Origin of the sequence: Vreelandella halophila (genome assembly GCF_019903425.1) — a bacterium.
GTDB lineage: Bacteria > Pseudomonadota > Gammaproteobacteria > Pseudomonadales > Oleiphilaceae > Halospina > Halospina halophila.
Genome location: NZ_JACHUZ010000012.1, coordinates 56261 through 286946, shown reverse-complemented (window position 1 = coordinate 286946; position 230686 = coordinate 56261). Strand labels below are relative to the sequence as shown.

Annotated in this window: 202 protein-coding genes, 8 tRNA genes, 3 rRNA genes, 1 pseudogene and 1 riboswitch (2 of these 215 cut by a window edge); of the genes and pseudogenes, 149 read left to right on the top strand and 65 right to left on the bottom strand. The window is 61.7% G+C overall.

All coding sequences use genetic code 11. The features are described from left to right. From H4I92_RS03865 to fmdA, 4 genes and pseudogenes are all read right to left on the bottom strand, one after another. Positions 1 to 211: pseudogene (locus H4I92_RS03865) on the bottom strand (IS1380 family transposase) (it extends 1090 nt beyond the left edge of the window). Between the two features lie 144 nt (positions 212 to 355). Next, positions 356 to 1987 (bottom strand): sigma-54 interaction domain-containing protein, encoded by a 1632-nt coding sequence (locus H4I92_RS03860; protein WP_077529342.1) that lies wholly within the window; start codon positions 1985 to 1987, stop codon positions 356 to 358. A gap of 100 nt (positions 1988 to 2087) precedes the next feature. Further along, a complete protein-coding gene (locus H4I92_RS17120; protein WP_422821971.1) occupies positions 2088 to 2399 on the bottom strand; it encodes a zinc ribbon domain-containing protein in 312 nt (103 codons plus the stop codon). A 73-nt stretch (positions 2400 to 2472) separates the two neighbouring features. Further along, positions 2473 to 3702 (bottom strand): formamidase, encoded by a 1230-nt coding sequence (gene fmdA, locus H4I92_RS03850; protein WP_077529340.1) that lies wholly within the window; start codon positions 3700 to 3702, stop codon positions 2473 to 2475. 422 nt (positions 3703 to 4124) lie between these two features. On the opposite strand from fmdA, the gene urtA reads away from it, so the two are divergent. The 5 genes from urtA to urtE all read left to right on the top strand — a co-directional run bounded on the left by urtA (position 4125) and on the right by urtE (position 9026). Beyond that, positions 4125 to 5384, top strand: coding sequence for an urea ABC transporter substrate-binding protein (gene urtA / locus H4I92_RS03845; protein WP_077529339.1), 1260 nt, complete (start codon positions 4125 to 4127; stop codon positions 5382 to 5384). A 63-nt stretch (positions 5385 to 5447) separates the two neighbouring features. Then, the gene (gene urtB / locus H4I92_RS03840) at positions 5448 to 6371 is read left to right on the top strand and encodes an urea ABC transporter permease subunit UrtB (RefSeq protein WP_077529338.1); all 924 of its coding nucleotides are present in this window, start codon (positions 5448 to 5450) and stop codon (positions 6369 to 6371) included. 11 nt (positions 6372 to 6382) lie between these two features. Beyond that, positions 6383 to 7576, top strand: a complete 1194-nt coding sequence (gene urtC, locus H4I92_RS03835; protein ID WP_077529337.1) for an urea ABC transporter permease subunit UrtC — start codon at positions 6383 to 6385, stop codon at positions 7574 to 7576. After that, a complete protein-coding gene (gene urtD / locus H4I92_RS03830; RefSeq protein ID WP_077529336.1) occupies positions 7576 to 8322 on the top strand; it encodes an urea ABC transporter ATP-binding protein UrtD in 747 nt (248 codons plus the stop codon). The genes urtC and urtD overlap by 1 nt, the downstream gene beginning before the upstream one ends. A 14-nt stretch (positions 8323 to 8336) precedes the next feature. Further along, positions 8337 to 9026 carry an urea ABC transporter ATP-binding subunit UrtE gene (gene urtE, locus H4I92_RS03825; RefSeq protein WP_077529335.1) on the top strand — a complete coding sequence of 230 codons (690 nt, stop codon included), beginning with the start codon at positions 8337 to 8339 and terminating at the stop codon, positions 9024 to 9026. Positions 9027 to 9407: 381 nt separating this feature from the next. On the opposite strand, the gene H4I92_RS03820 is transcribed toward urtE, so the two are convergent. The 4 genes from H4I92_RS03820 to rpsU form a co-directional block, all read right to left on the bottom strand. Beyond that, positions 9408 to 9484, bottom strand: a tRNA-Ile gene (locus H4I92_RS03820). 57 nt (positions 9485 to 9541) lie between these two features. After that, positions 9542 to 11440 carry an RNA polymerase sigma factor RpoD gene (rpoD, locus tag H4I92_RS03815; protein ID WP_262411489.1) on the bottom strand — a complete coding sequence of 633 codons (1899 nt, stop codon included), beginning with the start codon at positions 11438 to 11440 and terminating at the stop codon, positions 9542 to 9544. A gap of 115 nt (positions 11441 to 11555) precedes the next feature. After that, positions 11556 to 13298, bottom strand: coding sequence for a DNA primase (gene dnaG, locus H4I92_RS03810; protein ID WP_077529333.1), 1743 nt, complete (start codon positions 13296 to 13298; stop codon positions 11556 to 11558). Between the two features lie 51 nt (positions 13299 to 13349). Next, complete coding sequence (gene rpsU, locus H4I92_RS03805; RefSeq protein WP_077529332.1) at positions 13350 to 13565, bottom strand: 30S ribosomal protein S21; 216 nt, start codon at positions 13563 to 13565, stop codon at positions 13350 to 13352. Between the two features lie 157 nt (positions 13566 to 13722). Between rpsU and tsaD the strand changes: the two genes are divergently transcribed. Then, the gene (tsaD, locus tag H4I92_RS03800; protein WP_077529331.1) at positions 13723 to 14784 is read left to right on the top strand and encodes a tRNA (adenosine(37)-N6)-threonylcarbamoyltransferase complex transferase subunit TsaD; all 1062 of its coding nucleotides are present in this window, start codon (positions 13723 to 13725) and stop codon (positions 14782 to 14784) included. A gap of 3 nt (positions 14785 to 14787) precedes the next feature. Here the strand turns inward: tsaD and plsY are convergent, their stop codons facing one another. Next, positions 14788 to 15369: a glycerol-3-phosphate 1-O-acyltransferase PlsY gene (plsY, locus tag H4I92_RS03795; RefSeq protein WP_077529330.1), complete on the bottom strand. Its 582-nt coding sequence runs from the start codon at positions 15367 to 15369 to the stop codon at positions 14788 to 14790. 57 nt (positions 15370 to 15426) lie between these two features. Between plsY and H4I92_RS03790 the strand changes: the two genes are divergently transcribed. Beyond that, positions 15427 to 15783, top strand: a complete 357-nt coding sequence (locus H4I92_RS03790) for a dihydroneopterin aldolase (protein WP_077529329.1) — start codon at positions 15427 to 15429, stop codon at positions 15781 to 15783. Further along, entirely contained in the window at positions 15780 to 16292 is a 513-nt protein-coding gene (gene folK / locus H4I92_RS03785; RefSeq protein ID WP_077529328.1) for a 2-amino-4-hydroxy-6-hydroxymethyldihydropteridine diphosphokinase, read from the top strand. The genes H4I92_RS03790 and folK (H4I92_RS03785) overlap by 4 nt, the downstream gene beginning before the upstream one ends. On the opposite strand, the gene pgi is transcribed toward folK (H4I92_RS03785), so the two are convergent. From pgi to dksA, 10 genes are all read right to left on the bottom strand, one after another. Beyond that, positions 16278 to 17957 (bottom strand): glucose-6-phosphate isomerase, encoded by a 1680-nt coding sequence (pgi, locus tag H4I92_RS03780; RefSeq protein ID WP_245800844.1) that lies wholly within the window; start codon positions 17955 to 17957, stop codon positions 16278 to 16280. The genes folK (H4I92_RS03785) and pgi overlap by 15 nt on opposite strands. Before the next feature lie 21 nt (positions 17958 to 17978). Continuing rightward, complete coding sequence (gene panC, locus H4I92_RS03775) at positions 17979 to 18836, bottom strand: pantoate--beta-alanine ligase (protein ID WP_077529327.1); 858 nt, start codon at positions 18834 to 18836, stop codon at positions 17979 to 17981. Then, a complete protein-coding gene (panB, locus tag H4I92_RS03770) occupies positions 18833 to 19627 on the bottom strand; it encodes a 3-methyl-2-oxobutanoate hydroxymethyltransferase (RefSeq protein ID WP_077529326.1) in 795 nt (264 codons plus the stop codon). Before panB ends, panC begins: the two co-directional genes overlap by 4 nt. A 54-nt stretch (positions 19628 to 19681) precedes the next feature. Further along, positions 19682 to 20170: a 2-amino-4-hydroxy-6-hydroxymethyldihydropteridine diphosphokinase gene (folK, locus tag H4I92_RS03765; protein ID WP_077529325.1), complete on the bottom strand. Its 489-nt coding sequence runs from the start codon at positions 20168 to 20170 to the stop codon at positions 19682 to 19684. After that, a complete protein-coding gene (gene pcnB, locus H4I92_RS03760) occupies positions 20167 to 21528 on the bottom strand; it encodes a polynucleotide adenylyltransferase PcnB (protein ID WP_077529324.1) in 1362 nt (453 codons plus the stop codon). Before pcnB ends, folK (H4I92_RS03765) begins: the two co-directional genes overlap by 4 nt. A 548-nt stretch (positions 21529 to 22076) precedes the next feature. Continuing rightward, the gene (locus H4I92_RS03755; RefSeq protein ID WP_077529323.1) at positions 22077 to 23492 is read right to left on the bottom strand and encodes a sigma-54-dependent transcriptional regulator; all 1416 of its coding nucleotides are present in this window, start codon (positions 23490 to 23492) and stop codon (positions 22077 to 22079) included. Further along, positions 23489 to 26449 carry an ATP-binding protein gene (locus tag H4I92_RS03750; protein WP_077529322.1) on the bottom strand — a complete coding sequence of 987 codons (2961 nt, stop codon included), beginning with the start codon at positions 26447 to 26449 and terminating at the stop codon, positions 23489 to 23491. The genes H4I92_RS03755 and H4I92_RS03750 overlap by 4 nt, the downstream gene beginning before the upstream one ends. Further along, complete coding sequence (locus H4I92_RS03745) at positions 26439 to 26615, bottom strand: hypothetical protein (protein ID WP_179105618.1); 177 nt, start codon at positions 26613 to 26615, stop codon at positions 26439 to 26441. The genes H4I92_RS03750 and H4I92_RS03745 overlap by 11 nt, the downstream gene beginning before the upstream one ends. Positions 26616 to 26617: 2 nt before the next feature. Beyond that, positions 26618 to 27475, bottom strand: coding sequence for a tRNA glutamyl-Q(34) synthetase GluQRS (gluQRS, locus tag H4I92_RS03740; protein WP_077529321.1), 858 nt, complete (start codon positions 27473 to 27475; stop codon positions 26618 to 26620). An 18-nt stretch (positions 27476 to 27493) separates the two neighbouring features. After that, positions 27494 to 27934: an RNA polymerase-binding protein DksA gene (dksA, locus tag H4I92_RS03735; protein ID WP_077529412.1), complete on the bottom strand. Its 441-nt coding sequence runs from the start codon at positions 27932 to 27934 to the stop codon at positions 27494 to 27496. A gap of 164 nt (positions 27935 to 28098) precedes the next feature. Between dksA and sfsA the strand changes: the two genes are divergently transcribed. Continuing rightward, the gene (gene sfsA, locus H4I92_RS03730; RefSeq protein WP_077529320.1) at positions 28099 to 28827 is read left to right on the top strand and encodes a DNA/RNA nuclease SfsA; all 729 of its coding nucleotides are present in this window, start codon (positions 28099 to 28101) and stop codon (positions 28825 to 28827) included. Here sfsA and H4I92_RS03725 read toward each other — a convergent pair. Both H4I92_RS03725 and H4I92_RS03720 read right to left on the bottom strand, forming a co-directional pair. Further along, on the bottom strand, positions 28824 to 29180 hold the full coding sequence (locus H4I92_RS03725) for a pentapeptide repeat-containing protein (RefSeq protein ID WP_077529319.1): 357 nt from the start codon (positions 29178 to 29180) through the stop codon (positions 28824 to 28826). The genes sfsA and H4I92_RS03725 overlap by 4 nt on opposite strands. 73 nt (positions 29181 to 29253) lie before the next feature. Then, positions 29254 to 30813: a bifunctional aminoglycoside phosphotransferase/ATP-binding protein gene (locus tag H4I92_RS03720; RefSeq protein WP_077529318.1), complete on the bottom strand. Its 1560-nt coding sequence runs from the start codon at positions 30811 to 30813 to the stop codon at positions 29254 to 29256. A 106-nt stretch (positions 30814 to 30919) separates the two neighbouring features. Between H4I92_RS03720 and mrcB the strand changes: the two genes are divergently transcribed. Then, positions 30920 to 33217: a penicillin-binding protein 1B gene (gene mrcB / locus H4I92_RS03715; protein ID WP_077529317.1), complete on the top strand. Its 2298-nt coding sequence runs from the start codon at positions 30920 to 30922 to the stop codon at positions 33215 to 33217. Between the two features lie 14 nt (positions 33218 to 33231). Beyond that, positions 33232 to 33777 (top strand): tetratricopeptide repeat protein, encoded by a 546-nt coding sequence (locus H4I92_RS03710; protein WP_077529316.1) that lies wholly within the window; start codon positions 33232 to 33234, stop codon positions 33775 to 33777. Positions 33778 to 33796: 19 nt separating this feature from the next. Here H4I92_RS03710 and hemL read toward each other — a convergent pair whose 3' ends face one another. The 4 genes from hemL to hemJ are packed head-to-tail and all read right to left on the bottom strand — an operon-like array spanning position 33797 to position 36915. Further along, positions 33797 to 35080: a glutamate-1-semialdehyde 2,1-aminomutase gene (gene hemL / locus H4I92_RS03705; protein ID WP_077529315.1), complete on the bottom strand. Its 1284-nt coding sequence runs from the start codon at positions 35078 to 35080 to the stop codon at positions 33797 to 33799. Then, the gene (thiE, locus tag H4I92_RS03700; RefSeq protein WP_077529314.1) at positions 35077 to 35718 is read right to left on the bottom strand and encodes a thiamine phosphate synthase; all 642 of its coding nucleotides are present in this window, start codon (positions 35716 to 35718) and stop codon (positions 35077 to 35079) included. Before thiE ends, hemL begins: the two co-directional genes overlap by 4 nt. After that, positions 35711 to 36493 carry a bifunctional hydroxymethylpyrimidine kinase/phosphomethylpyrimidine kinase gene (gene thiD, locus H4I92_RS03695; protein ID WP_077529313.1) on the bottom strand — a complete coding sequence of 261 codons (783 nt, stop codon included), beginning with the start codon at positions 36491 to 36493 and terminating at the stop codon, positions 35711 to 35713. The genes thiE and thiD overlap by 8 nt, the downstream gene beginning before the upstream one ends. Beyond that, a complete protein-coding gene (gene hemJ, locus H4I92_RS03690) occupies positions 36493 to 36915 on the bottom strand; it encodes a protoporphyrinogen oxidase HemJ (RefSeq protein ID WP_077529312.1) in 423 nt (140 codons plus the stop codon). The genes thiD and hemJ overlap by 1 nt, the downstream gene beginning before the upstream one ends. 91 nt (positions 36916 to 37006) lie before the next feature. Between hemJ and argC the strand changes: the two genes are divergently transcribed. From argC to erpA, 4 genes are all read left to right on the top strand, one after another. Then, positions 37007 to 38041 (top strand): N-acetyl-gamma-glutamyl-phosphate reductase, encoded by a 1035-nt coding sequence (gene argC, locus H4I92_RS03685; protein ID WP_077529311.1) that lies wholly within the window; start codon positions 37007 to 37009, stop codon positions 38039 to 38041. Between the two features lie 11 nt (positions 38042 to 38052). Next, positions 38053 to 38820, top strand: a complete 768-nt coding sequence (locus H4I92_RS03680) for a DUF6776 family protein (RefSeq protein ID WP_077529310.1) — start codon at positions 38053 to 38055, stop codon at positions 38818 to 38820. Continuing rightward, complete coding sequence (locus tag H4I92_RS03675; protein WP_077529309.1) at positions 38792 to 39325, top strand: bactofilin family protein; 534 nt, start codon at positions 38792 to 38794, stop codon at positions 39323 to 39325. The genes H4I92_RS03680 and H4I92_RS03675 overlap by 29 nt, the downstream gene beginning before the upstream one ends. A 91-nt stretch (positions 39326 to 39416) precedes the next feature. Beyond that, positions 39417 to 39770: an iron-sulfur cluster insertion protein ErpA gene (erpA, locus tag H4I92_RS03670; RefSeq protein ID WP_077529308.1), complete on the top strand. Its 354-nt coding sequence runs from the start codon at positions 39417 to 39419 to the stop codon at positions 39768 to 39770. Here erpA and H4I92_RS03665 read toward each other — a convergent pair. Together H4I92_RS03665 and H4I92_RS03660 are read right to left on the bottom strand one after the other, a co-directional pair. Continuing rightward, positions 39760 to 40890, bottom strand: coding sequence for an anhydro-N-acetylmuramic acid kinase (locus tag H4I92_RS03665; protein ID WP_077529307.1), 1131 nt, complete (start codon positions 40888 to 40890; stop codon positions 39760 to 39762). The two genes, erpA and H4I92_RS03665, sit on opposite strands and share 11 nt — an antisense overlap. After that, complete coding sequence (locus H4I92_RS03660; protein WP_077529306.1) at positions 40891 to 42339, bottom strand: OapA family protein; 1449 nt, start codon at positions 42337 to 42339, stop codon at positions 40891 to 40893. 278 nt (positions 42340 to 42617) lie between these two features. Here H4I92_RS03660 and tyrS point away from each other — a divergent pair, with 278 nt between their 5' ends. From tyrS to rplQ, 57 genes are all read left to right on the top strand, one after another. Beyond that, a complete protein-coding gene (gene tyrS, locus H4I92_RS03655) occupies positions 42618 to 43817 on the top strand; it encodes a tyrosine--tRNA ligase (protein WP_077529305.1) in 1200 nt (399 codons plus the stop codon). 332 nt (positions 43818 to 44149) lie between these two features. Beyond that, a 16S ribosomal RNA gene (locus H4I92_RS03650) occupies positions 44150 to 45679 on the top strand. A gap of 109 nt (positions 45680 to 45788) precedes the next feature. Continuing rightward, positions 45789 to 45865 (top strand) — tRNA-Ile (locus H4I92_RS03645). Positions 45866 to 45899: 34 nt separating this feature from the next. Next, positions 45900 to 45975, top strand: a tRNA-Ala gene (locus H4I92_RS03640). 302 nt (positions 45976 to 46277) lie between these two features. Next, positions 46278 to 49172: ribosomal RNA gene (locus tag H4I92_RS03635) — 23S ribosomal RNA — on the top strand. Between the two features lie 83 nt (positions 49173 to 49255). Continuing rightward, positions 49256 to 49370, top strand: a 5S ribosomal RNA gene (rrf, locus tag H4I92_RS03630). The 16S, 23S and 5S rRNA genes sit together here with 2 tRNA genes alongside, the layout of an rRNA operon. A 201-nt stretch (positions 49371 to 49571) precedes the next feature. Next, positions 49572 to 50678 carry a hypothetical protein gene (locus H4I92_RS03625; RefSeq protein ID WP_143512594.1) on the top strand — a complete coding sequence of 369 codons (1107 nt, stop codon included), beginning with the start codon at positions 49572 to 49574 and terminating at the stop codon, positions 50676 to 50678. A 1-nt stretch (position 50679) separates the two neighbouring features. Further along, entirely contained in the window at positions 50680 to 51249 is a 570-nt protein-coding gene (locus H4I92_RS03620) for a hypothetical protein (RefSeq protein ID WP_218668129.1), read from the top strand. Between the two features lie 3 nt (positions 51250 to 51252). After that, positions 51253 to 53457, top strand: coding sequence for a DUF6160 family protein (locus H4I92_RS03615; protein WP_077529303.1), 2205 nt, complete (start codon positions 51253 to 51255; stop codon positions 53455 to 53457). A gap of 57 nt (positions 53458 to 53514) precedes the next feature. After that, complete coding sequence (locus H4I92_RS03610) at positions 53515 to 54489, top strand: biotin--[acetyl-CoA-carboxylase] ligase (protein WP_077529302.1); 975 nt, start codon at positions 53515 to 53517, stop codon at positions 54487 to 54489. After that, a complete protein-coding gene (locus H4I92_RS03605; RefSeq protein ID WP_077529301.1) occupies positions 54473 to 55207 on the top strand; it encodes a type III pantothenate kinase in 735 nt (244 codons plus the stop codon). The genes H4I92_RS03610 and H4I92_RS03605 overlap by 17 nt, the downstream gene beginning before the upstream one ends. A 219-nt stretch (positions 55208 to 55426) precedes the next feature. After that, positions 55427 to 55502 (top strand) — tRNA-Thr (locus H4I92_RS03600). A 47-nt stretch (positions 55503 to 55549) separates the two neighbouring features. Further along, positions 55550 to 55633 (top strand) — tRNA-Tyr (locus H4I92_RS03595). Positions 55634 to 55639: 6 nt separating this feature from the next. Further along, a tRNA-Gly gene (locus tag H4I92_RS03590) sits at positions 55640 to 55714 on the top strand. An 11-nt stretch (positions 55715 to 55725) separates the two neighbouring features. Further along, positions 55726 to 55800 (top strand) — tRNA-Thr (locus tag H4I92_RS03585). Positions 55801 to 55864: 64 nt separating this feature from the next. Further along, on the top strand, positions 55865 to 57058 hold the full coding sequence (gene tuf / locus H4I92_RS03580) for an elongation factor Tu (protein WP_077528630.1): 1194 nt from the start codon (positions 55865 to 55867) through the stop codon (positions 57056 to 57058). Positions 57059 to 57074: 16 nt separating this feature from the next. Beyond that, positions 57075 to 57150, top strand: a tRNA-Trp gene (locus H4I92_RS03575). Between the two features lie 30 nt (positions 57151 to 57180). Next, on the top strand, positions 57181 to 57549 hold the full coding sequence (gene secE / locus H4I92_RS03570; RefSeq protein WP_077529300.1) for a preprotein translocase subunit SecE: 369 nt from the start codon (positions 57181 to 57183) through the stop codon (positions 57547 to 57549). A 13-nt stretch (positions 57550 to 57562) separates the two neighbouring features. After that, positions 57563 to 58096 carry a transcription termination/antitermination protein NusG gene (gene nusG, locus H4I92_RS03565; RefSeq protein ID WP_077529299.1) on the top strand — a complete coding sequence of 178 codons (534 nt, stop codon included), beginning with the start codon at positions 57563 to 57565 and terminating at the stop codon, positions 58094 to 58096. Positions 58097 to 58195: 99 nt separating this feature from the next. Next, positions 58196 to 58627, top strand: coding sequence for a 50S ribosomal protein L11 (gene rplK / locus H4I92_RS03560; protein ID WP_077529298.1), 432 nt, complete (start codon positions 58196 to 58198; stop codon positions 58625 to 58627). 1 nt (position 58628) lies between these two features. Then, positions 58629 to 59327: a 50S ribosomal protein L1 gene (gene rplA / locus H4I92_RS03555; protein ID WP_077529297.1), complete on the top strand. Its 699-nt coding sequence runs from the start codon at positions 58629 to 58631 to the stop codon at positions 59325 to 59327. 232 nt (positions 59328 to 59559) lie between these two features. Then, positions 59560 to 60090, top strand: coding sequence for a 50S ribosomal protein L10 (gene rplJ, locus H4I92_RS03550; RefSeq protein WP_077529296.1), 531 nt, complete (start codon positions 59560 to 59562; stop codon positions 60088 to 60090). Between the two features lie 36 nt (positions 60091 to 60126). Then, positions 60127 to 60510, top strand: coding sequence for a 50S ribosomal protein L7/L12 (gene rplL / locus H4I92_RS03545; RefSeq protein ID WP_077529295.1), 384 nt, complete (start codon positions 60127 to 60129; stop codon positions 60508 to 60510). 188 nt (positions 60511 to 60698) lie between these two features. Continuing rightward, positions 60699 to 64772, top strand: a complete 4074-nt coding sequence (gene rpoB / locus H4I92_RS03540) for a DNA-directed RNA polymerase subunit beta (RefSeq protein WP_077529410.1) — start codon at positions 60699 to 60701, stop codon at positions 64770 to 64772. A 73-nt stretch (positions 64773 to 64845) separates the two neighbouring features. Continuing rightward, positions 64846 to 69057: a DNA-directed RNA polymerase subunit beta' gene (gene rpoC / locus H4I92_RS03535; RefSeq protein ID WP_077529294.1), complete on the top strand. Its 4212-nt coding sequence runs from the start codon at positions 64846 to 64848 to the stop codon at positions 69055 to 69057. A gap of 99 nt (positions 69058 to 69156) precedes the next feature. After that, positions 69157 to 69531, top strand: a complete 375-nt coding sequence (gene rpsL / locus H4I92_RS03530; protein WP_077529293.1) for a 30S ribosomal protein S12 — start codon at positions 69157 to 69159, stop codon at positions 69529 to 69531. Between the two features lie 167 nt (positions 69532 to 69698). Continuing rightward, complete coding sequence (gene rpsG / locus H4I92_RS03525) at positions 69699 to 70169, top strand: 30S ribosomal protein S7 (protein ID WP_077529292.1); 471 nt, start codon at positions 69699 to 69701, stop codon at positions 70167 to 70169. Positions 70170 to 70187: 18 nt separating this feature from the next. Continuing rightward, complete coding sequence (fusA, locus tag H4I92_RS03520) at positions 70188 to 72293, top strand: elongation factor G (protein ID WP_077529291.1); 2106 nt, start codon at positions 70188 to 70190, stop codon at positions 72291 to 72293. Positions 72294 to 72326: 33 nt separating this feature from the next. Further along, entirely contained in the window at positions 72327 to 73520 is a 1194-nt protein-coding gene (gene tuf, locus H4I92_RS03515) for an elongation factor Tu (protein WP_077528630.1), read from the top strand. A gap of 189 nt (positions 73521 to 73709) precedes the next feature. Continuing rightward, positions 73710 to 74021 (top strand): 30S ribosomal protein S10, encoded by a 312-nt coding sequence (gene rpsJ, locus H4I92_RS03510; protein WP_077529290.1) that lies wholly within the window; start codon positions 73710 to 73712, stop codon positions 74019 to 74021. Positions 74022 to 74099: 78 nt separating this feature from the next. After that, the gene (gene rplC, locus H4I92_RS03505) at positions 74100 to 74741 is read left to right on the top strand and encodes a 50S ribosomal protein L3 (RefSeq protein WP_077529289.1); all 642 of its coding nucleotides are present in this window, start codon (positions 74100 to 74102) and stop codon (positions 74739 to 74741) included. Between the two features lie 11 nt (positions 74742 to 74752). Next, positions 74753 to 75361 carry a 50S ribosomal protein L4 gene (gene rplD, locus H4I92_RS03500; protein ID WP_077529288.1) on the top strand — a complete coding sequence of 203 codons (609 nt, stop codon included), beginning with the start codon at positions 74753 to 74755 and terminating at the stop codon, positions 75359 to 75361. Beyond that, positions 75358 to 75651 (top strand): 50S ribosomal protein L23, encoded by a 294-nt coding sequence (gene rplW, locus H4I92_RS03495; RefSeq protein ID WP_077529287.1) that lies wholly within the window; start codon positions 75358 to 75360, stop codon positions 75649 to 75651. Before rplD ends, rplW begins: the two co-directional genes overlap by 4 nt. Positions 75652 to 75668: 17 nt before the next feature. Continuing rightward, the gene (rplB, locus tag H4I92_RS03490; protein WP_077529286.1) at positions 75669 to 76499 is read left to right on the top strand and encodes a 50S ribosomal protein L2; all 831 of its coding nucleotides are present in this window, start codon (positions 75669 to 75671) and stop codon (positions 76497 to 76499) included. Positions 76500 to 76517: 18 nt separating this feature from the next. Next, positions 76518 to 76796, top strand: coding sequence for a 30S ribosomal protein S19 (gene rpsS, locus H4I92_RS03485; RefSeq protein WP_077529285.1), 279 nt, complete (start codon positions 76518 to 76520; stop codon positions 76794 to 76796). A gap of 18 nt (positions 76797 to 76814) precedes the next feature. Further along, positions 76815 to 77147: a 50S ribosomal protein L22 gene (rplV, locus tag H4I92_RS03480; RefSeq protein ID WP_077529284.1), complete on the top strand. Its 333-nt coding sequence runs from the start codon at positions 76815 to 76817 to the stop codon at positions 77145 to 77147. 10 nt (positions 77148 to 77157) lie between these two features. Beyond that, complete coding sequence (gene rpsC / locus H4I92_RS03475; RefSeq protein WP_077529283.1) at positions 77158 to 77844, top strand: 30S ribosomal protein S3; 687 nt, start codon at positions 77158 to 77160, stop codon at positions 77842 to 77844. A 12-nt stretch (positions 77845 to 77856) separates the two neighbouring features. After that, the gene (rplP, locus tag H4I92_RS03470) at positions 77857 to 78270 is read left to right on the top strand and encodes a 50S ribosomal protein L16 (protein WP_077529282.1); all 414 of its coding nucleotides are present in this window, start codon (positions 77857 to 77859) and stop codon (positions 78268 to 78270) included. Further along, a complete protein-coding gene (gene rpmC / locus H4I92_RS03465; protein ID WP_077529281.1) occupies positions 78270 to 78461 on the top strand; it encodes a 50S ribosomal protein L29 in 192 nt (63 codons plus the stop codon). Before rplP ends, rpmC begins: the two co-directional genes overlap by 1 nt. Before the next feature lies 1 nt (position 78462). Next, entirely contained in the window at positions 78463 to 78729 is a 267-nt protein-coding gene (gene rpsQ, locus H4I92_RS03460) for a 30S ribosomal protein S17 (protein ID WP_077529280.1), read from the top strand. Positions 78730 to 78787: 58 nt separating this feature from the next. Beyond that, positions 78788 to 79156 carry a 50S ribosomal protein L14 gene (gene rplN, locus H4I92_RS03455; protein ID WP_077529279.1) on the top strand — a complete coding sequence of 123 codons (369 nt, stop codon included), beginning with the start codon at positions 78788 to 78790 and terminating at the stop codon, positions 79154 to 79156. Between the two features lie 16 nt (positions 79157 to 79172). Then, on the top strand, positions 79173 to 79496 hold the full coding sequence (gene rplX, locus H4I92_RS03450) for a 50S ribosomal protein L24 (RefSeq protein WP_077529278.1): 324 nt from the start codon (positions 79173 to 79175) through the stop codon (positions 79494 to 79496). 24 nt (positions 79497 to 79520) lie between these two features. Beyond that, entirely contained in the window at positions 79521 to 80051 is a 531-nt protein-coding gene (rplE, locus tag H4I92_RS03445) for a 50S ribosomal protein L5 (RefSeq protein ID WP_479694239.1), read from the top strand. Positions 80052 to 80060: 9 nt separating this feature from the next. Next, the gene (gene rpsN / locus H4I92_RS03440; protein ID WP_077529276.1) at positions 80061 to 80366 is read left to right on the top strand and encodes a 30S ribosomal protein S14; all 306 of its coding nucleotides are present in this window, start codon (positions 80061 to 80063) and stop codon (positions 80364 to 80366) included. Positions 80367 to 80430: 64 nt separating this feature from the next. Then, positions 80431 to 80823, top strand: coding sequence for a 30S ribosomal protein S8 (rpsH, locus tag H4I92_RS03435; protein WP_077529275.1), 393 nt, complete (start codon positions 80431 to 80433; stop codon positions 80821 to 80823). An 8-nt stretch (positions 80824 to 80831) separates the two neighbouring features. Next, complete coding sequence (gene rplF / locus H4I92_RS03430) at positions 80832 to 81365, top strand: 50S ribosomal protein L6 (RefSeq protein WP_077529274.1); 534 nt, start codon at positions 80832 to 80834, stop codon at positions 81363 to 81365. Between the two features lie 9 nt (positions 81366 to 81374). Continuing rightward, positions 81375 to 81725, top strand: coding sequence for a 50S ribosomal protein L18 (gene rplR, locus H4I92_RS03425; protein WP_077529273.1), 351 nt, complete (start codon positions 81375 to 81377; stop codon positions 81723 to 81725). A gap of 12 nt (positions 81726 to 81737) precedes the next feature. After that, on the top strand, positions 81738 to 82238 hold the full coding sequence (gene rpsE / locus H4I92_RS03420) for a 30S ribosomal protein S5 (protein WP_077529272.1): 501 nt from the start codon (positions 81738 to 81740) through the stop codon (positions 82236 to 82238). A gap of 4 nt (positions 82239 to 82242) precedes the next feature. After that, complete coding sequence (gene rpmD / locus H4I92_RS03415) at positions 82243 to 82428, top strand: 50S ribosomal protein L30 (RefSeq protein ID WP_077529271.1); 186 nt, start codon at positions 82243 to 82245, stop codon at positions 82426 to 82428. A gap of 1 nt (position 82429) precedes the next feature. Next, positions 82430 to 82864 (top strand): 50S ribosomal protein L15, encoded by a 435-nt coding sequence (rplO, locus tag H4I92_RS03410; protein ID WP_077529270.1) that lies wholly within the window; start codon positions 82430 to 82432, stop codon positions 82862 to 82864. 12 nt (positions 82865 to 82876) lie between these two features. Beyond that, positions 82877 to 84205 carry a preprotein translocase subunit SecY gene (secY, locus tag H4I92_RS03405; RefSeq protein WP_077529269.1) on the top strand — a complete coding sequence of 443 codons (1329 nt, stop codon included), beginning with the start codon at positions 82877 to 82879 and terminating at the stop codon, positions 84203 to 84205. A 16-nt stretch (positions 84206 to 84221) separates the two neighbouring features. After that, a complete protein-coding gene (gene rpmJ / locus H4I92_RS03400) occupies positions 84222 to 84335 on the top strand; it encodes a 50S ribosomal protein L36 (RefSeq protein ID WP_077529268.1) in 114 nt (37 codons plus the stop codon). A 107-nt stretch (positions 84336 to 84442) separates the two neighbouring features. After that, positions 84443 to 84799: a 30S ribosomal protein S13 gene (gene rpsM, locus H4I92_RS03395; RefSeq protein WP_077529267.1), complete on the top strand. Its 357-nt coding sequence runs from the start codon at positions 84443 to 84445 to the stop codon at positions 84797 to 84799. A gap of 13 nt (positions 84800 to 84812) precedes the next feature. Beyond that, positions 84813 to 85202 carry a 30S ribosomal protein S11 gene (rpsK, locus tag H4I92_RS03390; protein ID WP_077529266.1) on the top strand — a complete coding sequence of 130 codons (390 nt, stop codon included), beginning with the start codon at positions 84813 to 84815 and terminating at the stop codon, positions 85200 to 85202. Between the two features lie 18 nt (positions 85203 to 85220). Beyond that, a complete protein-coding gene (gene rpsD, locus H4I92_RS03385) occupies positions 85221 to 85841 on the top strand; it encodes a 30S ribosomal protein S4 (protein ID WP_077529265.1) in 621 nt (206 codons plus the stop codon). A 24-nt stretch (positions 85842 to 85865) separates the two neighbouring features. Continuing rightward, a complete protein-coding gene (locus H4I92_RS03380; protein WP_077529264.1) occupies positions 85866 to 86867 on the top strand; it encodes a DNA-directed RNA polymerase subunit alpha in 1002 nt (333 codons plus the stop codon). A gap of 37 nt (positions 86868 to 86904) precedes the next feature. After that, positions 86905 to 87309 (top strand): 50S ribosomal protein L17, encoded by a 405-nt coding sequence (rplQ, locus tag H4I92_RS03375; protein ID WP_077529263.1) that lies wholly within the window; start codon positions 86905 to 86907, stop codon positions 87307 to 87309. A gap of 83 nt (positions 87310 to 87392) precedes the next feature. On the opposite strand, the gene uvrA is transcribed toward rplQ, so the two are convergent. Continuing rightward, positions 87393 to 90227, bottom strand: a complete 2835-nt coding sequence (gene uvrA, locus H4I92_RS03370; protein ID WP_077529262.1) for an excinuclease ABC subunit UvrA — start codon at positions 90225 to 90227, stop codon at positions 87393 to 87395. Positions 90228 to 90359: 132 nt separating this feature from the next. On the opposite strand from uvrA, the gene H4I92_RS03365 reads away from it, so the two are divergent. From H4I92_RS03365 to H4I92_RS03285, 17 genes are all read left to right on the top strand, one after another. Then, positions 90360 to 91721, top strand: a complete 1362-nt coding sequence (locus tag H4I92_RS03365) for an MFS transporter (RefSeq protein ID WP_077529261.1) — start codon at positions 90360 to 90362, stop codon at positions 91719 to 91721. Between the two features lie 70 nt (positions 91722 to 91791). Then, the gene (ssb, locus tag H4I92_RS03360; RefSeq protein WP_077529260.1) at positions 91792 to 92295 is read left to right on the top strand and encodes a single-stranded DNA-binding protein; all 504 of its coding nucleotides are present in this window, start codon (positions 91792 to 91794) and stop codon (positions 92293 to 92295) included. Positions 92296 to 92630: 335 nt separating this feature from the next. Further along, positions 92631 to 93374: a type IV pilus biogenesis protein PilM gene (locus H4I92_RS03355; RefSeq protein WP_143512593.1), complete on the top strand. Its 744-nt coding sequence runs from the start codon at positions 92631 to 92633 to the stop codon at positions 93372 to 93374. Next, entirely contained in the window at positions 93371 to 93982 is a 612-nt protein-coding gene (locus tag H4I92_RS03350) for a PilN domain-containing protein (protein ID WP_077529259.1), read from the top strand. The genes H4I92_RS03355 and H4I92_RS03350 overlap by 4 nt, the downstream gene beginning before the upstream one ends. Next, positions 93979 to 94656, top strand: a complete 678-nt coding sequence (locus H4I92_RS03345) for a hypothetical protein (protein ID WP_077529258.1) — start codon at positions 93979 to 93981, stop codon at positions 94654 to 94656. Before H4I92_RS03350 ends, H4I92_RS03345 begins: the two co-directional genes overlap by 4 nt. After that, positions 94649 to 94987, top strand: a complete 339-nt coding sequence (locus H4I92_RS03340) for a hypothetical protein (protein ID WP_077529257.1) — start codon at positions 94649 to 94651, stop codon at positions 94985 to 94987. The genes H4I92_RS03345 and H4I92_RS03340 overlap by 8 nt, the downstream gene beginning before the upstream one ends. Positions 94988 to 95081: 94 nt before the next feature. Continuing rightward, the gene (gene mshL / locus H4I92_RS03335; protein WP_077529256.1) at positions 95082 to 96692 is read left to right on the top strand and encodes a pilus (MSHA type) biogenesis protein MshL; all 1611 of its coding nucleotides are present in this window, start codon (positions 95082 to 95084) and stop codon (positions 96690 to 96692) included. Position 96693: 1 nt separating this feature from the next. Next, positions 96694 to 97536: an ExeA family protein gene (locus H4I92_RS03330; RefSeq protein ID WP_077529255.1), complete on the top strand. Its 843-nt coding sequence runs from the start codon at positions 96694 to 96696 to the stop codon at positions 97534 to 97536. After that, entirely contained in the window at positions 97533 to 98726 is a 1194-nt protein-coding gene (locus tag H4I92_RS03325; protein ID WP_077529254.1) for a tetratricopeptide repeat protein, read from the top strand. The genes H4I92_RS03330 and H4I92_RS03325 overlap by 4 nt, the downstream gene beginning before the upstream one ends. 4 nt (positions 98727 to 98730) lie before the next feature. Next, positions 98731 to 100647, top strand: a complete 1917-nt coding sequence (locus H4I92_RS03320; RefSeq protein ID WP_245800843.1) for a GspE/PulE family protein — start codon at positions 98731 to 98733, stop codon at positions 100645 to 100647. A gap of 2 nt (positions 100648 to 100649) precedes the next feature. Continuing rightward, the gene (locus H4I92_RS03315; RefSeq protein ID WP_077529253.1) at positions 100650 to 101876 is read left to right on the top strand and encodes a type II secretion system F family protein; all 1227 of its coding nucleotides are present in this window, start codon (positions 100650 to 100652) and stop codon (positions 101874 to 101876) included. 44 nt (positions 101877 to 101920) lie between these two features. Further along, the gene (locus tag H4I92_RS03310) at positions 101921 to 102442 is read left to right on the top strand and encodes a prepilin-type N-terminal cleavage/methylation domain-containing protein (protein ID WP_077529252.1); all 522 of its coding nucleotides are present in this window, start codon (positions 101921 to 101923) and stop codon (positions 102440 to 102442) included. Between the two features lie 80 nt (positions 102443 to 102522). After that, positions 102523 to 102996, top strand: a complete 474-nt coding sequence (locus H4I92_RS17000; RefSeq protein ID WP_077529251.1) for a prepilin-type N-terminal cleavage/methylation domain-containing protein — start codon at positions 102523 to 102525, stop codon at positions 102994 to 102996. A 117-nt stretch (positions 102997 to 103113) separates the two neighbouring features. After that, the gene (locus tag H4I92_RS03300; RefSeq protein WP_218668128.1) at positions 103114 to 103584 is read left to right on the top strand and encodes a type II secretion system protein; all 471 of its coding nucleotides are present in this window, start codon (positions 103114 to 103116) and stop codon (positions 103582 to 103584) included. Beyond that, positions 103581 to 104096 (top strand): type IV pilus modification PilV family protein, encoded by a 516-nt coding sequence (locus H4I92_RS03295; protein ID WP_077529250.1) that lies wholly within the window; start codon positions 103581 to 103583, stop codon positions 104094 to 104096. Before H4I92_RS03300 ends, H4I92_RS03295 begins: the two co-directional genes overlap by 4 nt. Further along, positions 104096 to 104896: a prepilin-type N-terminal cleavage/methylation domain-containing protein gene (locus H4I92_RS03290; RefSeq protein WP_218668127.1), complete on the top strand. Its 801-nt coding sequence runs from the start codon at positions 104096 to 104098 to the stop codon at positions 104894 to 104896. Before H4I92_RS03295 ends, H4I92_RS03290 begins: the two co-directional genes overlap by 1 nt. 402 nt (positions 104897 to 105298) lie before the next feature. Then, the gene (locus tag H4I92_RS03285) at positions 105299 to 109603 is read left to right on the top strand and encodes a DUF6701 domain-containing protein (RefSeq protein ID WP_077529247.1); all 4305 of its coding nucleotides are present in this window, start codon (positions 105299 to 105301) and stop codon (positions 109601 to 109603) included. 3 nt (positions 109604 to 109606) lie between these two features. Here H4I92_RS03285 and glnG read toward each other — a convergent pair whose 3' ends face one another. The 4 genes from glnG to glnA form a co-directional block, all read right to left on the bottom strand. Continuing rightward, on the bottom strand, positions 109607 to 111031 hold the full coding sequence (gene glnG, locus H4I92_RS03280) for a nitrogen regulation protein NR(I) (protein ID WP_077529246.1): 1425 nt from the start codon (positions 111029 to 111031) through the stop codon (positions 109607 to 109609). Continuing rightward, a complete protein-coding gene (glnL, locus tag H4I92_RS03275) occupies positions 111028 to 112098 on the bottom strand; it encodes a nitrogen regulation protein NR(II) (RefSeq protein ID WP_077529245.1) in 1071 nt (356 codons plus the stop codon). Before glnL ends, glnG begins: the two co-directional genes overlap by 4 nt. A gap of 279 nt (positions 112099 to 112377) precedes the next feature. Beyond that, positions 112378 to 112926: a DUF4124 domain-containing protein gene (locus H4I92_RS03270; protein WP_179105617.1), complete on the bottom strand. Its 549-nt coding sequence runs from the start codon at positions 112924 to 112926 to the stop codon at positions 112378 to 112380. Between the two features lie 127 nt (positions 112927 to 113053). Beyond that, positions 113054 to 114460, bottom strand: coding sequence for a type I glutamate--ammonia ligase (gene glnA / locus H4I92_RS03265; RefSeq protein WP_077529243.1), 1407 nt, complete (start codon positions 114458 to 114460; stop codon positions 113054 to 113056). Between the two features lie 484 nt (positions 114461 to 114944). Here glnA and typA point away from each other — a divergent pair, with 484 nt between their 5' ends. Both typA and pip read left to right on the top strand, forming a co-directional pair. Further along, the gene (gene typA, locus H4I92_RS03260; protein ID WP_077529242.1) at positions 114945 to 116756 is read left to right on the top strand and encodes a translational GTPase TypA; all 1812 of its coding nucleotides are present in this window, start codon (positions 114945 to 114947) and stop codon (positions 116754 to 116756) included. Between the two features lie 37 nt (positions 116757 to 116793). After that, entirely contained in the window at positions 116794 to 117762 is a 969-nt protein-coding gene (gene pip / locus H4I92_RS03255) for a prolyl aminopeptidase (protein WP_077529241.1), read from the top strand. A gap of 70 nt (positions 117763 to 117832) precedes the next feature. On the opposite strand, the gene H4I92_RS03250 is transcribed toward pip, so the two are convergent. Beyond that, on the bottom strand, positions 117833 to 118549 hold the full coding sequence (locus tag H4I92_RS03250; protein ID WP_077529240.1) for a TorF family putative porin: 717 nt from the start codon (positions 118547 to 118549) through the stop codon (positions 117833 to 117835). A 277-nt stretch (positions 118550 to 118826) separates the two neighbouring features. Here H4I92_RS03250 and dtd point away from each other — a divergent pair, with 277 nt between their 5' ends. The 6 genes from dtd to waaA all read left to right on the top strand — a co-directional run bounded on the left by dtd (position 118827) and on the right by waaA (position 126600). Further along, entirely contained in the window at positions 118827 to 119285 is a 459-nt protein-coding gene (gene dtd / locus H4I92_RS03245; protein WP_077529239.1) for a D-aminoacyl-tRNA deacylase, read from the top strand. Between the two features lie 69 nt (positions 119286 to 119354). Next, on the top strand, positions 119355 to 120440 hold the full coding sequence (locus tag H4I92_RS03240) for a porin (RefSeq protein ID WP_179105616.1): 1086 nt from the start codon (positions 119355 to 119357) through the stop codon (positions 120438 to 120440). 3 nt (positions 120441 to 120443) lie between these two features. Beyond that, complete coding sequence (locus tag H4I92_RS03235) at positions 120444 to 121319, top strand: CYTH domain-containing protein (protein WP_077529237.1); 876 nt, start codon at positions 120444 to 120446, stop codon at positions 121317 to 121319. A gap of 48 nt (positions 121320 to 121367) precedes the next feature. After that, positions 121368 to 124280 carry a bifunctional [glutamate--ammonia ligase]-adenylyl-L-tyrosine phosphorylase/[glutamate--ammonia-ligase] adenylyltransferase gene (gene glnE, locus H4I92_RS03230; protein ID WP_218668125.1) on the top strand — a complete coding sequence of 971 codons (2913 nt, stop codon included), beginning with the start codon at positions 121368 to 121370 and terminating at the stop codon, positions 124278 to 124280. Between the two features lie 107 nt (positions 124281 to 124387). After that, complete coding sequence (locus tag H4I92_RS03225; RefSeq protein WP_077529236.1) at positions 124388 to 125311, top strand: branched-chain amino acid transaminase; 924 nt, start codon at positions 124388 to 124390, stop codon at positions 125309 to 125311. A 20-nt stretch (positions 125312 to 125331) separates the two neighbouring features. Continuing rightward, positions 125332 to 126600: a lipid IV(A) 3-deoxy-D-manno-octulosonic acid transferase gene (gene waaA, locus H4I92_RS03220; protein WP_077529235.1), complete on the top strand. Its 1269-nt coding sequence runs from the start codon at positions 125332 to 125334 to the stop codon at positions 126598 to 126600. Here the strand turns inward: waaA and H4I92_RS03215 are convergent. Then, positions 126594 to 128072, bottom strand: a complete 1479-nt coding sequence (locus tag H4I92_RS03215) for a TolC family outer membrane protein (RefSeq protein WP_077529234.1) — start codon at positions 128070 to 128072, stop codon at positions 126594 to 126596. The two genes, waaA and H4I92_RS03215, sit on opposite strands and share 7 nt — an antisense overlap. Before the next feature lie 87 nt (positions 128073 to 128159). Next, positions 128160 to 128282: riboswitch (TPP riboswitch) on the top strand. A gap of 71 nt (positions 128283 to 128353) precedes the next feature. Between H4I92_RS03215 and thiC the strand changes: the two genes are divergently transcribed. From thiC to H4I92_RS03190, 5 genes are all read left to right on the top strand, one after another. Further along, positions 128354 to 130147: a phosphomethylpyrimidine synthase ThiC gene (gene thiC / locus H4I92_RS03210; RefSeq protein ID WP_077529233.1), complete on the top strand. Its 1794-nt coding sequence runs from the start codon at positions 128354 to 128356 to the stop codon at positions 130145 to 130147. 16 nt (positions 130148 to 130163) lie between these two features. Next, positions 130164 to 130790, top strand: a complete 627-nt coding sequence (locus tag H4I92_RS03205; protein ID WP_077529232.1) for an NUDIX domain-containing protein — start codon at positions 130164 to 130166, stop codon at positions 130788 to 130790. Continuing rightward, complete coding sequence (locus tag H4I92_RS03200) at positions 130790 to 131248, top strand: DUF1249 domain-containing protein (RefSeq protein WP_218668134.1); 459 nt, start codon at positions 130790 to 130792, stop codon at positions 131246 to 131248. The genes H4I92_RS03205 and H4I92_RS03200 overlap by 1 nt, the downstream gene beginning before the upstream one ends. A gap of 92 nt (positions 131249 to 131340) precedes the next feature. Further along, positions 131341 to 132141 (top strand): 3',5'-cyclic-AMP phosphodiesterase, encoded by an 801-nt coding sequence (gene cpdA, locus H4I92_RS03195; RefSeq protein WP_077529230.1) that lies wholly within the window; start codon positions 131341 to 131343, stop codon positions 132139 to 132141. Beyond that, entirely contained in the window at positions 132131 to 132730 is a 600-nt protein-coding gene (locus H4I92_RS03190; protein WP_179105615.1) for a YqiA/YcfP family alpha/beta fold hydrolase, read from the top strand. The genes cpdA and H4I92_RS03190 overlap by 11 nt, the downstream gene beginning before the upstream one ends. Here the strand turns inward: H4I92_RS03190 and H4I92_RS03185 are convergent. Both H4I92_RS03185 and H4I92_RS03180 read right to left on the bottom strand, forming a co-directional pair. Beyond that, complete coding sequence (locus H4I92_RS03185; protein WP_077529228.1) at positions 132724 to 133599, bottom strand: HDOD domain-containing protein; 876 nt, start codon at positions 133597 to 133599, stop codon at positions 132724 to 132726. The genes H4I92_RS03190 and H4I92_RS03185 overlap by 7 nt on opposite strands. 111 nt (positions 133600 to 133710) lie before the next feature. Continuing rightward, on the bottom strand, positions 133711 to 134376 hold the full coding sequence (locus H4I92_RS03180; RefSeq protein ID WP_077529227.1) for a histidinol-phosphatase: 666 nt from the start codon (positions 134374 to 134376) through the stop codon (positions 133711 to 133713). Between the two features lie 134 nt (positions 134377 to 134510). Here H4I92_RS03180 and rppH point away from each other — a divergent pair, with 134 nt between their 5' ends. From rppH to H4I92_RS03165, 3 genes are all read left to right on the top strand, one after another. Next, positions 134511 to 135023 carry an RNA pyrophosphohydrolase gene (gene rppH / locus H4I92_RS03175; protein WP_077529226.1) on the top strand — a complete coding sequence of 171 codons (513 nt, stop codon included), beginning with the start codon at positions 134511 to 134513 and terminating at the stop codon, positions 135021 to 135023. 15 nt (positions 135024 to 135038) lie between these two features. Next, the gene (ptsP, locus tag H4I92_RS03170) at positions 135039 to 137348 is read left to right on the top strand and encodes a phosphoenolpyruvate--protein phosphotransferase (RefSeq protein WP_077529406.1); all 2310 of its coding nucleotides are present in this window, start codon (positions 135039 to 135041) and stop codon (positions 137346 to 137348) included. 90 nt (positions 137349 to 137438) lie between these two features. Beyond that, the gene (locus H4I92_RS03165) at positions 137439 to 138692 is read left to right on the top strand and encodes a patatin-like phospholipase family protein (protein ID WP_077529225.1); all 1254 of its coding nucleotides are present in this window, start codon (positions 137439 to 137441) and stop codon (positions 138690 to 138692) included. Positions 138693 to 138695: 3 nt separating this feature from the next. Here H4I92_RS03165 and hslU read toward each other — a convergent pair whose 3' ends face one another. The 5 genes from hslU to H4I92_RS03140 all read right to left on the bottom strand — a co-directional run bounded on the left by hslU (position 138696) and on the right by H4I92_RS03140 (position 143977). Further along, on the bottom strand, positions 138696 to 140027 hold the full coding sequence (gene hslU, locus H4I92_RS03160; protein WP_077529224.1) for an ATP-dependent protease ATPase subunit HslU: 1332 nt from the start codon (positions 140025 to 140027) through the stop codon (positions 138696 to 138698). An 11-nt stretch (positions 140028 to 140038) separates the two neighbouring features. Next, positions 140039 to 140569 (bottom strand): ATP-dependent protease subunit HslV, encoded by a 531-nt coding sequence (hslV, locus tag H4I92_RS03155; protein ID WP_077529223.1) that lies wholly within the window; start codon positions 140567 to 140569, stop codon positions 140039 to 140041. 83 nt (positions 140570 to 140652) lie between these two features. After that, positions 140653 to 141174 (bottom strand): SPOR domain-containing protein, encoded by a 522-nt coding sequence (locus H4I92_RS03150; protein WP_077529222.1) that lies wholly within the window; start codon positions 141172 to 141174, stop codon positions 140653 to 140655. Positions 141175 to 141185: 11 nt separating this feature from the next. Further along, the gene (argS, locus tag H4I92_RS03145; protein WP_077529221.1) at positions 141186 to 142940 is read right to left on the bottom strand and encodes an arginine--tRNA ligase; all 1755 of its coding nucleotides are present in this window, start codon (positions 142938 to 142940) and stop codon (positions 141186 to 141188) included. A 137-nt stretch (positions 142941 to 143077) separates the two neighbouring features. Continuing rightward, a complete protein-coding gene (locus H4I92_RS03140) occupies positions 143078 to 143977 on the bottom strand; it encodes a metallophosphoesterase family protein (RefSeq protein ID WP_077529220.1) in 900 nt (299 codons plus the stop codon). A 319-nt stretch (positions 143978 to 144296) separates the two neighbouring features. Here H4I92_RS03140 and H4I92_RS03135 point away from each other — a divergent pair, with 319 nt between their 5' ends. Continuing rightward, on the top strand, positions 144297 to 145562 hold the full coding sequence (locus tag H4I92_RS03135; RefSeq protein ID WP_077529405.1) for an alkaline phosphatase PhoX: 1266 nt from the start codon (positions 144297 to 144299) through the stop codon (positions 145560 to 145562). A 15-nt stretch (positions 145563 to 145577) separates the two neighbouring features. Here H4I92_RS03135 and H4I92_RS03130 read toward each other — a convergent pair whose 3' ends face one another. Beyond that, positions 145578 to 146624, bottom strand: coding sequence for an AraC family transcriptional regulator (locus tag H4I92_RS03130; protein WP_077529218.1), 1047 nt, complete (start codon positions 146622 to 146624; stop codon positions 145578 to 145580). Continuing rightward, entirely contained in the window at positions 146608 to 147537 is a 930-nt protein-coding gene (locus H4I92_RS03125) for a GGDEF domain-containing protein (RefSeq protein WP_077529217.1), read from the bottom strand. The genes H4I92_RS03130 and H4I92_RS03125 overlap by 17 nt, the downstream gene beginning before the upstream one ends. Positions 147538 to 147777: 240 nt before the next feature. Between H4I92_RS03125 and H4I92_RS03120 the strand changes: the two genes are divergently transcribed. Beyond that, positions 147778 to 150537, top strand: coding sequence for a TonB-dependent receptor (locus H4I92_RS03120; RefSeq protein WP_179105614.1), 2760 nt, complete (start codon positions 147778 to 147780; stop codon positions 150535 to 150537). A 22-nt stretch (positions 150538 to 150559) separates the two neighbouring features. Further along, positions 150560 to 152854: a sialidase family protein gene (locus H4I92_RS03115; RefSeq protein ID WP_077529214.1), complete on the top strand. Its 2295-nt coding sequence runs from the start codon at positions 150560 to 150562 to the stop codon at positions 152852 to 152854. A gap of 38 nt (positions 152855 to 152892) precedes the next feature. Here the strand turns inward: H4I92_RS03115 and H4I92_RS03110 are convergent, their stop codons facing one another. Beyond that, positions 152893 to 155076 (bottom strand): primosomal protein N', encoded by a 2184-nt coding sequence (locus H4I92_RS03110; protein ID WP_077529213.1) that lies wholly within the window; start codon positions 155074 to 155076, stop codon positions 152893 to 152895. A 158-nt stretch (positions 155077 to 155234) separates the two neighbouring features. Here H4I92_RS03110 and rpmE point away from each other — a divergent pair, with 158 nt between their 5' ends. Both rpmE and H4I92_RS03100 read left to right on the top strand, forming a co-directional pair. Beyond that, a complete protein-coding gene (gene rpmE / locus H4I92_RS03105; RefSeq protein ID WP_077529212.1) occupies positions 155235 to 155456 on the top strand; it encodes a 50S ribosomal protein L31 in 222 nt (73 codons plus the stop codon). Positions 155457 to 155497: 41 nt separating this feature from the next. After that, positions 155498 to 156763, top strand: a complete 1266-nt coding sequence (locus tag H4I92_RS03100; protein ID WP_077529211.1) for a malic enzyme-like NAD(P)-binding protein — start codon at positions 155498 to 155500, stop codon at positions 156761 to 156763. Positions 156764 to 156853: 90 nt separating this feature from the next. Here H4I92_RS03100 and H4I92_RS03095 read toward each other — a convergent pair whose 3' ends face one another. Continuing rightward, complete coding sequence (locus H4I92_RS03095; protein WP_077529209.1) at positions 156854 to 159337, bottom strand: penicillin-binding protein 1A; 2484 nt, start codon at positions 159335 to 159337, stop codon at positions 156854 to 156856. A 151-nt stretch (positions 159338 to 159488) separates the two neighbouring features. Between H4I92_RS03095 and H4I92_RS03090 the strand changes: the two genes are divergently transcribed. The 14 genes from H4I92_RS03090 (at position 159489) to H4I92_RS03025 (ending at position 178756) form a co-directional block, all read left to right on the top strand. Continuing rightward, positions 159489 to 160553, top strand: a complete 1065-nt coding sequence (locus tag H4I92_RS03090) for a pilus assembly protein PilM (RefSeq protein ID WP_077529207.1) — start codon at positions 159489 to 159491, stop codon at positions 160551 to 160553. After that, positions 160553 to 161128: a PilN domain-containing protein gene (locus H4I92_RS03085; RefSeq protein ID WP_077529205.1), complete on the top strand. Its 576-nt coding sequence runs from the start codon at positions 160553 to 160555 to the stop codon at positions 161126 to 161128. Before H4I92_RS03090 ends, H4I92_RS03085 begins: the two co-directional genes overlap by 1 nt. Further along, a complete protein-coding gene (locus tag H4I92_RS03080; RefSeq protein WP_077529204.1) occupies positions 161125 to 161739 on the top strand; it encodes a type IV pilus inner membrane component PilO in 615 nt (204 codons plus the stop codon). The genes H4I92_RS03085 and H4I92_RS03080 overlap by 4 nt, the downstream gene beginning before the upstream one ends. Next, entirely contained in the window at positions 161736 to 162290 is a 555-nt protein-coding gene (locus H4I92_RS03075; protein ID WP_077529203.1) for a pilus assembly protein PilP, read from the top strand. The genes H4I92_RS03080 and H4I92_RS03075 overlap by 4 nt, the downstream gene beginning before the upstream one ends. Positions 162291 to 162349: 59 nt before the next feature. Beyond that, positions 162350 to 164440, top strand: coding sequence for a type IV pilus secretin PilQ (locus H4I92_RS03070; protein WP_143512589.1), 2091 nt, complete (start codon positions 162350 to 162352; stop codon positions 164438 to 164440). 104 nt (positions 164441 to 164544) lie between these two features. Then, positions 164545 to 165102, top strand: a complete 558-nt coding sequence (gene aroK, locus H4I92_RS03065; RefSeq protein WP_077529201.1) for a shikimate kinase AroK — start codon at positions 164545 to 164547, stop codon at positions 165100 to 165102. Continuing rightward, positions 165071 to 166168, top strand: coding sequence for a 3-dehydroquinate synthase (aroB, locus tag H4I92_RS03060; RefSeq protein ID WP_077529199.1), 1098 nt, complete (start codon positions 165071 to 165073; stop codon positions 166166 to 166168). The genes aroK and aroB overlap by 32 nt, the downstream gene beginning before the upstream one ends. Before the next feature lie 3 nt (positions 166169 to 166171). Then, positions 166172 to 167638, top strand: a complete 1467-nt coding sequence (locus tag H4I92_RS03055; protein WP_077529197.1) for an SPOR domain-containing protein — start codon at positions 166172 to 166174, stop codon at positions 167636 to 167638. 173 nt (positions 167639 to 167811) lie between these two features. Next, complete coding sequence (gltB, locus tag H4I92_RS03050; RefSeq protein ID WP_077529195.1) at positions 167812 to 172263, top strand: glutamate synthase large subunit; 4452 nt, start codon at positions 167812 to 167814, stop codon at positions 172261 to 172263. 48 nt (positions 172264 to 172311) lie between these two features. Continuing rightward, positions 172312 to 173730, top strand: coding sequence for an FAD-dependent oxidoreductase (locus H4I92_RS03045; protein ID WP_077529193.1), 1419 nt, complete (start codon positions 172312 to 172314; stop codon positions 173728 to 173730). Continuing rightward, a complete protein-coding gene (gene hemE / locus H4I92_RS03040; protein ID WP_077529191.1) occupies positions 173730 to 174785 on the top strand; it encodes a uroporphyrinogen decarboxylase in 1056 nt (351 codons plus the stop codon). The genes H4I92_RS03045 and hemE overlap by 1 nt, the downstream gene beginning before the upstream one ends. Positions 174786 to 174805: 20 nt before the next feature. Continuing rightward, positions 174806 to 176200 (top strand): DNA repair protein RadA, encoded by a 1395-nt coding sequence (radA, locus tag H4I92_RS03035; RefSeq protein WP_077529189.1) that lies wholly within the window; start codon positions 174806 to 174808, stop codon positions 176198 to 176200. 71 nt (positions 176201 to 176271) lie between these two features. Continuing rightward, the gene (locus tag H4I92_RS03030; RefSeq protein ID WP_077529188.1) at positions 176272 to 177045 is read left to right on the top strand and encodes a crotonase/enoyl-CoA hydratase family protein; all 774 of its coding nucleotides are present in this window, start codon (positions 176272 to 176274) and stop codon (positions 177043 to 177045) included. Next, positions 177032 to 178756, top strand: a complete 1725-nt coding sequence (locus H4I92_RS03025; RefSeq protein WP_223073624.1) for a BamA/TamA family outer membrane protein — start codon at positions 177032 to 177034, stop codon at positions 178754 to 178756. Before H4I92_RS03030 ends, H4I92_RS03025 begins: the two co-directional genes overlap by 14 nt. On the opposite strand, the gene H4I92_RS03020 is transcribed toward H4I92_RS03025, so the two are convergent. Beyond that, positions 178753 to 179721: an alpha/beta fold hydrolase gene (locus tag H4I92_RS03020; RefSeq protein WP_077529186.1), complete on the bottom strand. Its 969-nt coding sequence runs from the start codon at positions 179719 to 179721 to the stop codon at positions 178753 to 178755. The two genes, H4I92_RS03025 and H4I92_RS03020, sit on opposite strands and share 4 nt — an antisense overlap. A 130-nt stretch (positions 179722 to 179851) precedes the next feature. Here H4I92_RS03020 and H4I92_RS03015 point away from each other — a divergent pair, with 130 nt between their 5' ends. Further along, positions 179852 to 181087: a saccharopine dehydrogenase family protein gene (locus H4I92_RS03015; RefSeq protein ID WP_143512588.1), complete on the top strand. Its 1236-nt coding sequence runs from the start codon at positions 179852 to 179854 to the stop codon at positions 181085 to 181087. A 22-nt stretch (positions 181088 to 181109) separates the two neighbouring features. Here H4I92_RS03015 and H4I92_RS03010 read toward each other — a convergent pair whose 3' ends face one another. From H4I92_RS03010 to H4I92_RS03000, 3 genes are all read right to left on the bottom strand, one after another. Further along, positions 181110 to 183008, bottom strand: a complete 1899-nt coding sequence (locus tag H4I92_RS03010; RefSeq protein WP_077529183.1) for a hypothetical protein — start codon at positions 183006 to 183008, stop codon at positions 181110 to 181112. Positions 183009 to 183074: 66 nt separating this feature from the next. Continuing rightward, positions 183075 to 184574 (bottom strand): PH domain-containing protein, encoded by a 1500-nt coding sequence (locus H4I92_RS03005; RefSeq protein ID WP_077529181.1) that lies wholly within the window; start codon positions 184572 to 184574, stop codon positions 183075 to 183077. Further along, on the bottom strand, positions 184558 to 185115 hold the full coding sequence (locus tag H4I92_RS03000; protein WP_077529179.1) for a PH domain-containing protein: 558 nt from the start codon (positions 185113 to 185115) through the stop codon (positions 184558 to 184560). The genes H4I92_RS03005 and H4I92_RS03000 overlap by 17 nt, the downstream gene beginning before the upstream one ends. 21 nt (positions 185116 to 185136) lie before the next feature. On the opposite strand from H4I92_RS03000, the gene H4I92_RS02995 reads away from it, so the two are divergent. Together H4I92_RS02995 and H4I92_RS02990 are read left to right on the top strand one after the other, a co-directional pair. Then, the gene (locus tag H4I92_RS02995; RefSeq protein WP_077529177.1) at positions 185137 to 185589 is read left to right on the top strand and encodes a hypothetical protein; all 453 of its coding nucleotides are present in this window, start codon (positions 185137 to 185139) and stop codon (positions 185587 to 185589) included. Between the two features lie 116 nt (positions 185590 to 185705). Beyond that, the gene (locus H4I92_RS02990; RefSeq protein WP_077529176.1) at positions 185706 to 187148 is read left to right on the top strand and encodes an HDOD domain-containing protein; all 1443 of its coding nucleotides are present in this window, start codon (positions 185706 to 185708) and stop codon (positions 187146 to 187148) included. 221 nt (positions 187149 to 187369) lie between these two features. On the opposite strand, the gene H4I92_RS02985 is transcribed toward H4I92_RS02990, so the two are convergent. Beyond that, positions 187370 to 188386, bottom strand: a complete 1017-nt coding sequence (locus tag H4I92_RS02985) for a GlxA family transcriptional regulator (RefSeq protein ID WP_245800842.1) — start codon at positions 188384 to 188386, stop codon at positions 187370 to 187372. Positions 188387 to 188488: 102 nt separating this feature from the next. On the opposite strand from H4I92_RS02985, the gene H4I92_RS02980 reads away from it, so the two are divergent. From H4I92_RS02980 to H4I92_RS02970, 3 genes are all read left to right on the top strand, one after another. After that, entirely contained in the window at positions 188489 to 190291 is a 1803-nt protein-coding gene (locus tag H4I92_RS02980) for an acyl-CoA dehydrogenase (RefSeq protein ID WP_077529174.1), read from the top strand. Positions 190292 to 190390: 99 nt separating this feature from the next. Continuing rightward, positions 190391 to 191170 carry a crotonase/enoyl-CoA hydratase family protein gene (locus H4I92_RS02975; RefSeq protein ID WP_077529173.1) on the top strand — a complete coding sequence of 260 codons (780 nt, stop codon included), beginning with the start codon at positions 190391 to 190393 and terminating at the stop codon, positions 191168 to 191170. Positions 191171 to 191268: 98 nt separating this feature from the next. After that, positions 191269 to 191580 (top strand): hypothetical protein, encoded by a 312-nt coding sequence (locus H4I92_RS02970; protein ID WP_077529172.1) that lies wholly within the window; start codon positions 191269 to 191271, stop codon positions 191578 to 191580. Here the strand turns inward: H4I92_RS02970 and H4I92_RS02965 are convergent. Continuing rightward, positions 191569 to 192234 carry an SDR family oxidoreductase gene (locus H4I92_RS02965; protein ID WP_077529171.1) on the bottom strand — a complete coding sequence of 222 codons (666 nt, stop codon included), beginning with the start codon at positions 192232 to 192234 and terminating at the stop codon, positions 191569 to 191571. The two genes, H4I92_RS02970 and H4I92_RS02965, sit on opposite strands and share 12 nt — an antisense overlap. Positions 192235 to 192329: 95 nt before the next feature. On the opposite strand from H4I92_RS02965, the gene H4I92_RS02960 reads away from it, so the two are divergent. After that, positions 192330 to 193067: a DUF481 domain-containing protein gene (locus H4I92_RS02960; RefSeq protein ID WP_179105613.1), complete on the top strand. Its 738-nt coding sequence runs from the start codon at positions 192330 to 192332 to the stop codon at positions 193065 to 193067. Positions 193068 to 193123: 56 nt separating this feature from the next. Here H4I92_RS02960 and H4I92_RS02955 read toward each other — a convergent pair whose 3' ends face one another. Together H4I92_RS02955 and H4I92_RS02950 are read right to left on the bottom strand one after the other, a co-directional pair. Further along, positions 193124 to 193549, bottom strand: a complete 426-nt coding sequence (locus H4I92_RS02955; RefSeq protein WP_077529169.1) for a DUF4168 domain-containing protein — start codon at positions 193547 to 193549, stop codon at positions 193124 to 193126. Positions 193550 to 193688: 139 nt separating this feature from the next. Then, positions 193689 to 194078 (bottom strand): DUF4168 domain-containing protein, encoded by a 390-nt coding sequence (locus H4I92_RS02950; protein WP_179105612.1) that lies wholly within the window; start codon positions 194076 to 194078, stop codon positions 193689 to 193691. A 207-nt stretch (positions 194079 to 194285) separates the two neighbouring features. Here H4I92_RS02950 and H4I92_RS02945 point away from each other — a divergent pair, with 207 nt between their 5' ends. Then, positions 194286 to 195755, top strand: a complete 1470-nt coding sequence (locus H4I92_RS02945) for a sensor histidine kinase (RefSeq protein WP_077529167.1) — start codon at positions 194286 to 194288, stop codon at positions 195753 to 195755. Next, on the top strand, positions 195752 to 197146 hold the full coding sequence (locus H4I92_RS02940) for a sigma-54-dependent transcriptional regulator (RefSeq protein WP_077529166.1): 1395 nt from the start codon (positions 195752 to 195754) through the stop codon (positions 197144 to 197146). Before H4I92_RS02945 ends, H4I92_RS02940 begins: the two co-directional genes overlap by 4 nt. On the opposite strand, the gene H4I92_RS02935 is transcribed toward H4I92_RS02940, so the two are convergent. The 6 genes from H4I92_RS02935 to H4I92_RS02910 are packed head-to-tail and all read right to left on the bottom strand — an operon-like array spanning position 197107 to position 202939. Further along, on the bottom strand, positions 197107 to 197514 hold the full coding sequence (locus tag H4I92_RS02935; RefSeq protein ID WP_218668124.1) for a Na+/H+ antiporter subunit G: 408 nt from the start codon (positions 197512 to 197514) through the stop codon (positions 197107 to 197109). The genes H4I92_RS02940 and H4I92_RS02935 overlap by 40 nt on opposite strands. Next, entirely contained in the window at positions 197511 to 197780 is a 270-nt protein-coding gene (locus H4I92_RS02930) for a K+/H+ antiporter subunit F (RefSeq protein ID WP_077529165.1), read from the bottom strand. The genes H4I92_RS02935 and H4I92_RS02930 overlap by 4 nt, the downstream gene beginning before the upstream one ends. Further along, positions 197777 to 198280: a Na+/H+ antiporter subunit E gene (locus H4I92_RS02925; protein ID WP_245800841.1), complete on the bottom strand. Its 504-nt coding sequence runs from the start codon at positions 198278 to 198280 to the stop codon at positions 197777 to 197779. Before H4I92_RS02925 ends, H4I92_RS02930 begins: the two co-directional genes overlap by 4 nt. Before the next feature lies 1 nt (position 198281). Next, on the bottom strand, positions 198282 to 199802 hold the full coding sequence (locus H4I92_RS02920; protein ID WP_077529164.1) for a monovalent cation/H+ antiporter subunit D: 1521 nt from the start codon (positions 199800 to 199802) through the stop codon (positions 198282 to 198284). After that, positions 199799 to 200140: a Na+/H+ antiporter subunit C gene (locus H4I92_RS02915; RefSeq protein ID WP_077529163.1), complete on the bottom strand. Its 342-nt coding sequence runs from the start codon at positions 200138 to 200140 to the stop codon at positions 199799 to 199801. The genes H4I92_RS02920 and H4I92_RS02915 overlap by 4 nt, the downstream gene beginning before the upstream one ends. Next, entirely contained in the window at positions 200141 to 202939 is a 2799-nt protein-coding gene (locus H4I92_RS02910) for a monovalent cation/H+ antiporter subunit A (RefSeq protein ID WP_077529162.1), read from the bottom strand. A 93-nt stretch (positions 202940 to 203032) separates the two neighbouring features. On the opposite strand from H4I92_RS02910, the gene H4I92_RS02905 reads away from it, so the two are divergent. Next, a complete protein-coding gene (locus H4I92_RS02905; RefSeq protein WP_077529161.1) occupies positions 203033 to 203491 on the top strand; it encodes a DUF4112 domain-containing protein in 459 nt (152 codons plus the stop codon). Positions 203492 to 203564: 73 nt separating this feature from the next. After that, a complete protein-coding gene (locus H4I92_RS02900; RefSeq protein WP_077529160.1) occupies positions 203565 to 205562 on the top strand; it encodes a hypothetical protein in 1998 nt (665 codons plus the stop codon). A 73-nt stretch (positions 205563 to 205635) separates the two neighbouring features. Here the strand turns inward: H4I92_RS02900 and H4I92_RS02895 are convergent, their stop codons facing one another. Beyond that, the gene (locus H4I92_RS02895; RefSeq protein WP_179105611.1) at positions 205636 to 206436 is read right to left on the bottom strand and encodes a crotonase/enoyl-CoA hydratase family protein; all 801 of its coding nucleotides are present in this window, start codon (positions 206434 to 206436) and stop codon (positions 205636 to 205638) included. Between the two features lie 330 nt (positions 206437 to 206766). Next, positions 206767 to 209241 (bottom strand): heavy metal translocating P-type ATPase, encoded by a 2475-nt coding sequence (locus H4I92_RS02890; RefSeq protein WP_077529158.1) that lies wholly within the window; start codon positions 209239 to 209241, stop codon positions 206767 to 206769. Positions 209242 to 209365: 124 nt separating this feature from the next. Between H4I92_RS02890 and H4I92_RS02885 the strand changes: the two genes are divergently transcribed. Next, a complete protein-coding gene (locus H4I92_RS02885; RefSeq protein ID WP_077529157.1) occupies positions 209366 to 209746 on the top strand; it encodes a MerR family transcriptional regulator in 381 nt (126 codons plus the stop codon). 108 nt (positions 209747 to 209854) lie between these two features. On the opposite strand, the gene H4I92_RS02880 is transcribed toward H4I92_RS02885, so the two are convergent. The 3 genes from H4I92_RS02880 to H4I92_RS02870 form a co-directional block, all read right to left on the bottom strand. Continuing rightward, the gene (locus H4I92_RS02880) at positions 209855 to 212656 is read right to left on the bottom strand and encodes a TonB-dependent receptor (protein WP_077529156.1); all 2802 of its coding nucleotides are present in this window, start codon (positions 212654 to 212656) and stop codon (positions 209855 to 209857) included. 205 nt (positions 212657 to 212861) lie between these two features. Further along, positions 212862 to 213440 (bottom strand): inorganic diphosphatase, encoded by a 579-nt coding sequence (locus H4I92_RS02875; RefSeq protein ID WP_179105610.1) that lies wholly within the window; start codon positions 213438 to 213440, stop codon positions 212862 to 212864. A gap of 92 nt (positions 213441 to 213532) precedes the next feature. Further along, a complete protein-coding gene (locus H4I92_RS02870; RefSeq protein WP_077529154.1) occupies positions 213533 to 214288 on the bottom strand; it encodes a VIT1/CCC1 transporter family protein in 756 nt (251 codons plus the stop codon). A 96-nt stretch (positions 214289 to 214384) separates the two neighbouring features. On the opposite strand from H4I92_RS02870, the gene H4I92_RS02865 reads away from it, so the two are divergent. The 9 genes from H4I92_RS02865 to H4I92_RS02825 all read left to right on the top strand — a co-directional run bounded on the left by H4I92_RS02865 (position 214385) and on the right by H4I92_RS02825 (position 224946). Further along, entirely contained in the window at positions 214385 to 214996 is a 612-nt protein-coding gene (locus tag H4I92_RS02865) for a methyltransferase (RefSeq protein ID WP_077529153.1), read from the top strand. A 226-nt stretch (positions 214997 to 215222) separates the two neighbouring features. Further along, positions 215223 to 216002, top strand: a complete 780-nt coding sequence (locus H4I92_RS02860) for a DUF3450 domain-containing protein (RefSeq protein ID WP_179105609.1) — start codon at positions 215223 to 215225, stop codon at positions 216000 to 216002. Positions 216003 to 216004: 2 nt separating this feature from the next. Continuing rightward, positions 216005 to 217399: a MotA/TolQ/ExbB proton channel family protein gene (locus H4I92_RS02855; RefSeq protein WP_077529151.1), complete on the top strand. Its 1395-nt coding sequence runs from the start codon at positions 216005 to 216007 to the stop codon at positions 217397 to 217399. Continuing rightward, positions 217392 to 217934 carry a MotA/TolQ/ExbB proton channel family protein gene (locus H4I92_RS02850; RefSeq protein ID WP_077529150.1) on the top strand — a complete coding sequence of 181 codons (543 nt, stop codon included), beginning with the start codon at positions 217392 to 217394 and terminating at the stop codon, positions 217932 to 217934. The genes H4I92_RS02855 and H4I92_RS02850 overlap by 8 nt, the downstream gene beginning before the upstream one ends. After that, positions 217927 to 218334 (top strand): ExbD/TolR family protein, encoded by a 408-nt coding sequence (locus tag H4I92_RS02845; protein WP_077529149.1) that lies wholly within the window; start codon positions 217927 to 217929, stop codon positions 218332 to 218334. The genes H4I92_RS02850 and H4I92_RS02845 overlap by 8 nt, the downstream gene beginning before the upstream one ends. A gap of 3 nt (positions 218335 to 218337) precedes the next feature. After that, positions 218338 to 218982, top strand: a complete 645-nt coding sequence (locus tag H4I92_RS02840) for an energy transducer TonB (RefSeq protein ID WP_077529148.1) — start codon at positions 218338 to 218340, stop codon at positions 218980 to 218982. Positions 218983 to 219005: 23 nt separating this feature from the next. Further along, entirely contained in the window at positions 219006 to 220244 is a 1239-nt protein-coding gene (locus H4I92_RS02835; RefSeq protein ID WP_077529147.1) for a tetratricopeptide repeat protein, read from the top strand. A 192-nt stretch (positions 220245 to 220436) separates the two neighbouring features. Beyond that, the gene (locus H4I92_RS02830) at positions 220437 to 223163 is read left to right on the top strand and encodes a TonB-dependent receptor (RefSeq protein ID WP_179105608.1); all 2727 of its coding nucleotides are present in this window, start codon (positions 220437 to 220439) and stop codon (positions 223161 to 223163) included. A 130-nt stretch (positions 223164 to 223293) separates the two neighbouring features. Further along, positions 223294 to 224946 (top strand): hypothetical protein, encoded by a 1653-nt coding sequence (locus H4I92_RS02825; RefSeq protein ID WP_077529145.1) that lies wholly within the window; start codon positions 223294 to 223296, stop codon positions 224944 to 224946. 96 nt (positions 224947 to 225042) lie between these two features. Here the strand turns inward: H4I92_RS02825 and H4I92_RS02820 are convergent, their stop codons facing one another. Beyond that, on the bottom strand, positions 225043 to 225771 hold the full coding sequence (locus tag H4I92_RS02820) for a lipoprotein intramolecular transacylase Lit (RefSeq protein ID WP_077529144.1): 729 nt from the start codon (positions 225769 to 225771) through the stop codon (positions 225043 to 225045). Positions 225772 to 226126: 355 nt separating this feature from the next. On the opposite strand from H4I92_RS02820, the gene H4I92_RS02815 reads away from it, so the two are divergent. The 4 genes in view from H4I92_RS02815 to H4I92_RS02800 are tightly spaced (each overlapping or abutting the next) and all read left to right on the top strand, a layout consistent with a single transcriptional unit that may run on beyond the window. Further along, positions 226127 to 227188: a hypothetical protein gene (locus H4I92_RS02815; protein WP_077529143.1), complete on the top strand. Its 1062-nt coding sequence runs from the start codon at positions 226127 to 226129 to the stop codon at positions 227186 to 227188. After that, positions 227185 to 229986, top strand: a complete 2802-nt coding sequence (locus tag H4I92_RS02810; protein WP_077529142.1) for an outer membrane protein assembly factor BamD — start codon at positions 227185 to 227187, stop codon at positions 229984 to 229986. Before H4I92_RS02815 ends, H4I92_RS02810 begins: the two co-directional genes overlap by 4 nt. After that, positions 229970 to 230566 carry a tetratricopeptide repeat protein gene (locus H4I92_RS02805; RefSeq protein WP_179105607.1) on the top strand — a complete coding sequence of 199 codons (597 nt, stop codon included), beginning with the start codon at positions 229970 to 229972 and terminating at the stop codon, positions 230564 to 230566. Before H4I92_RS02810 ends, H4I92_RS02805 begins: the two co-directional genes overlap by 17 nt. Then, on the top strand, positions 230563 to 230686 hold the start of the coding sequence (locus H4I92_RS02800) for a hypothetical protein (protein ID WP_077529140.1). 179 nt of this gene lie beyond the right edge of the window; only the first 124 of its 303 coding nucleotides appear in the window; it begins with the start codon at positions 230563 to 230565; its stop codon lies beyond the right edge, outside the window. The genes H4I92_RS02805 and H4I92_RS02800 overlap by 4 nt, the downstream gene beginning before the upstream one ends.

The following is a 230686-nucleotide window of genomic DNA, read 5'->3' as shown; positions in this document are numbered from 1 at the left end:
CGCTGGGCCACCATCGAGGGCAGAGAGTGGCGAACCTTCGAGCTCATGCGTGAATCGTTCAATGCGCCAGCAAGCTGGCGGGTGAGGCCATGGCATTTATCGACTTCGCGCAGCAACAATAATCCGGCGTCGGAACTGATGTGGCCACCGGAGAAATCGGCTTCAATGAGGCGGGACCGAGTGGCGAGAAGGCGAGTTTTTCAGGTACCATTCTGGATAGCGGCTTTGGTGGTGTGTTTTTGGTGTAAGGTCCTGAAATTCTACCACTTTAAGCCGCTTCTTCCTTCCTTTTACTGCCTTCTCGTGAGAAATCCGGGCTAGCTTGGTTTCGGGCTAACCCGCTAAGAACCGTAAATCATGGGTCTAGATTTAATTTTTGGATTCGATAGCGCAATTGCCGCACGGTGAGATTGAGGAGTTGGGCTGCTTGCGTCTTGTTACCTTCCGCTTCGTGTAGAGCTTCCCGGATATTTTTAGCTTCCTCATGCCGGACCCACTCATAACGCCGCCCTGCATGTATATCATGATGCTCGTGGTAGGTGTTTGTGGTGGGTAAGGTGTCAGGGAACTCCTCTGGATTGGATCGTTCGGGAAGATTGATAGCGCCCTCGTTCGCAAGGATTACTTGGACCAGGCTGTCATCGATCTGGTTGGACTCAGCAGTCAGAACCGCACGCTCCAGGACATTGATCAATTGGCGAACATTGCCAGGCCATGGGAAGCTTTCCAATAGAGCAAGGGCACCGCGGCTAAGTACTGCATTCCGATTGTGCTGATGATTTATTTCATTCAAGTGATGGAGAGCAATACGTCGAATATCTCCATCTCGATGGCGTAAGGCAGGGAGTTCGATGGGGACGACATTGATGCGGTAGAAAAGGTCGAGCCGGAAGTGCCCCTGATTGACGTAATCCATAAGAGGAGCATGGGTCGCACTTATGAGCCGGAAGTCCACGGGGATGCTGTGGGTAGCCCCGATCGGATCAACCTGCTTTTCCTGGAGTGTACGTAGGAGTTTGGCCTGGAGGCTGAGTGGCATGTCACCGATCTCATCCAAAAAAAGAGTGCCACCATCAGCTAAAGTCAGCTTTCCGGACTTTGCGCTTGTAGCTCCAGTGAAGCTACCTTTTACGTGCCCGAAAAGTTCGGCCTCTTGAAGGTCTGCTGGGATCGCGGAGCAATTAATCGAGATGAATGGTTGCTCGCTGCGCGAACTTTGCTGGTGAATCATTCGGGCAAACTTTTCCTTACCTGTTCCCGATTCGCCCAGCAGTAGGATCGGTGCTTCTGTATCTGCCACCTGATTTGCCTGCTTAAGTGCATCCATCAGTGTAGGGCTGGAGCCGATGACACCGTGCGCTACGCCATTGTTAACCATTTCCTCCGCGGTGAGCGTGTTACGCAGTGTTTGGTTTTCCTGGACAAGATGGGAGGTCTTTTCCTCGACGAATTCGTTGATGCGCAGGACCTGTCCGATCATGGCACTAGCCACGCGTAACAGGCTGATGTCCAGGTGGAATGGCCGGGCCATATCCGTTTCCCGCTGAACAGACAGAACCCCGATTGGCGAGCCCGCTTCCAGGATGGGCACGGCAATGAATGCAAGTCGTTCATTCGATGTAACGCCGCTGGTTTCCGTAACGCGGCGGACAAAGAGCGGCTCGTCGTCCACGTCCGGAACTAGGCCGATTGAGCCGGTTCGCATGACGTGACCAGTTACGCCTTCCCCCTTCCTCAGATCAAATCGGCCATGTTCGACGTTGGCTTCTGAGAGACCATAGTGGTGATAGATTTCCATCGCCCCTGTGGTTTGGTTCGGGAGGGCCACACGACCGCAGTTCAACCCGCATAATTGGGCGATAAGCCGCAGGATACCTTCAATGGTATTTCCTGGATCCAGAGGCTTCTCAAGAAGCTTGGACATCTCAAGGATCGTGACAAGTTCCTCGCGCATTGTTGGTACGTCGGATAGGTCGTCGTCGGACATCCTGTTCTCCTCGCAATACGCATTTCAGTGTCCAAAGTGGCTTGAATCTGGAGGCCAAGAGAGGCGTTGTAGGAGGATCACAAGCCTCGGGTGATCAGCACTAGTGCCCAAGCATCCAGGGTCGTTTCGTTCGCGGTTGACGTGGGGGTGTGGCTTTCCTGTTCTCAGAACCGGCTTGGGCAGCTGTACTGTTTTGGTGACCGCCACAACAACTGTGAGAGGGCGAGTGTTGGCTTCGTTCGTTCGTCTCATGAGCCCGGCGATGAGTTGGTGAGAGGGCGGATAGGCGAGGTGCTTTAATGATGCGTGGGCTGGATGTTCCGCATGTTTTGCAGTTTTGGTCATCGTTGCGATCGCTGATGGGCACAAAAGCTTCGAAATCGCCGCAAGCAGGACAACTGTAGGCATACATGGGCATGGGTTGCTCCTCCGTGGTCAGGATGTTAGGGAAGGAAAGCGGTCGGTCGGAACCGACCGCTTTTGCCTTAGCCTTTCCAGGGCGCTGTCGGAATGTCATCCGCAGGTGCCATTTTGATGGGCCCCTCTGTGGTTGGGTTGATGTCGAAATCAAAGATCTCCGTGGGCAGGAACAACGTTGCACAGGCGTTGGGGATGTCGACGATGCCACTGATATGTCCCTGCACTGGTGCAGTGCCAAGGATGGCGTACCCTTGTGCACCGCTGTAACCAAATTGCTTGAGATACTCGATGGCATTAACGCATGCCTGTCGGTAGGCTAGGTGAGCGTCGAGGTAGTGTTGTTTGCCGGAGTCTGTTACCGAAATGCCTTCGAAGATCAGATGTTTTTTGTACTCAGGTTGCAGAGTGCTTGGCTGAAAAATGGGGTTGCGCACAGCGTACTTGCGAACACCATCCTTAATAAGATTGACTCGCACACGAATCCAGCCAGCCATTTCGATCGCGCCGCAGAAAGTAATTTCCCCGTCCCCTTGAGAGAAGTGCAAGTCCCCCATGGAGAGCCCTGCCTCCGGCACGTAGACGGGGAAAAACACCCGAGAACCTTTGGTCAAATCCTTGATGTCGCAGTTACCGCCATGCTCCCGTGGGGGTACGGTACGAGCAGCTTCCGCTGCTGCTTCCTTGGCTTTGGCACCAGTCATGCGTCCCATGTGCGCAGTTGGCGCATATGGGGCAGTGGCCAATTCGGGAACGCGGTGTGGATCCGTGTCGATCAGTTCCTGCTCTCGACGATTCCACTCCTCCAGAAGTTCTTTTGAGGGCAGGCACCCGATAAGTCCCGGATGCATGATGCCAGCGAAGTTGACGCCAGGGACGTGGCGTGAATTAGCGTAGATGCCGTGAAAGTCCCAGATGGACTTTCGGGCCTCAGGATAAAGGTCTGTGAGGAAACCGCCGCCATTTTCCTGGGCGAACATACCGTTGAATCCCCACTGCTCGTTTTCGAAGGCTCCAAGGTCGAGGATATCAACGACCAGAAGGTCTCCGGGTTCGGCACCCTTAACGCCAATGGGGCCAGTGAGATAGTGCACCTCGGAGAGGTCGACATCTCGGACGTCTTCGGCACTGTCATTATTGCTGACTTGGCCCCCCGTCCAATCCATGCACTCCAGTGTAAGTTCGGTCCCGGGCTCGACCGTAGTGATCATTGGAATATCCGGATGCCAACGGTTATGGATGTTGTCGTGCTCTCCAGGAGACTTGGACAGGTCGATCTTAATAGTGGTTTCGCTCATTGGGTGCGCTCCTTCTGGGTCGCCTTCGCTTCGGGAAAACCGACTCCCATGTCGCCGGGGTGGTTCGGTTAACGTTCCTATAGCGCACTGAGGCAGGATCTATGCCAGCTATGCGGCTGACAGGAACCCCCCGTAAGAAGGGGCGTACTCACAATGCCAAGCCCTCGGCGTCAAGCAATGTCAGTGACAATGTCGGATTGTTACGGCTGACAAAGTGACATTGTCAGAAACCACTACTGTGCTCCATTGACAGGGAGCGGAGCTGAATGCTCTCCGGTAGTGGCACTCGACTGTAGCTAACCTTCTGTCTTGCAGTGTTTTTGGTCTTGTTTGGTTCAACTTTAACGGATCTCGGTGGTCCCTGTGGCATGACCGTTGCTCTTTGTCGTAGCGCATCATTTGCCAACGATAAGGAGCATTCCATGCAACATTCCAATTGGCGCAAAAGTATTGCGGCCCTAACAATCGCCGCTCTTGCGGGGGCGGGTGCTTCATCCGTCGGTGCCAACGAAGAGTACCCCACGGATGAAGTCAACACGACTGGCCTTGCCGTCACCGACGACACTGTCGAGGTTGGCATCCTACATTCTCTCACGGGCACGATGGCTATCAGTGAAACCGGCTCAGTCGAGGCCGAGCAGCTTGCCATTCGCCAGATCAACGAGTCGGGCGGCGTTCTGGGTCGTCAGATTGAAACTGAGGTCGAAGACGGTGCAAGTGACTGGCCGACGTTCGCTGAAAGGGCATCCAGTCTCTTGGAAAGTGATGATGTGGCGGCCGTTTTCGGATGCTGGACCTCGGCCTCGCGGAAGGCTGTATTACCAGTTTTCGAAGAAAACAACGGGCTGCTGTATTACCCCACCTTCTACGAAGGCCTGGAGGCTTCACCTAATGTGTTCTACCAAGGGCAGGAAGCTACCCAGCAAATCATTGCTGGACTGAACTGGGTTCATGAAAAAGAGAATGCCGACACCTATTATCTTATTGGCTCGGATTACATTTGGCCGCGTACATCTCACGCCATTGCCCGGCATCACATCGAGAATGAGCTCGGTGCCAAGGTCGTTGCCGAGCAGTACTTCCCTCTGGGGCACACCAATTTTCGATCCGCTATCAATCAGATCCGGCTGAAGAACCCCGATGTGGTCTACAGCATTATCGCTGGCGACAGCAATGTGTCTTTCTGGTCCCAGCTGAATAGTGCCGGGATCAACGCCGACAACCAGACCGTGTTGACGAACTCTGTGACGGAAGACGAGGTCAAGGCGATTGGCGCTGAGAATGTCGAGGGCCATTACTCGGCCATGAAATATTTCCAGAGTCTGGATAACCCTCACAACAAGGAATTCGTTGAGGAGTTCAAGGAAATGCATGGCGAAGACAGTGTCATTGGCGATGTTACCCAGGCGGCCTACCTGGGGCCCTGGATCTGGAAGCGTGCTGTGGAGAAGGCTGAATCTTTCGACGTGGACAAGGTGCGTGAGGCTGCGCGTGGCATGGAGTTTGATGATGTGCCAGAAGGCTACGTCCGGGTGCACGAAGAGAACCAACATCTGTGGAGCAAACTGCGGATTGGTCAATGGCAGTCGGATGGGACCGCGGAAGTGGTTTATGAGTCCGACTTGATCGAACCCGACCCCTTCCCTGAAGACGTCGATATCGATCCGGACGAAATGGAATAACCGTGACGACGTCGGAGGTCGTTATTTGCGACCTCCGCCATCCCACCATCAAAGAGGTGCATTATGGGCGGTTACACCACGTCGGAAATTGCCACCATCATGGCCATGCAGGGGATCGCGGGGCTTAGTCTCTTCGGTGTATTCCTGCTTATGGCACTTGGGCTCGCCATCATATTTGGCCAGATGGGAGTCATTAACATGGCGCATGGAGAGTTTCTTACTCTCGGGTCGTACGCCACCTACGTTGTCGCCACAATGTTCGAATCCTATGCACCCGGGCTTTTTTCGTATTACTTCCCTGTGGCCATTGTGCTGTCGTTCCTGGTCGCGTTTGGAGTGGGGTACTTACTCGAATACGGACTGGTCCGCCATCTCTATAAAAGGCCTTTGGATACATTGCTGGCGACCTGGGCGGTAGGCTTGATCATGCAGCAGATCTTTCGTTCCATTTTTGGGGGGCGCGGTGTAAGTGCTGATGCACCGGACTGGCTGCAGGGCAGTATTCAACTGTCACAGATGCTTTTCCTCTCCCGGTCGGATCTGTTCGTGATGTGCATCGCGATCGCGATGACAGTGATTGTTTCGATTCTGCTCTACAGGGCGCGATGGGGGATGCGAGTACGCTCCACAACCCAGAACCGGGCCATGGCCAACGCTGTTGGAATCAATACCGCCAAGGTGGATCGCAATACGTTTGCGCTTGGTTGCGGTCTGGCAGGCATAGCGGGTTCCGCGTTTACCACGATCAGTGCAACCACGCCGACTGCAGGTGCGCAGTACCTGGTCGACACATTTCTTGTAGTGGTTCTTGGTGGCGCGGCGAGTCTGCTTGGAACGGTGGCATCAGCGTTCTCCATAGCTCAGGCGCAGTCGATCCTTGAGTTCTTCATAACCGGGTCCATGGCCAAGGTGCTTACTCTGATGGTGGTGATCGGCATTATCATGCTGCGCCCGCAGGGACTGTTCACCCTGAAAGTGCGGCAATGAGAGGAGGTATCATGACGACAATTCTGCGACTTCTCGGTGGCCGCTTGGAGTGGTTGATTTGCTTGGGGGTATTCGCGGCGCTCCTGCTGGTGGTCTTGCCGCTGGCTTTTAATGGGTACTTCCTGAATCTGCTCGGCCGGTATCTTGCGTTGGCGTTTGTCGCCATCGGCCTGGTGATGTGCTGGGGGTACGGGGGTATGCTGAGCCTTGGGCAAGGGGTGTTCTTTGGACTTGGCGGCTACGCCATGGCGATGTTCCTGAAACTTGAAGCTTCGACCCCCGAAGCTACCGCTAGGCAATCTACTCCGGGGATTCCCGACTTTATGGACTGGAACCAACTTACCGCACTTCCCTGGTGGTGGGAGCCCTTCAACAGCTTCAGCTTTACCCTTGCAGCTCTATTGCTCATTCCCGCAGCTGTGGCGTATGTATTTGGCTATGCGTTGTTCAAACGGCGGGTCAGTGGCGTCTACTTTGCGATTGTGACGCTTTCGCTTGCGGCCGCGATGAGTATTCTGATTGTGGGCCAGCAGGGGTATACCGGGGGCGCAAACGGTATTACTGACTTCCAGACCCTGTTGGGATGGGACATCACCACCGACAGTGCGCGCTACGTCATCTACTACATCTGCGTCTTCCTTCTGCTTGGATGCATATTGTTGGGGCAATGGATACTGAGCAGCCGTGCGGGACGGGTGCTGATTGCCGTCCGCGATGAGGAAAACCGTGTCCGTTTTTCCGGCTACAGCGTGGAAGATTTCAAAATCTTCGTGTTCATGGTGGCGGCTGTTTTTTCCGCAATCGGCGGTGCCATGTATGCCCTACAGGCAAGCTTCATATCGCCATCCCAGGTTGGGATCGGACTGTCTGTTGAGTTGGTAGTGCTGTGCGCGGTGGGGGGGCGTTTCTCCCTGCTTGGAGCGGCGTTTGGGGCGTTGTTGATCAAGACAGCGGAGATGTACCTGTCTGATCTGTTTCCGCAGCTGTGGACGATCCTCTTCGGGCTGATACTGCTCGTAGTCGTTCTAGCTTTCCCTAAAGGTCTCGCAGGGCTTTACGAGCTTACCAGGGATTATGCGCTTGCTCACTTCGGGAGCAGTCAATCCGATGCGGCGGTTGAGGAGCATGCAGACAAGCGGAGTTTACACGGTCGAGAGGAAGGTTTCCTTGTCCGGGCTAAACGTATTTTGGGAGGGATCCGGTAATGGTTGCCAATGCACAGCTCTTACTGAGTATAGAAGACCTTGCCGTTTCATTTGACGGCTTTCGAGCGGTTGATGGCATCAATCTTTATCTGAATGAAGGTGAGTTGCGCGTGATCATTGGCCCGAATGGGGCGGGCAAGACGGCCCTGCTGGACCTCGTTTGCGGAAAGACTCGCGCTACGGGAGGGTCGATTCTCTTTCGAGACAAACAGCTGCGGGGCATGACAGAGAATCAGATTGTGCATGCCGGTGTGGGACGAAAGTTTCAGGCACCTTCAATTTATGAAAGCCTCAGCGTTTTTGAGAACCTGGAACTGACCTATCCGAAAGGTCGCAATGTGATCGGATCGTTGTTCTTCCGGCGCACATCGGAGGTGGAAGAACGCATTCAGGCTACTGCCGACATGGTCGGCTTGGGGGATCGCTTGGAGGATCTCGCCGGATTGCTCAGTCATGGGCAGAAGCAGTGGCTGGAGATCGCGATGCTGCTGATTCAGGACCCGCAACTGCTCATGCTTGATGAGCCTGTTGCGGGTATGAGCCAAGCAGAGCGCCAGCAAACGGCAGAGCTTCTGAACCGCATCAGCCAAGACCGTTCTGTGCTCATTATCGAACACGACATGAAATTCGTGGAACAGATTGCCAGCAAGGTTACGGTTCTGGATCAGGGGAAAGTTTTGGCCGAAGGGAATATTGATCGGGTCAAGAACGACGAGCGCGTCATCGAGCGGTATCTGGGCCACTGAACGAGGACATACTCATGCTGAAAGTGAATGATCTATCCATCGGTTACGGTCTGAGCCAGGTGGTGCACGATATCAATCTCGAACTCGGCAAGGGTGAAATCCTTGGCGTTATGGGACGTAATGGGATGGGCAAGACGACCCTGTTCAAAGCACTCATTGGGTTGTTGCCGTCATGGTCCGGGGATATCCAAATGGGGGGTGTCAAATTAACTGGCGAACAGCCATACCGGCGCGTGGCGTCCGGACTTGCGTACGTGCCCCAAGGGAGACAGGTCTTCGCAACGTTAACAGTTGAGGAGAACATTCGGACGGGGTTGGAAGCTACTGGGCAGAAGAAGGTCCCCGACGATATCTATTCGTTGTTCCCTGTGCTCCAAGAGATGCGTAAACGTCGGGCAGGGAACCTGTCTGGTGGGCAACAGCAGCAATTAGCGATAGCACGGGCGCTTGCGGCTGAGCCGGACGTTCTGTTGTTGGATGAGCCTACGGAAGGAATTCAGCCCTCGATTATTAAAGATATGGCGAAAACTTTGCGCGAAATCCGGCAGGTTCGGAACATCAGCATCCTGTTTTCTGAACAGGTTCTTAGCTTTGCAATGGATGTGTCGGATAGGGTGCTTGTCATGGACCGTGGCAACCTGGTTGACGAGATGCGGGGAGAGGATCTCAGTGAGGCTACCATGGCCAAGTACCTGTCCGTTTAGTGTAACGGGCCTGTGAGACTTGGGCTGAGGGCAATAGTCTGTTTAAGAAACTGGATGTCTATAGGTCGGAGTCGGGAGTCGGCTTCCGACCTTGGTCATTTGTAATCCCCTTAACATCCTGCGTTTTTGTCAGAATTGTGTTCTGTTCTTTCTCCCGCTCAGCACCCGACACAGGCCCATCTGTAATGTCCCAGGGGGGCTGAAGATCTCAAGCCACTAAGGTCGGTTATGCCTGCAGAGCTAAAGCTCTAAGAGATAAAATGGGGCACTAGCGAGTAAGATTTTAATTTCAATCAGTCTCGCTCAGCATCTTGAATTCCGGCCAGGTATGGAGCAAATTCTTCAGGCATGCTGGTTGCCCCCGTACTCAAGGCTTTCAAATGGTGGGCCTGGCTGGACTCGAACCAGCGACCAAAGAATTATGAGTTCTCTGCTCTGACCAACTGAGCTACAGGCCCGGAAAGGGGAGGTGCGGGCGCCATTCTAGCCGGAGCGGCCGGCGCCCGCCACCCGGGTCAGCCTTCGTCGATGAAGCTGCGCAGGTGATCGGAGCGGGAGGGGTGGCGCAGCTTGCGCAGTGCCTTGGCTTCGATCTGGCGGATGCGCTCGCGGGTCACATCGAACTGCTTGCCGACTTCCTCGAGGGTGTGGTCGGTGTTCATTTCGATGCCGAAGCGCATGCGCAGCACCTTGGCTTCACGCGCGGTCAGCCCGGAGAGCACGCCTTTCGTGGCTTCGCTCAGGCCTTCGGCTGTTGCAGAATCCACCGGCGAGAGCGCCAGGATGTCTTCGATGAAGTCGCCCAGGTGCGAGTCTTCGTCGTCGCCGATGGGGGTCTCCATGGAGATCGGCTCCTTGGCGATCTTGAGCACCTTGCGGATCTTGTCCTCGGGCATGTCCATGCGCTCGCCAAGCTCTTCCGGGGTCGGCTCGCGGCCCATTTCCTGCAGCATCTGGCGGGAAACGCGGTTGAGCTTGTTGATGGTCTCGATCATGTGGACCGGGATGCGGATGGTTCGCGCCTGGTCCGCGATGGAGCGGGTGATGGCCTGGCGGATCCACCAGGTGGCGTAGGTCGAGAACTTGTAGCCGCGCCGGTACTCGAACTTGTCCACCGCCTTCATCAGGCCGATGTTGCCTTCCTGGATCAGGTCCAGGAACTGCAGGCCACGGTTGGTGTACTTCTTCGCAATCGAGATCACCAGGCGCAGGTTGGCCTCGACCATTTCCTTCTTGGCCCGGCGTGCCTTGGCCTCGCCGATGGAAACGCGGCGGTTGATCTCCTTGATGTCGCTGACATCCAGGCCCACGCCTTCCTCGACGTTGGCGATCTTCTTCTGCAGGCGCACGATGTCGTTGGCGCGCTCACCGACGGCACTGGCGTACTTGCGATCGCTGTTGGCCAGCTCCTCGGCCCAGTTGAGGTTGGTCTCGTTACCCGGGAACTGCTTGATGAACTCCCGGCGCGGCATACCGCATTCCTGGACGCAGATTGCCATGACGCTGCGCTCGTGCTGGCGCACCATGTCGTTGGTGGAGCGCACGACGTTGACCATCTCATCGAAATGGCGGTTGCTCAGCTTGAAGGGCGCGAAGACACGGCCGAGCTCTTCCAGTGCCTTCTGGGCCTCTTCGCTGGAGCGGCCGTGCTTGGTGACGGCGTCCATGGCGGTGTTCAGGCGGTCCCGCAGCATGTCAAAACGCTGGCGGGTTTCCTCCGGATCCGGACCGCCGTCGGAACTCTCTTCGGCTTCGTCCTCTTCGTCTTCCTCGGTATCGCCGTCCGCGCTTTCCGCCGTTTCGGAGGTGGATTCGGCGGTGGCGGCTGCGGGGAATTCGGGTTCCTCGCCTTCGGGATCAAGGTAGCCGGAAACCAGGTCGCTGATGCGGCCTTCGTTCTCGACGATGTTGTCGTAGTTGTTGATCACTGCGGCAACGGTGCCCGGGAAGTGGGCGACCGCGGCCATCACATCGCGGATGCCTTCCTCGATGCGCTTGGCGATGACGATCTCGCCCTCGCGGGTGAGCAGTTCAACGGAGCCCATCTCGCGCATGTACATGCGAACCGGGTCGGTGGTGCGACCGGCATCGCTCTCCACGGCGGCCAGGGCGGCTGCGGCTTCGGCGGCCGCGGCTTCGTCCGCGGAGGAATCACCATCCGTGATCAGAAGGTCGTCGGCATCCGGGGCTTCTTCGGTCACCTGGATGCCCATGTCATTGATCATCTGGATGATGTCTTCCACCTGATCCGGATCAGCGATATCCTCGGGCAGGTGGTCATTGACTTCGGCGTAAGTCAGGTACCCCTGCTCCTTGCCACGAGCAATGAGGTCCTTCAATCGCGATTTCTGGGTATTGGCTGACATAGTCACCCTTTGGGCTCGGTATTGTCTGGGGCAAGATGAATCGAGCATTATAGCCACGACTCATCCGTTCTGCCAGTCAGTGGATTCCGCTATCGGCTGTCACTTCGGCCACCAGCTGCTCGGTTAATCTGGGGACGACACACCTGGATTTCAATGTCCGGTGTCAGTGTGTATCCCGCAGGCGGTCCTCGCGCAGGCGCTGGAGCTCCTGGCGTTCTTCTTCGGTAAGCTCGCTGGGCTTGCGGCCGGCCAGGATCTCGCTCGCCTGCCGGGCCTGCTGGCGGGAGCGCGCACGCCCGAGCATATGCCGCGCATCCGCAAGCAATGGTTCGTGTTCCGGGAAGTGCTCAATACGGTTGAACAGCCCCGCGAAGCGCTCCCGCGCTGTGACTGAAAAGGCCATTTCCGCCAGCAGGGCACTGCGCGACTCAATCCCGCTTTCCAGGATCCATTGCGCGAATGCATGGGCGGACGGATAGTGGCTGGCAGCTTGCGGTACGGCCGTCACCTCGTTGGCCAGCGGCGGCTCGTAATAGAGCGCCAGGGCCAGGAGGGTGTCCCGGTCCAGGGCCATGGCCGGCTGGCTGGCATGCTGCGTTTTCAAATGGTGGGGCTGATCGGTGCTTTTGCCGCGCCTGTCGCCACGGCCGCCGGGCGAGCGCCGTGTCAGGCGCTGGAGCTCTTCCCAGAGCGCATCCCGGATGGCGGAACGGGGCATGCGGCGGAGCATGGGTTCCACGCGGCTGCGCAGTTCCCCCCGGTGTTCGGCCAGGCTCAGGTCCAGGCCTTCACCCTGGCGTTCGAACAGCATGCGGGATAGCGGTGTAGCTGCCTCCATGCGCCGGCTGAACGCCTCACCGCCCTCGGTACGCACCAGCGAATCCGGATCCTCGCCTTCCGGCAGCATCAGGAACTGGATGTGCATGCCATCCTCGAGCATGGCGAGAAGGTTTTCCATGGCCCTGTCCGCGGCGCGATAGCCGGCCGTGTCCCCGTCAAAACAGAAGATCAGGTGGTGCGAGGCGCGCAGCAGGGTCTGGAGGCTCTCCTCGTTGGTGGCCGTGCCTGAAGCCGCCACCGCATTGTCGATGCCCATCTGCGCCAGGGCGATGACGTCCATGTAGCCTTCCACCACCAGAAGTGAATCCAGCTGGCGCGAGGCCTGGCGGGCCTCGTAAAGCCCGTAGATCTCACGGCTTTTATGGTAGACCTCGGATTCCGGGGAGTTGATGTACTTGGCCTTGTCATCACCCAGTGTGCGCCCGCCAAAGGCCACGGTGCGGCCCCGCGTATTGCGGATGGGGAACATCAGCCGGTTGCGGAAGAGATCCCGGACCTGGCCGTTGCGCTCGTTCAGGGCCTTGACCGTAAGAAGGGCGCTGCGGGTTTCACCATTCACCCGTTTGGCGAGGGCGTCCCCTTCCGGCGGCGCGAACCCAAGAGCGAAGCGCTCGATCATGTCCTCGCTGACGCCGCGGCTGGCCAGGTAATCCCGTGCCAGGCTGCTCCAGGGATGCTCCCGCAGGGCCTTGCGGTAGAAACGGGTGGCTTCCTCCAGGGCGCCGGTCAGGCTCTGGCTGCGCTTCATGGTTTCACGGGTTGCCTGGTCGTAGGGCACTTCTAGCCCCAGGTGCGTGGCCAGCGCCTCGACGGCTTCGGTAAAGCTCTGGTTCTCGTATTCCTGCAGGAACGCAATGGCATCGCCGTGCGCGCCGCAGCCGAAACAGTGGTAGAAACCCTTGTCAGGGCGGACATTGAAGGACGGCGTGCGTTCATCGTGGAACGGGCAGCAGGCTTTGTAGTTGCCGCCGGATTTCTTCAGGGGGATGCGCTGGCCGATGATCTCGGCCAGATCGACCCGGTCGCGCAGGGTCTCAATGAAGGTCTGGGGGATCATGCCGGCCATGGTTCCGGTCCCCAAAGCAGGAACGCCCGCTCGAGGCGGGCGTCCGGGTGATCAGTAATAGCGCTCGAAGCGCTTCTGTTCACGCTGCAGCTTTTTGAGATGACGCTTCACCGCCGCGGCTCGCTTGCGCTTGCGCACCTCGGTGGGCTTCTCATAGTGCTCACGACGACGCACTTCGGAAAGAACCCCCGCTTTCTCACAGGAGCGCTTGAAGCGGCGAAGCGCCACGTCAAACGGTTCGTTATCTCTCACTTTCACAGCGGGCATGCGAAATCACCTACCTTAAAATCCGTTGTCAGATTGATGCTCTAAAGGCACTGCCTTTTCAGGATCCGCAAGTCTACGCATTCAATCCGGTGCTGTAAAGAGAGGGTGTGGCTTTGCGCTCTGGTACACTGTGCGCGTTCTTCAGGAAGCGGTGATCATGCGCGTACTCGGTATAGAAACCTCCTGCGACGAAACCGGCATTGCCCTCTACGACAGCAATGACGGTCTGGTGGCCCATGCCCTGCACAGTCAGGTGGCGGCGCATGCCGCCTACGGGGGCGTGGTGCCGGAACTGGCCTCCCGGGATCACATCCGTCGGTTGTTGCCGCTGTGTGAGCGCGTCCTGGATGAGGCCGGCTGTGGCCGCGAGGGCATCGACGCCATTGCCTACACCGCCGGCCCCGGACTGATCGGCGCGCTGCTGGTGGGCAGCACCTTTGCCCACGGCCTGGCGCGCGGGCTGGATGTGCCGGTGCTTGGCGTCCACCACATGGAAGGGCATCTGCTGGCCCCCATGCTGGAGGAGCGGGCGCCGGCGTTCCCCTTTATAGCCCTTCTGGTCTCCGGTGGGCATACCCAGCTGGTAAAGGTGGAAGCGCTCGGGCGCTATGAGCTGCTGGGTGAATCCGTGGATGACGCGGCCGGGGAGGCGTTCGACAAGGCAGCGCGCATGCTGGGGCTGGGCTACCCCGGTGGGCCGGCAGTGGCGAAGATGGCGCTTTCCGGAACCCCGGGGCGCTTCCGCTTTCCGCGCCCGATGACCAGCAAGCCCGGCCTGGATTTCAGTTTCAGTGGCCTCAAGACCTACACCCGCAACACCCTGCGTGACGAAGCAGGCCCTGAGGGTGCGGACGAGACCCTGCGCGCGGATGTGGCGCTGGCCTTTGAGCAGGCCGTGGTGGATACGCTGGCGATCAAGTGCCGCCGGGCCATGGAGCAGACCGGGGTGCGGCGCCTGGTGGTGGCAGGTGGCGTCGGTGCCAACCGGGCGCTGCGTGAGCGGCTGACGGCGCTTGAGGCGAGTCATCAGGCGGAGCTGTTCTTCCCGCGCCTGGACTTCTGCACGGACAATGGTGCCATGATTGCCTACGCCGGCCACCAGCGGCTGGTCGCCGGACAGCGGGACGGTACGGAGATGCTGGCCGTGCCACGCTGGCCCCTGACCGAGCTGCCCGGGCTGGATGAGGTCCGCCTCGAGGGGCTGCGCCAGACGGCATGAACCTCAGAGGTGGCTTTCGCTGCCCTGTGCCAGTCGCACCAGGTTGTCACGGTGGCGGACGAACAGAACCAGGGCAATGATCAGGAAGAGCCCTGTATGGGGCGGGTTGAGCAGGTACGCGATAACGGGGCCGCTGCCGGCGGCGACGATGGATGCCAGGGAGGCGATGCGCCACTGCCGGAAGACAAGCAGCCAGATAAGTGCCATGGCGAGAATAGTACTAGCGGCCAGCGCCAGGCCCGTGCCCAGGGTGGTGGCAACACCTTTGCCGCCCCGGAAGCGCGAGAAGGCCGGCAACATGTGCCCGGCGATAGCGGCCAGTGCGACCGCCGCCTGAGTGGCGGGGGTCGCATCCAGGTACTGGGCGAGGGCAACTGGTGCCCACCCTTTGAGGGCGTCGCCCAACAGCGTGAGCGCGGCAGGCCCGGGGCCGGCGATGCGGTATACATTGGCGGCGCCGGGGTTGCGGGAACCATAGAGGTGGGGCGGTGGTGCATTGAGCAGCTGGCATACCAGGGGCGCGAACAGGATCGAGCCACTGAGATAGCCCAGTGCGCAGAGCAAGAGTGCAAACAGCAGTTCCATCGAAGGCCCTGAACCGTAATCGGACCTTCAGGATAATGGATCAACCCGGGAGTTGGAATGGATAGCGTTTTCATTGAGCGGCTGGCCGTTGAGGCTGTGATCGGCGTCCTGGACTGGGAGCGGGCGGTGACCCAGCGTCTGCTTGTGGATCTGGACCTCCACTGGGATAATCGCGCGCCGGCTGCCGGGGACGACCTGACACTGGCCCTGGATTACGCGGCGGTGTCCGAAGCCGTGGCGCGGTGCCTGAGGGAAGGGCGGTTCCGCCTGCTTGAAACAGCGGCGGAGCAGCTCGCGGCCCTGCTTGCGGATGATTTCGGTGTCGGCTACCGGCGCATTGTGCTGCGCAAGCCGGGCGCCGTTCTGGGGGCTGAAGCCGTGGGCGTGGTGGTGGAACGTGGAGAAGGTCAATGAATCGGGTCTACATCAGTATCGGCTCCAACCAGAACACCGTGGTGAACGTCCGCGCTGCGCTGGATGCGCTTTCAGCCCGTTTCGGCGAGCTGGTCATCTCTTCCGTCTATGAGAGTGAAGCGGTTGGCTTTGAGGGTGAGAACTTTCTGAACCTGGTGGTGGCCCTGGATACCGATGAACCCGTTGGGCCGCTGGCGGAATGGCTCAAGCAGGTCGAGGACGACAATGGCCGTGAGCGGAACCGGCCCCGCTTCAGTTCTCGGACCCTGGACCTGGATGTGCTTACCTACGGGGATCTGGTGGGCACCATCGATGGCGTGGAGCTACCCCGTTCCGAAATTCTGAGCAACGCCTTTGTGCTCCAGCCCCTGGCCGAGATCGCCCCGGATGAACGGCATCTGGTCAGCGGTGAGCGCTACGCGGACCTGTGGCAGGCGTACGAGCGGGACCAGCGTCTCTGGCCCATCGAATTCCACTGGCAGGGCCAGCGGATCTCACCCCGCGCCTGAATCGCTGCCCTGCGCCGCCCGGAAGCGGGCGATCTGGCCGGCGGTGGCGCTGTCGAGCGCCATGCCGGCATCCGGCTCACCCTTCAGGGCGGGCAGGATCTGTCCCCCGATTTCCTTCCCCAGTTCAACACCCCACTGATCAAACGGGTTGATGTGCCAGATGGCCGCTTGGACAAAGGTCCGGTGCTCGTAAAGCGCGATCAGGGCTCCCAGCGTGGCCGGCTCAAGTTGTTCCATGGTGAGGAGGTTGCTGGGGCGGTTGCCGGGAATGGCCCGGTGCGGTGCCAGGCGCCGGGCTTCGTCGTCCGCCATGCCTTCCGCGATCATCGCCGCGTAGACCTCCTGTTCCGTCCGCCCAAGCATGAGGGCCCGGGCCTGGGCCAGGCAGTTGGCCGTGAGCATGGCGTGATGGCCATACACGGGGTTGTGGCTGGTCAGCGGCAGTATGAAGTCCACCGGTACCAGCCGCGTGCCCTGGTGGAGCAGCTGGTGGTAGGCGTGCTGGCCGTTGACCCCGGGGCCGCCCCAGATGACGGGGCCGGTATGGTGGCTGACCGGGCTGCCGTCATGGCACACGCGCTTGCCGTTGCTTTCCATGTCCAGCTGCTGCAGATGCTCCGGCAGGTGGCGCAGGTAGTGGTCGTAGGGAATCACGGCCTGGGATTCCGCGCCGAAGCCGTGCATGTACCACAGCCCCAGAAGACCCATGAGCATGGGCATGTTCTGTTCGGGGGGCGCCTTCCGGAAGTGCTGGTCCATGGCATGGGCGCCGACCAGCAGCTCCCGGAATCGCGGCATGCCCACCGCCAGTGCCAAAGGGAGGCCAATGGCTGACCACAGGGAATAGCGCCCGCCGACCCAATCCCACATGGGAAAGATGCTGTCACCGGCGATGCCGAATTCCCGGGCACGGTCCGCATTGGCGGTAACGGCGGCGAAATGGTGCTGGACCGTGGCTTCGGTGCCGCCGCCATTCAGGAACCATTGGCGTGCCACACGGGCATTGGCCAGTGTTTCCTGTGTGGTGAAGGACTTGGACTGGACCAGGAAAAGCGTGGTTGCGGGGTTCAGGCTCCTGAGTGTTTCCCAAATGTCGCTGCCGTCCACGTTGGCCACGTAGTGGCAGCGCGGGCGCTCGGACTGGAAGGGCGTCAGGGCTTCGGTGGCCGTCAGTGGCCCCAGGTAGGAACCGCCAATGCCGATGCTCACCACATCCGTTATGGGCTCACCGCCCATGCCCTTCCGTTCACCGCTGCGTACGGCATTGGTGAAGGTTTCCATGCGCGCCAGGGTGTCGCTGACTGCGGGCATGATGTCGTCGCCGTCGACACGCACGGGCTCATCCGTGTGCTGGCGCAGGGCCGTGTGCAGGGCTGGCCGGTCTTCCGTGGTGTTCAGCCGTTCACCGCGGAACAGGGCCTCCACCCGTTCGGGCAGACCGCGTGCCCGGGCCAGGGCCGTGAGAAGGCCCAGCGTCTGGTCGGTTACGCGGTTACGGGAATAGTCCAAGGTGAGGCCGGCGGCCTGGAGCGTCATGCGGGGGTAGCGCTGGGGATCCCGCTCAAAGAGTTCCCGCAGCGGCAGGCCGTCCAGCTGCGGGCGGTGGTTCATGAGCGCGGACCACTCGGGTGTGTCCGTGAGCGGCGGCGGGTATGGAATGGTCACTGGCTCATCTCCCTGAGCGTGTCAGTTGTTATCCAGGGTCAGGCTGAGGTTGTCGATCAGTCGTGTCTGCCCCAGCCAGGCGGCGGCGAGAATGGTGATCCGGGAGTCCTTGCGGTCCGCCGGCTCCAGGGTCTCGGTGTTGACGATGTTGAAATAGTCCGGATGAAAGCCTTCGCTGTCTAGGGTCCGGATGGCTTCATCGGAGAGCGTGCTGTAGTCGCGACGGCCCTCCTGGATGGCGTCCCGGGCCCAGCACAGCATCTGGTACAGGCGCACGGCACGCGTGCGATCGCTTTCACTCAGGTAGTTGTTGCGCGAGCTCATGGCCAGCCCGTCCGGTTCGCGGAAGGTGGGTACGCCCAGGATCTCGATGGGCAGAGAAAGGTCGCGCGTGAGCTTGCGGATCACTGCCAGCTGCTGGAAATCCTTCTCGCCGAAGACCGCCAGGTCCGGCTGGACCATGTTGAACAGCAGCGTGACCACGGTGGCGACGCCGGTGAAGTGCCCGGGGCGACTGGCGCCGCAGTGCAGTTCCGTGATCACCGGCACGGTGATGTGGGTGTGGTACTCGATGCCGTTGGGGTAGAACTCGCGCACATTGGGCGCGAACACCAGGTCGTTGCCCCGGGATTCAAGCTTTTCCTGGTCCTCCGCGAGCGTGCGCGGGTAGCTGTCGAGATCCTCGTTGGGCCCGAACTGCAGCGGGTTCACGAAGATGCTGGTGACCACAATGTCCGCCTGCTGGCGGGCTTCCTCCACCAGGGCCAGATGGCCGGGGTGCAGGTTGCCCATGGTGGGTACCAGCGCGATGCGTGCGCCAGCGTCACGGTGCGGCTTGAGTTCGGCTCTGAGGTCGGAGACGGTATGGACGGTCTTCATCCGCTGAAACTGTGTTTGCTGTCGGGGAATTCGCCGTTCTTGACGGCCTGATCATAGGCGCGCACAGCGCCTTCCACGGAACCGCCTTCCTTCAGGAAGTCCTTCACGAAGCGGGGCTTGTGGCCACGGCTGATGCCAAGGATGTCCTGCAGGACCAGCACCTGGCCGTCGGTATCGGGCCCGGCGCCAATGCCGATCACCGGTACGCCCACCTCGCGGGTGATGCGCGTGCCCAGTGAGGACGTTACGCACTCGAGCAGTATCACGTCCGCCCCGGCCTCGACCAGCCGCCGGGCGTGGGCGACCATGCGTTCAGCCGCTTCAGCACCCTTGCCCTGCACCCGGTAACCGCCCAGCTTGTTGATGAACTGGGGGGTCAGGCCCAGGTGGGCGCAGACGGGCACGCCACGCTCGGTCAGCTGGTGCACGCTTTCGGCCATCCAGTCAGTGCCCTCGATCTTCACCATCTGGGCCCCCGCCTGCATCAGGCGGGCGGCGTTGTGCAGGCACTGTTCGGTGGTGGCGTAGCTCATGAAGGGGAGATCGGTCATGACCAGGGATTCGGGCTGCGCACGCGCCACGCATTCGGTGTGGTAGACCATGTCTTCCATGCTCACGGGTACCGTGCTCTCACGGCCCTGCAGCACCATGCCCAGGGAATCGCCCACCAGCTGAACATCAATGCCGCAGTCGCTGAGCAGGCCTGCAAAGGTGGCGTCATAGGCGGTCAGGCAGCTGAATTTCTGCCCGTTCGCGCGATAGTCCCGCAGCGACTGGATGGTGATGCTCATGAGCGGCTCCCGATTCCGTTTTGGATCCCGCCAAGGGTAAAGCCGGCTCTGTGTTCAGGCAAGCGTGACGGGGGTCAGGCCGTTATCCGGGCATTCGCGGAGCAGATCCTCAATGCGTCGATCATCGGGCAGGGTGAGATCCGGGTCCAGATCCAGCAGCGGGCGCAGGACGAAATCCCTGTTGGGGATCTCGGGGTGGGGTACGGTGAGCTCCGGCTGGGCGATGGTCTCGCGGCCATAGAGCAGAAGGTCGAGGTCCAGCACCCTGGGGCCCCAAGCGCGGGTACGGACCCGGCCCTGGGCGTCCTCGATGCGCAGCAGTTGCTTCAGCAGTGTTGTAGCGTCCAGGTCGGTCTCGAGCCTGGCCGCCATGTTGAGGAAATCCGGTTGATCGGAGGGACCGACCGGGCTGCTGCGGTAGATGGGCGAGGCGTCCGCCAGGGTGGTTTCCGGCAGCTGGTGCAGTGCTTCCAGCGCCAGGTGCAGCTGCTGCAGTGGGCTCTCCAGGTTGCTGCCAAGCCCGATCCAGGCGGTTACGCTCATGAGTCGTTCCGCGCGGGCTTGCGGCGCTTGCGGCCACTGCGTTTCTTGCCGCCGCCGCCCAGGGCGCGGAGCATTTCGCGGCGCCGGTCGGCATCGGCGTCCTGGTATTCCGTCCACCAGGCGCCCAGGCCCTGAGTGTCCTCGCCGGCGGCTTCGCGCACCAGCAGGAAGTCATAGGCAGCCCGGAAACGGGGATGCTCCAGCAGTCTGTCCGCACGCTTGCCACTGCGCTTGTCCAGCCGCAGCTGCAGCTCCCAGATCTCGCGCATCGGGGTGCTGAAGCGCTTGGGAATGGCGGTGGCCTGGGTCTGGTTCTGGATGGTCTCACCGGCCGCCTGCTGCAGGGCCTGGTAGGGCGGCTGGTCGGTTTCCGCCTCCTCCTGGCGCCAGGCCTGCTGCAGTGCCGGCCACAGCAGTGCCGCATACAGGAAGTAGGGGGTTATGGGCTTGTTCTGGCGGACCCGGCGGTCGGTGCTGGCCAGTGCTTCCTGGATTACGCCGTCCGGTTCGCCCTCGGCGATGGCCCTGGCGGATTCCGGGAACAGGGGTGCGAACAGGTCAAAGCGCTTCAGCATCTCGTAGGTGGTCTCGCCCTGGCCGGCGGTGAAGAGCTTGAGCACTTCCTCGAACAGCCGCGCCGGCGGTATGTCCTCCAGCAGGTGGCTCATCTCCCGGATCGGCTGGGCGGTATCCTCGGCGATGGTGAAATCCAGCTTGGCGGCGAAACGCACTGCCCGGAGCATGCGCACAGGGTCTTCCTGGTAGCGGGTCACCGGGTCACCGATCAGCCGCAGCTGGCGGTTGTGCAGGTCCTTCACGCCGCCGGCGTAATCGTGGACGGTGAAATCCCGGATGTCGTAATAGAGCGCATTGACCGTGAAGTCGCGCCGGAGCGCGTCCTCTTCGCGGGTGCCGTAGACGTTGTCGCGCAGCAGCCGGCCCTGGTCGTTCACATCCATGTGTGGGTCGTTATCCGCGTCCTTGGGCGAGCCGCGGAAGGTGGTCACCTCGATGACCTCGCGCCCGAAGAGCACATGGACCAGCTTGAAGCGCCGGCCGATCAGGCGCGAGTTGCGGAACAGCTCGTGCACCTCCTCGGGGGTGGCGCTGGTGGCGATGTCGAAATCCTTGGGGTGACCGTCCAGGAGCAGGTCACGCACACCACCACCGACCAGATAGGCTTCGTGCCCGGAGCGATTCAGCCGGTGCAGCACCTTCTTGGCGGATTCGCTGATGTTCTGGCGTGAGATGTTGTGTTCGTCGCGCGAAATGATGCGGGGTTCATGGGGAGCGGTCCCGTTCTGCCCGCCGAGCTGGCTCAGCCAGTTCTGTACCCGTTCCAGAAAACGTCTCGCCATGGAGTCTCTTGCTGATTCTGTCTGACCCGAAAGCGCGAGTGTAACGATTCAAGCGGTCTGGCGCGAGTCCGGAGGCCTGAATCAAAACGGGGCCGCCCGAAGGCGGCCCCGAAACAGGGGTCAGTCAGAAAGTGTTTTCGTTGTTATTCGGCGTGCATTGTTGTTTTTGTTGTCGACGCTCGACTGTTTTCGACGAACGGAACGTTTTTGCAACAGAGAGCGGAATGGCCGCTAAAAAGCTCGGCTGCCAAAACACTCAGTTCGAAGGGCGTTCATTATTGTTTTTTAGCCCTTGGGGCAGCTTGTTTTTGTTGTTGGACCGCTGCCTTGTGAGTGCGCGTTCTTGTTTTTGTTGGGCGCTTTTTCTTGTTTCGGGTGAATTAAGCAGGTGCTGTGCCAGAATCATTGGCCCTTTACGAGACAGGGAGTTACGAAGGGGTAAGGTCTGAAAAGGGGGTAATTTAAAGATATGAATTGTTACTCACATTTTGTGTTCTGCGGGTCAGTGTTTCGAGCGGTAACAGCGGGTAACAGTAGTGTGCACGGCGTCAATGGCTGGCACTGGAACCCGGCGCGCCGGATTTTTTGCGTGGAATCCCCAGTCGCTGGCGCCGCTCCCACAAGGATTTGCGGCTGATTCCCAGTTTCTGGGCCAGCTCGGTTTCGCTCATACGGTCCTGGTTCTCGAGCACGAAGTGCTGGAAGTAGTCCTCAAGGGATAGATCCGAGGGTGCCTCCTCCTCCCGGCCTCGGGGCTCCGCGGGCTGACCTGCACCCACCAGCCCGGTGGAGATGGTGGGTTCCTCGTCCTCGGCATCCAGGTCCAGAAGCTCCGGAGTGATGACATCGCCGTCCGCCAGTATTACGGCGCGCTCAATGGCGTTCTCCATCTCACGGACGTTGCCGGGCCAGCGGTAACGCTTGATGAGCTGCATGGCTTCCGGCGAGAAGGTGTAACCGCGGTGAGCCATGCGGCCGCCGATCTGCTCCAGAAAGCGTTTGGCCAGCCCCAGTATGTCCTCTTCCCGGTCGCGCAGCGGTGGCAGCCGGACCTGCATGACATTGAGGCGGTAGAACAGGTCCTCCCGGAATTCACCAGTGCGGGTCATGGCTTTGAGGTTGCGGTGGGTGGCGGCCACCATCCGGACGTCCACCTTACGGCTTTGGGTGGAGCCAACGCGCCGGATCTCGCCCTCCTGAAGCACACGCAGAAGCCGGGCCTGGGCTTCTGCGGGCAGTTCACCGATTTCATCGAGAAACAGGGTGCCGCCGTCCGCGGCTTCGATGAGGCCCGTACGGGCCGAGACGGCGCCGGTGAAGGCACCCTTCTCGTGGCCGAAAAGCTCGGATTCGATCAGGGCTTCGGGAATGGCGGCGCAGTTGACGGAGATGAGCTTCCAGGGCGCCCGGCGGTTCAGGTTGTGCAGAGCCTGGGCTGCGAGTTCCTTGCCGGTGCCGGATTCGCCGATGATCAGCACTGTGGTGTCGGTGGGCGCTACCTTGCGGAGCAGATGGAAAACGCGCTGCATCGCCGGACAGTCGCCGTACATGAAGTGCGAGGGATCGGTGCTCGAGCCATTGCCCTTCTCCGGACCCGGCGTGTTTTCCGGTTCGGGCTGCTGCGCCAGGATCCGCTCCACGCATTGGAGCATTTCGCCATGATCGAAGGGTTTGGCGATGTAATCCACGGCACCGAGTTTCATGGCATCCACCGCCGAGCGCAGGCTGGCATAGCTGGTCATGATGAGCACGGGTACATCGGGTGCCCGGTGGATCAGGTCAGTGCCCGGTTCGCCCGGCAGACGCAGGTCCGTGATGATCAGGTGAAAGTGGTTGAGGTCGAACCGTGCCGTTGCGTCCGCAATGGATTCCGCCCCCTCAACCTCATAGCCGTTGTGGGTCAGCAGTTTTTCCAGGGCCGAGCGGATAACCGCTTCGTCCTCAACAATGAGTATGCGACTCATGATGGCTGATCCGTTGTCTCGTTCGTCGGGTGGGCTTCGGGAAAACGCAGCACGAACCGGGTTCCGCGCCCCGTTTTCGCGCTGGCCGGGCTCTCGACGCTGATGGTGCCATGATGTTCCTCCACGATGCTGTAGACAAGAGAGAGCCCGAGCCCGGTGCCACGATCCGGCCCCTTGGTGGTGTAGAAGGGATCGAAGATGTGATCCAGATCGCTGCTGGCGATGCCCTCGCCCTCATCGGTGACGCGTACCTCGACGGTACCGTCCACCCAGCGGGCCTCTACCGGGATCTCGGTGCCTTCGGGCGCGGCGTCCCGGGCGTTAGAGAGCAGGTTGACGAAGACCTGGACCAGTCGCTGTTCATCACCGGCGATCATCAGTTCGCTGCTGCAGTGATTGCGGTAGGGACTGGGGGATTCCCGGTCCGCCAGTGACAGCAGGTGGGTGGCTTCGTCCACGCAACGCCGGATCCGTAACGGTTCATGGGGATTGCTGACACCGTCCTGGCCGGCGCGTGCGAAGTTCATCAGTGACTGCTGGATGCTTGATATCCGGTTGGTCTGGCTCAGGATCTCGTCTGCCGTCTCCAGTACGCCGGGCGCATCGGTTTCCAGTTTCAGGTTCTGGGCCAGGCAGGCGATTCCTGTTACCGGATTACCCACTTCGTGGGCCACGCCGGCGGCCAGTCGCCCCACGGAGGCAAGCCGTTCGCTGTGGATCAGTTCTTCCTCCAGCCGCCGTGTCTCGGTCTGGTCCTCCACCAGGATGACGGTGCCGCCCTCTGGGTGGCCCGGGCCGGCAATGTCACTCTGGTGCAGGTTGAACCAGTGCGGTTGGCCGCCCAGATCCACCTGGCGGCGGGGCTGGTGCTGTGCCTCGCTGTGGTGAAAGCTGCCAAGCAGCTCCCGCCAGGGTTCCTGCAGCGCCTCCAGGCTGGCACCCACGGTGCGGTCCGCCGCAATGCCGGTGAGTGCCTCCATGGCGTGGTTCCACATCAGGATCTCGTGGTCGCTGCCCAGCGAGCAGGCAGCGATCGGAAGGTTCTGCAGGATCTGGCGGTAATGGCGGCGCAGGCTGTCCAGCTCGGCAGCGAGACCGGTCAGCCGGCTCTTGTAGTCTTCCAGGGCGACTTCCACGAACTGGATGTCGTGCTGCGGTTCCTGGGAACCGGTCTGGGGCTTGAAGCCGAGATGGCGCTGGACGATGTCCTGGGCAATGGCTGGCCCGAGCAACCCGGAGAGATTGACTTCCAGTTGGTCGCGCAGCCGGCGCAGCGGGTAGGGCCTGTTCTCGGAGGCCGGCAGTTCCAGCTGGTCCAGGGCCCGTTCCACTTCACGGGTGGCCACTTCGGTGCCCAGGGGGACCGTGAGCTGGGACTTGAACTCCTCCGAGGAGGTGGCTTCCAGCTCCCGCCGTGGCGGGCGTGCCATGGCCCCGATGCTGCAGGACTCTGCGGCGCGGGCCTCACCGTTGCTGGTGCTGGTGAGCATGGAGGTCAGCGCGAACACCACGACGTTGACGCTCAATGCGAGGAAGGTGGGCACGTGCCAGCTGTCGATATTCGAGGGCTGCATCAGATGGATGCCCAGCCAGTCCCCGGGGGTAACGCCGGTGGTGAACGGCAGTACCAGCCCCGCGAACCAGACCAGCATGCCCGCGATGATGCCGCTGATCACCCCCTTGCGGTTGCCTTCCGGCCAGTAGATGACGGCGAGGACCCCGGGCAGGAGCTGGAGCACGCCGGTCAGGGCCATCAGGCCCAGGCTGTCCAGCGCCAGATGGCGGCCAACCAGGGCGTGGAAGAGCAGCGCTGCCAGGATGATCGCCACGATCAGGAGACGGCGCACGCTCTGGAGCCAGGTGTAGATACTGCGGTTTTCCGGGGGTGAGCGCAGGGGCAGCACCAGATGATTGAGGAGCATGCCGGAAAGCGCCAGGGTCAGCACGATCGTCAGCGCACTGGCGGCGGAAAGGCCCGCCAGGTAGGCGAGTGTTGCCAGCAGCGGCGATTCCAGAACCAGGCCCAGGCTGACCGCGAAAAGGTCCGGGCTGCCGGGGACCTCGAGGGCACGTGCGCTCCAGAGGATAATGGGAATGGGCAGGGCCAGGAGCAGCAGGTACAGCGGCAGCCCCCAGCTGGCGCGTGCCAGGGCACGGGGGCTGGGGTTCTGGGTGAAGGTCATGTGGAACATGTGCGGCATGACCAGGGCCGCGGCAAAGGAGATCAGCAGCAGGGCGCGCCAGTTGCCGTCACTGAGGCGGCGTTCGAGGGCGCTGACTTGGTGGGTCTGGCCCTGGAGCCAGGTTTCCAGGCCTGTCGGCCCGTTGAAAACGCTGAACAGCAGAATGGCGGCGATGCTGCCCAGGGCGAGCAGCTTGACCAGTGCCTCGAAGGCCATGGCCATCACCAGCCCCTCGTTGCGCTCCACGCCCTGGCTGCGGCGGGCGCCGAAGAGCGCCGTGAACACCGCTGCCAGAACCGCGAAGAGGGTGGCGCTGAACCAGCGGCTGGCATCGGGCGCCAGGGTCTGGATGGCGCCGGCCATGGCCTGCATCTGGAGGCTGAGCAGGGAGAGGATGGCGATGCCGGAACACAGTGTTACCAGTGTACCCGCCCACTGGGAGCGGTACCGGAAGGTGAACAGATCCGCGAGTGAGCTGAGCTGGTAGTCACGCGCCAGCCTGAGTATCGGGTGCAGCAGCACGGGGGCAAGCAGAAAGGCGCCGCACAGCCCCAGGTAGTAGGCCAGGTACCCGTAGCCGAAGCTGTAGGCCATGCCGACGGCCCCGAAAACCGCCCAGGCACCGGCATAGACGCCCAGGCTCAGTACGTATACCAGCGGGTGATGGGTCCAGCGCCGGGGCAGCCAGTTACGGTCCGTGGCATGGGCAATGGCGAACAGCACCGCCAGGTAGAGGGCGCTGATCAGCAGCAGCAGGGGCACGCTAAAGCTCATCGCCGTCCCTCCGGTGATCGAGCCAGAAGGCGAGTGCGATTAGGGCCAGCCAGATGCCGAACGGCTGGTACCAGGCGCTGCCGGGCGCCACCCACCAGTCCATGATGTCGGGCGAGAAGATGTAGATAGCCAGTACCAGCAGGAAGACCAGGCGATAGATGTACATGGTTATGCCCTCTGGAGCCTTTCCGGGTTCCAGTGGCTGACGGCCCACTCCAGTTGGTTATCCACGGGTGCCCCATTAAGGTCGGGGGGCGGGCGGTGAGCCAGGGCAGTGAGGGCCTGGCTGATGTTCCGTGGTGCCGTGGCGGCGTCGATGGCCGAGGCGCCCGCCTGTTTGCTCAGCTTCTGACCCTTTTCGTTGCAGACCACCGGGAAGTGCAGGTAGGCTGGCGGGGCCTCCTCCAGCGCCTCATAGAGGCAGAGGTGGGTTGGAGTGAGGTCGGCCAGGTCCTGCCCACGGACCACCTGGTTGATGCCCTGGGCTATGTCATCCACTACTACGGCCAGATGATAGGCGTAAAACCCTTCCTTGCGCCGCAGCACCACATCGTCTTTCTCCCGTTCCAGTCGTATGGGCTGTTCGCCGAGCACACGGTCATACCAGTGCCCGTTACACGCTTCCACCGGAAAACGCAGGGCGAAGGGCTCTGGCTGGCGCCAGTCCGGTTGCTCGCGACAGTGCCTGGGGTGCTGGCCACCATGGGTTTTGAGTTCACTGCGGGAGCAGGGACATGGGTAGAGTCTGCCCGCCTCTCGGAGGCGGGTCAGGGCGGCGTTATAGGCCCCGCTGCGCTGGGACTGGAGCCAGGGGGCTTCATCGGGGATCAGCCGGTGGGCTGCAAGGGCGTCCAGAATGCGCTGTGTGGCGCCGGGCGCCTCGCGCAGCGGGTCAATGTCCTCGATACGGACCAGCCAGGTGCCATCATGCGCACGGGCATCCAGCCAGCTCGCCAGTGCCGCGACCAGCGAGCCGAAGTGGAGGGGCCCTGTCGGCGATGGGGCAAAACGGCCGCGGTAGGCCATCAGGACGCCAGAAACGGGTCAGACGCCGGTCTGCTTTTCCCGGATCTCGGCCAGGGTCTTGCAGTCGATGCACAGGGTTGCGGTCGGGCGCGCCTCCAGCCGGCGAATGCCGATCTCCACACCGCACTGATCGCAGAAGCCGTAATCGTCCTTGTCGATCCGGTCGATCGTCTTGTCGATCTTGCGGATCAGCTTGCGTTCACGGTCACGGGTGCGCAGTTCCAGGCTGAATTCCTCCTCCTGGGTGGCGCGGTCGCTCGGGTCCGCGTAGTTCTCGGCGTCCTCCTGGAGGTGGTGCACCGTGCGGTCCACTTCCTCCATCAGTTCCTGTTTCCAGCCGAGCAGGATCTTCCGGAAATGCTCCAGCTGCTCCTGGTTCATGTATTCTTCATCATCGCCCGGCTGGTAGGGCTTGAAGTCGGCAAAGTCGTTCTGAACAGCGGGTTCATTTTTCGACATAATGGTTACCCCTTTCGAGTCGCAGCCGGCCTGGCGCCGGCGACTGACCTTCGGCATCATTGCCGCAATTCCGGATTGGCCACGCCATCCGCTCTTTATAGAAGATGCGGGGCATGGCAGGCAAGATTGCGAAACGTAGCAGATAACATCAGGGGGAGCTACCCATGGAGTTCGATCCACCACTTACGCCGGGAACCCTGGTGCGTCGCTATAAGCGCTTTCTGGCGGATGTCACGCTCGATTCCGGGGAGACAGTGGTGGCGCACTGCCCGAACACGGGCTCGATGACGGGCTGCGATGCGCCGGGCAGTCGCGTCTGGCTGAGCCATTCCAGCAACCCGAAGCGCAAGCTTGCCTGGACCTGGGAGCTGGTGGAGACAGACTCCGGGGGTGAGGTCGCCTGCATCAATACCGCACGCGCCAATACAGTGGTGGGAGAGCTTCTGAACGGGGCGCGGCCCGGGGTGCTGGCCGGCTATGACCGGGTACGCCCGGAAGTCCGTTACGGCAGCGAGAAGAGCCGCATTGACTGGCTTCTGGAGGACAGTGGCGGTGAACGGGCGCCGGTCTGGATTGAGGTGAAGAACGTGACCCTGGCCGAAGAAGGCGTTGGCTACTTCCCGGATGCGGTGACCGCACGCGGGCAGAAACATCTGCGGGAGCTGATGGCGCGTGTCGAGGCCGGGGACCGCGCCATGCTGCTGTTCTGTGTCAGCCATTCCGGGGCACAGGAAGTGCGGCCGGCGGAGGGCATCGACCCGGTGTACGCGGGGTTGCTGCGTGAGGCAGTCGCGATGGGGGTGGAGTGCCGGGGATGGCGCATGACCATGGAGCCGGCAGGCCTTGGCCCGGGCGTGGAGGTGCCGGTGGTGCCTGCCGCGACCAGCGGCTAGCCCCGGGTGTTGTAGCGCATGCGGGTGCCGTGGTTGAGCGACATCACGATCTCATCAGCGGCGATCACCCTGGGGAAGAAACAGCCTGAGATCTTGGTGTGAGCAATGCTTGCGCCCTCCATGGAGGTCTCGCTGAAATCAATGCCTCGCAGGTCGGCGCCCCGGAAATAGGCGTGCCGGAGGTCCAGGTCCTTGGCGTTGAGGCCGCGCAGGTCGAGACCGCGGAAATCGCCATAGGCAAAGCTCGGGAGCTTTTCCAGTTTTTCCCGGGCCTCATTGAAGGCCTGGATGTTTTCGTCGCGCAGTGCCTGATAGAGCGGGTCGTCGATACTGCGAGCCTGATCTTCTTCCATTGCTGTCCGTCCAGGTTTGTCCGGGCTTCTGTCCCAGTATAGTTGTTTACCCGCTGGCTGCCACGTGTGTGGCTCAGTGGCCGCGTGGTCCGGGGTCCAGGGCCCGGATCAGTGCATCCAGGGCACCTGGGCTCTGGGTATGGACATGGATGGTGTGGCTGCGTTCACTTTCACCAATCGGGTCCGCACTGCCCAGCTGCTGCTCGAGCACCGCTTCGTCCGCCTCGGAGACCTCGCCACTGCGGCCGGCCCGCTCCCGGATCCGTTCACGCAGGACGGATTCCGGCGCCTCGCAGGCGATCAGTACGAAGGGAACACCCAGCGATTCCGCCACCTCCGCCATGCCATCCCGTTCCTCCTGGCGCAGCGCCGCGGAATCCACGATGACCGGGTAGCCCGTTGCCAGTGCCTTGTGGGTCAGGGTCTGGAGCCGCTGGTAGGTCTGGCGCGTGGCCTCCTGGGTGTAGATGCCGGCATCCTGGGCGGAGCTGCTGGACTCGGTTGGTCCCAGCCCGAAAAGGCGTTTGCGTTCCACATCGGAGCGCAGTCGGATCATGCTGAACTGTTCCGCCAGCGTGGCGCTGAAGTAAGACTTGCCACTGGCGGAAAAGCCGGTGGTGGCCGCCAGCCAGGGCTGGGGAATCAGGGAGTAGCGCTCGGCCAGCTCCGCGTAACGCCGGTACCGATCAAGGTTCTGCTGTTCGGCCTCGCTGGAGTCAGCCGGGCTGAGCAGGGCGATCTTCGCGCGGACCATGGCCCGGTAGGCACTGAACAGGCGCAGCAGTGGCAGGGCATCGTAGTCGCTGCTGTGTTCCAGGTAATGATTGAGTACCCGGGCCGACCAGGCGGGGTGGCCGCGGCTTTCCAGGTCCATGAGCAGGAAGGCCAGGTCATTGGCGGTGTCGATCCAGCGGAATTCGGGATTGAACTCGATGCAGTCGAACACAGTGATCCGGCCTTCAAAGAGGGCGATGTTGCCGAGGTGCAGGTCGCCATGGCATTCACGGACGCGGCCGTCGGCCAGCCGCTGCTCCAGGCGTTTGCGCTGCTGCTCGAAGGTGTCGCGGATCCACGCCAGCAGGGCCTGTGCCTGCTGGCGGTCACTGGGCTCCTGAAGGTGCTCCAGGGCGGTGGTCACGTTGTCCACCATTGCGTCCCTGAGGCCATCGGGGTTGGCCATGGAGCTGTCCGGTGACAGCGACGGGACTGAATCGTGGAAGCTGGCGACACGTTCTGCGAGCTCGTCCAGTTGCTCCGGTGTCAGCTCGTCGCGCTCGCTCAGCCGGTCCAGGGTCTGCTCGGGGTCGAACTGGCGCATGCGTACCGCGTACTCGATGGGCGTGCCATCACCATTGACCATCGGCGACTCGGGGCTGCCCGTGATGGGAACAACTGCCTCGTAGACTGGTTCCGCCAGCCGCCGGTTGAGGCGCAGTTCCTCCTTGCAGTAATGCTGGCGGGCGCTGAGTTCGCGGAAGTCCAGGAATCCCAGATCAAGGGGCTTCTTGATCTTGTACACATAATCGCCGGTCAGCAGCACCCAGGAGATGTGCGTTTCGATCAGGCGGATATCACTGACCGGGTGCGGGTAGCATTCCGGGGTCTGTAAGGCACTGATCAGCCCTGATTCCATTCCGCAGCTCCTGAAAGGGGATTCGGAGTCATCATAACGGGGACGTCATGTTTTGAACATGAAACCGCCCATGACGTGGCGTGTGAGGGCGCTATAATCGGCGGCCATGACTAAGAGAGCAGGAAGCAAACAGGAAAAGCGCCGCGGCAGACGATTCATCGGGCTGATCTGGCGATTGGGGCTGGTGGGGTTACTGGTGCTGGTGGCCTGGACCATCTATCTGGATGTTCAGGTTACTTCACGGTTCGAGGATCACCGCTGGGAAATTCCCTCCCGGGTCTATGCGCAGCCTCTTGAGCTCTATGCGGGGGCCCCGGTTGGGGCTGAGGCGCTGACTCAGGAGCTGGATGCCCTGGGGTACCAGGCCGTCTCCGGTGCCCCCCGGGCTGCCGGACAGTTCCAGCGCCGGGGCGGCCGCTTCCGGATCCGTACGCGTGGTTTCCAGTTTCCGGACGGCAGGGAACCGGCGCGCAATCTGCGGATTACAGCAGAGGGCGGCACGATAACCAGGTTCGAGGCTCCTGGAGAGGCCTCCCTTGCCCGGTTGGAGCCCCGCCGTATTGCCAGCATCTACCCCGGCCATGGTGAGGACCGTGTACTGGTGCAGCTGGATGACCAGCCGGAACTGTTCCGCGAGACGCTGCTGACAGTCGAGGACCGGGGCTTCCAGTCCCATTACGGGGTGGAGCCCACGGCCATCGCGCGGGCTTTCATCGCCAACCTTCAGGCTGGGCGCGTGGTGCAGGGTGGCAGTACCCTGACCCAGCAGCTGGTCAAGAACTTCTGGCTCTCCAGTGAGCAGACCTACTGGCGCAAGTTCAACGAAGCCATCATGGCAATTCTCCTGGAGCTTCGTTACTCCAAGGAGGCGATCCTGGAGGCCTACATGAATGAGGCCTATCTGGGGCAGTCCGGAACACGCGCCATCCACGGCTTCGGGCTGGCCAGCCGGTTCTGGTTCGCCAAACCCTTCAGTGAGCTGGAACTCCATGAAACGGCACTGCTGGTGGGGATGGTGCGCGGTCCCGGCTATTACAACCCAAGGACCCGGCCCGAGCAGGCGCGGGCCAGGCGCGACCTGGTCCTGGATCTTCTGGCCGACCAGGGAGTGATCACCGAGTCACGTGCGTCATCTCTGAAGCGGCGGACACTGGATGTGGCGGCAGCACCGGACGAGGATACCCACCGCTACCCCGCTTTCATGGACCTGGTGCGCGAGCACCTTTCCCGGGATTACCGGGACGAGGACCTGGAGACCGCTGGACTGCGGGTCTTCACCACCCTGAATCCCCGGCTTCAGGCGGCGGCTGAGTCCCGGGCCAGCGGCATGATGGCCGCGCTGGAACAGGGGCAGGACACGGGAGCCCTGGAAGGAGCGGTTGTGATCACAGGGCGTGAAAGCGGGGAAGTGGAAGCACTGGTGGGTGGCCGCAACACCCGGTTCCCAGGATTTAACCGGGCCATGAACGCCAGTCGGCCGATCGGGTCCCTGGTCAAGCCGGCCACCTACCTCACCGCCCTGGAACAGCCGGCGCGCTACACGTTGATATCGCCGTTGAAGGATGAGCCCTTCCGCCTGGAGTTTGATAACGGGGATACCTGGTCACCGGCCAACTTCGGTGGTGAACCCCACGGTCAGGTGCCGCTGCACAGGGCCCTGTCCCACTCCTACAACCAGGCCAGTGTGCGGCTGGGGCTGGATCTGGGAGTGCCCGCTGTGGGTGAAACCCTGAAGCGGCTGGGCATGGAGGGCGAGCCGCCGCAGTACCCCTCCATGCTCCTGGGCAGTGTCGAGATGACACCGCTGGAAGTGGCGCGAATGTACCAGACCATTGCCTCCGGGGGGTTCCGGATGCCGCTGCGCAGCATCCGCAGTGTCACCACGCCGGAGGGCGAGGTGCTGTCCCGCTATGATCTTGATCTGGAGCAGGTGGTCGAGCCCGGACCCATGCATCTCCTGCATTACGGCATGCAGGAGGTGATGCGCGAGGGTACGGGCAGCTCGGTGTACAATCTCATCCCGGAACGGCTGCACACGGCCGGCAAAACGGGAACCACCAATGAAGGCCGTGACAGCTGGTTTGCCGGATTCACGGGGAGTCATCTGGGGGTGGTCTGGGTAGGCGGTGACGATTATGATGCCACCACGCTCACAGGCAGCTCCGGCGCGCTCCAGATCTGGGGCCGGATCATGGCCGACAGCTCCACCAGGGCGTTTTCTCCGGTGGTGCCCGGGTCCGTGGACTACCACTGGGTGGATGCGAAGACCGGGGGTATTACAGCGGAGGGCTGTGAGGGAGCAAGGCGGATTCCCTTCATACAGGGCTCGGAACCCCAGGAAGAGGTGCCCTGCAGCGATGGTATGGGCAACCGCATCCAGAGGTGGTTCCAGCAGATTTTCTGACGGAGGTAGACAGGATGATCATTCACCCCTGGATCCGGTGGGGCAGTATTACGCTGGCCATCCTGCTGCTGGCGGGCTGCAGTGTACGGTTCCAGTCGCCAGAGGATGATTCCGGAGCCGAGGGCGAAGTGTCCAAAGTGGAGCCCATCGGCAAACGGACGGAGGATTCTGCCGAGGTGGAGGAGCCTTCCGAGGATGAACAACCCACGGTTGAACGCCAGCGTGAGAGCGGTGGCAGGGTGCCGGATGCCGCGCGCGGGCTTCTGGCATCGGCGGATTCAGCCCTGGAGGACGGTAATGACGGGCGGGCCCTGGACCTAATCCAGAGAGCGCAGCGTATCGCACCCGATGCCGCTGCGGTCTATTACGCGCTGGGGCGAGTGTACCGGGAGAAGGGCAATCCGGCCCGTGCCGAGCAGTTTGTGCTCAAGGGCATCAGCAAGGCGGGCAATAACCAGGAACTCCGGCAGGAGGGCTGGTCTGAACTGGCGCAGATCCGCGCCCGCATGGGAGACCAGGCAGGCGCGGCGGATGCCAGGGAGCGGGCCGGGCAGATGTAGTCCGGCCCGCTGCCGTCGCTCACGTGAGCTGTGCCATGGCCTCGTCTGCCGCCTGAAGCGTCGATTCAATATCCGCGTCCGTGTGGGCAGCGGACACAAAGCCGGCCTCAAAGGCCGCGGGCGCCAGGTAGACGCCGCGCTCCAGCATGGCGTGGAAGAAGCGCCCGAAGCGTTCCGTATCGCAGTTGATCACGTGTTCGAAGCGGGTGACTTCCGGCTGATCCGTGAAGAAGAGTCCGAACATGCCGCCGGCACCCTGGACTTTCAGGGGAATGCCGTGCTTCTCGGCGATCGCCGAGAAGCCGTCCATCAGCTTCTGGGTCCGCTGCTCGAGCTGCTGATGGAAGCCTGGCTGTGACAGCCCCTCCAGCGTGGCGAGACCGGCGCGCATGGCCAGCGGGTTACCGGAAAGGGTGCCTGCCTGGTAGACCGGCCCCAGCGGTGCCAGGTGGCTCATGATGTCACGGCGACCGCCGAGCGCCCCCACGGGCAGCCCGCCGCCGATGATCTTGCCCAGGGCGGTCAGGTCGGGGGTTACGCCATAACGCTCCTGGGCGCCGCCGGGTGCCACGCGGAAGCCGGACATCACCTCGTCGAAGATCAGCACACTGCCGTGGCGGTCACAGATCTCACGCAGTCCTTCCAGAAACCCCGCCACCGGCGGCACGCAGTTCATGTTGCCGGCCACGGGTTCGACGATGATGCCCGCAATCTCGCTGCCGTACTCCTGAAAGATGGTCTCGACGCTTTCCAGGTCGTTGAAGGTGGCCGTCAGCGTCTGTTCCGCCAGGGCCCTTGGGATACCGGGGGAGTTGGGCTGCCCCAGGGTCAGCGCGCCGGAGCCGGCCTTCACCAGCAGGGAGTCCACATGGCCGTGGTAGTTGCCCTCGAATTTCAGGATGCGGTCACGGCCGGTGTAGCCGCGCGCCAGGCGGATGGCGCTCATGGTGGCCTCGGTGCCGGAGTTGGCCATGCGAACCATCTCCACGGAAGGCACAAGTTCGCAGATCTTGCGGGCCATGGCGGTTTCCGTGGAGCTCGGGGCGCCGTAACCGGTGCCATGGGTCAGCTGGTCCTTGATGGCCTCGATAACGGCGGGGGCGGCATGGCCCAGTATCATCGGGCCCCAGCTGCCGACATAGTCGATGTAGCGCTTGTCGTCCTCATCCCAGAGGTAGGCGCCTTCCGCCTGCTTGAAGAAGATGGGCGTGCCGCCCACGCCCTTGAAGGCTCGCACCGGGGAATTGACCCCGCCGGGGATGTACTGGCTGGCCTGTTCGAAGAGGGTGTCCGACTGGCTCATGAAGACGCTCCTGTTGCAAAAAGTTGGGTGAACTCACGGGCCGTTGCTTCGATGTCCTGTGCCGAGAACAGCCCGTGGATGACCGCGATCAGGTCCGCGCCCGCCCGGATCAGGCTGGGCGCATTGTCAGTGGTAATGCCGCCGATGGCGACGCTGGGCAAGCCAAGGGCACCGGCCTGGCCAAGCACATCGGCGGATGCGGACGGGGCTGACCCCTTGGTTGCGGACGGGAAGAAGCGCCCGAAGGCAAGGTAGTCCGCGGTTCCGGAGGCCTGCTCCCGGGCTCTTTCCAGGTCATCGTGACAGGTGACGCCGATGATGGCGCCGGGGCCCAGCTGTTCGCGGGCCTGCTCTGGCGTTGCATCCTCCAGGCCCAGATGGACGCCGTCGGCGCCGATCTGCCGGGCAAGGGCGACGTCATCATTCACGATCAGGGGGCGCCCCCAGCGCTGGCAGACCGCCAGCAGCTGCTCCGCGATGCTCCGGCGCAGGTCATCATCGGGGCGCTTGTCCCGGTACTGGACCATGACGGCGCCGCCGGCCAGCGCCTGCTCCACCGCGTCCACGATGCGGTCGTCCGGCAGCAGCTGGCTGTCGGTGATGGCATAGAGTCCGTGCCCGGGCATCCGTTCATTCATTGGTCAGGCTCCTGTCCGGGACCGGCTGGCCGCGTCCGACACGCAGTGCGCCCTGTATGGCACGTTCGGTGAAGATTTGGGCATGCTCAGTGGCCTCGGGTAGCGGCAACCCCTTGGCAAGGCCGGCGCTGATGGCCGCGGCAAGAGTGCAGCCGCTGCCATGGTATTCACCGCCGACCCTTTCCAGTTGCCATGAGGACGCTACCTGGTTGCGGCGGAAAAGCCGGTTCTCGATGGTTGGCCCTGTGCCGTGCCCGCCAGTGGCGAGGACGGCACCGGCACCGTCATCAAGCAGCGCCTGGGCACTGGCCGTAACATCGTCGCTGCCACCCAGCTGCGCCAGTTCCGGCCCATTGGGTGTGAGCACGGAAGCCATGGGGAAGAGCTCCGAGCGCATGGCCGCCACCAGCTTCTCATCCGCCAATTCGCCACCACCGGCCGCCTTGATCACCGGGTCGACCACCAGCGGTAAAGGCCCGAGTTCTTCCAGTACCGTACGCAGCATGGCGACGATGCGGTGATCCCCCATGGCGCCGGTCTTGATGGCGTGGATGGGGGAGTCGGCGGCCACGCAGCGAATCTGGCGTGCAATCAGCTCAGGGTCCACCGGCTCGGCACCGTGCACATTACAGGTGTCCTGCACGGTCAGGCAGCTCAGCACAGGCAGCGGGTGAGCGCCCATGGCGGTGATGGCCTGGATGTCCGCCTGGATGCCGGCGCCGCCGGACGGATCCAGACCCGAAATAACGAGTACCTGGGGGCGTGTATTGGGCATCAGAAGGGCCTCAGAACGGCGAGCAGAATGATGGCGACCAGCAGCAGTACCGGCGCCTCGTTGATCACACGGAAGAACACATGGTTCCTGGTATTGCGCTCGTCCCGGAACAGGCGCACGAAGTGGCCGCACCACAGATGGTAGGCCACAAGCACCGCGATCAACAGCAGTTTGACGTGCAGCCAGCCCTGCTCAAGGTAGTGTCCGGGGTTGAACGCAATGAGCCAGGTTCCGAAGATCAGGGTTGCGATCATGGAGGGGTTCATGATGCCGCGGTACAGCTTGCGCTCCATGGTCCGGAAGCGTTCCCGACCGGGTTCATCCTCCGTCATGGCGTGGTACACGAAAAGCCTGGGCAGGTAGAAGATGCCGGCGAACCAGGTGACCATGGCCATGAGATGAAACGCCTTGATCCAGAGCACAGGAACTCCTTAACCGACTGAATGATTCAGGCATGGTACAATGCTCTGTTACGGGCGCCAACGAGCGGAACGAGTACAGAGGAGGCAGAACGTGATCACAGTGGGCATCGTCGGGGGGACCGGCTATACGGGCGTGGAGCTGCTGAGGCTGCTGGCGCTGCATCCGGGTGTGGAGGTGGCGCTGATCACCTCGCGCTCGGAGGCCGGGCGCCCCGTGGCGGAATTCTTTCCGAGCCTGCGCGGCCACTGTGATCTGGCCTTCGAGGATCCGGAGGATCAGCGTCTGGCTGGATGCGACCTGGTGTTCTTCGCCACGCCCAATGCGGTGGCGATGGACAGCGTGGCGCACCTGCTGGAGCAGGGCGTGAAAGTCGTGGACCTCTCCGCCGATTTCCGGCTGCAGGACCGCGAGGTCTGGGAGCATTGGTATGGCACCACCCATACCGCGCCGGATCTCATCCGCGAGGCGGTGTATGGGCTGCCGGAGATCAACCGGGAACAGATCCGGGGGGCGCGACTCGTAGCAAACCCCGGTTGTTACGCCACAACCATCCAGCTGGGCTTTCTGCCCATGGTTGAGGCGGGTGTGGTTGATCCCTCGCGCCTGATCGCGGATGGCAAGTCCGGTGCCAGTGGCGGCGGCCGGCAGGCCCGTATGGGCATGCTGCTGGGTGAAGCCGGGGAAAGCTTCCGGGCCTATGCGGCTTCCGGGCACCGTCACGGGCCGGAGATCGAGCAGGGGCTGCGGATGATGCAGGCACGCTCCGCGCCGCAGGTTACCTTTGTGCCCCATCTGGTGCCCATGGTCCGTGGCATTGAGGCCACGCTCTATGCGGAGATCACGGATGAGACGGCGGATTTCCAGGCCATCTACGAGGACCGCTTCCGTGATGAGCCCTTTGTGGACGTGATGCCCTGGGGCTCGCTGCCCGAGACCCGTTCGGTCCGTGGTGAGAATACCTGCCGTATGGCGCTGCACCGCCAGCCGGGCCAAGACCGGATCATTGTCAGTTCGGTGACGGATAACCTGGTCAAGGGCGCCGCGGGCCAGGCGATCCAGAATATGAACCTGATGTGTGGTTTTGATGAACGCGAAGGGCTTAAAGCGCCCGCGCTTCTGCCCTGAGGACCAAGCCGATGGCGCGTTCTGATTCCTCGGAAGAACTGGTGCTGGTTCGCCAGCGGCGCGGTGAGCGGCTGCGGCGGCTGGTGATACTGCTTGTATTTTCTGTGGCCTCCGGGCTTGCGGGGTTTATGCTCGGGAGCGCCCAGTACAGGGCACGCTATCAGGCAGCGGATGAGGGCCTTGAAACAGTGCGCAAGGAGCGTAACCGGCTTCAGGAAAAGGTCACGGAATACCGCAGGGAGCTGGTGAAACTGAAGCGTGACCAGGAGGTGAACCGCCACAGTCTGCGCGAAGCCCAGGGCACGATCCGGGACCTGGAGCAGGCACTCCAGGAACGCAAGTCCGAGATCAGTTTCTACAAGAGCATCATGGCGCCTGACGATCTTGAAACCGGGCTCCAGGTGTTCCGTATGGACCTGGATCCCACCAGCAATCCGGACCGGTGGCGTTACAATCTTGTGCTCAGCCAGATCGGCGACAACAACCGGTTTGTTTCCGGTCATGTGAAAGTCCACCTTGTGGGCTATGTTGGAGAGGAACGGCAGCGGCTTCCGCTGCACCGGATTTCGGACTCACGTGAGGACAACGACATCGAGTTCCGGTTCCGCTATTTCCAGTCGGTGGATGGGGACATGACGATTCCCGATGGGTTTGAGCCCCATTCCATCCAGGTGACAGCGGTTACGGATAACGGTCGTGAAACCTCCGAGCGTGAATTTTTCTGGCAGGACAAAACGGGGGGCGAGGCGGATGTTTCGCAAGTCCAGGACGAGCAATAAGGGGTCGGGTCAGTACGACACACTGATCTCGAACAAAATGTCGATCACCGGCGATGTGCATTTTTCCGGCGGGTTGCATATCGACGGGCGCGTCGAGGGCACGGTCTACGCCGAGGAAGGGTCGGATGCGGTGCTCCGAATCAGTGATGTTGGCGAGGTGGTCGGCGATGTCTATGCGCCGCACATTATCGTCAACGGTACGGTACACGGCAACGTCTATTCCTCGGAGGATCTCGAGCTGGCCTCCAAGGCCTCCATCCATGGCAATGTGTATTACCATCTGATCGAGATGGCCATGGGGGCGGCGGTCAACGGCAGCCTGCTGCATCAGCGTGAGGGTGGCTTGCCTGGTGGTTCCAGGACGCTGCCTTCGGGGCATCGTCAGGAGCAGCAGGGCAGCGGTGCCAGGGCGGCGGCTTCTGCTGTGACCGATGGCGAGAGCCAGAAGGAAGAGCCGCAGGAAGACGGCTCAGGGAGCTCCCTGGAGCGGGCGTCGAGCGTCTGAGTCCGGGGGCTGTGCAATCAGGCTTGTCAGGCCGGTGTTGTGCTTTACATAATGGTCTGACTTGAATGGAACAGCAGTTGGGAGTGATCGCATGGGCGTGGTTCAGGAACAGGCGGCAGTACCGGTGTTTTTCACCGAATCAGCCGTTGCACGTGTGCGTGAGCTGATTACCGATGAAGGTAATCCTGACCTCAAGCTGCGCGTGTTCATTACAGGCGGTGGTTGCTCTGGGTTCCAGTATGGCTTCACCTTCGATGAGAACCAAGCGGATGACGATGCCGCTGTGGAACGCGATGGGGTGACCCTGCTGGTGGATCCGCTGAGCTACCAGTATCTGGTGGGCGCCACCGTGGACTATGAAGAGGATCTGATGGGGGCGCAGTTCCGGGTTCAGAACCCGAATGCCACCAGTACCTGTGGTTGTGGGTCTTCCTTCAGTATCTGAGGTTCCCGGCCCTGCCGGGCCATACCCCACCAAGCACCCTTGGCTCGAATGCGCCGGTAACTGAAGGCAGGTTGCCAGGGGCGTTATTCAGTCTCTGGCGGGCCAGCCATGCAAAAGCCGCCCCCTCCACACTCTGGGGATCCACTCCCAGCGCGGCTGTGGAATCCACGGACACCTTCGGGAGCAGAGCGGCAATGCGCTCCGCCAGCGGCGGGTTGAAGGCGCCGCCTCCTGCCAGGAAGACCTCCTCCGCACCCGTGATGCTGATGTCCCGGGTGACCGTTACAGCGGTCAGCTCCAGCAGTGTCCTCTGAACATCCTCCGGTCTCGGTGCATCGGGCAGGGTGCTCAGGTGCCTTTCCAGCCAGTGTTCATTGAAATGTTCGCGGCCGGTGCTCTTGGGCGGCTGCCTGGAAAAGTAGGCATCGCCCAGCAGTGACGCGAGCAGTGGGGCGCAGACCGTTCCGGAGGCCGCCCATTCACCGTTGTAATCGAAAGGGTGCCCCTGGTGGCGTCTGCACCACAGGTCCATCAGGCGGTTGGCCGGACCGGTGTCGTGGCCCCGGGGTGGTCTTTTGTCGCCAGGGATCAGGGTGATATTGGCGATCCCTCCCAGATTGACCAGGCAGCGCATCCGGCCGGGACTGCGGAACAGCCAGCTGTGGAAGGCGGGAGCGAGTGGGGCGCCCTGGCCGCCGGCGGCAATATCACGCCTGCGGAAGTCGGCAACGGTAGTGATGCCGGTGATTTCGGCAATGCGGTTGGGGTCTGCAATCTGGAGGCTGAAAGGGAACGGTGACTCTGTGCGATGCTGGACCGTTTGACCGTGACTGCCGATGGCCATGATGGCTTCTGGCGTCAGGCCAGCTTTTTCAGTGACGGCAAGGGCTGCGTCAGCGAAGGCATCCCCCAGCTGGGCATCCGCTTCGCCAAGGAGTGACGGCGTACCCTGATTGGAGGCCAGCTCTTCGAGTTTGGATTGCAGGTTGTCCGGATAGCTGCGGCTGGTCTGCCAGCTCGCCTCAATGCCCTCGGGGCCAAACCCGACCAGTACTGCATCGATCCCGTCCATGCTGGTGCCAGACATGAGACCAATGTACCAGTCAGGCTGCCCTTCCATTCACTCCTCGGCCAGGGCGATCTGGAAGGAGTTGTCCTCTTCGGAGAGCCGGGCAAGGCGCGGGTTGGTCTGGGCCTGGAACTCGGCCATCCTATCTTCCGGAATGGGATCCGCGTCCGGCAGGCTGACATGCAGCGGGTTCCGGGGCTGACCGCTGACCCTGTATTCATAATGCAGGTGCGGTCCGGTTGCCAGTCCACTCATGCCGACGTAGGCGATCACCTCTCCCTGCTGGACGGTTTCACCCCGGCGAAGCCCTCGCTTGTAGCTGCGCAGGTGGCTGTAGACGGTGGAGACCTCATTGCCGTGGTCAATGCGGACGGTTTTGCCGTATCCGCCATCACGTCCGACATAGGTAACACGGCCGTCCCCGGAGGCCTTGACGGGGGTTCCCGGGGATGCTGCGAAATCCGTGCCTTCATGGGGCCGCACCCTGTTGAGGATGGGGTGGCGGCGGTTCATGTCGAAGTGGGAGGAAACGCGCTGGTACTGAAGCGGAGTGCGCAGGAAAGCCTTGCGCAGGCTTTCACCCTGCGGCGTGTAGTAGTCGCTGTTGCCCTCGGAGTCCGTGTACAGGGCGGCGGAATAGGTCTCGCCCTTATTGGTGAAGGTGGCGGCCAGAATGCGTCCGTGGCCGATCATTTCGCCATCAAGGTACTGCTTTTCATACAGAACCCCGAAACGGTCACCCTTGCGCAGGTCCCGGGAGAAATCGACGCGCCACCCGAAGATGCGAGAGAGCTGATTGCGGACCTTGGTGCCGAGCCCGGCGCGGTTCGCCGCGAGGATATAGGACGTCTGGATATCGCCGGTCGCATAGGCCAGCTCCACTTTGGGTTCCCGCATCTCTTCATAGGTGTGGAAGCCTTTATCCTGGCGTACCGCCTTGAGCTTGGTGGTCCGGCTGTTGTGCAGGACTACCATCGACAGTTTGCCGTTATCATCAAAGCCGAATTCGATTTCCCGGCCAGCGCGCAGACGCGAGAGTTTGTCCGGCTTTCCTTCACCATTCAGGACGCGGTACATCTCCTGATGACTCAGGCCCGCATCGGTGAACAGGGATGACAGGGAATCGCCTCTCTCGATCGTAAAGCGCTGCCATTCCAGCGCTTCCTCGCGGATGCCTTCTCCGCTGGCGTCCTGTTCAGCGTCAGCGGCGGAGATCTGGGGTTCGGGGACGTTTTCCAGGTTGACACCAAGAAGGCTCTGGAGGTCTGGGGGAGCGGCGTAGGCCAGCGTCCGCGCGGGCGATACCATGCCGGCGTGCGAATACTGCTCTGCCTGTGTTGCTGTTTGGCTGTTCTGGGCAACGGGGGAGACAGGCGCCACATCAAAGGTTTTTGAGGTCTGGCTCTGGTTGCTGCCCTGGCTGACCAGCAGGGTGACACCAATCAGTGCGGTCAGGCCGGCAAGCGCGGCGATATGGGTTCCCGGGAATTGTCTGAGCACGGTTATACCCTGTTGTTTCAGTGTTGGGGCAAACTTATGGGGCAAGTTCGCAGAATCACTCGAAGTATAATGAAAACAGCGCCAGGCGCAAAAAAAACGAATGCCTTAGCGGTGCCGTGCAACGCGGTCTCAGGTTTGCTGTTACAATGACACCTTTCGCAAGTGCCTGCGACACAAAGTGAATTCGCCGCCATTGCCATTGTGTTAAGGGTTCATGAAAATTGTCAGTGTGTGTAGCAGGCAGCCCTGCCGGAACAGATCGGAGTAGATAAGGATCCATGACGAACATTGATGACGCCATCGCCCAGATCCACCGGGGAGTGGATGAGCTGATCCCCGAGGAAGACCTGGCCGACAAGCTGCGCAGTGGCCGCAGACTTCGGATCAAGGCGGGGTTTGACCCCACGGCGCCCGACCTGCACCTGGGGCATACGGTGCTTCTTAATAAGTTGCGCCAGTTTCAGGAACTGGGTCATGAGGTGATATTCCTGATCGGGGATTTTACCGGCATGATCGGGGATCCCAGCGGCAAGAGCGCCACGCGCCCACCGCTGTCCGAGGAGGAGGTGGCGGCAAACGCCGAGACTTATAAGGAGCAGGTTTTCCGGGTACTCGACCCAGAAAAGACACGGGTTGTGTTCAATTCGGCCTGGATGAATGAAATGGGTGCGGCGGACATGATCCGGCTTGCAAGCCAGTACACCGTCGCCCGCATGCTGGAGCGTGATGATTTCCACAAGCGCTACCAGGCCAACGAATCCATCGCCATCCACGAATTCCTCTACCCGCTGGTCCAGGGGTACGACTCTGTGGCGTTGGAGGCGGACGTGGAGCTTGGGGGCACCGACCAGAAGTTCAATCTCCTTATGGGGAGGCATCTGCAGCGCCATTACGATCAGGAGCCGCAGGTGGTGCTGACCATGCCGATCCTCGAGGGGCTGGACGGCGTCCAGAAGATGTCCAAGTCCCTGGGGAACTACGTTGGGATTACGGATGCCCCGGGGCAGATGTACAGCCGGCTTCTTTCGGTTCCGGATGAGCTTGTGTGGCGCTACTTCGAGCTGCTGACGCTCAAGCCTATGGAAGAGGTCGCGGCCCTGCGCCGCCAGGTGGAAGAGGGCGGGCTCAATCCGCAGGAAGCGAAGAAGGCCCTGGCGCACTGGCTGATCAGCCGCTATCACGGTGAGGAGGCGGCGGAGAATGCCCACCGCTCAGCTGGCAATCGTGTGGAGCTCGGCGAGATTCCGGAAAATGTGCCCGAGGTGACCGTGGATGCGGGCGGGCAGGCCGAACTCTTTGTGGTCAGTCTGCTCAAGCAGGCCGGGCTGGCCCAGGGTGGCGCGGCCAAGGATGTCGTAAAGCAGGGTGCTGTCTATGTGGATGGCGAGCCGCTGGGCGACCGGCAGGCGCTGCCCGCAGGGCAGTCGTACGTCATCCAGGCGGGCAGGAAAAAGATCGCAAGGGTGCATATCCAGTAATCCGGCCGGGTAGTGAAACCGGAATGAAATCTCCTGTTGACGCCAACCTGTGCGGGTGTAGAATACGCATCTCTTTCGGGGCAACGGCCCACAGCGGCGGCGCTTTCGAGCGTTAGATGAGTTGTTCCGGGGATTGACAATTTTCTGAAATGCTTTAGAATTTTGTCTCTCCAATCAGGGGCTTAACGCCTTCTGAGGTTCTTTAACAAGTGGGTCAGATTATTTGTGTGGGCGCTGGCTGTGGTGGTCGGTGCGATCATCAAAGTCAGTGCTCGTTGATTCGAGTGCGGTCTTTGAGCTTGTATAACGATGGTACGCCATCGGAATGATTTAAACTGAAGAGTTTGATCATGGCTCAGATTGAACGCTGGCGGCAGGCCTAACACATGCAAGTCGAGCGGCAGCAGCTCCTTCGGGAGGCTGGCGAGCGGCGGACGGGTGAGTAACGCATGGGAACTTACCCAGTAGTGGGGGATAGCCCGGGGAAACCCGGATTAATACCGCATACGCCCTGAGGGGGAAAGCGGGCTCCGGCTCGCGCTATTGGATGGGCCCATGTCGGATTAGTTAGTTGGTGGGGTAATGGCCTACCAAGGCGACGATCCGTAGCTGGTCTGAGAGGATGATCAGCCACACCGGGACTGAGACACGGCCCGGACTCCTACGGGAGGCAGCAGTGGGGAATATTGGACAATGGGGGCAACCCTGATCCAGCCATGCCGCGTGTGTGAAGAAGGCCTTAGGGTTGTAAAGCACTTTCAGCAGGGAGGAAAAGCTGATCGTTAATACCGGTCAGTGTTGACGTTACCTGCAGAAGAAGCACCGGCTAACTCCGTGCCAGCAGCCGCGGTAATACGGAGGGTGCAAGCGTTAATCGGAATTACTGGGCGTAAAGGGCGCGTAGGCGGTTTGGTAAGCGAGTTGTGAAAGCCCCGGGCTCAACCTGGGAATGGCAATTCGAACTGCCAAGCTAGAATGCAGCAGAGGGCAGTGGAATTCCAGGTGTAGCGGTGAAATGCGTAGATATCTGGAGGAACACCAGTGGCGAAGGCGACTGCCTGGGCTGACATTGACGCTGAGGTGCGAAAGCGTGGGTAGCAAACAGGATTAGATACCCTGGTAGTCCACGCTGTAAACGCTGAGAACTAGTCGTTGGGGCTATTAGAGCCTTAGTGACGCAGCTAACGCGATAAGTTCTCCGCCTGGGGAGTACGGCCGCAAGGTTAAAACTCAAATGAATTGACGGGGGCCCGCACAAGCGGTGGAGCATGTGGTTTAATTCGACGCAACGCGAAGAACCTTACCTGGTCTTGACATCCTGCGAACTTGCTAGAGATAGCTTGGTGCCTTCGGGAGCGCAGTGACAGGTGCTGCATGGCCGTCGTCAGCTCGTGTCGTGAGATGTTGGGTTAAGTCCCGTAACGAGCGCAACCCTTGTCCTTAGTTGCCAGCGGTCCGGCCGGGAACTCTAGGGAGACTGCCGGTGACAAACCGGAGGAAGGTGGGGATGACGTCAGGTCATCATGGCCCTTACGGCCAGGGCTACACACGTGCTACAATGGGGCGCACAGAGGGCAGCAAGCGCGCGAGTGCAAGCGAATCCCTTAAAACGCCTCGTAGTCCGGATCGGAGTCTGCAACTCGACTCCGTGAAGTCGGAATCGCTAGTAATCGCAGATCAGAATGCTGCGGTGAATACGTTCCCGGGCCTTGTACACACCGCCCGTCACACCATGGGAGTGGACTGCACCAGAAGCGGTTAGTCTAACCTTCGGGAGGACGATCGCCACGGTGTGGTTCACGACTGGGGTGAAGTCGTAACAAGGTAGCCGTAGGGGAACCTGCGGCTGGATCACCTCCTTATCGACACGCCGGCGCCACGCCAGCGTCCACAACAAATAATCTGACCCGTTGTAAGAGCATGAACGAGATCTGGGCTGGGCCCGGAAGGGTGAAAGCCCTTGTTGAGTTTGGGTCTGTAGCTCAGTTGGTCAGAGCGCACCCCTGATAAGGGTGAGGTCGGTGGTTCAAGTCCACCCAGACCCACCAGAATTGCCCTCAGGTGCTTCTGGTTGGTGGCAAAGGGGCCGTAGCTCAGTTGGGAGAGCGCCTGCCTTGCACGCAGGAGGTCAGGAGTTCGATTCTCCTCGGCTCCACCAGTTTCGAATCGGCCAAGATTGGCTGAGGTGATCCGCGACGTGATCAAAGATGAGTTTTTTCGCCGAAAAAACTGATCTGTGATTTCGCATCACGATGCTCTTTAACAAAGTGGCAAGCAATGAATTGAAAGTCTGATGTTCATCGATGGCGATGACCGTTTGATGACACCAGTGGCGGTTTTTTGGAAAACCGAAGCGGTGTTGTCGAAAGGCCAATCGCGATCGTGGCACTGACTCAAGCGTTGAATCCGGCGTAATGGCAGTAGCCTGCGCGCACGCCGAGCGTGTGCTGCGGGTTATATAGTCAAGCGAATAAGCGCAAACGGTGGATGCCTTGGCAGTCAGAGGCGATGAAGGACGTGGCAGCCTGCGATAAGCGTCGGGGAGGTGGCAAACAACCTTCGATCCGGCGATTTCCGAATGGGGAAACCCACCTGGTTTCGGCCAGGTATCGGGTGCTGAATACATAGGCGCTCGAGGCGAACCCGGGGAACTGAAATATCTAAGTACCCGGAGGAAAAGAAATCAACCGAGATTCCCCAAGTAGCGACGAGCGAACGGGGATTAGCCCTTAAGCTTGTGGGTGGGTAGTGGAAGTGTCTGGAAAGTCACACCATAGAGAGTGATAGTCTCGTACGCGAAACGCGCCCATAAGTGAAATCGAGTAGGACGGGGATCGTGGAAACCTGTCTGAATACGGGGGGACCATCCTCCAAGGCTAAATACTCCTGACTGACCGATAGTGAACCAGTACCGTGAGGGAAAGGCGAAAAGAACCCCTGTGAGGGGAGTGAAATAGACCCTGAAACCGTTTGCGTACAAGCAGTGGGAGCACCCTGCGGGGTGTGACCGCGTACCTTTTGTATAATGGGTCAGCGACTTACTTTCAGTGGCAAGGTTAACCGTCTAGGGGAGCCGCAGGGAAACCGAGTCTTAAATGGGCGAACACAGTCGCTGGGAGTAGACCCGAAACCGGGCGATCTATCCATGGCCAGGGTGAAGGTCGGGTAACACCGACTGGAGGCCCGAACCCACCTATGTTGAAAAATGGGGGGATGAGTTGTGGATCGGAGTGAAAGGCTAATCAAGCCCGGAGATAGCTGGTTCTCCTCGAAAGCTATTTAGGTAGCGCCTCGTGTGTCACTGGCGGGGGTAGAGCACTGTTTGGGCTCGGGGGCCATCTCGGCTTACCAACCCCTTGCAAACTCCGAATACCGCCAAGTGCAATCACGGGAGACAGAGCATGGGTGCTAACGTCCGTGCTCAAGAGGGAAACAACCCAGACCGCCAGCTAAGGTCCCCAAGTACCGGTTCAGTGGGAAACGATGTGGGAAGGCACAGACAGCTAGGAGGTTGGCTTAGAAGCAGCCATCCTTTAAAGAAAGCGTAATAGCTCACTAGTCGAGTCGGCCTGCGCGGAAGATGTAACGGGGCTAAACCGGTCACCGAAGCTGCGGACGCCTTTTTTAAGGCGTGGTAGAGGAGCGTTGTGTACGCCTGCGAAGGTCAATCGAGAGGTTGGCTGGAGGTATCACAAGTGCGAATGCTGACATGAGTAACGATCAAGGAGGTGAAAACCCTCCTCGCCGGATGACCAAGGTTTCCTGCGCAACGCCAATCGGCGCAGGGTGAGTCGGCCCCTAAGACGAGACCGAAAGGTGTAGTCGATGGGAAACGGGTTAATATTCCCGTACCTCGCGTGACTGCGATGGGGGGACGGAGAAGGCTAGGCGGAGCCGGGCGAGTGGTTGTCCCGGTTCAAGCGAGTAGGCAGTGGCTGCAGGCAAATCCGCAGCCACAACGTCGAGACGCGATGACGAGCGCCCAAGGGCGCGAAGCCGCTGATGCCATGCTTCCAGGAAAAGCCTCTAAGCTTCAGGTCACGTGGGACCGTACCCCAAACCAACACAGGTGGTCAGGGTGAGAATCCCAAGGCGCTTGAGAGAACTCGGGTAAAGGAACTAGGCAAAATGGTGCCGTAACTTCGGGAGAAGGCACGCCGCGCTAGGGTGACGGGACTCGCTCCCCGAGCTCGAGGCGGTCGAAGATACCAGGCCCCTGCGACTGTTTACTAAAAACACAGCACTGTGCGAACTCGAAAGAGGATGTATACGGTGTGACGCCTGCCCGGTGCCGGAAGGTTAATTGATGGGGTTAGCATCCGTGCGAAGCCCTTGATCGAAGCCCCGGTAAACGGCGGCCGTAACTATAACGGTCCTAAGGTAGCGAAATTCCTTGTCGGGTAAGTTCCGACCTGCACGAATGGCGTAACGATGGGGGCGCTGTCTCTACCCGAGACTCAGTGAAATTGAAATCGCTGTTAAGATGCAGTGTATCCGCGGCCAGACGGAAAGACCCCGTGAACCTTTACTATAGCTTCACAGTGAACTTTGAGCAGTCTTGTGTAGGATAGCTGGGAGGCTTCGAAGCGATGACGCCAGTCATCGTGGAGCCGCCCTTGAAATACCAGCCTGGGTTGTTTGAGGTTCTAACTCAGTCCCGTTACCCGGGACGAGGACACTGTGTGGTGGGTAGTTTGACTGGGGCGGTCTCCTCCCAAAGCGTAACGGAGGAGCACAAAGGTGGGCTAAGCACGGTCGGACATCGTGCGGTTTGTGTAAAGGCACAAGCCCGCTTGACTGCGAGACATACTCGTCGAGCAGGTGCGAAAGCAGGTCTTAGTGATCCGGTGGTTCTGTATGGAAGGGCCATCGCTCAACGGATAAAAGGTACTCCGGGGATAACAGGCTGATACCGCCCAAGAGTTCACATCGACGGCGGTGTTTGGCACCTCGATGTCGGCTCATCACATCCTGGGGCTGAAGCCGGTCCCAAGGGTATGGCTGTTCGCCATTTAAAGTGGTACGCGAGCTGGGTTTAGAACGTCGTGAGACAGTTCGGTCCCTATCTGCCGTGGACGTTGGAGATTTGAGGAAAGCTGCTCCTAGTACGAGAGGACCGGAGTGGACGAACCTCTGGTGTTCCGGTTGTCACGCCCGTGGCATTGCCGGGTAGCTAAGTTCGGACAGGATAACCGCTGAAGGCATCTAAGCGGGAAGCCCCTTCCAAGATGAAATCTCCCCGGGCCCTCGAGGCCCCTCAAGAGCCGTCCAAGACCAGGACGTGGATAGGCCGGGTGTGGAAGCGCTGCGAGGCGTTAAGCTAACCGGTACTAATGGCTCGTGAGGCTTGACTATATAACACCCCAGCGCATGCTCCGGATCCAACGCTTGAGCCAGTGCCACCAACACCAGAGCCAATTGCTTGCCACCCCCTTTCGCCTGACGACCACAGCGAGTCGGAACCACCTGATCCCATGCCGAACTCAGAAGTGAAACGACTCAGCGCCGATGGTAGTGTGGGAGATCCCATGTGAGAGTAGGTCATCGTCAGGCCCCTACACCCAAAGCCCCGCCGGTAAACGCCGTGCGGGGCTTTTTTTTGTGTGTGATAAAAGTCTCATTCCCCGCAATCGACTTCCCTCCCGCCGGACTCCGCTGGAAAACTGCTGACTGATTCAAAGCATTGCCGGGCTGCCTGAGTATGCTGGATACAAGGAAATTCCCGCTCCCGCTTTCGGTTCAGGAGTTTGGCAATTGGCGGACAGATCCCTGAAAACGTCCATGAGTTTGGTGATGCTCTTTCTATCGGGCGTGCCGGCAGCAGTCTGGGCGTCCGGCATGGAGCCCATGAGCAACCGGGAAATGGCTGATGTCCGGGGTCAGGGAGTCGGGATCGTCATGGAGGACTTCCGCTTTGCTCATGGACACGATCCAGACAATGACCAGACCTTCAGGCTGAGTGGCATCACCAATAAGGCCGGAGAGGATGTCGAGGTGTTGGTCGACCAGCTCTACATCGGAGGTAGCGGCAGCGAGCGGGGTGAAAACCTCCAGACGGTCAATCTCGGGCGCCTGACTAACCCCTTCGGGATCGATCTTCTGGATGGTGACGGAATTGGCGGTGATGCTGCCGGTAAAGCGGTTTTTGAGTATGCAGCCCCTGAAAAGGTTGCGCAGGACCAAGGCGTTGCCTGTCTGCCGGGCGGAACGGATACCGGCTGCGTGAGTCGGGCACCGAATCCGGAGCAGGATATCCGGGGCGAGCGCATGGACCTGGGATTTCAGGCGACAGTGCAGTCCGGTAGCGCTCCGGCCAAGTCGGTGAATATCCATGCCGAGAAGGCCGTTGTGGACGGCAGTTACATCCAGCTCTGGGGGGCGACTTCTGATGACAGCCGCCAGCAGCTGCGAGGCCGGATCCAGACCAATTTCTATACCCCGAGCCTGACGGTCAGTGCCTGTGAACAGGGCGGAACCAGCTGCAACACCGAGATCGCCTTCAATGATTTCATGATGGAACTGGCCCTGGGTAATGAGCATCAGCCGCTGTTCATGGGCGTACTCGGCGTGGGCCAGGAGGTGATGACAGACGGTGAGGTCGTTGCGGGCCCCGGAAACTTCCGTCTGGAGCTAAAGGCGATCAATGATGCCCGCTCGCCGGACCCCATCAATGAGGCGGGCGACGGCTCCAGCGACGATAACGCCACCTACGATTTCTACAGTGACTACTACAGCGACGATGAATACCGCAGTGACATTGAAGTCGGCAGTCTGGAGGTGGGCGGCCAGGAGATGGGGGCAACCAGGATGAAAGGGATGCTCTTCCAGAAGCTGGATGTGACCACAAGGAGCCTGGACTGATATGGCGATTCAGGGGGATGGCGTGCGCGACGTCGTACTTGCAGCTCTGGTGGCATTCGGCCTTGCCGCTAACGCTGCTGCCGAGATGGAGTCGATGAGTGACCAGGACCTATCAGGCGTCAGCGGGCAGTATGGCGGTATGTCACTTTCCGGGGATGTGACCTTCAATGAGTCCGGTGGCCCTCTGAAAGGGGAGGCTGTCGGGTTTGACTGCGGCGAGGGCGAGCGCTGTGGGGCCAGGGTTGCCGCACAGCTTAATCAGGGCGGTGGCTGGATTGTGCTGGACGATCTGCAGGGGACTTTCGAGTTCATGGGGCTGACGCTGGCCACCCGCCTGATTACCGGAGAGGATACCGGGTTCGGGTCCGACGCAGCGGATTTCAACCGGGAGGTGATTGAGATCGGCCTTCCGGACACTGCCCGCTTTACGGATTTCAGCTACACCATGGCAACAAGCTCAACCGCTCGCCCCGGCGATAGCGATTTTCGCCAGGTGGATCGCCTGAATGTGGACATTGGCGGTGACGTGACCATGGACGGCAATGCATTGATCTTCCCGACGGAGCCCTGACCCATGACGAAACCGGTACCCCATCGCTGGTTCTCTGTAGCAGGTGTGGCGCTCTACGTGGCAACCGGTCAGGTGTATGCCATGGAAGCCATGGACGATGCGGAACTGGCCGGTGTTCAGGGGCAGGCGGGCGCTACCGTCGAAATGGCCCACAAAGCCTCCATGGATCGTTTCAGTTACTTCACCAATGACAGCGGTATACATCTGGAGGACATCCGTGTCGGGTCAGCGTCCGATCCCGATGGACGGGCGAGAAGGGACTATGAGCTGGACCTTCTGAGCGACGGCAGCCTTGAGATCGGGCTCGATATTCAGGACGAGCGTGTATCCGTGGGGGGAGTCTCGCTGGATGACAGTGGCGCCCGAAGCATGGGTTCCTTCTGGATGGATCGCGACATGAGCGGCTGGTTTCGGATTACGCCGGGCGGGGCGCTTTCAGAGGAGGGGTATACCTTCAACTCCTTCTTCTCGGTGCTGGACTCGCGTTTTGGCTACCAGACCAATGGGCATCAGCTTTTTCTTGATGACGTGACCATGTTCATCAATGCCTCGGATCACACGCTGGATGTTCAGAACGGGGTCATCCACTATGTTGCACCGACTGACCTGTATCTGGATATAGCGGCGATCCGGTACGCAGAGGGCGAAACACCGGTTCGGGGTGACCAGAGCAGTCGCCCCAGCATGGGTGGTTTCGAGATCGATCAGGATTTTGTCTCCGAGTTTGAGATCAGCGGGGGAGGTGGCCGTCAGGGCCTGGAAGGCATCCGGATCAATGCCGATACGACTCTCAACACCGGCAATTTCCTCTATAAGACCAACGGTTATGGCGTTGAGTTCAGTGGTGTGACCGGCAGCTCCTCAGTCCAGGATCTGCGTATTGAGGTAGGGGAGGATTTCACGGAGGAAAGCCGCCAGGGACTGGCCTTTACCCTGAACGGCGACGGCTCCAGTGCCGAAGGTAATCTCAGTATCGATGATATCCGGCTGGGTGTTGATGCCGGAACCCGGGATGGTGGACGCAGTGTCGGCTCGGTGAACCTGAGCTGGCTCTACCAGAATCAGACGATCAACGGTGATGCTTTTGGTAATCAGGTCTACGTGATGGCTGGCGGGCACCCGGATGCAGGCGATGAAGGAATGCGCTTCGCCTCTGAATGGAGTCTCGCGGACGCCGGGCTGACCTGGTCGACTGATGGTAACTCGGTGCTTTTTGACGGGATACAGTCCTGGGGGCGCGGCGATGTGACCGTCAACGTGACGGGCAATGAGGAGCTCGGGAGTACCCAGTTCTACAAAGGGCTCCGGGTTGGTTTTGACGGGATTTCCGGCGGCTACCGCATGGATGGGATCCGTGTCGGGTCCGAGGGCTCCGCGGAAGGCGCTGAAATGCAGGCGGGTGCGGAGCTTCTGAGCGCTCTGGGCGTTTTTCGTTCCTTTGAGTTCGGGAACATGGATGGGCAGTACACGTTGACTCCGGGCGGTCCCAATGGCGACGGAGTCACCATCAACTCGGATCTGTTTATCGAGGATGGCCGTATCGGGTCCCTGACCGAGGAGTCCGGTCAGGGCGTCTGGGCGGACGATCTGTCCTACGAGGGGCACATCCGGGATATGACGCTCGACGTGGTGGAGAATGGTCTCCGTGTCATGCAGGGAGAGGCATGGAGCACCATGGATGTGGGCAATCTGCGCGTAGGCGATGCGGAAGACGGCGCCAGTTTCGGGCGCATCGTCTGGCAGCGCTACGGCCAGGACAATGAGATGGTGATTACGGGGCCGGAAGGGCAGGAAGGGCTCAGGCTGGCACTCACAAGCATCTTCATCGAGGCAGTGGGTGATAAGCGGAACCGCTTCCTGTGGGAGACTGGCCGGACCACGGATGCCGACGGCAATGCTGAGAACGGAACCGGAATGCAGCTGGTGCTCGACAACATCCACACTTCCGATGGACTGGGTTCGGGGAACAATGAGTTCGGTGTCCAAACGGAGCTGACGGTCGACATCCGTGAAGCGGACTCCGCGGATGGGTTGCAACCGAGCTTCCATGTAAACACGCACACACGGTTCAGGGAGCTCAATGTGGGCAGTGTGGATCTTGTCCACAACGATGGGAGCGGCAACAGCTCCTCGGCGACAGCCCTGCAGGGTGTCAGCATCCAGAACATGGATATGGAATCCAACCTGAACGCCACGCCCATCCCCTGAGGTGTTCCTTTCCCCTGCTGTGTTGGTTACCTTAGCCGGATCAGGCAAGGAGACCACATGCATCCCTACCCTCTGATCCATCTGCTGGCCGATGGCCAGCTCCATTCCGGAAATGAACTGGCGGAGCAGCTGGGTGTTACCCGGACGGCCGTCTGGAAGCAGCTGCGTCGGCTTGAAGAGATCGGCCTGGACGTGGAGTCCGTGCGGGGCAAGGGGTACCGGCTGGCTGAACCGCTGGACTTGCTCTCCCGGGAGTCCATCGAACTGGCCCTGGCCGGTCAGGACCCTCAGCCCGAGCTCATTCTTGAGCCGGTCGTTGAATCAACGAACACCCTCCTGATGGGCCATTCCGGTTATTCCGGAGTTCCCCGTATCTGTCTCACGGAGCAGCAGTTGCAGGGTCGCGGTCGCCGTGGGCGGAGCTGGGTCAGCCCCTTTGCGCGCAACCTTTATCTCAGCGTCGGCCTGGAAACCGATGCCGGGCCCGCTGCGGTTCAGGGTGTGACCCTCAGGGCCGGCCTGGGCGCGGTCCAGGCCCTGTCGGGGCTTGGCATAGACGGGCTGGGGATTAAATGGCCCAACGATCTGTGGCTCAATGGCCGCAAGGTAGCAGGCATCCTTACGGAACTTCAGGGCTCCGCCCAAGATGAGCTGCGGCTGGTGATCGGTCTGGGCCTGAACGTCTATATGACGGCGCCGGAAACCGCGATTGATCAGCCGTGGACCTCCCTGGCACGGGAGGGGCAGGTGCCAGAGGGGGGCCGCAATCGTCTTGCTGCTGCATTGATCGAGGGGATTCTGACATCACTGGCGGATCTCGGTTTTGGTCCGGATCCGGCCATTCCCGATGAGTGGGCGCACTATGATGTTCTGCGGGGGCGGCAGGTGGCCGTAAGGGGCAGGGACTGCCGGGGTATCGGCGATGGCATTGACTCGTCCGGGCAGCTGCGGCTCCGGACTGCGGATGGCGAGGTTATGCTCCTGAATGCCGGAGAAGTGAGCCTGGAGGTCCCGATTGATTCTGCAGGTTGATGCGGGCAATTCGCGGGTCCATTGGCGGTGTCTCAATGCAGACCGCACGGTCATCGCGCGGGGTGATCAGGCATGGGAGGCGATTGGCGCTGACGGCATTGAAGGCGTGGACTCACGCGGAGTGGTGCAGCTGGAGTTCGCCTCCGTTGCAGGCGATCGGGCCCGGCAACTGAAGGCAAGCCTGGTCTCCGGAGGGGGCGTGCGGGTTATGGAGTTTGCAACTTCCCATCGACAGTGTGGTGTGGTCAATGCATATAGTGAGCCCGCACAGATGGGAGTTGATCGCTGGCTGGCGATGCTTGGCGCCTACAGGGGCTGGGAAGGGCCGATTACGATTGTCGATGCGGGAACGGCCATCACCGTTGACCATGTAGACGCTTCAGGCAATCATCAGGGAGGCTATATCCTTCCCGGCGGGGCACTCATGGCGCAGTCGCTTGGCGCGGGAACTTCGGGCGTTCGCCCGGCTTCCGTCGATGGGGCTGGCTCTGCGCCCGGGGTAACAACATCCGAGTGTGTCCATCACGGCATTGTCTGGCTCATGCAGGCCCTGGTGGCCCGGAGCGCAGATTACTGGCAGGGGCGTGGCACCATTATCCTGACCGGTGGTGATGCTGTGGCAGCGGCTGCGGGTATGCCGGAAGATCCGATTGTGGAGCCTGACCTCGTATTTCTGGGCATGGATGCTGTAATGGCCGAAACCAGTGGCAGCTGCTGAAACACGGGAGTGTGCGTGCGGATTCTGTTCGGATTACTCTTTCTAGCCAATCTGGGGGTCTTTCTGCTGGCTGAACGTCTCCCGCCGCCGGAGCAGAACAATGTACCCGAGGCCAATATACCGAGGGTGGAACCGATCAGGACGATTGAAACAGACGAGGGTGTTGCAAAGCCGGCGCAAAATCCTTAGGATACTGCCCTCGCTGATTGGCGATACAGAGCTGGTGTAGCTCAGCAGGCAGAGCAACTGACTTGTAATCAGTAGGTCGGGGGTTCGATTCCCTCCACCAGCTCCAGATCAGCACCGTTTTCAAGTAGGCGGCCTGCGGGTCGTCTGCGAGACGGAGGGGTTCCCGAGTGGTCAAAGGGATCAGACTGTAAATCTGACGCGAGAGCTTCGCAGGTTCGAATCCTGCCCCCTCCACCATATTTTGCGGGTGTCGTATAGTGGCTATTACCTCAGCCTTCCAAGCTGATGACGCGGGTTCGATTCCCGCCACCCGCTCCAGGTTGTCGAGGGCTCATGTAGCTCAGTGGTAGAGCACACCCTTGGTAAGGGTGAGGTCGGCGGTTCAAGTCCGCCCATGAGCTCCAGTTCTAAGGCTGAAAGCTGGCTGTAACATAACGAAGAAAGGCAACGGCGCGGGAGATAGGTCAAGTGTCTAAGGAAAAATTCGAAAGAGATAAGCCGCACATCAACGTGGGCACCATTGGTCACGTCGACCACGGCAAGACGACGCTGACGGCGGCGTTGACGCGCGTGAGCGCGGAAGTGTTCGGCGGTGAGGCGCGTGCGTTTGACCAGATCGACAACGCGCCGGAAGAGAAAAACCGCGGAATCACAATCGCCACGTCCCACGTGGAGTACGGCTCCGAGAGCCGCCACTATGCGCACGTTGACTGCCCCGGCCACGCGGACTATGTGAAGAACATGATCACTGGCGCGGCGCAGATGGACGGCGCGATCCTGGTGGTGTCCGCCGCTGACGGCCCCATGCCGCAGACCCGCGAGCACATCCTGCTGTCACGCCAGGTTGGCGTGCCGCACATCGTGGTGTTCCTCAACAAGGCCGACATGGTCGATGATGAGGAGCTGCTCGAGCTGGTTGAGATGGAAGTGCGGGAGCTGCTCAACGAATACGACTTCCCGGGCGACGACACGCCGATCGTGACCGGCTCCGCGCTGATGGCGATGGAAGGAAAGGATGACAACGGCTACGGCACCACCGCGGTGGCGAACCTGATCAAGGAAATGGACGCGCACATTCCCGAGCCCGAGCGCGCCATCGATCAGCCGTTCCTGATGCCGATCGAGGACGTATTCTCGATCTCCGGTCGCGGTACCGTTGTCACCGGCCGTGTTGAGCGCGGTGTGGTCAAGACCGGCTCCGAGGTGGAGATCGTGGGTCTGCGCGAGACGCAGAAGACCGTTTGCACCGGTGTTGAGATGTTCCGCAAGATGCTCGACGAAGGTCGTGCGGGTGAGAACATTGGCGCGCTGCTGCGTGGCACCAAGCGTGACGACGTTGAGCGTGGCCAGGTTCTGGCCAAGCCGGGCAGCATCACGCCTCACACGAAGTTCGAGGGCGAGATCTACGTCCTGAGCAAGGACGAGGGTGGTCGCCACACGCCGTTCTTCACCGGCTATCGCCCGCAGTTCTACTTCCGGACCACGGACGTGACCGGCACCTGTGAGCTGCCCGAAGGCGTTGAGATGGTGATGCCGGGTGATAACGTGAAGCTGGTAGCCACACTGATCGCGCCGATCGCGATGGAAGACGGGCTGCGCTTTGCGGTACGCGAAGGCGGCCGGACTGTCGGCGCCGGCGTGGTGACCAAGATTATCGAGTAATACAAAGTTTCGGTGCAGGCCAGTAGCTCAATTGGCAGAGCAGCGGTCTCCAAAACCGCAGGTTGGGGGTTCGATTCCCTCCTGGCCTGCCATTTATTTCGGCACCCACAAAGTTGAACCCTATGGAATCCAGTTCCAGAGAGGCGACGACCCGCTTTGACACCGCAAAGTGGGTCGTCGTTGTTGCTTTGGTGGCGGCAGGTGTAGCCGGCAACCATTACTACGGGGGCGAGTCCCTTCTTTACCGTACACTGGCATTGGTGGCGCTGGCGCTTGTGGCCGGTGCTGTCGCGCTGCAGACGGGAAAGGGGCGTCAGCTGGCCCGGGTTATGAGAGAAGCCAAGGTCGAGATCCGCAAGGTGGTCTGGCCAACCCGTCAGGAGCTCCTTCAGACAACGGCCATTGTGCTTGGCTTTGTGCTGCTGGTGGCATTGATCCTGTGGGGGATGGATTCTCTGGTGGCGTGGATTGTCTCAAGTTTGATCGGTTAACAGAGAGCGGCACATGGCGAAACGCTGGTACGTGATTCACGCCTACTCCGGCTTCGAAAAGCATGTTATGCGGTCCCTCAGGGAACGGGTGCAGCTCAACAACATGGACGACCTTTTCGGTGAGATTCTTGTGCCCACCGAAGAGGTCGTTGAAATGCGTGAGGGCAAAAAGCGCAAGAGCGAGCGCAAGTTCTATCCAGGGTATGTGCTGGTCCAGATGGAGATGACTGACGAGACCTGGCATCTGGTCAAGAGCACGCCCAGGGTGATGGGGTTCATCGGCGGAACGCCGGACAAGCCGGCACCGATCAGTGAGAAGGAGGCGGATGCCATCCTTCAGCGTGTCGAGACCGGCGCCGAGCAGCCCAAGCCCAAGACGCTGTTTGAGCCGGGCGAGATTGTCCGTGTCATCGAGGGGCCGTTTGCGGACTTCAATGGCGTGGTCGAGGAAGTCGACTACGACAAGAGCCGTGTGAAAGTTGCGGTTCTGATCTTCGGCCGGTCCACGCCGGTCGAACTGGAATTTGGCCAGGTCGAGAAGGACTGAAGGCCATCCGGAGGAAGGCACGTGGGCCTGTCAGGTGCCACGTGCCTTTCTGTCTCAACGGGGAGCCAGAAAGGCGTTTGAACCCATCAGGAGGTTATCGTGGCTAAGAAAATCGAAGCTTACATCAAGCTGCAGGTCGCGGCGGGCAAGGCGAATCCGAGTCCCCCCGTGGGCCCGGCGCTGGGTCAGCACGGCCTGAATATCATGGAGTTCTGCAAGGCGTTCAACGCCGAAACGCAGGACATGGAGCCCGGGCTGCCGACTCCGGTGGTCATCACGGTCTACAGTGACCGCAGTTTCACCTTCGTCACCAAGACGCCGCCGGCGCCGGTGCTGCTCAAGAAAGCTGCAGGTATCTCTACCGGTTCGGGTAAGCCCAACACCGACAAGGTGGGCAAGGTTACCCGGGAACAGCTGGAAGAGATCGTGAAAGCCAAAGAGCCTGATCTGACGGCCGCTGATATGGACGCTGCAGTGCGTACCATTGCAGGCACGGCACGCAGTATGGGCCTGAATGTGGAGGGGCTCTGAGATGGCAAAACTGAGCAAGCGCCAGAAGCTGATCCGCGACAAGGTTGACCGTACCCGCGCCTACAGCGTGGACGAGGCGGTCGATATCCTGAAGGATCTTGATCAGTACACGAATTTCCAGGAATCCGTGGACCTGGCTGTGAATTTGGGCGTTGATGCCCGGAAATCCGACCAAGTCGTGCGTGGTTCCACTGTCCTTCCCAATGGCACGGGCAAGAGCGTGCGTATTGCCGTTTTTGCCCAGGGCGATAACGCGGACAAGGCCACCGAGGCGGGTGCCGATGTGGTCGGTATGGATGATCTGGCGGAACAGATCCGCGGCGGCGACCTCAACTTCGACGTGGTCATCGCCACGCCTGACGCCATGCGCGTTGTCGGCCAGCTGGGTCAGATCCTTGGCCCGCGCGGCCTGATGCCCAATCCCAAGGTTGGCACAGTAACCGCAGACGTGGAGACCGCTGTGGGTAATGCCAAGGCCGGCCAGGTGCGATTCCGGACCGACAAGAAGGGCATTGTGCACTGCGGCGTTGGCAACGTCGGTTTCGATGCCCAGTCGATCCGCGAGAACGTGGAAGCGCTTCTGGGTGATCTGAAGAAGCTCAAGCCCTCCACGGCCAAGGGAATCTATCTCAAGAAGGTGACGCTGTCCTCCACCATGGGGCCAGGGCTTACCATTGATCAGTCAACACTGTCCATCTGACAGGTTGCAGAATACCGGGCGCCGTAAGCGGTGCCCGCCGCAAGCTTTGTAGTCTGGGCGTGAGCCGGGCTGTCAAAGACCGCAGGTCCCCGAAGCCATCCGGTACAGGGGTTAAAGCAATGCCTGCGCAGACGGTGTAAGACGTTCTCTCCGAACAAAGACACCGTAAGGGCGCCCTCAGGGGCGTGAGTTGATCGCCGGTTCTGCCGGCACAACCTGAGGAGTAAAACCAGTGGCAATCCAACTCGAAGGCAAAAAGGCGATTGTCGCCGAAGTCAACGAGGCTGCCAGTGGTGCTTTGTCTGTTGTCCTTGCGGACTACCGGGGTGTGGACTCCGGCGATATGACCGCATTGCGCGCCAAGGCCCGTGAACAGAACGTTTATCTGCGGGTGGTTCGTAACACACTCGCCAAGCGTGCTGTCCAGGGAACCGACTTTGAGTGCGTGAGCGAGGTCCTCGCCGGCCCGACCCTGTTTGCATTTTCCATGGAGGATCCGGGTGCGGCTGCGCGCCTGCTCAAGGATTTTTCCAAGGAAAACGACAACTTTGAAATCAAGGCACTGGCCGTAGGTGGCGAGCTGCTGGGTGGCGAGCAGATTGATCGTCTGGCCAAGCTTCCGACGCGTGACGAAGCGCTGTCGCAGCTGGCGGGCACAATCCAGGCTCCGATCACCAAGCTGGCACGGACCTTCAACGAGGTTCCGTCCAAGGTTACCCGCGCGGTAGCTGCAGTTCGTGACCAGAAGAAAGAAGCAGCCTGATTGGTTTTTTATCATTTTTGAATCTGGAGAATAGTCATGGCTCTGTCTAAAGACGATATCCTTAATGCAATCGCTGAAATGAGCGTCATGGAAGTAGTTGAGCTCGTGGAAGCGATGGAAGAGAAATTCGGCGTTTCCGCTCAGGCTGCTGTTGCAGCAGCTCCGGCTGCGGCTGGTGGTGGTGACGAAGGCGGTGCTGCGGAAGAGCAGACCGAATTCGACATCGTCCTGACCGGCGGTGGTGAAAAGAAGGTCAACGTCATCAAGGTTGTTCGCGAACTGACAGGTCTCGGCCTGAAGGAAGCGAAAGCCCTGGTTGACGGCGCACCGGGCACCGTCAAGGAAGGCGCCAGCAAGGAAGAGGCGGACGACGCCAAGGCGAAGCTTGAGGAAGCAGGCGCCACTGTTGAGCTCAAATAACGGCTTCCAAAGCCGTCGAGAGCGCTGAACCGCGATTTGGCTGGTGGCGTATGCCGCCGGCCTTTTCGCGTTATATGCAGGTCACCCGGATCCAGGATCCGGGTGCCCGGGCTTGACCCGGGACCCATCCCGGTGACTGTTCGCAGTCCGGGTACACCAGTTATTGAGTCCGAAGCTGGGGAATGCAGATGACTTACTCCTACACCGAGAAAAAGCGAATCCGCAAAGAGTTTGGCAAGTTGCCGTCCGTTATGGATGTTCCGTTTCTGCTTGCAACGCAGATCGACTCCTACCGGGACTTTCTGCAGCTTGAATCCGACGCGGACAATCGCAAGAACACGGGCTTGCATGCCGCGTTTCAGTCCGTTTTCCCGATCACCAGCTACTCGGGGAATGCAGCACTGGAGTATGTCAGCTATCGGCTCGGCGAGCCGGCATTTGACGTCAAGGAATGTCAGCTTCGGGGGGTGACCTACGCGGCACCGCTTCGCGTGAAAGTGCGCCTGGTCATCTATGACAAGGAGTCGTCGAACAAGGCCGTAAAGGACATCAAGGAACAGGAAGTCTACATGGGCGAAATGCCCCTGATGACTGAAAACGGCACCTTCGTGGTTAACGGCACTGAGCGGGTGATTGTCTCCCAGCTTCATCGTTCGCCCGGTGTGTTCTTTGATCACGACAAGGGCAAGACCCACTCCTCGGGTAAGCTTCTCTATTCCGCCCGGGTGATTCCCTATCGTGGTTCCTGGCTGGATTTCGAGTTCGATCCCAGGGATTCGGTATTCGTGCGCATCGACCGCCGTCGTAAACTGCCGGCCACTATTCTGCTGCGCGCACTGGGTTACACCTCCGAGCAGATTCTGGGGCTGTTCTTCGACAACAGCCGCTTCACGCTCGGCAAGGAGTCCTGCCGGCTCGAGCTCGTGCCCAGCCGGCTGCGTGGCGATATCGCCACCTTCGACATCATGGACAAAGAAGGCAGCGTCATTGTCGAGAGCGGCCGCCGAATCACGGCCCGTCACATCCGTCAGCTTGAGAAAGCGGGTGTTACTGAGCTCGAGGTCCCGCGCTCCTATCTCCATGGCCGTGTAGTCGCACGGGACATCGTGGATGAGAGCACCGGCGAGGTGATTGTTGAGTGCAACACCGAGCTCACCGAGGATCATCTGGAGAAGCTTGAGGAAGCCGGCATCCAGACGGTCGACACCATCTATACCAATGACCTCGACTGCGGGCCCTTCATTTCCGATACGCTGCGGATTGACCCCTCACGCAACCAGCTTGAAGCGCTGGTCGAGATCTACCGGATGATGCGTCCGGGCGAACCGCCGACGAAGGAGTCCGCCGAGACGCTGTTCAACAACCTGTTCTTCTCTGAAGAGCGCTATGATCTCTCCGCCGTTGGCCGCATGAAGCTCAACCGCCGTCTTGGGCGCGAGGAGCTGGAGGGTTCCGGCGTACTGGATGAGCAGGACATCGTGGATGTGCTGCGTACGCTCGTGGACATCCGTAACGGCAAGGGTGAGACAGACGACATCGACAATCTGGGCAACCGCCGTATCCGCTGTGTCGGTGAGATGGCCGAGAACCAGTTCCGTGTTGGCCTGGTGCGGGTCGAGCGCGCGGTGCGCGAGCGCCTGAGTCTCGCCGAGAGCGAAGGCCTGATGCCCCAGGACCTGATCAATGCCAAGCCGGTAGGCGCCGCGATCAAGGAGTTCTTCGGCTCAAGTCAGCTGTCGCAGTTTATGGACCAGAACAACCCGCTGTCCGAGGTCACGCACAAGCGCCGTGTTTCGGCGCTTGGCCCGGGCGGTCTGACCCGTGAGCGTGCCGGCTTCGAGGTGCGGGACGTTCACCCGACCCACTATGGCCGTGTCTGCCCGATCGAGACGCCGGAAGGTCCGAACATCGGCCTGATCAACTCCCTGGCCACCTATACCCAGACCAACAAGTACGGTTTCCTGGAAAGCCCGTACCGCAAGGTCATTGATGGCCAGGTCACGGACGAGATCGTCTATCTCTCCGCAATTGAAGAGAGTAACTACATCATCGCCCAGGCCAGCGCCAAAATGGACGATGGTGGCAAGCTCTCTGACGAGCTCGTAACCGTTCGGCACAAGAACGAGTTCACCGTCATGCCGCCGGAGAAAGTCAACTTCATGGACGTCTCTCCGCGGCAGGTGGTTTCGGTCGCCGCCGCGATGATTCCGTTCCTGGAGCATGACGACGCGAACCGCGCCCTGATGGGCTCCAACATGCAGCGCCAGGCGGTACCCACCCTGCGCGCGGACAAGCCCCTTGTGGGCACCGGCATGGAGCGCACCGTGGCGAAGGACTCCGGTGTCTGTGTCACGGCTGAGCGTGGCGGCGTGATCGAAAGCGTCGACGCCTCCCGTGTTGTTGTCCGTGTTCGGGATGACGAGACCAGTGCCGGTGACGCGGGTGTCGACATCTACAATCTCGTCAAGTACACCCGTTCCAACCAGAACACCTGCAGCAACCAGCGGCCCATCGTGAGCCGTGGTGATGTGGTTGAGCGTGGCGATACGCTGGCAGACGGCCCCTCTGTGGATCTGGGCGAGCTGGCGCTGGGCCAGAACATGCGCATCGCCTTCATGCCGTGGAACGGCTACAACTTCGAGGACTCCATCCTCATTTCCGAGCGTGTGGCCCAGGAAGACCGCCTGACCACCATCCATATCCAGGAGCTTACCTGTGTGGCCCGGGATACCAAGCTGGGCTCCGAGGAGATCAGCGCGGATATTCCGAACGTGGGTGAGCAGGCGCTTTCCAAGCTCGACGAATCCGGCATTGTGTACATCGGTGCCGAGGTGGATGCCGGCGATATCCTGGTCGGCAAGGTGACACCCAAGGGCGAGACCCAGCTCACGCCGGAGGAAAAGCTGCTGCGCGCCATCTTTGGCGAGAAGGCATCCGACGTGAAGGACACCTCGCTGCGGATGCCCACGGGCAAGCGCGGTACCGTTATCGACGTCCAGGTCTTTACCCGTGACGGCGTCGAGAAGGACCAGCGCGCGCTGTCCATCGAGCAGGATGAGCTCAATGCCTTCCGCAAGGACCTGAAGGAAGAGTACCGCATCGTTGAGACCGCCACTTTTGAGCGTCTGACCAGTGCGCTGGAAGGCCAGACGGTCATCAGCGGCCCCGGGGTGAAGAAAGGCGATACGCTGAGCGCGGACTACCTCACCCAGCTCAGCTCCGATCAATGGTTCAAGCTGCGCATGCAGGACGATTCCCTGAATGACCTGCTGGAGCGTGCGCAGGAGCAGCTCGAGGAGCGGCGCCAGGATCAGGAGCAGCGCTTTGAGGTCAAGAAGGAGAAGATCCAGCAGGGCGATGACCTTGCCCCGGGCGTACTCAAGATCGTGAAGGTCTATATGGCGGTCAAGAGTCGCATCCAGGCGGGTGACAAGATGGCCGGCCGTCACGGTAACAAGGGCGTGATTTCCGCAATCATGCCGACTGAAGACATGCCGTTTGACGAGCAGGGCGAGCCGGTTGATGTGGTTCTGAACCCGCTGGGTGTCCCCTCCCGGATGAACGTCGGGCAGGTACTTGAGACCCACCTGGGCGCGGCTGCACGCGGGCTGGGCGACAAGATCAACACCATGCTCGAACAGCAGAAGAAAGTGGGCGAGATCCGGAAGTTCCTCGACGAGGTCTATAACGGCACCGACACGCCGGAAGTCAAGCTCGACGAACTGAGTGACGACGAGATCCTCACCATGGCGAACAACCTCCGTGGTGGCGTGCCCATGGGCACAGCGGTGTTTGATGGTGCCAATGAGGCCGAGATCAAGAAGATGCTCGAGCTTGCAGACATGGACACCAGCGGCCAGATCAAGCTGTTCGACGGCCGCACAGGTGACGGTTTCGACCGGCCGGTGACCGTGGGTTACATGTACATGCTCAAGCTCAACCATCTGGTTGAGGACAAGATGCACGCCCGTGCGACCGGTTCCTACAGTCTGGTGACCCAGCAGCCGCTGGGCGGCAAGGCGCAGTTCGGTGGCCAGCGCTTCGGGGAGATGGAGGTCTGGGCCCTGGAGGCCTATGGCGCCGCCTATACCCTGCAGGAGATGCTGACCGTCAAGTCCGACGACGTGAACGGCCGCACCAAGATGTACAAGAACATTGTCGATGGTGACCATCGTATGGAGCCGGGCATGCCCGAATCCTTCAATGTTCTGGTCAAGGAAATCCGGTCTCTCGGCCTCGACATCGACCTCGAGATGGACTGATCCGAAACCTGTTTGGCAGCGACGGTGGTGGCACAGCGCCACCGCCAGTGATTAACGCTCCGGAGCCAATATTATGAAAGACCTGCTCAACCTGCTGAAGAACCAGAATCAGAAACAGGAATTCGATTCCATCCGGATTGGCCTCGCTTCTCCGGAAATGATCCGTTCCTGGTCCTTTGGGGAAGTCAAGAAACCGGAAACGATCAACTACCGGACGTTCAAGCCGGAACGCGACGGGCTGTTCTGCGCCAAGATCTTCGGGCCGGTCAAGGACTACGAGTGCCTGTGCGGCAAGTACAAGCGCCTCAAGCACCGTGGTGTGATCTGTGAGAAGTGTGGTGTCGAGGTCGCCCTGGCAAGCGTTCGCCGCGAACGCATGGGCCATATCGAGCTGGCAAGCCCGGTGGCTCACATCTGGTTCCTGAAGTCCCTGCCGTCGCGCATCGGTCTTCTGCTGGATATGACCCTGCGGGATATCGAGCGTGTGCTGTACTTTGAATCCTTCATCGTCATCGAGCCGGGCATGACCACGCTGGAACGTGGCCAGCTGCTCAACGATGAGCAGTATTACGAGGCGCTCGAGGAATTCGGTGACGAGTTCGACGCCCGCATGGGCGCCGAAGCCGTAAAAGAGATGCTGGGCGATATCGATCTGGGCGAAGAGATTGATCAGCTGCGCGAGGCTATCCCGCAGACCGCCTCCGAGACCAAGATCAAGAAGCTCTCCAAGCGCCTGAAGCTGATGGAGGCGTTCTACTACTCCGGGAACAACCCGCAGTGGATGATCATGGAAGTGCTGCCGGTGTTGCCACCGGACCTGCGCCCGCTGGTTCCGCTGGACGGCGGTCGTTTCGCGACCTCCGACCTGAACGATCTTTATCGTCGGGTGATCAATCGCAACAATCGTCTCAAGCGCCTGCTTGAGCTGAACGCGCCGGACATCATCGTGCGCAACGAGAAGCGCATGCTGCAGGAGTCCGTGGACGCGCTGCTGGACAACGGCCGTCGCGGCCGGGCGATCACCGGGTCCAACAAGCGCCCGCTCAAGTCCCTCGCGGACATGATCAAGGGCAAGCAGGGCCGCTTCCGGCAGAACCTGCTAGGCAAGCGTGTGGACTATTCCGGCCGTTCCGTGATCGTGGTGGGTCCCTACCTGAAGCTGCACCAGTGCGGCATCCCGAAGAAGATGGCGCTGGAGCTGTTCAAGCCCTTCATCTTCTCCAAGCTCGAGCATCGCGGGCACGCCACCACCATCAAGGCGGCCAAGAAGATGGTCGAGCGCGAGGAAGGCCTGGTCTGGGACATCCTGGAAGAGGTCATCCGCGAGCATCCGGTCCTTCTGAACCGGGCGCCGACGCTGCACCGTCTTGGCATCCAGGCGTTTGAACCGGTTCTGATCGAGGGCAAGGCGATCCAGCTGCATCCGCTGGTCTGCGCGCCCTATAACGCGGACTTCGACGGTGACCAGATGGCGGTGCACCTGCCGCTGACGCTGGAATCCCAGCTCGAGGCGCGGGCGTTGATGATGTCCACGAACAACGTCCTGTCGCCGGCGAACGGCGAGCCCATCATCGTTCCCTCGCAGGACGTGGTTCTGGGTCTGTACTACATGACCCGTGAGCGTCTGCGTGCCGCTGGTGAAGGCCGGATCTTCGCGGATCTGGACGAAGTCGAGCGCGCCTTCGGTGCCGGCGAGGTGGATCTCCAGGCGAAGGTCCGTGTGCGGGTCACCGAGGTGGACCTCGATGACGAGACGGGGGAACGCCACGTCCAGACCAGCATTCAGGACACCACTGTCGGCCGGGCGATGCTGTACAACATCACGCCCGAAGGCCTGCCTTTCAGTCTGGTCAACCAGGCCATGGCCAAGAAGCAGATCTCGAAGCTGATCAACGCGTGCTATCGCGAGGTGGGTCTGAAGGAAACCGTGGTCTTTGCCGACCAGCTGATGTACACCGGCTTCCATTACTCCACTGTTTCCGGCTGTTCCATCGGCGTCAACGACTTTGAGGTACCGCAGGAAAAGTACACCCTGATCGAGGAAGCTGAGTCCGAGGTCATGGAGATCGAGCAGCAGTTCGGTTCCGGCCTTCTGACACAGGGCGAGAAGTACAACAAGGTGATCGACATCTGGGCGCGGGCCAACGACCAGGTTTCCAACGCCATGATGGACCGCCTGAGCAAGGAGCAGGTCATCACTCCTGAAGGCGAGGTGGCGACTGACGAAAACGGTGAGGAACTGACCCAGGAGTCGTTCAACTCGGTCTACATCATGGCCGACTCCGGCGCCCGGGGCTCTCCCGCACAGATCCGGCAGCTTTCCGGTATGCGCGGCCTGATGGCCAAGCCGGATGGCTCGATCATCGAGACGCCGATCACCGCGAACTTCCGTGAGGGCCTGAACGTACTTCAGTACTTCATCTCGACCCACGGTGCACGTAAGGGTCTGGCGGATACGGCCCTGAAGACGGCCAACTCCGGTTACCTGACCCGCCGTCTGGTGGACGTCTCCCAGGATCTGGTGGTGACCGAGGAAGACTGCGACACCGATGACGGCATCCTGATGACGCCACTGGTCGAAGGTGGTGACGTGGTCGTGCCGTTGGGCGATCGGGTCCTTGGCCGTGTGACCGCCAAGGACGTGTTTACGCCTGGCGACAAGAAAACCCCGGTGGTTGAGGCAGGGACACTGCTCGACGAGAAGCTTGTCGAGAAAGTCGAACGTGCCGGTGTCGATGAGGTCTGGGTGCGCTCTGCGATCACCTGCCATACCCGTTATGGTATCTGCTCCAAGTGCTACGGTCGTGATCTGGCGCGCGGGCACCAGGTGAACGTGGGCGAAGCCGTTGGCGTCATGGGCGCCCAGTCAATCGGCGAGCCGGGTACCCAGCTTACGATGAGGACCTTCCACATCGGTGGTGCTGCAAGTCGTGCCTCCGCCACGGACAACATTCAGGTCAAGCACGGTGGCAAGGTCCGCCTGCACAACCTGAAGTCCATCGAGAAGAGTGATGGCACCCAGGTGGTGGTTACCCGTTCCTCCGCGCTGGCGATTGCCGACGAGCACGGGCGTGAGCGTGAGTGGTACAAGCTGCCCTACGGCGCCGTTCTTGAGGTGAGCGAAGGCGCGCAGGTTGACGCCGGTACCGTGGCGGCGAAGTGGGATCCCCACACGCACCCCGTTATCGCGGAAGCCGAGGGCAAGGTACGCCTGCTGAACATCGAGGAGAACATCACGGTCCGCACCCAGACCGACGAGCTCACCGGGTTGTCGACGATCGAGGTGATGGACCCCAACGATCGCCCGGCATCCGGTAAAGATCTGCGGCCGGCGGTCGAAGTGGTGGACGAAAGCGGGGAACCGGTCACCCTGGCGGGTGGTTCGCCGGCGCATTATTCGCTGCCGGCCAGTGCACTGGTCACGCTGCGTGAAGGCGACACCATGGAGATGGGCGACGTCATTGCCCGGATCCCGCAGGAAACCACGGGTACACGCGACATCACCGGCGGTCTGCCGCGTGTCGCGGACCTCTTCGAGGCACGCAAACCCAAGGATCCGGCCATTCTGGCCGAGGTCAGTGGCGTGGTTTCCTTCGGTAAGGAAACCAAGGGCAAGAAACGCCTTGTGATCACACCGAAGGATGGCGATCCCTACGAGACACTGATTCCGAAATGGCGTCAGCTCAACGTCTTCGAAGGGGAGACCGTGGAGCAGGGCGAGGTTATCTCCGATGGCCCGTCCAACCCGCACGACATCCTGCGGCTGTTGGGTATTACCGAGCTGGCTAAATACATCACGAACGAGATCCAGGATGTGTACCGTCTGCAGGGTGTAGGCCTGAACGACAAGCACATCGAGGTGATCTGTCGGCAGATGCTGCGCAAAGTCGAAATTGTTGATTCCGGTGACACGCGTTTCATCGCCGGTGACCAAGTTGAGTACACCCACGTCATGGAGGAGAACGAGCGCATGGAGGCCGAAGACAAGCAACCGGCGACGTTCCAGCGTGAACTCCTCGGGATCACCAAGGCTTCGCTGGCCACCGACTCCTTCATCTCCGCGGCCTCCTTCCAGGAGACCACGCGGGTACTCACCGAAGGGGCGGTTACCGGCAAGCGCGATTACCTGCGCGGTCTCAAGGAGAACGTCGTTGTGGGTCGCCTGATCCCGGCGGGTACCGGTCTGGCGTACCACGAGGAGCGCCGCCGGCGCCGCGAGGATGCTGAGCAGCAGGTCAGCGCCGACGATGTTGTCGAGGCACTGAGCGCGGAGCTCAATAAGTAACCAGTTATCTTGACTGGAAAGGGGCGCGCACTTAAACTTGCGCCCCTCGCTGAAACGCCCATAAAGGGCGAAACCGTCTGAAAACCGGAGTTAGTCTAGATGGCAACCATTAACCAGTTGGTTCGAAAGCCGCGTAAGCGCCGGGCTGCTAAGACCGACGTACCGGCGCTGCAGGCCTGCCCGCAGCGTCGGGGCGTCTGCACCCGTGTCTACACCACGACCCCGAAGAAGCCGAACTCGGCCCTTCGGAAGGTCTGCCGTGTGCGGCTGACAAACGGCTACGAGGTGGCATCCTACATCGGTGGTGAAGGCCACAACCTGCAGGAGCACAGTGTGGTCCTCATTCGTGGTGGCCGGGTCAAGGACCTGCCGGGTGTGCGCTATCACACCGTTCGCGGCACGCTTGACACCCAGGGAGTGCAGGATCGTCGCAAGGGCCGTTCCAAGTACGGTACCAAGCGCCCGAAGTCCTGATCGGGATTTTGGTTTCAACAGCAGTGATTCAGCAGGCTTTCTTTTATCGCCGGCAGCCGGTTGCTACGGGTCGTCGGTGCCGATAAGAGTAAGGCCGGGTGGCGCGAGTGCGCGCATCATTCCGGAGCAACCTGAAGACCTGACAACTTTTACATGAGGGCTTATCGATGCCAAGAAGACGCATTGCAACGAAGCGGGAAATCATCCCGGATCCGAAGTTTAACAGTGAGCGCCTGGCGAAGTTCATCAACCATGTGATGGAACATGGCAAGAAAGCGGTCGCCGAACGCATCGTGTACGGCGCGTTGGACATTGTTGCGGAAAAGACCAATCAGGAGCCGCTCGAAGTCTTTGAGAGCGCTCTGGAGAACATTCAGCCCATGGTCGAGGTGAAGTCCCGCCGTGTTGGTGGCGCGACCTACCAGGTTCCGGTTGAGGTAAGGCCGTCCCGCCAGGTGGCACTGGCCATGCGCTGGCTCGTGGATTTCTCCCGTAAGCGGGGCGAGAAGTCCATGGTGCAGCGGCTCGCGGGCGAGATCCTTGATGCGGCCGGCAGCAAGGGTGCCGCGGTCAAGAAACGGGAAGATGTGCACCGTATGGCCGAGGCCAACAAAGCCTTCTCCCATTACCGCTTCTAATCGACCGAGGTATCTGACGTGGCACGTAAAACACCGATCAAACGTTACCGCAATATCGGCATCTGCGCCCACGTGGACGCCGGTAAGACAACCGCAACCGAGCGGATCCTGTATTACACTGGTCGCAGCCACAAGATGGGCGAGACACACGATGGTGCATCCACTACCGACTGGATGTCCCAGGAGCAGGAGCGCGGGATCACCATTACCTCTGCGGCCGTAACCGCCTTCTGGCGGGGTATGGACCAGCAGTATGATGAGCACCGGATCAACATCATCGACACCCCTGGCCACGTGGACTTCACCATCGAGGTGGAGCGTTCGCTGAGGGTGCTCGACGGCGCTGTCGTGGTTTTCTGCGGTACCTCTGGGGTAGAGCCTCAGTCCGAGACGGTCTGGCGCCAGGCGGACAAATACCACGTTCCACGGCTGGTGTTCGTTAACAAGATGGACCGCGCGGGTGCCAATTTCTCCCGCGTCGTGGACCAGATCCGCCAGCGGCTTGGCTCGAGCACGGTGCCGATCCAGCTACCGATCGGGGCCGAGGACAACTTCCAGGGCGTGATCGACCTTATGCGCATGAAGGCGATCTACTGGAATGAACATGACCAAGGGATGACGTACGAGCAGACTGAGATCCCTGAGGAACTCAAGGCAGAAGCCGATGCTGCGCGTGAAGCCATGGTTGAGGCGGCTGCTGAGGCCAATGAGGAACTCATGGATGCCTACCTTGAAAAGGGTGAGCTGAGCCATGATGAGATCAAGCAGGGTCTCCGTGCTCGCTGCCTGGAGAACGACATCGTGCTGGCTACCTGTGGCTCTGCCTTCAAGAATAAGGGTATCCAGGCACTGCTCGACAACGTGCTGGAATTCCTGCCAGCGCCGGACGAGGTCAGAGCGATTACCGGTGTAGTCGATGAGGACGGCACCGAGGAAACGCGTTCCGCCGACGACGATGCGCCGTTTGCGGCTCTGGCGTTCAAGATCGCAACCGACCCGTTCATGGGCACGCTGACCTTCTTCCGTGTCTACTCTGGCAAGCTGGAGACCGGCACCGCCATCTACAACGCCAGCAAGCAGAAGAAAGAGCGTGTGGGCCGGATGGTCCAGATGCACGCCAATGATCGGGAAGAGATCAAGGAAGTGTTCTCCGGTGACATTGCGGCCGCCATCGGCCTCAAGAACATCACTACCGGTGACACGCTGTGCGATGAGAAACGCAAGATCGAACTGGAGCGCATGGAGTTCCCGGAGCCGGTTATCTCGGTTGCGGTTGAGCCCAAATCCAAGGCGGAACAGGAGAAGATGGGTACGGCTCTGGGCAAGCTCGCCCAGGAGGACCCGTCCTTCCGCGTCTATACCGACGAGGAATCCGGTCAGACCATCATCTCCGGCATGGGCGAGCTCCATCTCGACGTAATCGTCGACCGCCTCAAGCGCGAGTTCAAGGTTGAGGCAAACATCGGTAAGCCGCAGGTGGCCTACCGTGAGTGCATCCGCAAGCCGGTCGAGGTTGAAGGCAAGTTTGTCCGCCAGTCGGGTGGTCGCGGTCAGTATGGCCATGTCTGGATCAAACTGGAGCCGCTGCCTCTGGATGACGAGGATTCCCCCACGTTCCTGTTCGAGAACAAGATCGTTGGTGGTGTGGTTCCCAAGGAATACGTTCCCGCCGTACAGCAGGGTATCGAGCAGCAGATGCAGACCGGTGTTCTCGCCGGCTATCCCATCCTCGGTGTTAAGGCGACCCTGTTTGACGGCTCGTATCACGATGTGGACTCCAACGAGATGGCGTTCAAGGTCGCCGGTTCCATGGCGATGAAGCAGGGTGCGCTGGACGCGTCGCCCGCGCTGCTTGAACCCATCATGAAGGTGGAGGTTGTGACGCCCGAGGAGTTCATGGGGGACGTTGTTGGCGACCTGAACCGTCGCCGTGGTCTGGTCCAGGGCATGGAGGATACTCCGGCCGGCAAGGTGATCCGCGCTGAAGTACCGCTTTCCGAGATGTTCGGCTATGCGACGGACCTGCGTTCCGCGACCCAGGGGCGCGCCTCTTACGTGATGGAGTTCCACAATTACGGGGAAGCGCCGACCAGCATCGCGCAAGAGATCATGAACAAGAACTGATTGAACTGACAGAACAGAGCGAAGAGGTGAATCGTGTCTAAGGAAAAATTCGAAAGAGATAAGCCGCACATCAACGTGGGCACCATTGGTCACGTCGACCACGGCAAGACGACGCTGACGGCGGCGTTGACGCGCGTGAGCGCGGAAGTGTTCGGCGGTGAGGCGCGTGCGTTTGACCAGATCGACAACGCGCCGGAAGAGAAAAACCGCGGAATCACAATCGCCACGTCCCACGTGGAGTACGGCTCCGAGAGCCGCCACTATGCGCACGTTGACTGCCCCGGCCACGCGGACTATGTGAAGAACATGATCACTGGCGCGGCGCAGATGGACGGCGCGATCCTGGTGGTGTCCGCCGCTGACGGCCCCATGCCGCAGACCCGCGAGCACATCCTGCTGTCACGCCAGGTTGGCGTGCCGCACATCGTGGTGTTCCTCAACAAGGCCGACATGGTCGATGATGAGGAGCTGCTCGAGCTGGTTGAGATGGAAGTGCGGGAGCTGCTCAACGAATACGACTTCCCGGGCGACGACACGCCGATCGTGACCGGCTCCGCGCTGATGGCGATGGAAGGAAAGGATGACAACGGCTACGGCACCACCGCGGTGGCGAACCTGATCAAGGAAATGGACGCGCACATTCCCGAGCCCGAGCGCGCCATCGATCAGCCGTTCCTGATGCCGATCGAGGACGTATTCTCGATCTCCGGTCGCGGTACCGTTGTCACCGGCCGTGTTGAGCGCGGTGTGGTCAAGACCGGCTCCGAGGTGGAGATCGTGGGTCTGCGCGAGACGCAGAAGACCGTTTGCACCGGTGTTGAGATGTTCCGCAAGATGCTCGACGAAGGTCGTGCGGGTGAGAACATTGGCGCGCTGCTGCGTGGCACCAAGCGTGACGACGTTGAGCGTGGCCAGGTTCTGGCCAAGCCGGGCAGCATCACGCCTCACACGAAGTTCGAGGGCGAGATCTACGTCCTGAGCAAGGACGAGGGTGGTCGCCACACGCCGTTCTTCACCGGCTATCGCCCGCAGTTCTACTTCCGGACCACGGACGTGACCGGCACCTGTGAGCTGCCCGAAGGCGTTGAGATGGTGATGCCGGGTGATAACGTGAAGCTGGTAGCCACACTGATCGCGCCGATCGCGATGGAAGACGGGCTGCGCTTTGCGGTACGCGAAGGCGGCCGGACTGTCGGCGCCGGCGTGGTGACCAAGATTATCGAGTAATCGGTCCCTCGCCCTGGAAAAAGGGGCTGCCGCCGAGCAGCCCCTTTTTTGGTTTCAGGGTCCATCCCTGTAACGGATTCTCTGGAGCAGTCCGTAGGTTGACGCCGTCGCGTATGCGCCCTATAATACGCATCCTTTTTACGGGTCGGCTTATACGAGCTGCCAACAACGATTGGAGTTTGGTGCAACATGCAGAGCCAAAAAATCAGAATCCGGTTGAAGGCGTTTGATTACCGCCTGATCGATCAGTCCACCCAGGAAATTGTCGATACGGCAAAGCGGACTGGTGCTCAGGTTCGGGGTCCTATTCCTCTGCCGACCCGGAAAGAGAAGTACACCATTCTGATCTCGCCGCACGTCAATAAGGACGCGCGTGATCAGTATGAGATCCGGACGCACAAGCGCCTTCTGGATATCGTTGAGCCTACCGAAAAGACAGTCGATGCTCTGATGAAGCTCGATCTCGCCGCCGGAGTGGACGTGCAGATCAGCCTGGGTTAACCCCCGAGTTAACCCCTCAGAGTGTAACTGTCTTTCAGGCCATAGAGGGTTGAAGCCCCGTACACTAAGAGGTGAACAATGGCGATTGGTGTTGTCGGCCGCAAGGCCGGTATGACTCGTATTTTTACCGACGAGGGTAACTCCATCCCCGTCACGGTGATTCAGGTTGATGCCAACCGTATTACCGAAATCAAGACGCCCGAGCGGGACGGCTATCGTGCGGTTCAGGTAACGACCGGTACGCGCCGCGCGAACCGGATTACCAAGCCGGAAGCGGGTCATTTCGCGAAGAATGGCGTCGAAGCAGGGCGCAGTCTCTGGGAGTTCCGGCTGGAAGACCAGTCAGAGGACGGAGAGCTGCAGCCCGGTTCCGAGCTTGATGTTTCCCAGTTCGAGGACGGTCAATCAATTGATGTGACCGGCCAGTCAAAGGGCAAGGGCTTTGCTGGTACCGTCAAGCGCTGGAACTTCTCCACCCAGGATAAGACCCACGGTAACTCGCTCGCACACCGCGCCCCTGGCTCTATCGGTCAGTGCCAGTCTCCGGGCCGTGTATTCAAGGGCAAGAAGATGTCCGGTCAGATGGGTAATGCGCGCGTGACCAGTCAGAACATCGAGATCGTGCGTGTTGATGCCGAGCGGAATCTGCTGCTGGTTAAAGGGCCCGTCCCTGGCGCCAATGGCGGTGACCTGATCATCAAGCCCGCAGTGAAAGCCTAAGGGGTGGCGTGATGGAATTGACAGTGACAGGAAGCGGTAACGGTGTTCAGGTATCTGATGCCGCTTTTGGTAAAGAATTCAACGAATCGCTGGTGCACCAGGTCGTAACCGCCTATCTGGCGGCAGGTCGTCAGGGCAGCGCCAAGCAGAAGACGCGCTCCGAGGTCAGCGGCGGTGGCAAGAAGCCCTGGCGGCAGAAGGGCACAGGTCGTGCCCGTGCCGGCACCATCCGCAGCCCGATCTGGCGTGGTGGCGGTACGACCTTCGCGGCTCGTCCGCGCGATTATTCGCAGAAGGTTAACCGGAAGATGTATCGCGGCGCGCTGCGCTCGATTCTTTCCGAGTTGGTTCGTCAGGAGCGTCTGGTGGTTGTGGACTCCATTACTCCTGACCAGCCGCGTACCAAGGTGTTCAGTGCCAAGCTCCAGGAACTGGGTGTTCAGCAGAATGCGCTGATTGTTTCCGACTCTGTTGAGCGGAATCTCGAGCTGGCATCGCGCAATATCCCCAACGTGGCGGTATCCGATGTCCGGGGCGTGGATCCGGTGAGTCTCGTAGCGCACAACCATGTGGTGGTTACAGTGGATGCGCTCAAGAAGTTTGAGGAGATGCTGGGATGAATCAGGAGCGAATTTACAAGGTTCTGCTCGGCCCGCTGGTCTCTGAGAAAGCGACCATGGTTGGCGATCAGGGCCAGGTCGTGTTCAAGGTGGCTCCTGATGCGACCAAGCCTGAGATCCGCAAGGCGGTAGAGCAGCTGTTCAATGTGGACGTGACCAAGGTCCAGGTCAGCAACCGCAAGGGCAAGAACAAGCGCACAATCCATGGCATGGGTAAGCGTGACGATCTTCGCAAGGCGTATGTACGCCTGGCTGATGGTCAGGATATTGACTTCATGGACGTGGAATAGGTTGAGGGGTTACAGACATGTCGATTGAGAAAACCAAACCGACGTCACCCGGTCGTCGCCACCTCATCAAGGTCCGTAATCCTGACCTTCACGGGGGTGCGCCCTACGCGCCACTGGTGACCAAGCTCAGCAAGACGGGGGGGCGCAACAACAACGGCCGGATCACGTCCCGTCATATCGGCGGTGGCCATAAGCGCCATTACCGTCATATTGATTTCAAGCGCAACAAGGATGGTATTCCCGGCCAGGTAGAACGCCTGGAATACGATCCCAACCGTTCCGCCCATCTCGCACTGGTCAAGTACCAGGATGGCGAACGGCGGTACATTATCGCACCCAAGGGGCTCAAGCAGGGCGACCGCGTTCAGTCCGGGATCGATGCACCGATCCGGGCCGGTAGCACTCTGCCTCTGCGTAACATCCCTCTGGGTTCGGTGATCCATTGCATTGAGCTCAAGCCCGGAAAGGGTGCCCAGATCGCGCGCAGCGCCGGTTCATCAGTCCAGCTCGTCGCACGTGAAGGTAGTTACGCAACCATTCGGCTGCGTTCGGGCGAGATGCGAAAGGTGCCGGCTGAGTGCCGTGCCACGCTGGGGGAAGTTTCCAACAGCGAGCACAGTCTCAAGCAATCCGGCAAGGCGGGTGCAACACGTTGGCGTGGCAAGCGGCCAACAGTACGCGGTGTTGCTATGAACCCAATTGACCATCCGCATGGCGGTGGTGAAGGGCGTACCTCTGGCGGACGTCACCCGGTTACACCCTGGGGGATTCCGACCAAAGGACATAAGACTCGTAAGAACAAGCGTACTGACAAGATGATCGTACGTCGTCGTTCGGCCAAGAAATAACGTTTAGGGGAAGAAGCTGTGCCACGTTCTCTGAAGAAAGGTCCTTTTATAGACCTGCATCTGCTGAAGAAGGTTGAGGCAGCTCTGGAAAACAACAGCCGTAAGCCGATCAAGACCTGGTCGCGCCGCTCCACGGTGTTTCCGGAGATGGTAGGGCTGACCATTGCAGTGCATAACGGCCGGCAGCATGTGCCGGTAATGATCACTGAGGAAATGGTTGGCCATAAACTTGGCGAGTTTGCCGCGACACGAACGTTCCGCGGGCATGCTGCCGACAAGAAAGCGAAGAAACGCTGATTCTGAGGGGATTAAACGATGGAAGTAGCGGCTAAAACCAAAGGCGCTCGACTCTCGGCTCAGAAAGCTCGTCTTGTCGCAGACATGGTCCGTGGCAAGAGTGTCGAGGAAGCGCTGAATACACTGGCGTTCACACCGAAGAAAGCGGCCGGGATCATTCGCAAGACCCTAGAGTCTGCGATTGCCAACGCCGAGCATAACGAAGGCCTGGACGTGGATGAGTTGCGGCTTGCAACCATCTGTGTGGACGAGGGGCCGACGCTGAAGCGGATCCAGGCGCGGGCCAAGGGCCGTGCAGACCGGATCCTGAAGCGCACGTGCCACATCACCGTCAAGGTTTCGGACGAGTAGGAGATACCAGATGGGTCATAAAGTACATCCAACCGGTATCAGGCTTGGCGTTGTCAAAGAGCACAACTCGGTCTGGTATGCGGAAAAAGGGGCTTACGCCCAGAACCTGCTGAAGGATATCGAGGTCCGCGAATTTCTCAATCGCCGGCTCGAGAAAGCCTCCGTCAGCCGGATTCTGATTGAGCGCCCCGCGCAGAACGCCCGGATTACGATCCATACCGCCCGTCCGGGGATTGTGATCGGCAAGAAGGGTGAGGACGTCGATAAGCTCCGTAAGGAGCTGACCGACATGATGGGCGTGCCCGTGCACGTCAACATTGAGGAAATCCGCAAGCCTGATCTCGACGCTAAGCTGGCAGCCCAGAGTGTGGCGAACCAGCTCGAGCGCCGCGTGATGTTCCGGCGCGCACTCAAGCGGGCTGTTCAGAACGCCATGCGCCAGGGCGCGAAAGGGATCCGGATCCAGGCCAGTGGCCGCCTCGGTGGTGCCGAGATTGCACGTACCGAGTGGTACCGTGAAGGTCGCGTACCGCTGCATACACTGCGTGCGGATATCGACTACGCGCATTACGAGGCCCACACCACCTACGGGATCATCGGCGTGAAAGTCTGGATCTTCAAGGGTGAAATCCTGGGCGGTCTTGAGCAGGTGCGGGCTGAAAAAGAAGCCGCTGCTCAGAAGAAAGCTCAGAAGTAAGGGGGTCTCCAAATGCTGCAACCGAAACGAACGAAGTTCCGCAAGGTACAGAAAGGCCGTAACCGCGGCATGGCCCATACCGGCAACAAGGTCAGCTTTGGTGAGTACGGTCTCAAGGCGACCGGCCGTGGGCGTGTTACCGCGCGCCAGATCGAGGCGGCCCGTCGGACCATGACCCGCCGGATCAAGCGTGGCGGTAAGATCTGGATCCGCGTGTTCCCGGACAAGCCGATTACCGAGAAGCCCCTTGAAGTCCGCATGGGTAAGGGCAAGGGTGCCGTTGAGTACTGGGTTGCTGAAATCCAGCCCGGGAAGATGCTGTACGAGATGGAAGGGGTGGCAGAAGACGTGGCACGTGACGCGTTCAATCTGGCCGCGGCCAAACTGCCGGTACCGACCACCTTTGTGAACAGGACGGTAATGTGATGAAAGCAACAGAATTGCGTGACAAATCGGCAGAGGAACTGAACCAGGAGCTGATGCGGCTGTTCAAGGAACAGTTCAATCTCCGGATGCGCAAAGCGACAGGTCAGCTGAATCAGTCCCACTTGCTGCGTCAGACCAGGCGCGATATTGCGCGCGTTAAAACCGTTATGACTGAGAAAGCAGGTGACTGATATGGCTAATGCAACTGAAAACGCCAGGACGCTCAACGGCCGCGTGGTCAGCGACAAGATGCAGAAAACGATTGTCGTTATGGTTGAGCGCCGGGAAAAGCATCCGCTCTACGGCAAGTACGTGAAGCGCTCGACGCGCATCAAGGCTCACGACGAAGACAACCAGTGCAGTGTCGGCGATTTTGTAACCATCGCCGAAAGCCGTCCGCTCGCGCGGAACAAGAGCTGGACACTGGTGAACGTGGTAGAGCACGCGTCGAAGGTGTAAGGCGCCAGGACACTGGTTCTTGTCGTAAAGACGAAGTGGTTTCTAGTGGAGACTAACCATGATTCAGACGCAAACCGTACTTGACGTAGCCGATAACAGCGGCGCCCGTCAGGTCATGTGTATCAAGGTCCTGGGTGGCTCGCACCGGCGCTATGCAAGGGTCGGGGATATCATCAAGGTATCCGTTAAAGAGGCGATCCCCAGGGGCCGTGTCAAGAAGGGTCAGGTGCTCAAGGCAGTGGTGGTCCGGACCAAGAGTGGTATCCGGCGCCAGGATGGGTCCCTGATCCGGTTCGACGGTAATGCGGCGGTTCTGCTTAACCCGCAGGAAGCGCCGGTAGGCACCCGAATTTTTGGCCCGGTGACTCGCGAACTTCGGAATGAGAAATTCATGAAGATCATTTCGCTGGCACCCGAGGTTTTGTAGGAACAAGAGGCCGGTTATGAACAAGATCAAGCGAGATGACGAAGTGGTGGTCACCACGGGGAAAGACCGTAACAAGCGCGGCAAGGTGCTGCGGATTGTGAATGGTGGTGAACGGGTCGTTGTGTCCGGGATCAATATGGTCAAGAAGCACACACGCCCCAACCCCATGGCGGGAACCCAGGGCGGCATCATCGAAAAGGAAGCTCCGATTCATATTTCGAACGTGGCCATCTATAACCCGCAGCAGGACAAGGCTGATCGTGTCGGGTTTCAGGTGAAGGAAGACGGCACCAAGGTGCGTATCTTCCGGTCCACGCAAGAAGTGATCGATAACCAGTAAGCGGCGGTGGTTACGATGTCTAACATGAGAGACGTGTACAAAGAACAGGTGATCCCGGCGCTGAACCAGCAGTTCGGGTATGCGAACCCGATGCAGGTGCCGCGGATCGAAAAGATCACTCTGAATATGGGCGTTGGCGAGGCTGTAGGCGACAAGAAGCAGCTGGACAACGCGGTCGCTGACCTGCAGATGCTGTCGGGTCAGAAGCCGGTGATCACCAAGGCGCGCAAGTCCGTTGCAGGCTTCAAGATCCGGGAAGGCTTCCCGATCGGCTGCAAGGTGACCCTGCGTGGTGAGCGGATGTGGGATTTCTTCGATCGCCTGGTGCAGATCGCGATTCCGCGGATACGTGACTTCCGTGGTCTGAGCCCCAAGTCGTTCGACGGCCGCGGCAACTACAGCATGGGCGTGCGGGAGCAGATTATCTTCCCGGAAATTGAGTACGACAAGGTCGATAAGGTCCGTGGCCTCGATATCACCATCAGCACATCCGCTGAGAGTGATGAGGAAGGGCGCGCTCTGCTTTCGGCATTCAATTTCCCGTTCAAACAGTAAGGATCGGACATGGCCAAAATCGGCATGAAAGAGCGCGAGCGCAACAGGGAACGCCTGGTCGCAAAATACGCGGAAAAGCGCGAGCGCCTCAAGGCAATGAGCAAGGATCAAAACCTGAGTGAAGAAGAACGCTGGAACGCGCAGATGCAGCTTCAGAAGCTGCCGCGGAACTCCAGTCCTGTGCGTCTTCGCAATCGTTGCCAGGTAACCGGGCGCCCACATGGTGTCCTCAGGAAATTCCAGCTTTCGCGCATCAAGCTGCGTGAAACCGGAATGCGCGGTGAGGTTCCGGGGCTGCGTAAAGCCAGCTGGTAACCCGCGCGTTGGTAAGCAACAGCATTGTTGCTGCACAACTGAAACGATCAGGAGTCTCATACGAATGAGCATGCAAGATCCGTTGGCGGACATGTTCACGCGCATCCGTAACGGCCAGATGGCCGAGAAGGTGAGCGTGGAAATGCCGTCCTCCAAGATGAAACAGTCCGTGGCCAGTGTCCTCCGGGACGAAGGCTTCATTGAGGACTTCAGCGTTGAGGGTGACAAGAAGCCCCGGCTGACCATCAATCTGCGTTATTTCGAAGGCAAGCCCGTCATTGAGAGCATCCAGCGGGCGAGTCGCCCCGGTCTGCGGAAGTATCGCGGCAACAGCGAACTGCCGCGCGTGGCCAATGGTCTCGGCGTCGCCATCGTCTCCACGTCCAAGGGCGTGATGACTGACAGCGCCGCCCGCAAGGCCGGCATTGGTGGCGAAATTATCTGCACCGTATTCTAGGAGGAGTCATGTCCAGGGTTGCGAGTAATCCTGTCGTGCTGCCATCCGGTGTCGAGGTGAAGTTCAACGGCCAGGACGTTGAAGTGAAGGGTGCCAAAGGTACGCTTCAGCACAGCATTCACCCGAGTGTCGAAGTGACGCAGGACGACGATAAGCTGCGGTTCGCGCCGCGTAACAATGCGAAGAAGAGCCGGGCACTGGCCGGTACCACCCGGGCACTCCTGAACAACATGGTTGTTGGTGTGACCAATGGCTTCGAGCGCAAGCTCGAGATCAATGGTGTCGGTTACCGGGCCCAGGCCCAGGGTGACAGCGTGAATCTTACGCTTGGCTTCAGCCATCCGGTGGAATACACGCTGCCGGAAGGCGTTACCGCTGAGTCCCCCAAGCCGACCGAACTGGTGCTCAAGGGCATCGACAAGCAGCGTGTCGGCCAGGCTGCAGCAGACATCAGGGCTTTCCGTCCGCCTGAGCCCTATAAGGGCAAGGGTGTCCGCTACGCGGATGAAACGGTAAGGCGTAAAGAGGCCAAGAAGAAATAGGGCAAACAGATGAGCGCGAAGAAAGAATCCAGATTGCGTCGCGCACGGAAAGTGCGCATCAAGATCCGGGAACGCGGCTCCAACCGCCTCTGCGTCCACCGTACACCGCGTCATATGTATGCTCAGGTGACTACGGCGGATGGCAGCCAGGTGCTGGCGGCCGCCTCCACACTGGACAAGGAGTTGCGCCAGGGTGCAACCGGAAACGTCGAAGCCGCGCGCCAGGTTGGCGAACTGATCGCGGAACGGGCGAAGAACGCGGGTATCGAAACGGTTGCATTCGACCGGTCCGGTTATCGCTACCACGGTCGCGTCAAAGCGCTTGCCGATGCGGCGCGTGAAGCCGGCCTGCAATTCTAAGAGGTGCAGAAGATGAGCGTGAATGAGCAGAACCAGCCCGAGCTTCAGGAGAAGCTGGTGCAGGTCAATCGGGTGGCCAAAGTGGTCAAGGGTGGCCGCCTTTTTGGTTTCACCGCCCTGACGGTTGTGGGTGATGGCAATGGCCGCGTCGGTTACGGCCGCGGCAAGGCGCGTGAGGTGCCGGTTGCGATCCAGAAGGCGATGGACTCCGCGCGCAAGAACATGGTGTCCGTGCCGCTGGATGGCGCTACGCTGCAGTACCCGGTGAAGGCCAACCATGGCGCCTCCAGGGTGTTCATGCAGCCGGCTTCCGAAGGTACTGGCATCATCGCCGGCGGCGCCATGCGTGCCGTTCTGGAAGTCGCGGGTGTGCACAACGTACTGGCCAAGTGCTATGGCTCCACCAACCCGATCAACGTGGTAAGGGCTACCGTTGAAGGCCTGAAAGCCATGCGGTCTCCGGAAGAAGTGGCGGCCAAGCGTGGTAAAACCGTGGAAGAGATCCTGGATTGACGTTATGGCTAACAAAACGATCAAGGTCACACTGACCCGCAGCCCCATCGGCGCGCAGAAGAACCATCAGCTGTGCATCCGTGGACTGGGACTGCGCCGTCTCCACCATTCGGTGGAAGTTGAGGACACGCCCGCAGTCCGCGGGATGATCAACCGTGTCAATTACATGGTTCGGGTAGAGGAACAGTAAGATGCAACTGAACGAACTCCGCCCAGGTGACGGCTCCAAGGCCGAGCGCAAGCGTGTGGGTCGTGGCATCGGCAGTGGCCTGGGTAAAACCGGCGGCCGTGGTCACAATGGCCAGAAATCCCGTTCCGGCGGCAGTATCGCGCCTGGATTCGAGGGTGGTCAGCAGCCGATGCGTGGGCGTTTGCCCAAGTTCGGTTTCACCTCCCGCCAGCAACGCTGGGAGGCGGAAATCCGTCTTCACGAGCTGGCCAAGGTTGAGGGTGATACAGCTGATCTGGACGCCCTGAAAAAGGCGGACGTGATCCGTCACGACGTGCGCGAAGCGAAGGTGATCGCCTCCGGTGAGATTTCGCGCGCGGTGACCGTCAAGGGGCTGCGGGTGACCAAAGGCGCCCGCGAAGCGATTGCTGCCGCTGGCGGGAAAGTCGAAGACTGAGTCGAGGGCTAAATGGCTAAACAGGGACCGGCATCCGCTAAAGGACAGGGCCTCTCGGAGCTCTATTCGAGGCTCAAGTTCGTTGTGATCGCGATCCTAGTCTACCGGATCGGCGCTCACATCCCGGTCCCGGGCATCAACCCGGACCGGTTGGCGGCAATGTTTGAACAGCAGCAGGGCACCATCCTGGGCATGTTCAACATGTTCTCGGGGGGTGCCCTTGAGCGCATGAGTATCCTGGCGCTGGGCATCATGCCCTACATCTCGGCAGCGATCATCATGCAGCTCATGACTGCGGTCAGTCCGCAGCTGGAGCAGCTCAAGAAAGAAGGTGAATCAGGACGCAAGAAGATCAGCCAGTACACGCGGTATGGCACCGTGGGCCTGGCGTTTGTGCAGGGTCTGGGGATATCGGTGGGCCTGGCTTCCCAGGGTGTCACCTTTTCCACAGGTCTGGACTTCTACTTCATTGCGGTGGTCTCTTTCGTCTGTGGTGCTGTATTCCTGATGTGGCTGGGTGAGCAGATCACCGAACGCGGCATCGGCAACGGCATCTCGCTGCTGATCTTCGCCGGCATCGTCGCCGGCCTGCCCGGCGCCATTGGTCAGACGCTGGAGCAGGCGCGCAGTGGTGAGATGAGTCTGCTGCTGGTCTTCGGTGTGGGTGCCATGGCGATTGCCGTAGTCGGGTTCATTGTGTTCATGGAGCGCGGTCAGCGCCGTATCACGGTGAATTACGCCAAACGCCAGCAGGGGCGCCGTGTCTACGCCCAGCAGCAGAGTCATCTGCCGCTGAAGGTGAACATGGCCGGCGTTATCCCGGCGATCTTCGCATCGTCGATTCTGCTGTTCCCTGCGTCACTCGGTCAGTGGTTTGGTCAGTCCGAAGGCATGGAGTGGCTGGGTGATCTGTCCCAGATCCTGGGGCCCAACCAGCCGCTTTACATCCTGCTGTTCGCAGCTGCAGTGATCTTTTTCTGCTTCTTCTATACAGCACTGATGTACAACCCGCGGGAGGTTGCGGACAACCTCAAGAAGTCCGGCGCCTTTATCCCCGGAATCCGGCCCGGTGAGCAGACCGCGAAGTACATTGACGGGGTGCTCACGCGTCTGACGATCTTCGGGGCGCTGTACATCGCAGCGGTGTCGATCATGCCCCAGTTCCTGACGGTATTCGGCAATGTGCCGTTCTACCTCGGGGGTACGTCACTGCTGATCGTCGTAGTGGTGGTCATGGATTTCATGTCACAGGTTCAGGCGCATCTGATGTCGCATCAGTACGAATCCGTGATGAAGAAGTCCAACCTCAAGAATCACGGACGCAGCGGCATGTTCCGCTGATTAACGGGAGACTGAAATGAAAGTACGTGCATCGGTGAAGAAAATCTGCCGAAACTGCAAAATCATTCGTCGCAATGGCTCGATCCGGGTCATCTGCACCGAGCCCCGTCACAAGCAGCGCCAGGGTTAAGGCGGTATCAGGGGCGGTTGTTGATATCTGCCGATTCAGGCGCTATCATTCCGCACCTTTTGTGGCGGTAACGTAAACAGCAAAGCTTTGAATGCGGAGTGAAGTGAATGGCACGTATAGCCGGTGTCAACATACCCGAGAATAAACATGCCGCGGTTTCGTTGACCTATATCTTCGGGATCGGCCATACCACGGCAGGTCAGCTTTGCGACGCGACGGGCATCCCCCGGAACACGAAGGTTGGCGAACTTTCCGATGAACAGGTGGACAACCTGCGCACGGAAGTCGGCAAGCTGTCGGTCGAGGGTGACCTGCGTCGTGAGGTTCAGATGAACATCAAGCGGTTGCGGGACCTGGGCTGCTATCGCGGCCTGCGGCATCGCCATGGTCTTCCGGTTCGCGGTCAGCGGACCAAGACCAATGCGCGGACCCGCAAGGGCCCACGTAAACCGATTCGTAAATAACAGGTAGGTAAAAATGGCAAAGCCAGGTACACGTACCCGTAAAAAGGTGAAAAAGTCAGTTGTTGACGGCGTGGCCCATATCCACGCGTCGTTCAACAACACCATCGTGACCCTGTCCGACCGCCAGGGCAACGTCCTTTCCTGGGCGACTGCTGGCGGTTCCGGATTCCGCGGTTCACGAAAGAGTACACCTTTTGCTGCGCAGGTAGCAGCTGAAAGGGCCGGTAACGCGGCCGCTGAATACGGTCTTAAAAACCTGGACGTAATGGTCAAGGGTCCCGGACCCGGCCGGGAATCCGCGGTTCGCGCTCTCAATGCGGTAGGTTTCAAGATCACCAATATCGAGGACGCGACACCCATCCCGCACAATGGCTGTCGTCCGCCGAAAAAGCGCCGCGTGTAATCAAGGAGACAGCGATTTATGGCACGTTACATTGGTCCGAAATGTAAACTGTCTCGCCGCGAGGGGACAGATCTATTCCTGAAGAGCGGGGTCCGGGCGCTCGAAAGCAAGTGCAACGTCGATCAGGCGCCGGGTCAGCATGGCGCACGGCGTACCCGGGTTTCCGAGTATGGAACCCAGCTTCGGGAAAAGCAGAAAGTACGCCGCATGTATGGTGTGCTTGAGAAACAGTTCCGGAACTACTATCAGGAAGCAGCTCGCCGTAAGGGGTCAACTGGCGAGAACCTGCTTCAGCTGCTGGAGTGCCGGCTCGACAACGTGGTTTACCGCATGGGTTTCGGCTCGACACGCGCCGAAGCACGGCAGCTGGTTTCCCACAAGGCGCTGCAGGTCAATGGCCGCACCGTCAATGTGGCCTCCTACCAGGTGCAGCCCGGTGATGAGGTCCGCGTACGGGAGAAAGCTCAGAATCAGCTCCGTATCCGCAATGCGCTGGAGCTGGCTAACAGTCGTGCGGCCATCGAGTGGGTCGACGTCGACGCCAACAAGCTCGTGGGAACCTTCCGGTCCCGTCCGGAACGCAGCGATATCTCTGCGGACATCAACGAGAGCTTGATCGTCGAGCTTTACTCCAAGTAACGCACAGCGAAATAGGGGCGTCCAATGCAGCGTTCAGCTACCGAATTTCTGACTCCTCGCAGCATTAATGTCGAGGAGCAGACCCAAACCCACGCCCGCGTGGTTCTGGAGCCTCTGGAGCGGGGCTTTGGCCACACGCTGGGTAATGCTCTGCGGCGGATCCTGCTGTCTTCCATGCCTGGGAGTGCAGTGACCGAAGCGCAGATCGATGGAGTGCTGCACGAGTACAGCGCCATTGAAGGGGTACAGGAGGATGTCATTGAGATCCTGCTGAACCTCAAGGCGCTGGCCGTTAAGCTCAATGGTCGTGAACAGGCCGAGCTCTCTCTTTCCAAGAAAGAAGAGGGGCCAGTGACTGCGGCTGATATCCAGCTTGATCATGACGTAGAGATCGTCAATCCGGATCTGGTGATTTGTCACCTGTCCAAGGGCGGCGAGCTTAACATGAAGCTGACGGTAAGCTCCGGCCGGGGTTACGAGCCCGCGGATCAGCGCGAACAGGATGAGGAAAGCCGGGCCATTGGCCGCCTTCAGATTGACGCGACCTTCAGCCCGATCCGCCGTGTTTCCTACATGGTTGAGAGCGCCCGTGTCGAGCAGCGTACCGACCTGGACAAGCTGATCATCGATCTGGATACCAACGGTACTATCGATCCGGAGGAGGCTATCCGGCGGGCGGCCACCATCCTGCAGCAGCAGCTGGCGGTGTTCGTCGATCTGGATCAGGAGAAAGAGCCGGAAGAGTCGCAGGAAGAAGAGGAAGTCGATCCGATCCTGCTGCGTCCGGTGGATGATCTTGAGCTGACCGTTCGCTCGGCCAACTGCCTGAAGGCGGAGAACATCTACTACATTGGCGATCTGATCCAGCGCACTGAAGTTGAACTGCTGAAGACGCCCAATCTCGGTAAGAAATCGCTGACCGAGATCAAGGATGTGCTGGCCTCCCGCGGGCTGTCGCTGGGTATGCGGCTTGAGAACTGGCCGCCGGCGAGTCTGCGCGGTGATGACCGGGTCCTTGGTGGCTGATCGCTGAATCGCTGATTTGATTTAAGGAATTAGAGCAATGCGTCATCGTAAGAGTGGTCGTAAATTAAACCGCAACAGTTCGCACCGGAAGGCCATGTACCGCAACATGACCGCCTCTCTGGTGGAGCATGAGCTGATCAAGACGACCCTGCCCAAGGCGAAGGAACTTCGCCGTGTGGCGGAGCCGCTGATCACGCTCGCCAAGGAGGACTCGGTGGCGAACCGTCGTCAGGCATTCGCGCGGCTGCGCAATGACCAGACAGTGGCCAAGCTGTTCGAAGAGCTCGGTCCGCGGTTCGAGAGCCGTCCCGGGGGTTATCTGCGGATTCTCAAGTGCGGTCTGCGCGCGGGCGACAACGCGCCCATGGCCTATGTTGAGGTCATCGGTCGGCCGGTTGTCGAGTACGTGGAAGACGATGAGGATGACGACGACGAGGACTGATAGCCCCGCGTCACCGCCTGACATTCTCAGGCGGCGCCTCACGGAAAGCCGGACCCTGTGTCCGGCTTTTTTATGGACGGCTCCTAGCTGCGGACCCTGGCGAGATGATTGGCCAGATACCGGCCGGTGTGGGAGTCGCTCTCCCTCGCGACCGTCTCAGGGGTGCCTTCCGCTACCAGGCGTCCACCGCCGTCTCCGCCTTCCGGGCCAAGGTCAACCAGCCAGTCCGCGGTCTTGATGACATCCAGGTTGTGTTCGATCACCACCACGGTGTTTCCGTGATCCCTCAGAGTGTGCAGCACATCGAGCAGCTGTTGGATGTCCTGGAAGTGCAGGCCGGTCGTGGGTTCATCGAGTATGTAGAGTGTGTTGCCCGTGTCGCGCTTGGACAGCTCGCGGGCCAGCTTGACCCGTTGCGCCTCGCCGCCTGACAGGGTTACGGCGTTCTGGCCGAGTTTCACGTAGGACAGACCCACCTCCATCAGTGTCTGCAGGCGCCGCGCGAGGAAGGGCACCGAGTCAAAGAACTCGCGCGCTTCCTCGATGGTCATTGAGAGCACCTCATGGATGGTCTTGCCCTTGTAGGTGATCTCCAGCGTCTCCCGGTTGTAGCGCTGTCCCTGGCAGACGTCGCAGGGCACGTAGATGTCCGGCAGGAAGTGCATCTCAACCTTGATCTCGCCATCGCCCTGACAGGCCTCACAGCGTCCACCCTTGACGTTGAAGCTGAATCGCCCCGGCTTGTAGCCGCGGGAGCGGGCTTCCTGGGTTCCCGCAAACAGTTCACGGATGGGGGTGAAAAGCCCCGTGTAGGTCGCCGGGTTGGAGCGCGGTGTGCGTCCGATGGGGCTCTGGTCAATATCGATGACGCGGTCCAGGTCTTCCAGGCCCTCGATGGTTTCATGGGCTTCCGGTGTGAGCGTCGTGGCATTGTTGAGCTGCCCCGCCGCCGCTGGATAGAGGGTGCTGTTGATCAGGGTGGACTTGCCAGAGCCCGATACGCCGGTAACGCAGGTCATCAGCCCGATCGGGATGCGAACCTGGTCGCCCTGGAGGTTGTGACCGGTTGCGCCCGTCAGGGTGATCCAGCGATCCCCGGGGTTGGTCCTGTGCTCGGGAATGGCGATCCCGCGCTGGCCTGTAAGGTACTGACCGGTGATGGATTCCGGTTCGGCTTCGATTGCGTCCGCGGTTCCCTCGGCAATGATCCGGCCGCCATGGATGCCGGCACCGGGGCCGATGTCCACGATGTGGTCGGCGGAACGGATGGCGTCCTCATCGTGCTCCACCACGATCACAGTATTGCCCATGTCGCGCAGGCGCTTGAGGGTACCGAGGAGCCGGTCGTTGTCACGCTGGTGGAGCCCGATCGAGGGTTCGTCCAGGATGTACATCACCCCCACCAGGCCGGCCCCAATCTGGCTGGCGAGCCGGATCCGTTGGGCCTCCCCTCCTGAGAGGGTATCGGCGCTGCGTTCAAGGGTAAGGTAGCCCAAGCCCACGTTGACCAGGAATTCAAGGCGTTTGCGGATCTCGTTAAGGATGGTCTCGGCGATCTGGCCACGCCAGCCCGGCAGGGTGACGGACTGCGCGGTTTCCAGCGCATGGGCAATGGACAGGCGTGCCATTGCCGGAAGCGTCCATTCCCCGATGAAGACATTGCGGGCCACCTCATTCAGGCGTGAGCCGTGGCAGTTCGGGCAGGGGCGGGTGCTCAGGGAGCGGGAGAGTTCCTCGCGGACCGTCTGGGAATCCGTTTCCCGGTAACGCCGTTCCAGGTTCGGGATCACCCCCTCAAAGGGGTGCTCACGGTCCACCGCCTGGCCACGGGAATTCACATACCGGAAGTTGACCGCCTCATCCCCGGTGCCGTGAAGGACGCCACGCTGGAACCAGCCCGGCAGCTGCTGCCAGGGCATGTCCAGATCGCAGCCGTAATGGGTGGCCACACTTTCCAGCATCTGGAAATAGTAGATCGAGCGCCGGTCCCACCCCCGTATGGCGCCTTCGGCCAGCGTGAGCTCGGGGTTGCGGATCAGCCGGTGGGGGTCAAAAAACTGGTCCACACCGAGCCCGTCACAGGTGGGGCAAGCCCCCGCCGGGTTGTTGAAAGAGAAGGTACGGGGTTCGGGTGCGCTGATGGAGTAGCCGCACTCGGGGCAGGCGTGGCGTGCGGAGAAGACCAGCTCCTCCGATCCGTCTTCATCCATGGAGGCCACCCGGGCGGTCTCATCCGCCAGTGCCAGCGCGGTCTCGAAGGATTCGGCCAGGCGCTGCTGCAGCCCCTCACGGATCCGGAAACGGTCCACTACCACATCAATGCTGTGCTTTCGCTTGGGGTCCAGCGAGGGCAGGTCGTCGATGTCGTACACCGTCCCGTCAATGCGCAGCCGTATGAATCCCTGGCTGCGCATCTCATCCAGTACCTGCTGGTGCTCGCCTTTGCGCTCGTGGATCAGTGGCGCCAGGATCATCATGCGGCTGCCCTCGGGCAGGGCCAGCACCTGGTCCACCATCTGGCTCACTGTCTGCGCGGCCAGTGGCTCATCGTGAACCGGGCAGTGCGGCTCGCCGGCACGCGCGAACAGCAGGCGTAGGTAGTCGTGGATCTCGGTGATGGTGCCGACCGTGGAGCGTGGATTGTGGGAGGTGGACTTCTGCTCGATGGAAATGGCCGGCGACAGTCCCTCGATATGATCCACATCCGGCTTTTCCATCATGGAAAGGAACTGGCGGGCGTATGTTGAGAGGGATTCCACATAGCGCCGCTGACCCTCTGCGTAAAGAGTGTCGAAGGCCAATGATGACTTGCCGGAGCCGGAAAGCCCGGTGATCACCACCAGCTGGTTCCTGGGAATATCCAGATCCACCGATGCCAGATTGTGGGTGCGCGCACCCCGGATACGGATGTGATTCATGCTGCTCCAATGGCCAGGCAAAACGACCATTATAGGGCTTAGAAGCACACCGCCATAGACGGATTGATCTGGATCGATGAGTGAGCCGCCGGCGCTGTGCTAAGATGGCGCCGCTTTTCCGGAGGATCCTCGATGAACGCCACTGAAAAACGCGCCATAGCGGCTCTGGCAACGGTCTACGGCTCCCGCATGCTGGGTCTGTTCATGATCCTGCCGGTGTTTGTGCTCCTGGGGCGTGATCTGCAGGGTGCAAGCCCGGCGCTTCTGGGGGTGGCACTGGGTGCCTACGGTCTGTCACAGGCTCTGCTCCAGATCCCCTTTGGCATGCTCTCGGACCGTTTCGGACGCAAGCCGCTGATCCAGATCGGGCTCGTGCTGTTTGCCGCCGGCAGTCTGCTGGCGGGCTGGTCGGACTCGATCCAGGGGGTCATTGCCGGGCGCGTGCTCCAGGGCTCCGGCGCCATCGCCAGCGTACTCATGGCCCTGGCCAGTGACCTTACCCGCGAGGAGAACCGCACCAAGGGCATGGCCACCATTGGTCTGTCCATCGGTATGGCCTTTGCGCTGTCGCTGGTCCTGGGGCCCATGGTGGGGGACGCCTACGGGCTGACAGGGATCTTCCTGCTGACAGCGGTGCTCGCGGGCATCGGCATGGTACTGGTCGCAACCATTGTACCCACCCCCGAGACCCGCAGCCATCAGCCGGACGCGTTGCCGGCCCGGGATCAGCTCCGCCAGGTGCTCACATCGGGCCGGCTTCTGCGCCTGGATGGTGGCATCTTCGTTCTCCACCTGACGCTGACCGCCCTGTTTCTGATCGTACCGCTGACGCTGGAGGATCTGGGGCTGGGGACCAACCAGCACTGGTGGGTGTATCTTTCAGTAATGGGAGCGGGCTTTGTGGCGATGCTGCCGCTGCTCATCATTGGCGAGAAAAAGCGTCGTCTCAAACACGTGATGACAGTCGCGGTGGCTCTGCTCGGTTTGTCCGTGGCGCTGATGGGCATCAGTTGGGAGCGGGTCGCCGGATTCTGGGTGGTGTTATTCATATTTTTTACTGGCTTCAATCTGCTGGAGGCCCTGCTGCCTTCGCTGATCAGCAAGGAGGCTCCAGCAGCCGGCAAGGGCTCAGCCATGGGCGTTTATTCCACCAGTCAGTTCATGGGCTCTTTTGTGGGCGGTGCACTCGGCGGCTGGCTCTCTGGTTTCGCCGGTGCCAGCGGTGTTATTGTTCTCGTTCTACTGGCTGTCGCCGTATGGCTCGGTCTGGTTGTCACCATGGCGCCGCCACGTTACGCCACCAGCCTGGCGCTGCGGCTCACCGATGAGCATACCCAGGACCCGCGCACCATGCGCGAGGCGTTTCTGGCTATCCCCGGGGTGGATGATGCCGTGGTACTTGCCGGCAGCGGCGAGGCCTGGCTGAAGGTGGATCGCCAGCAGTTCAGCGAAAAATCCCTGTGGCGTCTTCCGTTTGTGGCGCGACAGGTCTGAGTCAGGAAACCACGGGACGGTTTCCGTCAACGCATAACAGCGAATAAAGAGAAAGGAACAGGAGCAGAGCATGGCGAGAGGCGTAAACAAGGTCATTCTGATTGGTAACCTGGGCGCGGATCCCGAGACCCGGTATACAGCCAATGGCAATCCGGTCACCAATCTGAGGCTGGCAACGGACGAGAGCTACAAGGATCGCAACACCGGCCAGATGGTACCGCGCACGGAATGGCACCGTATCGTCATGTTCGGCAAGATTGCGGAAGTGGCCGGCCAGTACCTGCGTAAGGGGTCCAAGGTCTACATTGAAGGCCGCCTCCAGACCAACAAGTGGCAGGACCAGAGTGGTCAGGACCGCTATACCACCGAGATTATCGTCGACATCAACGGCCAGATGCAGATGCTCGACAGCCGTGGCGGTGACAGTGCTGGCATGGGCGGCGGTCCGCCAAGTGCCGCACAGGGTGGTGCGCCCCAGGGCGGTGGTGGCTACGCGCCCCAGGGGGGTGACCAGAATCAGGGGACAGGAATGCCCGATCCCGTTGATGACTTTGATGACGACATTCCCTTTTAGTCTTTTTACGGGACTTCCGTCAGCAAGTGTCAGTGCTGTGTAAAAAAAGGTGGATAACCCTCTGAGTAGCGTGAACCTGTTCGAATCCTGAACTATAATCTCGATACGTTGCGGTACTCTTGCTGTTTGCTGTGAGAGTGCCGTACGGAATTTCACGAGCAGCGCAGACGGTCAACTTGCTGGCATTCCGATCCCTCCAAAATCTGTTCGCGAAACGTCACCCTTCCCTCCGCCTGGGGCTGGAGCTGGCGGATGACGCGATTCACTGGGCCTGCATAAGCCCAGATGGTTCGGTTCATAGTGGTTCTGCCGGATCTGAACAGACACTGGAATCCTTGATCGATGAACAGGGAATGGGGGGTGCCCGGGCCAGGGTGGTTCTGGGGCAGAATCAGTATCAGATCTTCCAGGCCGAGCGCCCCAATGTGGAAGCTGGCGAGTTGGCCGACGCCGTGCGCTGGAAACTCGGGGACCTGCTCGATTATCCCGCCAGTGAAGCCGTTATTGATACCTTTCCGTTTCCCGAGGATGCCTCACGGGACCGTGGGGCACTGATCAATGCCGTCTGTGCCCGCCAGGACCGGATCCGAACCATTGTGGACAGCGTCCACGAGGCGGGACTCAAGCTTGAATGCATTGATATCGCGGAGCTCGCGCTGCGCAACCTGCTGACCCGGGCCGATCCGGAGGGGCGTGGCGCGGCCCTGGTACACCTGGGTCGGCAGAGCGGCCACGTGATTTTCTGCCGGGGCGAGGTGCTCTATATGGCGCGGCGCCTGGATGTATCCCAGGCTCAGCTGCGGGATGCCACCACCCAGGAGCAGACGGTCCAGGATCTGGCGCTGGAGATCCAGCGGTCGCTGGACTACTACGAAAGCCAGCTGCGGCAGATCCCCCCCTCCCAGGTCCAGCTTGCCGGTCATCCAGAAGCGTTGCCGTTGGCCGGAATGCTCAATTCCGAGGTGACCGCCGAAGTCGTGGATCTGGAGTGGAGTGCCATGCTCTCAGGCGTGACGCCTGCGCCCGGAGCCGGCCTTGCGGTGGCGACACTGCTGGCGGATGACGAGGGGGCGTCATGAAGCAGTCCGTCAACCTCTATACAGAGGCTTTCCGGCCTTCAACGGAGTGGCTGACACTGGCACGCATGCTCAGCCTGGTTGCGGTTGTGCTGTTGGTGGTTGCCGGTATCGGGGGCGTTCTCCGGTACCAGCTGGCAGGGGCGGAGTCCCGGCTGGCGGATATTGAAAACAGGGAGGTGGAAAAACAGCAATCGGTGGAGACGCTCCAGGAGCAGGTGGCAGCGCGCGAGAAAGATCCGGCCCTGGAAGAGCAGGTCGCGCGACTTGAACAACGGGTCCGGGATCGCCGCCGCCTGGTTGAACGTGCGGATTCGGTGGCAAGGGCGAGCAGCGAGGGGTTCTCGCCCTATCTCGAGGGTCTGGCACGCCAGACACTTGAAGGGCTCTGGCTCACACGGATCCGGGTGGATCTGATGCGTGATCGCCTGGGCCTGTCAGGTCGTACGAGGGATGGCCAGAACGTGCCGGAATATCTGCAGCGACTGCAGAAGGAGTCCGTGTTCGAAGGGCGCCGTTTTGCCCGCTTCGGCATTGAACGCCCTGAGGACGGTGGGCCGTTGAGCTTTGATGTGGCTTCAACCCGCGAATCGGCGGAGGAAGACGAATGAAGGACCGCCTCCAGCAGCGGTGGCAGGCGCTTGCGGATGCCTTCCTGGCACGGGAGCGCCGTGAACGGGTTCTGATGCTGGTGGCTGCGGCGGCACTGGGTGCTCTGGGGGCCTGGCAGCTGTTGGTGACACCGGTTCTGCAGGCACAGAATCAGGTGGCAGAGCGCATTGCGAGCACGCAGGAATCGCTAAACGGCCTCGTGGCGCAGGAAGAGACGCTCCTGCAGGAACTGGATAAGGATCCCAACGAACCGCTGCGTGAGCGTATCAGTCAGCTCCAGCAGCGCCTTGACCGATACGACCAGCAGCTCGAAGAGCTGACAACCGGCCTGATCAGCCCGCCGGAAATGGTCGCATTGCTACGCCGTATGCTCGCCCGTCATGACGGGGTGGCACTTGAAAGTGTCTCCCATCGTGCACCGGAGCCGGTTGCGGTGGAGGATCAGGATGAGGGCGTGAGTAATGAAGAAGCGGCCAGCCTCTACGCCCATCCGGTGGAAGTTACCGTCAGTGGGGGCTTTCATGATGTATTGGCGTATCTGCGCGATCTGGAAGGCCTGGATGAACGCCTGGGGTGGCGGTCACTGGATTATGAAACACAGGACTGGCCCGATGCCCGGGTCCGGATCCGGTTGCACACACTGAGTCTGCACAGGGAGTGGCTGGGTGTCTGACCGGTTTGTGAATGGCATTATCGCGGGCTTTCTCATCCTTGTGCCGCTGACCTGCGTGGCCAGCAGTGGGGCATCATTGCCGGATCCCACGCGGCCATCTTCGGTGTCAACGGAGGAAAGCAGTGTCTCGCCGGTGCGCGGCTTCCAGTTGAATTCAATCCTGGTTGGGGACCAGCGCCGGCGGGCGGTCATCAACGGGATCAGCCTTGCGAAGGGCGGTCAGCTTGGCGATGCCACCCTTGTCCGAATTGGTATGGATCGTGTGCTGATTGAAATCAACGGGCAGCAGTACACTCTTGAACTCGACAGCGCGCCGTCGATCCGGCGCTAGCAGCAGGTTAACCGTTATGCGAAAGCGTTCCGTCCCATTTCTGCCTCCAGTTGTGCTCAGCCTGGCTCTGGTTGGCTGTGCCGGGAATCCGCTGATGCAGACCCAGCAGGCAAGCTCTACAGATACTACAGAGCGGATCGAAGAAGAGCTGGAAAAAGCTGAATCCGAGAGCAACAACTCTGGTGCAGCCCAGGCGCCTGATGAAGTGACAGGCGCCCTGATGCCGGACTTTTCCGGCGGGAGCGGCGCTGGTTCCGGCGCAGAGGAGCGCTTCAACGTCAATGCCCAGGGTCTGGCGGCGCCTACCTTCTTCCGGAGCCTGGTCGACGGTACCCCCTACAACGTAGTGGTGGATCCGGCCGTGGAAGGCTCCATTACCCTGGACCTGACCCAGGTGACCCTTGAGGAGGTCATGGATGTGGTCTCAGACCTCTATGGTTATGAGATCGCCCTTGAGGGCCGAATCTACCGTGTCCGGCCGGCTGGCCTCAGGACCCGTATCTTCCAGGTGGACTATCTGGATATTGAGCGCAGCGGCAACTCCGAGACCCAGGTGCGTTCTGGCCAGGTCACCGATACCGGCAACGGGAATTCCAGCTCAAGCTCGAATGATGACAATGGTAATAACAGTGAGGGGACGGTGGTGGGTACCCGCATCACCACGACTTCCGAATCGCAGTTCTGGGCGGATCTCAGGGAATCCCTGAATCTCATGGTCGGTAATGACAGCGGCCAGCGGGTCATCACGAACCCGGGCTCAGGGGTAGTGGTTGTGCATGCCCGCCAGGATGAGCTCAGGACCGTGGAGGACTACCTCCGCCGGATGCAGCTGATCTCCAAGCGCCAGGTCATTCTTGAAGCCCGCATTCTTGAGGTTGAGCTGAACGAGGGATACCGCCAGGGCATCAACTGGAACGCCGTCGACGAGGTTGGAAGCGGAACGATCGGGGGCAGTCTCAGTAGCATCGGTACCGGCAATCAGGGGGGTGGCGTGCTGTCTACGGCGCTGGACGTCAATGGCTTCAACACCCTAATTGAGCTGCTGGGCAGTCAGGGGAACGTGCAAGTGCTCTCCAGTCCGCGGATCTCGACCGTCAACAATGAGAAAGCAGTCATCAAGGTCGGCAGTGACGAGTTCTTCGTGACGGATCTTGATTTTGATGACGATACCACCGCCGGCGGCACGGGGACCTCCCGATCGACCTCCGTGGATCTGACGCCGTTCTTTTCGGGGATTTCCCTGGACGTCACGCCGCAGATCAGTGACAACGATGTGGTCACCCTGCATGTCCATCCCTCTGTGAGCGAGGTGGAGGACCAGGAAAAACTGATCACCATTGGCGACGAGGATGTCACCCTGCCACTGGCCCTGAGCACGGTACGTGAGACTGACAGCGTAGTGCGTGCGCGTAGTGGCCAGATCGTCGTGATCGGTGGCTTGATCCAGGACCGCACCGAAGAGACCGTATCAGCAGTGCCCTTCTTCAGTGAGATTCCCGTGATCGGTGAGCTGTTCAAGCAGCGTGACTATGAATCGCGCAAGAGTGAGCTGGTGATCCTGCTCAAGCCAATGATTGCCAATGCGGACCGGTACAGGCAGGACGTGGAGGACAGCCGCCAGCGCATCCGTGACCTGCGCCGGATCATGGAATCCACCGAATCCCCGAAGCCAGAGCCGGCGGCGGGCGCGACACAAGAGAGGTAGCATGTACGAGGCATTTTTCGGCCTTCGGGATGCCCCCTTTTCACTGACGCCCAATACGCGCTACTTCCTGCGCGCCCCCAGTCACGGGCAGGCGCTGGAGCTGCTGCTGGTGGCCCTGCGCCAGAAGGAAGGTTTCATCAAGGTCTCGGGCGAAGTGGGCACCGGCAAGACACTGCTGTGCCGCCTTCTGCTCAACGCTCTGGAGGGAAAGCTCACAACCGCTTACATTCCCAATCCTCAGCTCGGTCCGACGGAGCTTTTTGAGGCCATTGCCGATGAGCTCGGGGTGACGCTGGATGATCCCAGTAATACCCACAGAGCCCTTTCAGCGCTTCAGCAATACCTTATTGATAATGCTGTTTCCTCCGGAGCCGCAGTTCTGGTGATCGATGAAGCCCAGTCCATGCCTGTGGAAACACTGGAAACGCTGCGTCTGCTGACCAATCTGGAAACCGAGAGCCGTAAGCTTCTTCAGGTGGTACTTTTCGGGCAGCCGGAGCTGGATGAACTGCTAGCCCGGCCGGATCTGCGCCAGCTGAGTCAGCGCATCACCTTTCAGCACCGGCTGGAGACGCTGTCTCCTGAGATGGTTGCTGACTATCTGCAGCACAGGCTTGCGAGGGCTGGATGGAACGGTGGACGACTCTTTCAGCCCAGGGCGGTACGTTTGATTAGCCGTGCCTCGGGAGGAACCCCAAGGTTGATCAATATCCTTGCCCACAAAGCATTGATCGCCGCTTATGGACGTGGTGAACGTGAGGTCACCAGCCGCCACGTGCGCCAGGCCATCCGGGATACGGACAGCGTTGTGCGACGCCCGGGTGTGCTGGGAGGGCTGGTATGAGCCTGCTCAATGACGCCCTGCGGGATCTGGAGAAACGCGAAGGAGAACAAGGCAGCAACAGGGAATCGATCCCGGCGGGGCTGAGCGCCTCCAGCTATCGGACGCCGTCCCACTGGCGCTGGATACTGGGCGGCTCCGCGCTTGTGCTGGCGATACTTGCTGGCGCCGGCTTCTGGTGGCTGGGCTCGGTTGAGCCGCGATCCGAGGAGGCGGGGGCTTTTCCAGCTATGAATGATGAGCCAACGCCCGTGCTCCGGATCGCGACACTGAGCCCGGAGAAAGTCCAGGACAAGGCGGACTCCGGAACTGTGGAACGAAATACGGCGGATCAGGCAGCAACCACCGAGCCGGAGAGCGCCACCAGCGAACCGCCTGGGACTGTCAGCAAGGAGGAGCCTGCCAGTGAGGCGGAACCTGATACCGAAAGTGGGGCGGAGAGGGAGTCTACGACAGACTCGGAACCGGCGAAGGTTGCAGAAAAAGAAGGTGAGCCGGAAACCGATTCGGACTCTGGAAGCAGTGGGGAGGAATCCAGCGCAGAGCCGCAAGAGACTGCCTCCACTGATGACGCTGAGAACCAGTCCGGGCCTGAACCAGCTACCTCCAGCGTGCGCGAACTGACGCCCGCGGAGAAGGACCGTCGCCTCTCTCAGGAACTGGAGGCACTGCTGGCGGATGGCCGTGTTGCGCGGGCCGCGGAGCGCCTGGGCCAGCGGACACTGCTTGATTCGGACGCGCCCCGTTCCCGGGCGGTCATGGCTCGGCATGCCCTGGAGCGCGGGGAGCCGGGAGCCGCGCTTCAGTGGTTACCGAAGCAGGCCGTATCCCTGTATCCGGAGCTGCGGCTGCTCAGGGCGCGGGTGGCGCTGGAACAGGAAGGCCGAGTGAGTGCCCTGCAGTGGCTGGAATCCGAACCGCCCGGCCCTGGCACCATGCCGGCCTATCACACCATGATGGCGGCGCTCTATCAGCGGACCGGAGACCATCAGGCGGCCGCTGAGCAGTGGGCGGCATTGATTGAAACCGATGACGGCAATGCCCGCTGGTGGGCCGGCCTGGGTATTGCCATGGAAAGCCGCGGGCGGGATGAGCAGGCCAGGGCCGCCTATACCCGTGCGCTGTCACTGCCGGATCTGGCGCCACAGCTGCGCCGGTACATCGAGCAACGGCTCGCCGCGGAGCAGGGGTAGAAGTATGTCGGAAACACGCCGCAAGGTCCGCATTGGCGACCTGCTCGTTGAGAACAGCGTCATCACCGATGAGCAGCTCCAGACGGCGCTGAGTGAGCAGAAACGCACCGGCCGCAAGCTTGGTAAGACGCTCACGGATCTGGGTTATCTGGATGAGGACCAGCTGCTGAACTTTCTCTCCCAGCAGCTGGATATTCCTTTCGTCCAGCTCCGCCACTACAACTTCGACCATGAGCTGGTGAAGAAACTCCCGGAGGCCCAGGCCCGGCGCTTCCGCTCCATTGTTCTGGCCGAGCGTAACGGCGAGCTGCTGGTGGGCATGGCCGATCCCATGGACATCTTCGCCTACGACGAACTTTCCCGGATCCTGGGTCAGCCGGTGAAACAGGCTGTTGTGAGGGAGAGCGAACTGCTCAACACCCTGGATCTGGTCTATCGCCGCACGGATGAGATTGCCTCCCTGGCCGAGGAACTTGAGGACGAGATCGGCGACGAGGCCTTTGATCTGGCCGATCTGGGCAGCGACTCGGATGTGAACGAAGCGCCGGTTGTGCGCCTGCTGCAGACCATCTTCGAGGATGCCATCCAGGCCCGTAGCTCGGACGTCCACATCGAGCCGGACGAAACCGTGATCCGCATCCGACAGCGCATCGACGGTGTGCTGCAGGAACAGGTCATGAAGGAGAAACGCATCCACTCCGCGCTGGTGCTGCGCCTCAAGCTCATGGCCGGGCTCAACATCTCCGAGAAACGCATGCCCCAGGACGGGCGCTTCAACATCCGCGTTAAAGGGCGGAGCATCGACGTGCGGGTGTCCACGCTGCCGGTGCAGTATGGCGAGTCTGTGGTCATGCGTCTGCTGGACCAGTCCCAGGGCATCCTGGATTTGGAGAGCACCGGGATGCCGTCGGGCATCCTCAGGCGGTTTCGGCGGCTGATCCATCGCCCCCATGGCATGATGCTGGTCACCGGGCCCACGGGTAGCGGTAAGACCACTACCCTCTACGGGGCGCTGACGGAACTGAACCAGGCGCAGGTCAAGATCATCACCGCCGAGGACCCCGTGGAGTACCGACTGCCGCGCATTACCCAGGTACAGGTGAAAAGCCAGATCGGGCTGACCTTCGCCTCGGTGCTGCGCTCGGCCCTGCGCCAGGACCCGGACATCATCCTGGTGGGTGAGATGCGTGACCAGGAGACCGTCCAGATCGGCCTGCGTGCCGCCATGACCGGCCACATGGTGCTCTCCACCCTGCATACCAACGATGCCGTCAGCAGTGCCATGCGGTTGCTGGATATGGGCGCGGAACCCTTCCTGGTCTCCAGCTCCATTGCCGGGGTTCTGGCTCAGCGGCTGGTGCGGCGGGTCTGTGAGAATTGCCAGGTGCCCTACACCCCGACGCACCAGGAAAAGATCTGGATTGACCGGATCAGGGGTGAGCGTGATGGCGCGGTAACGGAAACGGTCTCTGAGGCGGCTCCGGAAGCAACTGGTGGTGATGACCCGGAACCGCAGGACCCATCACCCCAGGGCGCACCAGCCGATGATGATTCACTGGAGTTGGCCCTCTCTGATGAGCTGATGCGAACAGGAGAGACAGCGCGCCAAAGCACGGAAGGCTCCCGAACAGATACCGGGCAGGGCTTTGTTGTGGGCAAAGGATGTTACCAGTGCAGCAACACCGGCTACCGGGGCCGTATCGGCGTTTACGAACTCCTGGAATTCAATGAGGCCATGCTGGATGCCCTGCGCCGGGCTGATTACGCCGGTTTTGAGCGGGCCGCACGGGCTATGCCGGATTACGAAAGCCTCGACCACTGCGCGTTGCGGTATGCCGAGCAGGGCATCACCAGCCTCGATGAAGTGGCCCGTGTCTCCGCCACTCTGGGCGGAGGGACCGTGGATGAGGCGGGAGACTGACCATGCGCTTTGAGTACCGGGGCCGTAACAGCAAAGGCATTCTGGAACAGGGCGTTCTTGAGGGGGGCTCAAGGGATGCCATTGCAGCGGAACTGCAGCGCCGGGGCATTACACCCGTCTCCGTTGAGCCGGAAGCAGAGCAGGGTGCCGGCCTGGGCGCGCAGCTGGCCGCAATTGAACTGTTCCAGCCCAAGGTGAAGCTGGACGATCTCATTGTGTTCTGCCGCCAGATGTACGCGCTCACCAAGGCCGGCATTCCGATCATCCGCACCATGCGCGGGCTGGCCGAGACCAGCAAGGCGCGCGCCCTGAGCCAGGCCCTGGATGACGTGGCGGACCGCCTGGAGACCGGCACTACCATGGCCACCGCCATGCAGGCCAATGACCGGGTGTTTTCCGGCCTTTTCGTGGCCATGGTCCATGTGGGCGAGAACACCGGTCAGCTGGACGATGCCTTCTTCCGCCTCTCGCGCATCCTGGAGCTGGAGCGTGAAACACGGCGGCGCATCAAGCAGGCCACCCGTTACCCGATTTTCGTGATCGTGGCGCTTGCCGCCGCCATGGTCATCATCAACTTCTTCGTGATCCCACAGTTTATCTCCACCTTTGAGCGCCTGGGCGCGGACCTGCCGTTCATCACCCAGGTTCTGATCATGATCTCCAATTTCATGACCACCTGGTGGCCCGCGTTGCTGGGGGGCATTGTCGCCGCCTTTGTTGCGCTGCAGCGCTGGAAGGCGACTGAGCAGGGGCGCCTCCACTGGGACCGTTACAAGTTGCGTGTTCCCATCATTGGGCCCATTCTGGAGCAGATCGCCCTGAGCCGTTTCTCGCGTAACTTTGCCACCACACTGGCCGCCGGCATGCCGGTGACGAGTGCGCTTTCGGTGGTGGCGGATGCCAACAGCAACGCCTGGATCGCCCATCACCTGCACGAGATGCGCTCCTCCATTGAGCGTGGCGACAGCCTGTTGCGCGCCGCGCGGGAAAGCGAGCTCTTTACCCCGCTGATCCTGCAGATGATCTCAGTCGGCGAGGAGACCGGCTCGGTGGATGAGATGCTCACCAACGTGGCGGATTTTTACGACGAGGAAGTGGATTACCAGCTGAACCGGTTGTCTGAATCCATAGAGCCCATATTGCTCGTAGGTGTGGCCATACTGGTTCTGATTCTGGCGCTGGGGGTCTTTTTGCCGGTTTGGGATCTGGGCAGTGCGGCTATCGGGTAGCAGAGCAGAGAAAGTAAATTCCAATTGGGTATGAGCGAGAGACGATGAACACAAATAAACGGGGAAACGTAAAAGGTCAGCAGAGCGGCTTTACGCTGATTGAGCTGGTGGTGGTGATTGTTATCATCGCTATTCTGGCGGCGACGGTGCTGCCTCGGTTTGCGGAGCTTTCGGAAGAAGCTCATGAGGCCAGTGTACGGGGGACCGCTGGAGCCTTTGGTTCTGCCGTGGCTTTGGTGAAAGCGCAGTGGACCGGAATTGGTGCGCCCGGTGAGGTGAATGATGGACTTGAGGGATTTGGCGCGGACAATGTAAACACCAACGCCCAAGGTTGGCCCGTGTCAGTGACGGATGGGGCTTCATCGAGCAATTGCGTGAACTTGTGGCGCGCATTGTTGCAGTCCAATGCACCGACGGTCAGCTCGAGTGATGGCGACGATACTGATTACGTTGCCAGTTCCGGTACCAACAGCTGTACCTATGAGTATCAGAGAGGTGATACGGAGCACTCGATTGAATACAACGCAGAGGAAGGGGAGGTTTCAACAAGTTTAAACAATTCCTGACTCGAAATTGCGCGAAATTCAGGCATACTGTTAGTCAAAATATCTAAATCTAAATGAAAAGTCTGAAAGGAGTAACTTTCATGCAACGGCAACAGGGTTTCACCCTTATTGAACTGGTTATTGTGATTGTCATTCTTGGCATTTTGTCAGCATTTGCATTGCCGCGGTTTGCGGATTTAAGTGGGGATGCTGAAACAGCCTCAGTCGAAGGTGCACGTGGAAGCGTAAAGTCCGCCGCCAGCATTGTGAGATCCAAGGCACTTGCAGCTGGTGAGGGAGATACGACCGGTACGGACGTGTTTACGTTGGAAGGAGAAAGCATTGACCTCACGAACGGTTATTTGGCTGCTTCCTCACTGGAAGGCGCGGCTCAGCTCGGCGACTACACAGTAGAACTTAGCTCCCCGGATGCAGACGTAACAATTGCAGACCCTCAAACTGATAGCCCTTGTTTTACATTTAATGGCTCAACAGACTCCGATGACCCGGCTGACGTATCAGAAGTCGGGACTTGGGATACAGGCAATTCCTCGTGTACGACTACCTCTCCCTAACTATAATTGAGGGCAGCTTTTGAGCTGGCCCTCAATGCTTGGGCCATGAGCTGGATTCAATTGCCGATCAGTCTGCTAGTCTAATAGTAGTGGTTCTGGGCCAATTTGGAGTTAGTGGTGAGCTCGTCGCTTAAGGCCGTGCATTTGAAGGCTCGTAACGCATTCGGGTTCACGCTGGTTGAGTTAGTGATCACGCTTGTGATTATCGGCGTTCTGAGTGCACTGGGAGCTGGACTATTCGCCAACCGGAGCGCTTTCAGTCCACTTCTTGCCAATCAGCAACTGGCGTCGGCGGTGCGGCTCGCACAGCAGGGGGCTTTGGCAGGCAACCCGGCTGATGACGTAGCCATTACGCAAATTGACGGCCAGTTCCAATTCACTGTAGGTGGAGGTACTTCCGCTGAACGTGTATTCACCCTGCCTCGCGAATCTGCCTCGCTTTCAGCTACTACCACGATTACCTTCCAACCTGATGGCACTCCAGCCAATGGTGTCAATACCGAACTAAAATTCTCTGGAAGCGGTACAAGTTATACCACGTGCATCAGCTCGCTTGGCGCGGTTTACCAGGGGGGCTGCCAGCCATGAAAGTGCTAGACGGGGGCTGTTCAAAGTCAGAGCAATCCGGCGCCACACTGGTTGAACTGGTCATGACCATTGTGATCATCAGTGTCGCCATTGCTGGCGTGGTGGGTGCCTTTTCCCTGGTGTCCGGGCGAAGCGCGAACTCATTGTTCCAGACAAGAGCGGTGGAGCTGGGCCAGTTTTACATGGATGAGATCTTAGCCCAGAAATACGATGATGCCACCCCGGTTGGGGGGGTTCCGCCGGTAAGTGACTGTAACATTAGCGCAGAGGAAGGCAGTAACCGGTCCGCCTACGACGATGTGGATGACTATGATGCCATTGACAACGCGCCGCCTCGCACGGCCGAGGGTACACCGCTGCCTGGATATGATGGGTTTGAAGTAAGCGTTACCGTGTTCTGCGCTGGGAGTGAGGTGGGTTTACCGGATTTAGACGCCAAGCGGATCGACCTATCCATTACCGGGCCTGCTGATTCCGAATTCTCGCTCTCTGCTTATAGGGCGAATTTCTGATGCGTTGCCGCGGCTTCACCCTGATCGAGCTGATCATCGTGATCATACTGCTCGGCATTGTCTCAACCATCTCTGTGCGTTTTATAACCCTCTCAACCCAGGGCGCAGTGGATACCAGCGCGCGGCAGCAAAGCGCTTTGAGCGGGGTTGTTATCAGTGAACAGATCAGCCGAGCACTTCGCGAAGCCCTGCCGACCTCAGTGCGCGTTAAAGAACGCACTGATAAGGGAGACTGTATCGAATGGATGCCGGTGAAAGCCGCGTCCAACTACCTGAATCTGCCAAAGGGATCGGACCCCAGCGGTTTTGACGCCATTCCTTTGCCAGTGCCAGACGATGAAAACAAGAGTCGATCCGAAACGGGCAGAGTGGTTGTCTATGGCTACAGTGGTGATGTGTACAATCCCACAGACCCAGGTCCGATTTCTCCACCTGCCTCTATGGACAGCAGTGGCCGTATTGATTTCGATGGTGGCGAGCCCCATCGATTCACGACCGGTTCACCGCGGAAACGATTTTTCATAGTTGATTCCCCCAGAACGCTCTGTCAGAACGGTGAGTTTCTCTATCGCTATCGAAACTACGGTATTCAGCCCACCGTTGAAACTAACTTACCAACATCCATGCCGAATCGAGAGGTGTTGGCAGCAAATCTGGCCTCTGAGTCATTGTCGTTCAACGTGAGCCCACCCACGCTGAAGCGCGGGGCTATTGTTTCGGTACGTTTTACGCTTGAGGGCCCGGATTCAGGGGAAACTCTGGATGTCAGTCAGGAGGTGCAGATCCGCAATGTACCCTGATGTCCATTCTTTTAGATACCAGTGTGGGGCAGGGCTTCCCGTAGCCATTTTTGTGATCACGGTTCTCGCCCTGATTGCCGTTGCCATGACGCAGCTTCAGCAAAGCACTGGAGTATCTATAAGCCAGCAGGTTGTCTCCCAGAGAGCGTTTTATGCTGCGGAAAGTGGTGCTCAGGTAGCTGTAACGGAGGTGTTGGGGGCTGGCAGTTGCAGCGCCATGACGTCCAAACTGAACTTCAGCGATGGGGCCCTTTCGGGCTGCAGGGCTACGCTGTCATGCCAGTCGGTCCAGGACGATATCGATGGCGGGCCGAGCGATGAAACGGTGTTCACGCTGACGAGCGACGGCGTGTGCGGCCAGGAACCCGAGCAGGCCTCGCGGTCCGTGCAGGTACGTGTCCGATGATTAACAGCAGCCAACCATTGACTCGAACCTTCTGGCGCAGGCCTTTCGTTTTCTGTGTCTGCTGGCTGGCTGCCGTTGTGATGTTCGCCGGCGCCGGTTTTGCTCAGGCGGCGCCATTCATCGGCAGTGGCTCCGGGCTACTCGGTTCGTACTGCAACCGCTTCTTTTGGAACGAGACTGACCCCTGCGACGGTAGCCCTGACGTCACCCGCATCGATGCCACCGTCGACTTCCGCATGAGCGACGGCGACTGGCCAGCGTCCGGCATCGACGACGACTTCTTCAGCGTCCGCTGGACCGGCCAGATCCAGGCGCAGTACACCGAAGACTATACCTTCCACGCCCTGCACGACGACGGCGTGCGGGTGTGGGTCGACGGCACGCTCGTCATCGACAATTATCAGGACCAGAACGACGCTTGGACCGACTCGAACAATCCGATCAGCCTGCAGCGTGGCCAGAAGTACGAGATCGTTATCGAGTACTACGAGAATCTCGGCGACCAGGACATGGTCCTCGGCTGGTCCAGCGCCTCGACGCCGTTTCGCACCGTCGTCCCCGAGAGCCAGCTCTATCCGCCCTCAGAGTCGTCGGCGAACCTGCTGGCGGCCTACCGCTTCGACGAGAGCGTTTGGGATGGCACGTCCGGTCAGGTGACCGATGCGTCGGGTAACGGGCGCGATGGCACCGGGCAGGGCGGCGCCGGCACGGCCTTCGCCGGCCCGGCGATCAGCGGCGACCCGGGCACCTGCGGCTACGGTACGTTCGACGGCGGCGACGATTACGTCTCCGTGTCGAACCTGTCCGACACGCTCAACAGCACCGCGACGCTCGCCTTCTGGGTACGCACGACCCAGTCCGGCAGCAGTACGGGCTACCAGTCCCCCGGCATCGCCGGTGTCGAAGAGGCGGGCGGCACCGACGACATCTTCTGGGGCTGGATCGACGGCAGTGGCCGCATCGGCATCTCAGTCGCGAACGATTTTGCCGCCGATCAGAAATCGACCAGCGCGATCAACGACGGCACGTGGCACCACGTCGCCCTCACGCGCGATGCGAGCGGCGGCGAGACCCGCGTCTACGTCGACGGCACGCTCGAATCCACCGGCAGCACGCCGACCGGGACAATCGGCAATGCGTTCGAGAGCATCGGCCGGATCGAGGACACCGGCGGCTCGCCCGAGTACTTCGAAGGCGACCTCGACGAAGTGCGCATCTATGACGGGGTGCTCGACGAGAGCGAGGTGCAGACCGTCTACAATGGCACCCATGCCTGTCCGGCAACACCAGGTGCGGGGAGCTGCAGCGCCACATTCCCAAGCGCCGTGCAGAATACCGCGAATGCGGGAAGCATCGACCTCGATTTCGAAGCGCAGGTGACCGATCCGGATAACCTGCTCGAGACGACTACGCTCAACGATAACGTTGGTTTCGGCAACACCAGCTGCGGCGGAACGGACTGCGCGGCCACCACGCCACTCGCGACGGTGCCCAATGTGCCGGACTTCCAGACGGCGAGCGGCGACAACGACGTCGGCACCCGAGGCAACGGCGCCCGCTCGTTCGCGCTCGGCGAGGAGGGAGAAACCGACTATGACCAGGTCCAGATCGGCAACAACGGGACGCTCAACGACAGCGGCAACTTCTCGACCTACCGTATCGACGATCTGCAGCTAAACTTCCGCTCGACGTGGAATCTCGCAGGTGGCGCTGACTACTACGTCGACGACATTACGCTGGGCACCCGAACGGAAATCAACGTAACCGGCAGCGGTACGGCCCGCCTGTTCGTGCGCGGTTCGGTGACATTTCCCTTTGGCTCCACGGTAAACTCGGGTGGAACGCCGGATCGACTGATCATCGTCGGCTACAATGACGTCACAGTGAATACTGGCGACTCGCAGCCAGTCAACGCGCTGGTGTACGCGCAGGGCGACGTCACTCTCGAGTTCCAGGACCAGGTCAACGGTGCAGTCGCTGCAGCCGGTGACGTCATCGTCGGCAACAGCGCCCAGGCTACCTATGATCAGGATGCCGTCTCCAGTGTCGACGACCGCGGCTTCTGCCCGACGGTGGACGCGTTCGATGGCTACGCGATCGACGTGGGCTCGGGGACGGCGAGCACGTGTCAACCGCGCACGGTGACCATCACCGCAGAGGACGACGCGGGTGATGCGTTGACTGACTACACGGGTACCGTGACTCTCGATACGAGCAGTGGCAACGCTACATGGTCGGTCGCGGATGCTGATGGCACACTCACGGATGCGACGGCCGACGACGGCACGGCGAGCTACAGGTTTGTCGACAGCGACAACGGCACGATCGAGCTCGACCTCGCCAACCAGCACGCCGATGACCTGACCATCACGGTCACCGAGAGCGATGGTGCGCCGAGCGCCACCTCATCCAATGTCTCTTTCCGTCACAATGCGTTCGTCATCGAGCCGCGTTCGGCGTTGGCCAACAAGGCGAATAATGATCTCGTCGTTGGCCTCGATCAGCCCTTCCAGGCTACGCTCGTCCGGCGTGATCCGCCGACGCCCTCGGGGCAGTGTGGCATCGCGACGAACTACGATGAGTCGAGCCAGGACGTGAAATTATGGGTCGAGCGCAACGCTGACGATCCAGGTGGCAACGCGCCGCAGGTGAATGGCACCGGACTGCCGAGTGGAGCGCCGGGCAGCACCAACGTCACGCTCGATTTCTCGGGCGGGACGCTCAGCCAGGCAGGCCGCGCTCAGTTCGCGCTCGCAACGAGTGACGTCGGTAAGTACGCCCTGATGATCGAGGACACAACCTTCGCCGAGGATGAGGCAGGCAATCCAAACCCGATCACCGGTGGCACGCCGGATTATGTCGTGCGCCCGTTCGGGCTGCGTTTGACGGCGAACGGCAATCCCGCTGCGGTTAACGCGACAGGCCCGGATTACCGCGTTGCCGCCACGGATTTCGATGTCACGGTCGCCGGCGTGGTCTACGACAGCGCAGACGACGACGGCGATGAAAACGGCACGGCAGATGACGGCATCCCGGACGGGCACACCGACGCCGATGCGAGCGCCGAGGCCGATCTGAATGACAACGCCATCACGCCGAGCTTCGGTCAGGAAGGCACGAACGAAACCGCGGAGGTGACATCGGCTCTCGTTGCGCCCTCGGGGGGAGCGTCGCCACCGCTGAACGGTGAACCGGTGACGTTCACGGACTTCGCCGGCGATGCAGATGGAGACGGCGCCGCGACGCGGCCGACGTCCTGGCCGGAGGTTGGGATCATCGAACTCGCTGCTACAGTCACGAACTACCTGGGCAGCGGACGCAGTCTCGAAGGACGGTCCGGCGAGGTTGGGCGCTTCAGGCCGGCTGAGTTTTCGGTTACTCCGGAAAACGGTGAGTTGATGCCGCCCTGTGCAGCAGCAGATCCTTTTGCGTATATTGGAAAAAATATTGCAATTGATTCCACTGCACCGGCGAACTTTGAGATCACAGCGCTGAATGCTCAGGGGAAGACCACTCAAAACTACACGCTCCCCGGATTTCAGTACCTGAGTGACGACGACTTGTCGGGTCCGGGTCAGGTGGAATACGGAGGTAAGCCGTACAGTCCTAACACAGATGGGGTCAACCGTGAGCTGACTTCGCCTAATGAAGCATCAGGCGTTATGAATTACAGAGTTACGGGAGATGTGGTTTATGAAAAGAGCGCCGGTTCCCGTCCTGATCCTTCTAAGCCTGAGCTCGCAGTTGATCTGTCTTCATTCAACGATGGGGATGGTGTTTCTTCCTCGTTTAATGACATGAATAAGCCTCAAGCACTGGCGGTTCCTGTGCCTGAGTTTAAAGTGCGGTACGGGCGCCTTCGTCTTGGGAATACCTACGGTCCTGAGACGCTGCCTCTTGTAATGCCAATGACTGCTGAGTTTTGGAATGGCTCAGACTTCGTTACCAATACAGAAGAAAATGGTTGCTGGCAGTATAACCCCCAGCAGGATCCGAAGCTTTTAGATCCTGTTGTCGCAGTCAATGAGAGTACTGATAAAGATTTTGGACTTAGCGAAGGAGAGCCCAATCCGGGGGGCAAGCCTAATGAGCCCGATGATGAGGATGGGCGGATCTGGTTGAAATACGATTCAGACAACAATATCGAGGAAAACAATACTCAGGGCGTTGAGTTTCCTGTTCCACGTTGGCTTCAGGACGATTTCGATGGCGACGGGTCGCTTGAGAACCCAACAGCCACCGCCACCTTCGGCGTCTATCGGGGCCACGACCGCATCATCTACTGGCGGGAGGTGGAGTAGGGGTTAATCCTCCTGCTCCGCCTCGTTTTCCATCCCAAGCTCCTTGATCTTACGCGTCAGCGTATTCCTCCCCCACCCAAGCAGGTTGGCTGCATCCCGCCGCCGGCCGCCGGTGTGCTTGAGGGCGGTCTCGATCATGATGCGCTCGAACTCCGGCAGGGCCGTGTCCAGGATGGGATGCTTGCCCTGTTTCAGGGCCCGGTCGGCCCAGTCGCGAAGCTGTTCCTGCCAGCTGCCAGCGGTGCTGCCGGCTTCTTCCTGCTCCAGCAGTTCCCGCGGCAGGTCGTTCACGTGGATCTCACGGCCGGAGGCCATGACGGTCAGCCACCGGCACACGTTCTCCAGCTGACGCACGTTGCCCGGCCAGGGCAGGGTGCTCAGGTAGCTCTCGGTCTCCTCCTTGAGGATCTTGGGCTCCACATTCAGTTCGCGCGCGGCCTTTTTCAGGAAATGGCGCATCAGCAGCGGGATGTCCTCGCGCCGCTCGCTGAGCGTCGGCAGGTGGACGCGGATCACGTTGAGGCGGTGGAAGAGGTCCTCGCGGAAGGTTCCCTCGCGAACCCGCTCCTCCAGATCCTGATGGGTGGCGGCGATGATGCGCACGTCCGCCCTTACAGGGGTGGCGCCCCCCACACGGTAGAACTCGCCGTCCGCTAGGACGCGCAGCAGGCGGGTCTGGGTATCCGCCGGCATGTCGCCGATTTCGTCCAGAAAGAGGGTGCCTCCGTGGGATTGCTCGAAACGGCCCTGGCGCGTGGCATTGGCGCCGGTGAAGGCGCCTTTCTCGTGACCGAACAGTTCGGATTCAATCAGGTCCCGGGGGATGGCCGCCATATTCAGGGCCACAAAGGGGCCGCCAGAGCGGGGGCTGTGGTTGTGCAGGGCGCGGGCGACAAGCTCCTTGCCGGTACCACTTTCGCCGTTGATGAGCACCGTGATGTTGGAATGCGAGAGACGGCCAATGGCCCGGAAGACCTCCTGCATTGCCGGTGCTTCGCCGATGATTTCGGCGTTCTCACCGGCCGCCTCGGCATCCCGCTCCCTGGCGCTCGAGCGCTGCTCCCGGCCGTGATCAATGGCCCGCTGGATGAGTGACAGGGCCTCGTCCACGTCAAAGGGCTTGGGCAGGTACTCGAAGGCGCCGGTTTGGTAGGAGGAGACCGCGCTGTCCAGGTCCGAATGGGCCGTCATGATGATAACGGGCACCATCGGGAACTGTTCACTGATCGAGCGCAGCAGCGTGATGCCGTCGATGCCGGGCATCCGGATGTCGCTGATGACGGCATCCGGCTGGTCCTGCTCAAGCCGTTCCAGTATGCCCTCGCCGCTTTCAAAGCTGACCGTTTCAAGCCCGGCGCGGCTTAACGCGCGTTCCAGTACCCAGCGGATGCTGCGGTCGTCGTCGATGATCCATACAGTGGCGCTCATTCGGAGGCCTCCAGGGGCAGAAAGATGATGAATCGGGTGCAGCCGGGCCGGCTTTCGCATTCCACCAGGCCCTGGTGCTGCCCAACGATGCTCTGGGTAATGGCCAGCCCGAGGCCGGTGCCGTCGGGCCGGCCGCTGATCATGGGGTAGAAGATGTTCGGCTGAAGCTCGCGCGGAATGCCTGGTCCGTTGTCGATGATGTCGACCCGGCAGACCAGGCGGTGGCGCGTATGCCCAATGGTGAACTGGCGTAGGGCGCGGGTGCGCATGGTAATCCTGGGCTCCGCGTCTTCCGGGGGAGACTTTGTGAGCACCTCCAGAGCGTTGCGGGCGATGTTCAGGATGGCCTGGATCAGTTGCTCGCGGTCACCCATGAACTCAGGGATGCTGGGGTCGTAGTCCCGCACAAGGCTGACCTGGCTGCCGCCTTCGGCCTCAAGCAGCGTGCGCACATGTTCCACAACGTCGTGGATGTTGGTGGGCGCGGTCTCGATAGCGCGGTTGGGGCCGAGCATCCGGTCCACCAGGCTTCGCAGGCGGTCTGCCTCTTCCATGATCACGCGGGTGAAATCACGCAGGTCCGCGTTCTCCAGTTCGCGCTCCAGCAGTTGAGCCGCGCCCCGGATACCGCCCAGCGGGTTCTTGATCTCGTGGGCCATGCCCCGAACCAGGGTGCGCGTGGTTTCCTGTTGGGTGAGAAGCTCCTCTTCGCGCGAGATGCGCTGGAGGCGGTCCCGCTGCTGGATCTCCATCAGCAGGAGCGGGTCATCGCCCGGGAACGGCGAGATGGAGTAATCCACACAGATCAGCTGGCCACTGGGCAGCAGCAGTTCCGCTTCACGCTTGGTGAAGGTATGGCCCGTGGCCGCAGTCTCTGTGAGGGTCTGCAGGGCAGCATCCGGCTCTACGAAGATACTGGTGACGGGCTGGCCCCGGATACGGTCGCCGCTGGTCTGGAGCAGCATTTCCGCAGCCGGGTTCAGGTAGCGTGTACGCTTGTCGTGATCGAGCACCAGGACCGCTGTCGCTAGGTTGTCCAGGATGCGCTGGTGCATGGGTTCGGTCATATGTCCCCTCCTGGGGCAGGTGTTGCAAGAATCAAACCAGATTCAGGTGTGGTGTAGGCGCGCTGCTGGGCCGAATCAGTGCACGGTCGGTTTTGCGGCTTGCGCCATCATAATGCAGCGGTATTTGATGTGCACCATTACAGTGCACGTGGCTCGGCAGTGTTTGAAGGCGATTGGGGGCCGGGCATATCGTGACCGAGCTCGCTCCCACCGGATGAGGTGTTATGTTCGAACCTGCCTTAATGCGAGTAGAGGGGATCCGTCCTGGCGTATGGGCAATCAGTTCAGTTGTGAGGGACGGTGGAGGGTGAATCGGGTGACATCCGAGGAACTGACCGTCTCGCCGTTCGCATTGACCACATGGATCACGACTTCGTGGGTACCCCGGTTCATGTTCTCCAGGGTGAAGCTGGTGCTGCGGCTCTGCCGCGTTCGCTCTCCATCCAGTTCGAGAGCGTAGTGGTGACCGGAACGCAGTGAGGGCTGCGATTGAAAGCGCACCACGACCAGGCCGTCACCGCGCCAGAAAGCGCTGTCGTGTTCCGGCTGGGTGACTTCGATGGACTGGTAGCCCTGCTGTCCGTCGTTTCCGTCGTCGCGTTCTGATTCGCTGCTGCGGTCACGGCGTTCGCGCGCCGTGCCATCGGGCAGGCTGACCTCGGGCAGGGGGTCCAGCTCCATGGCTTCACTGTCATCGTCGGCCGGCTCGTCTGAGTAGGTTACATTGCCGTTCTCGTCCTCGTGCCGGTAGATCTCGCCGGCAACGGTGCTGCCAGGGGGCAGGAGAAGGGCCAGAATCAGCACTGTAAGGGGAGTTGTTGAGCGCACTACGGAGCCTCCGGGTTCGGGACGTCGGATATCCTCTACTGATTATTGAAGCACCGCGTGGCCGATGCAACAAAAAACCCGGCGCGGGTTGCCCCGGGCCGGGTTTTGACAGGTACTGAGTCCGTGCTTAGACAGAGTAGTACATGTCGAATTCCACCGGATGGGTGGTCATATTGTAGCGGGTTACGTCCTCACGCTTAAGTTCGAGGTAGCCCTCGATCATGTCCTCGGTGAATACGCCACCACGGGTCAGGAACTCGTGGTCCGCTTCCAGCGCGTCCAGCGCTTCCTGGAAGGTTTCCGCCACGGTCGGGATCTCCAGTGCCTCTTCCTTGGGCAGGTCGTACAGATCCTTGTCCATGGCTTCGCCGGGGTGAATCTTGTTCTGGATACCGTCCAGGCCCGCCATCACCAGCGCGGAGAACGCCAGGTAGGGGTTGGCGGAGGCGTCCGGGAAGCGGACTTCCATGCGGCGTGCCTTGGGATTGTTGGTGTACGGGATCCGGATGGAAGCCGAGCGGTTGCGCGCGGAGTAGGCGAGCATGACCGGTGCTTCAAAGCCGGGAACCAGGCGCTTGTAGGAGTTGGTGGACGCGTTGGTGAAGGCGTTGATGGCCTTGGCGTGCTTGATGATGCCGCCGATGTAGTAAAGGGCGGTTTCGCTCAGGCCCGCGTAGCTGTCGCCGGAGAACAGGTTCTTACCGTCCTTCACGAGGGACATGTGCACGTGCATGCCAGAACCGTTGTCGCCAACCACCGGCTTGGGCATGAAGGTGGCGGTCTTGCCGTAGGCGTGGGCCACGTTGTGCACGCAGTACTTCAGGACCTGTACCTCGTCCGCCTTGCGCACCAGGGTGTTGGCGCCAACGCCGATCTCGCACTGGCCGGCGGTGCCGACTTCGTGGTGGTGCACTTCAATCTCGAGGTTCATCGCTTCCATGGCCGCGCACATGGCGCCACGCAGGTCGTGCAGCGAGTCCACCGGGGGTACCGGGAAGTAGCCGCCTTTCACACCGGGGCGGTGGCCGATGTTGTTGCGCTCAAAGTCCTCACCGGAGACCCAGGCAGCTTCCTCGGAGTGGATCTCGTACATGGCGGAGTCCATGTCGACTCGCCACTTGGCGGAATCGAACACGAAGAACTCGGGCTCGGGGCCGAACAGGGCGGAATCGGCAATGCCGGCGGACTTCATGTAGTCCTCGGCGCGGCGCGCCACGGAGCGGGGATCGCGTTCGTAGCCCTGCATGGTGGCGGGTTCTACCACGTCACAGGTGATGTTGAGCGTCGGTTCCTCGGCGAACGGATCCAGGGTTACCGCTTCATCGTCGGGCATCAGGATCATGTCGGATTCGTTGATGCCTTTCCAGCCGTTGATGGAGGAACCATCAAACATTTTGCCGTCGGTGAAGAAATCGTCATCGATCTCGCCAGTCGGCAGGGTAACGTGCATCTCTTTGCCCCGGCTGTCAGTGAATCGCAGGTCGACCCACTTGACGTCGTGTTCCTGGATCAGCTTCGTCGTGTTCTTGGACATGTCAGAACTCCATCTGTGGTTCATTTGAGTAGAGCAGAAGTGCTCGCGGCTCCGGCCCTGTGCACCGTGGTGGGGCCTTTGCAATTGCCTGAACTCCGTTAAGCAAAAGCTTTGCCAATTGCTGGAGGTGCCCTTTTTTGGCCGCAGAACAAGAGCTTGGTTTCATGATGGTGCGCTGAAGCACCTAAGTTGTGCACTTAAATAGTGCGGTTGTGCCTGAGGCAGACCCAGAATGGTGCATTCTCTGGTCGCCGGAGCGAGCCCCGCTTGCGAAGAACTGCTGACAGATCGCTTGCAGGACAAGCCCCTAACCGGGAGTTGTCACCATAACCTTGCCTGCAGAAGCAGAAACGAATCCGCCACCCTCATGGAATAAAGCAGTCTGTTCCTGTATACTCCGCGACCTTCGGTTAGGGCAGACCCGAGCCGGTCCCCATTCTCACCGCCCTTCATTCGAAATACCAGTGATTCAGAGGCCCTTTTCGTGATTGAGAACCTTCGCAACATCGCCATTATTGCACACGTTGACCACGGTAAGACCACGCTGGTCGACCAGCTGCTGCAGCAATCCGGGACCCTGGATCGCAAATCATCGGACACCGACCGTATCATGGACTCCGATGATCAGGAGAAGGAGCGGGGCATCACCATCCTCTCCAAGAACACCGCGATCAACTGGGGCGAATACCGCATCAACATCGTTGATACACCCGGTCACGCCGACTTCGGGGGCGAAGTGGAGCGGGTCATGTCCATGGTCGACTCGGTCCTGCTGTTGGTCGACGCCGTGGACGGCCCCATGCCCCAGACACGGTTCGTGACCCAGAAAGCCTTCGCCCAGGGGCTCAATCCCATCGTTGTGGTGAACAAGGTGGACCGTGAAGGCGCCCGGCCGGACTGGGTGATCAACGAAGTCTTCGACCTGTTCGACGCCTTGGGCGCCACCGAGGACCAGCTGGACTTCCCGGTGGTCTATGCCTCCGCTCTCAACGGCATTGCCGGTGAGGATCCGGATGCCCTGGAAGACGACATGGACTCGCTGTTCAAGATGATCGTCAACCAGGTTCCGGCGCCGAGCGTCGATCCGGATGCCTCCCTGCAAATGCAGGTTTCCTCCCTGGACTACGACCCCTACGTGGGCGTACTGGGCGTTGGCCGCATCAAGGGTGGCCAGATGAAGCCCGGCCAACAGGTGGCCGTGATCAACCGCGAGGGCGAGCAGCGCAATGCCAAGCTTCTGGAAGTGAAAGGTTTCCTTGGCCTGAGCCGCGTGAACGTTGATGAAGCCAATGCCGGCGACATTGTGTGCATCTCCGGCATCAGCAACCTGCGCATCTCGGATACGATCTGCAGCCGCGAGGCGCCTGAAGCCATGCCGGCGCTGACCGTGGACGAGCCGACCGTCAGCATGACCTTCCAGGTGAACGACTCGCCTTTTGCCGGTCAGGACGGCAAGTACGTCACCAGCCGCCAGATCAAGGAGCGCCTGGAGCAGGAACTGCTGCACAACGTGGCCCTGCGGGTTGAGCAGGGGGATGCGGCGGAGAAGTTCACCGTGTCCGGTCGTGGTGAGCTGCACCTGTCGGTGCTGATCGAGAACATGCGCCGCGAAGGCTTCGAGCTGGGGGTATCCCGCCCCGAAGTGGTGCAGCGCGACAACGATGGCACCAAGGAAGAGCCCTACGAGCAGGTGGTTGTCGACATCGAGGAGCAGCATCAGGGCTCCGTGATGGAAGAGATGGGTAACCGTCGCGCTGAGATGCAGAACATGGTGCCGGACGGCCGTGGCCGTGTGCGGATCGATTTCGTCATGCCGGCACGGGGCCTGATCGGCTTCCGCTCACAGTTCCTGACCCTGACCCAGGGGTCGGGCATCCTGACCCACGTCTTTGACCACTGGGGTCCGGTCAAGGGCGGCATGGCCGAGCATCGCCACAATGGCGCGATCGTTTCCATGGTCAAGGGCACGACCACGGCCTACTCCCTCTTCACGCTGCAGGACCGTGGCCGCCTGATGGTGGGCCCGGGTGCCGAGGTCTACGAGGGCATGGTCATCGGTATTCACGCACGGGAGAACGACCTGACCGTGAACCCGACCAAGGGCAAGCAGTTGACCAACGTCCGCGCCGCCGGTACGGACGAGAACCTGGTGCTGACGCCGCCGATCGAGATGACCCTCGAGAACGCGCTTGAGTTCATTGATGACGATGAGCTGGTTGAGGTGACGCCCAACAACCTGCGGGTTCGCAAGAAGCTGCTGACCGAGGTGGAGCGCAAGCGTTCCGGCAAGAAATAGGGTGGCCGAGCCTGCCCCGGGCGCCTAGACTTGGGGCATGCTGACCCTTTACCCGGAAATCGCCCCCTATGCCACCCATCGCCTGGACGTGGGGGATGGCCACAGCCTCTACCTGGAGGAGTCCGGGCATCCCGACGGGATCCCGGTGCTGGTGGTCCACGGCGGTCCGGGTGCGGGCAGTGACGGCACTGCCCGCCGTTTCTTTGATGCGGAACGTTACCGCATCATCCTCTTCGATCAACGCGGTTCCGGCCGCTCCACCCCCTTCGCTTCCGTTGAGAACAACACCACCGCCCATCTGCTTGGGGACATGGAGCGCATCCGCGACTTCCTCGGTATTGAATGCTGGCTTCTTTTCGGCGGCTCTTGGGGCTCCACACTCAGCCTACTGTACGCCCAGTCTCACCCGGAGCGGGTCCTCGGGCTGATCCTCCGGGGCATCTTCCTCTGCCGTGAGCGCGATATCCGCTGGTTCCTGCAGGACGGGGCGAGCCGGATCTTCCCGGATTACTGGGAGGATTTCATCGCTCTGATCCCGGAGAGTGAACGGGATGACCTGATGCGTGCCTACCATCGGCTGTTGCACAGCGACAACGAACTGGAGCGCCTGCAGGCCGCCCGCACCTGGGCCATCTGGGAGGGGCGCTGCGCCACCCTACATCCCAACCCGGCCGCGGTGGAGCGCTTCGGTCACGCGCACCTGGCGCTCTCCCTTGCCCGTATCGAGTGTCACTACTTCATCAACAGCGGTTTTATTGAAGAGGATCGGATCCTGGACAACCTGGATACCATCCGGGACAAGCCAGCCCGGCTGGTTCATGGCCGATACGATATGGTCTGCCCGCTGGATAACGCCGTGGCACTGCATGACGCCTGGCCGGAGGCGGACCTCTCCATCGTGCGTGATGCGGGTCACGCAGCGTCGGAGCCGGCGATCGTGGATGCGCTGATCCGGGCGACCGAAGCGATGAGTGATCGCTTCGGTCCCGATTTTGGCCTCCTGTAGGAGCCTGTTCTGCACGCGATAACCAGGGCCGCGAGGCGCGGCCCTGCAGGCGTGAAAGTCTTTGTAGGGGTTAGAGGCTGAAGGATTTTGCGTAGGTGACCTGGATGAACGTCGTCTGGCGAGCAGCGTCATCGGTATCCGAGTCCACCATGGTGCTGGTCGTGAACGACAGTTCGTCATTGAACTGGAAGGAAAGGTCCAAGTGGGTCATGTCTTCGCCGTATGCGCTGCTGGGATTCTCATCGTCGAAGATGTGTCGTCCCACGGCAATCCCGAAAGGCCCATAGCCATAGCTCGCATTGACGTACTGGTAATCGGCGCTGGTGATGTCGTTGTAGTAATCAACTCCAAATCCGTAAGCGCTGATACCAAGGTAAGCTTCTGAAAAGTCGCCAAAGCCTGTCTGGGAGACGTAGTTCCCATCGTCATCAACCTTGCTCTGATCAGGGTAGATGTAGTTGATAACCCCGGCATCAACGCTGACGTCTTCGGTAATATCAGTGGCATACCCTGCATACAGGTCGTATTCCTGTCCCGCACCACTGTCTCCGCTGGACGTCCAGACACCAGCGTAAGCACCGACGCCTGAGTCGAAGTCAAGGCTGCCGGCCACCTGGGCGTCACCATCGCCGAGGTCGGTGCCCCGCCACAGGTACATACTGGAGATGCCGAGGCTTGCGTCAACGCTGGGGTCGAAGGCAAGTGCCGTCGAAGTAGTCATCAGTGCAGCGCTCCCGATAAGGCCGGCGGCGAGAGTGCTGGCAAGGCGGGTACGTGTCGTTTTCATAATCTGAGCCTCCGTTGGCTTTTTTTGGGATTCCGTTGCAGTGCAACTTGCCTCGTTATGAGCAGGTGCCGTGCCTGATGGTCAAAAAATCCCGTAAAACAAGGAATAAACAGTACTTAATGGCCTGTCCGGTTCCGGCGAGCCTCCTTGGGCGGGTGGTTAGATCACCGAAATGGGGCATACTTATGGCTCAAGCCACTTTTTGGTGCGTTCTTTCCCGTGGGCAGGAGGAGTGGCACCATCACGAGCCATGTGTACGGGATAAGGGGGAGCTGTCTTGAAGGGCCTTATACAGCGTGTCAGCAGTGCCAGCGTCAGTATCGATGGCGAGATCGTGGGTGAGATCGGGGGCGGCCTGCTCCTGTTTCTGGGGGTTCAGAAAACGGATGGGGCAGCCGAGCAGAAACGGATGCTGGAGCGTGTGCTTGAGTACCGTGTATTCCCGGATGAACAGGGGCGCATGAATCGGAGCCTGAGAGACTGCGGCGGTGACCTGCTGGTGGTGCCCCAATTCACTCTGGCGGCGGATACCAGTAAAGGCAGCCGCCCTTCCTTCTCGTCCGCGGCCCGGCCCGAGCGTGGCGAATATTGGTTCAATGCCTTTGTGGACGCAGCCCGCCAGGAGGTGGATGTGGCCCCGCCCGGGATCGGGCATCTGGCTACGGGCCGTTTCGGTGCGGACATGCAGGTACAGCTGGTCAATGACGGGCCGGTAACGTTTCAATTGAGTGTCTAGTGGCGAGGTTTCTTTAGCCGGTGCGGGCTCAGTGGTATTCTGCCGGCTATGATTACAAGAGGGGGTTCCATGAAGCGGAAAGGAATTGTTTTGGCGCTGGCTGCTGTCGCGGCTGGCGGCGTTCAGGCGCAGGACCAAGAGCGGAGTGGCGACAGCGAGCTGACTCTGGCCGAGGTGGATGCGCTGACCCACCGGCTCGACATGATGCCGGAGATTTACGGCCAGCTTGGGCTGGTAATGGAGCACCGGGATACGGATGGTACGCCCGGCAGCGAAACCGCCTTCCGGGACAGCAACTCCTGGATCGGGCTGCGTAACCGCACCGAGCTCATGCCGGGTACGGAAGGCTTCTTCCGCGCCGAATGGACATCGATTCCCTCTGCTGATGAGGATCGTGACCGCATGTTCGATGAGCATGTCGAGTACGCCTATATCGGGCTTGAGGGTGACTTCGGGCGCATCTGGGGTGGTGTGGACGATACCGTCTACGAGCAGCAGTTGGATCGCGTGGCGAACTTCTTTGAAGGGGAGTACCGCGATGAGGATGGTGACACCGAACGCCACCTGTTTGGCCCTTACACCACGGGTCGTGACCGCTTGGTGCAGTACACCACGCCATCCTGGGGCGACTTCCAGCTGCATGCCGCCGTCCAGCTGAAAGAGGACGGAAACCCGGAAGTCGAGAACGATGAGGAAAAAGAGAGCCGTCCCTACCAGGCCGTACTGAGCTATACCCCCGGTAACTGGGAATGGGCACTGGGCATGGACTCCAACGACGGTGGCGAGGTGCTGGGGGCGACCCCCACTGAGCGGGAGCGCCTCGAGGCAGCCAATGAGAACACCTACGGCGGCCGCATGACCTACGACGGCGAGCGCTGGCACTTCACCGCCCAGTACCAGCACCGCAAGGACATCGCCAGCGTGGCGGCACTGCTGACCAGTTACCGCATCGGCCCCAACCGGTTCTCGATTTCCTGGGAGCGGGAGCGCGACGAACTGGAGCCTGAAACAGAAACCACCAACGCCTATACAGCTCAGGTTCTGCACGACCTGACCGAGTCCATGGCGGTGTACGTGGAAGGCTATAAAGCGAGCTCGAATGAGCAGACGCCGGACAGGTCCGATCTGATGATCGGCGCTCGTTACCGGTTCTGACCCATGAGCGAGACCGAGCTCAAGCTCAGCATGACCCCCGCCAATCTCGATCGGGCCGGGGGCTGGCTGAGTACCAGGGGTGCCGTGGAACAGAACGAGCCCCTGACGCTTCTCAACCGTTACTACGACACCCCGCAAGGGGCGCTTAACGCGGAACGGGTGGCGCTGCGGGTGCGTTCCACCGGCAGCGGCTACATCCAGACCCTGAAAACCCGTGGTCACCTCCAGGGAGCGGCACTGGCGCGCAGGGAATGGGAATGGAATAGGCCGGACGCTTCCCTGGATCTAACGCTCCTGGCTAATACCCCCATGGCGGATCATCCGGCCCTGACTCATCTGGAACCCGTTTTTGATACGGATTTCCAGCGCCGTGTGCTAATGCTTGACTGGTCCGAACAGGGGCAGTGGGCACGGATCGAATGCGCCCTGGACAATGGCGTTATCCGGGCCAGTGGGCAGGAGCAGCCGCTCTGTGAACTGGAACTGGAGCTGGTGGACGGCGATGCCGACATTCTCTCCCGGGTTGCAACAGCGCTGACTGCCAGCGTGCCGGCACTGCTCAACAGCATCAGCAAGGCCGAGCAGGGCTATCACCTGGCCGGTGTGGGCACACCGGGAGAGGCTGTCTCCGGAGCCACTCCCCAGGCCTGGCTGGATGCCCTGTGCCAGCTCTGGCTGTGGGACGACCCCTGCGGATGGGCGCATTTTCTTGAGCTGCACCGGGAGCTCTCGGACCGGGCGGAGGCAACAGGCGCCGGGGACTCCTACACTCAGGTGACCGCGGCGCTGGAATCCGCTGCGACGCAAGGCGAGTCGCCCCGGGAAGCCCTGACCACCATGCGCGGACTGGCACCGCTGCAACTGGCAGTGCTGACCTGAACCTGGCGACCGGCCAGCCGACAGCATACTGACAGGAAGGAAACCACCATGATGGACCCTCTGGACGACGGGGAACTGGCCCCGCTGCCGGATGCCCTCCGGGAGAAAGCTGCTGAAGGCTGGCGCAGCCTCATGGATATTGAATCCGCTGAGAGCCAGGCTCGCTTTGAGGCCCATCGTGAGAAAATCATCCAGGCCATTGCCCGCAGTGACTTCCTGTTCGAACAGTTGCGTCGTCACCCCGATGTGCTGGAGCCGCTGTTTGAGGCAGAGCTGCTGGCACGCCCCTGGTGCCCCGGCGAAATCCGGGAAGAATGGCAGGCGCAGCAGCCCCATATCCAGGAAGAGGCGGAACTCCAGAAGGCGCTGCGGACATTCCGGCGACGCTGGATGTTCCGGATCGTCTGGCGTGACCTGCTCGGTGATGCGGATCTCGAGGAAACCATGGGCGCCATGACCGAGCTGGCGGATGCCTGTATCGACGGCGCGGTCACATGGCTCTATGCCGACGCCTGCCGCGAGTGGGGCACGCCCATGGGGGCTGATCCGGTCACCGGCGAACACGTCGCCCAGCCCCTGCTGGTGATCGGCATGGGCAAGCTGGGAGCCGGCGAGCTCAATCTCTCCTCGGACATCGACCTGATCTTCGCCTACCCGAGCAGTGGTGAAACCGAAGGCGCCCGGCGTACCGTCGACAACCAGGTCTTCTTCAGCCGTCTGGGCCAGAGGCTGATCCGTGCGCTGGACCAGCCCACCGCGGACGGCTTTGTATTCCGGGTGGACATGCGGCTGCGCCCGAACGGCGAGAGCGGCCCCCTGGCCATGAGCTTCGACGCGCTGGAGACGTACTACCAGAACCAGGGTCGGGAATGGGAACGCTATGCCCTGATCAAGGCCCGGGTGGTCAGCGGTCCCAGGGAGCATGCCAGCCACCTCCAGCGGTTGCTGCACCCGTTCATCTACCGGCGCTACATAGATTTCTCCGCCTTCGAATCGCTGCGTGAGATGAAGAAACTCATCCAGCGAGAGGTGCGGCGGCGCTCACTGGAGAGCAATATCAAGCTGGGAGCCGGGGGCATCCGGGAGATTGAGTTTGTGGCCCAGGCATTCCAGCTGATCCGGGGCGGTCGTGAACCGGTGCTGCAGGAGCGCAGGCTCCGCGAAGTACTGTCCGCGCTTGGGAGTATGGAGCTGCTCCCGGATGAGGTGGTTGCGGACCTGGACAGCGCCTATGTCCTCCTGCGGGATACCGAGCATGCGCTACAGGGCATCGCCGACCAGCAGACCCAGACACTGCCCTCGGATGCGGTTGGCCGCGCACGGGTGGTACTGATCATGGGGTACGCGGACTGGGACGGCCTTGCTAGTGACCTGCAGGCACACAGGGAGCGGGTCAATGCCCATTTCGCGGACATTATCGCGCTGGAAGAGGACGGTGGGGAGGATGATGGCGGCCATGATGGCTGGGAGGAGCTCTGGGCGGGATCCGTGGGGCAGGACACGGCGACCCGGTGGCTGGAAAAGGCTGGGTTCGAGTCCGCCACTGAATCCCTGGAGCGGCTGAGGTCCCTGCGTGAAGGCCGGGCTGTGACCACCCTTCAGACTGAGGGGCGCCGCCGCCTGGATCGTTTCCTGCCACGGCTTCTGGCTGCCCTGGCGGAGGAGGATGCCCCGTCCGCCACCCTGGAGCGGGTGCTGCCGCTGGTCGAAGCGGTTCTGCGCCGCAGTGCCTACCTGCTGCTGCTCACGGAGAACCCGGGGGCACTGCGGGAACTGGTGCGCCTGTGTGCGGCCAGCCCCTGGATTGCGGACCAGCTGGCGGAGACACCACTGCTGCTGGACGAACTGCTTAACGCGGAAAGCCTCTACACGCCACCGGACAGGGATCAGCTGCAGGCGGACCTGAACCAGCAGATGCTGCGGATTCCGCTGGACGATCTGGAAGAGCAGATGGAGGCGCTGCGCCATTTCCGGAAGGCCCACGTGCTGCGGGTGGCCGCCTCCGAGATTCGCGGCACGCTGCCGCTGATGAAGGTCAGCGACTATTTGACCTGGACTGCGGAGGCCGTACTTGAGCACGTGGTGGTGTTGGCCTGGCACCATCTGACGCAGCGCTACGGCACACCCACGGATGACCGGGGGGAGCCCATCGAGAGGGATTTTGCCATCATTGGCTATGGCAAGTTCGGTGGTATCGAGCTGGGCTACACCTCGGACCTGGACCTGGTGTTCGTGCACGACAGTGATCCGCAGAACATGACCGATGGCGAGAAATCCATTGATAATGCGGTCTTCTATGCGCGTCTCGGGCAACGGGTAGTGCACATTCTTCAGGCACGGACCCCGTCCGGCCAGCTTTATGAGGTAGATATGCGCCTGCGGCCCTCTGGCAACTCAGGGCTGCTGGTCTCCACCCTGGATGCGTTCCGCAGTTACCAGGAACGCGATGCCTGGACCTGGGAGCACCAGGCCCTGGTGCGGGCACGCTGGGTAGCCGGGAGCCAGGCTTCCGGTGAAGGGTTTGCGCGGATCCGGCACGATATTCTGGCACGCGAACGCGACCCCGAGGCGTTGCGCCAGGAGGTCGTCATCATGCGCCAGCGCATGCGTGATGCCCATGCTTCCCGGGACCTCGAGGTGTTCCACATCAAGCAGGATCCTGGGGGGATCATTGATATCGAGTTCATGGTCCAGTACCTGATCCTGGCCTGGGCTGATCGGTACCCGGCCATTACCCGCCAGTCCGACAACATCCGCCAGATGGAATCCCTCGGCGAGGCCGGGGTTCTGGATACCGCCATGGCCGAGCGCCTGCGGGATGTATTCATCACCATGCGCTCGACCGTGCACCGCCGTGCTCTGCAACGCCTCAACAGCGAGGTGCCGGCGGACCAGTTCGAGGCCGAGAGGCGCTACGTCATGGAGTGCTGGCAGACTCTTATGCATCCGCCGACCGTTTAGGGGCTGCCGTCCCGTGCGCTATCCGGTTCTCATGGAGGGGCTGTTTCCTGCTAGAATCGTGAGCTTAATGCTCTGGCCTAAAACACAGACAAGAGGAGTTGGCGGCAATGTCGATGGCGGATCGTGATGGTCTTATCTGGCTTGACGGGGAACTGGTGCCCTGGCGTGATGCCAAAGTGCATGTGCTGACCCATACCCTGCATTACGGCATGGGCTGTTTTGAGGGCGTGCGGGCCTACAGCACGGGTGAGGGACCAGCGATCTTCCGCCTCCAGGACCACACCCAGCGCCTGTTCAACTCCGCGCACATCCTCAATATGAAGATGCCGTACGATCAGGAGACCCTCAACGACGCCCAGCGGCTGGTGGTTCGCGAGAACGGTCTGGCCTCCGCCTACATCCGTCCCATGGTCTTTCTCGGATCCGAGGGCATGGGGCTGCGGGCGGACAACCTCCAGGTGCACGTCATGATCGCCGCCTGGGAGTGGCCCTCGTACATGGCGCCGGAGGCACGGGAGCAGGGCATCCGCATCCGCACCTCCTCCTACACGCGTCACCACGTGAACATCACCATGTGCAAGGCCAAGGCCAACGGTAACTACATCAACTCCATGCTGGCCCTGAATGAAGCCATGGAGTGCGGTTACGACGAAGCCCTGCTTCTGGACAACGAAGGCTATGTGGCTGAAGGCAGCGGCGAGAACCTGTTCATTGTCCGCAATGGCGAACTTCATACACCGGAACTGACCTCCTGCCTGGATGGCATTACCCGCCGGAGCATTCTCGAATTCGCCCGCGAGCTGGACATTCCGGTCAGGGAGCGGCGGATCACTCGGGACGAGATCTACATCGCGGATGAAGCCTTCTTTACGGGTACGGCCGCCGAAGTGCTGCCCATCCGTGAACTGGACAGCCGCACCATCGGCAAGGGCAGCCGTGGCCCCATCACCGAACAGTTCCAGCAGATGTACTTTGATGCTGTGGAAGGGCGCCGCGAGCGCAACAGGGACTGGCTGACCATCGCCACCTGAACCCCGGGAACGCCCCAGAGATGGCCCGCTGGCTCTACTCACTGCTGCTGACGCTGCTTCTGCCTGGGATTCTGGCGTTCCTGTGGTACCGGGGTCTGAAGGACAGACGGTACCGCGAGCGCTGGTCGGAGCGGCTGGGGTGCGGGCCGGTGCCGGAAGCCTCCGGCATGCTCTGGATCCACGCGGCATCTGTTGGCGAGGTGATCGCCGCGACCCCCATGGTCCGGGCCCTGCGTGAAGAGGCGCCTCACCGATCAATCCTGATCACCACCATGACCCCGACCGGTGCCGAGAGAGTTCGCGCCGCCTTCGGGGATCAGGTGATGCACGCCTATATTCCACTGGATCTGCCCTGGATGGTGAATGCCTTCATCCGGCGGGTGAAGCCCGCGGCGCTGGTCATCATGGAAACCGAAGTATGGCCCAACCTGGTGCATGCCTGCGCCCGCCGCGGGATTCCAGTAACCCTTGCGAATGCCCGCCTCTCTGAGAAATCCGCCTCGGGTTATGCCCGTGTGGCACCACTGACGCTCCCGGCCTTCCGTTCCCTTGACTGGATCGCGGCCCAGTCGGATGCGGATGCGCAACGATTCCGCGCTATGGGCGTGCGCTCGCAACAGCTCTCGGTAACCGGGTCCATCAAGTATGACCTGGACATTCCGGAGGCGGTTCGCGCTGAGGCGGCCGCCCTTCGGGAGAGTTTCGGGGAAGGGCGGCCGGTCTGGATCGCGGCCAGCACCCATGATGGTGAAGATGACCCGATCCTGGCCGCACACCGCCGCCTGCTGGAACGTTACCCGCGGGCGCTGCTGGTACTGGTGCCACGCCACCCGGAGCGCTTTGATGCTGTGGCCCGGCTAGCTGAGCAGCAGAATCTGGTCCTGGCGCGCCGGACAGCCGCTGATGATCCTTCCAGCTCGCAGGTCTACCTCGCAGACACCATGGGCGAGTTGCTGATGCTTTTCGGATCTGCGGATATCGCCTTCATCGGCGGCTCGCTCATTGAGCGTGGTGGTCACAACCCGCTGGAGGCGGCGGCCTGGTCACTGCCGGTACTGACCGGCCCGCATGTCTTCAATTTCGCCAGCGTGTTTGAGCGCTTAGCGGATGAGAAAGCGGTGCGGTTTGTGGATGGCACAGATGCGCTGGTCATGGCGCTGGAAAAGCTTATGGGGGATGTCGTGGAGAGAGAAGCGCTGGGCCGGCACGGTCGGGCCGTGGTGGATGCCAACCAAGGCGCGGTGGCGCGCCTGGTGGAGGGCATCCTGGAGCGGTTACCCGGCTACTGATCCTGCAGGGGGACCACGTTATCCGATGGGATGCGGCGGTATTCGCCATCTCCGGTGTCCCCGTCGTCTTCCCGCTCCTCGCGCGTAACCTGCCGTGCCAGCCGTTCGATGCCAGGGGCCGTGGCGCTCAGCCAGCGGTCAAGTCCCTGCAGGTCCTGCGGGCTCAGCGTGCCGGCCACCTGTTTCAGCCGCAGTGTGTTGAGAACGTAGTCGTATCGGGCATTGGCGTAATCGCGCAGGGCCACATAGTAGTTCTGCTCGGCATCCAGTACTTCAACAATGTTGCGGGTTCCTACGTCGTAGCCGGCCCGGGTGGCATCGAGGGCGCTACGGCGTGAAACGATGGTCTGGCGCTGGGCATTGATGGTCTGGATATTGGTGGTGACGCGGCGGAAAAGTGACCGGGCATCAAGCCGGACATTGCGCCTGACGGTATCCAGCTCCCGTTCCGCCTGTTCCGTCTCCGAGCGCACGCGCCGCACACCGGCCTGGGTGCCGCCGCCACTGTAAAGGGGAATGTTCAGGGACAGTCCGACGGTAGTATCCGTGCGCGGATACTCCTCCATCGGATTTGGCTGCAGGGCGGGAGATCCTCCCGTTGACCCCGCGCCCGGGACATCAAAGTCGTTGTCCTGATGCTGGCGCTGGACCCGGGCGAATAGGTCCAGTGTGGGCAGGTGCTCGGAACGCGCGGCGCTGAGCTGCTCGCGGGTAGCCTCCACGGTGAGCTGCTGCGCCTTAAGCTCCCAGTTCTGCTCCAATGCGGTCCTGGCCCAGGCCTTGGGGCTGTCCGGTGACGGACTGTTGATCGGGAAGTCTGTTTCCAGCCGTTCCAGGGCTTCGGGGAACTGACCGGTCAGCCGTGCCAGGCTCTCGCGTTCGATGTCCAATTGGCTCCGGGCAGCGATCCGTTGCGAGCGGCTTGCGTCGTAGCCCGCACGCGCTTCCTCCACTTCAGTGGTGGCCACCAGTCCGACGTCATAGCGCTCCTTGGCCTGTTCCCACTGGCGCCTCAGGGCCGCCTCCTGGGCCTCGGCGGTATCCAGTTCGTCTTTGGCCCGAAGAACGTTGAAGTACTGTTCCGCCACCTTCAGCATCAGCCCCTGTTCTGCACGGGAGAGCTCCGCCGCCGCGACCTTGCTCTGCTTCTGGCTGGCCTGGAAGCCGTACCAGGCGTTAGCCCGGAACAGAGGCTGGCTGAGCTCGAGGCCATACTCATGGCTCGTCAGGTGGCCATCCAGTGTGTTGCGTTCGGTATAGGCGGACTCTCCAAAGGCGTCCAGCTGGGGCAGAAGCGGTGCCCTGGACTCATCCACGGCCGCCTCCCGGGCCCGCCGGGCAGCCTTTGCCGCTGCCAGCTCTGAATCATAGGAAAGGGCCTTGCGGTAGACTTCCATCAGTCCTTCGCCCTGAGCTGGGGTGACGGGGAGCAGCAGGGCCGCAATCAGTGCGGGAAGAGCGCGCGCTTTCATTGGTTCCCTCAAGCGTTGATCAGGATGGGCCGTGACCGGCGGTCACCATTATGGACAAGTTAAGGGTGAATCTCTAGACTCGAATTGACTGTCTTGACGGGGTGCCGGATCCGGCGGTGGTTTTCCGCCGGTTCTGGCTGAGATTGCGAATGCAGAACCCGCAGACCTGACCCGGTTAATACCGGCGTAGGGATCGAGACAAGCGGCAACGCTGACTCTGACCTAACAGATCTGCCTCTGCGTTCTCCCGTCCGTTCAATCATTAGCGGAGGAGAACCACCATGAACCCATCCGAACAGCTCCTGAGCGAGAACGAGCGCCTCAACGACGCCACGATCGACCAACTGCCGGCGTCACAGAAGGTGTACGTGACGGGCAGCCGCCCGGATCTGCGCGTGCCCATGCGCGAAATCCGGCTGAGCCCCACCGATACCGCTGAAGGGCCCGAGCCCAACGAACCACTGCGGGTCTATGACACCTCGGGCCCCTATACGGACCCCGAGGCGAGCATTGACCTGCGCCAGGGGTTGAGCCCCCTGCGTGCCAGCTGGATCGAAGAGCGGGGTGACACACAACGCCTGCCTGAGTTCAGCTCCGAAACCACCCGCCAGCGGCTGCGGGACCCGCGACGGGATGCCTTCCGCTTCGGCCGGCCGCCCAAGCCCCGGGTGGCCAGCGCGGATGGCAACGTCAGCCAGATGCATTACGCGCGGAAGGGCATGGTCACGCCCGAGATGGAATTCATCGCCATCCGTGAGGGCGTCAGCCCCGAGTTCGTGCGTGATGAGGTGGCGCGGGGGCGTGCCATTATCCCCAATAACATCAATCACCCGGAATCCGAGCCCATGATCATCGGGCGCAACTTCCTGGTGAAGGTCAACGCCAATATCGGTAACTCGGCGGTCACGTCCTCCATTGAGGAAGAGGTCGGCAAGCTGACCTGGGCGATCCGGTGGGGCGCGGATACCATCATGGACCTCTCGACCGGGAAGGACATCCACGAGACCCGGGAATGGCTGCTGCGCAACTCCCCGGTGCCGGTGGGGACGGTCCCCATCTACCAGGCTCTGGAGAAGGTGGATGGCGTAGCCGAGGACCTGACCTGGGAGCTGTTCCGTGACACCCTCATTGAGCAGGCGGAGCAGGGCGTGGACTACTTCACCATCCACGCCGGGGTACGCCTGCACCATGTGCCCATGACAGCGGAGCGCACCACGGGCATTGTCTCGCGTGGTGGCTCCATCATGGCCAAGTGGTGCCTTTCCCGCCACGAGGAGAGCTTCCTCTACACCCATTTCGAAGAGATCTGCGAACTCATGAAGGCCTACGATGTAGCCTTCTCGCTGGGCGACGGGCTGCGCCCCGGCTCCATTGCAGACGCCAACGACCGCGCCCAGTTCGCGGAACTGGAGACCCTGGGTGAGCTCACGAAGATCGCCTGGGAGCACGACGTGCAGTGCATGATCGAGGGCCCGGGCCATGTGCCCATGCACCTGATCAAGGAGAACATGGACCGCCAGCTTGAGTGCTGTGACGAGGCGCCGTTCTACACCCTGGGGCCGCTGACAACCGACATTGCGCCGGGCTATGATCACATTACTTCCGGGATTGGCGCTGCCATGATCGGCTGGTATGGTTGCGCCATGCTCTGCTACGTGACGCCGAAGGAGCATCTGGGCCTGCCCAACCGGGAGGATGTGAAGGAAGGGCTGATGGCCTACCGGATTGCGGCGCACGCGGCGGACCTGGCCAAGGGCCACCCCGGAGCCCAGCGGCGGGATGACGCGCTCTCGAAAGCGCGCTTCGAGTTCCGCTGGGAAGACCAGTTCAACCTCGGACTGGACCCCGAACGGGCCCGTGCCTATCACGACGAGACCCTGCCCAAGGATTCGGCGAAGGTGGCGCACTTCTGTTCCATGTGCGGGCCGAAGTTCTGTTCCATGAAAATCTCCCAGGAGGTGCGTGACTACGCGCGGGAGCATGGTCTGAACGACGAGGCAGCGCTGCGGGAAGGGTTGGCGGATAAATCCGCCGAATTCCGTGAACAGGGAGGGGATCTGTACCACGAAGTCTGAGACCAATGAGGCCCTGATGGGAGAACTCGACAGCACCTTTGACCACGATGACGTGACCATCGAGTCCGACGAGTCGCTCTATCAGGGGTTCTTCCAGCTGCGAGGCCTGAGGTTCCGGCACCGCCTTTTCAGTGGTGGCTGGAGCCCGGCCATGCACCGCGAGATCTTCTGGCGTGAGAACTGCACCTGTGTGCTGCCCTACGACCCCTGGCGGGATGAGGTTGTGCTTGTGGAGCAGTTCCGGGCCGGCGCCCTGGGGCGTGAGGCCTCGCCTTGGCTGCTGGAGGTGGTCGCCGGCATCAACGAATCCGGTGATGACGGTGAGACCACCGCCCGCAGGGAAGCCGAGGAGGAAGCGGGCCTGACCCTCGGGCGCGTGGAGAAGATCTGTGACTATCTGGTCTCACCTGGCGGTACCAACGAGCTTGTGCACCTCTACGGCGGCTGTGTGGATGCGGCGGCTGCTGGTGGTATCCATGGCCTTGAGCATGAGAACGAGGACATCCGCGTGCAACCTCTTGCCTTTGAAAACGCCATGGAGGGGCTGCGTCACGGCCGGATCTGGAACGCACCAGCCATCATGGCCCTGCAGTGGCTGGCTCTGAACCGTGAACGGTTGCGGGATGAATGGAGGGCCGGGTGATGGTGCAGCGGTATGTGCCGGACCTGACCCGCTTCGCCGCAGTGTGCGAGGCCAATTACCATCGCCTGAGCCATCTTGAGCGCCTGGGGCCCGATGCGGACTCCGACGTATTCTTCCAGTTGCATGACGGCGGTCGGCATCTGGGGGACGTGCATCTGTGCCGGCTGGAGAAGGCCCGCTTCACGGAGACCTGGTACCTGGAGCAGGTGGCGAACAACGGGCGCTGGCTCAACGATCCGCGCATGACGGTACGTGCCTACCACGACGTGGGCATGCTGGAGGTGATGAGCTGTTTTCGTCACGGACGCATCCGTGCTGTGAACCCCTACCCCAATGCTCGAATGCACCTGCCGGACGAGAAGCTCCAGATCAATCTGTTCCTCGCGGATTGGCTGGATTTCTGTCTTAAGTTCGGGCAGGCGGCCGATCTGGATTCGGTCTGGAGCATGGAATCCTGAACCCGTGATGACGTTCCCTAAATCCGGTGGGCAATAACCGCATAATCCCGCTATATTGAAGGGCATAGCGACGAAGGGAGCCCATAACCACCATGGACGCCTCAGCCGAGCCCCTGCATGTGCTGCAGATTACCGACCCCCACTTGATGGGGGACCCGGAGGGGCGCCTGCTCGGGATCAATACGCGCCAGACGCTGGAGGCGGTGCTGGCGCATGTGCGTGTCCACTACGGTCAACCGGACCTGGTTCTGGCAACCGGTGATATCTCTCAGGATGGCAGTGACGACTCCTATCGCTATTTCCGGGAGCAGACCGCGTTCTTCAGGGCGCCTGTCTTCTGGGCTGCGGGCAATCACGATGTGCTGCCGGCGATGGAGCGGGCCATCAAGGGAACCCGCTCGGCGGAGCGGCGTTACCGGAGCCATGGGTGGCAACTGATCTGCCTGGACTCTTCGGTGCCGGACCAGGTGCACGGGCGTCTGGGTGAGCAGGAACTGGCGTACCTGGATGCGTGCCTGAAGGAACATCCCCGGGATCATGCGCTGGTGTGCCTGCATCACCATCCGATCCGTATCGGTGCCGAATGGATGAACTCCATTGGCCTTCAGGATCACGATGCGCTCTTTGAGGTGCTGGCCCGCCATGAGCAGGTGCGAGGGCTTCTCTGGGGGCACATCCACCAGCCACTGGATCAGGAGACCAACGGCTGGCGTATGCTGGCAAGCCCTTCCACCTGCGTGCAGTTCCTGCCGGATTCGGAGACGTTTGCGGTGGATGCCGTGCCGCCGGGCTACCGCTGGCTGGCACTCTATCCGGACGGGGGCATCCGCACCGGCGTGGAACGCATTGCCGATGAAGACTACGGACTGGAGTTCGACGGCGTTGGCTACTGAAGACCCTGACCTGATCTATCTCCATGGGTTCCGCAGTGCACCGGCTTCCGAAAAGGCACGGGAGCTGGATGCCTGGCTGCATGAATCCAGCTACCGGGGGCACTGGTTCATTCCTCAGCTGGCAACCACGCCTGCCGGTGTCGAGGAGCAGCTCGCGCGCCTCATCGAAGCAGTGCCTGGTACCGGACCCGGGCTGATCGGCAGCTCCCTGGGCGGGTTCTTCGCGATGGTGATGGCGGAGCGCTATGGCCTGCCGGCGGTTCTGATCAATCCAGCTGCGCATCCCTACCGGCTGATGGAGGCGTCGCTGGGCGAGCATACCAATCTCTATACCGGGGAAAGCTTCCACGTCACGGAGGATCACGTGCACCAGCTCAAGGCCATGGACCCGGGCGTTCTGTCCCACCCGGAGCGTTTCATGGTTCTGCTGGAAACCGGAGACGAAACACTGGACTACCGGCAGGCTGCCGAAAGGTTCACGGCCAGCAAGCTGGTCGTGCACGAGGGCGGCAACCACCGCTACACGCGGTTCCGCGAGGAACTGCCGATGATGGTGGACTTCCTGCGGCGCGGGGTCGGTCCTCAGTAACCACCGTGGACCGTGATCCCCATATCACGGAAATTCTGCGCCATTTCTTCCAGGTCGTACTGGGTCAGGCCGGTGTGGATAAGCACATCCTGTTCCAGCCGCTGCCATTCGTGATCCACTTCCTGCTGCCCCAGAATCGAGAAGTTACCGCAGACGTGCTCCGCAATCTTGAGTGTGGCCAGCAGTGTCTTGCGTTCCTGGGCCCGGGTCCCCGTCTGGGCGAAGACCTGCTGTACGTTGTGGTGTTCGGCGATGACTTCGCAGAGGTGGCGCGGCAGGTTCCAGGATTTGGCCACGTAATAGCCGACGACCGCATGGTTGGTGTTCAGCATCCGATTCTCAACGTCGATCAGACGCGGTTCGTCACGGGCGTAGCTTTCCATCATGACGTCGTCGTAGTCAGGGAAGCGCTCCATCATCAGTGGAATACCGGCGTTGTGGAAAAGCCCCACCGCATAGGATTCATCCGGGTTCTTGGCGCCGATGGCTCGCGCCACATGAGCCGAAACCTGGGCGATGTCCGTGGCGGTGTCCCAGAAGCGCGTCATGGCCCGGATCGCCTGGTCCGACATCTCTCCCTTGATGCTCAGGCCGTTGATGATGTTGATGACCGTGGTGGGGCCGAGCAGGGCGACCGCCTGTTCAATGGACGAGATCTGGTTGCTGTGCTGCAGGAAGGGGGAGTTGACGAACTTGAGCATCATCCCGGAAAGGGAAACATCCTGGCGGATGAGCTTCGCGATCTGCTCGATGTCCGGGTCCGGCATCGCCTGCTCCATTTGCAGGTCGACCATGATCTGGGGCTGCGGCGGGATGCGGATGCCCTGGAGTACGTTGTGGATCTGTTCGTCGGTGAGTTCCGCAGGCATAGGGGTTTATCATCCTGTTGACCATTGCTGCCCCCAGCCTAGACCAGATGGTGGCATTGGGCTGTAACTGATTGTTCGGGGTTTCTGTATCCCCGGCATCGCGAGCAGGGCTCACTCCTGCGGGGACTGGAGATCCAGGATTGGCCAGCCACGGTGATGGGCGGTGTCCCGAAGGGCGGGATCCGGATTGGTCGCAACCGGGTTGGGAACGGTTTCCAGCAGCGGCAGGTCGTTGCGCGAGTCGCTGTAGAAGTGGGCGCCATCGAGGGTTTCGGCGCGATCGAGCAGCCATTCCTCGAGCCGCGTGATCTTGCCGTCCCGGAAGCAGGGTGTGCCGGTAACGCGGCCGGTGAAGGCTCCATCCACCACTTCGGGCTCAGTGGCGATCAGGTTGGGGATGCCCAGGCGTGCCGCGATGGGTTCGGTGACGAAGCGGTTGGTGGCAGTGATGATCAGCAGGGTCTCACCACGCTCGCGGTGGCGGTTGATGAGGGCTTCGGCCGCGGGCTCGATCATGGACTCAACCCGTTCCTGCATGAACTGTTGCCGCAACTCCCGCAGGGTGGTCAGCTCCTGGCTTGCCAGTGGCTCCAGGGCAAAGGCCAGGTATTCCTCGATGTCCAGGCGGCCGGCTTCGTAATCGCGGTAAAACTGGTCGTTGCGCTGGCGGTAGCGCTCCCCGTCCACCACGCCGGCATCAATCAGGAACTGGCCCCAAGCGTGATCGCTGTCGCCGTGTAGGAGAGTATTGTCCAGGTCGAAGATGGCGAGTGTCACGGTCGCAGGGGCTCCGGTGTGAATTCGGGCGAGAGGATACCACAGGCTTCCATCCGTTTGCTCAGGGGCTATCAATTCTGGAAAAATGACACTAACTTACACATAGAAGATGAATAACAAACAGGGGTGTTGCCGTGATTGACTCCGACGGATTCAGACCGAATGTCGGAATCATGCTGGCGAACCACCGGGGGGAATTGCTCTGGGCCAGGCGCATCGGCCAGGAGGCCTGGCAGTTTCCACAGGGGGGCATCAATGAGGATGAGACACCGGAGCAGGCCCTCTATCGCGAACTGATGGAGGAGATCGGCCTGGAATCATCGGATGTCCGGATCATCACCACGACCCGGGGCTGGCTCAGGTACCGCCTGCCCCGGCGCATGGTCCGCAGGGATTCACGCCCGGTGTGCATTGGCCAGAAACAGAAATGGTTCCTTCTCGAGATGCTCTCACCCGATGCCCGGGTGCGGGTTGATCGCAGCCATAAGCCTGAATTCGACGGCTGGCAGTGGGTCAGCTACTGGTACCCGCTGGGGCAGGTGGTGTCCTTCAAGCGCGAAGTCTACCGCAAGGCGCTTAGGGAGCTGGCGCCCGGGGTATTCAGGCTACAGTCAAAGGGGCAACCGCCGGCCCGCCAGGAAAGCTGACCGACTATGACCACAATGCTCAGCACGCTGCGAAGCATCGTCCAGGAACTGAATGGAATCAATAACCTTCAGGAAGCCCTGGACACCATAGCGGCGCGTGTCCAGGCCGCTATGCACACCGAGGTCTGCTCGGTCTATCTTTACGACGACAAATCCGGCTGTTACGTGCTCAAGGCCACCGAGGGGCTCTACAAGTCCGCCGTGGGCCAGGTCCGTATTGCGCCGTCGGAGGGCCTGGTGGGGCTGGTGGGGAGCCGTGAGGAGCCCATCAACCTGGAGGATGCCCAGAAGCACCCGCGCAACCGCTACTTCCCGGAGACCGGTGAGGAACGCTTCGGCTCCTTCCTGGGCGTGCCCATTATTCATCACCGCCGGGTACTGGGCGTGATCGTTGTCCAGGAGACCCAGAACACCCGCCGCTTCGATGAAGGCGAGGAAGCCTTCCTGGTGACCATCTCCGCCCAGCTCGCCGGGGTCATCGCCCACAGCGAAGCGACCGGGGCCATTGGCGGCATCTCGATCAGCGGCGACCAGGCCCGGGATGTGGCCTTCAGTGGTGTTGCCGGCGCCCAGGGTGTGGCCATCGGAACCGGCGTGGTGGTGTTTCCGCCAGCGGATCTGGATTCGGTGCCGGATAAGCGCTGTGACGACGTGGATGCGGAAATAGAACGCTTCCGCGCGGCCGTCTCCGCGGTACGGGACGATGTGGAGCAGGTGGGCGAGCGGCTTGCGCCGCAGCTGAGGCCGGAAGAGCAGGCGCTTTTCGAGGTCTACCTGCGCATGCTCCACGATCATGCACTGCCCGGCGAGGTGGAGAACCGCATCCGCGATGGGCTCTGGGCCCCCGGCTCGCTCAAGGCGGTGGTGAATCAGTACGTCCGCCACTTTGAAATGATGGGGGATCATTACCTGCGCGAGCGGGCCGTGGATATCCGTGATCTCGGGCGCCGCCTGCTTTCGCACCTTCAGGAGGGGGAGTCAGAGACGCCGGAGTACCCGGAACAGACCATACTTGTGAGTGATGAGCTCACGCCCGCGATGCTCGGGGAGGTGCCCCAGGGCCAGCTGGCGGGCCTGGTGTCTGTGCGGGGCTCCGGCAATTCCCACGTGGCCATCCTGGCCCGCGCCATGGGCGTGCCCACGGTGATGGGTCTGGTGGACATTCCCGTGGCGCAGCTGGATGGGCGCGAACTGATCGTTGACGGCTACGAGGGCCAGATCTTCGCTTCGCCCTCCACCGAGCTCAAGGCCTTCTTCGAGTCCATCATTGAGGAAGAACAGGAGCTGGTCAAAGGGCTGGAGGAGCTGCGCGACAAGCCCTGTGAAACTCTGGATGGCCAGCGCATTCCGCTGTTCGTGAACACCGGCCTGATCACGGACGTGGTGCGCTCGCTCAGCCACGGGGCGGAAGGCATTGGCCTGTACCGCACCGAGGTGCCGTTCATGATCAATGAGCGGTTCCCCTCCGAGCAGGAACAGAAAGCCTATTACCGGGAACAGCTTGAGGCCTTCGCCCCGGCCGAGGTCACCATGCGCACCCTGGACATCGGTGGTGACAAGGCCCTGACCTATTTTCCAATCGTTGAGGAAAACCCCTTCCTCGGCTGGCGCGGCATCCGGGTAACGCTGGATCACCCGGAGGTGTTCCTGGTCCAGATCCGCGCCATGATCAAGGCGAGCGAGGGGCTGGACAACCTGCGCATCATGCTGCCGATGATCAGCAATGTCTCCGAGATCGAGGAGGCCCAGCACCTGATCTACCGGGCTTGGCACGAAGTGCGTGATGAGGGCTACCAACTGGCCATGCCGCAGGTGGGGGTCATGATCGAGATTCCCGCGGCCGTGTATCAGGTGCGGGAGATCGCCGCGCGGGTGGACTTCGTCTCCGTGGGGTCGAACGACCTGACCCAGTACCTGCTGGCGGTGGACCGCAACAACCCGCGCGTAGCCAGTCTCTATCACTCCTATCACCCGGCAGTGCTCCAGGCACTGTGCCAGGTGGCCCAGGATTGCCACGATGTGGGCAAGCCGGTGAGTATCTGCGGCGAGCTGGCGGGGGATCCCGGTGGTGCCATACTGTTGCTGGCCATGGGGTACGACGCCCTTTCCATGAATGCGTCTAATCTGCCGCGGATCAAATCCGTGATCCGCGGCATCGACATGGACATGGCCCGTGGGCTGCTGGCAGAGGTGCTGACCCAGGATTCACCGCATGTGATCCGCAGCTGTGTGGAGCTGGCCCTGCGCAAAGCCGGGGTCGGGCGCTTCATCCGGCCGGAACGCAGTGGCTCCGGGGTGCGGGAACTGGCGGCCTCCCGGGAGTGAGCAGCCATTCACTGCTATCCTTGTTTCTAGTATGTGTACTCTAGAAGACGCCGTTAGTCTCGGGTGAGCAGTCAGATCAAGGGGTAATCCATGGAAACACTGTCACGCAGGTCCGCCGAGCGCCCGGAGCGGCCCCGGATCGGGCTGGCACTAGGGGGCGGCGGCCCACTGGGCGGAATCTATGAGATCGGCGCACTGCGGGCCCTGGATGAGGCGCTTGACGGCATCGATTTCAATGACCTCTATGTCTATGTCGGTGTCAGTGCCGGCTCCTTCGTTGCGGCCAATCTTGCCAACCAGATGACCACAGCGCAGTTGTGCCGGATCTTCGTGAAGAACGAGGCGGATGTGCACCCCTTCCATCCGGAGGTGTTCTACCGGCCCGCATTCCGCGAGTACGTGCGCCGGCTCATGGCGGTGCCGGGGCTGCTGCGCGAGGCGCTCGGGCGCTTTGCCAGCAATCCCTACGACCAGAGCCTGCTGGATGCCCTCACGGTTCTGGCCCAGGTGGCGCCGGCCGGGCTGTTCGACAACACCGGGCTGCATGAATACCTGCGCCGCGCCTTCAGCATGCTGGGGCGGACCAACGATTTCCGGCAGCTGCGCCACAGGCTCTACATCATCGCGGCCGACCTGGAGAGCAGCGAGGCGGTGCGGCTGGGGGCACCCGGTTTTGATCATGTGCCCATCTCACGGGCCGTGCAGGCCAGCATCGCCTCGCCGGGCGTCTACATGCCTGTGGAGATCGATGGCCGTTTCTACGTGGACGGCACCCTGCGCAAGGGGCTGCATGCCTCGGTCGCCCTGGAGGACGGGGCTGATCTTGTGCTGGCCATCAACCCGCTGGTGCCCATCGACGCCAGTGCCGCGGTGCGTGCGGGCACCATGAACGCGGGCGCACTGATGGATTCCGGTATGCCCAACATCCTGGGTCAGACCTTCCGGACCATGGTGTATTCGCGCATGGAGGCGGGCATTGCGCAGTATGCGGACCAGTACCCCGACTCGGACATTGTCCTGTTCCAGCCGGAACGTGACGACGCCAAGCTGTTCTTCTCGAACGTGTTCAGCTTCCAGTCCCGGCGCATGGTCTGTGAGCATGCCTACCAGATGACCCGGCGCGACCTGCTGCGCCGTGCCGATGAGCTGGAGAGCCAGCTGGCCCCTCATGGGGTCACCATCAACAGGGACATTCTGGCGGATGAGCAGCGCACCATCAGCACCAGTCTCTACGGCGAGATGCTGCCGGTGTTCGTGGCACAGGAAGGTAAGCGCCGGAGCCGTTTCGGCTCCGGCGTGAAGCAGGTGTCGGGGTTGATCAACAACGCCCGACAGATGCTCTGAGGCTCACAGGATGTAGCGGCTGAGGTCCTCGTCCTCGGCCAGCTCGCCGAGCTGCTGCTCCACGTAATCCGCCGTGACCTCGAAGGCATCGCTGATCTGGTCACCGGCATCGAAGGAGATGTCGTCCAGCAGTTTCTCCATGACCGTGTGCAGCCGGCGGGCACCGATGTTCTCGGTACTTTCGTTAACCTTCCAGGCGATTTCAGCAATGCGGTCGATGGCCTCGTCCGTGAAGGTGAGCCGGACCCCCTCAGCGCTCATCAGGGCTTCATACTGGGCCACCAGCGATGCCCTTGGTTCTGTCAGGATCCGCTTGAAATCGCCGGGTGTCAGGGCCTTGAGTTCCACGCGGATGGGCAGACGCCCCTGAAGCTCGGGGATCAGGTCCGAGGGCTTGGTCAGGTGGAAGGCGCCGGAGGCGATGAACAGGATGTGATCCGTGTGCACCATGCCGTACTTGGTGCTGACGGTGCTGCCCTCGATCAGCGGCAGCAGATCGCGCTGCACACCTTCACGGGAGACGTCCGAGGAGCCCTGGGAATCGCTCTTCTTGGCGACCTTGTCCAGCTCGTCGAGGAACACGATGCCGTTCTGCTCTACCTCCTGGATGGCGCGCTGCTTGATGTCTTCCTCGTTAACCAGTTTCGCTGCCTCTTCCTCACGCACTTGCTCGAAGGCATCCGCGACCCGCATGCGGCGGGTCTGGCGCTTGTCGTTGCCCATGTTGGAGAACAGGGACTGGAGCTGGCTGGTCATCTCTTCCATGCCCGGCGGGGTCATGATTTCCACGCCACCGCTGTTGGCACTGACTTCAATGTCGATCTCCTTGTCATCCAGTTCCCCCTCGCGCAGCTTCTTGCGGAACATCTGGCGCGTAGCGGAGCTGTTATCCGCTTTCTCCTCCTCTTCCTGATCGCGCGGCGGGCGCAACAGGGCGTCCAGGATGCGGTCTTCGGCTGCATCCATAGCACGGTCCTGGACCCGGGCCATTTCCTTCTCGCGCAGCAGAGAGAGGGCGTTTTCGGTCAGGTCGCGGATAATGGACTCGACGTCGCGACCTACATACCCCACCTCGGTGAACTTGGTGGCTTCCACCTTGATGAAGGGCGCCTCCGCCAGTTTGGCGAGACGGCGCGCGATCTCGGTCTTGCCCACGCCCGTGGGGCCGATCATGAGGATGTTCTTGGGGGTGATTTCTTCCTGGATGTCGGTGTCCGCCTGCATGCGTCGCCAGCGGTTGCGCAGGGCGATTGCGACGGAGCGCTTGGCCTCGTCCTGGCCGACGATGTGGCGGTTGAGTTCGTCAACGATCTCCCGGGGGGTCATGCCTGCCATGAATACTCCTGTCAGTCGCTGGGTTCGATGACTTCCAGCGCGCGGTTATGGTTGGTATAGACGCAGATATCGGCGGCGATATCGAGGCCTTTCTCGGTGATCTCTCGGGCCGTCAGCTGGGTGTTCTCGAGCATGGCCCTGGCGGCGGCCTGGGCGTAGGGCCCACCGGAGCCCATGGCGATCAGGCTTTCCTCGGGCTCGACCACGTCGCCGTTGCCGGTGATGATCAGCGACGTTTCCGCGTCCGCCACCGCCAGCATGGCTTCGAGCCGCCTCAGGGCCCGGTCCGTGCGCCACTCCTTGGCCAGCTCTACGGCGGCGCGCGTGAGGTTGCCCTGGTACTTTTCCAGCTGCGCCTCGAAACGCTCGAACAGGGTGAAGGCGTCGGCCGTGCCGCCTGCGAAGCCTGCGAGCACGCGGTCGTTGTACAGCCGCCGTACTTTGCGGGCGTTGCCTTTCATGACGGTATTGCCGAGGGACACCTGGCCATCGCCGCCCATAGCGACCTCGCCGTCACGGCGTACTGAGAGAATGGTTGTCATGCGTACTCCCGTGGTTGCCGGGTTTGGGATTTATCCGAAGGTGGGGGCATGGGTTTTACATTTCAAGGTGTGCCTGCAGGAGGTTACCCGTCACCTTCGGCTTTGCGCCGGCGCACCATCGGCTGGATATTGATCTCAACCAGACGGTCCACGGCCTGGTTCATGCGGCTGCGTGAGTCGAAGGGACCGACCATGACCCGGTACCAGACGCCGCCGTCATCCACGCTGACCTCGGCAATACGCGCCCTCAGGCCCTGGAAGCCCACCTGGGCGCGCTGGCGCTCGGCGTCCTCCTGGCTCCGGAAGGAGCCGGCCTGGAGGATGTATTCCAGGTTCTGCTCGCTTTCGGACTTGTCCGGGCGGTATGCCTCGATGTCCGGCGTGGCGACCTCGGAATCCGGCAGCATTTCGTAGAACTGGAAATCGGGGGGGGCGCTGCTGCTTTCCTGTTCCGGCGGCTGTTCCGGGGAAGTGGCTGTTTCCGGCTGGCTGTCACCGCCGTCGGGCTCCAGTGAGTCCAGGTAGACGAGGAACCCCACGAACCCGGAAAGCAGCGCTACCGGGATCAACCAGCGCAGGGAGGTCGAGTCCTTCTTCTTGGCCATGATCGCGCCCCTTACATGGATTCCGGTGCGTTGACGCCCAGAAGTTCCAGCCCGTTGGCCAGGACCTGCTGAACCGCCAGCGACAGGCCAACCCGTGCCTGGCGGAGCTGGTCGTCCTCCACCAGGACCTTGTGGGCGTTGTAGTAGCTGTGGAACTGGCCGGCCAGGTCGCGCAGGTAATGGGTGAGCTGGTGGGGTTCCAGTGCTTCGGCGGCCCTGCCCAGTGTCTCCGGGTAACGGGCCATCATGGCGGCGATGTCCTTTTCTTCCTCGAGTTCCAGGTGTTCCAGGATGGTTGGCTCGAGACTGACACTGGTATCCAGGCCCTGCGTCCGCATTTTCTCCAGCATGCTGCAGACCCGGGCGTGGGCGTACTGGATGTAATAGACCGGGTTGTCCTTGCTTTCGGACTTGGCCAGCTCCAGGTCAAAGTCCATGTGCTGTTCGGCCTTGCGCGTGACGTAGAAGAAGCGCGCCGCGTCCTTGCCGACCTCATCGCGCAGCTCGCGCAGGGTCACGAAGGAACCGCTGCGGGTGGACATGGAGAGCCGCTCGCTGCCCCGGTAGAGGATGGCGAACTGCACCAGTTGGATGTCCAGCCTGCCGGGATCCACGCCCAGCGCCTCGATGGCACCGCGAACCCGGGCCATGTAACCGTGGTGGTCCGCGCCCCAGACGTTGATGACCTTGTCGAAGCCGCGCTCGAACTTGTTCAGGTGGTAGGCGATGTCCGAGGCGAAATAGGTGGTCTCGCCATTGTCGCGGCGCACCACACGGTCCTTGTCGTCACCGAAGGTGGTGGCGCGGAACCAGGTGGCGCCGTTTTCCTCGTACAGGTGACCGTTGCGCTCGAGCCGCTGCAGTGCGTCCTCGATGTCCGGGCGCAGGCTGCGCTCCGAGAACCATTCGTCGAAGTGGATGCCGAAGCCGGCCAGGTCTTCCTGGATGTCCGTGAGAATGGCGTTGAGGGCCAGGGCAAAGACCCGCGCGAAGGCTTCCTCACCGATGAGTTCCCGGGCACGCTGCACCAGGCCGTCAATATGGGCTTCCTTGTCACCGCCGTCGGGCTCGTCCGCCGGAATGCCATTGAAGACGGTGGCGGCAGGGTGCTGGAGACGGTCGCCCTCATCCTCGCGCAGCTGGCGGGCAATGGGCAGCACATAGTCGCCCCGGTAGCCATTGGAAGGGAAGGTGAAGGACTCGCCACTCTGTTCCAGGTAGCGCAGCCAGACACTGAGCGCCAGTATGCTCATCTGCCGGCCGGCGTCGTTGACGTAGTACTCGCGGTGCACGCTGTAGCCGACGGCTTCGAGCAGGTCCGAGACGCTGGCGCCGTAAGCGGCGCCCCGGCCATGGCCCACGTGCAGGGGGCCGGTCGGGTTGGCGGAGACGAATTCCACCTGCACCGACTTGCCCCGGCCCAGGTCCTGCCGGCCGAATTCGCGCCCTTGTTCCCGGATGGTGCGCAGGATGTCGAACTGGCTCGCGTGGCTGACGAAGAGATTGATAAAGCCGGGCCCAGCGATTTCGACCCTGCGGATCGCGCTGTCATCGGGCAGGGCGGCAACCAGCCTTTCCGCCAGGTCGCGCGGCTTCATGCCGGCTGGCTTCGCGGCTTTCAGGGCCAGATTACTGGCAAAATCACCGTGATTGCGGTCGCGCGCGGGCTCTACTTCGACGGTGGGTGCGGCATCGCCCGAGAGGACGCCTTGGTCCATTAGCGCCTCAACGGCCTGCTGCAGCAGCTGCGTAATGTGCTCTTTCATCGGGAACGGTTCTCGTGGGCCGGATCGGTCAACTCGTTGTTCCACCGGGCACAACGCGTGCCCGGTGAAGAGCCGACATTATCAGTGAAAGCGGCCCTGGACTCAATCAGGCGGCTGCCGATGAGCCCGGAACCTGGTCACTCCGGGTTGCCGGCGGGCAGCTCAAAGCGGTAATCGTGGCGCTCGAGAGGGGCATCCAGGCCGACCTGGTAGGTTGTGACTTCGACATGGCCGTCACGGGTCACCGCAAAGACCCGGAACATCGGGTTGTGGCGGCTCTCGTCCGGAATCTTGGTGCGTTCCAGGGGCGGGATGTGCAGGTAGTGGACACCGTCAACGCGCTTGGAGTGGTTGGTCCGGTCCATATCCATGTGCAGGTCCCCGGAGATCACCGCGGCCAGGTTGGGCTGTTCCGTAACCGTCCCGAAGCGCTCATGGGTGATGCCCTTGTCGGGGTTCTCCGGGTAGATGCCGGTGGGTGCGCCATGCACAAACAGGAGGGCGGGCTTGGGTGCGGCCTCTTCAAGCTTGGTCAGTATCCAGTCCACGCCTTCGTCGTCAAAATCCCGGCCATGGTCGGGCGAGGCGAAGATGAGCGCGACCTCTTCCGTATCGAGAACGTACCGGGTTGAATCGATGGCTGGATCGCCTTCGTTCCAGCGGGTCGCGAAGGTCAGGAAGCGTTCTTCGGTGCTGGTGTGTTCTTCATTGCCCATGATGGGGTAGAAGGGAAGGGTCAGGCGCTGGAGCTCGGGCGTGACATTCCGGTACTGCACCATGGTGCCGTCATGGGGAATGTCACCAATGCCTGCCACGAAGTCGATACGCTGTTGCTCCGCCAGGTCGTTGATGTCATCAACAGCCGCCGCGAGATTGGGGAATTCGGGCTCCGGCTTGGGCTCCGCGTCACCGAGGACGGCGAATCTCAGGGCAACGTCCTCCCCGGTCGTGGTAGCGGCGCTGACGATACCGCCGGCTGCCATCAGTGTCGCGAGCGCGAGCATAAGCAGGATGTGGCCTGAAGTGCCTGTTTTCATTGGATCCTCCTTCGATGTCAATTGGTAGGGTCGGTGGACTGGCGAGCCAATGGAAACATGCCGTCTTCCCGCATGCAGGTCCTGGGCGGGAATCCAGGTGAGCCCGGATGACTCCCAGTGGTGGGCTGCGGTGGGTGCTCTCCGCGGATGAGGGACCTGAACGCCGGGGAACAGGCCCGTTGGCTGTCACAGGAATGGGCCAGAGGGTCAATCCGGGTCATAGTCGGCCCGCCCCTGTCATCCGCATGTCATCGTCTACTCGCAGTGTTGGCAAAAGCTGGTCTACAGCAGCGTGAGTGGATCCATGGGAGGTAACGGCATGAAAGAGAAGAACGACGGAGCCAGCAACGGCCACTGCAACGAGCGCCGCCGCTTTCTCCAGCAATCGCTGGTCGGAGCGGGGATCCTCGCCGGTGGTGTGGGGCTGTGGTCCTGTGGCACGCCCCGGGCCACCGCGGCTGACAGCGCCCTGGAGCCTGCGCGCCTGGCCGAGGCCGCCCGTGATCGGGTGCGGGTAACGGTGGGCGACAGCGAGGTATGGATTCCCCGGGGCACCCGTATCCGGCAAGTGGCCCACAGTGGCCGGCCACCGGTCGCGGGCGGCGACTACCGCTGGCATCCAGTGCCGGATGGCGGCGCCACTTTTGGCACGCCCGATGGTGGATGGATCTATGTCTCCAACAGTGAAGTTCGTGAGGCCAATGAAGGTGGTGTCGGTGCCCTCCGCTTCAGTGCCGATGGCGAGGTGACCGGGGCCTATGGGATCTGTTCTGGCACCCGCTCGAACTGCGCCGGAGGTGCCACCCCCTGGGGGACCTGGCTGACCTGCGAGGAGTTCAGCGAAGGGCAGGTCTACGAATGCGATCCGTTCGGGGAGGCCGACCAGCAGCTGAGGCCCGCCCTGGGAACCTTCAAGCACGAAGCCGTGGCGGTGGACCCGGATAGCCGGGCGCTCTTCCTGACGGAGGACGAGCCGGATGGGGTTCTCTATCGGTTCACCCCCGAGCACTGGCCGGAAGGGGAGAAACCGGATCTGTCCTCGGGGCTTCTGGAGGCGTTGATTGCAGATTCGAATCCCGCTGAAGGTCGGACTGGTGTCCAGTGGAAGCCTGTGCCCGATCCCACCTTTGAGGGGGACACACCGACGCGTCATCAACTGGAGGCGCCCACCCGCTTCGATGGCGCCGAGGGGATCTGGTACCACGAAGGTCGCGTCTTTTTCGCCACCAAAGGAGATAACCGGGTCTGGCTCCTGGAGCCCGGCAGTGACCGGCTCCAGCTTGTCTACGATCGGAAGCGGGGATCGCTGGACCCGTCCATCGCGGACGTGGACAACGTGACCGTGTCCCGGCGTGGCGAGGTCCTGGTGGCCGAGGATGGCCCCGAAATGCGGCTGGTGGTGCTGGGGCCGGACATGGTCGCAACACCTGTGGTGGACTTCGTCGGCCACCGCGACAGCGAGATCTGTGGGCCCGCCTTCTCTCCGGACGGCGACCGGCTCTACTTCAGTTCCCAGCGGGGACAGGCCGGGGAAGCCGATGACGGGCGCATCTATGAGCTCAGCGGGATCCTGTCGGTCATCTGACCCGGTGCCCTGCTTTCATTCCGGCAGCAGCCGCTGGTACTGGGCCGGTGAGAGGCCCGTCCAGCGGCGAAAGCTGCGGCGGAAGTTGGCCCGGTCCCCATGGCTGAGACGTTCGGCGATCCCTTCCATGCTCAGGCCCATGACTTGGTGGAGGTAAAGGCTGTGGTGCAGGCGAACCTCGTCGTACAGTGCCTGGAACCGACTGTCGTAATCCCGCAGGTGGCGTTTGAGTGAGGATGGGCTGAGTCCTAGTGCCCCGGCGGTATCGTCCAGTCCGGCGGGGGTTTCCGGGTGCGCGGCCAGCGACTGGTAGACTACCTCGGGCAGTGTTGGACCGGCCCCATTCAGCGCCGGAACCCGTTCAGCCTCGTGCGCAGCGGCGGTAAAAGCGGTTTGCGAGCGTCCAGGCCAGGGCTCGTACAGATCCTCAACAGGCAGTACGACCATGTCCACACCGGCGCCAAAGCGCACAGTGGGACCCAGGTTGACCTCATAGGGCTGGGGGCTGGTGGGTCTGGGGGCCGCGAACAGGAAGTGCCAATCCAGGGACCGCGCGAGCCGGTGGCGTGCCAGTCCATAGACAGCCGCCATTGCCGCGGGGACAAGAAACGGGCCGCGTCGGCCGGCGCCCGCCGTGGTCCACAGCAGGTAGCACCATTGCCGGTTGTGCCACCAGAGCGGCGTCAGTAGCGGAGAGAGCTGATGACGCCAGTGATGCAGGCAGTTAAGCGCCTCCGCCAGGTTCGGGGCGTTATGGATCTGGGTGCTGGGCGGGCCATAATGCCCTGGCAGGGACTGGCGCCCCCACACAAGTGCCAGTTCCCCGCCCGTGTCGTACTCAAGGATATTACCGATCAGCCGCCTGTACTGGCGGTCGGAGAGCATGGCCTCACCCCGTCGCATATCTTCGGGGAAGAGGCCAGTATGGCGCAGCAGGCGATGCTCCGGAATGCCGCGCGCATGAGCCAGTTCAATCAGCAGTGCCGGATGGTGGTGCGCGGGCAGGTGCGGGGTATCCGGAGACCGCCATGTGGCCTCCAGGGAGTCATCCCGCCATTGCATGGCATCCACTCCCGGTTTGCTTGGCTTCGGAGAGAGCCCTGTTGGCTCGTTGCATCAACTCCTCCGGCGAGGCGCTCAGCGCCAGGGCGACTCCGGCGCTGGCAGTGACTGTCACCCTTTCGCCCTCCTTCGAACTCCGATAGGCAAAATGCCTGATGGCGCTGGTCAGCTCACTGGCGATCAGGTCCGCCATGGCTTCGCTCGTCTGCGGCAGCATGATGGCGAACCGGTCGGCGGCGTAGCGGCAGAGCAGGTCGCCATCACGCAGGTTGAGCAGGAGCAGCTCCGTGACCGCCTGCAGGAGGCGGTCGCCCTCGTGGGCCCCGAAACGACGGTTGATGAGGTCAAATCCGTCCAGGTCCAGCATCATCAGTGATACGGGTGAACACTCCCGTCGTGCCCGGCGGAGCTCGATTGCCAGCTGCTGGTTGAGGTAATCGGCGGAAGCAAGCCGGGTTACCGGGTCGATACTGCGGTGTTCACGCATGAAGCGTTCACGCTGGCTGAGCTGGGCCATCAGCACACGCTGTTCCTCGTACCAGCGAACCAGCCCCAGTGTCAGCACGGCCATGCCAACCGGCATCGGGATGTTCTCCAACCAGGTGTCCCAGAGCTGGGCGTCCGGGATCGTCCAGAACTCGTCCAGATTGTCCTGCCATAGGGTGACAAGGATGAGGCTGAGCCCAATGAAAAGGAGGTTGCTGACGGTGCCGGCGGGCCGGCTGCCCAGAATCAGGAGACTCCATGTCAGCACCATCAGGGCGCCCCCACCTTCCCCGAAGACATCCAGCCAGTGGACGTCCTCCCAGCGCACGGGATCGCCGACCAGTGCCGCCGCCAGCAGGGACAGGGGTAGGTAGCCGGTCAGAAGCAGCCATTTGAATCGGTGAAGCCTGAGGGTACGGAGGATCATATCCAAGAGCGTATCCCCGGCTCATGACAGGCGTATGACAGTGATGGAGTCATTTCAGTCCAGTCCGGTTACCGCCACATAACGGTTCTGTCACCTCGCTGCAACAGCGGGCCGCCACCTTGGGTTGCCGCAGCGGCGACCTGTCGCTCAGTTAATGTCAACCAGAGGGAGAAAGCCATGATGATGGGGGCTTGGAAGTTACCTGGAATTCATTGGGTTACAGCGTTTCTATTATTCACTTTGACAGCTGCAAATGCTGCGGCTCAGGAGACCGGCAGCATTCGGGGGAAAGTCCTCGATGACAGCGGCGATTATGGGTTCCAGGGGGCGCGCGTCGAGATTAAGACGCTTGATCGCTCAACCACCACGGGCCGCCAGGGCCAGTACCTGTTCCGGAACGTTCCGGTCGGTTCCTACAGCATCAACGTGAACTACCTTGGCGCGGCTACAGAACAGATTGAAGTCAACGTCACCGCCGGTGAAACGGTCATGGCGAACGCGGTTCTGGACCAGTCCGTCAACGAGTTCAGTGACATGCTGGTAACCGGTCAGGCGGCCGGTAAGGCGGCCGCCGTCAACCGCGAGCGTAGCGCCATCAGCAACATTGAGGTGCTCTCCTCGGACGCCATCGGTGATTTTCCCGACCAGAACGTCGCCGAGGCGCTGGCACGGGTTCCCGGCCTCTCAGTTGCGCGCGACCAGGGCGAAGGCCGGTTTGCCGTGATCCGAGGCATCAGCCCGAATTTCAACTCCACCACCATCAATGGCGTCCAGGTGCCGTCACCGGAAAACGATACCCGTGCCGTCAACCTGGATGTCATCGGCTCCGGGCTCACGGAAAGCGTTGAGGTTACCAAGAGCGTCACGCCTGACATGAGCGCGAATGCCATCGGCGGTAACATTGAGATCTCCACTCTGAACGCCTTCGACCTCGGTAACTCCACCTCCTTCAGCCTGGAAGGGAGCCACGAGGAAGTCAGCGGGGAGACCAGCCCGCGGGTGGAGTTCACGACAACACGGCTCTTCGATGTCCTTGGCGGTACCGATAACTTCGGTATTGCCGCATCCGTCAACTACTTTGATCGCGAGTTCGCCGTTCACAACATCGAATCCGGCGTATGGGCGGAGACGGAGTCTCCGAGCAATGGCGGTACCTTCCGTGCCGCGCAAGAGATGGAGCATCGGGACTACGTTCTGAACAGGGAACGGCTCGGTGGTACGGTCAGCTTCGATTACAGCCCGAATCCGAACTCTGAATACTACCTGCGCACGGTCTATAGCGAGGTCGAGGAGTTCGAGAACGAGCTTGAGAATCCCTATAAATTCGAGGACGGCAACCTGACCGCGCTCGATGACAATGGCGCTACGTTTGAGGACGGCGCGATTGAGCGCGTCGGTAAGTCCAGCACCGGTACCCAGCAGATCTACAACGTCCAGCTCGGCGGCAAGAACGAGCTTGACGACTGGACCCTCGAGTATTCCACCGCCTACTCGGAAGCAAGCGACGAGACGCCGGATACCATGGAGTCGGTCTGGCTCGGCGAGGGGCTGACCATGGGCTACGATGTCTCAGGCAACCGCAAGAAGCCGGACCTGTTCGTTGAAGGCGAGGGCAACGATGCCTCCACCTATCAGCTGGACGCCTTCGAGGACGAGGATGAAACCACCGAAGAGGAACAGACCAGCCTGCAATTCGATGCCAAGCGGGACATCCTGTTCGCGGGCAATCCCAGTTCCGTCAAGTTTGGTGCCCAGGCACGGATGGTTGAGAAGACCAACGACCTGAACCTCACAGTGTACGACGATTTCGAACGGACGCTGACACTCGACGAGTTCAATTGGGAGGGCGTTGATTTCCCTCTGGGCACGTTCGGTCCAACGCCTAATAACGCCCAGGTGCGTGAGTTCTTCAACGAAAATCCGGATGTATTCAATGCCAATGAGAACGAAACGGCCATCGAGAGTCGCCTCGAGGACTACACGCTCGATGAGGACATTTTTGCGGCTTATCTGATGTCCGAAAGCGAGATTGGCCGCCTCTCAGTGCTCGGGGGGCTGCGTGTCGAGCACACCGACGTGACCCAGACGGGTACCCAGTTCACCGTCAACGAGAACGTGGATGATGGGGCACCGCAATTCGAGGACCTCAAGGCGGACAAGTCCTACACCGATTTCTTCCCCAACCTGCAGATGCGGTACCGGTTCAACGATCGCTTTGAAATGCGAGGTGCCATCACCCAGACCATCGCACGGCCCGGATTCGAGGATGCGGCCGCCAGGCAGGCGATCGAGATTGAAGGCTCGGGCGCTGACCAGGAGAAGGTCGCTGAAGTCGGCAACCCGGAACTGGATCCACTGCACTCAACCAACTTCGACATCGAAGGAACCTACTACGCGGGGGAGGGGCTCGGACTCGTCTCGGCAGGCCTGTTCTATAAGCAGATCGACGACTTTTTTGTAAGCACCAATGTTGCCGGTGAACCGCCCTTCGAGGACTTTGACGAGGTTTCTCAGGTGGTCAATGGCGACACAGCAGAGGTCCTCGGCCTAGAGCTCAACTGGGTCCAGCAATTTGGTTTCCTGCCGTCGCCCTATGACGGTCTGATCATGACAGCCAACTATACGCGCACTGACAGTGAGGCCGACGTGCCGTTCCGGGACGAATCCATTCGGCTGCCGAAACAGGCGGAAAACATTGCGAATGCGTCCATTGGCTACGACAAGTACGGGATCTCTACCAGACTCGCGGCCCAGTATCGTGATGATTACTTCGATGAGGTGGAGGAACCAGGTGATCCCGCCCAGGACCGCTTTGCGGGTGAAAACCTGCGGTTCGACCTGAACACTCAGATCCGGATTGTCGAGGGGTGGCACGCCACGTTCAACGTGATCAACATCACCGAAGAGCCGGAATACTGGTACCGGGGCAAGTCGCGCTACAACTCGCAGTACGACCAAATCGGACGGACCATCGAAGCGGGCATAAAGGCCCGGTTCTGACTCTGGTGAGGAGTGGAAAGTAATGCTGTTCAATTCAAAAACGAAGGAGTGCGGTGCCGTTTTCGGCATCGTACTCGCGGTTTCTGCATGCAGTCCGTCCGGCCCCGGTGCTGGCAGCGAACAGGCGACCGGTGACCGGCAGACCGCCTACCGTGTTCGCACTGACTTCAATGCCATGCTCAATGCCGATAGCGGTTGGGCCGCTGAGGTCAATCAACCAGCCCGGGTTCAAGCGGATCACCCCTTCCGCCTGCGGGTGGAAGTTGAGCATGGGGACTCGGCCGAGCCAAACCGTTATGGGCTGCAGGTGCGGCGTAATGGTGGTGATTGGCAGCCGCTGGGTGCGGAAAATTTTCCGAAGCCGGCGAAAGTGCTGACGCTGGACTTCGAGGATCATCCCCAGGATGCCCTGCGGGAGCAGTGGCAATGGGCCAGCGGCGACAGGGCCGTCCTGGAGTGGGCCGGTGAGAGCGGTGACGGTTACCTCCGGGTTGAAGCGGGGGAGACCCCCGTGCTCGCGCCGGCGCGTTACCATACCCATTGGGAGCCGGTGGAGTTCGCCGCGGATGTGCGTATTCCGGAGGGCCAGACCGGCCGCGCCGGGCTGGTCTTTGGCTATGAGGACGCGGACAACTACCAGCGCGTGGATGTGGAACCCGGCAAGGGCCTGCATGTTGTTCAGGTGCGTGATGGCAGGGAAGAGACTCTCGCGACCCATGAGTACGATGTTCAAACCGGTCACTGGGCTGAGCTGAAGGTCATCCTGCGTGGCCCGGAGCTGACGGTTGAGTACGACGAGGAGAACCTTGTCTTCACCGAGACGTTGGACAGCGCGGTCGCCTCGCCCCGGGTGGGTGTTTTCGCGGCCTCAGGCAGTGCTCTGGAGTTGCCTGCTATTGATATTGAAGGCATGCCCCGCACGCCCCGGACCAGTATTATTGAAGCTGAAACCTTCGAGCATGGTGATGCCACCCGTGACCTGCTGGAGGTGTCCGAAGAGCCGTTTACCGGTGGGGCAGGGATCAGTTTTGCCGACAGGACGCCCGAAGTGGACGCGGTGGACAGTCAGACCGAATGGGAATTCCCCATGGTCATTCGCCGCTTCGCGGGCGGCCCTTCCATGAACGAAGCAGGCGACCGGTTTGAATACCGGGTCGTGAATGAGACCGGTGACGCACTCCCGGGCGCGGAGCCAATGGCCATTACGCTGGAGGTTCCTGATGGGCTGTTGGGGGGCACCTTTGTCGAAACCCCGATGCGTATCGGCCCCTGGCAGGCGTCCAACGGCGATCTCTATTTCTCGATGGAGCCGGCGGAAACCGACAACGTGCTGATGACGGTCCGATCCACCGACGGCGGCGCCACCTGGACCGAGGTGGACGGCGCCAATCGGCCGGAGACCGGGGACCTGGAAGGGTTCGCGTCCAGGATGGTCGATGACCGGATCCATATGCTCCACCAGACCTCGGACCACGTCTTCTATCACGTTTTCCGCACCTCGGATCATCCCGATAAACCCGACACCTGGGCGATCCGTGACGAGCGCCTGGCATCGCCGAAGGAGCCGCCCACCCAGGTGGCGGATATCGCCGTGCGGTCCGACGGCAGCGTGGTGGCGGTCTACGGTGGCCCGGAGAAAATCCGCTATCGTATCCGCTCCCCCGAGGGCGACTGGAGCGAGGCGACCGTGGTTGATGCCGATCAGGCGCCCAACCTGTCCGGTCCGGCGCTGGTTAAGGACCCGGACGATGTGGTGCACCTGACCTACACCGGGGATGATGGCAGCGCCTGGTATCGGCAATTGCGACCGGATGGTGAACTGACCCAACGCCAACAGCTCGCAACCGGTCTCGGAACCGGCCACGAGGACATAGGCTCGATCCTGCCACCGGTCCATCTACCAGAGTCGGACTCGGTCAGCGTGATCTATCGGCTCAAGGACGGCCACCTCTGGGAGAGGCGCGTTGGGCCGGAGGCTGGGCTGTCCGAGCCGGTCCAGGTTACCGAAAGGCCCGTGGTGCAGAACGCGGTGGACGCCGAGCAGACCGGCGCTGACGCCATTGGTTATGGGGACAGCGTCCATGTGCTGTTCATCGAGGCCGGAACCGGCCACCTTTACCATACCCGGCGTAAGGCGGATGGGGATTGGAGTGAGCCCGAAGCCCAGGTTACTGACGCCAATGTCCAGTGGGTCCGGGGTAACGCAGTGACCAGCGAGGAAGGGGAACCGGTTTACGGCTATGTCTATGATGCCGGTTCTGACGGTGGTTCGGGCAAGAATCACTACCGGGAAGTGCCCCTGCCGGCTGGTGATTGATTGACAGCACCGGTTGCTGGTGCCTTCGGGGAACGCCCTCAGTCTAGGCTCTGTGGGTCCACATCCACCGCCCAGCGCACACCGCCGGCGGGCCGGTTCTGTTCCAGGTAGCGGCAGAGCTGGTTGGTCAGGCGGTGGAGGGCCGGGCGGTCCTGGCTCTGGAACAGGATCTGGGCCCGGTGCCGGTTGGCCTTGCGGGCAATGATCGCGGGGAAGGGACCCAGTACGGAAACCGGCGTCGGGCTGGCCTCGGCACGACGAGCGAGGTCATCAAGCAGGGCCAGGCACTCGGCCATGGTCGGGGCTTCCGCGCGCAGGGCCGTCATGAAGCTGGCCGGCGGCAGGCCGGCCTGTTCCCGTTCCCGCAGCAGGCTGTCCGCCACGCTGGGGTAGTCCCCGGAGCACAACTGGGTGAGCAGGGGGTGGCCGGACTGGCAGGTTTGGATGAGCACCCGGCCGCCGCGCTCACCGCGGCCGGCACGCCCCGAAACCTGGATTACCAGCTGGGCCAGGTGCTCGGGGCCCCGGAAGTCGCTGCTGAACAGGCCACCGTCCGCATCAAGGATGCCCGCCAGGGTCACGCCGGGGAAGTCATGCCCCTTGGCCAGCATCTGGGTGCCCACAAGGATGCAGGGCTCGCCCTTGCGCACCGGCTCCAGGAGTTCGTCCAGCCGTCCGCGACGCCGCGTGCTGTCGCGATCGATACGGATGACAGGGGTCTCCGGGAAGCGTTCAGCGAGCAGGGATTCCGTCTTCTCGGTTCCCTGGCCCACCGCGTTCAGTCCTTCCTCGCCGCACTCCGGGCAGAGCCGGGGGACCGCCTGCTGGTGCCCGCAGTGGTGGCAGCGCAGGCAGTTGTCGTAGCGGTGGTAGGTGAGCCGGGCATCGCAGTGCGGGCATTCAATGGGGACGCCGCACTCGAAGCACATCACCACCGGAGAGAAGCCCCGGCGGTTGATGAACAGCAGCGCCTGGTCGCCGGCCTCCAGGGTCCGGCCGATGGCCTCCAGTAGCGGGGGTGAGAGTCCGCCACTGAGCGGACGGCTGCGCACATCCACCAGTTCGGTGCGGGGCAGGGTGGCATTGCCTGCGCGGCGCTCCAGACGGTGCAGGTGATAGCGCTGCTGCCGCGCGTTGTGCCAGGACTCGAGCGACGGGGTGGCGGAGCCCAGTATAACCGGGCAGCCGCTCTGCCAGGCGCGGTAGATGGCCAGGTCCCGGGCGGAGTAGCGGAAGCCTTCCATCTGTTTGTAGGAGCCGTCGTGCTCTTCATCCACTACGAGGGTGACCAGGTTGGCGTAGGGCAGCAGGACGGCGGAGCGGGTGCCAATCAGGATCAGCGGTTCTCCCTCGCGCACGCGCGTCCAGGTAGAGAGGCGTTCGGTAGCGTTGAGTGCCGAGTGCCAGACGGCAATGCGGGCGCCGAAATGGGTCTCGAAGCGGGCCAGGGTCTGGGGCGTCAGGCTGATCTCGGGTACGAGGACCAGCACCTGGGCCCGGTTGGGGTCCGGTGCGGCGGCGATGCGCTGCTTGATGAATTCGATGTAGAGCTCGGTCTTGCCACTGCCGGTGATACCGAAGACGAGGTGGCTGGCGAAGCCCCTGCCTGGCGCGTTCAGGCCTTCCAGCACCGAGGCCTGGTCGCCGTTGAGTTCGATGGAAGGGGCATCCGGCCAGGTGCGGGTTTCCTCACTGGCGGTGCGCTCCTCGGCGAGCCCGCGTTTCTCCAGGTTCTTCAGCACGTCCCGGGTGAAACCCGCGGCCTTGATGGAGGTCAGCGGCTGGCCGGGGTGCTGGTTGAGCCATTCCAGCAGTTCACGCTGGCGCCGGGCCTGGGCCGGAAGGCTGGAGACGTCCGCCCCAGTGGCAAACCAGACCGTGGGCCTGGGCAGGCTGGCCGGGGCGCCTCGCCTCAGGGCCGGGGGTAGCGCCGCGAATACGCACTCACCCGGCGGGTGCTGGTAGTAGCGTGCGGCCCATAGCAACAGTTCGCGGGTTGCACCAGGTAGAACCGGCCAGTCCTCCAGGGGCGCTTCTACCGGTTTGAGTGTCATGTCCGGCGGATCCGGTGGATCCAGTTCCATGACGAGGCCCAGCGCCCGCTGCTTTCCCAGCGGCACGCGTACGCGCTGGCCGGGGGTCAGCGTCATGCCCTCGGGAATGCGGTAATCGAACAGCTGGCGTACCGCACGGGGGAGGGCGATGCGTGCGATTGTTGCCAACGAGGTCTCCTTGCGCTGGGTGTTGAATCTGCTATGATGCGCCGCTTACACAGTGGCCGAGGTGCCGGCCGAGAGTCTGCACCGGAATCCCAAATGTTTCAAATGCGGTGCCCGGCAAATGGCCCGGGTGGCGGCATTGCCTGTTAGAGAGGTCAACCATGAATCACGATATCCAGCCTGAATACAAAGAAATGAAGGCGACGTGCAGCTGCGGCAACGTCATTCACACCCGTTCCACTGTGGGCAAGGACATCCATGTTGATGTCTGCTCGGCCTGCCACCCCTTCTATACCGGTAAGCAGAAGGTCATGGATACTGGCGGTCGTATCGACAAGTTCAACCGTCGTTTCCGTGGCAAGATCGGTGGCGGCAACAGCTGACTCGACAGGACTTCTCTCCATCCAGAAACGGAAGATTGGCAATGTCTGAAGATATGAAGCAAGCAGCGCTCGATTACCACGCCAAGCCGCGTCCCGGCAAAATCAGCGTGGAAATCACGAAACCGACCCAGACCTCCCGGGATCTATCCCTGGCGTACAGCCCGGGCGTGGCTGAGCCGGTGCGCGAGATTGCGAAGGACCACGAGAACGCCTACCTCTATACCACCAAGGGCAACCTGGTGGCCGTCATCTCTGACGGCAGTGCCATCCTTGGCCTGGGTAACCTCGGCGCGCTGCCGAGCAAGCCGGTCATGGAAGGTAAGGGGGTGCTGTTCAAGCGGTTCGCCGGCATTGATGTGTTCGACATCGAAGTGAACTCCGAGAGCCCGCAGGCGTTCATCGAGACGGTGGCGCGTATTGCGGATACTTTCGGCGGTATCAACCTTGAAGACATCAAGGCGCCGGAATGCTTCGAGATTGAGCGTGCGCTCATTGATCAGTGCAATGTGCCGATTTTCCACGACGACCAGCACGGCACGGCCATCGTTACGGCAGCCGGTATGCTTAACGCGCTGGAGCTCCAGGGTAAGACGCTGGAAGAAGCGCGCATCGTCTGCATGGGCGCCGGCGCGGCCGCCATTGCCTGCATGAAGATCCTCATCAGCTGTGGTGCCCGCCCCGAGAACATCATGCTGCTGGACAGCAAGGGCGTGGTGCACTCTGGTCGTGATGATCTCAACCAGTACAAGGCGATGTTCGCGGTCGACACCGAGCGCCGGACCCCGGCGGACGCCCTTGAGGGTGCCGACGTGTTCGTTGGCCTTTCCGGTCCGGATCTCCTTACACCGGAGATGCTCAAGTCCATGGCGCCGAACCCGATCGTGTTCGCCTGTTCCAACCCGGATCCGGAGATCAAGCCGGAGCTGGCGCTGGAGACCCGTGATGACATCATCATGGCGACAGGCCGTTCCGATTACCCGAACCAGGTGAACAACGTGCTGGGCTTCCCGTTCATTTTCCGTGGTGCGCTGGACGTCCGTGCGAGTGAGATCAACGAGGAAATGAAGGTTGCGGCGGTTCACGCCATCCGCGAGCTGGCGAAGGAATCCGTTCCGTCTAGTATCGCCCAGGCGTACGGTGTGGGTGGATTCCAGTTCGGCAGGGAATACATCATTCCCAAGCCGATGGATCCGCGCCTGCTGGAATTCGTTCCCGCCGCCGTGGCGAAGGCTGCGGTGGACAGTGGCGTGGCCGGGAAAAAGTACCCGGATCACTACCCGCTCAAGTCCATGGAAGACATCATCTGAACGCCTGATGCCCGCATAAGGGCAGTGATGAAAAAAAGCCCCGGTCAGTCGATGGCCGGGGTTTTTTTGTGCTTTCTGCAGGCGGCTGGCTCAGAACAGCTGCTGTGCCGGGGTAGATTCCCCGTTCTCTCCGCTCGCGCTCTCATCACGGTTTCCTGAGTCACTGCTGGATGCCGGCTCTGGAGCGTAGCGCGACCGGAAAATCTCGAACCGGGCATCTGGGTTGTCAGTGCTGGCAGTGTCACCGGTTTCAGGGTCAATACGGCGTGAGACGATGCCTGCGGGGCGTTCCATGAGCTTCTCCGGCATGCCCTTGAGGGCCACTTCCATGTAATCCTTCCATATGGGAAGCGCGGTCACGCTGCCAAACTCGCCCCGCCCCAGGGAGCGGGGCTGGTCGAAGCCCACCCAGGTGCCGGTTGCTATGCCCGTGTTGAAGCCCATGAACCAGGTGTCGAGCTGGTCGTTGGTTGTCCCTGTCTTGCCCGCCAGGTCCTCTCGCCCGAGTGAGCGGGCAGCCCGACCGGTGCCTCTCTGGATCACATCGCGCATCATGGACTGGAGGATGTAGATCGCTTCTTCATCGGCAACCCGTTCCATGGTGTGGACCGGGCGGGTCGCGTCCGGGCCCCCGATGTTCCCGTCGAGATCGGGAAGGGCGGCATCCAGAACCTCCTGGTTCTCGCTGCAGTCATCACACCGATGGGTTTCCGGCGCTTCGCGGAGGGTTTTTCCCTCGGGGCCGACAATGCGCTCAATCACCCAGGGTGTCACTTCGTAGCCGCCGTTGGCGATCATGGCGTAGGCGCGTGTCATCTCCATGGGGGTCATGGCGCCGCTGCCCAGCGCCAGTGACAGATCATCCGGCAGTCGGCTGGTGTCCAGTCCAAGGCTGTCGATGTAGTTCAGTGTGCGCCGGATACCGGTCTGGCGCAGCAGCCGGATGGCGACTAGGTTGCGGCTCTGGTAAAGGGCCTGACGCAGGGTGGTCGGGCCCCGGAATTGGCCGCCGGCGTTTTCCGGACGCCAGGAGGTTTCCAGATCCTCGTCATCAAAGACGATGGGGGCGTCATTGATGGTGGTGGCGGCCGTGGCACCGTGCTCCAGAGCCGCAAGGAAGATCAACGGCTTGAAGGCAGAGCCGGGTTGCCTGTGGGCCTGGGTGGCGCGGTTGTAGGAACTCATACTGAAGCTGTAGCCGCCACTCAGCGCCTCAATGCGGCCATCATCAGGGGACATGGAGACGATGGCGCCCTGTATCTCCGGGATCTGCATCAGTTCGGCGGTCAGCGTGTCCTGCTCGCCCTCGGAGCCAAGGACATCCTGAACCGGGATCCGGATATAGACCACATCCCCTTTGGAAACCACGTCCTGCGGTGATTCCGGCGTCGGGCCGGTGCGGTTCTCATCAATGTGCTTCCGGGCCCAGCGCATGTGGCGCATCGGGATGGTGACCCTGTCGTGCAGGGCGGTCACGGCAATGGCGGATGTCTCGTCCAGCTCCACGATGGCAGCAGGGACAAGGTCGTTCACCTGTGGCAGTCCTTCCAGGCGCTCAGTGAGGGCCTCGCGGTCACTGAGCATTTCCGGCGCCCACTGGTCCACCGGGCCGCGATAGCCATGCCGGCGGTCATAGGCTTCCAGGCCCCGACGGAGTGCGCGTGTTGCGGCCTTCTGCCTCTCGCTGTGCACACTGGTGTGGATTTCGAAGCCTTCACTGTAGATCTGTTGGCCGAACTGGCGCAGGGCTTCCCGACGTGCCATCTCAGCCACATAAGGGGCGTTCAGGGCAAGTTCGGGGCCATGGTAGCGGGCGCTCACGTCCTTACTGGCTGCTTCGCGGTATTCCTTGTCACTGATGTAACCCAGCGAGGCCATGCGCGACAGGATCCAGTTCCGTCTTGCCAGGGCCCGTTCCGGGTCTGCAAGCGGATTGGCGGTGGAGGGTGCCTTGGGCAGGCCCGCGATCATCGCCATCTCGGCCAGTTCGAGCTCGGTGATGGGGTCCCCGTAATAGACCTGAGCGGCCGCCTCGATGCCGTAGGAGCGGTTGCCAAGGTAGATCTTGTTGAGGTAGAGCTCGAGAATTTCGTCCTTGGAAAGCTCACGTTCGATCTGCAGGGCCAGCAGGATCTCATTGAACTTGCGCAGAAATGTTTGATCACGTGACAGAAAGAAATTTTTTGCAACCTGCATGGTGATGGTGCTGCCACCCGACTGGATCGAACCGGTTATCGCAAGCTCCCAGGTGGCGCGGATAAGCCCCCGCAGATCAACACCATGGTGCTCATGGAAGCGACTGTCCTCTGCGGCGAGGAACGCCTGGACCTGATGACGTGGCACAGCCTCCAGATCCCGTGGCGTTCTTCTCATTTCGCCGAATTCTGCTATCAGTTTGCTGTCACGTGTATACACTTTCAGGGGTGTCTGGAAGTTCACGTTCCGCAGCTGGTCCACGGACGGCAGGCCCGGCTGGAGGTAGAGGTAGAAGGCGGCCAGGACCATGGCGGCTCCGGCGGCCCCGGCAACAAAAAGGCGGCTGAGTATGCGGATGTAACGGAATGTACGGGACATTTTCTCTGACAATTTTTAACTATACGTCTATCATTTCATAAATTGCTTCAGGAGGCACCGGAAGCGGTAAGGGATCAGCAAGGATATCCGGAAAGCGTCATCCCTGAAACCGTTAACCGTTGCCATCCATACAGAATACTGGGGTGAGCACGTGTTCGGACTGCTTGGAAAGAAAGCGAACAGCATGCTCGGGGTCGATATCAGCTCAAGCTCCGTCAAGCTGCTGGAACTGTCAAAACAGGGGGATCGATACCGCGTTGAGAGCTACGCGGTGGAGCCCCTGCCGCCGAATTCGGTGGTCGAAAAGAGCATCAACGATGTGGAAGCGGTGGGCGATGTGGTCCGCAAGGTGGTGGGCAGAGCGCGCTCCGGCCTGAAGAATGCGGCCGTGGCCGTTTCCGGATCCGCGGTGATCACCAAGACCATCCAGATGCCGGCGGGGCTCAACGACTTCGAGATGGAGGACGAGATCGCCAACGAGGCGGATCAGTACATCCCCTATCCCCTGGATGAGGTGGCTATCGATTTTGAGGTCCAAGGGCCGTCCGAGATTAATCCAGACCAGGTCGATGTGCTTCTGGCCGCCTGCCGTAAGGAAAACGTGGATGTGCGCGAGGAGGCCCTCCAGATCGGTGGCCTGAACACCAAGGTGGTGGACGTTGAGGCCTATGCGCTGGAGCGCGCCTTCGGAATGCTTGAGTCGCAGCTTGAGCGTGACGCTGAAGAGCAGGTGGTGGCGCTGGTGGACATCGGCGCCACGATGATGACGCTGAGCGTACTGGTGGATGGCGAGACCATCTACACCCGTGAACAGCTTTTCGGCGGCAAGCAGCTGACCGAGGAGATCCAGCGGCGTTACGGGCTCAGTCAGGAGGAGGCCGGCCTGGCCAAGAAGCAGGGCGGTCTTCCGGACGATTACGAGAGCGAAGTCCTTGAGCCCTTCAAGGAGGCGGTCGTCCAGCAGGTGGCCCGGGCCCTGCAGTTCTTCTTTGGTTCGAGCCAGTACAACACCGTTGACTATGTTCTGCTCGCGGGCGGCACCGCATCCATAGCGGGGCTGTCCGAACAGGTGGAAGAAAAGACGGGAACCGCTACGCTGGTGGCGAACCCGTTTGCCGACATGGCGGTGGGATCCAAGGTGCATGCCGCGGGGTTGAGTAATGATGCTCCCTCCTTGATGATCGCCTGCGGCCTGGCGATGAGGAGTTTTGACTGATGGCCCGTATCAACCTCAGACCCTGGCGTGAAGAGCTCCGCGCCGAGAAACAGCGCCAGTTCCTGGTCATGCTCGCCGGTGCCCTGATTGTCGGCGCCGGTCTGGTATTCCTGTGGCAGAGCCATGTACAGGGCCTGATCGATCATCAGGAATCCCGTAACAGCTACATTGAGAATGCCATGAAGGACCTTGAGGAGCAGATCGCCGAGATCGAGGATCTCAAGGAACGCCGTGAGGAACTGCTGTCGCGCATGCAGGTGATCCAGGATCTCCAGGGGCAGCGCCCGGTGATCGTGCGTGCCTTTGATGAGATGGTTCAGACGCTTCCTGATGGTCTGTTCTACACTCAGCTGGAGAAAAGTGGTAACCAGGTCTCCATCGTCGGGATGGCCGAGTCCAACAGCCGGATCTCGAACCTTATGCGCAACTTTGAGCGCTCGGACTGGTTTGCCGAGCCCAACCTGACGAATGTCTCCGCCGCGGATGAACAGCGGTCCGGTTACAGTCGGTTCAACCTGAGCGTTCAGCAGGTGGTTCCGGATGAAGACGAAGCGGAATCGGAGCAGGAACAGTGAACTGGCAGGAAACGTTCGACAACATAAAGAATTTTGATGTCAGCGAGCTGGACTTCAACAATGCCGGCGTCTGGCCGATGCCGGTCAAGGTTGTGTTCCTGCTCTTGGTTTTCGGCCTCGTTCTCGGGGGCGGCTACTGGTTCTTTGTGAAGGACCTGTATACCGAAGTAGAGCGCGCCGCCGAGCAGGAGCAGGAACTGCGCCAGGAATACGAGCGCAAGGCTCATCGTGTCGCTAACCTGGACCGCTACCGCCAGCAGATGGTGGAAATGGAGGAAACCTTCGGTGCCCTGGTGCGCCAGCTTCCCAGCGATACCGAGGTGCCGGGACTTCTGGAGGACATCACGAACACGGCACTGGGCAGCGGGCTGGATCTGCAGGAGTTTGCTCTTCAGAGCGAGGTCCAGCAGGACTTCTATGTGGAGCTGCCGATCAACATCCGGGTGCGGGGGACCTATCACGAACTGGCAACATTCGTGAGCAGTGTCGCCGGACTTCCGCGGATCGTGACCCTGCATGACTTCTCGATCAGCCGCTCGGACGGCAACGACGAGCTGCGCATGCAGATGGTCGCCAAGACATACCGGTACCGGGCAGGAGGCGAGCAATGAGAGTATCCACAGTCGCCCGATATCTGGTGACAGTGGGCCTGAGCGTGGTGCTTGTGGCTTGCTCGCAGGGTCAGGGCTATAAGGATCTGGACCAGTTCATGAAGGAAGCCCGTAACGACCCCCAGGGGAAGATCGAACCGCTGCCGGAGTTCAAGGCCTATGAGGCATTCACCTATGCAGCATCCGATCGCCGGTCGCCCTTTGAGCCACCGGCTGAAGTGGTGCTGGAGAGCCAGGAGGATGACGAAGGTGAGCCGGAGTCCGAGATCAAGCCGGATGAAAACCGGCCGACCGAGCCGCTGGAGCGGTTCGAAATGAGTGATCTGGCAATGGTGGGCTCTCTGCAGCGGACCGAGGAAGGGCGGCTCTACGCTCTGGTCCAGGACCCTGAGGGGGGCATACACCGGGTCACTGTGGGTGACTATATGGGGCAGAACCATGGACGCGTGGAACGGGTAACCGAAACAGGTATCCAGCTGCGTGAAATTGTCGGCGATGGCAGCGGCGGTTGGGTCAAGCGGCCCCGGACCCTGTCGCTGGAACAAGAGTGAGCCGGGGTGCTGTCATGCAGATCACAACACGGAATCAGAAAAACCGCCTGAGGCACGCAATGCTTAAACAAATCGAGAAACTGCTGGTGATTGGTGCGCTGGCGCTCACGTCCGCGGGAGCCGGGGCTCTGACACTGGAAAATGTCGACTTTTCCTCGCTGTCAGGCGATCGAACCGAGATCGTTCTGGGCTTTGACGGGGAGCCTCCGGAAGCCTCCGGCTACACCATCCAGGATCCGGCGCGCATCACGCTGGATCTGGCCGATGTCAGCAGTGACCTCGAGCAGCGCTATCACGATCTCGGCGATGGTAATGCTCAGAGCATGACGGTGGTTGAGGCCGAGGATCGAACCAGGCTGGTTCTCAACCTCACACGTCTGGTACCCCATGACGTTCGGCGTGATGGTAACCGGATGGTTGTGACGGTGGGCGCGGAAGCAGGCCAGAGCACGGGAACATCCGGCGACTCGGGTGGTGACAGTGGCTCCGGCGGGACCGGAGACAGCGGCACCCAGGCGGTGGCGGGCGCCCCGATGGCGCCGGCTTCTGATGCCGCTCTGGAAGGCGTGGACTTCAATCGCACCTCGGACGACAGGGGCGAGGTGGTGTTGGATCTCTCCAGCTCCCGGGTCTCCGTGGACATGGACGAGCAGGCCGGGAAGATCCGGCTGGACCTCGGGCGTGTGGATCTTCCGGATCGGCTCCGCCGCCGTCTTGATGTGACCGATTTCGGAACGCCTGTAGAACGTATTGATACCTTTACCGAGGACGGGCGCACACTGGTGGAGGTGAGCGCTTCCGGCACCTATGACTACGCGGCCTATCAGACGGACGACCGGTTTACGCTCAGCGTGGAAAAGCTGACCGAAGACGAGGCCGAGCAGCGCCAGGAAGAGCGCTTCCCCTACGATGGCGAGAAACTGTCCCTGAACTTCCAGGACATTGAGGTCCGCTCCGTGCTGCAACTGATCGCTGACTTCACCGGGCTCAACCTGGTGGCCTCGGACACGGTAACGGGCTCGATCACGCTGCGGCTCGAGAATGTGCCCTGGGATCAGGCGCTGGACATTATTCTCCAGACCAAGGGGCTCGATAAGCGCCGTATGGGGAACGTCCTGTTGGTCGCTCCGGCCCAGGAGATTGCGGAGTACGAGCGCCAGGAGCTCGAAACCGAGCGGCAGATGGAAGAGCTGCGGCCTGTGCGCCTGGAGACCATCCAGGTGAATTACGCCAAGGCCGGAGACATCGTCTCCCTGCTGCGTGAAGATGATGAGCTGATCTCGGACCGAGGGTTCATATCCTCGGATGACCGGACCAATACCATCAGTGTGCGTGAGACCGCCCCCAAGCTGAAGGAGATCCGCAATCTGGTAGAGACCTGGGACCGTCCGGTGCGTCAGGTCCTGATTGAGGCGCGGATTGTCCGGGCGAATACCGATGTGTCGAGCGAGCTCGGGGTTGCCTGGGGTGTCAGCGGTAGTGGTGAAGCAGGAGATGGTGAGTATGCCGTTGGAGGTGGGCGTGGCAGCCTCGGTGGCGATACCGGTAGTATCGCTGACTTCCCGTCTGACATGAATATTGATTTTGGCATCACCAGTAGCAACACGAGCACTGCTGCTATTGGTTTCACTCGTGATGGTTTCCTGCTGGATCTTGAGCTCAGCGCCCTCGAGTCCGATGGCCAGGCCGAGATTGTGTCCCAGCCCAAGGTGGTAACAGCTGATCGACAGGAAGCCAGTATCAAATCGGGTGAGGAGATTCCGTACCAGGAGGCCACTTCGTCCGGGGCCACTAACGTCTCCTTTAAGGAGGCTGCGTTGTCGCTGAACGTGACGCCGCAGATCACACCTGATGACAACATCATCATGGATCTGGAGGTGAATCAGGACTCCCGTGGGCAGGTCACTGCGGGGGTCCCTAGTATCGACACCAATTCGGTGCAGACACAGGTTCTGGTCGGTGACGGCGAAACTGTGGTTCTTGGCGGTATTTTCCAATCCGAGGTTGCGACGAATATCCTGAAGACTCCGTTCCTCGGGGATATCCCATATCTCGGGGCACTGTTCCGTCAGACTGAGGAGATTGACGAGCGCAGTGAGCTCCTGATCTTCGTGACACCGCAGATCATGGAAAGCAACGTGCTCGACTGATCGGAGAAACACTTCGGGATCACGGAAAAGCCACCTGCGGGTGGCTTTTCTTTTGTGGTAGTCTCGGGCACTGAACTGGAGAGCGGGTGCTCGGATCCTCTGCTATGGCGCTGCCGGAAAGAATCATCCTCGTTGGGCCCATGGGGGCGGGCAAGAGCACCGTGGGCCGTCAGCTCGCCCGCGTACTCGGCTACCGTTTCCTTGATACCGACCGGGAACTGGAGGCGCGTACCGGCGCGGATATCCCCTGGATCTTTGATGTGGAAGGGGAATCCGGGTTCCGGGACCGGGAAAGCCGGGTGATTGATGAGCTTCTCCATGAATCTGGTATTGTGCTGGCAACAGGTGGCGGTGCCGTGCTGCGGCCGGAGAACCGGCAGCGTATGACGGATGGTTACGTGATCTATCTGCGTGTGACGCCGGATCTTCAGTACGAGCGCACGCGTATGGACCGCAACCGGCCACTGCTGCAGAACCCTGACCCGCAAGGAGTGCTGGAGCGGCTGTTTGAGGAACGGGATCCGCTCTATCAGGAAATTGCGGACCTGACCGTTGAAAGCAGCCAGCGCGGTCCACGCCACCTGGTACGCCACCTCTCGCGGGTTCTCGAAGAATCGGAAGGACATGCGCATGCAACCGAAGCAGGATCATCTGAACGTTGAGCTGGGGGAGCGCCGCTACCCCATTGTGATTGAGGAAGGCAGCCTCGGACGCATGGATCTCAGTCCCTGGGTTGAGGGCGAGCAGGTCCTGCTCGTCTCGAATGAGACGGTTGCACCGCTCTATCTGGAGCAGGCCCGCGCCAGTTTCCCGGGATGCCGGGTGGATGAGGTGGTCCTGCCCGATGGCGAGCGCTACAAGACCTGGGAGACGCTCAACCGCATCTTTGATGTGCTGATCGATAAACAGCACACACGCCGGACCACTCTGGTGGCGCTCGGCGGTGGCGTGATTGGTGACATCACCGGCTTTGCGGCCGCCACCTGGCAGCGCGGTGTGGACTTCATCCAGATCCCGACCACGCTGCTGGCTCAGGTGGATGCTTCCGTTGGAGGCAAGACCGGCATCAACCATCCCCAGGGCAAGAACATGATCGGAGCCTTCCATCAGCCCCGCATTGTGGTGGCCGATCCCCTCACCCTGGGGTCGCTGCCGCCCACCGAGATGGCGGCCGGAATGGCCGAGGTCATCAAGTACGGGCTCATACGGGATGAGCACTTCCTTTCCTGGCTTGAGGAGCACATGGACCACCTGATGGCCATGCAGCCCGAGCCCCTCAAGGAAGTCATCCGCCGCTCCTGTGAGTGCAAGGCCGCCATTGTGGCCGAGGATGAGCGGGAAGCCGGTGTGCGGGCCCTGCTCAACCTCGGGCATACCTTCGGTCATGCCATTGAGACCCACACCGGTTACAGTGACTGGCTGCACGGGGAGGCAGTGGCCGCCGGTATGATGATGGCCACGGACCTTTCCGAGCGCCTGGGGTATTTGAACTACAATGACTCGGTGCGCGTGCGTCAGCTCCTGATCCGGGCGCGTCTGCCCGTGAACCCGCCGGAGGGCATGTCGCCGGTGCACTTCAGGGCCCTGATGCAGGTGGACAAGAAGAACATCAGTGGCCGGGTAAGGCTGGTCCTTCTGCGGGCGCTTGGTGATGCCTTCGTGACCGAGGACTTCGATCCCGAAGCCTTCGAGGCCACGCTCAACCACTTCTGTCATCCACTGGACTGAACCATGAGTGAGCAGGCGGGGCAGGGCACGGCGGACCCCTTCGCCGAAAGCCCGGGCTTCTTCTTCACCGGGGCGCAGCGTCAGCACCAGCTGGATACTTTGGGGCATCTGGTTGCGTTCGGGGATATGGTCCTGGCTGTTACCGGCGAGCCGGGTGCCGGCAAAAGTCGTCTTCTGGCCGAGCTTGCCCGCAATGCCGCCTACCGCCTTTCCGTCCAGCGATTGCGCGCCGAAAGCCTCTCGGATGCCTCCTCGCTGCCTGGCATGCTCTCGCGCCTCAGTGGCCAGGCGCTGGTGGGAATGGCTCCGACTGAGGCGGCCCGGGCCTTCTTCCAGTGGAGCGTTGGGCAGGCGGAGCGGGATCGGCGCTGGGTCCTGGTGCTGGATGATGCGGATGTTCTGGGCGACGACGTCCTCGAGGCTCTGGTGGATGGCTTTGCCGCCAGTGATACAGGGCAGGCCGCTGTCCCCGTGCTCGCGGGAACGGAGGAGCTGACCCGGCGCAGGCCCCTGACCGATCCGGCCCGTAGCGCCATAGTCCATGAAGCTGTTCTGCCGCCTTTGCAGGAAGAGGATGTCCGTCACTTCATTCATGCCAGTTACGATCATGTGGGGGAGGACGCCACACCGCTTCTCACCGAAAGCGTGGTCCGCCGGATCCAGCAGCAGAGCGGGGGGAACCTCCGCACCATCCGGGAGATTGCGCCGGGAATTCTCAGTGGCCGCTCGGCTCTGGAGCGCGAGCACCGCCATGCCGCGAAGAAACGGTCGCCGGTCGCCGGGCCTCGCCGGTTCCCGTGGCGCCTGTGGGCTGGTCTGGCGCTTCTGGCGCTCGGTGTCAGCGTTATTCTGGTATCGCTGCAGTATGGCGGTAGCGGGGAAGGCACGAAGGAGCCCGTGACAGACGCGGAGATGGCCACGGAAGCGGAGTTTGATGAAGTCAAGCGCGCCCGCGAGGTCATAGCGGAAACGGAACAGGCCGGTCAGCCGGAAGGGGTTAAGGAGGGTCGAATAAGGCGTGATGAAGGCCCACTTCTGGATGTGTCCCCCATTACGCTCCCGGTCCGGGAAACCGCCCCTGAGACAGCATCTGAGCCGAAGCCGGAACCTGATGCGGGGTCGGGCAATGCCGAAGCTGTGGCTGAAGCGGAGGAAGAAGACGGCGAGAGCGGGTTCAATCCCAGGAACCCCGGCCGTTTCCGCGAGGCCCAGTGGTATCGCGAACAGGCCGAGGGGGCTTTTACCCTTCAGCTTCTGGGTAGTTTCAACGAATCCACTGCCCTAGAATTCATGGAAGAGTATGATGTGGGTGATGCGGTCTATACCCGGACGCGGCATCAGGGGGAGCCGTGGTTCATTGTGGTGCACGGAACCTATCCGGATCGGGCGGCGGCTCGCGAGGCCATTGACGCTCTGCCGGAACGGGTTCGGGCCATGGATCCCTGGCCGCGGGCCTACGAAGATCTTTAGGCTCAAAAGCTATAAGAACCTGCCTTGCTATCTTTTTCAGAACTCAACGATTTGAGGGGATTTTCGCGCGCGTGTAGACTACGCAGCCCTTTTGTGAAAACCGAGGGCTTAAAGATGCCCCGAGGCATTGTTTAAGCCTTTGTATTAGAAGAAAATCTCCAAGAGAGACTGCTATGATGACAGGTTTGTACCAGCCCGGTGAATACAGGGACAACTGCGGGTTTGGCCTGATCGCCCACAAGCAGGGCGAGGCCAGCCACAGGCTCCTGAATACGGCCATAGATGCGCTGACCTGCATGACCCACCGTGGCGGCATCGCCGCCGACGGCAAGACAGGGGATGGGTGCGGTCTGCTGCTCAACCTCCCGGATGCCTTCCTACGCAAGGTGGCGAAGCAGGAGCTCGGGGCAGACCTGGGTGCGGACTATGGTGTGGGTCAGATCTTTCTGAGCCGTGATCCGGAGCGCGCCGCCCGGGCGCGGTCTGTGGTTGAGAAGCGGCTGGCCGGAGAAGGGCTGACTGTCGTCGGCTGGCGCACCGTGCCGACCAACACGGAATGCCTGGGGCAGATGGCACTGGATGCCCTGCCCGGCATTGAGCAGGTCTTTGTGACCTCGGGCTCCGTGGATCCAGACCGGCTGGGCGTGGCGCTGTTTGTGGGCCGCCGCCGTGCCGAGATCGACCTTGAGGACGACCCGGAATTCTACGTCTGCAGTCTCTCCAACCGCACCCTGTCCTACAAGGGTCTGATGATGCCGGTGGACCTGCCGACCTTTTATCCGGACCTGGGCGATCCGGACATGGCGACGGCCGTGTGTGTCTTCCACCAGCGTTTCTCCACCAATACCGCGCCCCGGTGGCCGCTGGCCCAGCCCTTCCGTCTGCTGGCGCACAATGGCGAGATCAACACCATCGAAGGCAACCGCAACTGGGCGGTTGCGCGAGGCTCCAAGTTCAGCAGCCCCAACCTGCCGGATCTCGAAGAGCTGCAGCCGCTGGTCAACCGCACCGGTTCCGACTCCTCCGCCATGGACAACATGCTGGAGCTGCTTCTGGCCGGCGGCATGGATATATTCCGGGCCCTGCGCATGATGGTTCCGCCCGCCTGGCAGAACGTTGACCGCATGGACGCCGGCCTGCGCGCCTTCTACGAATACAACTCCATGCATATGGAGCCCTGGGACGGCCCGGCGGGGATGGTCATGGCGGATGGCCGCTATGCCGTCTGCATGCTCGATCGTAACGGCCTGCGTCCCTCACGGTGGGTGGAGACCGATGATGGTTTGATCACGGTGGCTTCGGAAATCGGTGTCTGGGACTATGACCCGGCGTCCGTGGTGGCCAAGGGCCGGATCGGTCCCGGGCAGCTGCTGGCCATCGATACTGCGGCCGGTGAGCTGCTGAGGACCGAGGATGTCAACGAGCGTTTCAGGAACGCGCGCCCGTACAAACAGTGGCTGCGCGAGAATGCTCTCAGGGTGGAATCGACGTTGCTCCACGAGAGCAGTCAGTCCTTTGAGCTCATGGAAGAGGATGAGCTCAAGGTCTATCAGAAGATGTTCATGGTCTCCTACGAGGAGCGTGACCAGGTACTACGGCCACTCGGTGAGAGTGGCCAGGAAGCGGTGGGGTCCATGGGGGATGATACGCCCATGGCAGTGCTCTCCAGCCGGGTCCGTCACGTGGCGGACTACTTCCGCCAGCAGTTCGCCCAGGTGACCAACCCGGCGATCGACCCGCTGCGCGAATCCATCGTCATGTCCCTGGAGACCTGCATCGGGGCTGAGCGCAATGTGTTCGAGGAGACGCCGGAGCACGCCAACCGGATCATCCTGTCCACGCCGGTGCTGTCGCCGGCGAAGTTCGCACGGCTGGAGGAGAATGACCGGCCCGGTTTCGAGGTGCAGCGTATCCGGCTGAGCTATCGCCCGGAACTGGGGCTGAAGAAGGCCCTGGAGGCCGTGCGCGAGGAAGCCGCGGAGGCGGTGCGCAATGGCAGGGTCCTGTTGATCCTCAGTGACAAGGGGCTCCAGAAGGGCGAGCTGCCGATCAACGCCATGATGGCCACGGGTGCCGTACACCACCATCTGGTGGCCTCGGGCCTGCGCAGTGACGCCAACCTGATCGTTGAAACCGGCTGGGCAAGGGACTCCCACCATTTCGCCGTACTGTTCGGCTTCGGTGCCACCGCCGTCTACCCGTACCTGGCGTACCAGGTTCTCAACGATCTGGTCACCAGCGGCGAGCTGATGATGGATCCCATTGATGCCAAGAACAACTACCGCCGCGGCATCAACAAGGGGCTGATGAAAATCCTCTCCAAGATGGGGATCTCCACCATTGTTTCCTACCGGGGTGCGCAGCTGTTCGAAGCCGTGGGGCTGTCCGACGAAGTGGTGAACCTGTGCTTCACCGGGGTGACCAGCCGCATCCAGGGCGCCACCTTTTATGACTTCCAGCAGGATCAGGAAGTGCTGTCCGATCTGGCGTGGAAGCCGCGCAAGCCGATCCCACCGGGCGGCTTCCTCAAGTACATGCACGGGCAGGAATACCATGCCTACAATCCGGACGTGATCCGCACCATCCAGGAAGCGGTCACCACCGGCGATTACGGGCGTTATCAGGAGTACGCCGGGCTGGTGAACCATCGGCCGGTTGCGACGCTGCGCGACCTGATGGTGTTCCGCAAGGACATCCAGCCGGTGTCGCTCGATGAAGTGGAGCCGGCGGACAATCTCTATACCCGCTTCGACACGGCTGCCATGTCGCTGGGGGCGCTGTCGCCCGAGGCGCACGAGGCCCTGGCCGTGGCCATGAACCGTCTTGGCGGGCGCTCCAACTCCGGTGAAGGGGGCGAGGATCCGGCCCGTTACGGTACCGAGAAGCGCTCCAAGATCAAGCAGGTGGCCTCCGGCCGCTTCGGCGTGACCGCCGAATACCTGCGTGAGGCGGACGTGATGCAGATCAAGGTTGCCCAGGGCGCCAAGCCCGGCGAAGGGGGCCAGCTGCCCGGCGGCAAGGTGAACGAGCTGATCGCCCGGCTCCGGTTCTCCGTTCCCGGCGTCACCCTGATCTCGCCGCCCCCGCACCACGACATCTACTCCATCGAGGACCTGGCGCAGCTGATCTTTGACCTCAAGCAGGTCAACCCGAAGGCGCTGGTATCCGTGAAGCTGGTGTCCGAGCCCGGTGTGGGCACGGTGGCCGCGGGTGTTGCCAAGGCCTACGCGGACCTGATCACCATCGCCGGCTATGACGGCGGCACGGCGGCGAGTCCGCTGACGTCCATCCACTATGCCGGGTCTCCCTGGGAGCTGGGGCTGAGTGAGGCCCAGCAGGCCCTGCGGGCGAATGATCTGCGCGACAAGGTGCGCCTGCAGACCGACGGCGGCCTCAAGACCGGCCTGGACGTGGTCAAGGGGGCCATTCTGGGTGCGGAAAGCTTCGGCTTTGGCACGCTCCCCATGGTCGCGGTGGGCTGCAAGTACCTGCGGATCTGCCATCTCAACAACTGCGCCACGGGCGTTGCCACCCAGGACGAGCGCCTGCGCTCCGAGCACTTCCAGGGCACGGTGGACATGGTCATGAACCTGTTCCGGTTCATCGCCCAGGAAACCCGTGAATGGATGGCCATGCTCGGCGTGCGCAGCCTTGAGGAGCTGGTGGGCCGCACCGACCTGCTGGAGCTTCTGCCGGGCGAGACCCCGCGCCAGCGCAACCTGGATCTGTCGCGGATCCTGGACAACGGCCATATTCCGGCGGACAAGCCCCAGCACTGCATGGTCGAGAAGAACACGCCCTTCGACCCGGGCGAGATGGCCGAACGCATGGTGGCTGACATGCTGCCGGCCATTCAGGAGAAGCGGGGCGGTACCTTCGAATACCGCATCACCAACTGTGACCGTTCCATCGCCGCGCGCGTGGCGGGTGAGATCGCGGCCGTACACGGCAGCCAGGGCATGGCGGACGCCCCCATCACCGTCAATCTCACCGGGTCAGCGGGCCAGAGCTTCGGGGTGTGGAACCCAGGCGGCCTGCACCTGAACCTGGAAGGTGACGCCAACGACTACGTGGGCAAGGGGATGACCGGAGGCAGTATCCGTATCCGGCAGCCGGCGACCAGCCGTTTCGAGACCCAGAAGACGGCCATCATCGGCAACACCTGCCTCTATGGTGCAACCGGTGGCTGGCTGTTCGCGGCCGGCATGGCCGGGGAGCGTTTCGGCGTGCGCAATTCCGGCACCCACGCGGTGGTCGAGGGCGCCGGGGATCACTGCTGCGAGTACATGACCGGTGGCCTGATCACCATCCTGGGCGAAACCGGCCAGAACTTCGGCGCCGGCATGACCGGTGGTTTCGCCTATGTGCTCGATGAGAGCCGGACCTTCGTGGACAAGTACAACCATGAACTGGTGGAGATCCACCGCATCTCCAGCGAGCACATGGAGCCGTACCGGAACCATCTGCGTGGGGTGATCCGCGAACACGTTGAGGCCACGGGAAGTGCCTGGGGCCAGCATATCCTTGAAAACCTGGACGAGTACATTGGCGCCTTCTGGCTGGTCAAGCCCAAGGCCGCCAGTCTCAAGGGGCTGCTCGAAAGCACCCGTGCCCGTCCCGAGTAACGGCGGGCACGTATCCGGTTTTCAGGAATTCTGAGTTGAGGACGATTCATGGCTGAACGACTGAACAACAACTTCCAGTTCATCGAAGTCGGGCGCTGCGACCCCGAGAAGGTGGCAGTGACCACTCGCCAGGAGGAATTCGGTGAGATCTACAAGCCGTTCCGCAAGCAGGAGGCGGCCTCCCAGTCCCATCGCTGCCTGCACTGCGGTAACCCCTACTGTGAATGGAAGTGCCCGGTTCACAACTACATCCCGAACTGGCTGCAGCTGGTCTCCGAGGGCAACATCCTCAAGGCTGCGGAACTGTGCCACCAGACCAACTCGCTGCCCGAGGTATGCGGCCGGGTCTGCCCCCAGGACCGGCTCTGCGAAGGCGCCTGCACGCTCAATGACGGCTTCGGGGCGGTGACCATCGGCTCCGTGGAGAAATACATCACGGACACCGCTTTTGCCCTGGGCTGGCGCCCAGACCTGTCGAAGGTTGAATGGACGGATTACCGGGTAGCGGTGATCGGCGCCGGCCCCGCCGGCCTGTCCTGTGCGGATGTGCTGGCGCGCAATGGCGTGAAGCCGGTGGTCTATGACCGTTACCCGGAGATCGGGGGTCTCCTGACCTTCGGCATTCCCGAGTTCAAGCTCGAGAAGCACGTGATGCGCACGCGCCGTGAAGTGTTCGAGGGCATGGGCATCGAGTTTCGCCTGGGCGTGGACGTGGGCACGGACGTGGCCATCGAGGACCTGATGGAAGAGCACGACGCCGTCTTCATGGGCATGGGCACCTACACCTACATGAAGGGTGGCTTCCCGGGCGAGGAGCTGCCGGGTGTCTATGAAGCCCTGCCATACCTGGTGTCCAACGTGAACCGCCGGCTCGGTTTCGACAGCGAGGACGAACGCTTCATCAACATGAAGGGCCAGCGGGTCGTAGTGCTCGGTGGTGGTGATACCGCCATGGACTGCAACCGCACGGCAATCCGTCAGCAGGCCGCCAGCGTAACTTGTGCCTATCGGCGTGACGAGGCGAATATGCCGGGCTCGCGCAAGGAGGTCTACAACGCCAAGGAAGAGGGCGTGCAGTTCAAGTTCAACCGCCAGCCCATCGCCATTATCGGCGAGGATCGGGTGGAAGGTGTTAAGGTCGTGCAGACCCGGCTGGGCGACCCGGACGAGAACGGCCGTCGTCGGCCCGAGGCGGTGCCCGGCAGTGAGGAAGTGATCCCCGCGGATGCGGTGCTCGTGGCCTTCGGCTTCCGGCCCAGCCCCTCGGACTGGTTCGATGAGCACGCGGTTGAAACCGACGATGGTGGTCGGGTCATGGCACCGGAAAGCAGCCAGTACCCGTACCAGACGTCAAACCCCAAAATCTTTGCCGGCGGCGACATGGTGCGCGGCTCGGACCTGGTCGTTACGGCCGTGGCCGAGGGGCGTAAGGCTGCCGACGGCATCATGGACTATCTGGACATTTAATGAGCCAACTCCACAACGACAGGCTGTTACGCGCCATCGCCGGCGAGCCTGTGGATGCCACCCCGGTCTGGATGATGCGCCAGGCCGGGCGTTATCTGCCCGAATACCGCCGTGTGCGGGAACAGGCGGGCAGTTTCATGGCCCTGTGCCAGGACGACAGCCTGGCCTGTGAGGTCACCCTCCAGCCGCTGGAACGCTTTGACCTGGACGCGGCTATCCTCTTCTCCGATATCCTGACCATCCCGGATGCCATGGACCTGGGGCTTCACTTCGTCACCGGTGAGGGCCCGCGTTTCCAGAAGACCGTGACCACCGCCGAGGACGTGGCGGCCTTACCGGAACTGGATGCGGAGCGGGACCTGGGCTACGTGATGAAGGCGGTGTCCACCATCCGCCGCGAGCTTAACGGCCGTGTGCCCCTGATTGGCTTTGCCGGCAGTCCCTGGACCCTTGCCACCTATATGGTGGAAGGCGGCTCCAGCAAGGATTTCCGGGGTATCAAGCGGCTGATGATGGAAACCCCGGAGGTCCTGCACGGGCTGCTGGGTAAGCTGGCGGATGCGGTGACTGATTACCTCAACGCCCAGATCCGGGCCGGCGCCCAGGTTGTGCAGATCTTTGACACCTGGGGCGGGGCACTCAGCCCCCAGGCCTACCAGGCCTTCTCCCTGGGGTACATGCAGCGCATCATCGATGGCCTGATCCGGGAGCATGACGGCCGCCAGGTCCCCGTCATTGTCTTCACCAAGAATGGCGGCCAGTGGCTGGAAACCATGGCCGGCTGCGGCGCGGACTGCCTGGGGCTGGACTGGACCACCCACATCGGCGAGGCCCGCGAGCGTGTGGGCAACCGGGTAGCCCTTCAGGGGAATCTGGATCCGTCCACGCTCTACGCGTCCGACAATGTCATCCGCAGCGAAGTGGAGCGGATCCTGGGCGAATACGGCACCGGCTCCGGCCACGTTTTCAACCTGGGGCACGGTGTGCACCTGGACGTGGACCCGGACAAGGCGAAGGTCATGGTCGACGCGGTGCATGAGTTCAGCGCACGCTGAGTGTCACGGGGGCGGCAGGGATGAGTAAGCGCAGCAAGGCCCGCACCGCCTATGTCTGTGGCGACTGCGGCGCCGAATACAGCAAGTGGCAGGGTCAGTGCGGCGCCTGCGGGGCTTGGAATACCCTTTCGGAGGTCCGTCTCGGAGGCGACACCGCCGGCGAGGCCCGTGAGTCCCGGTTTGCCGGCTATGCCGGGCAGCGTGCGGCGATCCAGTCCCTGGACGACATCGATCTCACCGAGGAACCCCGCATCCCTACCGGGATCACCGAGTTCGACCGCGTGCTCGGTGGCGGGCTTGTCTCCGGTTCCGCCGTCCTGCTCGGTGGGCATCCCGGGGCCGGCAAGAGCACGCTCTTGCTCCAGGTGCTTTGCGAGCTGGCCCGCTCCCAGTCCGTTCTGTACGTTACCGGCGAGGAATCCCTGCAGCAGGTGGCGCTGCGCGCCAAGCGTCTGGAACTGAGCGCCAGCGGCGTGCGCATGCTCTCGGAGACGGGGGTGGAGCGCATGCTGGAGGTGGCCGGTGATGAAAAGCCGACCATCATGGTGGTCGACAGCATCCAGGTGATGCACGTTGCGGACGTGGAGTCCGCACCCGGTTCCGTCTCCCAGGTGCGCGAGAGCGCCGCCACGCTGACCCGCTTCGCCAAGCAGAGCGGGGTGGTGCTCTTCCTGGTGGGCCACGTGACCAAGGACGGCGGACTGGCGGGCCCCAAGGTCCTGGAGCACATGATCGATGCCTCACTGATGCTGGAAGGCGACAGCGACAGCCGCTACCGCACCCTGCGGGGCATCAAGAACCGCTTCGGCGCCGTGAACGAACTGGGCGTCTTCGCCATGCTCGAGCAGGGCCTGCGCGAGGTGCGCAACCCCAGCGCCATATTCCTGAACCGCGGGAGCGAGGCGGCACCGGGCAGTGTGGTGATGGTGGTCTGGGAGGGTACACGCCCGCTTCTGGTCGAGATCCAGGCCCTGGTGGACGACAGTCAGGGTGGCTATCCCCGCCGCGTGGCGGTGGGACTCGACCAGAACCGGCTAGCCATGCTGCTGGCGGTGCTGCACCGCCATGGTGGCCTGCACTGCGGTGACCAGGACGTGTTCGTGAACGTTGTCGGCGGTGTGAAAGTAGCGGAGACCACCGCGGACCTGGCGCTGCTGTCGGCCATCATTTCCTCCTTCCGCGACCGGGCCCTGCCCAGGGACCTGGTTATCTTCGGTGAAGTCGGCCTTTCCGGCGAGATCCGCCCCGTACCCAGCGGTCAGGAGCGCATCCAGGAGGCGGCCAAGCACGGCTTCGGCAAGGCCCTGGTGCCCACGGCCAATGTGCCGAAGCGTCCACCCGAGGGCATGCAGGTGACCGGTGTGAATCGGCTCTCCGAAGTCCTGGACGCCCTCGACGGTTTCTTCCCCCACTGACGCATTCCGCAACGGGCGCTATAGTTGGCCCGTACACCCAGTGGACTGAACCCGGATCCGGAGTGCCGGCCATGACCCGAACCGTGACTGTTGAGCAGGACGGGGCGCTTTACCTGATCCGTATCGAACGCCCTGATGTCCGTAATGCCGTGGATGGCCCCACTGCGGAGGCCTTGGCTGAGGCTTTCCGCGCCTTTGAGGAAGATGAAAAAGCCTGTGTGGCGGTTCTGAGCGGTGCCGGGGAGCACTTCTGCGCCGGGGCGGACCTCAAGGCGGTGGCCAGCGGGGAAGGCCGTAATCGCCTGTCACCGGAAGGTGACGGGCCCATGGGTCCGACCCGTATGCGCCTGAGCAAGCCGGTCATCGCTGCCGTCAGTGGTTACTGTGTGGCAGGCGGCCTGGAGCTGGCTGCCTGGTGTGATCTGCGTGTGGCGGATGAGACGGCGGTATTCGGTGTCTTCTGTCGGCGCTTCGGGGTGCCGCTGATTGATGGCGGCACCGTGCGATTGCCACGCCTGATTGGCCAGAGTCACGCCATGGACATGATCCTGACCGGCAGGGCCGTGGCGGCGGATGAAGCCTTGAGGATGGGTCTCGCCAACCGCGTGGTACCGGCGGGCGAGGCGCTTGCCCGGGCCCGGGAACTGGCGGAGCAGCTGGCGGGCCATCCGGGCACCTGTCTCCGCGGGAATCGGCTCAGCGTTCTGGAACAGTGGGGGATGGCGGAATCCGAGGCCATCCTCAATGAATTCGAACACGGGGAGAACACCCTGTCGTCGGGCGAGACCGTCAGGGGAGCGCTCCGGTTCCGCGACGGTCAGGGGCGCCATGGTGAGCCGGGTTGAGGGCGGCATCAAGTCACTGAAACGCGCCCTTGTCGGGCTGGGCGCTCTCCTGCTCAGTTCGGAAGCCTGGGCGCAGGAAGGCAACGGGAACTGTGTTGTCAGCGACGTCCAGCCGGAGGTCATTGACCTCGACCAGCCGCGGGACCAGCTGGCCCGCCAGAGTGACCTGGTTATTCCAGAGGGCGCACGGATCGGCCATGTCCGGATTGTCCGTCGTCCCATCTTTGATACCAGCGATCCCGAACAGGACAACTTTCTTTACCGCACTTTGAACGCCCTCAATACACCCACCTGGAAATCGGCCCTGCGCGCCCAGCTGGTCTTTGATCAGGGGGACGTTTATGAGCCGGGAATGATCGCGGAGTCAGAGCGTATTCTCCGCCAGAGGGAATACCTCACCGCCGCCTGGGTCGGCGTTACGCGGGTCTGTGGGGATGAGGTGGAGGTGAGCGTGCTGGCCAGGGATACCTGGACGCTGCTCCCCAGCTTCGGTGCTTCCCGCTCCGGGGGAGAGAACACGTCCAATGCCGGCATCTCCGATCCCAACTTCCTGGGCTCCGGCAAGAGCCTTGGCATTTCCTACACGCGGGACCCGGACCGTACCGAGACCAGCATCGATTTTGATGATCCCAATGTCCTCGGTTCCCACTGGCGCACCGGCTTCTCCTACGACGAGCGCAGCGATGGGCGCGGTCGCAGTGTCTACCTGGAACGGCCCTTCTACAGCGAGCGGGCCGGCTGGCGCGCGGGGCTGAGCGGTGTCGACGATGTGCGCGAGCAATCCCGGTTTGTCGGGGCGGAGGCCATCGCGGATTACCGTCGCAGCCGCGAATACGCCAGTGTGGACTGGGGCTGGCGACTGGATGAATACAATAACCGCCAACTGCGACTGCTCGGGGGTTACCGTTATGAATCCTTCGGTTTTGAACGGCTGCCTGACGAGCCGGCCCTGGATGTGCTGCCGCGCGACCGCACCCTGAGCTATCCCTGGATCGGTTTCGATCTCCGGGAGAACCGCTTCCGGGAAATGGTGAACCTGACCCGACTGCAGCGGGTCGAGGACGTGCGCGATGGCTTCGTGTGGCGCACGGAACTGGGCTATTCCGCAACCGGATTCGGTGCCACCGAGGATCGGGTGGTTCTGAACATGGATTTCCGGGATGCGTTGCTGGCCACGGAAACGAACTACGCCCGCTACGGGTTCAGCCAGAGCGGCACCTATCGCATGGACGAGAACCGATTCGAGAACCTGCAGGGGACCCTCAACCTGGCGTATTTCCACGGGGGGTCCGTGCGCTGGAACAGCTGGTACACCAACCTGTCCTATACGGCCGCCCATAACCTCACTGCGGACCAGCAGCTGCTCATCGGCGGCAATAATGGACTCCGGGGTTACCCCAGCGAATACCAGCAGGGCAACCGGCGGGCGCTCTGGACGCTGGAACGGCGCTATTTCCCGGACTGGCATCCGTTCAAGCTGTTCCGTATGGGCGGTGTGCTGTTCACGGACGTGGGGCGGGCCTGGTTCGACGACGGTCGCAACAATGGCCCGGCCGACGGTGTCCTTAAGGATGTGGGCTTCGGGTTCCGGCTGGCGTCAAGCCGGATCGAGGTGCAGCGGATGCTGCACCTGGATTTCGCGTTCCCGCTCGACGGGGACGACAGCATTGACCAGGTGCAGGTCCTGTTGCGGGGGCGTACCCGGTTCTAGTGCGCTCTGGCCTGTTCCTCGGTGCTTCCAGTCGCCTCACTGATCAGCGCCCGCATCAATGCGGCTGTTTTCGCCGGTGCCTCGATCATGGGCATGTGCGCAATGTCCTCGAGGATCTCCAGGCGGCTGTTCGGAATGGCCTCCGCAACGAGTGGCGCATTGGCCGCGTCAATGATGCGGTCATCGGCGCCCCAGAGAACCAGTGTGGGCGCTTGGATGCGCCTCAGGGTGGTCCGGAAGTCCTCCTCCCGGTCCGCTTCGAGGTCCTCGAAGATCTTCTGGTTGATGTCACGGTTCCGGTAGGCTTCACGGGCCATGACGGAGCTGACCGGCCAGGGGATGAAAGGCGGTTCGTTCATGGCGAAGGCCATCAGGTCGTCGTAGTCCGAAGGAGCCTCCAGAACCAGAGGGTTCTCTCCTTTTGCCAGTTGTCGGTCCAGTTCCGCGGGGTGCTCATGGATGCCCGCGCTATTGAGGAGAGACAGACTGGTAACCCGACCCGGGTATTCCGCCGCGGCAACGGCGACGATGGCGCCGCCCATGGAGTTGCCGGCGAGGTGGGCGTGCTCGATGCCCAGACGATCCATAAGCTGCATCAACCGCTCCGCTTGGCGGGGAATGCCGTAGTCAAGCTCCGGGTTCTGCACGCTGTCGCCATGGCCGGGCAGGTCCGGGGCGACGATGTTGTATTCCCCCTCAAGATGCTGGGCGAGCGTCAGCCAGTTTTCCTTGTTGGCACCGAAACCGTGAACCAGCACCAGCGTCTGTCGGTCGGCCTGCAGTTCTGGCGTGCGCAGGAACCGGAGCTCGCCGTAATCGAACCTCATCTCCCGTGATTCGAGACCGGCAGCGCTCGTTTCGTAGCTGATGGCTGCGTTGTGAATGGACTGCTGTACGCTGGAACACCCTCCCAGGAGCAGCACGGGCAGCAGTAGGGTGATGATACGCAGGGCGCATTTTTCCATCTGAATCTCCAGTTCCCCGAGAAAGGGCCCAGAATAGCGGCTCCCCCAGCTGTCATCCAGCGCTCTGCGTGCGTATCATCACGGCAGTTGCCATTCAACGGCTTTCACGGAACCGCAGAAGGAAATCATGATGAACCAGAATGGATACGATGTTGTTGTTTTTGGCGCCACCAGTTTCGTAGGCCGCATCCTGGCCGATTACCTGCTGCACGCTTTCGGTGTGGGCGAGGATCTGACCTGGGCGATCGCGGGACGATCGGAACAGAAGCTGGAAGCGCTGCGCTCGGAACTGGGCTCCATGGCGGTGGATCTGCCCGTGATCGTGGCGGATGCCTCGGATGAGGCAGCCCTCCAGTCCATGTGTGACGGCACGCGGGTTGTCATCTCCACCGTTGGGCCCTATGCGCTCTACGGTGAGCCCCTGGTTCGGATCTGTGCCGAGAGCGGCACCGACTACTGTGACCTGACCGGCGAGGTGCAGTGGCTGCGCCAGATGATCCAGAAGTATGAGGACACGGCCCGCAGCTCCGGGGCGCGTATCGTGAACTGCTGTGGTTTCGATTCCATTCCCTCGGACATGGGGGTCTGGTTCATGCAGGAGCAGGCACAGGAGCGCTTCGGCAAGCCGCTGACCCGGGTGAGCATGCGCGTGAAGGCGGCCAAGGGCGAACTCTCGGGCGGAACAGTGGCGAGCCTGATGAATGTCGTGAAGGAGGCCACCTCCAATCCCGAGCTGCGCCGGGAGCTGGCCAATCCCTATTCCATCTGCCCGCCGAACCACGGCTTCACCGCGCGCCAGCACACGGTCAAGAAGGCGGAATACGATACCGACTTCCAGGCCTGGACCGCGCCTTTCGTGATGGCGGCGATCAATACCCGGGTGGTGCACCGTTCCAATGCGCTTTCCGGCAAGGCCTATGGGAGTGACTTCCACTATGACGAGGCCGTTCTGGTGGGCAAGGGCCTGAAGGGGCGCGCCACCGGCTGGGGGATGACCGGTTTCATGGGGGGCTTCATGCTGGGGGCCTCCATTGCACCAACCCGCTGGCTTCTGGAACGCTTCGTGGTGCCGAAGCCTGGTCAGGGCCCCTCCCGTGAAGCCCGCGAGAAAGGCTTCTTTGACCTGAGGTTTTTCGGGGAAACCGAGGACGGCGAGACGCTTCGCGGCAAGGTGACGGGGGATCGTGATCCAGGCTATGGCGCGACCTCGAAGATGCTGGGGCAGGCCGGTGTCTGCCTGGCCCGGGATATTGATCGGGAACAGGTCGGAGGTGGCTTCTGGACGCCGGCCACGGCGCTTGACGGCCAGCTGCTTGAACGGCTTCAACACGCCTCGGGGATGACGTTCGAGCTGCTCGAGAGCTAGGTTCCGGGGCTGGGGTAGTGTTTCAGTTGCTGTCCACCTGCCGCAGAAGCTGACCGAGCAGTCCCTCCGCTGCCTCAATGGGCGCCCGCCATTCCTCGTAGTTGTGGACCATGGCGGGAGCATGGGGAATCGGGGGGGCCTCGTCCTGTTCGTCATCCCGTGCAGAGTCAGAGATAAACTGCAGCCGTTCGGGGTTGGCGTCGAAGTGCTCCACCAGGAAGTCGCGCACCTTCTGTGACAGGGGCATGCGGTAGAGCTTGGTCAGGCGCAGGGCAATCAGTTCGGCCGCCGGCCCCAGGTTGTCCGAAAGCTCCTTGACCACGGCCGTACCCAGTCCGGCCTTGGCGTCGGCGCTGAAGCTCATTTCCAGCCCCTCCAGGAAAGCCCCGCGGCTGCTTTCCAGCGCGCGCTGGACGCTGGGATTGTCCAGATCGATCAGTGGTCGGAGGACCAGAAGCACCCGTATGGCCAGGTGCTTGGCATGCTGAATGGACATGGGGGAGTCATGCCGGAGCACCCCCATGTTACCCGGCGCAATGGCGTGATCATCCAGGTAGCGTACGAACTGGCCGGCGAACTCCAGTTTCTGTTCATCATTGAGCGCTATGGTGCTTTCACGGATGCGCAGCCCCTCGCCCGGCAGTGCCAGGCTTTCGTTCTCGAAGAGACGTTCGCGCAGCAGTGTCCAGCGCTCCAGGGCGCGGACGTAACGCACGTAGCGGTCCTGAAGGCGCCCCACGGCCTGGCGGGTGAGCTTGGCGTAGCGCAGCGCCATGCGGAGATTGCGGACCGCGCGGCGGTTGGTCTCGAGTTCATTCCGGCCAGACCAGCGCAGGCGCCCGACCAGACGTGTCAGCGCGTTACTGGTCTCCTGTAGCAGTGTATCGGTGTCGGCGTCGAGTATGCTGTGGTCCAGTGCTGTAAGACGGGTCTCGATCAGGAAGTAGGCCAGTTCGCGCAGATAGAGCACGGCCGAGGCCTTCACCTGCCGGTAGGCATTGTGCCAGCGCTCCAGTTCGTCCAGGGCCCTGGCCAGCTGCCAGTCCCCCTCGTAGTCCAGGGTCAGGCGGGTGATCTCGCGGCCGCTAAGCAGTTCGAAGGCCAGGCCCAGGATGTCCTCCACATCCTCCAGCGTCATCAGTGAGAGATCCTCCTGATGCGCCGCGGCATAGACCTGGCTGATGAAATGGTCGCCCCGTTCCACGCCCTCGTCCTGGTTGGGCGCGCGCCCCTGGAGGCGTTCGCGCAGCAGGTCGGCGATCTCGCCCGAGTATTCCTTGAGCTGCGTCAGTGCGGCCTCGATGTGTTCCTCATAACGGAGGTTGAGATCCCGGATGCGGCTGAACATGCCCGCGCGGCGGAAGACCTCGATTTCTTCGGCGATGGTGGCGAGGGTGTTGTCATTGGTCAGGTCATAGACCGCGACGGAAATGGTGTTTGACCCCAGATCCTGCTTGCGCAGGAGAATCGCGGCAGCATCGCGCTGGCGCTCGGGCTTGGTCAGGGTGCCCAGGTGAAGGTCTCTGGCTGTGAAGATCAGGTCAGGGATCATATCGAGCGTGCGGGTGATATTGGCACGCACTTTGTCCTGTTTCCGACCACGGATGGTGGTCGCCATGATGCGGGCCACAACACCGATGATGGCCGCGATGAACACGTAGATCGCGAAGAACAGGTAGGTCCGAAGTTCGACCGGTTCACCGTAACCCAGCAGCGAGCCACCCTGGAGTGCCAGGAAGGTGACCGGCCCCGCCGTCCACAGAAGCTGGGCAAGTGTCAGGGTCCAGGGGACCTCACGGGTGCTTGAGACCAGGTCCTCAATGCGCGTTCGCCCAACCCGTTCCAGGTTAATTGTGGTGGTATCGTCCTCGGTATCCCGGTCGTTACGGTCGAGGCCCTGGCGGTTGAGAAGCTGGAACAAGTTGGTCGGCCCGGTAGCTGCAGGTGCTTTTCCGCAAATTCTAGCACTTACAGTTCTTTGTGGGGGTTACAGCCAGGGCGCGCGGCTGGTTTCCACCTGCCAGAGGAGATGGTCCATGAGGCGGGTTCCGGTCCCCCAGGGGATGAAGGGAAGCCGGAAGCCCCCGGAGCCCAGGCGAATCCCCAGATTGGCCAGGCCAGCGCGGCGTTGGAGCGGATTCTGGAACAGCTTCAGTGTCTGTACCCGGTAGGCGTCGAAAACAGTGTAGTGACAGCCGATTAGACCTCCGCGCAGGATGAGACGTTCGCCATGGAGGCACCAGCCCTGGCGGTGCCAGTTGAGCACGATCAGTGGTGGCACCGGCAGGAACAGGGCCAGAACCCAGGCAGGTACGTCCCCCACAGTCACCCAGGCAACAGTGATCGTTGCCAGAAGCCCCCAGAACGCGAACCGTGGCAGCATGAAGCGGGCATTGACCGGGTGGAAACGGAGGTCCCCCCAGTCCAGACCCGGGTACAGTGTTTCAATGATCTGGGCCTGTTCATCGGGAGTGAGCGAGGGGGCCATGAGTGCACCACCGCCGCCATCCGGCTGGTCCGGCAGCGACGGGCCGATGGGATGGCAGCTGAGATGGTGTCGCCGGAACAGGCGGGCTACAAAGCTCTGCGCCAGATGCAGGTGCTGGATGCGCTGGTGGCGGATGCCCTGCTCACGGCGCGTCAGCAGCCCTGAGGTGACCCGGTAGCGTTCGCCCTCCCGGAACAGCTGGTAGCCCTGGTAGCGCAGCAGTGCCATGGTCATCGAGGCCAGGCTCATCAGTACCAGCAACAGCAGTATGGCCAGCGGCAGCACCAGGAACTCCGGAAGCCAGCCCGGCATGGTTTCAAGCAGCGTGTTCATGGCCTGCTCGGCCTCCCGGCTCCGGTCATCCCCCAGATTCCGGGTCACGGCTCCCATCAGTGAGGCCGCAATGGCGCCACCCCAGAGGATGGCAGGGCTGCTGATGCCGTAGATGACGAGATCCGATGGGTCGCGCCTGAGCAGCTCATGGGTGCCCGGGGAACCGGCCCCGGAAGCCTCCGCCTCCGGCTCCAGCGGGGCGTTCGTTTCAGCCAGGGCGCGGTCCCGGAGGCCTTCCGCTTCACCCAGGGGGATACCGGGCAGGTGTACTTCTTCGCTGGCGGAACCCGCGGATTCAATGGTCAGCCGCGCAAGCCCGAAAGGTCTGAGGTAGATCGGGCGCTCCAGCCGCACGTTCTGTATGCGTTCGAATGCCAGGGTCAGCTTGTGGCGGGTGAATACCCCCTGCTGCACCTGTATGGCGCCGTCGTGGACACGGTAGAGAAACCGGAGCCAGCCCATGACGGCCATGCCCACACCGAGCAGGACCAGTGTCAGGGCGGTGGTGGCGATCATCAGGGGCGACTCGCGCGCGAAGGCCACTGTGCCCGCTATCAGACCCAACAAAGGGCCCGGGTTGCTGCCCACCAACTGGCGCAGGAAGGTCAGGCCATGATGGATGATGGCCAGGGGCGAGACGCGGTGCCAGTCACTGCGGTACGTCATCGTCCCCGCCGGTGCTCTCCGCGTTGTCTGTGTCGTCTGCCTGATTCAGCAGGTACTGGCGCAGCTTCTGCCCCAGGGCCTCCTCCAGTCCCGGAATCACCAGGTCCGCCTGCTGGCCGCCGGCGCCGTAGCACTTCAGGGTGACCAGCCCGAACCAGCGCTCCAGCGGGCCGTTCTCGGTCTGGATGTGCTGGATGCGGTTGCGTGGGATGACGGTCGTGCTTTTCCAGAACAGGCCTTCATGGAAAAGGACATCCTGTTCGCGGATGGCGTAGCATTTGACCCTGGCGGCGGGATGGCTGAGCAGGGTCGGGATCAGCAGCACCAGCCAGGCGGCTGCCACCAGCATGGCGTTGAGGGGAATGACACCCAGGGCACTGAGTGCCAGACCTGCGCCGCCGGCTGGCAGCCAGAATGCGAGCCCGCTCAGCAGCACCATGCGCGCATAGTCCGGCGCCAGGTGCTGCCATCGGGCTTCTTCGATGCTCGGCAGCTGTTGCGGGAGCAGGCTATCGTTGGAGAAAAACGTCTGCATGGGCATCTAGGGGAGCCGGATATGGGAATGACGAGTATCAGGGGCGTGCGGCCACTGTTGCAAGCGCTTGCCGGGCTGGCCTTCATGTTTCCGGCCGTGGGCTGGGGGGATGGTTTTCTGGAGTGGCAGCAGTGGCGGGATTACGACGAACCGGGTCCCGCCACGGTGGCAGAGCCGGTCAGCCGTTCCGTTCGCGGTCTGCGGGTGGGAGACCGGCAGGGGCTGCGTTTTGTGTGGGACTATCAGCCGCTGCGGATCCGCTCCGGCCAGCCGGCCCACAACGGTCACCTGCACCGTCTGGCTCTGGAAGCCCGTGAAAAGCGTGGGGCCTGGCAGCTCTATGCCAGCGCCGGCATCCATGCAACCTCGAATGTGCTCAAGCATCAGGACCCCCATTCCGATGTTTGGGTCGGGCGCATCGGGCTCTGGCGCGATCTGCCCGGCAGCGGAAGCTGGGCATGGAACTCGGGGCTGGTATGAGTCTGGATACCCGTGTGCACTACCGGGAGGAGAGTGGCCAGCTGGTCCGCCTGCGCTGGTGATCTATACTGGACTGATTATCGGGCATTCATGAAATGGCTGTAGCGAGAGGTGTCATGGCCGAAACGGTATCCACACAGCCCCCCACGCGGGGGTCGTCCAATGACTGGGTGCAGTACCTGAGCCAGGTGGAAATGCCGGTTCTGGCGGAAACACTGAGAGAGATCAGCCAGCTGACCGACAGTGACAGCTCCACCGTCAACCAGCTCGCGGACGTCATCCTTAAGGACGCGGATCTGACCTCCCAGGTCCTCAGGCTTTCCAATACGGTGTTCTACAATCGTTCCCGGGTAAGTGTGAGCACCGTCAGCCGGGCCATCACCCTGATCGGCTTTGACGCGGTGCGGGCCATGGCGATCTCATCGCTGGTCATCGATGCACTGCTGTCGCGCAACCCGCGCACCCATCTTCTGCGCTGTCTGGCCCGGTCCCTGCACGCCGCTGTCCAGGCCCGCTCGCTGCTGCCTTCACGCAGTGCCGAGAAAAAGGAGGAGGTCTTTGTGGCCGCGCTGCTCAGCCATATCGGCGAGCTGGCGTTCTGGGCCTGCCGTATTCCCCAGGCTGATGAACTGGATCGTAAGATGAACCAGATGGATCCGGTGGAAGCCCAGAAGGAGGTCATCGGGGCCAGCTTTGCGAGCATCACCCGTGGGCTTGCCTCTACCTGGTCCCTCGGGTCCCTGGTGAAGGAGGTGGTGTCATCCGGAAAGGCGAATTCGGCTGCCTCGGCACTGGTGCGCCATTCGCTGACGCTGGCGGAGGCATCCGAGCGAGGCTGGCATGACCGCCAGGTGGAGCAGGTGGTGGAGAAGCTGGCCGGTTCGCTGAAGGAGTCGAAGGAGGACCTGCAGGAAAGGGTCCAGGAGAACTCCCGCGAGGCGGCGGAAGTGGCGGTTTCCTATGGTATGCCCCAGGTGACGGCGCTGCTTCCGGATCGCGACGATGGTGGCAGCCCAGGCGAAGGCCAGCTGGACTCTCACGGTGACCCCATGCTGCAGCTCCAGATCCTGCGCGAGCTCTCCGAACTGCTGGTGGATAACCCGGATCTGAATCTGGTGTTTCAGACGGTCGTTGAGGGTATGCACCGCGCCATCGGGCTGCAGCGCGTGGTGCTGCTGATGCGTGATCGCCGTGGCCACCACCTGATCACGCGCAAGGTGCTGGGGGAGGGCACGGCCCATTGGCGTGACGAGTTCATCATCGACATGAGCAGCCGTGACCTGTTGGCGAAAGCTGCTACAGCGGGTGAGAACATCCAACTTTCCAATCCGGAAGAGAAACCCTGGAAGAACCTGGAGCGACCGGGGTTCGACCGTCATATCGGTCGGCGAACGGGGCTGTTCGGGCCACTGATGGTGGGGGAGCGGGTGGTTGGTTTGTTCTATGCCGACAACAGCGACCTCTACCAGCCACCGGACCGTGAGCAGTTCCAGGCTTTCAGCCATTTTGTCCAGCAGGCACAGCTCTGCCTGAATAATCTGTCGGAATCTTCTGGATGAGTGGTGGGGGGGCTGCATAAAAGAAGGGGGCCCTGAGGCCCCCGAGAGGATATGACGTCCCTGTCATGCCATGACCCTGATAAAGGTCAGATTGCCCAGTCATCGAAGCCTTGGCTCCGATGGTTCCCATCTTAAATAGAAAACACTCTCAAATGCAAACGACAATTCATTAAAATGTTGAGGGACCTTCACCTGGGACACGCTCCAGTTGCATGAGCGGGTTATCCGAAGAGAGTTGAAGGCAGGAATCGGCTGCGGTAGCCCCCTGGCGTCATACCGGTTCGGGCAAGGAAAAGCCGGGAAAAGGCGCTGGTGTCTTCGTAGCCTACCGCCCGGGTGATCTCTGACAGCCGACGGTGGGGCTGTTCCAGCAGTTTTTTGGCCTTTTCCACGCGCAGTTGCTGGAGATAGCGCAGAGGGGTATCCCCGGTGGCGTTGGGGAAGCGGCGCTTGAATGTGCGCGGGGTCATGTGGAAGCGTTCGGCCAGTTCATCCATGCGGATCGACTCGGTCAGGTGGTCGGCCAGCCAGTCCTGAACGGCGCTGATGGCCTCGTCCTGGTGGTAGCGCCGGGCATGGATGCTGCCATAGGCGGCCTGGCTTTCCCGGCCCATGTCCATCACGAAGGCCCGGGCCAGGGCGCGGGCGGTATCCACGCCGCAGTAGCGCTCCACCAGGAAGAGACCGAGATCCAGCCACGCCATGCCGCCGCCGGCGCAGAAGATATTGCCATCCGCAGTGATCAGCCGGTGGGGGCGCAGGCCCACCTCTGGGTAGCGCTCGCGGAACAGGCCACTGTAGCCCCAGTGTGTGGTGGCCTCACGGCTGTCCAGCAGGCCGGCTTCCCCCAGCAGAAAGGCGCCGGTGCAGTTACTGGCCAGGTCGCGGCCTTCGGCATGCCAGCGGTGGAGCAGGGGGAGCAGCGCCCGGTTGGCATCCAGGGTCCCGTCAATATCGCCACCAATGGTTGGAATGATCACCAGGTCGGCCGGGGGCGCAGTGTCCCACCGGCTCCCGGCCATAAGGCTGACACCATTGACGCAGTGGCAGGGGCCTCCGTCAGCAGTCGCGAGCGTGACACTGAACCTTGGTTCCGGCTGTTCGTCGTGGATACGGGCCCAGGTCACACCCGCCATCCGGAACAGGTCCATGACGCCAGTGATGGCGGTGGCCAGGGCTTTCTCGAAGCCGATGATGGTGACCTGGTAGTGCTCCGGCTGGGGCATTACGGTACCCATGGTTGGCAGGATCCGCCAATATTGTGTCATTGATGACAGTAGGCGGCCATTGTCGGTTGTGGCAGTGTAGGAACAGAATGAACCAGCGGAGACCCTATCGCCATGGCCGATACCCTTCTTGACCGACGCGACTTGGCCTTCCAGCTCTACGAAGTGCTGGACACCGAATCCCTGAGTGAGCGTGAGCGTTTCGGCGACCACAGCCGCGAGACCTTCGATGCGGTGTTCGATACCGCAGAGCGGATCGCCCGGGAGCAGTTCGCGAGCCACAACAGCCTTGCGGACAAGGAAGAGCCCCGTTTTGAGGATGGCCGGGTGGTCATGCGCCCGGAGGTGAAGGCGGCGGTTGATGCCTACGCCGAGGCTGGCTTCATTGCCGGGCGCTATGACTACGAGCTGGGTGGCATGCAGCTCCCCGAGACGGTCATGACCGCCTGCAATGGCTTCTTCATGGCGGCCAACCCCAGCACCGCAGGCTACCCCTTCCTGACCACCGCCGCCGCCAACGTCATCCGCACCTTCGGCTCCACACAACAGCAAGAGTGGTTCCTGCAGCCCATGCTGGAAGGGCGCTTCACCGGCACCATGGCGCTGACCGAACCCCAGGCGGGCTCCTCGCTGGCGGATCTCCGCACCTCGGCCAAGCCCACGGATGAGGGGCACTACCTCATCAAGGGCGCCAAGATCTACATCTCCGGGGGCGAGCATGAGCTCAGCGACAACATCGTGAATCTGGTGCTCGCCCGCATCCGCGGGGCGCCTCCAGGGGTGAAGGGCATCTCGATGTTCATTGTGCCCAAGTACCGGCTGGATGCGGACGGCAATCCCGGGGAACGCAACGGCGTGGGGCTGGCCGGTCTGATCCACAAACTGGGTTACCGTGGCACCACCTCCACGGCGCTGAGTTTCGGTGACGACGCGGACTGCCATGGCTATCTGGTGGGCGAGCCCCATCAGGGTCTCAAGTACATGTTCCAGATGATGAACGAAGCGCGGGTCGGTGTGGGCTTTGGCGCGGCCGCCATCGGTTACCGGGGTTACCAGCACAGCCTGGAATACGCACGGGATCGCCGGCAGGGTCGGCCACCGTCCGAGAAGGATCCGACCACGGAACCGGTGCCGATCATCCAGCACGCGGACGTGCGGCGCATGCTTCTGGCTCAGAAGTCGTGGATGGAGGGCGCACTGGCGCTTTGCTTCTACGGCGCGCGGCTGATGGACGACAGCCATACCCACCCGGATGAGGAGCAGCGCCGACAGGCGCGGCAGATGCTGGACCTGCTCACGCCGGTGATCAAGGCCTGGCCCTCGGAATACGGGCCCAGGGCCAATGATCTTGCCATCCAGGTATACGGCGGTGCCGGCTACACCCGCGAATACCCGGTGGAGCAGTGCTGGCGCGACAACCGCCTCAATCCCATTCACGAGGGCACCAACGGCATCCAGGCCATGGACCTGCTCGGGCGCAAGGTGTGGCAGGGCAACGGCGAGGCTATCCAGCAGCTGTTCGGCGCCATCCAGGCGGACCTGCAGAAAGCGCCGGACGAGCGCTGCCGGCAATGGGCCCATTCACTGAGCGAAACCCTGCAGCAGGCCGGCAAGGTTACCCAGTCCCTGGGTCAGGCGCTGGCACAGGAGGTTCCTGAGAAGGGGCTGTCGAATGCCAGCGTCTACCTGCGTCTGTTCGGCCATATCTGCGTGGCCTGGATGTGGCTGCGTCAGGCCAACACGGCCAGCGCGGCTCTGGCCGGCGAGGTCTCGGATGCGGACAGGGCGTTCTATCAGGGCAAGCTCCAGGCCGCCCAGTACTTCTTCCACTGGGAGCTGCCGACGGTTGCCCAGGATCTGGTTCTGCTGCAGAACCAGGACGACACCTGCTATGCCATGCGCGATGAATGGTTCTGACCACGTGGGGGCGGTAGGAGCTTGCCCTGCAAGCGATCCAATCCATCGCGCGCAGGGCGCGCTCCTGCGGTGAAATAACAAGATTCAGGAAATGGGACTATGGCTCTGGTAAATGTTGAAGCAAAGGATCACATCCTGTTCATCGGCCTGAACCGGCCGGAGAAGATGAACGCCATGAACCGGCAGATGTATCATGACATCGCCGCCGCCTACGGCCGGCTCAACCGCGATCCGGAACTGCGCGTGGGCCTGGTCTACGCCGAGGGGGATCACTTCACCTCCGGCCTTGAACTGGACGACTGGGCCGGGGTGTTCGCCAACGGCGAGGGTCTGAGCCTGAATGAGGGCGAGATGGATCCCTTCGGCATCGTGGGCCCGCCAATGGACAAACCGGTGGTCTATGCCACCCAGGGGATCTGTTTCACCTGTGGCGTGGAGATGATGCTCAACACGGATATCCGGGTGGCGGCGGACAACAGCCGCTACGGCCAGCTGGAGGTGAGACGCGGGATCTTCGCCTGCGGTGGCGCCACTATCCGTCTGCAGGAAGAGATCGGTTGGGCCAATGCCCAGCGTTACCTGCTGACCGGGGATGAATGGAGTGCCGCACAGGCCCGGGAGTGGGGGCTCGTCCAGGAGCTGGTGGCACCGGGGGAGCAGTTCGATCGTGCCCGTGAAATGGCCGAAAAGGTTGCGAGGGCGGCACCTCTGGGCGTTCAGGGCAGCTTGCGTTCCTCGCGCATTGCGCGCACGGAAGGGCATGATGCCGCCAAGGCCCGACTGTTCCCGGATCTCGCTCCGGTCATGCGGAGTGAGGACGTTCAGGAAGGCATCCAGTCGTTTCTGGAACGGCGTGAAGCAGTCTTCAAGGGGGTCTGAATGGGCCCGGAGTGGTGGTTTTGCCGGTTGATCCACAGTGTGAGCGCCGATATGCTGCCAACCTTAAGCGTATGTAACGTCGCAAGAGATTGAAGACGATGGACGACTGGCAGATCGACGTGGAGAGCCAAAAGGCTCGCCACAGCAGTGGCCTGGAACTGACGTTCGAGGGGCGCCCCCGGACGAAGCATTTTTCCGGCAGCCCTTCCAGGGTACCCGAGGGGATGCAGTCCCTGGAGCTGGTGCGCCTGATCCGTGAGGGCTACCAGGCGTTTGAGGCGGCCTGGCCGGAAGAGGGTGGCCCGCATGTGGCGCAGGCCACCGGCAAGCCCCAGCAGGAAGAGGGCAGTGGCGTTAAGGTCAGCCACCGCCGTCGCCGCAAGCTCTCCCGCAGCAACTCACCAGGGTAGTTCGGACCCGTCCGAGTGCCGGAATACCCCGCTATTTTCAAGGTTGAGCTCGTCCACCCGCTGGATCAGCCGCTCTGCGGCCTCGGCGGGCGTGATGTGGCCGGTATGGCCGGTCATCGCTGTCTGTACATAGCCCGGATGCATAATGCCGACACTGATGCCTTTCGGTTGCAGATCCACTGCCAGCGATTTCGCGGCGGCATTGAGCGATGCCTTGGTCATCCGGTAACCGTAGCGCCCACCTGAGTCATTGTCCGCGATTGACCCCATCCGCGATGTCATCATGACCACCTTACCGTCTCTGGGAATCAGTTCGAGCAGTGCGGTGGTCACCTTCAGTGGCCCCAGGGTGTTTACCTCGAACTGGGTCTGGATGCGATCCCAGTCCATATCCTTCAGGTTCTCATCGGTCAGCAGGCCGGCGTTGTTGTAGAGCACATCGATGGTTTCACCCTCGAGATTGCGCCGCGCCTTGCCAAGGCTGATATCGTCCGTGACATCCACCCCCTCGATGATGTTCACACCCAGGGACTTCAACTCATCCGAGGCTGCCCGGCACAGGGCCGTTACCCGATCACCACGTTCATGCCACTGGCGGGCGAGTTCGAGTCCGATACCACGGTTGGCACCGGTAATGACCACGTGTTGGCTCATGCGTCCTCCTGTCGTGATTTAACTGGTCAGTGCAGGTCTGTCTGATAACCTGCGCCGTATCAACAGCCTATTACGAAACCATGAAGGAGGAAAATGTGTTGCAGGTTCAAAGGTCATTACTGGTCACAGGCATCGCTGTAGCCCTGGCAGCGCCGGCTGTGGCCCAGGAGTCGGATGAATGGAGTGGCTCGGTTGAGCTCGGCCTTGTGGAAACCTCCGGCAATACCGAGGAAACCACTGTTTCAGGTGAGGCGGATGTGACCCGTGACTGGAATGATTGGCGACAGAATGTCCTGCTTCAGTCCCGATATGCGGAACAGGGAGGTGAGCGCACCGCCGAACGCTATTCCGCGTCGACCCAGCTTGATTACAAGTTCAACCCCAATGATTTCGTTTTCGTCCGGGGGCGTTACTCCAACGATGATTTCAGTGGTTACCAGTTCCAGGCCTCGACCTCGGCCGGTTACGGGCGCCGCCTCTGGAGTGAAGGGGACAGCCATTTCGACCTTTCCTCGGGCCTTGGTTATCGCTACAGCAAGTTCGATGAGCGGGAGCCGGGCGAAGGGGACGAGCGCGAAGGTGCCATTGGCCGCCTTGCGGGGGATTTCCGCTATCAGCTGTCCGAGACCGCGCACTTCCGGCAGGAGGCGGAAACGGAAGTAAGCCTGGACGATGGCGAAGCCATGTCCCGCTCAGTGACCTCCCTGCAGGCGAACGTTAACAGCTCCCTGGCGCTGAAGCTGTCCTATACCGTCGAGCATGACTCGAACCCGCCCGAGGATACCGAGAGAACGGACACCATCACGGCCGTCACCCTTCTCTATGGTTTCTGACCGGGCATAAAAAAGCCCCGCATTGGCGGGGCTTTCAGCGTAATCCGGGGACCGGATTATTCGGACATCTCGTCCACGCGCTCCTGGATTTCCGGATTGGAGTTGTAGGCCACGGCAATGGCGTTGTATTCCTCAACGGTCATGCCTTCGTCCTCAATCACCTCGACCATTTCGGTCTGAGCTTTCTGCTGGAGTTCACGGGCCTTGTCCTCGGATTCAGCGGACTCAATCTGTGAGACATAGTCCTCACGGACGTCGCCGATCTTGTCCTGCAGCTCAACAAAGTTCTGGAGCTCTTCGTCGGAGAAGTCAGCGTTCTGCTGCTTTTCCGGTGCGCCCATGCCCTGGCCCTGGCTCTGCTGCTGTTGCTGCTGGCCCTGACCCTCGGCACCGCTGCCGCTACTGTAGTCTTGGGCTACCGCGGACATACCGGCGGTACTGAGTGCGAATGCGACGGCTGCAGTAAGAGTCTTCAGTTTCATGTTGATACCTCCTCAAGGTAACGGGTTGTGTGGTGCGACAACCTGAGGAAATCAACTGCTGTGCCAGAACGGTACAGGATGAACAGGTGTTAAATGAAAACGCCTCCCGGAGGAGGCGTTCATGACAGCGTGGACAGGCTCATTCGCTGGCCATTTCGTCCACACGCTCCTGGATGTCCGGGTTGGAGTTGTAGGCCACGGCAATGGCGTTGTACTCCTGAACGGACATGCCGGCATCCTCAATGGCGCTGACCATTTCGGACTGGGCTTCCTGCTGCAGCTGGCGGGCCTTGTCCTCGGATTCCGCCGCCTCGATCTGGGAGACGTACTCCTCGCGGATCTCGCCAATGCTGTCCTGGAGGTTGACGAACTGCTGCAGCTCTTCATCCGAGAAGTCCGCCGGCTGCTGGGACTGCTCCATCCCCGGATCCTGCTGGCCTTCTTCGCCGTTGCCGTAATCCTGGGCCATGGCCTGGGCGCCGGTCAGGCCGAGAGCCAGTGCAAGTGCAAGGCTGGTGATTCGAATCATTGTGGAAGTCTCCTTTGCTGGATTCGTACCGTCTCGTAGCAGGAGTTGTGCCAGGCATGATGAAAGCTTAAAAATTGCCATTTATTAATCAGTTACCGGCTGCACTGTTAAGAAAACCCCATGAGGAATAGCGCCAGAGGGTGTGACATAATGACACATGGGGCGTGCACGTGGGACATTATGCCACCCATGAGCAGGGAGTGATCGATGAAACGTCTGCATCTGCCCGGTCTCCAGTTCACGCTGATTCTCGCGGTGGTTCTGCCGTTACTGCTGGTCAGTGGCGTGGCGGTCTACTGGGGATTAGGCGTGATCCAGTCTCATGACGAGGAGCGTCTCAAGCAGGATCTGGCGCTGCTGGCACAGGCAACCCGGTATCCGCTTTCACGGGCTCTCCAGAATGGGGACTACGTCCAGGTCAACGACATCACGACCTCCATTTTCAGCGTGGGCCGTGTCTACGGGGCCTCCGTCTACGATCAGCGTGGTGACCGTGTGTCACAGGTGGGCATTGTGGACCGGGATGTGAGCGACAGCCGCAGCGCGGCGGATGCGGTGGCCCAGGGGGATGAGTTGGGCACCTATCGCGAGATTGAGGGCGAGGACGTGTTCTCCCACTTCACCCCGCTGTTCAGTGAGGATGGCCGCATCATCGGACTGTTGCAGATCACCCGGCAGCGCAGCGATTTCGATCAGCGCCTGGCGGATCTGCGCAACAACGCCTGGTGGATCTGGTCGCTGACCGCTGGCGCCATACTGCTGGTGGCGATCGGGGGGCACTATGGCGGCGTGGGTCGCCATGTGGGCCGACTCTCAAGCGTCATGGCCCGGGTCCAGAGCGGCGACCGGCGCATCCGGGCCCCGCTCCGGGGGCCCCGGGAAACGCGCCAGCTGGCGGCGGCACTCAATGAGATGCTCAACAGCATCGAGGCGGCGGAACGGGAGATCATTGACCAGAAAGCGCGGGAGACGCGGCTGAACCAGCGCCTGCAGCACCAGGAGAAGATGGCCATGATCGGTCGGGTGGCTGGCGGTGTCGCCCATGAACTCGGTGCGCCGCTGAGCGTCATCGACGGCCGTGCCCGGATGCTGGAGCGTCGTACCGGGGATGAGCGCAGCCAGCGCAACCTCGGCGACATACGCCACCAGGTCCAGCGCATGACTCGGATCGTGCAGCAGCTTCTGGATTGCTTCCGGCACTCCCCCCACGCCGCCGAGGGCCGCTTCACCACCACGGAACTGGTGAATGGCGTCCTGGATGCCCATGGTGATGCCCCTGAAGGCGTCACCCTGGAGATCGATAACTGGGATCCGGAAGCAGTGATCAATGGTGACCGGACACGCTGTGAGCTGGCGGTCTCCAATCTGCTGCGCAATGCCTTTCTGGCGGCCGGCTCGCGGGTCATGCTCAGCGTCCGAAGGGGACCCCAGGCCATTGCTGTCACCGTAGAGGATGATGGCCCCGGCATCCCGCCCGGTGACCGCGAGTCTGTGCTTGAGCCCTTCCACACCACCCGTGCGGCCGGGGAAGGCACCGGCCTGGGGCTTGCGGTGGTGCGCAGTGTCATGCAGGAGCACGCGGGGGCCATCATCATCGGAGCGAGCCGCTGGAATGGCTGTGCCGTGGTGCTGCAGTGGCCGGCGGGCAGGGAATCTGAAGGAGGTGAAACCCCATGAGTGTACGTATCCTGGTGATCGAGGACGATTCGAGCCTGCTGGATCTGCTGCGGGAAGAGCTCGAGGTGGAAGGCTACGAGGTGGTCACCGCGCAGCGCGCCGATGAGGGCATCCGGCTCTGTCATGATGGGATACCAGACCTGGTGGTCTCGGATCTGCGTCTGCCGGACAGCGATGGCATGGCCGTACTGCGCGAGACCCAGACTCTTTCGCAGCCCCCCCTTTTCGTGCTGATCACCGCCTTCGGGACCGTGGACCAGGCAGTGGATGCCCTCAAGGCCGGTGCGGATGAGTTCCTGACCAAGCCCCTGTCCATGGATCACTTGCTCCTGATGATCCGGCGCCTGCTGGAGCAGCGGGCGCTGCGGCGCGAGGTCGATGCCTACCGCAGCAGCGGGGATGTTGCCGGCTTTCATGGGATCATTGGGGGCAGCGCCCCCATGCATCGCCTGTACGATCAGATCCGGCAGGTGGCAACCGGGGCCATGCCGGTCCTGGTGCTGGGGGAAAGTGGTGTGGGCAAGGAGCTCGTGGCCCGGGCCATTCACGCGGAGAGTCCGCGGGCGGAGCAGCCCTTTGTGGCGGTCAACTGTGCCGGTATTCCTGCGGATCTCATGGAAAGTGAATTCTTCGGCCATGCCAGGGGCGCCTTCACCGGTGCGGACCGGGCGCGGACAGGCCTGTTCGGGCAGGCGGACGGCGGCACGCTCCTGCTGGATGAGATCGCGGAAATGCCACTGGCGCTGCAGGCCAAGCTGCTGCGCGCGCTGCAGGAGGGCACCATCCGCCCCGTGGGCTCGGATACGGAACAGAGTGTGGATGTACGGGTGATCGCCGCCACCCATCAGAATCTGCAGGCGCGCGTGGCCAGCGGTGACTTCCGCGAGGATCTCTACTACCGGCTGGAAGCGCTGGCACTGGATGTGCCACCGCTGCGTGAGCGCTCTGATGACATCGAGCGGCTGGCCATGTTCTTCCTGGAGGCCTCACTGCGGCGTAGCGAGCGCGGGGATCTGAGATTTGATGACGCCGCCCTGGCCTGTCTGCGCGCCTACGACTACCCCGGCAACATCCGTGAGCTGGCCAACGTCGTTGAACGGGCGGTGACCTTCTGCAATGGCGAGCGTATCCTGCCGGAGCATCTGCCACCACGGGTGCGGGAGGCCAGCGGTGCCGCCCAGTCACCTCCGGAGCCGGCGGGCGGCGCGGACGGGGATGGACTCCTCGCACTGGGAGAGCCGTTGCCAACCCTGGAGACACTCCAGGAGCGATATGTGGAACATGTCCTGGCGCAGGTGGAGGGCAACAAACGCCAGGCCGCGCGCATTCTGGGCGTCAACCGCCGTACGCTCTACCGCTGGCTGTCGGAGGACGACGAGGATTCCGCGTAGCCCGGCAGTCGGTCCATCTCATCCCAGGGCTCCCCGTGTGTGCGCTCCCGGCAGGCCACCCGCCGGTGCAGCGCGGCCCGGGCCATCATGTGGGCGCTGACCGGGGCCGTGGCGAACAGGAAGACCGTGATCAGGATCTCCTGCACGCTCAGGCCCTCGTGGCCCACGCCGAACCAGATCATGGAACCCAGCAGGGTTGCCCCCACGCCCAGGGTGCTGGCCTTGGTGGGGCCGTGCAGGCGCATGTAGAAATCCGGCATGCGCGCCAGCCCGATGGAGCCCAGCAGGGCCACCAGCGCGCCGCCGAGCAGCAGCAGCGCGATCAGTGCGTCCAGCCAGAAGGGCAGTGCCATGCTTCCGTCCATCATTCGATCACATCCCCGCGCACCAGGTATTTGGTCATGGCGACCGTACCCACAAAGCCCATAAGCGCGATCAGCAGCGCCGCCTCGAAGATCAGCGACGAGTCCATGTAGATGCCACCGAGCACGATCACGGCAATGGCATTGACGTTGAGGGTATCCAGGCCGAGGATCCGGTCAATGATGTCCGGCCCGCGCAGCAGCCGGTACAGGTTCAGCAGCAGGCTCAGGCTGAACAGCGCAAGGGCGATGGGCAGTACGGTGGCGGTCATTCCAGGATCTCCCTGAGCGGTGTCTCGTAGCGCTCGCGGATCTGCTCTATGAGCTCATCCTCATCGTCCAGGTGCAGGACATGCACAAGCAGGTAAGCCCGGTCCGGGCTCAGGCCCGCGGAGACCGTGCCCGGCGTCAGCGAGATGCTGCTGGCCAGCACGGTGATGGCGAACTCGTTGGTGAGCGACAGGGGATAGCGCACGAATCCCGGCATCAGCGTTTCGGGATCGCGCAGGATCAGTCGCGCCACGGTCAGGTTCGAACGCAGTATGTCCACCAGCAGCCGCAGCATGTACAGCAGCAGGCGGACCGGGTTGTGCAGGTGCGAGCGTTCCGGCCAGAACTGCTGGGTTGAGAAGGGAATCAGCCAGCCCAGCGCCGCCCCGAGCAGCACATGCCCCGGGCTGACGGAATTGACCAGAAGAAGCCAGAGCACCAGCAGGAACAGCGAAAAGTGGGGCCTGGGCCACCAGTGGGTCAGCTGTGGCATCAGTGGCATGTCAGTGCCCTCCCTTCAGGTTGAGCCCGGCCTCATGGACCGCCCCTACGTAGTCACCGGGTGTCATCAGCTGTGCCGCTACAGAACGGGTGTAGTCCATCAGTGGCGCCGCGCCGAGGCTCAGTACCAGCCCTGCACCCACCAGAACGATCACACAGGCGAGCCGAACGCGGTCGGCCCTAATATCATGCTCCCGCTTCGGTGACTGGCGCCAGAAGAACTTGCTGCCCGCCCGGCTCAGGGCAATCAGCATCAGGAAGCCCGCCCCCAGAAGCAGTGGCCAGAAAACGCCCGCGGCCCCCTCCCCGAGGCTGGCCTGGAGCATCCAGGCCTTGCTGACAAAACCGCTGAACGGCGGAAGTCCGGCCAGGGCCACCGCGCCAAAGAAGAACAGGATGCCCAGGGTGCGCCTGTCCTTCATGGCGGCGGTGACTACCATGTAGTCTCCAGCCGCACCCCGCTGGCGGGCAATCAGGTCCGCGAACAGGAAGAACCCCCCGGTCAGCAGCGTGGTGCTGACCAGATAGAAGAGGCCGGCGGCGAGGGCCTCGGTACTGCCCAGGGCAATGATCGCCATCAGGGTGCCGGTGGAGACGATGACCATATAGGCGGTCATGTTGCTCAGGCTGGTGGCGCCCAGAACCCCAATGCCGCCCAGCGCCAGGGTGGCCAGAGCCAGGGGCCATAGCCACTGCCAGGCCGTCAGGGCTGCGAGCGGCTGATCCAGGGCGAATACCAGGGGGAAGACACGGATCATGGCGTACAGGCCGACCTTGGTCATGACCGCAAACAGGGCCGCTACCGGCGCGGCGGCCGCAGTATAGGCGCGTGGCAGCCAGAACAGCAGCGGCAGCAGTGCCGCCTTGACCCCGAAGACCACCAGCAGCACCAGCGAGGTGGCCTGCAACAGGGGCTGGTCTGCGGCCGGGGCGGTGCTGATGCGCACGGCCAGGTCCGCCATGTTAAGTGTGCCCGTGAGCCCGTAGAGCATACCCAGAGCCAGCAGGAAGAGCGCCGAGCCGATCAGGTTGATGATCACGTAGTGGAGCCCGGCACGGCTGCGGGCGGTGCCGCCACCGTGCAGCAGCAGGGCGTAGGAGGCGATCAGCAGCACCTCGAAGAAGACGAAGAGGTTGAAGATGTCGCCGGTCAGGAAGGCGCCGTTGAGCCCCATGAGCTGGAACTGGAAGAGGGCGTGGAAATGGGCGCCGGCATCGTCATCACCCCGGCAGGCGTAGATGAGCGCCGGCACGGCCAGGGTGGCGGTCAGCACCAGCATCAGTACGCTCAGCCGGTCCGGAACCAGCACAATCCCGAAAGGTGGCGCCCAGCCACCGAGGGCATAGACCAGCCGTCCGTGCTCCAGGACCATGCTCCCCAGCCAGAGCACCAGGCCGAGACCGGCCACAGTGGCGCCCAGGCTGATGAAGCGCTGGGCGTTCAGGCCCAGGCGCGGCAGGGTGACCAGCAGTGCTCCGGTGATCAGGGGCAGCAGTATGGGCAGGACCGGCAGGTGATTCATGGGCGCCAGTCCTCCTCGGGATCCACACCGTCAACGTGGTCATTGCGCAGCTCCACCGCGGCGCGCAGGGCAAGCACCACCACGAAAGCCGTCATGGCGAAACTGATCACGATGGCTGTCAGAACCAGTGCCTGGGGCAGTGGGTCCGTTGGGTCCGCGGACTCACCGATGACCGCCGGGGCCGCCAGTGCCAGCCGGCCACTGGCGAACAGGAAGAGGTTGACGCCATGGGACAGAAGGGTCAGTCCCATGATGACCGGGAAGGTGCGACCGCGCAGCACCAGGTAGATGCCACAGGCGGTGAGCACGCCGACAGCAATGGCGTAGAGTGCTTCCATCTATCCGATCTCCTTGCCGGGGCCGTGCACGGTCATGAGTTTGCCCAGGTTGGCGAGGATCAGCAGTGTGGCCCCGACCACGGTGGTGAAGACGCCCAGGTCGAACAGCAGCGCGGTGGCCAGCTCCAGATGACCCAGCAGGGGCAGTTTGTAATGCCCGAACCAGGAGCTGAGGAACGCTTCGCCGAACACCAGGCTGCCCAGCCCGGTGCCGCAGGCAAGCAGCAGCCCCAGCCCGATCAGGGGCCGGAAGGGTGTGAGCATGCGTTCATGGGCCCAGGCAAGACTGCCGGCCATGTACTGCAGTGAGAGCGCAACCGCCGTGATCAGTCCGGCGATGAAACCGCCACCAGGCATGTTGTGCCCACGCAGGAAGATGTAGGCCGAGACCATCAGCGCTATGGGCAGTATCGGCCGCGCCATGGTGCGCAGGATCAGCGGATGGGGATTCGAGGCCCAGTACTGGTCCCGCTCCTGTGGGATGCGGTCCTTGAGCTGGAGGTTGCGGGTCAGGGCGAAGACCGCCACGGCCGCGATCCCCAGCACTGTGATCTCACCCAGGGTATCGAAGCCGCGGAAGTCCACCAGAATCACGTTGACCACGTTGCTGCCGCCGCCGCCCGGCTTGCTCTGGCTGAGGAAGAAGTCCGCGATGGTGCTGTGGGGGCGGGTCATGATCGCGAAGGACACCAGGCCGACCCCAAGCCCACCCAGAGCCGCAATGCCCAGGTCACGCCCCTTGCGGAAGCCGCTGGATTCACGGGGCGTGGCCTGGGGCAGGAAGGACAGGGCCAGCATCATGATGATCACCGCCATGACCTCTACCGAGAGCTGGGTCAACGCCAGGTCCGGCGCGGAGAAACGGGCAAAGGTGAGCGTGACAAAGAGCCCCGCGCTGCCGAGCAGCAGCAGGGCGAACAGGCGCTGATGGTGGCCGAGCACCACCCCTACAGCAGTAGCCATCAGAAGCACCAGACCCATGCCGGTCAGGGGATCCACGGGGGTCAGGGCCTCGCCGCCGTGCCACTGGATGCCGGAAAGCAGTACCGGGCCGGCGAGCGCGATGGTCGAAAGGATGATCAGGGCGATATAACGCTGGACCGAGCCGTTCTCCAGTGCGTGCACCAGCCGTTCCGCGTTGCCTCCGGCGCGGGTCATCAGCCATTCAAAGATCTCGCGGGCATCCGCCGGGGGCAACTGGTCATAGAGTCGGAACAGCGGTTCCCGTGCCATGTAGAGGAGCAGGCCGCCAAGCATGGCCGCCAGGCTCATGAAGAAGGCGGTGCCGATGTGGTGCAGCTGGTGCATGTCGTAGTCGGGCAGGGCGCTGCCTGCCGCCGCGGAGGCGACGGGGCCGATGAGACCATGGACCACTGATTCGGCGTGCCAGCTCACCAGCACCACTGCCAGCGCCAGCACGGCAGCCGGGACCTGGATGCCCACGCCGGGGTTTTTCGGGGGCCAGACCGGCAGATCCTGCGGTTGGCCGTTGAAGAACACGTTGTGGAAGATGCGGAAGGAATAGGCGGCGGAGAACAGGCCGGCAATGGCGGCCAGTGCCGGTGTGAGCCATTGCAGGGGCGGCATCACGGATGCGTTCATGCTCTCGATGAAGAACATCTTCTTGCTCAGGTAACCGGCCAGCAGAGGCAGCCCGGCCATGGAGGCGGCGGCCACGGCGCTGATCACCGTCAGGGCCGGAAGTGTGCGCCACAGGCCGTTGATGCGGCGCATGTCCCGGGTGCCGGTTGCCTTCTGGACGGCGCCAGCCATCATAAACAGTGGTGCCTTGAACAGGGCATGATTGAGCAGGTGGAAGAGCGCGGCCACCATTGCCATGCGTGTGCTCAGCCCCACCAGGAGGGTGATCAGCCCGAGATGGCTGACGGTGGAGTAGGCCAGGAGCTCCTTGGTGTCATGCTTGAACATGGCGATGAAGGCGCCGGTCAGCAGTGTGGCCATGCCCGCGGTTGAGATGCTGTAGAGCCAGGCTTCCGTGTCGCCCAGTGCGGGATTGAGTCGGGCCAGCAGGAAGATGCCGGCCTTCACCATGGTGGCCGAATGCAGGTAGGCGGACACTGGTGTGGGCGCCGTCATGGCATTCGGCAGCCAGAGATGGAATGGGAACTGGGCGGACTTGGTCATGGCGCCGATCAGCACCAGGCCCAGCATCCAGGGATAGAGCGGGTCCGACGTCAGTGCCGCTTCCGGTGCCAGGATGTCACTGAGCCGGAAACTGCCCGCGCTGTTACCGATCAGCAGTACCCCCGCCAACAGGGCCAGGCCGCCCCCGCCCGTGATCACCAGGGTCATGCGCGCGCCGCGGCGGGCCGGGCGTTCGTCCTGGTGGAAGCCGATGAGCACAAAGGAGACCAGGCTGGTCATCTCCCAGAAGACCAGCATGAACAGCAGGTTCTCGGAGGTCACGATACCGAGCATGGCGCCCATGAAGGCCAGCATCAGCGAATGGAAGCGTACCGCTCCGTGCTTGCCGGCGAAATAGAAATGGGCATAGAGCGTGATCAGCAGGCCCATGCCGGCGATGATGAGCGCGAAGAAGAGCCCCAGCGCATCCAGCCGGAAGGCCGGCGAGAGGCCGATCCCGGGCAGCCAGGGGTAGTGTTCGATGAGGATGGACCCGCCAAGGACGCCCATGGCCTGGCTCAGCAGCATGCTGACCACGGTGATACCAATGGTTCCGGCAATGAGGGCAGGCAGGATCGCTGTCGAGCGCCGCGAGACCAGCGGCGTAAGCAGTGCCCCGACAAGGGGCAGTGTGACGATCGACAGCAGCATCATGAACGCAGGTATCCTTCGGTTCCGACGCCGCGAAGGGTAATGGACGGAGGCTGGATTGTCAGCTACCCGAAGGAGGTATAGGCTGCTTCCGTTATGAGTGAGATTCCTGCCCGAGAACCTGAGAATGAACGTGCGACATTGGCACGGCTGGAGCGATTTGCCCGGCTGACCGACTCCCGTTTCCGGGTTCCCTTCACTGGCATCCGTTTCGGTATCGGTCCCCTGATTGGCCTGATTCCGGGCATCGGTGACTTCGCCGGGCTGGTGCTGTCCCTGTACCTGATCCAGCAGGCGCGCCAGATCGGGGCGCCACGCTCTCTCCAGCTGCGCATGCTGGGCAATGGCCTGGTGGATGCCATTGGAGGAACCCTGCCGGTTGCCGGCGATGTGTTTGATGTGTTTTACCGTGCCAATAACCGCAATGTGACACTGCTGCGCGAGCACCTTGAGGCGCGGGTCGCCGAGCCCGAACCGGGACGGTGGCCGCATCCCGGGTGGCTGCTGGTGATTACGTCGGTGCTTCTGGTACTGGTGTGGCTGATTGCCGCCTGAAACCTAAAATGCTTGCATCCTGTGCCAATGGGGGGAAACTGGGCGGCAGTAATCTATGACCGGAACCAAACGCATGTCTGAACCCGCGCAATACGCCGGGGCCACACCGGGCCCTGATGCCAGTCTTATTGTCAGTAGTCTTGATGACGCGATGGCGAGCCTGGAGAAGGCCCCACCCTCCGCCAGGGTCAATCACGTGGGCCGGGTCCTGGACGAGGCCCTTAAGCTGCTGGGCCTGCCGGAAGGGCCGGCGCTCCTGTTCGAGCGTGCTCCCCGGCTGGAGCAGGCAGGGCTGTTTGTAGGCAGCGACTGGGAGCGGCCGGATTCCCTCCAGGCGCGTTTCGTGCCCTCCACCTTCGCCGAGGGCGATGCCCGGCTGATCGCGCTGGAGTGTCTGAGTGAACTGCGCATGCTGGCCGTGGCCAATGGCAGCTGGTTCCATCCGCGGCTTTCCGCCGAACAGGCGGAACACTTCCTGACCCAGGTGCTGGCCTTTAACCTGCAGTCGCTGTTCGGCATCAGTGATGAGGCCGCGCGTAACCGGCCAGCGGGCATCCAGCGCATGCTCGACCATCACCTGGGGTTCGTGGCCGAGCACATCGGCTTCGACAGCATTCTGGATCATGTGGTGGCGGAAGTCTGGCGCCTTCTGCGCCAGCGGCCGATACAGGTGGACAACATCCGCCAGATGATCGACCGCATCGCGGTCTGTCTTTTCGACCCGGAAGTAAGCCTGGGGACTACGGCACGCGGCGCCGAACAGCTGGTGAGCGCGCTTTACGGACCCACCCAGCATTCGCGCGAGGATCCCGGGATGGGGGGCTATGATGAGCGCGTCCGTGGCCTCGACAACATGGCGCTGGATGCCGAGGCTGCCAGTTTTTCCCGTGCCATGCATGATACCGGGCTGGTGTCTCCCTACCATGCGACCTTTCTGCGCTATGCCCTGGAGCAGGACGATGCCGAGATGGTCGCCCGCTGTCTGGGGCTGAGCAGCACCGGCAGGGACTGCCTGCTCTGCTACCGCAGTTTCATGATGGACCTGGCCCGTTACAGTCTCTTTCCGGAAACCTGTCAGGCCCTCTATGGGCTCGCCTGCCTGCTGGAGCGGGGTATTCTCTACCAGGACAGCATTGCCGCCGCCCTCTGGCGCCAGATGAAGACTCCCATCCACGCGGATGTACGCTCACTGCTCGCTGGCCTCTATGGTGATGCCCATGAACCCGGCGTCTTCCTGATGGCAGGCCTGATCAGCGCCCTGGGCCTGCCACTCGGTCTGGGCCAGGGCAACAATCCCGCCTGTCAGTCCACCCGTGCGCTCTCCATGTGGGCGTACACGGACCCGGCCTACCTGCTGCAGTTGGTGCGCTGGGCGTCGCGGGACAACCAGGTGGTGATGGAATTTGAGGGCCAGTCCCTGAACTCCGCCTATCTCTACACGGGTGTGGTCAGCCAGTGGAACCTGGACCTGGATCCCCTGTCACTGGTGCTGGTACCGCACCTCGACCGGCTCTACCTGGAAATGGGGCGCCTCTCCGACGGCCGTGGGGAGGATCCGCACCGCTGGATCAACCCGGAATTCCACGGCTGGTGGGTGCATCGCGGGTTTGCGATCGCCGTGGACGTGGAGACCGGAAAACTCGAGGATCCGGACGGTTTCATCCGGACGTTCTACTCCCTGTACAATCCGCTCTACAACGGCAATACCCCCGTGGTGCATCCGCAACCGGCCGGTATTGCCGTCACCGACAGCCAGGCGCGATTCGTCGGCTGGCACGCCATTGCGGTTCTTAGGGTAGCGCTGGACCAGGACGAGGTGATGCGGGTCTATTTCTACAACCCCAACAACGACAGCGGCCAGGACTGGGGCAAGGGCGTGACCGTCTCCACCGAGGGCTATGGCGAACAGCACGGCGAATCATCCCTGCCGATCAGCGAATTCGCCTCGCGGCTCTACATCTTCCACTACGATGTGACCGACTGGCAGCTGCACACCACCGAAGTCCCGCCTGAAGAGATTGCCGCCGTACGCAGCCTGATGGAGAACAGCTGGGGGGCAGACCGCCTCTAGGAGCTTGCCCTGCTCGCGATATCGCTTGCTGGGCAAGCTCCTACAGAGCCTCCGCTTAACCGTGGGGCGCGCCTCAGAACGAGCGCCGCTGCCCGTACGCCTGCTCCGGCTTGCCGGTATTCCGGGCCACCGCCGTGCGCTGGTTGGCCCGCGCGATGATTTTCTTCTGCAGCCGGCTCTCCCAGCCCAGCGCCGTGCGGTCATCCGTCTGCCAGGCACGGTTGTAGAGCAGCTTGGTGGCCGCCACCGCATCCGGCGATTTCATTTTTAGCTCCTCCACAAAGGCCAGTGCGTCGTCCAGTGGCGTGTCGCTCACATGGGTCACCATCCCCAACCGTTCCGCCTCGGGCGCCTCAATGACCCGCGCCGTCATGGTCAGTTCCTTGGCCTTATCAATCGGCATGAGTTCGGAGAGGGTGGTGGTGATGCTCATATCCGGAATCAGCCCCCACTTCGCCTCCATGATCGAGAATTCGCAGTCGCGGCTGCTGTAACGGAAGTCCGCCCCCAGCGCGATCTGCAGGCCGCCGCCGTAGCAGACCCCGTGGGTCACCGCGATCACCGGCGCTGGCACCTCCCGCCAAAGGTAGCCCACTTCCTGGGCTAGGTTGCTGATCTTCCGTCCCGGCTTGAACAGGAGCTTGGCGAAGTTCATCGGGTTGGCGGTGACACTCTTCACATCCAGCCCGGAACAGAACACCTTGCCGGCTCCCTGCAGGATAACGGCCCGGATGGAACGGTCCTTCTTCAGTGTTTTCGCGGTGCTGGCAATGGCATCGAACATCGCCATGTCCAGGCCGTTGTACTTGTCCGGCCGGTTCAGGGTGACCCAGGCGATGTCGTTATCGATTTCGAGGGTGACTCGGTCTTTCATGGCTACTCCGTTATTGAACAGACGGAGTAAGGGCGGGTAACGCTAATCGGGACACGCTGTGAATACATCCGTGTACGCTTGTCTTCCGCCATCCATGGCTCCAGACAGTCCCGCTTAGCGTTACCCGCCCTTACTCCTGAGCATTCCCGGCTTCTGGCGTTCCAGCATGAAATTGAAGACGCTCAAGGTTGCTGCAGGGTATGGAGCAGAGGGGCTGGCAGTGTCTGTTGGGAATGTCTGGAGCCATGGATGGCGGAAGACAAGCGTACACGGACGTATTTACAGCGTTTCCCAACAGACACTGCCAGCCCCTCTGCTAAGAACAGTCTATCAGGCTGGAGACGTCTGCATAGGCGCCTGATACCGCCGCAACCGCAGGGCGTTAGTCAGCACACAGACACTGGAAGCCGCCATCGCCAGGGCCGCGAACATCGGCGACAGCAACACCCCGATGAAGGGATACAGCACCCCGGCCGCTACCGGAATCAGCAACGTATTGTACCCGAAGGCCCAGAACAGGTTCTGCTTGATGTTGCGGATCGTTGCCCGGGACAGCCCGATCGCGTTGGGCACATTCTGCAGATCCCCGGACATCAGCACCACTTCCGCCGATTCAATGGCGATGTCCGTCCCGGTGCCGATGGCGATGCCCACATCCGACTGCGCCAGCGCCGGCGCGTCATTGATGCCATCGCCCACAAAGGCCACGGCACGGTTGCCCTCCTGCAGCGCCTTCACCGCATCCACCTTGCCGTCCGGCAGGACCTCCGCCTGGACCTCATCAATGCCGCACTGGCGGGCAATGGCGTTGGCGGTGTGCTGGTTGTCGCCGGTGATCATGGCCACGCGCAGACCCGCCTCATGCAGGTGCCGGATGGCATCCACCGTGGTTTCCTTGAGCGGGTCCGCCACCGCGATCACCGCGGCCAGTTGCCGGTCCACAGCGGCGTAGAGGGGCGTGCGGCCCTGGTTGCCCAGCTTTTCCGCCGTGTTGCCGCTCTGGTCGGTGGGCACACCCAGCTCCTTCATGTAGCCGGCGCCGCCCAGGGCCACTTCCTGGCCATCAACCCGGGCGATGACGCCCTTGCCGGTGGCCGTATCAAAATCGGACACGTCCGAAAGGCTCAGCTCACGCGCCTCGGCGGCTGCCACAATGGCCCGGGCGATGGGGTGCTCCGAGGCCTGTTCCACGCTGGCGACCAGACGCAGAAGCTCGTCCTCCTGTTGGTCACCCATCACCTCAAAGTCCGTCAGCTCCGGCTGGCCGCGGGTAAGTGTGCCGGTCTTGTCGAAAGCGACCACCTCCGTGTTGCGCAGGCGCTGCAGGGCATCGCCCCGGCGGAAGAGAATGCCCATTTCGGCGCCCTTGCCGGTGCCCACCATGATGGAGGTGGGCGTGGCCAGGCCCATGGCGCAGGGGCAGGCGATGATGAGTACCGCCACGCCGTTGATGAGCGCGAAGCTCAGTGCCGGGTCCGGCCCGAACAGCAGCCAGATGCCGAAGGTCAGGGCGGCGGCGGCCATCACCACCGGCACGAATACGCCGGCCACCCGGTCCACCAGCGCCTGGATGGGCAGCTTGGAGCCCTGGGCTTCCTCCACCATGCGCACGATCTGCTGCAGGGTGGTGTCATTGCCCACGCGGGTGGCGGTAAAGGTGAGGCTGCCGGACTGGTTGATGGTGCCGCCCACAACCTCGTCGTCCTCGGCCTTTTCAACCGGTACCGGCTCGCCCGTGATCATGGATTCATCCACCCAGGAGCTGCCGCCTGTGACGGTACCGTCCACCGGGATCTTTTCGCCTGGGCGGACCTGGACCGTGTCGCCCTGGGCCACCTCTTCAATGGCGATCTCCTGGGCGTCGCCATCCCGGATCACGCGGGCGGTACGCGCCTGGAGGGTGAGCAGCCGCTTGATGGCTTCACCTGTCCTGCCTTTCGCCCGTGCTTCCATGTAGCGCCCGACCAGGATCAGGGTCACGATCACGGCGGCGGCCTCGTAATAGACCTGCACCTGGCCTTCCGGGAGCAACGAGGGCAGGAAGGTGGCGACCACGGAATAGCCCCAGGCTGCTGAAGCCCCGAGCATCACCAGCGAGTTCATGTCCGGCCCGCCGCGCAGCAGGGCGGGCAGGCCCTGGCGGAAGAACCGCAGGCCAGGGCCGAACAGGACAATGGTGGCCAGCACGAAGAACAGGTAGTAAAGCGGCTGCTGGCCAATGGCCTGCATCTGCCATTCGTGGAAGGCGGGGATGAAATGGGCACCCATATCGAGGATGAACACGGGCAGCGTGAACACCGCCGCCACAGCCACGGAGCGCTTCAGGGACCGGGCCTCGGTGGCCTGGCTGTCCTCCTGGTCCTCACCCGTGGTTTCCTCGCGCAGCGGGCTGGCCTGGTAACCGCTCTCGCTGATGGCGCTGGCCAGTTCATCAGCGCCGACGGTGCCGGCCACCACTTCCACCGTGGCTTTCTCTGTGGCCAGGTTCACGCTGGCGTCCACCACGCCGGACACAGCCAGCGCCGCCTCCTCCACGCGGCTGACACAGGAACCGCAGTGCATACCGGTGACCTGGAAGCGGAGGGTTTCGGTCGCGACATCAAAACCGGCCTGCTGGACTGCCTGTTTCAGTGTCCCGAGGGAGACGGAGTCCCCGGCATGGACCCGGGCTCTGCCCGTGGCCAGGTTCACACTGGCCTCACTGACCCCATCCACGCCGTTGAGAGCCTTCTCTGTCTTGCTGACACAGCCGCCGCAGTTCAGGCCTTCTATGGTGAGGTCGTATTCGCGGTCTGTAGTACTCATGGGTGCTCCTCCTGCCGCTCCGTTCAGCGGTTGAGATTCTTGTTATAGACCTGTGGGTTACCGTATACAATCAGAATAGATGCCGTACCATGGTACGGAGTCAAGTCCAGAGCTGAGGAGAACAATGCTTACCATCGGAAAACTGGCTTCTGCCTGTGATGTGGGGGTGGAAACGGTCCGTTTCTACCAACGCAAGGGGCTGCTCGGGATCCCGCCCCGTGAAGGCGGCGTTCGGCACTACGGGAATGAGGATCTGCGTCGTCTCCGGTTCATCCGCAAGGCGCAGGCAGCGGGGTTCTCGCTGGTGGAGATCAGGGAGCTGATTGGCCTGGATGCCAGCTACGATCATCACCGTGCCAGAGAGCTCGCAAGGAGCCGTATTGAAGCGCTTGATGTCAGGATTCAGGAACTGCAGCAGGCCCGTGATTCGCTGGAGCAACTAGCAGCAGACTGTGAGGCAGAGGATTCCGGCCCCTGTCCGATCCTGGCGTCATTCGGGTTGTGAGATTCGGGCTCAAGCTCTGGCGCTCGGTAGGGTTGGGCTGCTCGACTTGCTCAGGTATGAAACTGCCGCCCCGTCCTCGGGGCGGCGCAGGGGGTCATTCCGTATCAGTCAGAAACTGCCTTTGACGCCTACTGAGAACGTTGGGCCGTACTCTTCAAACTGAAGCGTTTTCCCTTCAGAGCCCTGATAGAGCTCCAGAGGTTCATCCGTGATGTTGGTGACCTCAGCGAGAACCTGTACCGAGTCGTGAACCTGGTAGGAAGAGGTGAAATCAACCTGGGTGTGCTCGGTTTGATAGACATCATAACGCGTGTCATCACCCAGCTCGTCCAGGATCTCATCACGATGGCTGACGCTGAGCCGGGTACTGACTGGTCCTTCCTCGTAGCCCACGTACAGGTTGCCGGTGCGATCCGGAGAGCTTGGCAGACTGAAGGTTTCGCCACTGCGTTCCGGCACCTCCAGCTCCGTATCAAGCAGCGTCAGGTTACCACCCAGCAGAACACCCTTCAGGGCTCCTTCTCTGAAGCCGTACTGGAAGTTCGTTTCAACGCCCTGGACGCTGGCTTCGGTACTGTTGGTGGGTCGAGTGACGTCGAAGCCACTGAATTCGGCAACATTGTTGCGCGTCTGATCCACTACAAAGTTCTCGATATCCTTGTAGAAAGCGCCCAGGGACCACACGCTTGCCTCAGCGAAGTACCAGTCGAACATCAGGTCATAATTGGTTGCTTCAAAGGGATCCAGGTCCGGATTTCCCTGCTCCACTTCCTGATCCTCACGATCAATTTCGGTACGGGGCGATATATCCTGGTAATCCGGGCGGGCGATGGTATTGGTCCAGGCGCCTCTGAGCACCATGTCATCTGTGAGGTCATAGCTGGCGTGAACACTGGGCAACACGTTGGTGTAGTTTGAATCCGCCGTTCGTGGGCTGACACTGAGGTTGCCATTGGTGTCGAACTCCAGCTCGTTACCCGTAGCCGAAAAGTCGGTTTGTTCAACGCGGACACCACTGATCACTTTCCAGCGATCCTCCTCCCAAGTACCCATGAAATAGCCGGAAGTAACGTCTTCCTCGGCAACGAAATCCTCCGCGGTTCTCAGCTCCCTGATTTCGTCACGGTCATCAGGGTCAATGTTGAAGTCTTCACGGTTGGCATTGTAGAAGTTGAGATAGCGGTTAAAGCTGATGCGGTTACCGAGATCAGCAAAGCCATGATCCAGCGATTCCGTGGAGAAATTCTTCAGCGCGCCATCCGAAAACTCGTCCAGCCGGATGTTGGGTGTATCAGCCAGCTCGATCTCGTTGACATCCACATCCTTCTCAGTGAACCGCATGTCCACACCGGTCTTGAGCGTCAGACTGGCGATATCCATAGCGCCAGGGAACTCAACATTGAAACCGATGTTCTGCTGGTCATCATCCACAGCCTTCGGTTCCAGGATAGTCTTGTCCAGAACAAAGTTGGCGTCATTAAGGACACTGCCGCTAGGCGCGTTCACATCGACATCAGGTCGGCCATTACCGATTGAGAAATCGGCGCCAAGCTGTCCCTGGTCGTATTCAAAGCGGCCTTCGTTTTCGTCCGTGACCCGCTCTTTCGTGTCGGATACGCCGGCGTAATAATCCAGGTTCCAGTCTTCGAAGTCATGCTCGCCGCCCGCATTAATTGCGAGGGTATCCTGCTCTTTCGTGCGGAAACGAATACGCCGGTTGTAGTCACTGCCGTCAATGTTCTCGATGGTTCCACGGTTGCCGTCAAAGCTGGTCAGACTACCGCTGTCCAGATCAAACTTGTTGCGTTGGCGGGTTTCTTTGTCCGTGAACTCACTGTAGAGAGTATCCACGAAAAAGCGTGTATCGCTGTCGGGCCGGAACTCCAGGTTCAGGTTGGCACCCAGGCGTTCGCGGTTGACGAAATACTTGCGCTCCTGAAGCTCGACAATCGTGAAACCCGGTCCGTCGGGGCCATCGAGTTCGTCGTACTCAGCCTCCACGTTATCGGATTCGAGCTTACGGTCCCTGTAGTTGATTCCGAAAGAAACGCCCAGCGTATCGTTGAAGACATCGCTCATGCTGAACTGAAAATTAGGACCAGTCTCGCCGCTGAGCTGGTTGTGGGAGGCTTCCGCACGGTAGCGTATCTGGCCCTCATCCTGTTCAAAAGGCGAGGCGGACTGCACATTCACGTTACCGCCTATGGAGTCGCCTGCCATGTCGGGCGTGGGGGCCTTGGTAATGGCAATCGTGTCGACCGAGCCCGTCGGTATGACGTCCAGTGGCACTGCGCGGGAACCGTCTTCGGGCGTGCCCAGGCGCATCCCGTTCACGGTGACAGTGCTCAACTCGGGTCCAATGCCGCGAATACTGACAAACCGACCCTCGCCCTGGTCACGGGTAATGGAAACCCCCGGCAGACGCTGGGCGGATTCCGCCACGTTCTGGTCGACAAACTGCCCCATTTCGTCTGAAGAGATGAAGCTCTTGATAGCATCCGCGTTCTGGTATTTCGTCAGCGCTTTGTTCTGCGCGTACTGCTGACCACTGACAAGCATCTCGGGAAGTGAAGACGCGTCAGAGCCGGCAAGGTCGACGTTCAGAACCACGTTCTCGGAGTCGGCTTCTACCTGTTCGTTGCTGGCGGGAATACCCTGGTAGTCGAAGCGTAGTGTCTGACTGCCTTCATCGATATCCTGAAGTTCGTAACGGCCGGAATCATCTGTGTAGACTGTCTTCCCGCTTTTCATTACGCGTACCTGAACGCCACTCAGTGGCTCCCCGGTCTCGGCATTGGTGACCTGGCCCGAGATATCCGCAGCCTGGAGCGCGGTGGATACTGACACCCCTGTTGCCAGCGCCAGTAGCGTGCGCTGAAAGTGGGGTCTGTTGTTTTGTCTGCTCGACATGTGGCTTCCTCATTGCTGTCGGTTAATTGCGGTTACACGGTAGGGAAAGGGTGTGACAGTTGTGTGTCCCTCGAATGTCGTCGGGGTTTCACAAGTCGTTGAGGGAGGTGGGTTTTGAGGAAAGCGTCATGATCATGACGAGGGCAGAGTATGCAGTACCCGCCGGTTACTGACGGGCAGGCCGATCAGGGCTCAATGGTGTGCGTTACTTGGAGTGGCTGTTGTTCAGGAGGCGCTTCAAGGCCTTGGTAGTGGCCTTGGCATCCCTGAAACCATCGGTCGTTACCTTCTCGCTGGAAGGGTCGTTGGACCTATAGTTTCTGAAGAAGGCCTCAATACTGGCACGGGATTCATCAGGCAGGTCCTCGATGCTGTGTACATCGCCGAAAAAGGGGTCAACATCGGCTGCCGGGACGGCAATGATCTTGTTGTCGGCTTCGCCCTCGTCGCTCATGCGTAACGTACCGATTGGGCGGACTTCTATAGCGGCACCCGGTGTAACAGACGCACGGGTGAACACCAGTATGTCGATAGGGTCGCCATCTTTGGCGAATACCGAAGGTAGCGAGCCGTAGTTTGCGGGGTAAGCGACTGGTGTTTTAAGAAAACGGTCAACAATCACATGGCCGGTCTGTTTATCCACTTCATACTTTATGGAGGAGCCTGCGGGAATCTCTACCAACGCGAGCAGACGCGCTGGTGCTTCCTCCGGCTGTGCCAGCTGGTAGGGGTGCGGGATTGTGTCTGTTGCCGCACTGGCTGTCGCACTGCTGGCGGCAGCCAAGAGTATGGCGCTTACGGCCACTGTCTGGAATAGATATCTCATGCACGCTACAGTAACGCGAAGTTGTTACAGTTCTATGTCGTCGTAATGGCTCAACCGAGCCTGAGCTCGCCAAGCATGGGTTCGAACACAAAACCCAGCAGGAAGGCGAGCAGCGCAGCACCGCCGCCCATGGCGAGTGTTTCCAGACCCGCGCGGAGCCGGGCCATACCCAGGATCTGGCCCTTGACCCAGCCAACGCCGAACAATGCGACAATAGCGGTGATCCCGCTAACCAGAAACATCTCCATACCGGCAAGAAAAGGAAGCAGGAAGGGCAGCAGGGGAATCAGACCTACAGCGATGAATACCCAGAAGGTGGCCAGCGCGGCCTTCAAGGGCGCCGGACCCGAGAGGGCATAGCCGAACTCCTCTTGGATCATGGTGTTCACCCAGAGGCGCTTGTCGGCGCTGATGGTGTCCACCACCTGTTCGAGGGTGTCCCCCTCGAAACCCTTTTGCCGGAAGATCTCCCGGATCTCCTCGCGTTCACCCTCAGGGGCGAAACGGATGTGGCGCTCCTCCTGGTCCCGAAGCTGCTCCCGGGCATCGTCCTGGCTCTTGACGGCCTGGTAGTTGCTCACGCCCATGCTGAAGGCATCCGCGATCAGGCTGGCGATGCCCAGCACGAAGGCGATCATGCCGGGCAGGCCGGCACCCGCCACGCTGGCGATGACGGCAACGGTGGTCACACAGCCGTCGATACCACCCAGTATGGCGTCGCTCAGGTAGCTCTGGCTCGGCTGCTCAGACAGGCGTTCCCGGATGGCTTCCGGCTGGTGGCTGTGTTCCAGGGGGGTGTTGGCCATGGATGCTCCACAAATCCGTATAATCAGACCCCAATGTAACCTTTCCAGCCGTTCCCGGCATTGTTACCCGTCAAACCGGCAGCATAGACTGAGATTATGGATACCCAGACCAGCGCCCTCCATGAAGTCCGCCTTGACCATGTTGTGTCAGTACTGGCGAACAGCCGGGCCCGGAATGTCCTCGACCTGGGCTGTGGCTCCGGGGCCCTGCTTCAGCGGTGCCTGGAGTCGGAGCGTTTTGATCGCCTGGTGGGGCTGGAATCCTCCGGGATTTCCCTGCGCAACGCACGGGAACGCCTGGCCTGCTGGTTGCAGCAACGGGCGCCTGCCGTTGAGCTGGTCCGGGGCTCCTTCCAGGAACCCAATCCCGCCTGTACCGGCTTCGACGCGGCGGCCATGGTTGAAGTTATCGAGCACGTGCCGCCCCGGGATCTCTCCACGCTGGAATGTGCCGTGTTCAAGCACTTCCGGCCCTCTTTCCTGGTCATGACCACGCCGAATGCCGATTACAATCCGCTGTTTGATCTGGCGCCCGGTGAATTCCGCGATCCGGACCATCGCTTCGAATGGGGGCGCGATAAATTCCGGCAGTGGGTGAGCGGTGTCGCGGCGCGTAATGGTTACCGGGTTAGCCTCGGCGGTATCGGTGAGGCGCATCCAGAACTGGGTGCACCCACGCAGAAAGCCGTGTTTGAGTTGAAATCCTAGGCTTGCCTCCCACGCGGACGGCCAGCGTGTTCCTGCCCCATTGGTTGTTAGCGGACCCAGCGCGCAACGCCTCTTTTAACACTCCAGCAAGAAAAACGTCACCTGATTGTAACAACTAGGCCCCATCATCATGGCCGCACGGCGCCGCCACCGACTCGATGCCGCCCTCAGGGCGGATAGCGTCGAAGCGGGGCCGAAGGTCCACGATCCATGGAGGTCCAACAAGGTGCATTTGAAACCACACCTGCTGGCACGCGCTATTACGGCGTCGCTGGTAATTGCCGTCTGCCCGGTGACATCGGCTGCCGACGACAATGTCGATGCGGTCACTCAGGCCCAGAAGAATCTGGATGACCTGGGGCAGGAAACACAGCAGCGCATCGATGAGCTGTCCAACGAGGCACAGTCCATGCTCGCCGAGTATCGCGCGGCCCGCGATGAGGCTGCGAACCTGCGGGTCTATAACGATCAGCTTCAGCGGCAGGTCGAATCGCAGCGCGAAGAGCTTGAATCGCTTGAGCAGCAGCTGGCGGAAATCGACCGCACCCAGGAAGAGTTCGTGCCGAGCATGCTCGAGGCGCTCGACGCACTGAAGCGCTTTGTCGAACGCGATGTTCCGTTCAGGGCCGACGAGCGGCATGCACGGGTCGAGGAGCTCGAGGACATGATGGGACGTGCGGACGTCACGACTGCGGAGAAATACCGGCAGCTGATGTCGGCTTTCCAGAAGGAACTGGAATACGGGCGCACCATCTCCACCTACCGCGGGAAGCTTGAACTCGAGGGCGAGGAGCGCAGCGTGCGCTTCCTGCGCATTGGTCGGGTCGCGCTGATGTACCAGACGCTCGACCAGCAGCGCACCGGTCGCTGGAACCCGGCTGAAGATGCCTGGGAACCCGTGGATGGCGCGTTCCGCGCAGCCTTCGAGAAGGGCTACCGGATCGCCGCCGAACAGGCGCCACCGGACCTTGTTAAGACGCCCGTCAACGCGCCGGGAGGCAACTGATCATGACGTCTACCCTGAACATTCCGCGTACCGTATCGACGTTTATTGCCAGTCTTCTGGTTGTGCTGGGTCTCCTGGCAGCCGGTCCCGTTCACGCGCAGGAGGGCTCACTGCAGCAGCTGCTCAATGAGCTGAGCGAGGCGCGCGAGCAGAAACAACAGCAGGCCGAGGAGCGCGTTAACCGGTTCATCGAGAAGGTGAACGAGCGCGAGGCGATGCTGAACCAGGCGCTTGAGGCGCGCAACGAGGCGCGTGAGCGGCGCGAGCGGCTGCAGGAAACGTTCGACGAGAACGAGGCGGCGCTTACTGAAAAGAGCGAGGAACTGGAGAACCGCAAGGGTGACTTTGGCGAGGTCTTCGGTGTCATTCGCGAGGTGGCGGGCGATACGCGCTCGATCATGCGGGAATCGCTGACCGCGAGCCAGAACCCCGAGCGCGCCGAATTCCTCGGAACGCTGTCGAACACCAAGGAACTGCCGTCGACCGGGGAGATTGATCGCCTGTGGCGCACCCTGCTAGAGGAGATGGTCGCCACCGGCGAGCTCGCCCGTTACGAAACCGAGATCGTGCAACCGGACGGCACTCGCGAAGAGGCCGAGGTGATGCGCATCGGGCCGTTCAGTGCCTTCGTCGGGAGCGAATTCCTGAACTTCACGTCGTCGACCCAGGAACTGTCCGTGCTGCCACGCCAGCCTCCCGGTCACTGGCAGTTCATGGCCGCGAATCTGTACGAGTCTGGCGGGGACGCGAAAATGTTGGCTGCGCCGGTGGACCCCTCGCGTGGCTCCATCCTCAGTCGCCTGGGCGAGAAGCCGACACTGACCGAGCGTGTTCAACAGGGCGGCCTGGTCGGCTACGTCGTGATCGCGATCGGCCTGATCGGCCTGCTGATCTCGCTTGAGCGCTTCATCACGCTGGGCCTTGCAGAACGCAGGATGAGCGCTCAGCGCAAGGACCTCGACAACCCGAACACGGACAATCCCTTGGGTGAGGTGCTGAAGGCATACCACGAGAATCAGGACACGGATACGGAGACGTTGCAGCTGAAGCTGGACGAGGCAATCCAGCGGCGTCTTCCGCGCCTTGAGCGTGGTCTCGCCACGGTGAAGATTCTCTCTGCCATTGCGCCGATGCTCGGGCTGCTCGGCACCGTCGTCGGCATGATCGCGACCTTCCAGGCGATCACGCTGTTCGGAACCGGTGACCCGAAGCTGATGGCTGGCGGTATCTCGCAGGCACTGGTCACGACCTCGCTGGGCCTGATCACGGCCGTACCACTGATCTTGCTGCACAGCATGCTCAATGGCCGCAGCCGGCGCCTGATCCAGACGCTTGAATACCAGGCCAGCGGCATTGTTGCGAACCACGCCGAGGAGCAGAACCAGGCCCATGCATGAGTTCAACGCACTGCTCATAGCATTCCGGGACTTTTTCAGCGCAGGGGGCGATGTCCTCTGGCTGATTCTGGCCGTGACCGTGCTGCTGTGGGTGCTGATCATCGAGCGCTTCCTGTTCTTTGCCCGGCGCTACCCACAGGATCTGGCCCGGACGCTGGAGCACTGGAACGCGCGTAGCGACAAGAGCTCCTGGTATGCACACCGGGTGCGTGAGGCGCTGATTTCCGAGCTGGAGATTCGCCTCAATCGTTACGTTCCCGTGATCAAGACGCTTGTGGCGGTGCTCCCGCTTCTCGGGCTGCTGGGTACCATCACCGGCATGATCCAGGTATTTGATGTGCTGGCGGTCATGGGTACAGGCAACCCGCGCGCCATGGCGAACGGGGTATCGGCCGCCACGATTCCCACAATGGCAGGCATGGTCACCGCTCTGTCCGGCCTCTATTTCGGCGTCTACTTCGAGCGCCGAGCCAAAGGCGAAACCCGCCTGTTAGCGGACAGGATGGCCATTTCCGGAGGATATTCCCATGCGTAACCGTCACGTTTCCAGTGATCAGGAAGACGCTGAACTCAACATGACACCGATGATCGACATCGTGTTCATCATGCTGATTTTCTTCATCGTCACCACCTCATTCGTCAAAGAGACCGGCATCGAGGTTTCGCGCCCCAGTGCGGATACTGCCGAACGCAAGGAGAAGGGCAGCATCCTGGTTGGCGTTCGCGCTGACGGCGAGGTGTGGATGGACAATCGCCAGATCGAGAAAGACGCGATCCGCGCGAACGTTGAGCGCATGCTGGCGGAGAACCCGGAAGCCAGTGTGGTGGTGGTCGCGGATGAAAACGCGAGCAGCGGCATACTGGTCCAGGCAATCGACCAGGCGCGCCAGGCCGGCGCCTCCGGTGTCTCGGTCGCGGCGCGGCAGGGGGAATAGGCTATGGCCGCGGCTCGCGCACTGCGCCTGATATTCGCCATTGCCGTCGGTGGCGCGATCACCGTGGCCCTTTTCGGGCTCATGGTGTGGCTCGTAACCAACGAGAACACGGGCCTGGGTGACTCCTCCAACGACGACCCGATCAACTTCATCCAGTATGAGGAAGAGCCGGAGACGCGCACCAAGGATCGGCGTTCGAAGCCCGAGGAGCCGGAGGACCCTCCGCCGCCGCCCGAGTCCCCCGAGCCGGTCGCACAGCAACAGACCGACCCGCGCGAGGCCATGCCGGAGATGGACATGCCGAACATGGACATCGACATGGGTGCCGGCAGCGGGCCTTACGTCGGCGATTTTTCCAGTGATGCCGGGGTTAACACGAATGCCACGCCGACCTCGCGCGTTCCACCCCAATACCCCCTCGAGGCCCGGCGCGAAGGAACCCAGGGGTTTGTGACGCTGGAGTTCACCATCCGGCCGGATGGTTCGGTCACCAAGATCACCGTGGTTGATTCGCATCCTGAAGGAACGTTCGAGCAGGAGGCCAAGCGTGCCCTGTCGCGGTGGACGTTTGAACCGAAAGAACAGGACGGACGCAAGATCCCGCACCGCGCCCGCCAGACCATCCGCTTCAAGCTCAACTCGGGTTGAGCGCTGAACGAGAGGAGACCGTCATGACCATGTCCTTGACACAACGCCTATACCGCTTCGCCGCGGCGAGCGCCATTGTGGGGCTGTGCGCCGCGGCGCCGGCGCAATCCCAGGAACTCTCGCGCTCGACCCACAAGGCGCTCAACGAAGCGCGCGAGCTCATGGATGAAGGGAAGCACGACGCCGCGCTTAGTGAACTCGAGCAGCTGCTCGACAAGGTTGAAAAGCGTGATTACGAGAAAGGGCTGACGCTGCAGGCACTCGGCTATGCCTACCTGGGCATGGAGCGTGAGCGCGATGCCATCGATGCCTTCGAGCGGTCGCTCGCGGTGGAGGCACTGCCGGATACGCCACGCCTCAAGCTTCAGAATATGCTCGCGCGACTGTATGCGCGGACCGAACAATACGAGAAGGCCTACGGGTACCTTGAGGACTGGTTCGCCGAGATCGAGGATCGGGGCGCCGACGATTACGCCCTGAAGGCGAATATCCTGGCGCAGCTTGATCGCGGTGAGGAGGGCATCGAAGCGATCAATAAGGCGATCGAGATAAGCGACCGCCCGAGGGAGCAGTACTACCAGCTGCTCGTGTCGCTGCAATACCGGTCGGACCGTTTCGCCCCGGCGGCGGAGACCCTGCAGACCATGCTGACCCTGTGGCCTGATAAGGGGCAGTACTGGACCCAGCTCGCGAGCGTCTACCTCAATCTTGAGCGCAACGAGGACGCCCACGCGGTTCTTGAGCTGGCCTACCGCAAGGGCCTGCTGGAAAGCGAGGACGAAATCCTTCGGCTCGCGCGCACCGGTCTGACGATCGGCGTCCCGGCGGGCGCGGCCGAATTGATTGAGCGGGAGATCGAACGGGGGCGCATCGAAGCCAACGAGGACCATTGGGCGCTCGCCGGGCAGGCGTGGATGCGGGCCAAGGAATGGGAACGGGCGATCACGGCGTATGACGAGGCGGCCCAGCAGGGCAGCCCGGGTAAGTATCACCTGCAAAGGGCGAGTCTGTTCACCCGGCTGAATGACTGGCAGGGCGTTATCGATGCCGCACGTACAGCGCTCCAGGGTGACGACCTTGAGAATCCCGGAAAGGCGCACATTCTGATCGGGCGTGGTTATCTCGAGTTGGGTGAGCACGACCAGGCAATGGCGGCGTTCAACGAAGCAAGGGACTACACCGATACGGCCAAGCAGGCGCGCCGGTGGCACCAGTACGCCGACCGGCAGAAGAAAAACGGCTCAGGCACCAATCGCTCCTGACAGCGTCCACCTTTATCCCCTGGGCCGCCACTCGCGGGCTCGGCGGCCGATCGCCGCCCTAAAGCGACGTAACAAAACTGTCACCTTCCCCGGGTAGCATTTAACGGCAACTCCCTGGTGGTGCCAAATCCCATGCCGCCAGGGGTTTCAATAGACCTGAAAGGGCCAATCATGAGATACACGAGAAACGCAGTGACAGCGCGCGCGGCGCTGGTTTTCCTGGCAGCGCCCATGATGGCGACGGCACAGGCCGCCACACTGACAGGCAAGGTGGTCGAGCCCGACACCCAGGCCCCTGTCTCCGGTGCGACGGTAACCGTCCAGGGTGCGGACACCGAGGCGATCACGGACGGTGGCGGCAACTATGAACTCGAAGTCGATCCCGGCACCTATACGCTGGAGGTCGAGGCGGGTTCGGACTACGAGACCAGAACGGTTGATGGCGTTGAAGTAACCGATGATCAGCCGGCTACGCGCGCCATTGAACTGGCGCGGGGCGGCACCGAAACGGCCGAGTTCGGAGACTATGAAGTCCAGGCCGGCTATCTTGAGGGCTCGCCCGCATCGGTGATCACAACCCAGCGCGAGGCGCCCCAGGTGTCCGACGTGATCGGTTCCGACCAGATGGAGGCCGCGGGTGACTCGGAGGCCATAGGCGCCCTCAAGCGGGTGACCGGCCTGTCTGTCGAGGACGGCAAGTTCGTCACGATCAGGGGCCAGCCGGAGCGCTATACCGAGACCACGCTGAACGGTTCGCCGCTGCCGAGTCCGGACCCCATCCGCGAGATTGCACCGCTTGATCTGTTCCCCACCAGCATCCTGTCCTCGGTCAGCGTCTCCAAGAGCTACGACGCGTCGCAGCCGGGGTCCTTCGGCGCCGGCCTGGTCGACTTGCGCACGCTTGCCGAGCCGGATGAGACCTATTTTGAGATTTCTGTATCAGCCGGGGGCAACACCCAGAGCACTGGCGAGGATGGGCTGACGTACGACGGCGGTGACCGTGACTTCCTCGGTACTGATGACGGCACGCGCGAGATCAGTGGCGGACTTAGTGGTCTCGACGGCAGCAGCGGCTTCAAACCTGGGTTGGAAGAAGGTGCACAGAATATGCCGAACATTTGGGCGGCTAAGGACAAGACGCTGCCGCCTGATCTCGGGCTGTCGATCGCCGGTGGTACGAACACCGAGGCACTCGGCGCCGACGTCGGGATCAATGGGACGCTGGGTTGGGATCGCGAATACCGTCAGCGGGAAACGACCGAGAACCGGTACGCGGTAGCCGAGGATGGCCTACGGCTGACACAGCAGCAGCTTGAAGAGCGTACGGATCATAACATTGATCTGAGCGGCTTCCTCGCGGTGTCGTTGGACTGGGGCGACCACAAGCTCACCAGCAATACCTTTCTGAGCCGTAAGACGACCGAGCGCGCTGAGTTGCGAACCGGCGAGCGCTCGGTTAGCGAGTCGCTGGAGATCGAGAACGTCACGCTCGACTGGAATGAGCGCCAGATGTTCGGCGAGCAGCTCGTGGGCGAGCATGACTTCGATGTGGTCAAGCTTGATTGGCGTGCGCTTGTTGCCAGGGCCGAAAGGGATAACCCTGACCGGCGCTTTTACAGCCGCACGCGGGCGCTCAACTCCGGCAATGATTTCCGTCTCACGGACCGTGATGACGCGACGCGCAGCTTCATCGACACTCAGGACGATATCACTAGCCTGGCCTTCGACCTGGAACGCTCGGTGTTCGATAGTGGATCGCTATCGATTGACCTCTCAGGTGGGGGTGCCGTTGACAGTCAAGACCGCGAATCCAGCACACGCACACTCGGCCTGCGTCCGGACCCCAATGCGGTGGACACGAGCGACCCCATTGAGGAGATCCTTGCGCCGGGCAATATCGGCAACGGTGTTGAAGTGGGTGACAACTCCAATCAGACGGACTTCTACGAGGGTACTGCTGACGTCCAGGCGGCTTACCTCAAGGCCGACTTTGGCTGGGCGGACACGCTGCGTGTGGTTGCCGGCCTGCGAGGTGAGAGCGCCGATTATGAGGTCGAGAGCCTGAAGACCACCGACGATCCAGTGGTCGCGGGCTTTGAGGAGTCGAACCTGCTGCCGTCGCTGTCGGGTACCTGGTTCTTTGCGGACGATATGCAGGCCCGGGTAGCGCTGGGTAAAACTATCTCGCGTCCGACGCTCAATGAGATCGGTGGTGATCCGAACGGTACCGGTGTCCGTTACCGCGACCCGGACACCAACGAACAGTTCACGGGTAATCCGGGCCTCAAGCCTGCCGAGATCGAGTCGCTCGACGTGCGTTGGGAGTGGTTCCCGTCGCCGGGCGAGCTCGTCTCCGCCGGAATCTTCGCCAAGGACTACACCAATGCTCTGGAAGAGGAACTGATCCCCTCAACGACAGGCACCATCCGCCGCGTGAGCAACGCCAAGGAGGCAACGGTACTGGGTTTTGAGGCCACCGGCCGGCTGAACCTCCCGACCCTCATCGGTACCTACGATGACTCCTGGAGCTGGACTGAGCAGATGTACCTGCAGGGCAATTTCTCGCTCATTGACTCGGAAGTAACAGTCGACGGCGACACACGGCGACTCCAGGGACAAGCCGATGAGCTGGTCAACCTGCTGGTCGGTTATGAGACCGGCGCGCACGACCTGGCGTTGGCGGCCAACTTCACCGGGGAACGCTTGGCGTCAGTATCCCGCCAGCAGCCGGATATCTTCGAGGAGGCACGGACCCAGATCGATATCGAATACGACTACCGGTGGAGCGACAGCATCAGCATCAGTGCCGGTGTCGGGAATCTGCTCAACGAGTCGATCACCGAAACGCAGGGCGGTCGCACCTACGAGACCTATGAGCCGGGCGTCGATTTCGATGTTGGCATGAAGTATCGCTTCTAGGTGCCCCGGACTGTCATTGGATCATTACACAAGCTTCATCAATCTGAAACAAACCGTCTCTAGGGTGATGAACATCCCGGAGCGGGATAAAAAGACAGGAATACAAGTGCTCTCTAGGAGGCATTACGACATGAAACATACGAAAAGCACTCTTGCTCTCGCTGTGATTGCGGCTGCTGGCTTGACGGCCTGCGGCGGAGACAGTGGCGGCGGCGGTAACAATGCCGACAACGGTAATGGCGACAACGGCGATGGCAATGGTACCGGACAAGTAGGGAGCATCCAGGGCGATGTGACGAATCTGGATGGCCGCGGCGACTGGGGCAGTATCGTTCTGTCCGGTTACGGCAACATCAACATCGCCGGCGCTAGTGATAACAACCAGGCCCTGACCGAGGCCGTTCCGGATGGCGTTGAGCGCTACTATGGCGGTACCGACAACAACGACTCCAACGGTTCGATTGAGTACGCCGTTGTGGCAGAGACCGGTACAGCGTTCCGTCAGGACGAGGAAGTGCAGGGCGTCACGATTGAGGCATCAGGTTCTGGAACCAAGCTTGACCACATTCAGGTGATCAATTCGGACGATGATGGCATCGAGTGGTTCGGTGGCGCTGCCGACGCAAGTAATGTCGTGATCCAGGCTGCTACCGACGACTCGCTGGACCAGGACCAGGGCTGGCAGGGCACTGTCAAGACCGCACTGGTCATTCAGGGTCCGAACTCGGGCAACCGCGGCATGGAGACGGACAACAACGGCGACGACTTCGGTGCCACACCGAAGACGAAGCCGGTGCTGACCAACGTCACCATCCTCGGCCACAGGGGCAACGAAAGCGACCTGACCGCCGGTGCATTGCACCGCGAGGGCTATGGCGGCAAGGTATTCCGGTCCGTCTACACGGACAATACTTCCAGCGTGGCCGGCGGTGGCAGCAGCGTAACGAGCGAGTTCCAGGAAGGTTGCCTCGACGTCGACGACGAAGTTGACGGGGACATGGAATACGGTGACGTGCTCTTTAACTGCGCCGCGGGCGCCGTTTCGGGTGAAGACGGGGACGGCTTCCAGGGTACCTTCCAAAGTAGCGCTGAAGGTGATTTTACGGTTGACAACGACTTGACGATCGACAACCAGACGCTTGCGATCGGAACTGACGAGACAGCCGACGGTGACTCTAAAGGTCCGTTCACGACCGACAGCGGGAACCAGGTCACAGCCAACGACTGGCACGGTGCCGTGGATCCAAGCGCAGGCGCGCCCGACACCATCCCGGACAACGGTGGCCCCTTCTGGGACGGCTGGACATATAAGAGCAGCGATCTGTCCACCAACCTGCCGGGCAACGTGCAAGATTTCCATCCGCTCCAGGCCGAGATTGAAGCCGGTGACATCACGCCAGCTGATACATCCAGCGCTGAGGAATGCAACGCCAATGTCGGCAATGGTGATATCACCGGGCTCGAGTACGGTGGGCAGACCGATGTTTTCGGTGAAAGCTTCCCGGTTTGCGTGATCGACGACGGCGATCTTGACGGCGACTTCGCCCTGAGCAACGACCACGTCTATGTTCTCAACGAGACGGTCCAGGTCGGTAATGGTGACGTCGAGAGTGCTTCGGATCCGTCCACTGTCGCCAACAATACGCTGACCATCGACGCGGGTACTCAGATCTTCGGGAACAGCAACGCCCAGGCTTCCCTGGTAATCACGCGTGGCTCCGAGATCGATGTTAACGGCACCGCGGAACAGCCCGTTATCTTCGGTGGCGCTGACTTCCGGTGATCGGAAAACGCCCAGACGCCCGCTTGCGGGTGTAAGTAGAGAGGGGGCCTGCGGGCCCCCTTTTTTATGTTCCCAATAATAGTCGACTAATCGCTCTCAAACGGCTCGGCGACTGCGATACAGTTGCAGCAGAGCCCAACCCGATAATCCCCAGAACACCAGGCTGACCAGCAACCAGAGCGCACCGATCACCCCGAACAGGTCCGGGGCCTTCATCAGCGTGGTCATCAGCGAGTCCTCGTAGTAGAAAAACCAGGTATGCTCGGGTGGAAAGATCAGGTCATGGAGACCATAGAAGACTTTTACCGGGCCCAGAAGCGCCAGCAGGGAACCACCGGCGGCCAGAACCAGGGCGAACCCGGCCAGCACACGCGCTGGCCTGGGAGGCCTCAACCTCTGCCGGTAGGCAATCCATCCCAGCAGTATGCCCAGAGCCCCCGCCCCGGCGCCGGCCCAGTACAGGGCATCCACCAGCAGGGCCACATCCTCCAGATGTACAACCTCCGGTTCGCGCAACAGGCGGCTGTCACTGCCGTCGGGTCTCTGGTACTCGATGTCTTCGAGCCCCTGCCCCGAGCTTTGGATACTCTTGATAATGGCTGCAAACAGTGCCCTGTGCTCTTCCGGAGACGTTTCGTCGAAGCCCTGTTTGTAACGGTTCTCCGGGCCGTAGGTATGGATATGCTGCTGAATGTCCAGCAGCGGATGGGCCAGCGCATAGCCAAAGTTCACCTGGGCCAGCAGGTGCCAGGCCAGCAGGAAGGACAACAGGAGATGACTGATGAGGAAGGCAGGCCAGAACAACAGACGGCTTGGATGGCGCATAACATGGTTTCCCTGGTATGGATTCGAAGTACAGGGTTGGTCACTCCCTGAGGTTCTGAGAGGGGACCGTTAAGGGTCAATCAAAGGAACGGGGCTCAGGTACCGTATTGCCAGAACCTAGGCTGGTTAGATGACAGAACGGTGACAGCGCTGTCACATGGGCTGGTATGTCGAGAAATCCAGCTCCTTCGCGGATCGGCGAGAAACGGGGACATGGCCCAAATTGTCTCGACCGCTCGATTTGCGACAGCCATAACACTCCGGATCGTCAGTGGGTGACCTGTCCCACATCCCGCACTGACCGCGATTGGTAAACTGGCCGCCGCCTTTCCCGGGAACCCGGAGTCTGGAGGTTATGGCGATCCGGTTGATTACGGTCTTTTTCCTGTTCTGCGTCCTGTCCATCCCGTCCGCGCTGGCGTCCTCGCTGGAGCGCGCGCGGGATGCGCTCGACCAGGTTACCCCCGAGCGCGCCGAATCAATCCTGTCCGCGGATATCTCGCCCGGCAGTGTGAGCGAGGAGGAGCGGGATGAGCTGTTCTTCCTGCTCGCCGAGACCGCACGCCACTACGAGCACTTCAGTGAAGCGGGCAACCAGCTCAACCGCATCAGTGACCCGTTCTGGGGTGGCATGGGCTATTACAACCTGGCCATGGCGCACCTGGAGCGGGAATCCCTGAGTCGCACACGGGTCGCGCTTCGGGTGGTCCGTTCGCTGGCCGCCGGGGATGGCTCCCTGCGGGGCGCGGACCTGGTCAGTCGGGCGCATATCGCCGAGGGGCTACTGGCGCTGCGTGACGACGACCCCAGGCGAGCGGAGCAGGTCCTGAGCCGTGTGCGCACCGACAGCACCCTGGTCAGCGAGGGCCTCTATCTGCTCGGTATTGCCCGCGCTCGTAACGGCAGCCTGCACCGCGCCCTCCAGACCTGGCAGCGGGTAGAGCGCTTCCCGGTGGCCTGGCCGGGGGTGGTGGAGGCACGGCTGGTCCGCGTATGGGGTTACAGCGAATCCGGTCATCACAGTGAGGCGCTGATGACGGCGGAACGCAACCATGCCTACCTTGAGCGCAGCATCGAACGGCTTGATGGCCTGCGGGAGCAGGTAAGGGAACACGGGGTAGTGCGCCTGATCCGCTGGGAGCTGCAGGACGACCGGGATCTGGTTGAGTTCCTGCGTGGCAGCCGCAACCACACCCGTTCGCCACTGATCGCCTGGGTGCTGGAGTATGTCGCGGACGGCGGTGATCCCTCGGCGGCCCCGGCAAGGCTTGATGCGGGGTTTCTCGGTTTTCTGGCCGATGAACGTGAACGGCTTGGGGGCTTCCGGGACCGCAACCTCAGGCAGCAGGCCCTGGTCTATGAACAGGTGGCCCTGCGGCAGATGGACAGACCGGTGCAGCGGGGCGGCTGGGAATGATGCGTGCCGGTAGCCTCCTGAATGTTTGCCTCATTGCTCTGCTTGTGACCGCTGCCAGTGGTGCGGGCGCAACCGTGCTCATGCAGGAAGGCGCCTCAACCTTGGGGGATCTCAGCCCCATAGTCATCCGCAGCGGTAACGGCGCCAGCCCGGAGGCCTCACTGGAAGAGGCGGTGCGCCGTCATGCCCGGGTTTTCAGGCGAGCGGACGATCCGCTGGTGCGCGTGCGCACCCTCAACCGCATCCAGAACCTGCAAGCCCGTTTTGGTGATCCCCTGGGTCTTTCCGAGGAAGCTTCGGAACAACTGCACAGGGCCGCATTGGAGGACTTTGAGACCCTGCTTGCAGACGCGAAGGGCGAACGGGAAGCGGAGCTGCTTTACGAGGCGGCCCGGGCCAGTGATATCGCCGGACAGACACGGCGCTCCGTGGGCTATCTGGAACGGATTATGGAGCGGCATGGGGATTCGGCGTTCATGGCGGAAGCGGCATTCCGCACCGGTGAGTACCGCTTCAGCCAGGGCCGTTACACGGAGGCGGCGGAGGCCTTTGGGACGGCTCGTAAGTATGGGCCGGATGAGGATTTCCGCAATGACAGCCTCTACATGCTGGGATGGAGCCGCTTTCTCAATGACGAGGCCATGAACGCGGCCAGGCTGTTCCTGGTTTTCATGGATCGCTATCACGAACCGGGTACCGGTTTTGACAGGGTTTCGGGCAAGGATGCGGAGCAGGTAGCGGACGCCCAGCGGGTACTCAGCCTCATCGCCACCTATGACCGTGGTCCGGAAACCCTCGCGCGCGTCCTGGACACCCATGGTGACCGGCCCTATGCCGCCACACTCTATGATCACCTGCTGCGCTTCCTGCGGGAGCGTGGTGATCACCAGGGCAGTGTCGCCACCGCCGAAGCCTTCCGTGATCACTACCCGGAGCATCCCTCGGCCCCGGCCATGCTCACGGAAATTGTGGAGAGCTGGCGGTTGGCGGGCGATGCGGAGCGCATGCGTGATGCCATGGGCGCTGCGGTGGAAAACCATGCCGGGCCCGACGCCATGGCTGCGCTTGACCGGCCGGTGCGCCGGCAGGTGATGGGGTATCTGCGGACGCTGGGGGTATGGCACTACACTCGGGGGCAGGCTCTGGAGGGCGGTGAATCCCGCCGCCATTACCGCCAGGCATCCCGGCGTATGCGCCAGTACGCCGATCGCGTCGGACGCTTCCGGATGGAAGCCGGCGTGATGGGGACTGGCGCCGGCTATATGGTCCTGCTTGCAGGAGATGCCGCCCTGCGGGGTGGCCGCACCGCGGGTGCCGCCGACCTGTATGAGCGTGCCGCCTGGTCCGAGCCGCCCTTCCCGGGCGCGGGTGAGGCAGCCTATGCGCTGGTTCAGCTGCGCCATGACCAGTGGCGGAAACAGGAGGATGTCGATTCCAGGGATCGGCTGATCGCCGACGCCCGTCGCTTTGTTCAGGACTTCTCCTGGCACGCCGATATCAACGGTGTCCGCCAGATGCTGGCGAACCGCCTGTACGAGGTAGGGCGGTATGCCGAAGCACGCGGGGTGGCGCGGACCCTGGTTGAAGCCGATGCCACGGACGACCAGCGCAGGGCGGGCTGGATCCTGCTGGGCCATCTCCGCATGGACGCGGAGGAATACGCGGAGGCCGCCAGTGCTTGGGCCGAGGTGCGGCAGCTGACACCGGCGGATGATGACCGTCTGGTGGATTTCCGGGAACACCAGGGAGTGGCGCTCTATCAGGAGGCGCAACGGCTGGCAGCCGGTGAACAGTCAGAGCAGGCGCGACAATGGTTCCATCAGGCCTACAGGGCGGCGCCTGGCACAGAAGTGGCGGCCAGCGCCCGCTACGATGAAACCGGCCTGGTGCTGGGACTGGCGCAGTGGGATGAAGCCATCCGCCTTCTGGAGGCATTCCGCGAGCGCTTCCCGGAACATGAGCTGGCCCCAAGGGCGAACGAACGTATTGTTCATGCTCACCGCAAGGCGGGACGCCCCGGAGAGGCTGCGGATGCCATGCTGGTGGCAATCCCGACTGACCTGAACACGGAGGAACGCTGGCGCCGTCGTCTGAGGGCCGCTCGGTATTACCGCGAGGCGGGGCGGCTGGCGGATTCGGTGGCGCTGTACGAGCGTTACCTGGCGGAAGGGACCGACCATCTGGGCGGCCACGCCTTCCAGCAGGAGCGCCGACACGAACTCGCGCAGATGCAGGAGGCGCTTGAAAGAGAGGAGGCTCTGGCCGCGACCCACAGAGCCATTGTCGAGGTCGAGGAAGGGACCGGAGGTACAGCCCGGAGCGCCCGGCTGGCCAGCCGGAGCGCACTCTGGCTGGGCCGGCGTACCGCTGAAGGGTTCGAGCGGATCGAGCTGGGCGCGCCGCTGGAGGAATCCCTGGCGCGCAAGCGCGATGCCCTTGCCGAGAGTCTGGACTGGTTCCGCAGGGCGGAGCGTTTCGGCATTGCGGAGACAGCCACCGAAAGCACCTATCGCATGGCGGAGCTTTACCGCCAGCTGGCCCGGGATGTTCTTGACTCCGAACGCCCCTCAGGGCTGAGTGACCTCCAGACCAACCAGTACGAAATGCTGCTGGAAGAGGAGGCCTACCCCTTCGAGGAGAAGGCCATCGAGCTCCACCAGCGCAATCAGCAACGGATACCGGAGGGGCACTGGACGGGCTGGGTGAACCGCAGCCTCGACAGTCTGGCGGAGCTGTTCCCGGCCCGCTATGAGCGTGATCTGCAGTGGACGGAGGCCCGCCATGAAGCGGCGCGCTGAGTGGGGTGTGGTGTTCGCCATGGGCCTTCTGGCCGGCTGTTCCGGTATGCAGCCAGGCCCGGAGCCCGGCCGTATGCCCGACAGGGTGGAGCTGGTCACGCCGGCACTGGCCCCGTCAGATCGGGAACAACTGGAGCAGGTGCGCGCCTCGCTTGCTGGCGGCCGTGTGGACGCTGCCGGGCGCCAGCTTGAGCGGGTGGAAGGCGATCACCGCTTCCACCCGGATGTTCTGATGCTGCGGGCCATGGTGGCCCGGCACCAGGAAAGGCCGAAGCAGGCGGTACGGGCGCTGGAGGCTCTGCTGGATCAGTCACCGGAGCATGCGGCGGCCGCCAATGATCTGGCGCTGCTCTATCGCCAGCAGGGGCGCATCGACCCGGCCGCGGCGCTGCTGCGCCAGGCACTGGAGGTCAACCCGGAACACCCGCAGCTGCACTACAACCTCGCTGTTCTGTCCGAACTCTATCTGCTGGATCTCGAGCAAGCACTGGCCCATTACCGCCGCTACCAGTCGCTGACTGAGGTGGAGGATGAGGAAGTCGCACTCTGGATCCGGGACCTGGAACGGAGGGTGGAATGAAAACGTGGCAAAGAGCCCTGCTGATGGTGCTGCTGGCCATGCCGGTGAAAGCCCAGGACGACGCGGAGGGTATCCGCATCCAGGGCGTGGATGAGCGCCCGGGTGTGATGCACCTGATGC

Excerpts from the sequence above, each read along its gene's own strand:
- H4I92_RS03860 (WP_077529342.1), bottom strand. The coding sequence starts at position 1,987 with ATGTCCGACGACGACCTATCCGACGTACCAACAATGCGCGAGGAACTT.
- H4I92_RS17120 (WP_422821971.1), bottom strand. The coding sequence starts at position 2,399 with ATGTATGCCTACAGTTGTCCTGCTTGCGGCGATTTCGAAGCTTTTGTG.
- fmdA (WP_077529340.1), bottom strand. The coding sequence starts at position 3,702 with ATGAGCGAAACCACTATTAAGATCGACCTGTCCAAGTCTCCTGGAGAG.
- urtA (WP_077529339.1), top strand. The coding sequence starts at position 4,125 with ATGCAACATTCCAATTGGCGCAAAAGTATTGCGGCCCTAACAATCGCC.
- urtB (WP_077529338.1), top strand. The coding sequence starts at position 5,448 with ATGGGCGGTTACACCACGTCGGAAATTGCCACCATCATGGCCATGCAG.
- urtC (WP_077529337.1), top strand. The coding sequence starts at position 6,383 with ATGACGACAATTCTGCGACTTCTCGGTGGCCGCTTGGAGTGGTTGATT.
- urtD (WP_077529336.1), top strand. The coding sequence starts at position 7,576 with ATGGTTGCCAATGCACAGCTCTTACTGAGTATAGAAGACCTTGCCGTT.
- urtE (WP_077529335.1), top strand. The coding sequence starts at position 8,337 with ATGCTGAAAGTGAATGATCTATCCATCGGTTACGGTCTGAGCCAGGTG.
- rpoD (WP_262411489.1), bottom strand. The coding sequence starts at position 11,440 with ATGCTCGATTCATCTTGCCCCAGACAATACCGAGCCCAAAGGGTGACT.
- dnaG (WP_077529333.1), bottom strand. The coding sequence starts at position 13,298 with ATGGCCGGCATGATCCCCCAGACCTTCATTGAGACCCTGCGCGACCGG.
- rpsU (WP_077529332.1), bottom strand. The coding sequence starts at position 13,565 with ATGCCCGCTGTGAAAGTGAGAGATAACGAACCGTTTGACGTGGCGCTT.
- tsaD (WP_077529331.1), top strand. The coding sequence starts at position 13,723 with ATGCGCGTACTCGGTATAGAAACCTCCTGCGACGAAACCGGCATTGCC.
- plsY (WP_077529330.1), bottom strand. The coding sequence starts at position 15,369 with ATGGAACTGCTGTTTGCACTCTTGCTCTGCGCACTGGGCTATCTCAGT.
- H4I92_RS03790 (WP_077529329.1), top strand. The coding sequence starts at position 15,427 with ATGGATAGCGTTTTCATTGAGCGGCTGGCCGTTGAGGCTGTGATCGGC.
- folK (WP_077529328.1), top strand. The coding sequence starts at position 15,780 with ATGAATCGGGTCTACATCAGTATCGGCTCCAACCAGAACACCGTGGTG.
- panC (WP_077529327.1), bottom strand. The coding sequence starts at position 18,836 with ATGAAGACCGTCCATACCGTCTCCGACCTCAGAGCCGAACTCAAGCCG.
- panB (WP_077529326.1), bottom strand. The coding sequence starts at position 19,627 with ATGAGCATCACCATCCAGTCGCTGCGGGACTATCGCGCGAACGGGCAG.
- folK (WP_077529325.1), bottom strand. The coding sequence starts at position 20,170 with ATGAGCGTAACCGCCTGGATCGGGCTTGGCAGCAACCTGGAGAGCCCA.
- pcnB (WP_077529324.1), bottom strand. The coding sequence starts at position 21,528 with ATGGCGAGACGTTTTCTGGAACGGGTACAGAACTGGCTGAGCCAGCTC.
- H4I92_RS03755 (WP_077529323.1), bottom strand. The coding sequence starts at position 23,492 with ATGAGTCGCATACTCATTGTTGAGGACGAAGCGGTTATCCGCTCGGCC.
- H4I92_RS03750 (WP_077529322.1), bottom strand. The coding sequence starts at position 26,449 with ATGAGCTTTAGCGTGCCCCTGCTGCTGCTGATCAGCGCCCTCTACCTG.
- H4I92_RS03745 (WP_179105618.1), bottom strand. The coding sequence starts at position 26,615 with ATGTACATCTATCGCCTGGTCTTCCTGCTGGTACTGGCTATCTACATC.
- gluQRS (WP_077529321.1), bottom strand. The coding sequence starts at position 27,475 with ATGGCCTACCGCGGCCGTTTTGCCCCATCGCCGACAGGGCCCCTCCAC.
- dksA (WP_077529412.1), bottom strand. The coding sequence starts at position 27,934 with ATGTCGAAAAATGAACCCGCTGTTCAGAACGACTTTGCCGACTTCAAG.
- sfsA (WP_077529320.1), top strand. The coding sequence starts at position 28,099 with ATGGAGTTCGATCCACCACTTACGCCGGGAACCCTGGTGCGTCGCTAT.
- H4I92_RS03725 (WP_077529319.1), bottom strand. The coding sequence starts at position 29,180 with ATGGAAGAAGATCAGGCTCGCAGTATCGACGACCCGCTCTATCAGGCA.
- H4I92_RS03720 (WP_077529318.1), bottom strand. The coding sequence starts at position 30,813 with ATGGAATCAGGGCTGATCAGTGCCTTACAGACCCCGGAATGCTACCCG.
- mrcB (WP_077529317.1), top strand. The coding sequence starts at position 30,920 with ATGACTAAGAGAGCAGGAAGCAAACAGGAAAAGCGCCGCGGCAGACGA.
- H4I92_RS03710 (WP_077529316.1), top strand. The coding sequence starts at position 33,232 with ATGATCATTCACCCCTGGATCCGGTGGGGCAGTATTACGCTGGCCATC.
- hemL (WP_077529315.1), bottom strand. The coding sequence starts at position 35,080 with ATGAGCCAGTCGGACACCCTCTTCGAACAGGCCAGCCAGTACATCCCC.
- thiE (WP_077529314.1), bottom strand. The coding sequence starts at position 35,718 with ATGAATGAACGGATGCCCGGGCACGGACTCTATGCCATCACCGACAGC.
- thiD (WP_077529313.1), bottom strand. The coding sequence starts at position 36,493 with ATGCCCAATACACGCCCCCAGGTACTCGTTATTTCGGGTCTGGATCCG.
- H4I92_RS03680 (WP_077529310.1), top strand. The coding sequence starts at position 38,053 with ATGGCGCGTTCTGATTCCTCGGAAGAACTGGTGCTGGTTCGCCAGCGG.
- H4I92_RS03675 (WP_077529309.1), top strand. The coding sequence starts at position 38,792 with ATGTTTCGCAAGTCCAGGACGAGCAATAAGGGGTCGGGTCAGTACGAC.
- erpA (WP_077529308.1), top strand. The coding sequence starts at position 39,417 with ATGGGCGTGGTTCAGGAACAGGCGGCAGTACCGGTGTTTTTCACCGAA.
- H4I92_RS03665 (WP_077529307.1), bottom strand. The coding sequence starts at position 40,890 with ATGGAAGGGCAGCCTGACTGGTACATTGGTCTCATGTCTGGCACCAGC.
- tyrS (WP_077529305.1), top strand. The coding sequence starts at position 42,618 with ATGACGAACATTGATGACGCCATCGCCCAGATCCACCGGGGAGTGGAT.
- H4I92_RS03620 (WP_218668129.1), top strand. The coding sequence starts at position 50,680 with ATGGCGATTCAGGGGGATGGCGTGCGCGACGTCGTACTTGCAGCTCTG.
- H4I92_RS03615 (WP_077529303.1), top strand. The coding sequence starts at position 51,253 with ATGACGAAACCGGTACCCCATCGCTGGTTCTCTGTAGCAGGTGTGGCG.
- H4I92_RS03610 (WP_077529302.1), top strand. The coding sequence starts at position 53,515 with ATGCATCCCTACCCTCTGATCCATCTGCTGGCCGATGGCCAGCTCCAT.
- secE (WP_077529300.1), top strand. The coding sequence starts at position 57,181 with ATGGAATCCAGTTCCAGAGAGGCGACGACCCGCTTTGACACCGCAAAG.
- nusG (WP_077529299.1), top strand. The coding sequence starts at position 57,563 with ATGGCGAAACGCTGGTACGTGATTCACGCCTACTCCGGCTTCGAAAAG.
- rplA (WP_077529297.1), top strand. The coding sequence starts at position 58,629 with ATGGCAAAACTGAGCAAGCGCCAGAAGCTGATCCGCGACAAGGTTGAC.
- rplL (WP_077529295.1), top strand. The coding sequence starts at position 60,127 with ATGGCTCTGTCTAAAGACGATATCCTTAATGCAATCGCTGAAATGAGC.
- rpoB (WP_077529410.1), top strand. The coding sequence starts at position 60,699 with ATGACTTACTCCTACACCGAGAAAAAGCGAATCCGCAAAGAGTTTGGC.
- rpoC (WP_077529294.1), top strand. The coding sequence starts at position 64,846 with ATGAAAGACCTGCTCAACCTGCTGAAGAACCAGAATCAGAAACAGGAA.
- rpsL (WP_077529293.1), top strand. The coding sequence starts at position 69,157 with ATGGCAACCATTAACCAGTTGGTTCGAAAGCCGCGTAAGCGCCGGGCT.
- rpsG (WP_077529292.1), top strand. The coding sequence starts at position 69,699 with ATGCCAAGAAGACGCATTGCAACGAAGCGGGAAATCATCCCGGATCCG.
- rpsJ (WP_077529290.1), top strand. The coding sequence starts at position 73,710 with ATGCAGAGCCAAAAAATCAGAATCCGGTTGAAGGCGTTTGATTACCGC.
- rplC (WP_077529289.1), top strand. The coding sequence starts at position 74,100 with ATGGCGATTGGTGTTGTCGGCCGCAAGGCCGGTATGACTCGTATTTTT.
- rplD (WP_077529288.1), top strand. The coding sequence starts at position 74,753 with ATGGAATTGACAGTGACAGGAAGCGGTAACGGTGTTCAGGTATCTGAT.
- rplW (WP_077529287.1), top strand. The coding sequence starts at position 75,358 with ATGAATCAGGAGCGAATTTACAAGGTTCTGCTCGGCCCGCTGGTCTCT.
- rplB (WP_077529286.1), top strand. The coding sequence starts at position 75,669 with ATGTCGATTGAGAAAACCAAACCGACGTCACCCGGTCGTCGCCACCTC.
- rplV (WP_077529284.1), top strand. The coding sequence starts at position 76,815 with ATGGAAGTAGCGGCTAAAACCAAAGGCGCTCGACTCTCGGCTCAGAAA.
- rpsC (WP_077529283.1), top strand. The coding sequence starts at position 77,158 with ATGGGTCATAAAGTACATCCAACCGGTATCAGGCTTGGCGTTGTCAAA.
- rplP (WP_077529282.1), top strand. The coding sequence starts at position 77,857 with ATGCTGCAACCGAAACGAACGAAGTTCCGCAAGGTACAGAAAGGCCGT.
- rpmC (WP_077529281.1), top strand. The coding sequence starts at position 78,270 with ATGAAAGCAACAGAATTGCGTGACAAATCGGCAGAGGAACTGAACCAG.
- rpsQ (WP_077529280.1), top strand. The coding sequence starts at position 78,463 with ATGGCTAATGCAACTGAAAACGCCAGGACGCTCAACGGCCGCGTGGTC.
- rplN (WP_077529279.1), top strand. The coding sequence starts at position 78,788 with ATGATTCAGACGCAAACCGTACTTGACGTAGCCGATAACAGCGGCGCC.
- rplX (WP_077529278.1), top strand. The coding sequence starts at position 79,173 with ATGAACAAGATCAAGCGAGATGACGAAGTGGTGGTCACCACGGGGAAA.
- rplE (WP_479694239.1), top strand. The coding sequence starts at position 79,521 with ATGAGAGACGTGTACAAAGAACAGGTGATCCCGGCGCTGAACCAGCAG.
- rpsN (WP_077529276.1), top strand. The coding sequence starts at position 80,061 with ATGGCCAAAATCGGCATGAAAGAGCGCGAGCGCAACAGGGAACGCCTG.
- rpsH (WP_077529275.1), top strand. The coding sequence starts at position 80,431 with ATGAGCATGCAAGATCCGTTGGCGGACATGTTCACGCGCATCCGTAAC.
- rplF (WP_077529274.1), top strand. The coding sequence starts at position 80,832 with ATGTCCAGGGTTGCGAGTAATCCTGTCGTGCTGCCATCCGGTGTCGAG.
- rplR (WP_077529273.1), top strand. The coding sequence starts at position 81,375 with ATGAGCGCGAAGAAAGAATCCAGATTGCGTCGCGCACGGAAAGTGCGC.
- rpsE (WP_077529272.1), top strand. The coding sequence starts at position 81,738 with ATGAGCGTGAATGAGCAGAACCAGCCCGAGCTTCAGGAGAAGCTGGTG.
- rpmD (WP_077529271.1), top strand. The coding sequence starts at position 82,243 with ATGGCTAACAAAACGATCAAGGTCACACTGACCCGCAGCCCCATCGGC.
- rplO (WP_077529270.1), top strand. The coding sequence starts at position 82,430 with ATGCAACTGAACGAACTCCGCCCAGGTGACGGCTCCAAGGCCGAGCGC.
- secY (WP_077529269.1), top strand. The coding sequence starts at position 82,877 with ATGGCTAAACAGGGACCGGCATCCGCTAAAGGACAGGGCCTCTCGGAG.
- rpmJ (WP_077529268.1), top strand. The coding sequence starts at position 84,222 with ATGAAAGTACGTGCATCGGTGAAGAAAATCTGCCGAAACTGCAAAATC.
- rpsM (WP_077529267.1), top strand. The coding sequence starts at position 84,443 with ATGGCACGTATAGCCGGTGTCAACATACCCGAGAATAAACATGCCGCG.
- rpsK (WP_077529266.1), top strand. The coding sequence starts at position 84,813 with ATGGCAAAGCCAGGTACACGTACCCGTAAAAAGGTGAAAAAGTCAGTT.
- rpsD (WP_077529265.1), top strand. The coding sequence starts at position 85,221 with ATGGCACGTTACATTGGTCCGAAATGTAAACTGTCTCGCCGCGAGGGG.
- H4I92_RS03380 (WP_077529264.1), top strand. The coding sequence starts at position 85,866 with ATGCAGCGTTCAGCTACCGAATTTCTGACTCCTCGCAGCATTAATGTC.
- rplQ (WP_077529263.1), top strand. The coding sequence starts at position 86,905 with ATGCGTCATCGTAAGAGTGGTCGTAAATTAAACCGCAACAGTTCGCAC.
- uvrA (WP_077529262.1), bottom strand. The coding sequence starts at position 90,227 with ATGAATCACATCCGTATCCGGGGTGCGCGCACCCACAATCTGGCATCG.
- H4I92_RS03365 (WP_077529261.1), top strand. The coding sequence starts at position 90,360 with ATGAACGCCACTGAAAAACGCGCCATAGCGGCTCTGGCAACGGTCTAC.
- ssb (WP_077529260.1), top strand. The coding sequence starts at position 91,792 with ATGGCGAGAGGCGTAAACAAGGTCATTCTGATTGGTAACCTGGGCGCG.
- H4I92_RS03350 (WP_077529259.1), top strand. The coding sequence starts at position 93,371 with ATGAAGCAGTCCGTCAACCTCTATACAGAGGCTTTCCGGCCTTCAACG.
- H4I92_RS03345 (WP_077529258.1), top strand. The coding sequence starts at position 93,979 with ATGAAGGACCGCCTCCAGCAGCGGTGGCAGGCGCTTGCGGATGCCTTC.
- mshL (WP_077529256.1), top strand. The coding sequence starts at position 95,082 with ATGCAGACCCAGCAGGCAAGCTCTACAGATACTACAGAGCGGATCGAA.
- H4I92_RS03330 (WP_077529255.1), top strand. The coding sequence starts at position 96,694 with ATGTACGAGGCATTTTTCGGCCTTCGGGATGCCCCCTTTTCACTGACG.
- H4I92_RS03325 (WP_077529254.1), top strand. The coding sequence starts at position 97,533 with ATGAGCCTGCTCAATGACGCCCTGCGGGATCTGGAGAAACGCGAAGGA.
- H4I92_RS03320 (WP_245800843.1), top strand. The coding sequence starts at position 98,731 with ATGTCGGAAACACGCCGCAAGGTCCGCATTGGCGACCTGCTCGTTGAG.
- H4I92_RS03315 (WP_077529253.1), top strand. The coding sequence starts at position 100,650 with ATGCGCTTTGAGTACCGGGGCCGTAACAGCAAAGGCATTCTGGAACAG.
- H4I92_RS03310 (WP_077529252.1), top strand. The coding sequence starts at position 101,921 with ATGAACACAAATAAACGGGGAAACGTAAAAGGTCAGCAGAGCGGCTTT.
- H4I92_RS17000 (WP_077529251.1), top strand. The coding sequence starts at position 102,523 with ATGCAACGGCAACAGGGTTTCACCCTTATTGAACTGGTTATTGTGATT.
- H4I92_RS03295 (WP_077529250.1), top strand. The coding sequence starts at position 103,581 with ATGAAAGTGCTAGACGGGGGCTGTTCAAAGTCAGAGCAATCCGGCGCC.
- H4I92_RS03290 (WP_218668127.1), top strand. The coding sequence starts at position 104,096 with ATGCGTTGCCGCGGCTTCACCCTGATCGAGCTGATCATCGTGATCATA.
- H4I92_RS03285 (WP_077529247.1), top strand. The coding sequence starts at position 105,299 with ATGATTAACAGCAGCCAACCATTGACTCGAACCTTCTGGCGCAGGCCT.
- glnG (WP_077529246.1), bottom strand. The coding sequence starts at position 111,031 with ATGAGCGCCACTGTATGGATCATCGACGACGACCGCAGCATCCGCTGG.
- glnL (WP_077529245.1), bottom strand. The coding sequence starts at position 112,098 with ATGACCGAACCCATGCACCAGCGCATCCTGGACAACCTAGCGACAGCG.
- glnA (WP_077529243.1), bottom strand. The coding sequence starts at position 114,460 with ATGTCCAAGAACACGACGAAGCTGATCCAGGAACACGACGTCAAGTGG.
- pip (WP_077529241.1), top strand. The coding sequence starts at position 116,794 with ATGCTGACCCTTTACCCGGAAATCGCCCCCTATGCCACCCATCGCCTG.
- H4I92_RS03250 (WP_077529240.1), bottom strand. The coding sequence starts at position 118,549 with ATGAAAACGACACGTACCCGCCTTGCCAGCACTCTCGCCGCCGGCCTT.
- H4I92_RS03240 (WP_179105616.1), top strand. The coding sequence starts at position 119,355 with ATGAAGCGGAAAGGAATTGTTTTGGCGCTGGCTGCTGTCGCGGCTGGC.
- H4I92_RS03235 (WP_077529237.1), top strand. The coding sequence starts at position 120,444 with ATGAGCGAGACCGAGCTCAAGCTCAGCATGACCCCCGCCAATCTCGAT.
- glnE (WP_218668125.1), top strand. The coding sequence starts at position 121,368 with ATGATGGACCCTCTGGACGACGGGGAACTGGCCCCGCTGCCGGATGCC.
- H4I92_RS03225 (WP_077529236.1), top strand. The coding sequence starts at position 124,388 with ATGTCGATGGCGGATCGTGATGGTCTTATCTGGCTTGACGGGGAACTG.
- waaA (WP_077529235.1), top strand. The coding sequence starts at position 125,332 with ATGGCCCGCTGGCTCTACTCACTGCTGCTGACGCTGCTTCTGCCTGGG.
- H4I92_RS03215 (WP_077529234.1), bottom strand. The coding sequence starts at position 128,072 with ATGAAAGCGCGCGCTCTTCCCGCACTGATTGCGGCCCTGCTGCTCCCC.
- thiC (WP_077529233.1), top strand. The coding sequence starts at position 128,354 with ATGAACCCATCCGAACAGCTCCTGAGCGAGAACGAGCGCCTCAACGAC.
- H4I92_RS03205 (WP_077529232.1), top strand. The coding sequence starts at position 130,164 with ATGGGAGAACTCGACAGCACCTTTGACCACGATGACGTGACCATCGAG.
- H4I92_RS03200 (WP_218668134.1), top strand. The coding sequence starts at position 130,790 with ATGGTGCAGCGGTATGTGCCGGACCTGACCCGCTTCGCCGCAGTGTGC.
- cpdA (WP_077529230.1), top strand. The coding sequence starts at position 131,341 with ATGGACGCCTCAGCCGAGCCCCTGCATGTGCTGCAGATTACCGACCCC.
- H4I92_RS03185 (WP_077529228.1), bottom strand. The coding sequence starts at position 133,599 with ATGCCTGCGGAACTCACCGACGAACAGATCCACAACGTACTCCAGGGC.
- ptsP (WP_077529406.1), top strand. The coding sequence starts at position 135,039 with ATGCTCAGCACGCTGCGAAGCATCGTCCAGGAACTGAATGGAATCAAT.
- H4I92_RS03165 (WP_077529225.1), top strand. The coding sequence starts at position 137,439 with ATGGAAACACTGTCACGCAGGTCCGCCGAGCGCCCGGAGCGGCCCCGG.
- hslU (WP_077529224.1), bottom strand. The coding sequence starts at position 140,027 with ATGGCAGGCATGACCCCCCGGGAGATCGTTGACGAACTCAACCGCCAC.
- hslV (WP_077529223.1), bottom strand. The coding sequence starts at position 140,569 with ATGACAACCATTCTCTCAGTACGCCGTGACGGCGAGGTCGCTATGGGC.
- H4I92_RS03150 (WP_077529222.1), bottom strand. The coding sequence starts at position 141,174 with ATGGCCAAGAAGAAGGACTCGACCTCCCTGCGCTGGTTGATCCCGGTA.
- argS (WP_077529221.1), bottom strand. The coding sequence starts at position 142,940 with ATGAAAGAGCACATTACGCAGCTGCTGCAGCAGGCCGTTGAGGCGCTA.
- H4I92_RS03140 (WP_077529220.1), bottom strand. The coding sequence starts at position 143,977 with ATGAAAACAGGCACTTCAGGCCACATCCTGCTTATGCTCGCGCTCGCG.
- H4I92_RS03135 (WP_077529405.1), top strand. The coding sequence starts at position 144,297 with ATGAAAGAGAAGAACGACGGAGCCAGCAACGGCCACTGCAACGAGCGC.
- H4I92_RS03130 (WP_077529218.1), bottom strand. The coding sequence starts at position 146,624 with ATGCAATGGCGGGATGACTCCCTGGAGGCCACATGGCGGTCTCCGGAT.
- H4I92_RS03125 (WP_077529217.1), bottom strand. The coding sequence starts at position 147,537 with ATGATCCTCCGTACCCTCAGGCTTCACCGATTCAAATGGCTGCTTCTG.
- H4I92_RS03115 (WP_077529214.1), top strand. The coding sequence starts at position 150,560 with ATGCTGTTCAATTCAAAAACGAAGGAGTGCGGTGCCGTTTTCGGCATC.
- rpmE (WP_077529212.1), top strand. The coding sequence starts at position 155,235 with ATGAATCACGATATCCAGCCTGAATACAAAGAAATGAAGGCGACGTGC.
- H4I92_RS03100 (WP_077529211.1), top strand. The coding sequence starts at position 155,498 with ATGTCTGAAGATATGAAGCAAGCAGCGCTCGATTACCACGCCAAGCCG.
- H4I92_RS03095 (WP_077529209.1), bottom strand. The coding sequence starts at position 159,337 with ATGTCCCGTACATTCCGTTACATCCGCATACTCAGCCGCCTTTTTGTT.
- H4I92_RS03085 (WP_077529205.1), top strand. The coding sequence starts at position 160,553 with ATGGCCCGTATCAACCTCAGACCCTGGCGTGAAGAGCTCCGCGCCGAG.
- H4I92_RS03075 (WP_077529203.1), top strand. The coding sequence starts at position 161,736 with ATGAGAGTATCCACAGTCGCCCGATATCTGGTGACAGTGGGCCTGAGC.
- H4I92_RS03070 (WP_143512589.1), top strand. The coding sequence starts at position 162,350 with ATGCTTAAACAAATCGAGAAACTGCTGGTGATTGGTGCGCTGGCGCTC.
- aroK (WP_077529201.1), top strand. The coding sequence starts at position 164,545 with ATGGCGCTGCCGGAAAGAATCATCCTCGTTGGGCCCATGGGGGCGGGC.
- aroB (WP_077529199.1), top strand. The coding sequence starts at position 165,071 with ATGCAACCGAAGCAGGATCATCTGAACGTTGAGCTGGGGGAGCGCCGC.
- H4I92_RS03055 (WP_077529197.1), top strand. The coding sequence starts at position 166,172 with ATGAGTGAGCAGGCGGGGCAGGGCACGGCGGACCCCTTCGCCGAAAGC.
- gltB (WP_077529195.1), top strand. The coding sequence starts at position 167,812 with ATGATGACAGGTTTGTACCAGCCCGGTGAATACAGGGACAACTGCGGG.
- H4I92_RS03045 (WP_077529193.1), top strand. The coding sequence starts at position 172,312 with ATGGCTGAACGACTGAACAACAACTTCCAGTTCATCGAAGTCGGGCGC.
- hemE (WP_077529191.1), top strand. The coding sequence starts at position 173,730 with ATGAGCCAACTCCACAACGACAGGCTGTTACGCGCCATCGCCGGCGAG.
- radA (WP_077529189.1), top strand. The coding sequence starts at position 174,806 with ATGAGTAAGCGCAGCAAGGCCCGCACCGCCTATGTCTGTGGCGACTGC.
- H4I92_RS03030 (WP_077529188.1), top strand. The coding sequence starts at position 176,272 with ATGACCCGAACCGTGACTGTTGAGCAGGACGGGGCGCTTTACCTGATC.
- H4I92_RS03020 (WP_077529186.1), bottom strand. The coding sequence starts at position 179,721 with ATGGAAAAATGCGCCCTGCGTATCATCACCCTACTGCTGCCCGTGCTG.
- H4I92_RS03015 (WP_143512588.1), top strand. The coding sequence starts at position 179,852 with ATGAACCAGAATGGATACGATGTTGTTGTTTTTGGCGCCACCAGTTTC.
- H4I92_RS03005 (WP_077529181.1), bottom strand. The coding sequence starts at position 184,574 with ATGACGTACCGCAGTGACTGGCACCGCGTCTCGCCCCTGGCCATCATC.
- H4I92_RS03000 (WP_077529179.1), bottom strand. The coding sequence starts at position 185,115 with ATGCCCATGCAGACGTTTTTCTCCAACGATAGCCTGCTCCCGCAACAG.
- H4I92_RS02995 (WP_077529177.1), top strand. The coding sequence starts at position 185,137 with ATGACGAGTATCAGGGGCGTGCGGCCACTGTTGCAAGCGCTTGCCGGG.
- H4I92_RS02990 (WP_077529176.1), top strand. The coding sequence starts at position 185,706 with ATGGCCGAAACGGTATCCACACAGCCCCCCACGCGGGGGTCGTCCAAT.
- H4I92_RS02985 (WP_245800842.1), bottom strand. The coding sequence starts at position 188,386 with ATGGGTACCGTAATGCCCCAGCCGGAGCACTACCAGGTCACCATCATC.
- H4I92_RS02980 (WP_077529174.1), top strand. The coding sequence starts at position 188,489 with ATGGCCGATACCCTTCTTGACCGACGCGACTTGGCCTTCCAGCTCTAC.
- H4I92_RS02975 (WP_077529173.1), top strand. The coding sequence starts at position 190,391 with ATGGCTCTGGTAAATGTTGAAGCAAAGGATCACATCCTGTTCATCGGC.
- H4I92_RS02970 (WP_077529172.1), top strand. The coding sequence starts at position 191,269 with ATGGACGACTGGCAGATCGACGTGGAGAGCCAAAAGGCTCGCCACAGC.
- H4I92_RS02965 (WP_077529171.1), bottom strand. The coding sequence starts at position 192,234 with ATGAGCCAACACGTGGTCATTACCGGTGCCAACCGTGGTATCGGACTC.
- H4I92_RS02955 (WP_077529169.1), bottom strand. The coding sequence starts at position 193,549 with ATGAAACTGAAGACTCTTACTGCAGCCGTCGCATTCGCACTCAGTACC.
- H4I92_RS02950 (WP_179105612.1), bottom strand. The coding sequence starts at position 194,078 with ATGATTCGAATCACCAGCCTTGCACTTGCACTGGCTCTCGGCCTGACC.
- H4I92_RS02945 (WP_077529167.1), top strand. The coding sequence starts at position 194,286 with ATGAAACGTCTGCATCTGCCCGGTCTCCAGTTCACGCTGATTCTCGCG.
- H4I92_RS02940 (WP_077529166.1), top strand. The coding sequence starts at position 195,752 with ATGAGTGTACGTATCCTGGTGATCGAGGACGATTCGAGCCTGCTGGAT.
- H4I92_RS02935 (WP_218668124.1), bottom strand. The coding sequence starts at position 197,514 with ATGATGGACGGAAGCATGGCACTGCCCTTCTGGCTGGACGCACTGATC.
- H4I92_RS02930 (WP_077529165.1), bottom strand. The coding sequence starts at position 197,780 with ATGACCGCCACCGTACTGCCCATCGCCCTTGCGCTGTTCAGCCTGAGC.
- H4I92_RS02925 (WP_245800841.1), bottom strand. The coding sequence starts at position 198,280 with ATGCCACTGATGCCACAGCTGACCCACTGGTGGCCCAGGCCCCACTTT.
- H4I92_RS02920 (WP_077529164.1), bottom strand. The coding sequence starts at position 199,802 with ATGAATCACCTGCCGGTCCTGCCCATACTGCTGCCCCTGATCACCGGA.
- H4I92_RS02915 (WP_077529163.1), bottom strand. The coding sequence starts at position 200,140 with ATGGAAGCACTCTACGCCATTGCTGTCGGCGTGCTCACCGCCTGTGGC.
- H4I92_RS02910 (WP_077529162.1), bottom strand. The coding sequence starts at position 202,939 with ATGATGCTGCTGTCGATCGTCACACTGCCCCTTGTCGGGGCACTGCTT.
- H4I92_RS02905 (WP_077529161.1), top strand. The coding sequence starts at position 203,033 with ATGAGTGAGATTCCTGCCCGAGAACCTGAGAATGAACGTGCGACATTG.
- H4I92_RS02900 (WP_077529160.1), top strand. The coding sequence starts at position 203,565 with ATGTCTGAACCCGCGCAATACGCCGGGGCCACACCGGGCCCTGATGCC.
- H4I92_RS02895 (WP_179105611.1), bottom strand. The coding sequence starts at position 206,436 with ATGAAAGACCGAGTCACCCTCGAAATCGATAACGACATCGCCTGGGTC.
- H4I92_RS02890 (WP_077529158.1), bottom strand. The coding sequence starts at position 209,241 with ATGAGTACTACAGACCGCGAATACGACCTCACCATAGAAGGCCTGAAC.
- H4I92_RS02885 (WP_077529157.1), top strand. The coding sequence starts at position 209,366 with ATGCTTACCATCGGAAAACTGGCTTCTGCCTGTGATGTGGGGGTGGAA.
- H4I92_RS02880 (WP_077529156.1), bottom strand. The coding sequence starts at position 212,656 with ATGTCGAGCAGACAAAACAACAGACCCCACTTTCAGCGCACGCTACTG.
- H4I92_RS02870 (WP_077529154.1), bottom strand. The coding sequence starts at position 214,288 with ATGGCCAACACCCCCCTGGAACACAGCCACCAGCCGGAAGCCATCCGG.
- H4I92_RS02865 (WP_077529153.1), top strand. The coding sequence starts at position 214,385 with ATGGATACCCAGACCAGCGCCCTCCATGAAGTCCGCCTTGACCATGTT.
- H4I92_RS02855 (WP_077529151.1), top strand. The coding sequence starts at position 216,005 with ATGACGTCTACCCTGAACATTCCGCGTACCGTATCGACGTTTATTGCC.
- H4I92_RS02850 (WP_077529150.1), top strand. The coding sequence starts at position 217,392 with ATGCATGAGTTCAACGCACTGCTCATAGCATTCCGGGACTTTTTCAGC.
- H4I92_RS02845 (WP_077529149.1), top strand. The coding sequence starts at position 217,927 with ATGCGTAACCGTCACGTTTCCAGTGATCAGGAAGACGCTGAACTCAAC.
- H4I92_RS02840 (WP_077529148.1), top strand. The coding sequence starts at position 218,338 with ATGGCCGCGGCTCGCGCACTGCGCCTGATATTCGCCATTGCCGTCGGT.
- H4I92_RS02835 (WP_077529147.1), top strand. The coding sequence starts at position 219,006 with ATGACCATGTCCTTGACACAACGCCTATACCGCTTCGCCGCGGCGAGC.
- H4I92_RS02825 (WP_077529145.1), top strand. The coding sequence starts at position 223,294 with ATGAAACATACGAAAAGCACTCTTGCTCTCGCTGTGATTGCGGCTGCT.
- H4I92_RS02820 (WP_077529144.1), bottom strand. The coding sequence starts at position 225,771 with ATGCGCCATCCAAGCCGTCTGTTGTTCTGGCCTGCCTTCCTCATCAGT.
- H4I92_RS02815 (WP_077529143.1), top strand. The coding sequence starts at position 226,127 with ATGGCGATCCGGTTGATTACGGTCTTTTTCCTGTTCTGCGTCCTGTCC.
- H4I92_RS02810 (WP_077529142.1), top strand. The coding sequence starts at position 227,185 with ATGATGCGTGCCGGTAGCCTCCTGAATGTTTGCCTCATTGCTCTGCTT.
- H4I92_RS02805 (WP_179105607.1), top strand. The coding sequence starts at position 229,970 with ATGAAGCGGCGCGCTGAGTGGGGTGTGGTGTTCGCCATGGGCCTTCTG.